Below are 230204 nucleotides of genomic sequence, written 5' to 3'. Positions count from 1 at the left end.
GGCTGGCCTGCCCGACAAGGCAAAGCAGCCGGGCGCAAAGCCCCCTGCCACGGTCCCGCCCGCAGACCGGGCCGCAAAACAGTGAATCCCGTCTCCCGCGTCTGCCGGAACGCGCTCTGTGCGCCCATCCGGTTCTACCAGCGCTTTATCAGCCCGGGGCTGGGCCGCAACTGCCGCTTTACCCCCACCTGCAGCCAGTATGGCATAGAAGCCATCCAGACCCATGGCTGCATCAAGGGCTTGCTGCTCACCGCCTGGCGCATCGCCCGGTGCAACCCCCTTGGCCGGTGGGGCTTTGACCCGGTGCCGCCCAAAGGCCGCTGGGTGAGCCCGGAGCGGAGACTGTCCCCGGCAAAGCTGTTCCGGGGGCGGCACGGTTAAGCAGCGTGCTTATGATACACGGCTCCTTTGTACAACCCCTCCGTCATTGCTTCGCAATGCCACCTCCCCTGGTAGGGGAGGCTTTGGCAGTCCGATCCAGTTGACGGTTTTGCCAAGGGCTCCCCTATTAGGGGAGCTGGCAACGCTGCAGGCGTTGACTGAGAGGTTTCATCCGCTTTTTTTGCTTCTTGTGACGCTCCGCACTGTGGGCGGGGTGTCCTTCTCATAAAAATCTAAACGTCCCGCACCACAGGCGGGGCAGAATGGACGAAACTATGAATCCTTTGTACATCCTGGGCTGGCCCTTGGGCTATGTAATGGAGTGGATCTACAAGCTGATCCCCAACTACGGCTGGGACATCATCCTGTTCACCCTGCTCATCACCGTGATCAAGATCCCCCTCCAGCTCAACCAGCAGAAGAGTATGGCCCGCATGAGCGCTTTCCAGCCCATGGTGGCCGAGATCCAGAAAAAGTACCGCGACAAGCCCGAAAAGCAGCAGGAAGAGCTGATGAAGCTGCAGGAGCAGGGCTACAAGCCCACCGCAGGCTGTATGCCCATGCTGGTCAACTTCCTGGTCATGTTCGGCGTTATCGAGGTGGTGTACCGCCCGCTGCAGCGCATCTTCCACATTGGTGCCGATGCCCTGACCGCCGCAGGTGAGGCCCTGACTGCCATGGGCATCAGCTTTACCACCGTGACCCGCGACACCAACATCATTGCACAGGTCATTTCAGGCGAGAGCACCGTTTCCTCCTGCTTCACCCCGGATCAGGTGGCTACCATCACCGAGTTCGGCCAGCACATGGATTTCTTTGGCATCGACCTGACCCGTGTGCCCCAGTACAGCCTGGCTGCAGAGAATCTGCCCCTGCTGATCCTCCCGGTCCTGGCAATCGTGACCATGTTCCTGTCCACCCACATCAGCATGAAGGCCAGCGGCCAGGAGATGCAGGGCAGCATGAAGCTGACCATGTATATGATGCCGCTGATGTACGTCTTCTTCTGCTTCACCGTGCCCAGCGCTTTCTCTCTGTACTACGTTGTTTCCAACATCCTGATGACCGTGCAGAGCCTGTTGATGAAGAAGATCTACGACCCTGAAAAGATGAAGGCAGAGGTCGCCGCCGAGATGGCTGCCCGCAAGAAGGAGCAGAAGCGCGGTGTAAAGAGCACCACCATCAAGGTCACGGATGAAAAGACCGGCGAGGTCGTGGAGAAAAATATCTCCGCCAGCGAAATGAACAAGCGCCGCCTGGAGTATGCCCGCAAGCTGGATGAGGAGCGCTATAAGGACGAGCGCACCGTTCCGCTGAGCGAGCTGGAAAACAAGAAGGAGGATTGACGGTTATGATCCGTACTCAGGAAGCGACCGGCAAGACGGTCGATGAAGCCCGCGCAAAAGCCTGCGCCCTGCTGGGCGTGCAGGCCGACGACCTGAATGTGAGCTATGAAGTGCTCGAAATGCCCCAGAAAACCGGTTTTCTGGGCCTGAAGACCACCCCCGCCAAGGTGCGTGTGAGCGTGGAAGAGCCCGATGCCCCGGCCGCTCCCGTGGTGGAGGAGAAGGTGGAGCCTGAGGTGAAGCCTGTTGTGGAGGAAACTCCCGCTGAGGAACCCAAGGCCGAGGAGCCTGCCGCTGCCCCTGTGGCAGAGGAGGCCGCTCCCGTTGAGGAGACTGCTGACCCCGCCGCAGAGGGTGAGGAGCCGGAAGTTCCCATCAACATCGAAGAGAACGCCAAGGTCAAGGCTGCTGTGGACTACCTGAAGGAAGTCATTGCTCTGATGGGCGTGGAGAATGTCACCTTCAGCGCCGTGCAGAAGGGCGAGGCCACCATCATCCGTCTGGATGGCGAGAAGCTGGGTGCCCTGATCGGCCGCCGCGGCGAGACCATGGAGAGCCTGTCCTATCTGGCAAGCCTGGTGGCCAACCGCCTGGAAGGCGATTACATCAAGCTGGGCCTGGATGTGGCCGGCTACCGCGATAAGCGTGAAAATGACCTGACCGTGCTGGCACAGCGCATTGGCAACAAGGTGCGCAAGACCGGCCGCAGCTTTGCCATGGAGCCCATGAACCCCTACGAGCGCCGCATCATCCACTCTGCCATCGGCAAGATGGAGGGTGTGCGCAGCGAGAGCAAGGGGGAGGGCCGTGACCGCCGTGTGGTCATCTACTCCACTGCTCCCGATGCCCAGACCGACAACACCTACGGCGAGCGCCGCCCGCGGGGCAACGGCCGCCGCCCCGGCGGCAGCCGCAATGGCGGCTTCCGCGGCGGACGCGGCAGCAGCCCCCGGAATGGCGGTCCCCGCAATGGCCGCCCCGCAGGCAGCCGCGGTCCCCGTCCTTCCAGCGTGCCCGAGCGCACCTATGCTCCCCGTGACGCGGAGACTGCCGCACCCGTGGCACCCAAGCGCACCGAGCGCGTGGATGATTTTGCCGATTTCAGCTTCGGCAAGATCGAGCTGTAAACTCCGCTGAGTTTTGCACAATGCTGCCCCCTTCCGGTGGAAAACTGGAAGGGGGCTTTTTGTCTCTTTCCTTTTTCGTCGCTTCGTGATACAATAATTCTGATTTGAGAGCGGAGGGAGAGCACCAACATGGAACATTCAACGATCGCGGCCATTGCAACCGCGCCCGGCGCAGGCGGCATTGCCGTGGTGCGTCTTTCCGGCCCGGAGAGCTATGCCGTGGCGGCAAAGGTGTTCTGCCCGGCCAACCCGGCAAAGCGGGTGGAGGAGGCCAAAGGCTATACTGCCCTGTTTGGGCATTTCATGGAAGGGGAGGAAGCCTTTGACGAGGGCGTGGCCCTCTTCTTCCGGGCACCCCACAGCTACACCGGCGAGGATGTGGTGGAGCTTTCCTGCCACGGCGGCAGTGCGGTGGCCCGGCGGCTGGTGGAAAGCTGCATCGCAGCCGGTGCCGCCCCCGCCGCACCCGGCGAGTACACCCGCCGCGCCTTCCTCAACGGCAAGCTGGGGCTGACCCAGGCCGAGGCCGTTATGGACCTGATCTCTGCCGATGGCAGACAGGGTGCGGCGCTGGCCAATGCCTCCCTGAACGGCGCGCTGGCGAAGAAGATCGGGGCTGAAAAGGATGCCCTGACCGCCCTGCAGGCCCATCTGACTGCCTGGGTGGATTTCCCCGAGGAGGACGTTCCCGCGCTGGAGGATGCTCAGCTGGTATCCACCCTGACTGCCGTGAAGGGAGAGCTGGACACCCTCATCCGGAATTATGATGCCGGTGCAGTCCTGCGGGAGGGTGTGGACTGTGCCATCGTGGGGCGGCCCAATGCGGGCAAGTCCACCCTGCTCAATCTGCTGGCCGGGTTCGACCGGGCCATCGTCACCCCCGTGGCGGGCACCACCCGGGATGTGGTGGAGCAGGCCGTCCGGCTGGGGGACATCCGGCTGAACCTGTTCGACACGGCCGGTCTGCGGGAGACCGAGGATGCGATTGAGGCCGAGGGCATCCGCCGCAGCTGGAAAAAGCTGGACGAGGCGGGGCTGATCCTGGCGGTGTTCGATGGCTCTGAGCCCCTGATCCGGGAGGATCTTGCGTTGGCGCAGCGGTGCGCCGGTCGCCCGGCCATTGCACTGGTCAACAAAGTGGACAAGCCCACTCAGTTTGACGCAGAGATCATTGCAGGCGATTTTGCCATGGTGCTCCCGGTCTGCTGCCAGGAAGAGGGGAGCCGCAGGGTGATCACCGCTGCCGTTGCCCGCCTGCTGGGCACCAACAACATCGACCCCCACGCTGCCAGCCTCTCGGGCCAGCGCCAGCTTGCCGCCGCCACCCGCGCCCGGGATGCAGTGGCTGGTGCGCTGGATGCGGTCAGCGGCGGGTTCGGGCTGGATGCCGTATCGGTCTGTGTGGACGATGCGCTGGATGCCCTCTGTGACCTCACCGGCGAAAATGCGTCGGAGAATGTCATCAATGAAGTGTTTGAGCGGTTCTGTGTGGGGAAGTAACGGAGGGCAGCCCGTCTGGCAGCTTTCTCCTCGGACACGAAACGGGCCATTCCATCGCCCGCCCTATTGCCTGCGGCAACAGGGTCCCACCCCAGCGGACGGTCCTCGGAGAAACTTCCAGCCGCTCTGCCGGGTAACAGCAGATTGAACCATAGAGGAAAGTATAGGAAAAGTATGAATCATCTTGGAGATTACGATGTGATCGTAATAGGCGCGGGCCACGCTGGCATTGAAGCGGCCCACGCTGCTGCCACGCTGGGTGCCAAAACGGCGGTGTTTACCATGAGCCTGGATGCCATTGGAAACATGCCCTGCAATCCCAGCATCGGCGGAACTGCAAAAGGAACGCTGGTACGTGAATTGGATGCGTTGGGCGGTGTGATGGGCCTTGCGGCGGATGCTACCTACCTGCAGAGCCGGATGCTGAACAAGGGCAAAGGCCCTGCCGTTCATGCCCTGCGCGTTCAGACCGACCGCAAGCGCTACCACGAATATATGAAACACGCCCTTGAGCTCACACCCGGCCTTGCCATCCATCAGGCCGAGGTGGTGGGCATTGAGGTGGAGAACGGCCATGTCAAGGGCGTTGTGACCCAGCTGAACGGGGAGTACAGCGCAAAGTGTGTGGTCATTGCCACGGGTACCAATCTGGGCGGCAAAATTTTTGTCGGTGATGCGTGGTATGCTTCCGGCCCTGACGGGATGCACGCCGCCAATGCCCTGACCGAAAGCCTGAAAGCCGCCGGTCTGCCTCTGCGGCGGTTCAAGACCGGTACCCCCGCCCGTGTCCACCGGAGAAGCATCGACTTCTCCAAGCTGGAATGCCAGCCCGGCGACCCGGACAGCGAGCTGCAGCCATTCAGCTTTCTGACGGATGCACCCATGCACAACAAGGTGGAATGCTGGATCGCCTATACCAACCCTGAGACCCACCGGATCATTTTGGACAACATCCAGCGCAGCCCGCTCTATGGCGGCATGATCGAGGGGGTTGGCCCCCGGTACTGCCCCTCCATTGAGGATAAGGTGGTGCGCTTTGCGGGCAAGGACCGGCACCCCATCTTTGTGGAGCCCTGCGGCGAGAACACAGAGGAGATGTATCTGCAGGGTGCGTCCAGCAGCCTGCCTGAGGATGTGCAGAATGCCTTTTACCGGAGCATTCAGGGCTTTGAACACATTGAGATCATGCGCCCGGCCTACGCCATCGAGTATGACTGCGTAGATCCGACCAGCCTGGAAGCCACGCTGGAGAGCAAGGTGGTGCGGGGCCTGTATGGTGCAGGCCAGTTCAACGGCACCTCCGGCTACGAGGAAGCCGCCGCGCAGGGTCTGCTGGCCGGTCTGAACGCTGCCCGCAGTGCAAAAGGGGAGAGCCAGCTCATCCTGGAGCGTCAGACCAGCTATCTGGGTACGCTGGTGGATGACCTTGTCACCAAGGGTGTCATGGACCCTTACCGCATGATGACCAGCCGGAGCGAGTACCGCCTGACCCTGCGGCAGGACAACGCCGATCAGCGGCTGACCCCCATTGGCCGGGAGTATGGTCTGGTGCAGGATGACCGCTGGGCAAAATACCAGCACACCCAGAGCATTCTGGAGGCGGAGCGCCGCCGCCTGCACGAGACCCACCTGCGCACCGCTGACCTGCGCGCTGCCATGGAAGCAGCCGGGCTGACCCCTGCCGCTGAGGGCGGCATTGCCGAGGAGCTGCTCCGCCGCCCCGAGATCAGCTACCCGCTGTTGGCGGGGGTGATCGGCTGGGGTGAGGGTATCACCCCCATGCTGGCCGAGCGGCTGGAGACCGAAATCAAGTACGCAGGCTACATTGCCCGGCAGGATCGGATGATCCGTGACGTGGCCCGCCACGAAAAGACCCTGATTCCCGCAGATTTTGAGTATGCTGACCTGACCGGCCTGACGCTGGAGGCCCGTGAGAAGCTGACCCGCATCCGCCCGAAGAATCTGGGGCAGGCGGGCCGCATCCCCGGTGTGTCGCCCTCCGATGTGGCGCAGCTGAGCATTGCTTTAACAGTGAGAGAGAAAACCTAATGAACTGACGGAGAGGTTGGACGAAGGAGGGCAGAACCTCTGTACAACCTCTCAGTCGCCTGCGGCGACAGCTCCCCTGATAGGAGAGCCATTGGTAGAAAGATAAAAGAATTGCCTAAAACGAAAAGGGACAGATAAATGATCGACAAGAACAGATTAGAGCAAAAATGTTCCATGTGGAACATTGCGCTGACCGGGGAACAGCTGGACCAGCTGGATGCCTTTGCGCAGATCCTGGTGGACTACAACCAGAAGGTCAATCTGACCGCCATTACCGACCCAGAGGGCATTGAGGACAAGCACTTCCTCGACAGCCTGCTGTTTGCCAGCCAGCCCGAGGTGGCAGGGAAGATGGTGGACGTGGGTGCCGGTGCCGGATTCCCGGGCATCGTGACAAAGATCTACAAGCCCGAGCTGGAGCTGACCCTGATGGAGCCCACCGGCAAGCGGGTGGAGTTCTTGAAGTATGCCTGCGCTCAGCTGGGCCTGACCGGGGTGGAGTTTGCCAAGGAGCGCGCTGAGGAAGCCGCCCGCAAAGCATGGCGGGAGCAGTTTGATCTGGCCTCTGCCCGTGCGGTGGCGGCTCTGCCCATGCTGGCCGAGTACTGCTTACCGCTGGTCAAGGTGGGTGGCAGCTTCCTTGCCATGAAGGGTGCTTCCGGCGAGGAGGAGCTGGCTGCAGCCCGCGGTGCCATCCGGAAGCTGGGCGGTGAGTATAAGGAGACCCGCACCCTGCATCTGCCGGGCGGCGATACCCGCACCCTCATCCTCTGCAAAAAGATTTCGCAAACTCCGACAGCCTACCCCAGAAACGGTGGAAAGATCGCAAAGTCTCCGCTGAAATAACGCAAAACCGCAAGATAAATGCCAAGCCCTGCCGAACGATTCTTCTGGCAGGGCTTTTTGATTTCTGGTACACTGGAACTGCAATGAGTGAGTTTTCCACCGTTTCCCGGGAAACAGTGGAAAACCGTGTCACATTTCAGCGAAAGGGGAAAGAATCATGTTTGAATGGAAGAAATCTGCCGGAAAGATCTACACCCTGCCTGTGGAAAGCATCCGTCCCTCGCCGTTTCAGGCTCGGACAGTTTTTGATGAAAAGGAGCTGGCGGGGCTGGCTCAGAGCATCCGGGAAAACGGCCTGCTGCAGCCCATCTCGGTGCGGAAGGTCGAGGGCGGTTACGAGCTGGTGGCAGGGGAGCGGCGGCTCCGTGCCTGCAAGCTGGCCAGGATGGAGACCATCCCGGCCATCCTCTGCGACTGCGGCGACCAGCGGACTGCGGCGCTGGGTCTGCTGGAAAACATCCAGCGGGAAGATCTGAACCCCTTTGAGCAGGCACAAGGGCTGCGGGATGTGATCGCCCTTTGGGACTGCACCCAGGCCGAGGCGGCCAAGCGGCTGGGCATGGCACAGCCCACCCTTGCCAACAAGCTGCGGCTGCTGCAGCTGACCACCGACCAAAGGCAGTTCGTGCTGGACAATGGCCTGACCGAGCGCCACGCCCGGGCTGTCCTGCGCCTGCCCGAGAACCGGCGGAGCGAAGCCCTTATCACCATTGCCAAGCGGCGGATGAATGCCCGGCAGACCGACCTGTACATTGAGCAGGTGCTCAATGCCGCCGCCCCGGGCAGACACCGCATCTCCATGGTCAAGGATGTGCGCATCTTTGTCAACACCATCGACCATGCCATCCGGCTGATGACGGACAACGGTGTGCCTGCCACGGCCCACAGGGAAGAGCGGGACGGCTATATCGAATACACGGTGCGCATTCCAACCGCAGCCGCGCAAAGATAAAACGCATCGCAATTTTCACAAAAAATGCAATTCCACAGGGTTTTTACGCAAAATAATCAGGAAACAGGTTCAAAAAGCCGCGCTGATGTGCTATACTAGTCTTTAAAGGGGCTTTGCTGGTGGGAAAACAGCGGGGCCCGGCCTCGAATGTTCCACGTGGAACAAATAATTTTCCCGGGAGGAAACAAAGAGCGTGGCTAAAATCGTTGCAATTGCAAACCAAAAAGGCGGCGTGGGCAAGACCACCACGGCCGTGAACCTTTCGTCCTGCGTTGCGGCTCTGGGCAAAAAGACGCTCATCGTCGATCTGGACCCGCAGGGCAATACCACCACCGGTTACGGCATTCCCAAGCGGAGTGTCGATGTGGGTACTTATGAGCTGCTGATCGGTGAGGCGGAGGCAAAGGATGCCATCCGCAAGACCGAGTTCCGCACCGATGTCATCGGTTCCAACACCCGGCTTGCGGGTGCGGGTCTGGAAATGATCGACCTGCCGGGCCGCGAAAGCCGCCTGCGCAAGGCGCTGGCCTCGGTGCAGAAGGACTACGACTTCATCTTTGTGGACTGCCCGCCCAGCCTGGATCTGCTCACCCTGAACGGTCTGTGCGCCTGCGACAGCGTGCTTATCCCCATCCAGTGTGAGTATTACGCACTGGAGGGCCTGTCGGAGCTCATCAGCACCCTCAAGACCATCCGCAAGAAGTACAACCCCTATCTGGACATCGAGGGCGTGGTGTTCACCATGTTCTCCGGGCGGTTCAACCTGACGCTGCAGGTGGTGGATCAGGTCAAAAAGTATTTTGGCACCAAGGTCTACAAGACCACCATCCCGCGTACCATCCGCATCTCGGAAGCGCCCAGCTACGGCCAGCCCATCAATTTCTATGAGCCCAAGGGCAAGGGCAGCGAGGCTTATATGGATCTCGCCATTGAGTTCGTAAAGAACAACCGCCCGCATGAACCGGCACGCCGCCGCACAAAAGGGAACAGTGCCCCCGCCGAGCAGAAAAGCGCACTGGAACAAGTGAAGCAGGGGGAAGCGTAACCTATGGCAAAAAAAAGAGGAGGACTGGGCCGGGGCCTGGAAAGTCTGTTTGAGGACACAGCCCCCAGTTTTGAGTCCGATAACCGGATCGAGACACTGCCCCTGCGGGAGATCGAGCCGGACCCGGCCCAGCCCCGCAAGACCTTTGATGAGGAAACGCTGGCAGAGCTGGCGGCCAGCATCTCAGAGCACGGTTTGCTGCAGCCCATCGCGGTGCGGCCCCACGGGGTGGACCGCTATCTCATCGTGGCCGGTGAGCGCCGTTGGCGTGCCTGCCGGATGGCGGGCCTGACCGAGGCTCCTGTCGTCGTGAAGGATGTCACAGATGAGCAGGCCATGGAGCTGGCGCTGGTGGAAAACCTTCAGCGCGAGGATCTGGACCCGGTGGAAGAAGCACTGGGCATCCGGGAGCTGATGACCCGCTGTGACCTGACCCAGGAGCAGGCCGCCCGCAAACTGGGCAAGAGCCGCAGTGCGCTGGCCAACAGCCTGCGTCTGCTCAACCTGCCCGAAACGGTGTTGGAGCTGCTGAAGGGCGGTTTCCTCACCACCGGCCACGCAAAGGTGGTGCTGGGCCTGCCCACCCCGGAGCTGCAGGAGCAGGCGGCACAGATCATTGCCGACCATGAGCTGAATGTCCGGCAGGCAGAGGCCCTGTGCAAAAAGCTGGCCAAGCCCCCCAAAGAGCCTGTGGAGCCCGCCCCGCGCGGCACCCTGCCTGTGGAGGTGGAGGAGAGCCTGAAGCAGGCACTGGGCAGTGAGGTCAATGTGGCCTACCACGACGGCAAGGGCAAGCTGACCGTCCATTTCTACTCAGATGAGCAGCTGAAGGCTTTTGCAAACTTATTAGGGCAATATCAGGTTGAGGATTAAACCTCTCCGTCATTGTTGTTGCCCAGTAGGAGGGGCCTTGGCAGCCGATGGAAGCTTTTCGTATACGCCAGAGGCTCCCCTGCTAGGGGAGCTGGCGGGCGCAAGCCCGACTGAGAGGTTGTACGAAGGCAAGCCTGCCCGAGAAGAAAAACATAGCGATCTAAGGCGCACGCCGCCTTTGAACGGCATGGGAAAGGGCTTACCCGCCCCATGCGAACCGAAATAGAGTAAGGAGAGTAAATCATGCTTGATATCAAATTTGTCCGTGACAACCCGGATGCTGTCAAGGAAAACATCAAGAAGAAGTTCCAGGATGCCAAGCTCCCTCTGGTGGATGAAGTCATCGAGAAGGACGCAAAGTACCGCGAGTGCCTGAAGGAAGTTGAGAGCCTGAAGGCTGCCCGCAACAAGCTGAGCAAGGCCAACGGCCCCCTGTTCGGTCAGCTGAAGAAGTGCACCGATGAGGCCCAGAAGGCCCAGCTGCAGGCACAGATCGATGCCAACAATGCCGCCGTCAAGGCCGACGCGGACAAGATGGCAGAGCTGGAAGCCGAGGAAGCCAAGCTGGCTGACCGCATCCAGGAGATCATGTACACCATCCCCCAGATGATCGACCCCAGCGTGCCCATCGGCCCCGATGACACCTACAACGTGGAGGCTCAGCGCTTTGGCGAGCCTGTGGTGCCCGATTTCCCCATCCCGTACCACACCGAGATCATGGAGAGCTTTGACGGCATCGATATGGATGCTGCAGGCCGCGTTGCCGGCAATGGCTTCTACTACCTGCTGGGCAACATTGCCCGCCTGCACGAGGCTGTGCTGGCTTATGCCCGCGACTTTATGATCGACAAGGGCTTCACCTATGTCATTCCTCCCTTTATGATGCACGGCAACGTGGTGCAGGGCGTGATGTCCTTCCCCGAAATGGATGCCATGATGTACAAGATCGAGGGCGAGGATCTGTACCTGATCGGTACCAGTGAGCACACCATGATCGGCCGCTTCATCGACCAGACCCTGGACGAGGCAACTCTGCCCCTGACCCTGACCTCCTACAGCCCCTGCTTCCGCAAGGAGAAGGGCGCACACGGCATCGAGGAGCGCGGCATCTACCGCATCCATCAGTTCGAGAAGCAGGAGATGATCGTGGTCTGCCGTCCCGAGGAGAGCGCCGACTGGTACGAGAAGCTCTGGAAGAACTCTGTGGAGCTGTTCCGCAGCATGGAGATCCCCGTGCGCCAGCTGAACTGCTGCTCCGGCGATCTGGCTGACCTGAAGGTCAAGAGCTGCGATATCGAGGCCTGGAGCCCCCGCCAGCAGAAGTACTTCGAGGTCTGCTCCTGCTCCAACCTGGGCGATGCACAGGCACGCCGCCTGCACATCCGCGTCAAGGGCAAGGACGGCAAGACCTATCTGGCCCACACCCTGAACAACACCTGCGTGGCTCCTCCGCGTATGCTGATCGCCTTCCTGGAGAATCATCTGCAGGCCGATGGCTCCGTGACCATCCCCAAGGTGCTGCAGCCCTACATGGGCGGCCTGGAAGTTATGGTTCCTACCCACAAGAAGGGCTGAGCCTGAGCTTTTCCACAAAGCACTCATAAAATGTTGAAAACCCCGCCGTCCGCGTGATGCAGACGGCGGGGTTTTGTTGTGTAGAAAAAACAAAAAGAAAAAAGCTCCTGATTTTTCAATCAGAAGCTTTTTGGTGACCCGTACGGGAATCGAACCCATGTTACAGCCGTGAAAGGGCCGTGTCTTAACCGCTTGACCAACGGGCCTCAAAAACACAGAGCTTCGCTAAAACCTCCGACATCCATCATCCACTACTGCGGACGACCGTCCCCCTTATCTTAGCGAAACTCTGTAACGTGGTAGCGGTAACTGGATTTGAACCGGTGACACTTCGGGTATGAACCGAATGCTCTAGCCAACTGAGCTATACCGCCATATTTATTTTGTGCACTTGAACAGTGCTTTATTATTATAGCCAATCGACCGCGATTTGTCAACAATTATTTCGCAAAAATTCAAAAATTTCTGAAATATCTCCTTTCATGGCGTAAAAAAGACGCTGTAACAGAAAAAAGTTACAGCGTCTTGCGTAAATCATTCCCGATATTTCTCCATCATTTCCTTGAACAGCACAGCCGGAGAGGGCGGCGTGTAGGTAATGGCGTTGGCACCCGCCGCAATGGTGGCGGAAATGCTCTCGCCGGTTTTGCCGCCGCTGGCGATGATGGGCACATCCGGGAACTGCTCCCGGATCTTTGCCACCACCCGGGGCGTGTCGGTGCTGCAGGCCACATTCAGGATGGATGCCCCGGAATCAATGCGGCTCTGGATGTTGGTGTTCTCTTTTGTTACTGTGATGATGACCGGGATGTCCACCACCCGCGAGACCGCCAGCAGGTTCAGGTCAGAGATGGGGGAATTGAGCACCACGCCCATGGCACCCTGGCTCTCCACGTCGCGGGCAAGGTTCAGGGTGCGCACGCCATGGGTGGTGCCGCCGCCCACACCGCAGAACACCGGGATGTAGGATGCCTTGATGATGGCATCGCTGATGGCCTGCTGTGGCGTGAAAGGATAGACCGCGAACACCGCGTCCGCGTCGCAGTTGCGGATGATGGCAAGGTCGGTGGTGAATACAAAGCTTTTCAGCCGCCGCCCGTTGATGACGATGCCGCTGGCGGCATACACCTCCTGGGGCATTTTCAGGATGTTGTGGCGCAGGCGGCTCTCTACGTTGGGGGAAGTTTTCTTTTCAGCTGCCATGGGGGCAAGTCCTCCGTTTCTCAATTGTTTCAAATAGGAACTATATTATAGGAAAACAGGGGAATTTATGCAAGAAACATCCTGTGAACAGTCTGCAAATAAAAATCGGCCCTCTCCGTCCGTGCTTCACAGCACCGGAGAGGGTCGTTCCTTTAATGTGTTCTAACGTATTCTAAAATATCCTCAGGCACGCCGGCCAGTGCATCGGCTCCGGCAGCAGTCAGTTCTGCGCGGCCCCGGAAGCCCCACAGCGCCCCCATGGCAGGTAGACCGGCATTGTGCCCGGTCAGGATATCTACATCGCTGTCGCCCACAAACAGGGTGCTGGCAGGGTCTGCGTGCAGGTCCTGCATCAGGCTGTAAACACCGGTGGGGTCGGGCTTGGTGGGCACGCCCGGGCGGCTGCCCCGCACCAGAACAAACCGACCTGCCCCGAAATAATGCTCGATGATCTTGCCGCACAGCGGGTCAGCCTTGTTGGAGAACACTGCGCACTGCACGCCCGCGGTGTTCAGCGCGTCAATGAGGGCAGCAATGCCCGGGTAAGGCGCGGTCTTGTCCTCCTTGTGGGCATCGTACCGGGCGGTAAACTCCGCCAGCGTAGCGGCCAGCTGCTCCGGTGTGCGGGCATCGGCGGGCGAAAACCGCTCCACGAGCTTCGGGATGCCGTTGCCCACCATGTGCTTGAACTGCTCCACCGTAAACTCCGGCCACCCGTGCTGTGCGCACACCCAGTTGCCTGCATCGGCCAGGTCATCGATGGTGTTCAGCAAAGTGCCGTCCAAATCAAATAATACCGTATGAATCATAACAATTTTACTTCCCCTAAAAACAAATAGCTTTATCTTTATGCCAAGGACTCCCCCTATTGGGAGAGCTGTCGCCGATCGGCGGCTGAGAGGTTTAATTCGTTTCCATAAATCTGAAAAAATTCTCCGCATCCCGCAGCGGCACGCTCCTCACCTTGAGCTTTACCCAGCCGGGAAAGGTCAGGGTCAGGTTGGTGCGGCCAACGCTGGCAGCCCAGGGGCTTTGTGCTGCGGTCAGGCAGACATCCGGGTGAAACACACAGATGCAGTGCAGGTAGAGCCCCTGCTGCCGCCGCAGGGTCATGCGGCCCTCCCGCAGCCAGAGGCCCTCCCGTCGGTAGCCGGCCGCGGCCCCGGCCAGCAGTGCCCCAAAGAAGAGCGTGGGGATGAGCAGGGTCACGGTCAGCTGGGGCAGCACTGTGGCCGAGACCAGCGTCAGCAGGAGGCAGAGGGCAAAGGGAATGCCTGCCGGTGCAAAAAAGATGAGACTGCGCTGCTCGGTGCGGGCCAGCAGGTCAGGCGGCATCCGGAACTCCGGCAGCAGCTCCCGGAACAATGCCTCCTCGCCGCTGCGGTAGACGAACAGCGGCAGCTCGGGGGAGCAGCCGCCCGCGGTTACAAAGACCGGCCAGCGTTTCATCAGCCGGGCGGCGGGGGAGATGCGGACATCTGCAAAGCTGATCTCGCTTGTCCGCACCCGGCACTCGAAGTGCCCCAGCCAGCCGCCCCGGCTGCCGATCTGGTCGGCCGTGTGCCAGACAGTGTAGTGCACGGTCTGGGCAAAGCTGCGCATCAGGCTGGCCCCCAGCAGAAAGCCTGCGGCCGCCAGCAGCCACGCCGCGCCTGCAGGGAGCCACCGCGCCGCGAATTGGGCCAGAAAGTTCACCTGGATCTGGGCAAAAACGGCAGGGTTCCAGTCCGGAACATCCCGGGTCTGGCGTACGGCCAGCACGAACAGGGCCAGCGTGGAGAGGCCGTTGGCCCCCAGAAAGCCCAGTGCCGCCCGTTCCCCTCCGGCGGGCCGGTGCAGGGTAGGATTTACTAGAGGCATCAGCTGGTCTGCCACCGCCTCGGCATCGGCTTTGGGCAGGCAGACCGAAAGGGTGTGCTTTTGCACCGCGCCCACCGGGTAAAGGGTCAGGCGGCTTGCCCCGGCCATCCGGTAGAGCAGGGGCCGGTCGATGGTCAGTGCCGCCAGCATCTCGCCCCGCAGGGCACGATCCAGCCGGATGCCCAGCCGCCAGTACAGATGAAAGACTCCGGTGTCATCCATGCTCCAGCTGCTCACACGCAGGATGCCCCAGCTCACTGCGCAGAGTAAGAGGAACAGCAGCGCATCCTGCCGCAGAGCCGTGTGCAGGGCTGTCCAGTTCCGCTCAAACAGCACCTGAACCAGCGGCAGCAGATAGACCACCAGCGTCTTGCGCAGAAACCGCAGGACGGTAAAGGGGTGCAGGCGGCGTTCATTCATCGGATCTCCTCCGCAAGGGCATGGGTGAGGGCAGCGGCCTGCTCTGCCGGGACCGCCGGTAAAATAAGCCGCGTGCCCGGTGCCGTGATGACGACCACCGATACCCCTGCCAGCCGGAGCAGCGGCGTGCGCAGCTGGAACAGCCCTGTTACGGCCCTGCATCGGATCGCCCGCCGCAGCGGGAAGACGATGCCGGAGTACACCGTCAGGGTCTCCGCGCCCAGCGCGGCGGCATAGCTGCAGGCGCGCTGGTACACCACCGCCACCAGTGCGGCCCAGAGCAGGCAGAACACCACCCCGGCAGGCAGGCTCTGCCAGAACACAAAGGGAGCCGCCAACAGGCCCGGGATGGCGGCCCAGCAGCAGAGCACAGCCCGGCCCCGGGGCGGGATGATGAGCGCCGTGCGGCGCAGCTCCCGCTCCGTCACTTGCTGTTCAGCTCCCAGGCATCGGTCAGCAGGTGCAAGGTATCGTCCTGCGTCAGCACCAGGATGCGGTCCCAGGGCAGCAGAACGGTGTTGCCGTGGGGGATGATGAACTCGGTGTCGCGGGTGATGCTGACCAGAATGGCATCGCCGGGAATGGGCACATCCATGATGGCCTTGCCCGCAAACTTGAAGTTCTCGGGCAGCAGGATCTCGTTCAGGCTGGCCGTGCCGCCGCCCAGGCTGAGCAGCTGGCGGATGGTATCCGTCTCGATCTCCCGTTCCAGAATGTGGCTCAGGTTGTCGGTGCCGCAGACCACGGTGTCCACGCCTAAGGTGTGCAGCAGCTCCCGGTTTTTCGGGTTGGAGGCCCGGGCCACGGTGCGGTCCACGCCGAACTCCCGCTTGGCGATCTGACAGGCCACGAGGTTGTCCTCATCCGAGCCGGTCACGGCCACAAAGGCGTTGCAGCTGCCAACATCGGCGGTGCGCAGGGTGTCCACGCTGATGGAATCGCCGCAGATCACGGGGATGTCCAGCGAATCTGCCAGCATCCGGCACTGGGCCTCGATGGGTTCAATGATGACCACCGAATGGTGGTTCGTCAGCAGGCTCTGGGCCAGATACCGCCCAACACGCCCGCCGCCTGCAATACAAACTTTCATATTGACACCTCGTATTACTTTGGGTAAAACTATTTTGGGATAAAACCTCACTTCGCCAGCGCACGGAACACTGCCTGCTCTGTCAGGATGGTGGGGCAGATCGTGTCCAGCTCGTAGGTCTTGTGGTAGAGCACCTGCAAATGCGGGTCAGAGACGCGGCAGATGACCTTTTCGCGCCGGAAGATGTTCTTTGCGATCTGTGCAGCCATCAGGTTCACGGAGTCATCCTCGCTCACGGCGGCCACAGCGTCGCAGTTCTCCACGCCGCCCTGCTTGAGGATGTCGGGATCGGTGGGGTCGCCCACAAGGGCCGTGCCGCCAAAGGAATAATCATCAAAGCTGTCCAGCCGCTTGAGCTGCTCGGGGTCCTTTTCGATCAGGGAAATATCATGGCCGATGCGTTCCAGATCCCGCACCAGTGCCGCGCCCACCTGGTCGCAGCCGATCACCAGAATATTCATGGATGTCACCTCATTGTTCAAAATCTGTTTTTATCTGGCCCGGCATTCCGCGTCAGAAGGAAACACCGGGAAAAGCGTTGTGTCCAGTATAGCATATTTCCGGCGGCAGATAAATACAGAAAAAGCAGACAGCGCTCCTATATAAAATTTGTGATTTTTCGTGCGCAGGCTCTCAGAATATGATATACTGGAAAGCGAACCCAATCTGAATGTGTGCAGAGCGCCTGTGCCGCTTTGCAGGGAGGAGAACCCATGTTTCTTGAAATACTGAAAGCCATCCTGATGGGCATTGTGGAGGGCATTACCGAGTGGCTGCCCATCTCGTCCACCGGTCACATGATCCTGGTGGAGCAGGTGGTCAAGTTCAACGCCAGCGAGGAGTTTATGTCCATGTTCCGCGTGGTCATCCAGCTGGGTGCCATTCTGGCTGTGGTGGTGCTGTTCTGGAATAAGCTCTGGCCCTTCGGCCTGCGCCATGGCCGCGTCTGCTCCAAACCTGCCGTCTGGCAGCTCTGGTTCAAGGTGGTGGCCGCCACCATCCCGGTGCTCATCATCAGCCCGCTGGACGACTGGTTTGAGACCCGCTTCTACAATTACATCACGGTCGCCGCCATGCTGATCCTGTACGGTGTCCTCTTCATCCTTGTGGAGAACCGCCGCACCGCCCCGCATGTCACCCGGCTGGAACAGATCACCTACCGCGAAGCCTTCATCGTTGGCGTGTGGCAGATGCTGGCCATCATCCCCGGCACCTCCCGCTCCGGTGCCACCATCGTGGGCGGCCTGCTGCTGGGTCTGTCCCGTGCCTGCGTGGCCGAGTTCACCTTCTTCCTCGCCATCCCGGTTATGGCGGGCGCGTCCCTGCTCAAGGTGGTCAAGTTCGTCCTCTCCGGCGCTGCGATGACCGGCACCGAGATCGCTGTCCTCGTGGTGGGTTGCGTGGTCGCCTTTGTGGTCAGCCTTGCCGCTATCCGCTTCCTGATGGATTACGTCAAGCGCCATAACTTCAAGTTCTTCGGCCTCTACCGCATCGTGCTGGGCCTAATCGTCCTGGCTGTGGCCGCTATCACCGCCATTGCGTAAATCCCTCCCAACCCCCCAGCCGCCCGCCCGGGCGGCTTTTTTGCGCCCTGGGGCAATTGCACCGGCCCCGGCCTTGTGCTATACTGGAGCCATAAAGAGAGAACCCGGCAGCGGGAAAGTGCCGCGCCTGAAATTGTCAAAAACGGAGGAGATCCCTATGGAAGCATCGACTGTATATTACACCGACTTCCGGTGTCCTGTGGGCACCAGCCTGACCGAAAAACTGCGCCGCCTGTGCATTGCGGCGGGCATCAAGAGCATTGATATGGACGGCAAGTTCGTGGCCATCAAGATGCACTTTGGCGAGCTGGGCAACCTGGCTTTCCTGCGCCCGAACTACGCCAAGGTAGTGGCAGACCTGTGCAAGGAGCAGGGGGGGGCAGCCCTTCCTGACCGACTGCAACACGCTGTACCCGGGCAGCCGTAAGAACGCGCTGGAGCACCTGAGCTGCGCGCAGGAAAACGGCTTCTGGCCCATGACCACCGGCTGCCAGATCATCATTGGCGATGGCCTGCGCGGTACCGATGAGCTTGAGGTGCCCGTGCCCAACGGCGAATACTGCAAGACCGCCAAGATCGGCCGCGCCATTATGGATGCCGACATCTTCATCAGCCTGACCCACTTCAAGGGCCACGAAGCGACCGGTTTCGGCGGAGCCATCAAGAACATCGGCATGGGCTGCGGTTCCCGTGCGGGCAAGATGGAGCAGCACTCCTCCGGTAAGCCCGCCGTGCAGGAGGAGCTCTGCCGCGGCTGCCACCGCTGCGCTAAGGAGTGCGGCTCCGATGCCATCCGCTACAATGAGAACAACAAGGCGGTCATTGATTACGAAAAGTGCAAGGGCTGCGGCCGCTGCATCGGTGCCTGCAACTTCGATGCCATCTATTCCATCGACAGCAGCGCCAACGAGGAGCTGGACCGCAAGATGGCAGAGTACGCCGCCGCCGTCTGTGCAGACCGCCCCTGCTTCCACATCAGTCTGGTGCAGGATATCAGCCCCAACTGTGACTGCCACGGCGAGAACGATGCCCCCATCCTGCCGGATATCGGCATGTTCGCCTCCTTTGACCCCGTGGCGCTGGATCAGGCCTGTGCCGATGCCTGCCTGAACGCACAGCCCCTGCCCAACAGCCAGCTGGGCCAGAACCTTGCAAAGCCCGGCTGGAACTGCCACCACGACAACTTCAAGGATTCCAACCCCAATGTCGAGTGGAAGGCAACGCTGGAGCAGGCCGAAAAGATCGGCATGGGCACCCGCCAGTACACCCTGAAGAAGATCTGAACATAAAAATAAGCCCGACAACGTCGGGCTTATTTTTATGTCTCTTGCATTCAGGGGCAGACGGAACGATCAATACTCGCTGGAAGCCGGGACCAGTACGTCAATGACATCGGCCAGGGATTTCCAGTTTTCCTCGGAACAGCCGGGCAGCTCTTTGGCATCCAGACCGGCATCCTCGATGCGGCCGGTCATGCTGTCCTTGTCGGTCAGCAGGGTCTCGGCATCGGCCTTGATGAGCGGCCAGGCATCGGCAAAGCTCTGCTGGTCATCGGCGCTCAGGCTGTCGAACCACTGGGTATAGGCATCTTTGATGTCGCTGACCGGCTGGATGCTCATGTTGCAGCCATCGGCCCATTTCAGCAGGGAAGCCGCCGCAATGACGGATTTCAGCGAGCAGCCGGACACGCCGGGGCCCCAGCCGAGGCAGGGGGCAAAGGCATCGTCCGGGTCAGAGAGGGAGAACAGGGAGTTCTCGTCTGCGTCCAGCGGGCCCACCTTGCCGGTGTCGGCGGTCACGGTGGAAGAGGGGATGCTCTCGCTTGCAGAAGCGGAAGAGCTGGAAGCGGCAGTGCTGCCGGAAGAGGTGCTGCAGCCTGCCAGCACGCCGCACAGCAGGGCGGCGCAGACCAGCAGGGAAAGAATACGCTTGCGAATCATAGGAAAGCCTCCTTTTATCGTGTTCCGGCCCATCTGCCGGAGAAACTGCTCTGGTACATTTCTAGTATACTGTTCTGCCGGGCTGTTGTCAATCGGCGTGCGCAGGACGATTTTTCACCCCGGCTGTGCAAACTATACAAACTTTTGTCGTTTTTTTCTCAGTCGGGCGGGATTGACATTTTTTGCGCTGGCGCGTATAATCCGGCCATGGTCAAACTGGGAGAAACGGGTGAAGAACCGGAAAAAGGGGGAGAAACGGATGCAGAAATTTCTGCGGCGGCTGGAACGCTTTTCACAGTCGCTGCTGTCGCCGCTGTCTTATCTTTCGGCGGCGGGCCTGCTGCTGGTGCTGGGAGCGCTGCTCACCAGCAAGCCCTTGTGTCAGGCGCTGCCGGTGCTGCAGTGGGCTCCGCTGCAGCTGATAGGGCAGCTGCTTTACAACGGGATGATGGTGCTCATCAACAACCTCAGCGTCATTCTCTGCGTGGGGGTGGCTGCCGTGCGCGCCAAAACCGAAAAGCAGGATGCCGCCCTGCTGGCGCTGATGGCCTACCTTGTGTTCCTCACAGCCAACCACACCGCGCTGGAAGCGCTGGGACTGCTTGCCCAGCCGAACGGGATGACCGGCCTTGCGGGCACGGGCCAGACCACCATTCTGGGCATTCAGGTGGTGGACACCGGCGTGGCAAGCGGCATCGTGCTGGGCTTTGCGGCGGCGTGGCTCTTCAACCGCACCTGCGAAAAGCAGTTTTATGGCATGATCACCCAGCTCTATTCGGGCCTGCGGTGGTCGTTTTTGTGGCTGTCGGCGCTGGCGGTGGCACTGGGGCTGGGGTTCTGCTTTGTCTGCCCGCCGCTGCAGCGGGCGGTCAGCGCCCTCACGGGCTGGATCGCGGCTTCAGGGAACGCGGGTGTGTTCCTTTACGGCTTTCTGGAACGGCTGCTCATCCCCACCGGCCTGCATCACCTCATCTATATGCCCTTCCAGTTCTCTTCGCTGGGCGGCAGCCTGACCGTAGGCTCTGTGACCTACACAGGCGCTTACGCCGTCTGCATGACCGAGTACACCATGGGTCTGCCCCTCTCGGACGGCATCGTCTGGATGTACACCGGATTCACAAAGACCTTTGGCTATCTGGGCATTGCAGCGGCCTTCATCTTCACGGCCCGCAGGGAGAACCGTGCCCGTACCGCCGCCGCTATGATCCCGCTGGCGGTCACGGCCTCGGTGGCCTCCATCACCGAGCCCATTGATTTTCTGTTCTGCTTCGTTTCGCCCCTGCTCTGGGTGGCCCATGCGGTCATTACGGGCGGCTTTATGGTGCTGCTCCATGTCCTGCATGTCCGGGCCTTTACCTCCAACCTGCTGGGGTCGCTGGTGTTCAACCTGAGCGCCGGGGAGCAGCTGCAGAACATGCCGCTGCTCTATCTGCTGGGCCTTGCGGAGACCCTGACCTACTTTGCCGTGTTCAGCGTCCTCATCAAGGCAAAGGATCTGCCCACCCCGGGCCGGGAAGCAGCCCTTTCCGCAGACCAGTCCCCGTACGCCGACCCGCAGGAGGTGTGCCGGTTTATCGCCGCGCTGGGTGGGCCGGAGAACATCGCCCAGCTGGGAAACTGCTTCACCCGCCTCCGGCTCACGGTGCGGGATGCCTCGCTGCTGGATATGGGGGCTCTGCTCTCTCTGCCCCATAAAGGTCTTGTGGTGCAGGGCACCCGGGTCCAGCTGGTCTGCGGCCTGCACGCCGCCCAGCTCCGCCATGCGCTTGAACAGCAGCTTGCCGAGATGGCCCCGGTGTGATTGCATTTTGATAAGAGAAACGGTATAATTGTGGCGAAACCTCTCAGTCGCCTGCGGCGACAGCTCCCCTAACAGGGGAGCCAAGAAAGGTGGCATTGCGAAGCAATGACGGAGAGGTTTAGCAATGGATAACCTAAAAATAAAGGAGAACATAAAATGCAGAATAACACCTTTTCCGTCGAAGGTCTCTTCGACTTTCTGAACGCCGGTGTCAGCGCCTTCCACTCCACGGCTGCGGCTGTGAAGCTCCTGGAGGAAAACGGCTACCAGAACTGCCCCGAGAGCGCAGCCTGGGAGCTGGTGCCCGGCGGCAGATATTACACCACCCGCAACGGCTCTGCCGTGCTGGCATGGCGGATGCCCAAGGGCGAGCTGACCGGCTGGCATGTCACCGCCAGCCACAGCGATTCTCCCACCTGGCGCATCAAGCAGCTGGACGGCGGCAAGGACGCAGTCTTTGCCAAGGCGGAGACCGAGGGCTACGGCGGCATGATCATGCCCACCTGGCTGGACCGTCCCCTGAGCGTGGCGGGCCGCATTCTGGTCCGCACGGAGAACGGCATCCGGAGCCTGCTGCTCCACCCCGACCGGGCGCTGGCTGTCATCCCCAACCTCTGCATCCACTTCAACCATGACCTGAACAACGGCATGAAGTACAACCCTCAGGTGGATCTGCAGCCCATCTTTGGTGAGGCAGGCTCCACCCTGCGGGATGCTCTGGCTGAGGAGGCCGGGGTCAAGGCTGAGGACATCGTGGACGCTGACTTGGTGCTCTGCACCCGCGAAAAGGCCGAGCGCGTGGGCCTGAAGGGCGAATACTTCATGTCCGGCCGCATCGATGACCTGGAATGCGCCTACACCACCCTGTGGGGCTTCCTGCAGGGCCGCGGCGAGGAGGAAGGCCGGGGCGACATGTGGGTCATGTTCGACAACGAGGAGGTGGGCTCCTCCAGCCGGCAGGGCGCACAGGGCACCCTGATGGCCAATGTGCTGGCCCGCATTGAGGAAAAGCTGGGGGTCACCCGGGAGCAGAGCATCCGTGCCTGCACCAACAGCCTGCTGCTGAGCGCCGACAATGGCCACGCCACCCACCCCAACCACCCCGAAAAGAGCGATCCCGCCAATGTGGCGGTCATGGGCGGCGGTGTGCTGCTGAAGTACAATGCCCGCCAGACCTACACCACCAGCGGCTTTACCGGCGCTGCCTTTGCCGAGATCTGCAAAAAGGCCGGTGTGCCGGTGCAGGTGGCCGCAAACCGCGCGGATGTTCCCGGCGGCTCCACGCTGGGCAACCTGCTGGGCCACCAGATCCTGATCCCCATGGTGGATATCGGTCTGGCACAGCTGGCCATGCATTCCGCAATGGAGACCGCCAGCTGCAAGGATGCCGAGTACATGGCAAAGGCCGTGGCCGAGTTCTATAACACGCCCATCTCCCAGCCTGTGGACGGCGAGTGGAAGCTGGGCCTGTGAGCGCTGTGACCGGGCGCTTTGCCCCCAGCCCCAGCGGGCGGCTGCATCTGGGCAATCTGGCCTGCAGCCTGCTGGCCTGGCTCAGCGCCAGAAGTCAGGGCGGGCGCATCGTTCTGCGCATTGAGGATCTGGATGCCGAGCGCTGCCCCCGCAAATATGCCGACGCACTGGAAGAGGACCTGCGCTGGCTGGGCCTTGTCTGGGACGAGGGCGGCAGCAGCGGCGGCCCCAACGGCCCCTATTACCAGAGCGAGTGCGCCGCCATCTACACCGAGAGCTATAACAAACTGGAAGCACAGGGCCTTGTTTACCCCTGTTTCTGCTCCCGTGCCCAGCTCCATGCCGCCAGTGCACCCCACACCTCCGACGGCAATGTGATCTATCCCGGCACCTGCCGGGGGCTGACGGCGGAGCAGATCGCCGAAAAGCGCAAAAAGAAAGCCCCGGCCTACCGTCTCATGGTGCCTGACGAGGACATCACCTTCACCGATGGCTGTATGGGCCCCCACACCGAGAACCTGCTCCGCGACTGCGGGGATTTCTACCTCCGCCGCGCCGATGGCGTGTTTGCCTACCAGCTGGCTGTGGTGGTGGATGATGCCCGGATGGGGGTCACGGAGGTGGTGCGGGGCGCGGACCTGCTCTCTTCGACCGCGCGGCAGCTTTACCTCTACCGTCTGCTGGGCCTGCCCGCCCCAAAGTTTGCCCATTGCCCGCTCCTGCTGGCTCCCGATGGCCGCCGCCTGTCCAAACGGGACGGCGACCAGAGCCTGGAAAATCTCCGGGCAAAGTATACGGCGGAAGAGATCGTGGGCAGGCTTGCCTTTGCCTATGGTCTCCAACCTGAACCGGCTCCCCGCACCCCGGAAAGCCTGATCCCAGACTTTTCCTGGGACAAGGTGCCCAAGCAGGATATCTACCTGCCGGAAAATCTGTTTTAAGCAAACCCACGATTTTTGCCATGCCTGTGCAAAGATCGTGGGTTTTTTCTTTACAAAAAAACAATCTATGGTAGAATATAACTAGAGATTTTGCTGAAACAGAAAGGAGCCTGTTATGCGTAAAATGTTAAAAGCGTCGAGTTTGTTGATCTGTGCAATGCTTTTGTTCAGCGCATGTGCAGGCTCTTTGAATCTGAGACCGGGACCTTTCCGTTCGGAAATGCAGGATGTTTTCGTTCAGCAGACGACACTTACGGTTCCGGCCAGTCACGCCGAGCATGGGGAGGATTATGTCATTGAGTGGCAGGACCCTGTGATGGAAAAGCACGTCCGGAAATGGCTTGACCGCCCGAAGGGAGATATCTATCACAGCGATGTCTGGGATTATCAGCGGGTCTCGATAAATTCCGGAACCGGCGTAGGGGATCTCATCGTCAAAGATGCACCGGATGGGGTGGACATTGGAAGAAACGTCAACAGCAATGAGCAGCTGGCAGCCTGCGCAGTCAGCGTAGAGGGAACGTATGATCCGGTGACCTCTCTGGCAGACCTGCGGCATTTTGACAGCTTGCAGGTATTGTCGGTCAATAATAGAAGGGGAGCCCCACCCATTACAGATCTGACAGGTCTGGAGGAATGCAAAAATCTGATGCTTTTGAGTGTGCCCAGTGTGGAGAGCAGCGCATTCCCGACCTTTGCAAAGCTGGATTCTGTGGTAGAGCTGAAGTATGGCAGTGACGGGATCCGGGCGGATTCCAATGTCTCCGACCTTTCGGCGCTGGCGCAGATGAAGTCGCTGAAGATGCTGTGGATCACCGGCAGTGAGGTCGATCTGACCCAGCTGGCCGGAGCTGACTTGCGGGTCCTGAGACTGGACGTGACCCGGATCGGTTCGCTGGAACCGCTGAAGCAGATGGAAAATCTGAGCTTTCTGCAGCTGTGCCAAGGGCCGGAGATCGACAGCTTTGCCCCGCTGGCGGAGAGCAGTGTGCAGTATCTGAGTATGTCTCTCTCTCAGGGTGCACAGGAAGCCTACAAGGACATGGATTATACTCCCCTGACCCAGATGCCGCAGCTGATCTGGCTGGATCTGACCAACAACATCACGTTTGATACGGAAACCTGCAAAAAATTGCTGGCAAACGATACAGCCCTGAAATATCTGAAAATTTCCTATACATCAGCGGCCAAAGATGCCGAAGAGCTGGATACAGCGCACCTGAAAGAGTTCACTGCTCCGGCTCCGTAATGCCCCAAAATGCAAAAACGCCTCTGTCGGCCGACAGAGGCGTTTTTTCTATGTGGATTCACAGCCGCTGCAAGGCTCTTGCGTCGCTGCGTTCCAGTGCGGTCATGCCGGTATCCAGCGCCATGGCCAGGAGGATGCCCAGCAATACATCAATGCAGCTGTGTTGCTTGAGCAGAACGGTGGACGCAATGATGGACATACACAGTACCGCCGAAGCAGGCCGCATCCAGCGGCGGCCCGGCGTTTCAAAGATGCGGCTGCGGTAGTAGGCCATCATCAGGGTGACCGAGTTGAACACATGGATGGAGGGGCAGACGTTGAGGGGCGTGTCGGTGGCATAGAGCATCCGCACGGCCTGAGCAAAGAGGTCGCTGCCGTATACCCGGTAGGGCCGCAGATCCAGCCCGGTGGGCAGGATGACATAGCAGGCCAGCGCAATGGTCATGCCCGCAAACAGGGGCAGGCAGAGCCGCCAGAAGTCGGCCCGGGGCGCTTTCCACAGCAGGTAGAACAGGGTGAACGGGATCCACAAAAACCACGCAAAGTAGGGCACGATGGCATATTTGCAAAAGGGGATCAGGTCGTCCAGATGGCAGTGCACCAGAACATCGGGCACGGCAATATGGACTTCGAGCCAATGGAACGCCGAAAGGTAAAACAGGAGATAAAACGCCATGAACGAAACGGGATGGCGGGAAAACCAGTTGCGCATGGAACACACTTCCTTTTCTGGAATGGGGGCCGCAGCCCCGTCTAAAGTTCTTTGCAGCGTATGATTATACCGCGCAAAGACGAAGAAAACAAGACAAAAAGCTGACAAAATCGTGAACACATCCGCGTGGAATTTGGTATGCTTTGGGGAAGCGGATGCAGGGGAGAGAAGCTTCTGCCTATTGATACGAGACAGGATGCGGGTTTCCTGCACAAAAAGGCCCTCCCCGCCAAAACTGCAATGGTGGAGAGGGCCGGATATACGGAAACTCAGATCACCTTTTGTTCCATCCACCTGCCGTGGACAAAGCGGACGCAGAAGAACAGCGAGCGCATGGCCCAATCCAGGAACATGCCAATCCAGATGAACAGCAGGCCGCAGTGGAACTTGAGCACCATCAGGTAGCAGAAGGCCACCCGGAACACCCACATGGAGATGACGCTGACCGTCATGGTAAAGGCGGCATCTCCGGCGGCGCGCAGGATGTTGGGCAGGGTGAAGCTGGAGGGCCACAGGATCAGCGATACAGCGTTGAACCAGACCATCAGCTCCAGCGCCATGCCGTAGGCATCCGGCGAGAGGTTGAACCAGGAGAGCGCCAGCTTGTTCAGGAAGAACAGGCCGGAAAGGTTCATCAGCCAGTCCCCGGCGTAGGCGGTCAGGAGCAGCAGGCGAGAATAGCGCTTGGCCTGCACCTTTTCCCCGGCACCCAGACACTGGCCCACAACGGTCAGCGCGCCGATGCCAACGGCGGAGGCGGGCACGTTCAGGAAGCTGGAGATGTTGCCTGCCACGGCGTTTGCGGCAATGGCGGCGGTGCCCAGCGTGCTGGTCAGGCTGGAGACCGACAGCTTGCCGATCTGGAACATGCCGTTCTCGATGCCGGCGGGGATGCCGACTTTCAGGATGCGCTTGATGAGGTCGAGGTCAGGCTTCAGGTCGGTGAGGTGGTCGATGCGCAGCGCACAGTCCGGCTTCTGCAGCAGGAACATCACGGTGAAGCAGGCGATCATCCGGCTCACGAGGCTGGCGGTGGCCGCACCCATCACGCCCATGCCGAACCGGTAGATCAGGATGGCGTTGCCGCCAATGTTCACCACGTTCATCACCAGGCTGGAAAGCATACTGATCTTACTGTTGCCCTGGGCGCGGAACAGGGCCGCACCGGCGTTGTACACGCCAATAAAAGGATAGCTCAGGGCCGAGAGCAGGAAATAGGTCTCGGCGTAGCGCATCACATCCGCGTCAATGGAGCCGAAGATGCCCCGCAGGATGGCGTGCCGTCCCACCGCCACGATGACGGCGGTGACCACGCTGAGCGAGATCATAATGAACATGATCTGTGCGGCGCTGGCCTTGGCCCGTTTGGGCTCCCGGTGGCCGATGTACTGGCTGGCGACCACCGCGCCGCCGGTGGCCAGTGCGCTGAGCAGCTGGATCATCAGCACATTGAAGGAGTCCACCAGGCTCACGCCCGAAACGGCGGCTTCGCCCACCGAGGAGACCATCAGGGTGTCCGCCAGACCGATGGAGATGCTGAGGGCCTGCTCTGCCACCAGCGGCAGGAAAAGTGAGATGAGCTGTTGACGGTTGAACAGCGGTCTTGATGTGGTCGATGCGTCTGTCATGGTGTCCTCCCTTGGCGCGTGGATTCAAACACACCCATGATAGCGCGGAATGACGTGAAAATCAAGATGTTGTATCCAACAAACCCGGAAATCAGGCAAACTCTTTGCTGGGGGTCAGGCTGGTGCCGTAATAAACAATGTAGTCGTAGGGGACCTGGGGATTGTACGCGGCCAGATCGCCGTACTTGGCCAGAATGTCGTTCCGCAGGTTCTCCGGGGTGTAGGGCTGCCCGGCGGAAAGGGTGTCGGCGCAGACAGCGTTCCACATGCTCTCGGTAAAGGCGGCGCAGTTGAAGTAGGCCGACCAGTGGTCAGATTTGGCAAGGTTGCGGTTGACCACGTCCAGCTGGCTCTGATCCAGTGAGGTCTGGACAGCATAGATGTTCTGGTAGTAGGAATCGGCCAGATAGCGCTTGTAGTAGCCCTCCAGATTGTACCAGATGCCGGTGTGTTCCCAGCGGTTGCCGCGGGGGCTGAAGGTCATCTCGGTGTTGGGCACGATCCGCAGGCCGCCCACCTCGATGTCATGGTCAGAGACGTTCCGCACCGAGAGGAAGGAGTGGCCGCTGGAATTGATGGAGGCATCGCCCCGGTCCTCGGCCCGGGCGTAGATGCGCAGCAGGGCCACGACACCCTCGGCGGGTTCTGCACCGTAGGCCTGCACGGCAGATTTATGATCGGCCTGCTCAAAATCGTAGGGGCCGCCGGTGCTGGTGGTAAAGCCGACGATGTTGCGGATCTGATCCTCAAGGGGGCTTACATCGGTGATGACACGTTCGTCCTGGGGGGCGGGCGTGGCGGCGGGAGCCTCGGCCAGCACGGCGGTGCTGCCGGACACGCACAGGGCCAGCGTCAGGCAGAGGGAAAGGGCGCGGAACAGCTTTTTCATGGGGTGACCTCCAAAGAGAAAAAAAATTCAGGTCAAGAATAGATGATTTTTGGGGCGCTGTCAAGAAAAAGATATCTGCCGCCTTTACCCCCGGGGCCGGTTGTGTTAAAATGTAGCTGGCAGCCGTGCCCGGTGGTTTGGGGTATGGGGCCGTTCGGAAGGTAAATGAATCTGACCCAGAGAGGGGAACAACCTATGCCAAAAGAAGCACACAAGGTCGTGGTCATCGGGCACCGCAACCCCGATACCGATTCCATCTGCTCCGCCATTGCCTATGCGGAGCTCAAAAACCGCACCAGCACGCTGGTCTGCGAGCCGCGCCGTGCCGGTAAAATGAATCAGGAGACCGAGTTCGTCCTGAAAAAATTCGGTGTCACGCCGCCCCGGATGTGCACCGACGTGAACCCCAAGATCCGGGACGTGGATTACCGCGAGATGCCGGGCATCCCGGGCTCCACCAGCCTGCGCCGCGCATGGAAGATCATGCGCGACCAGCAGATCGACACCCTGTCCATCACCAGCGCGGACAACGAGCTGGAGGGCATCATCACCGTGAAGGATCTTGCCACCGCCAACATGGACGTGTTCGATACCGCTGTGCTGGCCAAGAGCCGTACCTCTTATAAGAACATCCTTGAAACGCTGAACGGCACCATGGTGGTGGGCAATGCCGACGCGGTCTGCACCACCGGCCACATCAAGATCGGCACCGCCACCCCCGAGATGCTGGAAAGCAGCGTGGAAAAGGGGGATATCGTCATTCTGAGCAACCGGTACGAAAGCCAGCTCTGCGCCATTGAAAAGGAAGCCTCCCTGCTCATCATCTGCAATGGGGCCAAGGTGGGCCGCACCATCCAGCGCATTGCCGATGAGACCGGCGTTGCCATTATGACCACCCCCGTGGATACCTACGCGGCGGGCAAGCTCATCAGCCAGTGCGCCCCCATCTCCTATTATATGACCCGGGACAACATCCTCAAATTCACCCTCGTCACCCCCGTGGCCGATGTGCTGCGGGTGATGGCAAAGGTGCGCCACCGCTATTTCCCCATCCTCGATGAGGAAGGCAAATACTGCGGCATGGTCAGCCGCCGCAACGTCATTGCCCTGCGCAAGCGGCGCATCATTCTGGTGGACCACAACGAGGCCACCCAGGCCGTGGAGGGCTTTGATCAGGCCGAGATCCTGGAGATCATTGACCACCACCGCATCGGCAGTCTGGAGACCAGCGGGCCGGTCTACTTCCGCAACCAGCCCGTGGGCTGCACCGCCACCATCATCACCCAGATGTACGATGAAAACGGTGTGGACATCCCGCCCCAGATCGCGGGCCTGCTGCTGGCGGCCATCCTCTCGGATACGCTGGCCTTCCGCAGCCCCACCTGCACCCCCGTGGATGAAAACGCCGCCAAACGTCTGGCCAAGATCGCAGGCGTGGATATCGAAGAGTTTTCCACCGAAATGTTCGAGGCTGGTGAAAAACTGGACGGCAAGACCCCCGAAGAGGTCTTTTTGCAGGACTTCAAGGTGTTCATGTGCGGCGATATCCGCTTTGGCGTGGCGCAGGGCAGCTACATGACCCGCAAAAACCTGCAGGCCGCCCAGGCGCTGCTCCAGCCTTATCTGGAGGAGGCCCGCAACAAGCAGAACGTGGAGGACCTCTACATGCTGCTGACCGATGTGCCCAAGGAGGAGAGCGTGGTCATCTGCACCGGCCGCTACGCCGCCGAGGTGTTGAGCAACGGCTTTGAGAGCCGGCCCGCTGCCGACGGCAGCTGGACGCTGCCCGGCGTGGTCAGCCGCAAAAAGCAATTCATCCCCGCCATGATGAGCGCCTATCAGGAGCTGTAACCCCCCGATACAAAACACGAAGCCCCCGGAACCCTGCATGTTCCGGGGGCTGTTGTGTTTTGTAAGGGAGCGTCAGGCTGCGACTTTTAAGGGAGAGTTATCAGTCCAGATGGTGCCATCCAAAAGCTTTGTTACGGCCAGTGTACCGTTCACGCTGACCCGCGCGGGGTCCAGCGCATAGAAATCGCTCTCCCGCAGGTTTTCGGGGTCTGCCGTGGGGGAGATGCCCACCACGCACACCCAGTGTCCGTAGGTGCTGCTGGTGGCGATGTGGGGGTAATTGACCTCTTTCCAGCCGGAGCCGGAGAGGTGGTATTCATAGCTCGTCACGCGGTTGGTGTGCTTGGACACGCCGCTGACAGCGGTGTTTTTCAGATGTACGATGACGGGCCGCCCGGCCTGCAGCTCTTCATACAGGCGGGAAAGGCAGCCGGAAAGGGAGCCGCTGTAAGCGTAGTACCCGGCGGCAGACCATACCGCGCCGTTCGACCACATCCCGCTGCCTGAGCAGGGCTTGCCATCCAGAATGGTGCGGGCGTAGCGCAGGGCGTACCAGCTGCACCGGCCCGAGGTCTGGTTGCCGATGGAGACGATCTGCTGGCTGTCGAAGGACAGCAGCATGATGCCGTTTACATCCTGCAATTGTGCCGCCGCAGCCTTTGGCGCGGCCAGAAAGCTCAGGCACAGCAGAACTGCTGCCATGAAAACGCGCACCGGAGCGCGCAGGGAACCATGCTGCATGGGGCAAACTCCTTTTCCTTGTTCAGGAACGGCACCCGGCGGTTCCCATTGCTTTAAGTTTAGCACCAAATCGTGGTAGAATTGTGTAAACGCCGGAAATATTTTCCGGTTTTTGCCTCGGGCATGGCAAAGGATCTTTGCGAAGATTCGTTCTGGAAAAAACAACAAAAGCAGGAGAAAATGTTTGGTGAAGCTGGCAATTGACAAAAGCGACAGTCGTTGGATAAAATAAAGCCAGAAAGGGTCCTGTTTCAAAATGAAAAGGCACCCTGCATATTATGAAAAACACAACAAAACGACTGGAGGTCCCGACATGAAAATGCTGAAAAAACTGGCCGCTTTGATTCTGGCGGCGACCATGGTACTTGTTCTGTTCACCGCCTGCGGCGGCGATACCGCCCAGAGCCCCGAGGCTCAGGCGGAAAATCAGGTAATGAGTGCAATCAATGCAAATCGCCCAGAGGGAAAGAAACTGGAAAACAACGCACAGTGCAGAGCGATTGCAAGCCAAAGTATTGATGAGGCAGCAAATGGAGATTTGAACTTCTCGCTGAATCTGTTTGGCTATTCGTCTAAGGTTTGGTTCAAAATTGATGGCCCCAAAGATGGTAAGTGTGCAGCTACATTTGTGACGACATTTGACTATGATGGCACAAAGCTGAATAAGTTCGTTCAGAAAATTGCCGAAGGCGGCAATCTTGGAAACGTGAATATTGCACAGAGCACGAAATGGACACAGGTTGGCGTTGTTGTCAAAGCTGTGAATGGTCAGACCTACATGGCTATCTCGGTGGCTATTGATACAAATGCCTGAGCAAAACAAATTATATGATTTTTCCCCGGAGCGTGGCTGAAAGGCCGCCCTCCGGGGCTTTTTGTATTTGTGGCAAAATCCTTCTGATTGTGGTACAATAAAAGATAGATTTTGTCGAAAGAAAGGAACCTTTGGATGCAGCTGTTTGAACTGGTCAGCCCGCGGCTGTTCCGCCCGCTGGCGGGGCCCAACCGGGCGTTTTATGCGGAGCTGCTGCTCCTGCTGTGGGAGGAGTGCCGCCACACGGCGGATTACTCCATCTCCCGGGCAGAAGCGGTGAGCCGGGCCGAGGATTACTTTGCGGCGCTGGCAAAGCCGCTGGCACTGGATGCCGATGACGCGGGCGACGAAGCCGAACAGCCCACCCGGGATCCCCATACCCTTGCGTTGGGCTTTCTGCTCCGCCTGCGCCGCACCGGCTGGCTGGAAGAGCAGCCCGGCAGCTATGAGGAAGAGCCTGCCCTTGCCTTTGTGCCTGAGGTGGCCCCTCTGCTGGAAGCGCTGGAAGAGATCCTGAACCCGCGTGTTGTCACCTACACCGGCAAGCTGTACAAGGCATGGCAGCTGCTGCAGAACATCGGGGAGGAAAAGAGCCCCTATGAGAATGTTCTGCGGGAGGTGGCCTCCGATCTGGAAGCACTGAACAAGTCCCTGCGGGCGCTGAACGCATCCATCGGGCATTATATCGACCGGCTTACCCGCAACCGTACCCCGCAGGAGGTGCTGGAGCTCTTCGACCAGTACGAGGAAAAGGTGGTGGCCGCCGCTTACCACCGCTTCAAGACCAGCGATAACCTGTTCAATTACCGCGCTTATCTGGAAGAGGAGCTGGACGACTGCGAGGCAGAACACCTGCCCCGGCTGGCGCTGGATTACGCCCGGGTGGAGCGCTGTGCCCCCGGCGAGGCAGCCCCTGCCGTGCGTGCCCTCATCCAGAAACTGCGGGATTCGCTGGAAGAGATGAGCACCCTGATGTGCCAGATCGACCAGAGCCACATCCGCTACCGCAAGCGGGCCGTGCAGCGGGCACAGTTCCTGCTGCTGAGCGACCGCTCCTCGCAGGGCAGTGTCACCGCCCTGCTCCGCCGTTATGCCGAGGAGATCAAAACGCCCGATCAGCTGTTCGCGCCGGATGACGGCCCGGTGGCAAAGCACCTGCACCTCTACCCGGCGGCGGTGTTCGGGGCAAAGCCCCTCTACCCGCCCGCCGCGCCCCGCAGCGAAACGCCGCTGGCTCCGGTGCGGCAGGCCGGGCTGGACGAGGAGCAGCTGCGCAAAGAACAGCAGCTGCTGCTGGACTACGCCCGGATGGCCGTGACTGAGGAGAACGTGGGCCTGCTGGCAAAACAGGCCCTTGCCGCCCGCAGTGCGGTGGCTGCCTCCACACTGGCGGAGGAATACCCCCGCGATTTTGCCCGCATCATCGGCCTGCACACCTACTCGCAGTCGCCGCGCCGGGCTTACGATATCACCCTTACCGGAAACTGGGTCGAACGGGGCGGCTTCCGGTTTGAAGAGTTTATTCTGACACCCCGCAGGGAGGACGCTGACCATGGCCGAACCGAATAAAATGCTGGAAGAGACCGCAAACTATCTGCTCAACCACTGCTTTGTGCTGGGCGGCGTGGAGGATCAGCGGGCAAAATATCTCTATGTGCAGGATCATCTGCCCGAGGTGCGGGCCGTGTTCGCGCCGCTGGGCTATGCGGTAACGCTTTACCCGGCGCCGCTGCAGGCGGCGGCGCTGGTCAACGAGCATGAGGGCAGCCAGGCCCGGCTGCTGAAATACGAGAGCATCCTGCTGCTGGTGCTCCGCCTGCTCTACCTGCAAAAGCGGGAGAGCCTTGCCGCCAGCGCCGATCAGGTGCTGGTCACGGTGGAAGAGGTGCAGACAGAGCTGCAGAAGATGAACCTGCCCCGGCGGCTGGATCAGCGCACGCTGGAGGAGCTCATGCGCACCCTGCGCAGGTATAATCTGGCCCGCCCGGTGGGGCGGCTGACCGGTCTGGACAGCCGCATCGAGGTGTTTCCCACTGTGCTGCTGGCCCTGCCGGATGCAGACCTTGCCGATGCCGCCGCCGAGAGCAGCCGCACCCGGGAAGAACTGGCCCTCTACGAGCGGCCTGACGGAGATGCCAGCGGGGAGGAAGAAGAATGATCGAATTAAAGCGCCTGAAGCTCATCAACTGGCACAACTTTGAAAATGTCACCTTCGATTGTGCCCGTCTGACTTATATGATCGGTGTCAACGCGGTGGGCAAGACCACCATTCTGGATGCCATCCGCTACTGCCTGACCACCAACCGCAATTTCAATGCCCTGGGCAATAAAAAGAGCGGCCGCACCCTGCAGGGCTCTGTCCACGCCAAGCAGCGCGGCGAGAACGCCTACCGCCGCCCAGGCCGCACAGTGGCGTATATCGGAGCCGAGTTCTGGGATACCGTCAAGCGGACAAACTTTGTCATCGCTGTCCGGGTGGAATCCGAGGGCCCCATGCAGGAGCTTCACCCCGGCGATCAGACCTGGTACATCTCCGAGGACGGCATCACGCTGGAAAAGCTGCCCTTCCTTGATCCGCGCACCGGTGCCCCCAGCGCCAAGGAGGACTTCAAGCCCGCTGTGGGCCGCCTGTCCTACACCCGCAGCCCCAGCGAGGCCCGGGACCGCATCTGCCGTGCCCTGGGCATTGGCCGCGCCTCCAGCCCGCTGGGCAAAAAGTTCAACGAAGTGTTCCAGATGGGTACCAGCATGGACGAAATCCCCAACTTCCGGGAGTTCCTGTACCAGTACATCCTGCCCCAGCCTGAACTGGATCTGGAAGCGCTGCAGGGCGACCGGGTGGAGCTGGAAAACCTCCACGCCGTTCTGGCCGAGGCCCAGACCCGTGCCGCCGCGCTGGAACAGATCGTGGCGTATGGCCGGGAAGCTGCTGCCAAAGAAACGGATGCCCTTGTCAACCGGGGTGCGGCCCTGCTGGCCCGCGCCGAAGCGGATGCCGGTGAGGATGCCTCCTGGCAGAGCCATTTGGATGCAGGCCGCCGCCAGCTGGCCGACCTGAACGCAAAATACGAGGCCGCCAAGAACGCCGAAGCCGAAGCCCGCCGGGCCTATCTGGCGGCCCACGGTGCGGCCGGTGACAGCGGCGTGGGCCGGGCGCTGGATGCCCTGACCGAGGAGCTGGCCCGGAAAAAGAGCGCGCTGGATGCAGCGGCCCGGACAAGGAATAGTCTGGAAGCGACTGCGGATACCATCACCGGCCTGCTGACCCAGCTGAACCGCAGCGGCTTTGCGGTGGAGAAGGAGCTCTGGCCCCAGCGCCTGACGGCGGAACATCTCCCCGCCCTGACCGAGGCGCTGGCCTGCATCGAAAAGCCGCTGGAGGAGCAGTATTTTGCTGCCCGGCAGGCTTCGGCGGATCTGGCAAAAGAGCAGGAGGGCCTGCGGGCCGAGCTGAACGCCGTGTCCGGCGGCAAGTGGGTCTACCCCCACGGCGATGCCGCCACCAAAGTGCGGGATGCCGTGAACGCTGAGCTGAAAAGCCGCGGCATGACGGCGGATGCAAAGATCTTCTGTGAACTGCTGACTGTGGCTGATGAGAGCTGGCAGGACTGTGTGGAAGCCTGCCTGGGTGACCGCCGGTTTGATATCCTTGTGCCGCCTGCCCACTACGCCGCCGCCAAGAGCGCCTTTGTGGCGCTGGGTGACCGGGTGGGACCCATCAGCCTGCTGGATACCCCGGGCATCCGCAAGGCGGACCGCCATGCAGAGACGGCCCCCGCCGACAGCCTTGCCGCCCAGGTCACCAGCGAAAACCCGCTGGCCGCACAGTATGCGGACACCATCCTGCGCCGCATCGTCTGCTGCGACACCCCCGACACGCTGGAGCATTTCCCCGACAGCGCCACCCGGGACCTGCTGCGCCACCATCCCTTCCGGCTGGAACGCCTGCGCAGGCCCCAGCGCTATATCGGGCTGGATGCCCGCAGGGAGCGTGCCGAAGCGCTGGAAGCACAGCTTGCCGCCCAGGCCGACCGCTGCCGCGAAGCCGCCCAGACCGAAAAGACCCTGAAATCTGCCTACGACCAGTACCAGAACGTCCTGCGGGGCCATGCGCTGGAACAGCTGGCCGAACTCTGGGCCAGCCGGGCCGCGCTGGATGCCGCCCGTGCCGACTACGCCGCGCAGGAGCAGAAGCTGGCGGACTGCCGCGAGAACCCCATGCTGCAGCAGCTCTACCGCGAGGAAGAAGCCCGGGAAGCCGCATGGGAGACTGCCCGCAAGGCCGTGGAGCAGGTGGGCGGCGATATCCGCGTCTGCGAAAAGCAGATCGCATCCTGCGAGGCAGAGCAGGGTAAGGCGGTGGAGACCGCTGCACAGAGCAGGGCGGCGGCAGAGGCATTCTTTGCACAGCACCCGCTGCTGGAGCCTCTGGCACAGGAGCGCAAAAAGGGCCTGATGACGGGCGGGCGTACGGCCCGTGCCGCCGCACAGACTGCCGAAAAGGCACAGACCAGGCTGGACGATGCCCTGCGAGCGTATCTCACTTCCACGCTGGAACCCGCCCAGAGGGATTACAACGAGCACTACGTCTGCGATTATCCGCTGGGTCTGGCCGGGGTGGAGCAGTACCGCGCCCAGCACGACAGCCTTGTCCGCATTGATCTGGAACGCTACGCCGCCCGGCTGGAGCAGGCACAGCGGGACTGCAAGGATCGCTTCCGCAAGGATATCCTCTTCCGGATGAAGGATGATATCTTCAACGCCCGCCGCCAGTTCCGGGAGCTGAACAAGGTGATGGAGCAGCTGACCTACGGCGAGGAAGTCTACCGCTTTGAGCTGGAGCCCAGCCGTGACCCCCAGCTGGCCGCCTTCTATCAGGTCATTGTGGACAAGGGCAACCAGCAGATGACCGATGGCGACTCGCTGGACAACCTTGCCGCCACCGCTGACCCCGTCTACGAGCGGCAGGTGGACGCGCTGATGGAAAAGATCATGGCCGATGTGGACGAGAACACCCGGGCCCGGCAGGAGGGCCGCACCACCTCCGGTGCCACCCTCTCGGATTATGTGGACTACCGCACCTATCTGGACTATGACATCAAGGTGACCAACACCGTCTCGGGCCAGCAGGCCTATCTTTCCCGCGTCAGCCGCGATTCCTCCGGCGGCGAGAATCAGGCTCCCTTCTATGTGGCCATCTGCGCCAGCCTGCTGCAGATCTACCAGAAGAGCGAGAACAGCATCCGCCTTGTCCTACTGGACGAGGCCTTCAGCAAGATGACCAGTGACCGCATCCGCCCCATGATGGAGCTGTTCCGCCGCCTGCAGCTGCAGGTGCTGCTCATCTCCACCGTGGAAAAGAGCACGGCCATCCAGCCCTACTGCGACATTACCTATTCCATCGTGCGCCACGGCGATGCCAACGCCATTGCGCCGTTCTACCGGGCCGGCATCCGTGCCGATGCTCCGGAAAAGGAGACTGAATATGAATAACACCCTTGCAAACATCTGGCTCTTTGCCACCCACTGGACCAAGCTGGATGCTTTTGATACCGAGGAGGAGCTCAACGATGAGCTGGAGCTGCTCCAGCGCCAGAGCCTGCCCACCAAAGTCCGTCAGGTCACGGACAAGGAAGGCAGGGAACAGTTCCTCCTTTACGTCAAACAGGCCGACCGCGATTACGCCCGCTACTGCACCGGCTGGCGGCCCGGCGGAATGATGTAAAGAAAGCCTTGACATAAAAAATAAACTTTGGTATACTCTTTTTTGCTCATCGGAGGGCTGTTTCAACGTAATTGAAAGGCCGGATAAGATGTCGCAGTTCGTGTTCCCCGGAGGCTGAGAATGGCCGTAGCATCTCAGCAGACAAGGAGAAACACCGGAGCTGCGAAACTTATCCGGCCTTTTTTGTATGTTCTGATCGAAAGGAGAAATCATGTCAAAGAATATGATCCAATTATCCGACCACTTTGATTATTCCCGGCTGATCCGGTTTGTATTGCCCTGCATCGGCACCATGCTGTTTACTTCCATTTACGGCATTGTGGACGGCCTGTGTGTCTCGAACTTTGTGGGCAAAACGGCCTTTGCGGCAGTCAACCTCATCATGCCCGTGCCCATGCTGGTGGGTACAGTGGGCTTTATGCTGGGCACCGGCGGCAGCGCCATTGTGGGCATCACGCTGGGTGAGGGCGATAAAGCCCGTGCCGACCGCTATTTCAGCCTGTTTATGTCAACGGCGCTGATCGCCGGCATCGTGCTGTCTGTGCTGGGGATGCTGCTGCTCCGGCCGGTGGCCCTGATGCTGGGTGCAGAAGGCGAGATGCTGGACTACGCCCTGCGCTATGGCCGGGTGCTGATGCTCAGCCTGCCCACCTTTATCCTGCAGAATATGTTCCAGAGCTTTTTTGTTACCGCCGAAAAGCCGCATCTGGGCTTTTATTTCACGGTGGGCGCGGGCTGCACCAACATGGTGCTGGACGTGCTACTTGTGGGCATCCTGCACTGGAGCGTGGAGGGTGCCGCCATTGCCACCATGCTCAGCCAGGTGGTGGGCGGCCTGCTGCCGGTGTTCTACTTCCTCAACCGGAAAAACACCAGCCTGCTCCACCTCTGCCGCCCGCAGTTTGAGGGCGGTGTGCTGCTGAAAGCCTGTGTGAACGGCTCCTCTGAGCTGATGACCAACCTTTCCATGTCGCTGGTGAACATCCTGTACAACTATCAGCTGCTCCGCTTTGCGGGCGAGGATGGTGTGGCCGCCTATGGTGTGATCATGTATGCATCCTTCCTGTTCGTGGCGGTGTTTGTGGGCTACGCCGTGGGCAGTGCGCCCATCGTCAGCTACCACTATGGTGCCAATAACCGCAAAGAGGTCAACAACCTCTACCGCAAGAGCCTGAAGCTCATCGGTGTGGTTGCGGTGGTAATGACCATCGGCTCCATGTTCATCATCCCCCATGTGGCCCGCTTCTTTGTGGGCTATGATGAAAACCTGCTCATTCTGACCACCCGGGCCTTCCGGCTCTATGGCCTGAGCTTCCTCATCATGGGGTTCAATGTCTATGCGTCCTCCTTCTTCACGGCCCTGGGCGATGGTGTGACCAGTGCGCTCATCTCGTTCCTGCGCACCCTGCTGTTCCAGGTGGCGGCGGTTCTGCTGCTGCCGCTCCTGCTGGGCATTGACGGCATCTGGCTGGCTGTGACAGCCGCCGAGCTGGCCGCTCTGCTGGTCAGCATCGGCATGTTCATCACCAGAGACCAGCAGTTCCATTACCGCAAGGCAGAATAACCGCAAACAAAGAAAGGACCCTCGGCGGGTCCTTTCTTTGTTCAGAATGTAAACTCCACGAACTCGCAGTTTTTGATGCCTGCCGCCGCGTACTCCTCGTTGGTCATATCGTAAAAATAGGACTGCACCACCCGGGCAATGCCGTTGTGGGCCACCAGCAGGTAGGTCTTGTCGGTGTCGGCCCGGAGCTCGTCCAGCAGGTTGTAGATGCGCTGGGCCAGCTGCATCATGCTCTCGCCGCCGGAGTAGCGGTCGGCAAAGTGGGTCTTGGAAATGCGGAACTCTTCGCCGTCCCGGGGCGTGCCCTCGTAGCGGCCAAAGCACTGCTCCCGGAGCCGGGGCTCACACCGGGCAGGAATGCCGGTGGCCTCCGCAATGGCCCGGGCGGTGTCGGCGGAGCGGGACAGGGGAGAGTACAGGATCTCATCGATCCGGAGACCGCTGGTCCTGAGCTTTTCGCCCAGCTCCCGAGCCTGGGCGCGGCCTTTTTCGGTCAGGGGGCTGTCGGTCATGCCGCAGATCTTGTTTTCCACGTTCCACACGGTCTCGCCGTGGCGGGTGAAATAGACCTTGTGCGCCGCCTTGGTCAGCCTGTGATCCTGCAGGGTGACAGTGCTGCCCTCGTTGATGTCCAGCCGGGTCAGCTCGGCATCCGGGTAGGGGAGAACCCGCTGCGTGCCGTCGGCAGCCTCCAGCAGGACATCACAGAGCACGGGCTGGCCCTCGGGCAGCTCCTCGCAGCCATAAAGCTGCTCCTCAATGCGCAGAACGCGGTAGTTTTTTTCTTCCATCCTCTTCGACCTCTTTCGGGCAGATTGTTTCTTACATTATAAAACGGCAGCGGGGCCCCGTCAACGCTTGACAGCCCCGTGTGCCGCCTGATAAACTAGGCGCAAGGGATAAAAACGCCAAAAGGAGAGAAAAAGTTGAACATTACAGAACTGCGGTATCTCGTCGCCATCATGGAATGCGGATCTGTGAGTGCGGCGGCAAAGCGGCTGTATGCCGCTCAGCCCAATGTGAGCAAGGCGCTGAAAAATCTGGAAGAAGAATACCATCTCCGCATTTTTGAGCGGTCATCCACCGGCATGATCCCCACGGAGCAGGGGCGGCACTTCATTGAGCAGGCCGAGCGGGTGCTGCGGGAGGTGGACCGGCTGGACCGGAGCGTGCAGGAGGAGCAGGAGCGCTGCGCCGAACTGCGGGTAATGATCCCCCACGCCACCTATGCCTCCTATGCGGCGGTGGATTATCTGGAGCAGGCGGCCTCCATTGAGCGGCTCCACATCCACATCCGGGAGGGCGGCTCCATGGAGGCACTGGATCATGTCCTGCGGCAGGGGTATCATCTGGCTCTGCTGCGGTACGCCGTGGAGGATGACGAGCACTATACCCATTACTGCGCCCGGCGGGGCCTGAAAATGGAACCCATTATGGATTTTGAATACAGTCTGCTGACCAACCGGGACGGCCCACTGGCCCGGAAGGCGATCCGCGACCTGTCTGAGCTGGACAAGTATATGGAGATCCTCCACGATGATTTCCAGCTGCCCGGCGAGGAGGGCGGCGACGGTGTGCGCTGGCATGTCAACCCGGAGCGCCGCATTCATGTGTATGAGCGGTGCAGCCAGTTCTCGATCCTGCAGCGGCTGCCCACGGCCTACATGTGGGCATCGCCCATGCCCCGCAGGGCACTGGAGCAGTACCATCTGGTGCTGAAGAAGTGCCCGGCCCAGCGCCAGCAGATGCGGGATGTGCTGGTCTACCCGGACAAGGGCCGCCTGCGCCCCGAGGAGCAGGCCTTTGTGGATCTGCTCCACAAGGAAGCGGCTTCCACCGTAAAATAAAGGGGCTTTCCGGCTAAGGCACGGCAAAGGTTGCTCCCTTCGGAATTGACAGAAAAACCAATAAATGGATGAAAAACCGGGCGAAAATGAGCGCCCGGTTTTATTTTTGCTGATAAATGGTCAAAAAATAAACGGAAAAGCGGCAAAAATTCTTTGCAGCTATATCGGAAACCATATGGCCCCATGCCGGAAAGATATTTCTCTGCTGGAAAAAAGTATGCTACCATGAGGCCAGAAAAGAGCCCCGGGTATGCGGCAGAATGGGGCCGCGGCCGGCAGGGGCAAAAAGGAGGTTTCTGGTATGATTAGTTTCCTGCTCTGTCTTGCGATCCTGGTGGGCGGATACTTCGTCTATGGCAAGATCGTGGACAATACCTTCGGCCCGGACGACCGTGAAACGCCTGCTGTGCGCATCAATGACGGCGTGGACTATGTCGTGATGCCCCAGTGGAAGCTGTTCCTCGTCCAGCTGCTGAACATTGCGGGCCTTGGCCCCATCTTTGGTGCCATGCAGGGCGCTTTGTGGGGCCCCGTGGTGTTCCTGTGGATCACCTTCGGCACCATCTTTGCCGGTGGTGTGCATGACTACTTCTCCGGCATGATGAGTGAGCGCAACGACGGTGCTTCCATCGCAGAGATCACCGGCAAATACTTAGGCCCCGTGATGCAGAACGTGATGCGTGTGTTCTCTGTTGTGCTGCTGATCATGGTGGGCACCGTGTTCGCCGTCGGCCCTGCCGGTCTGATCGTTGAGCTGTGCAGCCAGAGCGGCGCATCCGGCGTGATGACTTCGCTGCTGTTCTGGCTGGTCATCATTCTGACCTACTACTTCATCGCGACCTTTATCTCCATCGATGCGGTCATCGGCAAGATCTACCCCGTGTTCGGCATCTGCCTCATCATCATGGCCATCGGTGTCATCTTTGGCATCTTCACCAACCCTGCCTATACCATCCCCGAGATCTGGGATCACTTCGGCAGCATGCACCCGTCGGGCACGCCCATCTGGAGCTTCATGTTCATCACGGTTGCCTGCGGCGCGATCTCCGGCTTCCACTCCACCCAGTCGCCTCTGATGGCCCGCTGTATGAAGAGTGAGAAGCAGGGCCACTTTGTGTTCTACGGTGCCATGGTCTGCGAGGGTGTCATTGCCCTGATTTGGGCCGCTGCAGGCTGCTCTCTGTACGAGGTCACTGATGGCCTGAACACCGGTCTGGCCCAGGCACTGGCAATGGGTCAGTCCAAGGCCATCTATGATGTCTGCTCCAAGACCATGGGCGGCGTGGGCATCGCACTGGCCATGATCGGCGTGGTCGTCTGCCCCATCACCTCCGGCGATACCGCCTTCCGTTCCGCCCGCCTGACCTTGGCCGATTGGTTCAAGATCGATCAGGACAGCTACGGCAACCGCCTGAAGCTCTGCGTTCCCGTGCTGGGCGTGGGCGCTTTCCTGGGCATCGGCAATGCACTGGGCTTCATCAACTACACCGTGATCTGGCGCTACTTCAGCTGGACCAACCAGACGCTGGCCATGATCGTTCTGTGGGCCGCTTCCATGTACCTGTTCAAGGAGAAGAAGAACTTCTGGATCACCGCAGTGCCCGCTACCTTTATGAGCGCTGTGTCCGCTACCTACTTCGTGCTGGCTCCCGAGTGCCTGGGCGGCCTGCTGAACCATAAGACTGCTGAGGGCGCTATCGTCTATAACACCGCAGTTGCTTACCCGGTGGGCATCCTCTTTGCGATCGCCATGCTGGCGCTGTTCCTCTATGCAACCAAAAAGCAGACGGTGAAAAAGACTGCATAATTGACATTTCCCCCTCTTCAACCTTCTCGATACCCATTCACAACCGCAAAAGCCGTCTGCCGGGCCGTCCGGCAGGCGGCTTTTGCTTGTGCAGAGAAACAACGAATTGCGGCAAAAAGAACAGGAATGCAGACAAGATGCACAAAAATATGCAAAAAAGTTTGGCAGGGTGCACTAAAAACGAAAAAACACCCGCTGAAACGATTTCGGCAAAGAAGTTTTGCCGAGGATACGTTAAAAAATATTTGCCGGGATTCCCGGGAACGGCTGACTTATATAGTTTTTGATATAAGGGCCATTCTGGAAGGATATTACCAGATTTATGAAGATTGTGTTAATATAGGGCTAAGGAATGGCCGTGACGGGGCAGAATGGGGCTCCGGGCACGGACGATAAAAGGAGGTTTCTGGTATGATTAGTTTCTTACTCTGTCTGGCGCTCCTGATCATCGGCTACTTTGTCTATGGCAAGATCGTTGACAATACGTTCGGACCGGACGACCGCGAAACTCCTGCTGTGCGCATCAACGATGGCGTTGACTACGTTGTGATGCCCCAGTGGAAGCTGTTCCTCGTCCAGCTGCTGAACATTGCAGGTCTGGGACCCATCTTTGGTGCACTGCAGGGTGCTCTGTGGGGCCCCGTGGTGTTCCTGTGGATCACCTTCGGCACCATCTTTGCCGGCGGCGTGCATGACTACTTCTCCGGCATGATGAGCGAGCGCAACGACGGCGCTTCCATCGCTGAGGTCACCGGCCGCTATCTGGGCCCCGTGATGCAGAACATCATGCGTGTGTTCTCTGTGGTGCTGCTGATCATGGTCGGTACCGTGTTCGCAGTGGGTCCCGCAGGCCTGATCGTGACCCTGTGCAAGAACGGCGGTATGTCCGGTCTGCTGACCACCACCCTGTTCTGGCTGATCATCATTCTGGCCTACTACTTCATCGCAACCTTTATCTCCATCGATGCCATCATCGGTAAGATCTACCCCCTGTTCGGCATCTGCCTGATCATCATGGCAGTGGGCGTTATCTTTGGTATCTTCACCAACCCCGCCTACACCATCCCCGAGATCTGGGCAAACTTCAGCAATATGCACCCCTCCAACACCCCCATCTGGAGCTTCATGTTCATCACCGTTGCCTGTGGTGCTATCTCCGGCTTCCACTCAACCCAGTCGCCTCTGATGGCTCGCTGCATGAAGAGTGAGAAGCAGGGCCACTTCGTATTCTACGGTGCAATGGTCAGCGAGGGCGTTATCGCTCTGATCTGGGCCGCTGCCGGCTGCGCACTGTACACCATCACCGACGGCAAGATGGTCGGTCTGGCCGAGGCTCTGGCTGCCGGTCAGTCTGCCGCTATCTACGACGTCTGCCTCAAGACCATGGGTAAGGTTGGCGTGGCACTGGCTATGATCGGTGTCGTTATCTGCCCCATCACCTCTGGTGATACCGCCTTCCGTTCCGCTCGTCTGACCTTGTCCGACTGGCTCAAGATCGATCAGGACAGCTACGCAAACCGCCTGAAGCTCTGCGTTCCCGTTCTGGGCGTGGGCGCATTCCTGGGCATCGGCAATGCACTGGGCTTCATCGACTACACCGTCATCTGGCGTTACTTCAGCTGGACCAACCAGACGCTGGCTATGATCGTCCTGTGGGCTGCTTCCATGTACCTGTTCAAGGAGAAGAAGAACTTCTGGATCACCGCAGTGCCCGCTACCTTTATGAGCGCTGTGTCCTGCACCTACTTCGTGCTGGCTCCTGAGTGCCTGGGCAAGATGATCAACACCTATGCAGACGGCAAGCTGGTGGCTTACAACACCGCAGTTGCATATCCCATCGGCATCGTCTTTGCAATTGCTATGCTGGCGCTGTTCATCCATGCAACCAAGAAGAACACCGAGAAGAAAGCCGCATAACCCATTCATAGCGGCAATTTCTCAGTAAAACAAACCGGCCGCTGTCAGCTCAGCGGCCGGTTTCCTGTTTTTGGCTAAGAGTGCGGGTTGGGCCTTGCATTTTCTTTGCCGGAGTGGGAAAATGGGTACAAACAAAAACGCAAAAGAGGGATGAACGTTATGCTCTTCAAACCTGCACAATTGGGCCTTGCCAGGCTCGACCCCGCCGAGTTGGCGGCTGACCGGAAAGCCTGCAAAAAGATCGGCCCCTGCGGCGTGGGCAAAAAAGCCCTGTATCTGAACAGCTTTTACATCGACCGCCGCTACTACCTGCCCTACACCAGCATCACCCGCGTGTTCAAGCGGGTGGCCATGAGTGCGGGCGGCTTTACCGGCAAGGGAATGTTTGCCTCCATGGCTTACCTTGTGGTGGAGTACGACGGCGGCAAACAGAAGCAGTGCAACTTCAAGGATGAGCGGGACGTGGATGCCCTGCTGGAGCTGCTGGCAAAGCAGCAGCCCCAGATCCGGCTGCTGAGTGCCGCCGGGGAGCAGGCGCTGCAGAAAAAGGCTGAGGAAAAGGCCGCCCGCAAGCTGCCGGAGCTGTCTGATGATGCCAAACACACCGTGACGATCCTGCGCAGGGCAAAGGAGTATCTGGACGCAAAGCCCGAGCTTTCCAATGAGCTCAGTACTGCCCAGCGCCGCAAGCGCGCCCAGCTCAAGAGCAAGCCGGTCTACCGCTATGTGGCCCTTGCCATCTTCCTGTTCGGCACGGCCGCCGCGGCCTACGGCCTGTACGCGGTGTTCACCCACACCGGCAGCTACGGCGTGTACTTTGCACTGTTCGGCTTTGCAGCCATCTTCCTCTTTTCCAGCTACAACATGCTGCCCACTGCGCACAATAACAACAGCGCCATTATGAAGCGGGCCGATCAGGCCGATGCCGCCATGGCGGAGTATGTGAAGCACTACCCCAACGGCAGCTTCCCGGTGCCCAGCTGTTACGCCCACCCGATCGTCCTCAAGCGGATGATCGATGCCGTGGAGGAAGGTCAGGCCGTGACCACCGCCGAGGCGCTGGATGCCGTCAAGGCCCGCCTGCAGGCTGTCAATGCGGATGTGCAGGTGGAGCAGGAGGAGTACGACGAGATCGTCGCCATCAAAGCGCTGTTCCTGAACCACGATTATCAATAAAACTGACCCTCTCTGTCATCGCTGTGCACTGCCACGCTTTGATGGAGAGGGTTTTTCTTGCGTTGTGGGGCGCTTCGTCTTATAATGAGCACAGAGAGTATTTTGGAAAAAACAGGAGGTTCCCTATGGATATGGTCACATTGGGGCGCACCGGCATCACCGTGAACAAAAATGGCTTTGGTGCTCTGCCCATCCAGCGCATTTCCCAGGAGGACGCAGTCTTTCTGGCCCGCAAGGCTTACAGGGCGGGCATCCGCTTCTTTGATACCGCCCGCGCCTACACCGACAGCGAGGTGAAGCTGGGCGAAGCCTTTGACGGCATCCGCTCCGAGGTCTACATCGCCACCAAGACCGCCGCCCAGAACGTGGAGGAGTTCTGGAAGGACCTGCACACCTCCCTGAACAATCTGCGCACCGACTATGTGGACCTCTACCAGTTCCACAACCCGTCCTTCTGCCCCAAGCCCTGTGACGGCTCCGGCCTGTACGAAGCCGCACTGGAGGCCAAGGGAAAGGGGATGATCCGACACATCGGCATCACCAACCACCGCCTGTCCGTGGCCAAGGAAGCCATTGAGAGCGGCCTGTACGAGACCCTGCAGTTTCCGTTCAGCTATATTTCCGGTGAGCAGGAGCTGGAGCTGGTGCAGCTGTGCAAAGAGCACGAGATGGGCTTTATCGCCATGAAGGGTCTGTCCGGCGGTCTCATTACCAACAGCGCCGCAGCCTATGCCTTTGAAGCGCAGTTCGAGGGCGTTCTGCCCATCTGGGGCGTTCAGCGGGAAAAGGAACTGGACGAGTTCCTCTCCTACATTGATAACCCGCCCCGGATGGACGCAGAGCTGTCTGCGGTCATCGCCCACGACCGGGAGGAGCTGTGCGGTGAGTTCTGCCGTGGCTGCGGTTACTGTATGCCCTGCCCGGCTGGCATCGAAATCAACAACTGCGCCCGCATGAGCCTGCTGCTCCGGCGCTCGCCCTCGGCAGAGCATCTGAGCCCTGCCGGTCAGGCCAAGATGAAGAAGATCGAGGGCTGCCTGCACTGCAACCAGTGCAAGGCCAAGTGCCCCTACGGGCTGGATACGCCCGCCCTGCTGGCCCGCAACTATGAGGACTACAAGCGGGTCCTGGCCGGGGAAGTCAAGGTGTAACAGAGAAAACAAAAAAGATGGATGCCGCACGACATCCATCTTTTTGTTTTACAGCGAAGAGAGGATCGGCTCCCGGAAGATCTTCATGGCCTGCTTGTAGCAGCGGATGAAATAGAGGATCTCCGCAATGGCGGTCAGAGCCCAGGAGCAGGGGTAGAGCAGGTAAAGCGAGGGGATGGTATGGAAGTGGGCGAAGATGGTGTATACCCAGATCACCCGGAACACACAGGAACCCATGATGACGATGACAGTGGGCACCACGGTCTTGCCCAGACCGCGGGAAGCGGCAATGGTGCAGTCCATAAAGGCGGAAATGCAGTAGGCCAGCGCCATGACACCCACACGCTTCATACCGGCATCAATAACGGCGCTTTCGGTGGTGAAAAGGGCGAGGAACTGCCGCCCGAACAGGAACAGGCCGCCGCCCAGCGCCAGACCCACACCGAAGGAATAGGCCAGCGAGATGAAGTAGCTTTTCTTGACACGGTCGGGCTTGCCTGCGCCGTAGTTCTGGCTCATAAAGCTGGCACAGGCCATGTAGAAGGCGGCCATGCAGTCGTAGATGAGCGGGTCAGCATTTGCGGCGGCGCTGTTGCCCTTGACCATGAGGGAATCAAAGGAGTTGACACCGGCCTGGATGAACAGGTTTGCGATGGCGAAAATGGCGTTCTGGAATCCGGCAGGCAGGCCCAGCGCCAGAATGCTTTTGGTCATGGCGGGGTCGAGCTTTGCTTCCTTGAAATGAAGGGCGTAGCAGTCCTGCACCCTGGTCAGAGCGTGGAGGATGAGCCCGGCAGAAACACACTGGGAAATGGCACTGGCCAGCGCCACGCCTGCCACGTCCAGGTTGCAGACGATGACAAAGAACAGGTTCAGAAGGATATTCAGCACACCGGCAAAGCTCAGGATGTACAGCGGCTTTTTGGTCTCCCCGATGGCGCTGAACACGGCGTTGCCGAAATTGTACAGAGCCAGTGCCGGCATACCCAGAAAATACACCCGCAGGTAGAGGATCGCACCCGGCAGCAGGTCCACCTTGGTGTTCAGCAGCCGCAGCATGGCAGGGGAGCCCAGCAGCCCCACAACCAGCAGGATCACGCCTGCGATCAGGCTGACGATCAGGGCCGAGTGGACGGTGTCGTGGACATCGTCCGGGTGTCTGGCTCCGTAGAAGCGGGCCACCAGCACGTTGATGCCGTTGCCCAGGCCGATGAGAAAGCCAGTGAACAGCGTGACAAAGATGCTGGTGGAGCCCACCGCGCCCAGCGCTGTGGAGCCCGCAAACCGCCCCACCACGGCCACGTCCGACATATTGAATAAGACCTGCAGCAGGTTGGATAATGCCAGCGGCAGGCTGACCAGAAGGATCTGCTTTGCCAGAGGGCCTTCTGTCAGGGATCTTGTGCTAGATTTCATGTTCTCTTTTTCCTTTTCCAGTCCTAAACCGTGCCCGCGCATACCGGGGCACAACACCTATTATAAGAGATGCGCACACTTTTGCAAGATGAATCTTTCAAAAAGGAAGAACAGAATGCATCAGTGTCTTGCTGGCGCGGGATCGGACACGGAATCCGGATACAGAGCCGCCAGACGGCTTGATTTTTGCCTCCGGCTGTGCTATACTACATTACACTGGTTTGCCAGTAATGTGCGATCGTAGCTCAGCTGGATAGAGCGTTCGGCTCCGACCCGGAAGGCCAGAGGTTCGAATCCTCCCGGTCGCATGTGTTAATAAAATCCCCGGTACACAAAAGTGCGCCGGGGATTTTTCTTTGTGGCCGGGAGGGTCAGACCTTACTTTAGATTTTCCATAAGTTTTGCGGCCAGCGTTTCGGCTTCTTTGGCCGGGACCCAGATATCCGGAGAAAGGCCACGCATTTCTTCAAAATAATCTGTACCCTCCGGCAGCAGATAGACACATACGGATGTCATTATAACCGAGCATTTGCTGTTCGGCAGTTCCACATGCCCACCATTTCCGATCATACATCCATTTGTGTTTTCTCCGATGATCAGGCTGTTTTCCAGATTATAGGCAAGGTCCATTGTGATTTCTGCAGAAGAGGCAGAGCATTTTCCGCTTAAAAGAATCAGAATGTTGTCGTGCGTTTGCCACCGATGAGCTTGTATCGCTACGGATACCGGATTAACAACGTCATAGCGGACTCCATTGCCCTGTACACGCTGGCGGCTGTATCGGGTGATCCACTGATGAGCTACTTCTTCATATCCGCCGACATTGAAGCGCAGATCCAGCATGGAGATCGCAGCATCACTCATTTGTGCTGCCGCAGCATTGACCTCCTGTAGAAAAGAGACCTCAAAGCTGTTGAACTGGAATACCGGGATTCCATCTGTCTGGCGAAGATCGGTATTCTGGTCTTTGGGAAGCTCTTTGTAATACTGGCTCCATGCGTCTGCTGTCAGTGTGTCGGTACTGCCGTCTGTATAGTGCACCGTCAGCGTTTCATCACAGGTGTGCTTTTCCCATTCTGTCCCATCAAATGTAGCAGGCTTCAGCAGGACCGGATAATACACCAGATACCCCTGCTCAGAGATTGAACGCTTGAACAGTTCATCCAGATCGGGATGATCGTCCACGGATGCAACGACTTTTCCATTGGCATTCTGATAGCCCGAATCCGTTTTTACGAACATCACCTGACGGAAGAAAAACGGAATGTCTTTTTCCGACGGATAGTCCTGATTGATGTTGAAGTGACCGTCCTTGATAAAGGTAAGATGACTTACCAGAATCTTCTGCAAATCTTCACAGGTCAGGCTGTCCCTGCTTTGGACTTCCTGCAGAGTATCAGCCTTTGCCTGATCGAATACAGCGTGTCCGCCAAAATAATCGTAGAGAGCATAATCATAGTAGAGCGCGTCGAAGAGGTAATTCACATCTGCTTTCGCTTCATCTACGGTAAGTTCCTTTTCGGCATCGTATTCGCTGTAGGTATCGGTAAAGTAATCTGTATCTTTCTGTGCATCGGCGGGGTCATCGTAATGCCGCAGATAGGGTGTCGGGTCGGCGGCAGGAGCCGCTTCCCAACGCTGATGCTCTGTATTGATCTCATCCAACAGTTCGGCCTTTGTGGGCTGAGAATCCTTCACAAGCTGGGTGACTTTGGTACAGCCAGAAAGGTTTATGAGCACGATCAGACAGCAGAGCAGAGATGCAAGTTTGGACTTCATGGTGTAGGACTCCTTTTGATTTTGATATTACCCTTTCCGATTTTTCTGCCAGATGCGGTATAGGCCGTCCGTGATCAGATACTCCCGGTATTCGATCGGCGTGCGGCAGGCCTCCCGGATGGTGCGGGGCAGGTTGCCGGTGGCATAAAAGCGGATATCCGGGCCAAGCTCTGCCTGAAAACGCTCGGCCAGCCCATCCAGCAGCCCGGCGGTGCCCAGCACAAAACCGTTCTGTAAGCAGGCAGAGGTGTTCTTGCCCAAGATCGAGGAGGAAGCTGGAGCGGAGAGGTCGATCTGGGGCAGCTGGGCAGTTTTTTGCACCAGCGCGGAAAGGGAAAGCTGCGGCCCGGGCAGGATGACACCGCCCACCAGCTCCTGTTTGCCGTTGACTGCCATGATGGAGATGGCGGTATCTGCCGAGATGACCGCCAGCGGTCCGGGCCCCTCCTCCAGTGCGGCCACCGCACCGCACAGCAGTTCTGCGCCCAGCTGGGCCGGGTTGTCCAGCCGCAGTTTGATGCCGCTTTTCAGGCCGGGGCCAACGGTCAGGAAGCGGGCAGAGCAGAACATCCGCAGCGCATCCAATACCCGGCCTGTCAGTGCGGGCACCACACTGCCCAGAATGCCGCCCTCGATCCGCTCGGGGGCAACCTGATATAAGGAGAGCAGATTCAGCAGATTCATGGCGTATTCGTCCACCGTTGCGGCCGGGCTGGAATGCAGCCGCCCGCTGAACTGCAGGGTGTCGTGTTCGTAGCCGGCAATCGTGATGTGTGTGTTGCCGATGTTGACCGTAAGGATCATGGTTGGGGCCTCCTCCGCTCTATAATGTAATTATATAATATAACACCGCCCCGGAAACTGCAAGGGCTCTCCCCTTGGCAAAGGGGAGACGAAATGGCCGTGGCCATTTCGGAGGGGTTCAAAAACCTGCCCGGAAGCACTCCTTTTGCGAAATATAGAAAAAAACTCAAAAAAGATGCAAAAAGGTGTTGACAGAAGCTCATGGATATGGTATTATACTTGAGCGCCAAGGGCCGCCGGAAAGAATGACTTCTGAAAGCGGCAGAAGCAAAGCGAAAGAACCAATATGGATACGTTGAAAAACGAGCCACAAGTTCGAAAAGATCGAAAAGCTTCTGAAAAAAGTGCTTGACAAAAAATCACTTCTGTGGTAAAATAATCAAGTCGTCAGCTGCAAGGCTGAGGCGCACAGGACCTTGAAAATTGAACAATATCGAAAAACTTGTAACGGAACCTATTTTCGTGTTGGAAAAACACGTTAAACAATTCCAAACAAAGTAATTCACACAGGACGCAAGCGATTGCGTGCTGAGCGAAAAAGATTTAACACTTTTTAAGTGATAAATATCATTTATAAAGAGTTTGATCCTGGCTCAGGACGAACGCTGGCGGCGCGCCTAACACATGCAAGTCGAACGAGCGAGAGAGAGCTTGCTTTCTCAAGCGAGTGGCGAACGGGTGAGTAACGCGTGAGGAACCTGCCTCAAAGAGGGGGACAACAGTTGGAAACGACTGCTAATACCGCATAAGCCCACAGCTCGGCATCGAGCAGAGGGAAAAGGAGCAATCCGCTTTGAGATGGCCTCGCGTCCGATTAGCTAGTTGGTGAGGTAATGGCCCACCAAGGCGACGATCGGTAGCCGGACTGAGAGGTTGAACGGCCACATTGGGACTGAGACACGGCCCAGACTCCTACGGGAGGCAGCAGTGGGGAATATTGCACAATGGGGGAAACCCTGATGCAGCGACGCCGCGTGGAGGAAGAAGGTCTTCGGATTGTAAACTCCTGTTGTTGAGGAAGATAATGACGGTACTCAACAAGGAAGTGACGGCTAACTACGTGCCAGCAGCCGCGGTAAAACGTAGGTCACAAGCGTTGTCCGGAATTACTGGGTGTAAAGGGAGCGCAGGCGGGAAGACAAGTTGGAAGTGAAATCTATGGGCTCAACCCATAAACTGCTTTCAAAACTGTTTTTCTTGAGTAGTGCAGAGGTAGGCGGAATTCCCGGTGTAGCGGTGGAATGCGTAGATATCGGGAGGAACACCAGTGGCGAAGGCGGCCTACTGGGCACCAACTGACGCTGAGGCTCGAAAGTGTGGGTAGCAAACAGGATTAGATACCCTGGTAGTCCACACCGTAAACGATGATTACTAGGTGTTGGAGGATTGACCCCTTCAGTGCCGCAGTTAACACAATAAGTAATCCACCTGGGGAGTACGACCGCAAGGTTGAAACTCAAAGGAATTGACGGGGGCCCGCACAAGCAGTGGAGTATGTGGTTTAATTCGACGCAACGCGAAGAACCTTACCAAGTCTTGACATCCTGCGACGATGCTGGAAACAGTATTTTCCTTCGGGACGCAGAGACAGGTGGTGCATGGTTGTCGTCAGCTCGTGTCGTGAGATGTTGGGTTAAGTCCCGCAACGAGCGCAACCCTTACTGTCAGTTACTACGCAAGAGGACTCTGGCAGGACTGCCGTTGACAAAACGGAGGAAGGTGGGGATGACGTCAAATCATCATGCCCTTTATGACTTGGGCTACACACGTACTACAATGGCGTTAAACAAAGAGAAGCAAGACCGCGAGGTGGAGCAAAACTCAGAAACAACGTCCCAGTTCGGACTGCAGGCTGCAACTCGCCTGCACGAAGTCGGAATTGCTAGTAATCGTGGATCAGCATGCCACGGTGAATACGTTCCCGGGCCTTGTACACACCGCCCGTCACACCATGAGAGCCGGGGGGACCCGAAGTCGGTAGTCTAACCGCAAGGAGGACGCCGCCGAAGGTAAAACTGGTGATTGGGGTGAAGTCGTAACAAGGTAGCCGTAGGAGAACCTGCGGCTGGATCACCTCCTTTCTAAGGAGTCAGGCAGATGGAAGAACATCGAAGATGGTCGACCATCTGGAACAGGTGACAGATACAAGCAGAGTAGATATTGTTCGATTTTGAGGGCCCTGAAAAGGACACTCAAAGACGTACCTTGAAAACTGAATAATAACTGCGAAACAAAGATTATAGTAAGTTCTTTTAAGAAATATTGCAATTTCAAAAGGAAGGGTAACATAATCTTCGTTGGCAATAAGAGAGAATCAAGAGGATACCAAATGTTCTGAAAGAACGTTTGAAAGGTCAAGCGAACAAGGGCGCAGGGCGAATGCCTTGGCACTGGGAGCCGATGAAAGACGTGATAAGCTGCGATAAGCTTCGGGGAGCTGCAAATAAGCATTGATCCGGAGATTTCTGAATGAGGAAACTCACCTGGGTTCATACTCAGGTACAATACACTGAAATTCAAAATAGGTGTATTGAGGGAACCGCCTGAACTGAAACATCTAAGTAGGGCGAGGAAGAGACATCAAACGAGATTCCGTAAGTAGTGGCGAGCGAACGCGGAAGAGGGCAAACCGAGAGTAGAAATACTTTCGGGGTACGGACTGCTTTTAAGACTCAATCTGTTAACCGAACGGCATGGGAAGGCCGGTCAGAGAGTGTGAGAACCACGTAGGTGAAAACGGAGAGAGCTGCGCAGGATCCAGAGTACGGCCAGACACGTGAAACCTGGTCGGAACACGGGGGGACCACCCTCCAACCCTAAATACTACCCAGTGACCGATAGCGTATAGTACTGTGAAGGAAAGGTGAAAAGCACCCCGGGAGGGGAGTGAAAAAGAACCTGAAACCCTGTGCCTACAAGCACCTAGAGCGCGTCAAAGCGTGATAGGGTACTTTTTGTAGAACGGTCCGGCGAGCGATTGTATGCAGCAAGGTTAAGGACTTAAGGTCTGGAGCCGAAGCGAAAGCGAGTTTGAAAAGGGCGTTAAGTTGCATATAATGGGCCCGAAACCGGGTGACCTACCCATGGTCAGGTTGAAGTGGAAGTAAAATTCCATGGAGGACCGAACCGACCTCCGTTGAAAAGGCGGCGGATGAACTGTGGGTAGCGGAGAAATTCCAATCGAACCCGGAGATAGCTGGTTCTCCCCGAAATAGTTTTAGGACTAGCCTCAAGTTAGATACCTGGAGGTAAAGCACTGAATAGCCTAGCGGCCGAGAGGTTAGCGAAGCTTATCAAACTCAGAATGCCAGAGTATTGATGCTTGGGAGTCAGACAGTGTCAGATAAATGTCATTGTCAAAAGGGAAACAGCCCAGATCTACAGCTAAGGTCCCAAAGTCAGGTTAAGTGGAAAACGATGTGAAGATACGCAGACAACCAGGATGTTGGCTCAGAAGCAGCCACTCATTCAAAGAGTGCGTAATAGCTCACTGGTCGAGCGTCTTTGCGCGGAGAATTTAACGGGGCTAAACCTGACACCGAAGCTTAGGCAATACAGAAATGTATTGGGTAGGGGAGCGTTGTATACGCGGAGAAACAGTAGCGCAAGCGGCTGTGGAGTGTATAGAAGTGAGAATGCCGGAATGAGTAGCGCGAATGCAGTGAGAATCTGCATGGCCGAAAGCCTCAGGTTTCTGGAGGAAGGTTCGTCCGCTCCAGGTTAGTCGGGAGCTAAGGTGAGGCCGGAAGGCGTAGCCGATGCACAGACGGTAGAGATTCCGTCACCACCAAAAGAGTTAAGCACAGGGACACATATGAAGTCTCAGAGCCGGGTGTTGGTTCCGGTAGAGATCGAGGGAAATTAGTACCGAAGTCTGAGATGGAAGATGGCGAGAAAAGCTGTGTGTATTTCTGAGGTGCCCGTACCGCAAACCGACACAGGTAGGTAGGAAGAAGATTCTAAGGCCAACGGGAGAAGGGTTGTTAAGGAACTCGGCAAATTGACCCCGTAACTTCGGGAGAAGGGGTGCTCCAGAGATGGAGCCGCAGAGAATCGGCCCAAGCAACTGTTTACCAAAAACACAGGTTTGTGCTAAATCGAAAGATGACGTATACGAGCTGACGCCTGCCCGGTGCTGGAAGGTTAAGAGGAGATGTGCAAGCATTGAATCGAAGCCCCAGTGAACGGCGGCCGTAACTATAACGGTCCTAAGGTAGCGAAATTCCTTGTCAGGTAAGTTCTGACCCGCATGAAAGGCGTAATGATTTGGGCACTGTCTCAACAGCCCGCCCGGCGAAATTGTAGTACCGGTGAAGATGCCGGTTACCCGCGACAAGACGGAAAGACCCCATGGAGCTTTACTGTAGCCTAATATTGGGTTTCGATGTTGCATGCACAGGATAGATGGGACTCTGGGAAACCAAGGCTTTGGCTTTGGCGGAGAGGCCGTTGGGATACCATCCTTGCGATATTGGAATTCTAACCTGCGGCTCTGAATCGAGTCGGGGGACATTGTTAGGTGGGCAGTTTGACTGGGGCGGTCGCCTCCTAAAGAGTAACGGAGGCGTTCAAAGGTTCGCTCAGCTTGAACGGAAATCAAGCAAAAGAGTGCAAACGCAGAAGCGAGCCTAACTGCGAGACTGACGGGTCGAGCAGTAACGAAAGTTGGAGTTAGTGATCCGGTGGTATGTGAGTGGAAATGCCATCGCTCAACGGATAAAAGTTACCCTGGGGATAACAGGCTGATCTCCCCCAAGAGTCCACATCGACGGGGAGGTTTGGCACCTCGATGTCGGCTCATCGCATCCTGGGGCTGTATTCGGTCCCAAGGGTTTGGCTGTTCGCCAATTAAAGCGGTACGCGAGCTGGGTTCAGAACGTCGTGAGACAGTTCGGTCCCTATCTGTCGTGGGCGCAGGATATTTGATGGGAGCTGTCCCTAGTACGAGAGGACCGGGACGGACGTACCTCTGGCGCACCAGTTGTTCCGCCAGGAGCATAGCTGGGCAACTACGTACGGATCGGATAAACGCTGAAAGCATCTAAGCGTGAAGCCGACCCAAAGATAAGATATCCCACTGATTGAATCAGGTAAGATCCCTTGTAGACTACGAGGTTGATAGGCACGATGTGTAAGTGGAGTGATCCATTCAGCAAGTGTGTACTAATAGATCGAGGGCTTGACCACAATTCGCTTGAATTCTCAAGTCAATGATAAAATGTGAGCAGTGATTATTCAGTTTTGAAGGCACGTCCTTCAAGAAACACTGGACAAAGTAGAACAGAAATGTTATACTGAACCAGTCATATTGGTCGGTGACGATGACGGTGAGGTTCCACCTGTTCCCATTCCGAACACAGAAGTTAAGCTCACTCGTGCCCAAGATAGTTCGCTGGAAACGGCGCGTGAAAATAGGTAGTCGCCGACTCAAATGTCGGGATGTTTGAAACCGCATCTCGACAATATGCACCTCTAGCTCAGTTGGTAGAGCAACTGACTCTTAATCAGTGGGCCCAGGGTTCGAGTCCCTGGAGGTGCACCAGATATAGAACGTCAAATCGTAAGATTTGGCGTTCTTTCTTTATGTGGGAAAGCGGCTGCACACTTTCTGCACACCGTTTACACATTTGCCCGAATCAAGGGCGTTTCTGCGCAAGGTTTGCACAGCCTGCTTTCCTTTGCATAAAAAGAAGAAATTTTAGGCGAACAAGGCTCTCGTCAATTCTCTGCGTTCGTCTGCGTCCATCAGCCGGATGGCTTCAAGGATCTCCCTACCGGAGATTTTTGTTGCCGCCGGCTTTTCGTTTTGCCGGGGCTGGGATGCTGCCGAGGTCAGGTCTTGGGAGTAGAAGTTTGCTTCGATCTTCTCGGTCAGCTCCAACCGGGGCTTGTCCTGCGTGTGAGCGTAGGCGTCCATCAGGACAGATGCCGTTGCATGACCTGTGTTGCCCTGCACCGACTTGAAGTCACCGTCCGACTGCAAGAGCTGGTAGGTGGCACTGGAGTGCCGCAGACCATGGAACACGATCTGCTCAAACTCCGGGTGCTCGGCTCTCCACAGGCGGTACCATTTCGTCAGCAGCTCCGGTGCAATGGGCAAGCCGTCCGGCAGCCGGAACAGCTGCCCGCAGTTGCTGTATTTCTCCGGGGTGTTCTGCTCGTCCTGCTTCAACTTTTCAAGCTATGCCAGCAGTTCTTCCTTTATCCCATGCAGACGGTCATGCGGTTGTCAAGGTACGGTGCTGAATTTGGCAATAAAAAATCGCCACACAACAACCTGAACCTGACCATCCCTTCTGGGATGGCCTTGGTTCGGGTTTGCTATGTAGCGATCAGAAAGTTAAAAACTTGCTCTGCTGCGCTGCGCAAACGCGAACTTTTGAGAACACGCCACTTTCGGCAGTGTGCAAGAGAAAACAATGAAAACTTTGATAAAAAGAGAGAGCCGGATGACTCGTTTTGCTTATTTGTTTTTTACCAGCAGCGCCTGATAGGGTTCCAGTTCCACATCCGCCAACCAGACGGAAGTGCCCTCCGGGGTGTGATACTCGCCGCCCAGAGCATCCAGACTGGCTCCTGCCGGGTACTCGGTAAAGTTGAACAAGCCCACCAGCGTTTCCTCGCCGCGCTTGCGTACCAGTGCCAGCACGCCGGGGTTGTGGCTGTCCCAAGTTGTTACCCACGCATCCGGGGCAAAGCAGGGGTCTGCCCGCATTTGGCGCAGCTGCTCCATGCCCTGCCACAAAGCGTTTTGCAGCGTGCCCTTCCGGGTGCGCTGTTTGGCATCTTCCCAGTTGAATTTGCTGCGGTGCAGGTTGCGGCTGTCCTCCACACGGTCGGGGTCGTTTTTGTAGTCCCAGCCATTGAGCTGTGCAATTTCATCGCCGCAGTTCAGCATGGGGAAGCCTTGCAAAAACGCCATAGCAGTGTGCAGCAGCAGGTCGCGCTTCACGGCGTAGTCCAGTGCGGTTTTATCGCCTTTTTCCAGTGCCTGCTCCACGCCGCACAGGCTGGCAGTGGTGCCGCAGCTTCGGGCATCGCCAGTAGCGGGGTCGTAGTTGTACAGCTCACCCTTTGCCCAGCTGCCGGGGAAATTGCCCTCATAGAAGTGATACAGATATTCTTTATGCTTCTGCGGGTCGATGCCAAGCCGGTTTTCCACCGCCTCGTCCAGACCCCAGCCGATATCATCGTGACAGCGCAGATAGTTCACGAACCAGCAATTCTTCGGCAGAGCGTGGAGGGCATCCAGCTGGGCCTTCAGCAGCCGGGTGTCCCGGCTGGCAAGGGCACCCCACAGGTTGACCATGGTGGACACGTTGTAGAGCATGTGGCATTCCGGCTTTTCCGGGGTGCCGAAATAAGCTGCCAGCTCCTTGGGAGCCATGACCACCTCGCCCTTGAGGATGACCGCCGGGCAGACACATTCCAGCACCATGCGGAGCATCCGCACGATGGTGTGCACCTGCGGCAGATTGCGGCAGGTGGTGCCCAGCTGCTTCCAGATATAAGGCACCGCATCAATGCGGAACACTTCCACACCGAGATTTGCCAGATGCAGGATGCTCTTGGTCATGTCCACGAACACCGCCGGGTTTGCGTAGTTCAGGTCCCACTGGTAGTCGTGGAAGGTGGTCAGCACCCACTTGTGCATCTCCTCACACCAGGTAAAGTTGCCGGGCGCAGTGTTGGGGAACACCTGCGGCACAGTCTGCTCGTATTGGTCGGGGATGGTGCGGTCGTCATAGAGGTGGTAATAGGCCTGAAACCACGGGTCACCCGCCTTTGCCGCCATGGCCCAGCGGTGGGTGCTGGCGGTGTGGTTCATGACAAAATCCAGACACAGGCTGATGCCGGCTTTCCGCAGCTCCCGGGTCAGGTTTTCCAGATCTTTGTTGGTGCCAAGAGCCGGGTCTACGGTATCGAAATCCTCCACCGCATAGCCGCCATCGTTGTGGGGGTGGGGCATCTGCAGCAGGGGCATCAGGTGCAGATAGGTCAGCTTCTGCTCCTTCAGGTAGGGCAGCTTCTTTACCAGTTCTTTCAGATTTCCGGCAAAGAGGTCGGTGTACATGGTCATGCCGAACATATTGCCCCGCTTGTACCACTCCGGGTCGGCAGAGCGTGCCTTGTCCAGTGCTTTCAGCTCGGCACTGCGGGCATTGTAGGCTTCAGCCATCTCCCGCTCCAGAACTTCCAGCCCTTCCCGGTTGTGGTACAGTTCCATGAACAGCCATTCCAGCTCGTCCTTGTGCTTGGCAAACCGGGACTCAAATTCCTGTTTTGCTGCCATGATTCAGCCCTCCACTTCTGCAAGGGTGGGCATGGCGGGGATAGCGCCGTGGCGGCTGGTGGTAATGCTTGCCGCCTTGTTGGCAAAGGCAAGAATGCCTTCCAGCTTGTCCACCGTCAGGGTGTCCAGCTCCTCCATGCAGAGCTTGGATAGGGCAGCCCCAAAGAAGGTATCGCCTGCGCCGTTGGTGTCGCCCACCTTGCAGGGAACGCCAGCCACATGGCCGGTTTTCTCCCCAAAGCGGTAGAATACGCCGTTTGCACCCAGGGTGACAAAAATCAGCCGGATTCCGTTCTGTGCCAGTTGTGCCGTGCCGCTTTCGCAGTCGGTGGTGCCGGTGAGCAGGGGCAGCTCCTCATCGGAAACTTTCAGAATATCCACCAGCGGCAGGGGTGCTTTCATCTGGGCAATGGCTTCCTCCTTGTTCTTCCAGAGGTTTGCACGGTAATTCGGGTCATAAGTAATGACAGCACCCAGCTTTTTGGCACGGGCAGCAGCGTCCAGCGTGGCAGTGCGAGAGGGGTCAGCGGTCAGGCTGACAGAGCCGAAGTGGACGATTTTGGCAGCTTTCAGAGCGCCCTCCGAAATGTCCTCTTTGCACAGCATCACATCAGCGTTGGCGCTGCGGTAGAAGCTGAAATCCCGCTCGCCAGTGGCATCCACCGAGACGACTGCCATGGTGGTGGGGTGGTCTGCATCCACCGCCATGCCGGAAACGTCCACCTTGTTCTCTGCCAGAACCTCTTTCAGGTAGCGGCCAAAGGCATCCACACCCACCTTGCCGATAAAGGCGGTCTGTGCCCCCAGCCGGGCGGCAGCCACCGCCAGATTGGCCGGGGCACCGCCGGGGTTTGCGGCAAACTGAGGAATGCCGCGCGCATCCTTGCCGGTCTGGGTCAGGTCGATCAAAACTTCACCAATCGTTAAAATGTCCATGATAATTCTCCTTATTCTTGATGTGAAACCCAACGATCACCGCTGGAACAGATAATGAATGTAAGCGGCTGCACGCTCCGGGTGCGGTGCATTCTGCACTACCCCAAGATAGACCTTGCCAGAAAAACCTGCCTGCCTGACAAACGGCGTGTCCGAAATATCCAGCACGGTCCCACCGGCGTTCAGACCCGGCAGTGCATGGAAAGACGCATCCAGTGTCCGCAGATCGAGAAAATAATCATCTGCCAACAGTCGATCCCGTGCATATTCGTCCATCAGAACAACATCTAACCGCTGGGCACTGACTGCACCCAGCAGCTTCATCTCCGAAGCATATACATACTGCTCCTCTGCGCGTTCGCTTTCGCTGAGCAGCAAGCCGGACAGCAGATCGACCTGTTGCTTTTTGGTCAAACCCTGCGCCTCGGCAAAGCCGGTGGTAAGCTGTTCCGTCAGATCAGACCCGGCAGTGATATTTACCAGACCAAGGTAAAGCACATCCTCTTTTTTCGTCACATGACGGTAGGCTGCATAGCCAAGGATATAGACGATGATGAGCACGATCGCAATGGGCAGCTTGTAATATGCCCAGATGTGCTCCCACTTTTTGCGCCCATGGAGGGAGCGGAGCGTATCCCGGTCAGTTTTCGTCATGGTCGTATTCCTCGTGTACTGCATCAGGGTCTCCACCGATCAGATAGAGGATCCGAAGCATCAGAAAGGAGCAGAGCATGGCGCAGAAGCCCATGCCCAGCAGGAATGCAGGCGTGAACACAAACACTATGACGTACCCCATGATGCCATAGATCGCCGCCATCAGCAGGGTGCAAAACAGATACCGGACACCCACGAGAAACGCTGTTTTCAGGATGCCGAAGGTGGTGTTTTCAAACCGTGCCAGCAGAGGAAAGGCATACAGCAGAACGATGCCGTACAGAACTGCCGCACCAATAAGCACTGCAGTGAGCAGCGTCCAGAAAATGTTTTCGCTCCACATTCGGCGCAGCACAAAGCCATCCGCAGCCAGGAAACTGCCGACTGCCAGCAGGATCAGCCAGAGTTTTGTGGCAGGCTTAAAATTTTCCCGGAACGCCTTAAAAAACATCCGGGTCAGACCATCGTCCCGATCTTCCGCCATTTTGAGCGTGACGTAGAACAATGCGGTCGTAGAAGCTCCTATGGTAACGATGGGCAGGCTGCACACGAGCCATAAGATGTTCAGGTAAGCACTGTAAGTCAATTTCGTCAGCACAGCAAACAGCGGCTTGTCCGTATTGCACAGGTCACGCATGGGGGTTCTCCTTTCGCTCAATCTCCTGTGGATTCGCGCAGGATCAGGTTGGTTTCCGTATAGACGGTGCGATAGTTCAGCGATGGCTCTTCGATGCGGGTCATAAGCAGATTGGCAGCGGTGTAGCCCATGATCTGTCCATGGATATGGATCGAAGTCAGACGGGGGGCAAAGTAGGAAGCCTCCTGACTGTCATCGAAACCGCAGACCCAGATATCATCGGGAACCGAATACCCCAGCTCATCCAATGCCTTGACCAGATCCATGGCAACAAAGTCATTGGCGCAGACAAAGGCATCCGGCATCGTTTTGAACCGACGGATGGTTTCGTACAGGGATACCGGATAGTTCTGCTGTCCAGATGGCATCGCACAGGTGCTCAGGCCCTCTGTCAGACCAAAGTGCTCCACTGCATCCCTATAAGCCATATAACGCTCAAAGAAGGACTGACAGTGGTTTTTATCCCCCGCAAAGCTGATGCGTTTTTTGCCGCGCTGGACCATGTGGGTCACCGCATTCTGGATCTCAATGCGGTTTTCCATATAAAGGCGGTCAGCTTTAAGAGGAGGACGCATATTCATCACAGGGCTGTCTACAAACAGCAGCGGAACATCCAGATCGCACAACATCTGTGCGTAGTCATAGTCGAATACTTCAAAGCAGATGATGCCGGCTGTGCGCTGGATGTTGAGAGAAGATGGAAGTTTTTTCTCTTTCAGCTCTATGAGAGAAATGCGATGAATGGTCATGCAGCTATGCAGATGGTCGATTTCCGACTGGAAACGATCCAGCATCGTGGAGGAAAAGTGAGAGCTGTTCAGAAACCGGGTCGTCAGCATGGCGATCTCCCGTTTGTCACTCGGCAGAATGGAAGGCGCTGCTGTTTTTGCAGCGTCTTCCTGAAACAGCGGCAGATAGGCGAACTGCTTATAGCCCATTTCGGCGGCTTTGCGCAGGATCTTCTCCCGTGTGGCATCTGCCAGCACACCGGTGTTGTTGATGGCCTTTGAAACTGTGTTGCGGGAAAGCTGCAGTTCGTTTGCAATATCCTGAATGGTGACCTTGGTTGTCATAAGTCATCCTCTTTCTTTACAGTATAGAGGCGGATGTTCCCTCTTTTATCGATAAAGTCTGGTGACGGATCTTGTTCTATGACTCCAGTATAGTGCAAATGCACAAATTAGTCAAACGTAAAAATGCAAATCATCATTTTGCATATTTGCGCACTTTCGAATTTGTGCATCTGTACAAATCCACAGTATTTCTTGATATATACTATGAATTATCGTTGACATTCGCTTGCTTGCGTGGTATAAATGAATTACAGAGTTTTACATTTGCACAATCAAAGTAAAAAGTGCAAGATTCAAAGGTGCAAATGTAAAATGCAAATCAAGCGGCAAGCAAATCAAAAAGGAGGAGAATGATTCATGAAAGCAAAGACAGCCTCGTCGGAAACGGCTGTGCTGGCAGCAGAACGCAAGCTGCACAACACATGGGTCTACATCAAACGGCATTGGCAGCTTTACCTGTTGTTCCTGCTGCCTGCTGTGGTGCTGACGCTGGTGTTCAAGTACGCTCCCATGGGCGGTGTGCTGATCGCGTTCCAGAAGTACAATCCCTTCAAAGGTATCTGGGGCAGCGAGTGGGTAGGCTTCAAAAACTTTACCCGCTTCATGTCCTCGCCGGATTTCCAGCGCTATCTGATCAACACCCTGAAGCTGAGCGTCTACGGTCTGCTGTGGGGCTTCCCGATCCCCATTCTGCTGGCATTCCTGCTCAACCGTATTGAGAGCAAGAAGATCAAGCAGAAGGTGCAGCTGGTGCTGTATATGCCCAACTTCATCTCGGTCATCGTGCTGTGCGGTATCGTCCGGGTGCTGCTGAGTGTCACCGGTCCGGTGAACGGCCTGCTTCACACCAGCATCAACTTCATGACGCTGCCGGAAGCGTTCCGCCCCATCTACATCATCAGCGGCATCTGGCAGGGTGCCGGCTGGGCATCCATCATGTACACCGCATCCCTTTCTAACGCCAGCAAAGATCTGAAGGAAGCTGCTATGATCGACGGCGCAAACCTGATCCAGCAGATCATGACAGTGGAGTGGCCCGCCATTAAGGATATGGTCGTTATTCAGTTCATCCTGCAGGCAGGCAACATCATGAGCATCGGTTTTGAAAAAGCCTATGCCCTGCAAACCGACCTGAACCTGAACACTGCCGAGATCATTGCAACGTACGTTTATAAAAAGGGCCTGTTGGACGGCGATTACAGCTTCTCCACGGCAGTCGGTCTGTTCAACACCGTTGTCAACGTCATCCTGCTGATCGCAGTGAACAAGGTCGTTGCCAAAATGAACGATGGCAAGGGCTTGTAAGGAGGGGTTTACCATGGCAAAACAGAAAAAATCAAAAATGGCCCTCTACACCAGACAAGATAAGATCATCCTGTACTGCGGCTACGCACTTCTGGGCTTGTTCCTGCTGGCGATCATCGTTCCGATGATCTACATCGTCATCGCGTCCTTTATGGACCCGGTCACTCTGCAAAACAAGGGCATCTCCTTTGATTTCAGCAAGTGGAGTCTGGATGCTTACCAGCGTGTCGTTTCGGACAAGCAGATCTGGGTCGGCTTCAGGAACGCAGTACTTTACTCGATCATCTTCACCATCATCTCGGTCGCTGTGACGATGCTTGCCGCTTATCCCATGTCGCTGCCGGACTTCAAAGGCAAAACGATCTTCAACACCTTGTTTGTGATCACGATGTTTTTCAGCGGCGGTCTGATCCCCACCTACCTGCTCATCAACAATCTGGGTCTGCTGGATTCCATGTGGGCGGTCATTCTGCCGGGAGCATTCAGCGTGTGGAACATGATCATTGCCCGTACCTATTATCAAGGCATCCCGCGTGAGCTGCGCGAAGCTGCGGATGTGGATGGAGCCAGCGAGATGCTTTACTTCTTCAAGATCCTGCTGCCCGTCTGTATGCCGGTGGTGGCAGTTCTGGCCCTGTGGCAGTTCGTGGCAATGTGGAACAGCTACTTTGACGCCATGATCTACCTGAACAGCGCATCGAAGCAGCCGCTGCAGCTGGTGCTGCGTTCCATCCTGATCCAGAGCCAGCCGGAATCCGGCATGATCGCAGATATCCAGAGCACTGCCGAACGTGCGAAGATGGCAGAGCTGCTCAAATATGCAACCATTATTATTTCCAGTCTGCCGCTGCTGGTGATGTATCCTTTCTTCCAGAAGTATTTTGATGCTGGCATCATGGCTGGTTCCATTAAAGGCTGAGGATATTCCAGAATTTTATGAGCCGGTACGCTCATCAGCTACACGAAAAAAGAAACATGAAAAAGGAGAAAATACCATGAAAAAGCTGATCTCTCGCCGCAACTTCCTCAAGGTCTGTGCTCTGGCGGGCTCTGCTGCTGCTCTGTCTGCCTGTGGCGGCGGCAAATCCACCGGCAGCAGCAATTCTGCTGCCGCAGCTGTGGACACGACCGGTGCCGTTACATTTCCGCTGTCCGAAAAGGTCACCTTTACCGGTATGACCAGCTTCCCTGTGGGCAGCGAATCCGAGCCGAACAACCGTACCATCTTCAAGCGTCTGGAAGAGCAGACCAATGTGCACATCGACTGGACCGCCATCCAGTCCGACCAGTGGAACGATAAGATCACCCTGAATATGTCCAACCCCAACACCCTGACGGATTTTGTTTTTACTGCTGATTTTACCGACAGCAATCTGCTGCGCTACGCAGATCAGGGTGTCATCCTCAATCTGGAAGACTACATTGACAACAATATGCCGAATCTCCAGAAGGTCTTTGAGCAGTACCCGGAGTACCGCACCATGTGTACCGACAGCGATGGCCACATCTGGGCACTGCCCTGGATCGAGCAGCTCGGCTCAGAAAAGACCGCCATCCAGACCATTGGCAACATGAGCTTCATCAATACCAAGTGGCTGAACTTCCTCGGTCTGTCGATGCCCACCACAGTGGACGAGTTTGAACAGGTGCTGATGGCATTCCGTGATAACGCCGCTTCTATCAAGGCAGAGTATGGCATTGACGGCGATATCATCCCCATGTCCTGCATCGTCAACAACGGCGATCAGGACCCCAGCATCCTCATCAATGGCTTTGGCGAAGGCTACGGCGATGCAGACAAAGACCGCCATATCGCTGTTACCAACGACCGGAAAGTCATCTGTGCCGCCACCCAGCAGGGCTACCGTGATGGTCTGGACTGGCTGCACAAGCTGTATGCCGAGAAGCTCATTGACCCGGAGTGCTTCACGCAGGAGTGGTCCACCTATGTTTCCAAGGGCAAGGCTGGCCGCTATGGTGTCTGCTTCAGCTGGGATGTTGCCAACATTGACAACCTGACCGACTGGGAGCCGCTGCCTGCCCTGACCGCCGATACCCGGAATATCACTCCGCAGAACGGCTCTTTCACCAGCGGCTTTGGCCGCGGCAAGTGCGTTGTTACCGCAAAGGCGACGAATCCTGCACTGGTTTGCGCATGGCTGGATCAGATGTACGCGCCCCTCCAGTCTCCTCAGAACAACTGGGGTACTTACGGCGATGCGGAAGGCTTTAACATTTTTGAAATGTCCACCAACGATAAGGGCGAGCCCATGCTGAAGCACGCTCCTCTGGGCGATGCTTCTCCCGTGGAAGTCCGTGAGGCGCAGTGTGTCGGCGGGCCTCTGGCGGTTCTGGATGATTACTATGGTGTATACGTTACCTGCCCGGACGATGCACAGTACCGTCTGGACTGGATCAAGGAAATCTACACCCCGGATATGAACAACGATTATGTCTATCCCAATGTCTTTATGAGCAACGAGGACACCGAGCAGGTCTCCAACCTGCAGGCAGATCTGCAGACCTACATGAATACGCAGAAGGCCGACTGGATCATGAACGGCACTACGGATGCAGAGTGGAACGAATATCTGAGCAAGCTGGAAGACTACGGCCTGTCCGACTATCTGGGCATTATGCAGAAATATCTGGATGCTTACTACGCATAAGAATTCTTTCCTTTGGAGGATTCCATGAACGATTTGACTTTACAAAAAGCCCGTGCCTACGAGGCCGAGCACGGTGCTGCCATTTCCCCGGCGGAACGCCCTGCTTACCACATGACCCCCTATGTGGGCTGGCTGAACGACCCCAACGGTTTCTCTTATTACAAAGGGAAGTATCACCAGTTCTATCAGTATAACCCCTACGATGTGCGGTGGGCGCCCATGCACTGGGGTCACGCCGTCAGCACCGACCTGCTGCACTGGGAGTATCTGCCCTGTGCGCTGGCACCGGATTCCCCGGTGGACAACGGCCCCGGCTGCTTCTCCGGCTCTGCCACCGAGATGGATGACGGCAGGCAGCTGCTGATGTACACCAGCGTGATTGCAGAAAAGCAGCCCAATGGGGAGATGCGGGATATCCAGACCCAGAGCATTGCCATCGGTGACGGTCTCAACTACGAAAAGCCTGCCTGCAACCCGGTGCTGACCCAGAAAGACCTGCCGGAAGGCTTCAGCAGGTTCGACTTCCGGGACCCCAAGATCTGGCGTGAGGCCGATGGCACCTACTCCGCCGTCACCGTCTGCCGGGCCGAGGACGGCAGCGGCGCAGCGGCACTGTTCCAGAGCAAGGACGGCTTCGACTGGCACTTTGTCACGGTGCTGGAACGCTGCAACAATCAGTACGGAAAAATGTGGGAGTGCCCGGACTTCTTCCCGCTGGATGGCAAGCAGGTCTTGATGCTGGGACCCATGGAGATGCTGCCCAAGGGCGAGTTCCACAATGGTCACAACGTCATTGCCTTCATCGGCAGCTACGACGAAGCCACCCACACTTTCACCAAGGAAAATGTGCAGCTGATGGACGGCGGCATCGACTTCTACGCCACCCAGACCACCCTTGCCCCGGATGGCCGCCGGATCATGACGGCATGGCTGCAGACCTGGTCGGACACCGAGGATAAGCCCCAGGGCTGCAAGTGGTTCGGGCAGACCATCTGCCCCCGGGAGCTGCATATCAAGGATGGGCGCATTCTTCAGAGCCCCGTGCGAGAGCTGGATGCCGTCCACGGTAAGCGCACCTTCCACGAAAATGTGACGGTGCAAAGCGAAATTTCTCTGGGAGGCATCAAGGGTCGTGTGGCCGACCTGACCATCACGGTGCAGCCCGGCGAATACCGCTCCTTTACCCTGAAGCTGGCCGCCGATGCAGACCATCACACCAGCCTGACCTACGATCCCTACACCTCCGAGCTGACGCTGGATCGCAGCTATGCCGGTTCCCGTGCCGACATCGTTCACCGCCGCAGCTGCAAGGTGCGCAGCCAGAACGGTGCACTCAAGCTCCGCATCCTGTTGGATAAGAACAGCATCGAAGTTTTCGCCAACGATGGTGAGCAGACCATGACCGCATGGATCTACACCCCCCAGTCTGCCGATGGCATCACCTTTGCCGCCGATGGCAAAGCAACTGTTACGGCGGAACAGTTTGAACTGAATCTGTAACCTGATATTCCCATCATTTCTCCTTCATTGAATACAGCCCCGCTTTGGCTTCTCCTTCGCCAAAGTGGGGCTGTGTTTTTGTATGGGTTCTATGCTTTCTGCCCCCGTTCCGGGGGCTTTTTTGTGTCCGGGAGGCAGCGTTTTCTGAAAACGCAGCCAAACTGCAAAAAAAGTTACAATTTTCTCATCAAAAAAGGCGGTTTCCCATTGACAGCCTTGTTATAATAGGAGTGTAAGATTTTTGAGCCAGCACTCTGCGGCTCTGATTGCTGAACGGCCCTTGCGGGCTTTTGGAAAAAGAAAGAGGCATACAGCATTATGACGAATATCGATATTTTCTCCGGCTTCCTGGGTGCCGGCAAGACGACTCTGATCAAGAAGCTCATCAAGGAATCCTTTGCGGGCCAGAAGGTGGTCCTGATCGAGAACGAGTTTGGTGAGATCGGCATCGACGGCGGCTTCCTGAAGGAGTCCGGCATCCAGATCAACGAGCTGAACGCAGGCTGCATCTGCTGCTCTCTGGTGGGCGATTTCCGTGCCGCTCTGCAGCAGGTGGTGGAGCAGTACCACCCCGACCGCATCGTCATTGAGCCCTCCGGTGTGGGCAAGCTGAGCGATGTCACCCGCGCTGTGGAGGGTGTGGCTGAGCATCTGGATGTGAAGCTGAACAGCTTTGTCACCGTGGCCGATGTCAACAAGGTCAAGATGTATATGAAGAACTTCGGTGAGTTCTATGATGATCAGATCAGCCACGCAAGCTGCATCATCCTGAGCCGCACCCAGACCGCCAGCGAGGAGAAGATCGCCGCTGCGGTTGCCATGCTGCGCGAGAAGAATCCCACCGCTACCATCGTGACCACCGCATGGGATTCCCTGACCGGCGAACAGATCCTGAAGGCCATGTCCTCCAAGGACGATTTCAAGGCAGAGCTGATCGCCATGGCTGCCAAGGCCAATGAGAAGCACGCCGAGGAGGACGAGGAAGAAGAGCACGAGCATCATCACCATCATTACGATGAGAACGGTGTGTGCAGCTGCGGCCATCACCACCATGATCACGATGACGATGACGACGATGATGAGGACGAGCACGAGCATCACCACGACCACGAGGACCACTGCTGCCACCACCATCACGACCACGACCATGAGGATGACCATGATGAGCATGAGCATCATCACCACGATGAGGACGGCCACTGCTGCTGCGGCCATCACCACCACCATCACCACGATCACGATGCCGATGAGGTGTTCACCAGCTGGGGTGTCGAGACGGCCAAGAAGTTCAGCAAGGCAGACATCGAGCATGCACTGACCGAGCTGGACGGCGGCAAGTACGGCATGATCCTGCGCTCCAAGGGCATCGTGGACGGCGGTGCCGACGGCTGGCTGGAGTTCGATTACGTCCCCGGCGAGTGGGAAGTGCGTCAGCGCGGTGCCGACGTGGGCGGCAAGCTGGTCGTCATCGGCTCCAAGCTGGACGAAAAGGCCATTGCCGCACTGTTTGGCTGCTGAGCTGCAAGTTGTGTAAGGAGAAAAACCGATTATGGCAAACGAGATCCCGGTTTACCTGTTTGTGGGCTTCCTCGAAAGCGGCAAGACCAAGTTCATTCAGGAGACCTTTGAAGACCCCAATTTCGACTCCGGCGACAAGACCCTGCTGCTGGTCTGCGAAGAGGGTGAGGAAGAATATAACGAAAAGAAGTTCGCCTTCCCCGGCGTGACCCTGAAGGTCCTCGAGGATAAGGCGGAGCTGAACCCCCAGAATCTGGCCAAGCTCGAAAAAGAATCCGGCGCAGGCCGTGTGGTCATTGAGTACAACGGCATGTGGCTGCTGCAGGATCTGGCCAACAACCTGCCCGAGAACTGGATCGTCTACCAGTGCATTGCCACGGCCGACGGCACCACGGCTCTGACCTACGCCCGCGACAACTCCATGCGCTCTCTGCTGCTGGACAAGATCGCCCGCAGTGAGCTGATCGTGTTCAACCGCGCCGAGGCCGTGAACAACGATGCCGCCCGTCAGGAGCTGCACAAGCTGGTGCGTCAGGCCTCCCGCAAGTGCGATATCGCCTATGAGTTCGCCGACGGCAGCGTGGCATATGATGACATCCCCGACCCGCTGCCCTTTGATCTGAACGCCCCGATCGTCGAGATCGGCGAGGACGATTTCGGTATCTGGTATATGGACTGCCAGGACGAGCCCCAGAAGTACGTGGGCAAGACCGTCCGGTTCCTGGCGCAGGTCTGCCAGACCAACCGCGCGGGCAAAAACAGTTTTGTACCCGGCCGTTTTGCAATGACCTGCTGCGTGCAGGATATCCAGTTCGTGGGCTTCCCCTGCAGCTATGATGGCTACAAGGCACTGGAGCAGCGCGCCTGGGTCACTGTGACCGCCAAGGTCAATTATAAGTTCCACAACATCTACCGCGGCAAGGGCCCGGTGCTGACCGCTATCTCGGTGGAGCCCGCCGAAAAGCCGCAGAACGATGTCGTAACATTCTCTTAATCCTATCTTATACAGGGAGGACTTCACCATGAAAACTCTGTTCCGTGTTCTGGGTGCCGCTGCCGCTGTGGCTGTTACCGGTGCCGCCATCGTCGTGCTGGACAAAGTTCTGAACGACAAGGACCCGCTCCACGTCGAAAACGTGGAGTTCCCCGAGGAAGCTGAAAAGGACCCCGCCGAGGCCGAAAAGACTGCCGAAGCCTACGCCGAGGGCGAGGCCAGGGAGACCGCTCCCGGTGACGCATGGCCCCCTGCCTTTGAAAAGGCTCCTGCCGAGCCCGAGACTGCTCCTGCAGCCCCGGTGGTGGAAGCTGCCCGGGCAGAGAAGACTGCCGAGGAAAAGCCTGCGGCAGAGGAAACGACCGTGAATCCTGTGGAGGCAGGCCCTGCCGTTGCCCCCAAGGATGAGAACGGCAAGTTCGATGCCACCAAGATCGCGGAGGCCAGCGATTTCACCGGCATCGAAGAGGAATCCGGCTGCAAGAGCTGAGCAAAGCAATAAAAGGACGCTGTGCCGCAGGGCACAGCGTCCTTTTTCTGTCTGGGTCATTTCCGCAGGGCTTTGGCGGCTTCGGTGCCTGCCACGGCACCTTCGTACACGGCCTTGGCGACCTGCAGCAGCCCGCCGGTGCAGTCTCCGGCGGCATACAGGCCGGGCAGGGAGGTCTGCATGTGGTCATCCACCACGATCCGGCTGCCGTTCACCTCGGCCCCCAGCTTGCGGGCCAGGGCAGTGCTGCCCGCCACGCCCAGCGCCACGAACACGCCGGAGACTTCCAGTGTCCCGCCGTCTTTCAGCTGCACGCCGGTGACCCGCTCTTCACCGAGGATGGCTTCCACGGCTTCCGTCCGCACGGCCACCGCTGGCGGGAATTGTGCCGTCAGCGGGGCTCCGCCCGTGAGCAGGGTGACGCTGTGGGCCACGGGCAGCAGGGCCTGTACCTCGTGCAGGGCGTACTCTCCACTGCCCAGCACGGCCACATCCCTGCCGCGGTAGAAAAAGGCATCGCAGGTGGCGCAGTAGCTCACGCCGTGGCCCTCCAGCCCGGCAAGGCCCGGAATGCGGGGCGCTGCCCGGGAAGCCCCCGTGGCCAGAATGACAGCATCGGCGGGGAAATCCCCGGCCAGCGTCTCCACGGTCAGCTTGTCGGTGTAGGTCAGGCCCACGGCCTCGGTGGTGACGAACTCCACCCCCACGGCTTTGGCACCCTCGATGCCCCGGCGTTCCAGTTCGGCACCGGTGATGGGTTCGGCAAAGCCGTAGTAGTTCTGGATGAGCTCGGCCCGGTCCAGTGCGCCGGGGCCCTTGGTCAGAACGGTGGTCTGCACCCCGGCGCGCGCGGCATACAATGCCGCCGAGACACCTGCGGGGCCGGAACCGATGATCACAATGTTAGACATGGCAGTTTCTCCTTATGGTAGGTTTGCTTTTGTCCAACCTCTCAGTCTCGCATCCGCTCGACAGCTCCCCTAGTAGGGGAGCCCTTGGCATTGCGTAAAGCCTTGCCTCTTTGCCAAGGCCTCTCCTACTAGGAGAGGTGGCATTGCGTAGCAATGACGGAGAGGTTGAGGACTGTTTGATCTTATGATAACTATTATACCTCAACTCCCCGCACTTTTCATCTCCGACGAACTGTGCTATACTGAAAATATCGCAAGAATCGACACCATGGAGGGGAAAAACCTATGTCCAAGCAGCGCCTGCTTTTTATCACCACCGGCGGCACCATTGCCAGCGTGCGCACCGCACAGGGGCTCAAGCCTGTTCTGACCAGCGAGGAACTGCTGGCCCATCTGCCGGAATTGCAGCAGCTCTGCTGCCCGGAAACGCTCAACCTGTGCAGCATCGACAGCACCGACCTTGGCCCGGAGCACTGGCTGATGATGGCCAAGGCTGTGCAGGAAAACTATGCGCTTTACGATGGCTTTATCATCTGTCACGGCACCGATACGCTGGCCTACTCGGCGGCGGCGCTGTCCTACCTTATCCAGAATGCGGACAAGCCCATCATCCTCACGGGTGCCCAGCAGCCCATTTCCAATGAGATCACCGATGCCAAGAAGAACCTGCGGGACAGCGTGATCTGTGCCCTTGATCCGGGCAGCCGGGGTGTGATGGTGGTGTTTGGCGGGCACGTCATTGCGGGCACCCGCGCCAAGAAGAACAAGACCATCAGCTACGATGCCTTTGCGTCGGTCAACTTCCCGGCGCTGGCGCTGGTGCAGGGCGACCGGCTGGTGCGGTATGTGGCTTCGCCTTGGCCCACCGGCCCTGTGGAGTTTGGCCGGGCGCTGAACCCCAAAGTGTTCCTGCTCAAGCTGACTCCCGGCCTTGGACCGGAACTTATCCCGGCCATTTTTCAACAATATGACTGCGTCATTGTGGAAAGCTTTGGCGTGGGCGGCATTCCCCAGCGGCTCATGGATGCCTTTGCCGAGGAGCTGGGCGATTACGACAAGACCCACAAGATCCTGATCCTGACCACGCAGGTCACTTATGAGGGCAGCGATGTGGGCATTTACGAGGTGGGCAAGCGGGTCAAGAACCGCTTCCGCTTCCTGGAGGCCCACGATATGACCATTGAGGCTGTTGTCACCAAGGTCATGTGGCTGCTGGCCCAGAACTGCGAGAACTTTGACCAGCTCCAGCAGCGGTTCTACCGGCAGATCAATTTTGATACATTCTATCATTGAAACAAACGGGAGATGCCCCACCGGCACCTCCCGTTTCTGTTATGCGAACACCAGCTGCACCAACAGCACATAACACACCGTACCGCCAGTGATGGAGACCAGTGTCTGGTGCTTCCACCGGTGCAGGGCGATGGTCACAGCAACGGCAATGGCCTCGGGGATGCCGTGACTGCCCGCAAAGGGTGTGACGCTTTTCAGGCAGTAGAGGATCAGCATTCCGAAGATGGCGGCGGGAAGCACCCGGCCCAGATACTGTACCACCTCGGGCGGCTGCTGGTCCTTGGAGGAAAAGATCAAAAAGGGCAGAAAGCGGGTGAGCATGGTCGCCGCCGTGCACACTGCAATGGTCAGGCCCATCTGGAACGTGGTCATTGCGCTGCCTCCTTCTGCTTCTCGGTTTGGCCGGGGACGATGCCGTTGGCCCGCTCAATGGGCTTGCGCAAAACCAGCAGCAGCACCAGAATGCAGGCCATGGAGGGCAGCAGGAAGCTGCCGGAACCAAAAAGGACCAGGCAGACCAGCGGCACGGCCAGCCCGATGATGCCGCTGTAATGCTGCTTTTCCTTTTCCCACTGGTTGAGGAAGATGACCACGAACATGGCGGTCATCACAAAATCCACGCCCTTGGTGCTGAAGGGGAGCACCGACCCCACCACGGCCCCCAGCCCGGCGCTGGCGACCCAGTAGAACTGGTCCAGCAGGGTGATGAAGAACATGAACCAGCCCCGGTCGATCCCCTGCGGCGGCTCTGCAGAGCAGGTGATGGAAAAGGTCTCGTCGCTCATGGCAAAGATCATGTAAAAGCTGCGCAGGCCGTAGCCCTTGTACCGCTCCAGCATGGCCAGACCGTAGAACAGGTGCCGTGCCTGGATCATCAGCGCCATCAGAAAAGCCGACAGCGGGGAAAAGGCTCCCAGCAGCAGGCTTGCCAGCACAAATTCCAGCGAGCCGCCGTAGACCACGGTGCCCATGAGCATAGGCATCCAGACGGGCAGGCCAAGGCTCTGCACATAGATGCCGTAGCCCATGCCCAGCACGAGATAGCCTGCAAAAACCGGCACGGTCTGGGGTGCGGCGGCCCGGAAGGCCTGCCACACCACACCGGAGCCCGGTACAGCTTGTATGGTTTTGGATTCTTTCATATACACTAACCCCCTGGATTGGTAGTATAACAGATTTCCGGGATTTTGCAAGAAAAATCCCGGGGCCGGATGTTTCCGGTCAATTTGAAAACTTTTTGTCCGCCACTCGTGGACTTTTGGCGAATCAGGACAAATTTTTGCCAAAAGACTTGCACTTTGATGCTTTACTGTGGTAAAATCGAAGTGTACTTTCATTTGGAAAGACAAGGGGGAAAAAGTATATGACCAACATCTGCATCATCGCCACCATCATCATCTATCTGGTGGCAATGCTGTTGGTTGGGTTTGCATACAGCAAGTCCAACAACGACAGCACCGATTTCTACCTCGGCGGCCGCAAAATGGGCCCGCTGGTCACGGCCATGAGCGCCGAAGCCAGCGATATGTCCAGCTGGCTGCTGATGGGAATGCCGGGCCTTGCCTACCTCACCGGCATCGCCTCGCCCGGCTGGACCGCCATCGGCCTGGCGCTGGGCACCTGGCTGAACTGGCTCATCGTGGCCCGGCGGCTGCGGCGGTATTCGGCCAATCTGGAAGCCATCACCGTGCCCCAGTTCCTGTCCCTGCGCTTCCACGACCAGCGCAATCTGCTCAACGCATTGGGCGCGGTGATCATCATCGTGTTCTTTGTGCCCTACACGGCTTCGGGCTTTGCCGCCTGCGGTAAGCTGTTCCACAGCCTCTTCGGCGTGGATTACATGGCGGCCATGGTGGTCTCGGCCTGCGTCATCGTGGGCTATACCATCACGGGCGGCTTCCGCGCTGTTACCACCACCGACCTCATCCAGTCCATCGTGATGAGCCTGGCCCTTGTGGCTGTGCTGGTGTACGGCATTGGCGCGGCAGGCGGCTGGGATGCCGTTGTGGCCAACGCTCAGAGCCTGCCCGGCTACCTGACCATGATGGCCAGCCACAACGCCGCTGAGGGCACGGCCACCTCGTACAGCCTGCTGGACATCGTCTCCACCATGGCGTGGGGCCTGGGCTACTTCGGAATGCCCCACATCCTGCTCCGCTTCATGGCCATTGAGGATGAAAAGAAGCTGGTGCTCAGCCGCCGCATTGCCAGCGTGTGGGTCGTCATTGCCATGACCGCCTCCATCATCATCGGCATGGTGGGCCTTGGCATGACCAAGGCGGGCGCGCTGGAGTACCTGAGCGGCTCCTCCAGCGAGACGGTCATCGTCCGCATTGCAAACCTCATTGCACAGCACGGCATTCTGGCAGCCGTTCTGGCGGGCCTGATCCTGGCGGGCATCCTTGCTGCCACCATGTCCACCGCCGACAGCCAGATGCTTGCTGCCGCGTCCAGCGTCTCCCAGAATATCCTGCAGGAATTCGGCCACATGAAGCTGACCGAACGCCAGAGCCTGTTTGCTGCCCGCCTGACCATCGTCTGCGTCAGTGTGGTGGGCGTGGTGCTGGCCCGTGACCCCAATTCCAGCGTGTTCGGCATCGTCAGCTTTGCATGGGCTGGTTTCGGCGGTGCGTATGGTGCCGTGATGCTCTGCGCCCTGTTCTGGAAGCGCTGCAACTGGCAGGGTGCGCTGGCCGGGATGCTCGCCGGCGGCCTGATGGTCTTTGTCTGGAAGTACCTCATCAGTCCGCTGGGCGGCGTGTTCAGCATCTATGAGCTGCTGCCCGCCTTCCTGACCTCACTGCTGGTCTGCGTGGTGGTCAGCCTGGTCACCCCCGCCCCCTCGAAGGAGATCGAAGCCGAGTTTGAGGCGGCGAAATAAGAAACAATAGAAAGCAAGGGCCATTGCACAGATTCTCGTGCAATGGCCCTTGCTTTATGTTCGGCGCACAACGCCATTCTCAACAAAGAAAAGATTCGGCTAAGAAAAAATATTTTGCATACAAAAAAAGAAAAGATTGCTTGTGCAGAATCACGAAAACGCTGCACGAATTAAAGAATACAACAAGAAATACTTTTAAATCGTAAATTCTTCAGGCGGAATCGTAAAAAAATTCTAACATTTTGGAAAGAGATGCCGTATCATGGATTCATAAATATGCATACGGCTTGCGGGCGGTGTGCCAAAATTGTCCGGAAAATTCAGAAAGGAGTATTTTCATGGGGAAATCAACAGTGGATGCGTCTGCAGGGTTTGGATTGCGTGATAAACTTGCATACGCAGCGGGTGACTTTGGCTGCAATATGAGTTTTGCACTCAAAGGCTACCTGACGATTTATTGGACGCAGTTTATGGGGATCGACAACTACCTGATGGCATCCCTTCTGCTGATCGTGCAGATCTGGGACGCAATCAACGATCCTATTATCGGAGCAATGGTAGATGCGGATACACATAAGTACCGCCGGAACAAGTTCCTTGCCTATATCTGGTTCGGTGCGATCGGACTGACCGTGGCTGGTGCACTTTGCTATCTGCCGTTCCCGCAGGCTCCCGGTATGGTCAAGAATATTCTGTTTGTGGCAGGCTATATGATCTGGGATGCTTTCTACACCGTTGCAAATGTGCCGTATGGCTCGATGCTGTCTCTGATTTCGGATGACCCGATCCAGCGTGCACAGCTGTCGACTTTCCGCTCCATTGGTTCTATGGCTGGTTCGCTTCTTACCGGCATGCTGATTCCGGTGATCATTTATGATAACCAGAACAACCTGCGTGGTGAGCAGATGTTTGGCATTGCTCTGGTCATGGGTGTGATCGGTCTGGTCTGCTTCCGCTTTATGGTCACGAACACAAAGGTGCGTGTGGACACCACGATCACTCTGAAAGAGGATGCACCAAAGTTCAACATCATAAAGGCGTTCAACAACTTTATCCATAACCGCCCGGCTGTGGGCGCAACGCTGGCACCTGTGGCAACGTTTATTGGTATGTATGGTGCCTCTACTGCAGGTCAGATCCTGTTCCAGGCTTATTTCAAGAATGCAAAGATCTCCGGCATTGTGGGTATGATCTCCTACTTTGGCGTTTTCATTTTCAGTCCTTTTGTAAGCCGTATCGTCAAGCGCTTTGGCAAGAAGGAAGCTGTGACCTTTGGTTCAGCAGTCTGTGCGCTGGCATACGTCCTGATGCTGGTTCTGCCCATCACACCGGACAGCCGGGGCCTCGGCCTTTATGTCCTGTGTCAGGTCATTGCAATGCTGGGCGGCGGTATCGGAAGCTGCCTGAGCTGGTCTCTGATGGCAGATGCGATCGATTATAACGAGTGGAAATTTGGTGTGCGAGAAGAAGGCACTACCTATGCACTGCACTCCTTCTTCCGTAAGCTTGCACAGGGCATCGGACCTTCTCTGGGCCTTGTTCTGGCAACCAAACTGGGCTATGATGCATCTCTGAAGGCTGCACAGACGATCGAAGTGGCAACCCGGATGCGCTATCTGGTGCCGATCATGTATCTGGGAAGCTATATCATGATGATCATTGCGTACGGCGTGGTGTTCAATCTGGATAAAAAGACGCTGGCGCAGATGGAAAGCGATCTGAAAGAACGCCGGGCAAAGAACGAAAAGTAAATGATCTTATAATCAGAGGAATAGAAGAACGGGGAAACTTCTGATAAGATGATAGAAAGCCCTCCTTTCGCTTGAGCGACGGGAGGGCTTTCTTTTTTTTTTTTTTCAGTTGATCAGAATCGCCATCATCTCAGCGCAGGGGATCGCGAAGCCGAACCCGAAGAAGAACAGCAGGTCGAGCACAAACTTCCAGAGCCGGACAGCAGGGGAGCAGAAGTTCATGGAGCGGGTGACGGAGGCACCTATCTCACCCCAGTGTCGGTAGTAGCCGGTCTGCTCAAAGTTGTTCCAGAGCTCCAGCGAGAGAAATTCTATCCCGACAAACAATGGGAAAAACACCCAGGAGGGAAGCCAGCCGTCTGCCTGCAGGTTCCCATTGCTCAGGGTACGCCAGTGGACGGCCATCCGGCCCGGGCAGGCGAGGATGCCCCAGATGGCCAGTGCGGCACTGAGCCAAAACAAAACTGCCCGTACCGAGCGCCAGTCAATGGATTGTTGACGACGCAGCAGGGTAAAGAAATCTTCCAGCGGGACTTCCGGTGCAATATCTGCTTCCTGCGGGTCACGGCAGTGCATCAGGTCGGCAAGGGTCAGCCCCAGCGCGTCGGCCAGTGGTTCCAGCGTGTTGATGTCCGGCAGGCCGACCCCGCGTTCCCATCGGCTGACAGCCTTATCTGTTACATGTAGCTGCTGGGCCAGCTCTGCCTGTGTTAATCCCTGTGACTTGCGCATCCGGGCGAGAAATGCCCCGAACGTTTTCGCATCCATTGTGCTCACATCCTTTGGAAAAAGGATAGCATACCACGCACCAAAAGGCAATCGACGCTTTGTTTACCTGCTCCAAAACACAAATCCCCCACCGCCTGTTCGGTCAATGGACAGGCAGCGGGGGATATTTTATATGGAGTTCAGAAGAAAAATGCTGGGATCAGAGCTTACAGCTGGGGGCCGGCAGAGACCAGAGCCTTGCCGTGCTCGTTACCCTCGTACTTCTTGAAGTTCTTGATGAAGCGGCCAGCCAGATCCTTGGCCTTCTCCTCCCACTGGGAAGCGTCGGCGTAGGTATCACGGGGATCCAGGATGCCGGTGTCAACACCGTTCAGGACGGTGGGAACCTCGAAGTCGAAGTAGGGGATCTTCTTGGTGGGCACGTTGTTGATATCGCCGTTCAGGATAGCATCGATGATACCACGGGTGTCCTTGATGGAGATGCGCTTGCCGGTGCCGTTCCAGCCGGTGTTGACCAGGTAAGCCTTAGCGCCGCTCATCTGCATCTTCTTGACCAGCTCCTCAGCGTACTTGGTGGGGTGCAGCTCCAGGAAAGCCTGGCCGAAGCAAGCGGAGAAGGTGGGGGTGGGCTCAGTGATGCCGCGCTCGGTGCCGGCCAGCTTGGCGGTGAAGCCGGACAGGAAGTAGTACTGGGTCTGCTCGGGGCTCAGGATAGAGACAGGAGGCAGAACGCCGAATGCGTCAGCAGACAGGAAGATGACATTCTTTGCAGCAGGTGCAGAAGAGATGGGGCGGACAATGTTCTGGATGTGGTTGATGGGGTAGGACACACGGGTGTTCTCGGTGACAGACTTGTCAGCGAAGTCGATGTGGCCCTCAGCATCCAGAGTGACGTTCTCCAGCAGAGCGTTGCGCTTGATGGCGTTGTAGATATCGGGCTCGGAGTCCTTATCCAGGTTGATGACCTTTGCGTAGCAGCCGCCCTCGAAGTTGAACACGCCGTTGTCGTCCCAGCCGTGCTCGTCATCGCCGATCAGCAGACGCTTGGGATCGGTGGACAGGGTGGTCTTGCCGGTGCCGGACAGACCGAAGAAGATGGCAGTGTTCTTGCCCTCCATATCGGTGTTGGCGGAGCAGTGCATGGAAGCAATGCCCTTCAGCGGCAGGAAGTAGTTCATCATGGAGAACATGCCCTTCTTCATCTCGCCGCCGTACCAGGTGTTGACGATGACCTGCTCCTTGCTGGTAATGTTGAACATAACAGCAGTCTCGGAGTTCAGGCCCAGCTCCTTGTAGTTCTCGACCTTGGCCTTGGAAGCGTTGTAAACAACGAAATCAGGCTCAAAGCTCTCCAGCTCCTCAGCGGTGGGCTTGATGAACATGTTGGTGACGAAGTGTGCCTGCCAGGCCACTTCCATGATGAAACGGACAGCCATGCGGGTGTCCTTGTTTGCGCCGCAGAAAGCATCCACAACGTACAGGCGCTTGTTGGACAGCTCCTTCTTTGCAATTTCCTTCACGGCAGCCCAGGCTTCCTCAGAAGCGGGGTGGTTGTCGTTCTTGTACTCGTCGCTAGTCCACCAAACGGTGTTCTTGGAGTTCTCGTCCATCACGATGAACTTGTCCTTGGGGGAACGGCCGGTGTAGATGCCGGTCATAACATTCACAGCGCCCAGCTCGCTGACCTTGCCCACTTCGTAGCCTTCCAGGCCGGGCTTGGTCTCTTCCTCGAACAGCTGCTCGTAAGAGGGGTTATACACGACCTCGGTCGTGCCGGTAATGCCGTACTTGCTCAGATCTACCTTTGCCATGATACTTATACCTCTTCTTTCGTTCAGATCAATTCTGATCGCGCGACGCACATGCCCTTAGCCAATGGGCAGCGCGGGCGATGAAGAAATACAGATGCGTATTCTCCTGTTTACCATTATACATAAAAACGTTCCAAAATCAACCAGAGGAAACAAAAGGTTCTTATAAATGTAACAAATTTTATTCAGAATCTTAGCTGTTTGAAGTGATTTCATAAGAAGAAAGGGGAACCGCGGCGAACAAAATAAAGAAAAGAGACCCAAAACACAACTTTGATAATATTTTGTCGATTCTGGATGCAACTGGGTATCCCAGAGCGGAAAAACCGGGGCGGGAGGCCCGCAGCACAAATTTCTGAAAAACTTGAAATTTCCTGTTGACAAAGTACGACTGCTATGCTAAAATAATCGAGTCGGGAGCGAAACCCCGATGCGAAAATGGACGTATGGCCCGTTGGTCAAGCGGTTAAGACAGAGGCCTCTCACGCCTTTAACATCGGTTCGATTCCGGTACGGGTCACCATTTTATAGTAGTAAAACGGCTGTATGCCGTTTTATATAGATGCCTCTTTAGCTCAGTCGGTTAGAGCACCTGACTGTTAATCAGGGTGTCGCCTGTTCGAGTCAGGCAAGAGGCGCCAGTAAAGCGATGGAAATGTTCCATCGCTTTTTTCTTTTTGTTGACAGCGAATGCGGCGGGGGATATACTTATAAATAACGATTAAACCTCTCAGTCCGCCTGGCGGCGGCCAGCTCCCCTGGTAGGGGAGCCCTTGGCAGAAGCAGAACGTTTTTCGGAAAAGGCAAGGCGGAGCAAGGAGACTTTTGAGGAGAAGAATTACAATGAAACAGATCATTCTGACCGGCGACCGTCCCACGGGCCGCCTGCATGTTGGCCACTACGTTGGCTCTTTGAAGGAGCGCGTGCGCCTGCAGAACACCGGCAAGTTCGACGAGATCTATATTATGATCGCTGACGCGCAGGCCCTGACGGACAACGCCGATAACCCGGAGAAGGTCCGCCAGAACATCCTGCAGGTGGCACTGGACTATCTGGCCTGCGGTCTGGACCCCAACAAGGTCCACATCTTCATCCAGTCCATGGTGCCTCAGCTGACAGAGCTGAGCTTCTATTATATGAATCTGGTCACGGTGAGCCGCCTGCAGCGCAACCCCACCGTGAAGAGCGAGATCCAGATGCGGAACTTCGAGACCAGCATCCCGGTGGGCTTCTTCACCTACCCCATCAGCCAGGCAGCGGATATCACGGCATTCGGTGCCACCACTGTGCCGGCCGGTGAGGATCAGATGCCCATGCTGGAGCAGTGCCGCGAGATCGTGCACAAGTTCAACGCCGTCTACGGCGAGACCCTGACCATGCCTGAGATCATGCTGCCCCAGAATGCCGCCTGCCTGCGCCTGCCCGGCATCGATGGCAAGGCCAAGATGAGCAAGAGCCTGGGCAACTGCATCTACCTGTCGGATGAGCCCGAGGACATTAAGAAGAAGATCATGTCCATGTACACCGACCCCAACCACCTGCGGGTGCAGGACCCCGGCAAGGTGGAGGGCAACCCCGTGTTCATCTATCTGGACGCTTTCAGCCGCCCCGAGCACTTTGCCGAGTTCCTGCCGGAGTACCAGAACCTCGATGAGCTCAAGGCCCACTATCAGCGTGGCGGTCTGGGCGACGTGAAGATCAAGAAGTTCCTCAACGCCGTCATGCAGGCCGAGCTGGAGCCCATCCGCAACCGCCGCAAGGAGTGGGAGCAGCGCCTGCCCGAGGTCGTGGAGATCCTGAAGGAAGGCAGCGCCGTGGCCGAAAAGACCGCTGCCGCCACCCTGGCCAATGTCCGCAAAGCCATGCGCATTGACTACTTCGCGGATAATAACCTGCTGAAGTAACAAATGGTAGAAACAAAACCGCCTGTGCCCATGCGATTATGCTGGGTGCAGGCGGTTTTTGCGTGGCTGCAACCGCTGGTTGACAAATTTCAAGCCGCAATTGGTGGTTGTCAACTGGAAAATCTGCTATGATAACAGCATAGAGGACGTCCGCCGGAATCCATTGATACGCCGCCCTGCGGCAGAAAAGAGAACACTATGATCTTAGCAGAAAAAATTGCCCTTCTCCGCCGCCAGAATGGATGGAGCCAGGAGGAACTGGCCAATCAGCTGAATGTCTCGCGCCAGGCGGTCTCGAAGTGGGAGGGCGGGGTTTCACTTAGATAAAGATACCACATCAATCCCACGCTGACTTTTGCTCAACCGATACAGCCGGAGGGCTGGATAACAAGAAAAGGCGGTATGCGCCCCGTGGAGGGGTAGCGTACCGCCTTTTCTTGTGGGGGTTTCCAAAGGGGGCAACGCCCCCATTTGGCACACGACTTTGCGAAGCAAAGTGTAGTGTGTTATACGCTCTGTCGGCGTTGCCGTGAAAATGCCGTTGCCGCCGGGGAGGGCAAGGGCATTTGAAGCGGCAGGAAAACAGGGCTGTGCTTGCGTGGCGTAGAGCCGTAAGCACAGGTCTGGTTTCAACAGCAGACTGGGCGTATATGAAAGCCCCCGTCCCTCGTCCTACGCTCCGACTTGTGGACAAAGTGTCCCGAAGTTGTGGCCACACTCCCGGAAAAGTAGCAGGACAGCGGGCAACCGTCAAGGCTGAAATGAACGGGGTTACACCCGGCCTTGACCGCCGCCCGCCGCCCCGCTGGATGGGTGGACAAGGCGGCCAATCCCTCAAAGTGCTTGGCCGCTCTCTTTCTGATTTTGAGGTATTCAGTTTTTCAAAATTGAATAATCAAAATAAATTTTTTCGATTGAAAAAATTTTATTTGTTATCATCTTCAATGCCATATTTTTTCTTTTGCCGAATCACATAATTACTGATTTTTTCATCATATAGTGGATACTGGTAATCCAACTGGCATGCCACTTCTGACGAAACCTCCCGGAACAATGCCATACATTGTTCAAAGGATTCCCACATATGGGGATAGGAATCCATATTATAAGTGGACATAAGTCGTTCCCACAATTCCTCTGGGACATATTGCTTCATAAATTTATAGTTTTTTCCCAAACTGAAATGAAATCCCTGTTTGATACCAATCAGCCAGGAAATCATGCGAAGCAATTCTTTCCGTACTATATCATTCATATGGTCAATAGCAAAAAGAATTTCTTTGCGGCATAAGCCCTTTACTACATATGTTGTAGTATTCCAAAATTCATTACAGCAATCGTCAAACATTCTTTGAGTAGGCTTCTGCAAGTGGTAGTCTATATCCGTTGGTATTGGCGGCTTTACGATACGGTTGTCTTTATCCAACAGTAACTTTACCAGTTTATCCCATGTAAAATACTCGTCTATCAGTTCCAGCGGCAGCAAAGTTAAATCTATCTTAACATCATCAGTAAACAGCATTAAATATGAAAATCCCTTTTCTACAGCTGGAAATAATTCCATATCTTCCGGCTTTTGCAGAATCAACCTTTCACCAAATATATCTAGCCATTTATCATCACTTGTGAAGCTGTCCATATCCGTAACAAAAAAAGTAATATCAAAATCCTGAAAATCATCAGGCGGAATATTTGTATTTGTTCTAGATCCTTCCAAAGTAACCATGCGAATGCGTTTGTCTGTTTTTGCAAAATTCAAAACAATATCATAAACTTCCTTTTCTGATCTCATTTTTATCTCCTCCAATTATTGAAATAGGTGTGAAGCCATTTTAGGGCTTTCCCGCCTTGATTACCCTTTAGCAAAGACGGGCGGGACTGTCAACGGCGGCGCATTTATGCGCCGTTCATCTTGACCGTTGACTGGCTCGGCTGGCTTTGCTATCTCTCGATAAATTGTACCGAAATATTGAATTATTCTGGTACATACAAATAGCAACCTTTCACATGGTCATTTACAATTCCGATTGCCTGCATATACGCATATATAATCGTGCTGCCTACAAACTTAAAGCCTCGTTTTTTTAAGTCTTTACTGATTCTATCTGAAAGTGGCGTTGTTGCAGGAATGTCCGCTTCCGATTTGAAATGATTATGAATCGGTCTATTCTTAACATAAGACCAAATAAACTTATCAAAACTTCCGTATTCTTCTTGGATTTTGATAAATTGCTGTGCGTTTGTGATTGTCGACTTAATTTTTAATCTATTGCGAACAATATTGGGATTTTGCATTAACTCATCAATTTTAGTTTCGTCATAGAGAGCAATTTTTTGATAATCAAACTCGTTGAAGGCTTCCTTAAATGCAGCTCTTTTATTTAATATCGTCAGCCATGATAATCCGGCTTGCATACCTTCAAGAACCAACATTTCAAATAGTTTTCTATCATCATGAACGGGCTTTCCCCATTCCTCATCATGGTATTCTTTATAGAGTTCTGTGGTTGCCCACGAACATCTTTCTCTATCGTCTTTCTTCATGGTATCCTCCGTTTGTAAAATTTGTTTTTGTCGCCCACTTATTTTCTCCCCCGCTGGGGCTTTGGATTTTTCAGCAAGTCAGACTTTTGTGCAATTCTTTTTAGCCATTTCTTTTCTTCCTCGGACAGCTTCTTATAATTCAGTTTGAGCCGCTTGCAGATAAACATCATAGCCGCCTGCTCCGGGTCGCTGTCCTCTTTAGCGGTTTCCTCGGCTGCCTGCAAAAAATCTTCCAGTGGGCTATCCTCCGGGACGCTGAAAAAATCGTCCTTATGGGCTTCCCGCAGGTCGAGGGCTATCTTGTTTATGTCCTGCTGTATCACATAGCGGCAAAAGCTGTCATCGTCAATGTGGGCGGCGATAAGCTGTCTTAACTGCGGGTCAGTCAAGCCGGGATTGTGTTGTTTCATAATTGTTGCACTCACAGCGTCCACAATGGCGTTTGCGCTCTGCACCTGTTTTCCTGCCACGCCATTCACATAAATTTCAAGGTCAGCCATGAGCCGAGGAAAATCCGGGTGTGTCGCCAGTTCACACAAAAGGGAATTGTCCACCAGCCCGCTTTTCAATAGTTCAATCATATCATCACTCAAACGCAGGTCTGCAAGATCGGCGTTTGGGTGATTTTTTGTTTGGGAGCGGCCCAGCAGATAATCAACGGTCACTTCATAAAACTTTGCCAACTCAATAAGGGCATAGTGGCTGATGTCTTTGAACTTGTCCCCCTCATAACTGCCCAAAGCAGACTTGGAGAGATGGGTCTGCTCCGCAAGTTGTTCCAATGTCAGCCCACGCTCCACACGCAGGTCTTTTAGCCGTTCCTGTATGGATAACTCCATGCTCTCCCTCCTTGTCTGCTCGATAAATTAGGATTTGTAGCTTTGTCAACTTCCCGATACTGTAATCATATATTTCTCACTTCTGTTTAGATTTATGATTGATGATCACTTTTATCACAATGCAAATCAGTAACAAAATAATGGTCAATACACCATATATCAAGATGCTTGTATACCACGGTGCTGATTGCACAACGTATAATTCGGGATGAGTTTTGAAGTCCCAAACAGTATAAACCCCGTGTCCAATAAATACACCAATAAAAACTGCAATAAAGATGTTTATAATGATGTTTATTTTTTTCATGCAATCACACTCCCTTGGGTAAATTCCAATTTGTCACTCTGTACTTATTATTTTACCACAATTCCGAGAGCGTGGAAATAGCCTGTTTCTTAAGCCGATTTCCCACCTTTCGGATATACGGAACGGGCGGTCATTTAGGTGTAGACTTAGGGTAGTTCATCGATGGACAGCACCTTGAAAACAGAATGACCGTCCGAAAAGGGATACCCCGGCTGGGGAAGCACCGCAAGGAGCCGGACTTCGGGACAAAATGTCCCGAAGTATGGGGAGTGTGCCAACGCCGGAACACGCCGCAGGAATGGGGCAGGAAACCTTTTCGGAGGAACGGCAACGGAAAGCAAAATGGAGGGAACGCATGAGAGATAACCCCTATAAAGACTTGCCGCCGCTGGAACGCAGGCCGGACGGTTCCCTTTACCGCATGACACCGGCGCAGAGGAAACAGGCGGCCAGCCTGATACGCCGGGGGTGCTGTTGCTGTGAGGACGGCAACTGCATTGTCCTTGACGATGGGGACACCTGCACCTGCCCGCAGACGATTTCTTTCTCGGTCTGCTGTAAGTGGTTCCGCTGGTCGGTCTTGCCGCTGGACGGAACGCTGGAAGCGGAGATTTTCCGGGATAGGGACTTGAAACGCTGTGCGGTCTGCGGCGGCGTGTTCGTCCCCAAATCCAACCGGGCAAAATACTGCCCCGGCTGTGCCGCCAGAGTTCACAGGCGACAGAAAACAGAAAGTGAACGGAAAAGGAGGTCTGCTGTGGACAGTTAGGAGCGAAAAAAGCCTTGATTTATCAGGCTCCGCAAGCCCCAAACCGGGGCAGGTGGTATAAAGTATCGCCCACCCCGGAAAACGGGCTTCTAACCGTCCACAAAACGCACTATGACAAATACCATCTATATCCATCAGCCGGAAAAGGCGTTCAGCTTCACCCGGCTCCCGAATTTCCTCTTTGAAGCCCCCACATTCAGGCCCCTGTCCAACGAGGCAAAGGTTCTGTACGCCTTTATCCTGCGCCGGACAGAGTTGTCCCGCAAGAATGGGTGGGCGGATGACTGCGGACGGATTTTCCTGTATTACCCTATCTGCGAAGTGGTTGACCTGCTCCATTGTGGGCGGCAGAAAGCGGTGAACACCCTGCGGGAACTGCAATACGCCGGACTGGTGGAAATCCAGAAGCAGGGCTGTGGAAAACCCAACCGCATTTTCCCAAAATCCTATGAAGCGGTTCCAAACACCGACTTCAAGAAATCCGGTTCTGGTACGCCGGAGGACTGAAAACCGTACCCATGAAGTACGGAAATCACTCCTGAGACGTACGAAAACCGGACGGTATATAGAAATACAAAGATTAAAAAGATTGATTTATATTCTATCCATTCCAATCCTATCCGAGCTATTTTCTGCGGGATTTTCCCTGTGGAAAACCCCGGATAGGAAAGGAATGGGGAAAGGAGCAGAATGGCACAACACGCAATTTTACGGTTTGAGAAGCACAAGGGCAACCCGGCAAGGCCGCTGGAAGCCCATCACGAAAGACAGAAAGAACAGTATGCCAGCAATCCCGACATTGACACAAGCCGGAGCAAATACAACTTCCATATCGTCAAGCCGGAGGGACGCTATTACCACTTCATTCAGAGCCGGATTGAGCAGGCTGGGTGCCGAACCCGCAAGGACAGCACACGGTTTGTCGATACGCTGATAACCGCCAGCCCGGAGTTTTTCAAGGGGAAATCCCCAAAGGAGATACAGGCGTTCTTCCAAAGGGCGGCGGATTTCCTCATTGGACGGGTAGGCCGGGAAAATATCGTGTCGGCGGTGGTACACATGGACGAGAAAACACCCCACCTGCATTTGACCTTTGTTCCGCTGACAAAGGACAACCGCCTGTGTGCTAAGGAGATTATCGGCAACCGGGCAAACCTGACGAAGTGGCAGGACGATTTTCACGCCTATATGGTGGTGAAATATCCCGACTTGGAGCGTGGGGAGAGTGCCAGCAAGACAGGCCGGAAGCATATCCCCACCCGGCTTTTCAAACAGGCGGTTTTCCTCTCCAAACAGGCCAGAGCCATTGAAGCCGCCCTTGACGGCATTAACCCGCTGAACGCCGGAAAGAAAAAAGAGGAAGCCCTCTCCATGCTAAAAAAGTGGTTCCCGCAGATGGAGAACTTCTCCGGGCAGTTGAAAAAGTACAAGGTCACAATCAATGACCTGTTGGCGGAGAATGAGAAGTTGGAAGCAAGGGCAAAGGCCAGCGAAAAAGGAAAGATGAAAGATACGATGGAACGGGCAAAGCTGAAAAGCGAACTGGACAATTTACAGCGGCTGGTTGACCGTATCCCGCCGGATATACTGGCGGAACTGAAACGTCAGCAGCGGCACACGGTAAAGGAAAGGTGATAGATATAAGCAGAAATTTTCGCCGCCTTTGTGCGGCATTGTACCTTGAAAACTGAATATGGAGGACACTGGATGGCAAAAAGCGAAAGCGATATTTTTACACCCCGGACAGGGCAGGTCATACAAGCAGAGAACGGCACGCAGTATTTTGTATGTGGGAACAACCGTATAAAAATCTCCGAACACTTCGCCGCAGGCGGGAAGTCCCTCGGTGATCTGATTGTAGATGTGGTGCGGCATACCGCAGAAAAAGCCGCTTCAACCTGATAGCCCATCATTGATAACACGCCCACGCTTATGATATAATTGCCATAGAGCAAAAGTATTGTAAGCGTGGGTTGTTTCTTTAGAAGGAGGATTTTTAACGGTGAAACAACCTTACAATACTACGATTTACAACACGGCGCTTTATATGAGATTGAGCCGGGACGATGAAAACTATGGTGACAGCGTAAGCATTGAAACACAGCGGACAATCCTGCAACAGTACGCAAAGGAACAGGGGCTTCATGTAGTCGGTGAGTATGTGGACGATGGCTGGTCGGGGACAAACTTTGAACGCCCGGATTTTCAGCGCATGATGGACGATATGGAAGCTGGAAAAGTAAACTGCATTGTTACGAAAGATTATTGTGCGATAATAGGACTAAATCAGAAAGACCTTGAAAATCAAGGCATTCTGGCTTAGTCCCTTCTTTTTTTGACCGAAAACAAAGGACTTTCACAATAATCAAGCAAGCCGGAGGGTGCTGCTGCACACTTCCGGCAGAAGGAGGATATAGTGGGTGCTATCAAAGTCTTCTTGAAGGAGGTTCTGCTTCCAATCGCGCTTGCGTTCTGCCTCGCGTCATTTCTCAAGCCGATCTATATGCCTGACGGCGTATGTGACTACTTCCTAATGTGGATTTGCGTCGGCTTGCCATTCGGCATCCGGAGGATGTGCCTCTGGCTCGTTCCCAGCGGCTACGGTATCTCCGGCTCAGTCGGCATCTTCGCATTGAACTTAATCATAGGCGGTCTTATCGGAGGACTTGCCTTCTTCATCGGGCTGCTGCTCGGTGTCATTCATACCATCCGAGAAATCATCTGAACTACATCGTAAACGAAGAGGGTTTGTTTCTTCTCCAATTTGGAGTAAGAAGCAAACCCTCTTTTTTTGTTGCCCAAAAGCCGCAATATTTGCTGGCGATGCGGCGAAAGAAAGGAGTTTTTAAGCATGAAACGCATGACAGCCGGTGATCTGCAAGCACTGGAATTGCTGATGCAGACCACACCCGGCTTTGAGCATTTTGACAGCGGCGCGGATGGCATTCTCCCTGAGTGCCGAAGCTGCCGCTTTCATCGCCCCTTCTGGAAATATCAGTCCTGCGTATTTGCAGAGTGTCCCTACTGCTGCAATCCCGTTTCTACCCTCAAAAACCAAAGTGGCACATCTGCTGCCGGAAAGGAAGTCAATCATGGATAACAAAATCGAAGTCTTCAAGAATGAACAGTTTGGAGAAATCCGAACAGCCCTGATCGAAAACGAGCCGTGGTTTGTGGCGGTAGACGTGTGCAGGGCTTTGGAGATCGGCAATTCGTCACAAGCCATTTCACGGCTGGATGCGGACGAGAAGATGATTACCCTCATTTCAAATGAGGGTAATAAACGAGGCAATCCCAACATGACGGTGGTGAACGAACCTGGACTTTACACGCTTATTCTGAGCAGCCGTAAGCCCGAAGCCAAAGCCTTCAAACGCTGGATCACACATGATGTCATCCCCATGATCCGCAAGACCGGCGGCTACATGACGGACTCCCTTCTGGAACGCATTCAGAAGGAACCTGCGGTCATTGTAGAGTTTGCTCAGGCGTTGATTCTGGAAAAGAATCGTGTGAAGGCTCTTGAGTGTGAGCTGAACACGGCGAAGCCCAAAGCTGATTACTACGACGCCTTCATCAATCCGGATGACTGCACCAATATCCGAACGACGGCGAAGGAACTGAAAATCCCGGAGCGCAAGTTCGTCCAGTTCCTTCTCAAAGAAAAGTACCTGTTCCGCTCTCCTTCCGGGCAGCTTCTTCCCTACAACAAGGACAGCAATGCCGGACTGTTCATCGTCCGCGATTTTGTGACGTTCTGCTACACCGGTTCTCAGACCTACTTCACGCCGAAGGGCAAGGAGGTCGTCCGAATGAAGTTCCAGAAAAAGTGCGGCGAAGAGCTGCTTCCCAAGATAGCAAGGTGATTTTCGTGGCAGTCTATCGCGTAAACAAGAATCGTGGCTATACCGTCATGGCGAACTTCCACCTCCGAGACAAGAGCCTGTCACTCAAGGCAGTCGGGCTACTCTCAAAGATGCTTTCGTTTAATGATGGCTGGAAGTTCTCAACCAAGGGACTTTCTGCAATCTGCAAGGAAGGTCCGGATGCCATTCTCTCCGCGCTCCGTGAGCTTGAAAAGCACGGCTACCTTGTCCGGCACCGGCAGAGAGACGGTAAAGGCAGGATGAGCAGCACAATCTTTGAGATATACGAAGAGCCGCAGGAGTCCACGCCAGAACGGGAAATGCCACACACGGAAAATCCATGTGTGGAGAAGCCAGATGTGGATAATCCACGCGGGGATAAGTCCGCACAAATAAATACTGATCAAGTAATTACCCAAGAAAGAAATACTCTCTCAAAGAACTATCAATCCATCAATCTTGATGGGATGGACAGGATGGATGAGCGAAGCGAGTATGAGGAGATTATCAAAGAGAATCTTGACTACAACATTCTCTGTCAGGATCCGAAGTTCGATAAAGACCGCTTCCGGGAGATCATGGACATCATGCTGGATGCCGTCTGCTCTACCGCTCCGACCATCCGTATCAATGGCGAGGATATGCCGCAGCAAGTGGTCAAGTCCCGCTTTCTCAAGCTGAATAGCAGCCACATAGAGTACGTTCTGGAAGCAATGAACAAGAACCCGTCAGACATCCGTAATATCCGGGCGTACCTGTTGACCGCTCTGTATAACGCCTCTCTGACGATAGACAATTACTACTCCGCGCTCGTCAATCATGATTTCTACGGGCAGGACAGATCGGCAGGGTCAAAGAAGCCGAAGACCTACGATTATAGCCTTTGTGAAGACACTCTTTAATGAATACCATCGTGAGCAATGCTCGGAAAGGAGGACAGTGCAAATGAAAATCATCTATCGCCGGATTGTGCCGCCTTAACTTCGGCAGCAGTCCCCATAATCATTCCAACGAAAGGAGGTAAACGCCGCAATGCAGGATGAAGTCAACACCAAAGTTGTTGCAATCATGATCAAGGGCGGCAAAATCTCAGCCGAGGTGCTGAAAAAGGCACTGGACAAGTTCGTGCAGGAGATTGAGAAGGCACAGAAGCAGATGCAGCAGCCCAAAACCTATCGCGGCAAGCAGTCCATCAAGCATCTGATGAGCCAGAATGCCGCCATCTCCAACATCGAAGTGACGGACGGCAACATCAAGTCCTTTGAGCGAACAGCCAGTAAATACGGTCTGGACTTTGCGCTCAAGAAGGACGTTTCCGTTGAGCCGCCCAGCTATCTTGTCTTCTTCAAGGGGCGAGATGTTGATGTGATGACCGCCGCGTTCAAGGAGTTCTCCGCCAAAACCGTCAAGCAGAAGGAACAGCCGTCCATCCGGCACAAGCTGGATCAGGAGAAAGCCCAGAGCAAGGCACAGCACAAAGAGAAAGTCAAGGTCAAGACCAAGGATCGGGGTGTCGAGCTGTGAACAAACCCGATATGAAGAAGCTCATTCTTCTGAACCTTCCGTATGTCTTCGCCTTCTACTTTGCGGATAAGATTGCCGCCGTATTTCGTCTCGCTCCCGGCGCAGAGTTCATCGACAAGCTGACAAACGGCTTTGCCGTGTTCGGCACTGCCTTTGCAAATCCGCTTCCCAGCTTTCATCCTGTCGATCTTCTCATCGGTCTGTCGGCTGGCGTGCTGCTCAAGCTGGCAGTCTACGTCAAGGGCAAAAACCGCAAGAAGTTCCGGCAGGGCGAAGAATACGGATCTGCCCGCTGGGGCAAGCCAGAGGACATCAAGCCGTACATGGACCCGGAGTTCTCCAACAACGTCATTCTGACGCAGACGGAGTTCCTGACCATGAACAGCCGTCCAAAGCAGCCAAAATACGCCCGCAACAAGAACATCCTCGTCATCGGCGGTTCCGGCTCAGGCAAGACGCGCTTTTTCGTCAAACCTAACCTGATGCAGATGCACAGCAGCTACGTTGTGACTGACCCGAAGGGTACGGTGCTGGTGGAGTGCGGCAAGATGCTTGAAAAGGGCGGCTACGTCATCAAGTCGCTGAACACCATCAATTTCCGGAAATCCATGCACTACAACCCTTTTAGCTACATCCGCAGTGAGAAGGACATCCTCAAGCTGGTCAATACGATTATCGTCAACACGAAGGGAGACGGCGATAAGTCCGGCGAAGATTTCTGGGTCAAGGCGGAAAAGCTCTACTACACAGCTCTCATCGGCTACATCTGGTATGAGGCACCCGACCACGAGAAAAACTTTACTACCCTGCTCGAAATGATCAATGCCTCGGAAGCCAGAGAGGACGATGAGACCTTTAAGAACCCCGTGGATGTCATGTTCGATGAGCTGGAAGCCCGCGACCCTGACCACTTTGCGGTCAAGCAATACCGCAAATACAAGCTGGCGGCGGGCAAAACCGCGAAGTCGATCCTGATTTCCTGCGGCGCAAGGCTTGCGCCCTTCGACATCGCAGAGCTGCGGGAGCTGATGAGCTACGATGAGATGGAGCTGGACACAATCGGAGACCGGAAGACGGCGCTGTTCGTCATTATTTCCGATACCGATGACACCTTCAATTTCGTCGTGGCGATCATGTATTCCCAGCTCTTCAACCTTCTCTGCGACAAGGCAGATGACGTTTACAACGGACGGCTTCCCGTCCATGTGCGCTGTCTGCTCGATGAGTTTGCGAACATCGGTCAAATCCCGAAGTTTGATAAGCTCATCGCAACCATCCGAAGCCGGGAAATCTCGGCGTCAATCATCTTGCAGTCCCAGTCTCAGCTCAAGACCATCTACAAGGATGCGGCGGACACCATCACAGGCAACTGCGACTGCACACTTTTCCTCGGCGGAAAAGAAAAATCGACTCTCAAAGAAATCAGCGAGGTGCTGGGCAAGGAGACAATCGACCTTTACAACACCTCAGAAACCCGTTCCAACAACAACTCTTATGGCTTGAATTATCAGAAGACCGGCAAGGAGCTGATGTCTCAGGATGAGATCGCCGTCATGGACGGAGCCAAGTGTATTTTGCAGCTTCGAGGCGTGAGACCTTTTCTCAGTAACAAATACGACATTACGAAGCATCCAAAGTACCGGCAGCTCTCCGACTATAACAAGCGGAACGCCTTTGACATCGAGAAGTACCGGCAGCACAAGCTGGTAGTCAAGCTCGATGACACATTCGACCTCTATGATATGGGCGAGGTCGAAGCAGATTAAAGCCCCGTCGCTGCACTGCGCAGTGGGTAAAGCCTGATGGCTTATCCCAAAGCAGAACAGCGACGGGGCTTCTTTTTTTATGCCCATTTTCAAAAATACACACTCAACTTTCATCGATTCAAGGAGGAAAATCTATGGCTTTTATCAATCAGGCTGTCACGGTTCTTCAGACGCTCGTTATCGCCCTCGGCGCAGGTCTCGCAGTGTGGGGTGTTGTCAACCTCATGGAAGGCTACGGCAACGACAACCCCGGCGCTAAGTCTCAGGGCATCAAGCAGCTCATGGCTGGCGGTGGTGTGGTGTTGATCGGCACGACCCTCATCCCTCTGCTCTCCGGTCTGTTCGGTTAATCCGGCAGCCGCGCAGAAGTAACCATCGGGGCGGGTGCTGGAAAAGGCACTCGCCCTTCACAATTCACCAACGATTTAAGGAGGAAATTCAAGTATGGCATTTATCAATCAGGCAGTTACGGTTCTCCAGACGCTTGTTATCGCCCTCGGCGCAGGTCTTGCGGTGTGGGGTGTTGTCAACCTCATGGAAGGCTACGGCAACGACAACCCCGGCGCTAAGTCTCAGGGCATCAAGCAGCTCATGGCTGGCGGCGGTGTGGTGCTGATCGGCACGACCCTCATCCCCCTGCTCTCCGGTTTGTTCGGCTAATCCACGGCAAGCCCAGCTTAACCGAAGGGTGGTGAAATATTGGGCAGCATTTTAGAAAAGATCGAACAAGCTCTCAAGGATATGCTGATCGGATGGATCGAGAGCAACCTGACCAATATGTTCACCGATGTCAACGAGAAGGTAGGAACGATTGCCGCTGAAGTTGGGCAAACACCGTCCGGCTGGAACGGCGGCGTGTACCAGATGATCCGGGGACTATCTGAAAACGTGATAGTCCCCATCGCTGGTATCATCATCACCTTCGTTTTGTGCTACGAGCTGATTTCTATGATCACCGAGAAAAACAACCTTCACGACATGGACACATGGATGTTCTTCAAGTGGTTTTTCAAGGCGGCTGTGGCGATCTATCTCGTAACACACACGTTTGACATCGTGATGGCAGTATTCGACATCGGGCAGAACGTAGTTTCCGGTGCAGCCGGAGTAATCCACGGCAACACCAGCATTGACATTGACGCGACGATTGCGCAGATGCGTACCGGCATGGAGAACATGGGCGTCGGAGAACTGCTCGGTCTGTCAATAGAAACGCTTCTGATCAGCCTGTGCCTCAAAATCATGGCGATCCTCATTACGGTCATTCTCTACGGGCGCATGATCGAGATTTACTGCACCGTGAGCATTGCGCCTATTCCCATCGCAACCATGAGCAACCGCGAATGGGGCAGCATCGGCACGAACTATCTGAAAGGCTTGTTCGCTTTGGCATTTCAGGGCTTTCTCATCATGGTCTGCGTCGGCATCTATGCGGTGCTGATCAACGGCATGATCATCGCAGACAACATTCATTCGGCTCTGTTCTCTGTGGCAGCGTACACGGTTATTCTGTGCTTCTCGCTGTTCAAGACCGGAAGCCTCGCAAAATCCATTTTCCATGCGCACTAAGGAGGTCGGCAGCATGAAGAAGTACAGCATCATCTACGCCGATCCCCCTTGGGCGTATCGGACTTACTCCAAGAAGGGACAGGGACGGTCGGCGGAAAGCCACTACCCGACAATGTGCATTAAAGACATCAAGGCACTTCCGGTCGGTGAGCTTGCCGCTAAGGACTGCGCTCTGTTTCTCTGGATCACGTTCCCGTGCCTCTGTGAAGCACTCGAAGTGCTGACGGCATGGGGCTTTTCTTATAAGACCGTGGCTTTTGTATGGGTGAAGCAAAACCGAAGGAACGACGATCTCTTTACCGGCATGGGCTACTGGACAAGGGCGAATGCCGAAATCTGCATCCTTGCTACAAAGGGACACCCGAAGCGTGTTGACGCCGGTGTGCGTCAGGTCATTCTCAGTCATATTGAAGAGCATTCCAAAAAGCCGGATGAAGCGCGGGAGCGCATTGTTCGGCTCATGGGAGACCTTCCCCGCGTGGAGCTTTTTGCCCGTCAGTCTCCCGAAGGCTGGGACGTTTGGGGCAACGAGGTCGAATGCACGGCTCATCTTCCTATGGAGGAAACACCATGCTGCGGCTAAAACCCATCTCTCTTCGAGACGCCAACGAGTATGTCCGGCAGCATCACCGACATCACAAGCCGGTTGCCGGTCACAAGTTCTCCATCGGCTGTGAAGCAGAGGGTGAGCTGGTCGGTGTAATCATCGCCGGGCGTCCCGTCAGCCGGTATCTGGATGACGGCTTCACATTGGAGGTTACAAGGCTATGCACCAACGGCGCAAAGAACGCTTGCAGCTTTCTCTACGGCGCGGCGGCAAGAGCTGCTGCGGCTATGGGCTATAAGCGCATCATCACCTACACGCTGGAAAGCGAAAACGGTGCAAGCCTTCGGGCTTCCGGCTGGATTTGTCAAGGCAAAGCGGGTGGGCTTCGCTGGACGGGCAAGCGTCAACCGAAGGAGGATCAATATCCCGCACAAATGAAGCTGCGCTATGAAAAGCAGCTTAGAAAGGAGGAAACAGTCAATGGCATTTGTTCCGGTCCCGAAGGATCTTAACCGCGTCAAAACGAAGGTCATGTTCAACCTGACCAAGCGGCAGCTCATTTGTTTTTCCATCGCTGCGGCGGTCGGCGTCCCGATCTTCTTTCTGGCGAAGGCACATCTCGACTTGTCCACGGCGGCAATGCTGATGGTGGTGATCATGCTCCCGTTCATCTTCTTCGCGCTTTACGAGAAGGACGGTCAGCCCGCCGAGAAGTATCTGTACCACATCGTACAGTCCATGTTTATCCGGGACAAGGTGCGTCCCTATCGCACGAACAATCTCTACGCTGAAATTCAGCAGAAAATCAAAGAACAGGAGGAATTGCAGCTTGAACAACAGCACAGCAAAGGCAAAGCCTAAGATGACCGTCAAAAACGGCGTCGTTTACGGCGATGCCCTTTCCGCTCAGGAAAAGAAGCGGATCGTCATGCAGAAGAAAAAGGACAGGAAGGCAAAGAAAGTCCGCAAGTCCGCCCAGCAGACCATCCCCTATGTGGAGATGTGCCGTGACGGTATCTGCAAGGTGAACAGCCGCCTCTACACGAAGTCCATCGCCTTTGAGGACATCAACTACCAGCTTGCGCAGAACGAGGACAAAACTGCCATCTTTGAGAACTGGTGCGACTTTCTGAACTACTTTGATAGCTCGATTTTCGTCCAGCTCTCCTTCATCAATCAGAAGGCAAGTCTCAATGAGTTCCGCAAGCGCATCAACATTCCGGCACAGGAGGACGCCTTCAACGACATCCGCTCCGAGTATTCCGGTATGCTGCAAAGCCAGCTCACCAAGGGCAACAACGGGCTGATCAAGAAGAAGTACATCACCTTCGGCATTGAGGCGGACTCCCTCCGCACGGCAAAGCCGAAGCTCGAACGCATTGAAACCGACATCCTCAACAACTTCAAAACTCTCGGCGTGAAAACCGAGCCGCTGTCCGGCTACGAACGGCTGAAAGTGCTTCATGATGTGTTCAATATGGACAGCAATGAGCCGTTCCGCTTTTCCTTCGATATGGTTGCCCGGACGGGGCTTTCCAGCAAGGACTTCATCGCTCCCACTTCCTTTGACTTCCGTGAAGGCAAGTGCTTCAAGATGGGCAAAACCATCGGTGCGGTGAGCTTCCTGCAAATCCTCGCGCCGGAACTCAATGACCGTATGCTTGCCGACTTCCTTGAGATGGACAGCAACATTACGGTCAATTTTCATATCCGGACGATTGACCAGGCGAAGGCAATCAAGAGCATCAAGTCGAAAATCACCGACCTCGACAAGATGAAGATCGAAGAGCAGAAAAAAGCCGTCCGCTCCGGCTACGACATGGACATCATCCCGTCCGATCTCGCCACCTTCGGCGGTGAGGCAAAGCGTCTGTTGCAGGATCTCCAGACCCGCAATGAGAGACTGTTCCTTGTGACCATTCTCATCATGAACACGGCAACCAACCGCCAGAAGCTCGAAAATGCGGTGTTCCAGACCGCCGCCATTGCCCAAAAGTATAACTGTGCGCTCAAGCGTCTCGATTTCCAGCAGGAGGAAGGGCTGATGTCCTCTCTGCCTATCGGCGTCAATCAGGTGGAAATTGAACGCGGACTGACCACTTCCAGCACAGCGGTTTTCGTGCCGTTCACCACGCAGGAGCTTTTTCAGGGCGGCGAAGCTCTCTACTACGGGCTGAACGCACTGTCCAACAACATGATCATGGTTGACCGCAAGCAGCTCAAGAACCCCAACGGGCTGATCTTGGGTACACCCGGTTCCGGCAAGTCCTTCTCCGCCAAGCGAGAAATGACGAACGCCTTTCTCATCACGGAGGATGACATCATCGTCTGCGACCCCGAAGCCGAGTATTTCCCCCTTGTGCAGAAGCTCGGCGGTCAGGTCATCCGCATCTCGCCGGTCAGCACGGATTACATCAATCCGTTGGACATCAACACGAACTACTCCGAAGAGGAAAACCCGCTGACGCTGAAATCCGACTTTATCCTCTCCATGTGTGAGCTGATTGTCGGCGGCAAGGACGGCTTGCAGCCGGTTGAGAAGACCATCATTGACCGCAGTGTTCGCATGGTCTATCAGGAGTTTCTTGCAGACCCCAAACCGGAGAAAATGCCGATCCTTGAAGACCTCTACAACATTCTGAGAAATCAGAAGGAGCCGGAGGCACAGCGCATCGCAACTGCCCTTGAAATCTATGTTCACGGCTCTCTGAACGTCTTTAATCACAGAACGAATGTGGATGTCAACAACCGCTTCGTCTGCTATGACATCCGCGAACTCGGCAAGCAGCTCAAGAAGCTCGGTATGCTGATTGTGCAGGATCAGGTTTGGAACAGAGTTACAATCAACCGCGCCCAGCACAAGGCAACTCGCTACTACATGGACGAGTTCCATCTGCTCTTGAAGGAGGAACAGACCGCCGCATACAGCGTAGAGATCTGGAAGCGTTTCAGAAAGTGGGGCGGCATCCCGACCGGCATCACCCAGAACGTCAAGGATCTGCTTGCGTCCCGCGAGGTAGAGAACATCTTTGAAAACTCGGATTTTGTCTACCTTCTGAATCAGGCATCCGGCGACCGGCAGATTCTCTCGAAGGCGCTGAACATCTCGCCCAGCCAGCAGAACTACATCACCAATTCCAATGCCGGTGAGGGGCTGATCTTCTACGGCTCGACCATCGTTCCCTTCAAGGACGATTTCCCGAAGGACACCCAGCTCTACCGCATCATGACCACCAAACCCGAAGAAACCGTACAGAACTAAGGAGGATTTTTGAATATGAACAACAAGATGATTACCATTCCCTACGCGGACGCTATCGAATACGGAGAGAACACCTCCGCGCTGTTTAAGGCTCTGTGGGAGCTGACCGATCTGATCCGACTGGAAAGCGACCTCAAGAAGCATCACCGCGCCTACCTCCATGTGAGGGAGGACATCGACGAAAAGGTCAAGGAGGCGCGTCAGATTATGACCAAGGTATCTGTGGATATGATCGGTTTCTACTTCAAGGTTGATGTTCCCAAGTGCAGCAACAGCGATGAGAATACCCCTTTCGCTGACGCGGCGGATGATGAAGCCGTATCTATCCCCAAGGACAAGTATGAGCTGATGATCGACGATCTGCTCACGATGTCCGAAATCATTCAGTGCGTCACAGATATGCGCACGCAGGATGTGAAGGCAATCCGCGAGTTCGGCAAGTTCGTCCCCGCCTTTGCCGCCTTTGAGAAGAACCGCCTGAGCCTCTATCGTGAGGCGGCGAAGGAAGCCGAGGAAATCTTCGACCGTTGGGCGGACGAGATTGACGATCTCGATGAGGACTACGAGCCGGACGAGTTCTTCTCTGACTGAGCCGTCCGGCTCTCAAAGGAAGGAGCTGATACCCATAGAGCTTGACATCATTCATACCGGCGATTGCCTTGAAATCCTGAAAACCCTGCCCGATGACAGCGTTCATTGCTGTGTGACGTCCCCTCCGTATTACGCACTCCGCGATTACGGCATGGAGGCTCAGATCGGCAGAGAGACAACGCCGAAGGAATATATCTCGCGCCTGACGGAAGTGTTTACCGAAGTCAGGCGCGTTTTGCGTCCGGATGGAACGCTCTGGCTGAACATCTCGGACACCTACGCCGGTAAAGGCAATCAGGGCGATTTCATTGACCCGAAGAACCCCAACGGCAGAAACGGTCAGGCTGTGGCTCTCAACAACAAGGTTGAGGGCTGCAAGCCAAAGGACATGATCGGTATTCCGTGGATGCTGGCTTTTGCTCTCCGCGATACCGGCTGGTATCTACGCAACGACATCATCTGGATGAAGGAAAACCCTATGCCGGAGAGCGTCAAAGACCGCCTATCCCGCTGCTATGAGCATATCTTCCTGTTCTCCAAGTCCAAGAAGTATTTCTTTGACTACAAGGCGATCTCCGAGCCGATTGCCCCTGCAACGGCAGAACGCCTCAAGCGCGGCATGAAGGGCGGCAACAAATACGGCAAGCCCGTTCCCGGTCAGCCTCAGCCGCAGTCCATCAACCGCCCCCGTGAGCATGGCGAGATCAAGGATGCAGACATCAATCCGCTCCGCAATAAGCGCGATGTCTGGAAGATCAACACCGTCCCCTTCAAGGGCGGGCATTATGCCGCCTACCCTCCGAAGCTGGTTGAGACCTGTCTTCTCGCCGGTTGTCCCGAAGGCGGTATTGTGCTTGACCCCTTCATGGGGAGCGGCACAACCGGCATGGTTGCCTCTCAGATGGGGCGTCATTTCATTGGCATCGAGCTGAACCCGGCGTACACCGAGCTTGCCTACAAGCGGATTGGAGGTGAAATCTGATGTCCAAGGAACCGGAACTCAAAGCCCGCGACAAGGTTGTTCTGCGGATGACGCGAGACGGCGCGGTCGAGGAAAACCTGACGGCTGGCACCGAGCAGCGTGTGTCAAGGCGGCTGGAAGACGCAGAGCTTGTGAAGCCGGTTGAGACCGCCGCGCCTTCCGAAGCTCTTTCTGCGGAGGAACAGAAAAAGGTGCAAATGCGCCGTCAACAGCGTCAGTTTCAGGCGGAACACGCCGAGGGTAACGACACACAGCCGCCCTCGGAAGCGTCCGTCACAGACGAAAAAAAGGCAGAAAATCCACCCCAGAATGTTCCCGAACCGCTGCCTGTGTCAGAGACGCCGTTCAAGCCTCCTGCTTTGGAGCAGCACAGCGTTTCTTCTCATACCGGCACGGTGATTGCCGAAACGGTTGTCACGCATAAGCTGCGCAAGACCTCTGCGGTGGAAGCCGTTGACGCGGATGCCGTTCTCTCCCAAGCGGCGGAGACTGCTTCCGCAAAGCCGATCATCGACGATGCCGTCCTGCCCACGAAGCGGATGCAGAAGCTCGAAAGGAAGTCCGAGAAGGCGCATGAGCGTCTGGATGCCGCCCGTGAGAAGCTGCCCACGCACAAGGTTCTCAAGAAAGAGCGTGTCTTCGATGAAGAGACCGGCAAGGGCAAAACCCGCCTTCATTTTGAGGATGAGCTGAAAAAGCCCAAGGGCAAAGGCAAGCTGCAATTTGAGGCAGATAAAACCGTCCGCAAGGTCGGGGACACCCTCGCTTCCGGCATTCATGGCAAAATCCATGAGGTCGAACAGGAAAACACGGCGGTTGAGGCTGCGCATAAGACGGAGATCGCCGCCGAGACCGCTGCGAGGCATTTCCGCCATCATCGGGAAAGCAGCGTCAACAAGCCCTACGAGAAGGTCTCCAAGCTGGAACACAAGGCGGATGCTGCTGATGCGAAGCTCCAATATGAGAGAAATCAGCAGGAGCATCCTGAGATGAAGAAGCAGAACTTGAACAAGCACTACCAGAAGCAGAGCATTAAGAAGGAATATGCCGCCGCTCGAAATGCCGGTTCTCAGACTGCCGGGACTGCCACAAAGAATACCGGCAAGAAGCTCGGTGAAAAGGTGTCCGACAAGATCAAGGAGTTTTTTGAGAAGAACAAGAAGGTCTTCATCTGGATCGGCGTCGGAATTGCCCTTCTCGTTTTGCTCGGTGCCGGAATCAGCTCGTGTTCGATGCTCACCTCTACCGGCTCGTCGGTTATCGCTTCCTCTTATCTCAGCGAGGATGACGCGATGCTGGGCGCAGAAGCGCAGTATTGCCAGATGGAGCAAGAGCTGCAAAGCTATCTGGATAACTATGAAAGCACCCATGACTATGACGAATATCACTTTGATCTGGACGATATTGAGCATGACCCCTATGTGCTGATCTCCATCCTCTCGGCTCTCCATGAGGGCGAGTTCACGCTGGATGAGGTGCAGGGTACGCTTCAAATGCTGTTTGAAAAGCAGTATATCCTCACAGAAGAGGTCATCGTCGAAACCAGATACCGCACGGAGACCGACACATGGACGGATGCAGACGGCAACACGCACACGGAAACCTATCGCATCCCGTATGACTACTTCATTTGCAACGTGAAGCTCGAAAACTTCAATCTCTCCCACGTCCCGGTCTACATCATGTCTCAGGAACAGCTTTCCATGTACGCAACGTATATGTCGGTGCTGGGCAACCGCGAGGATCTGTTCGGTGATTCTCCCTATGTGGACAAGTACATCACCAATCCTCCCGCCGACTACGATGTCAACCCGGAATACTTGAACGACGAGAAGTTTGCGACACTGATCACCGAGGCGGAAAAGTATCTCGGCTATCCGTATGTGTGGGGCGGCTCCAATCCCGACACATCCTTTGACTGCTCCGGCTTCGTCAGCTATGTTCTCACGAACAGCGGACTTGTGAATACCGGGCGGCTCGGCGCACAGGGGCTTTACAACGTCTGTACGCCGGTTTCAAAGGCGAATGCACAGCCCGGTGATCTCATCTTTTTCGTCGGGACGTATGACACCCCCGGTGTGTCCCACGTCGGCATTTACGTCGGTGATGGGGTCATGATCCACTGCGGCGACCCCATTCAGTACACATCCATCAATTCTTCCTACTGGCAGCAGCATTTCTACGCCTTCGGAAGACCCGCCTATTAAAAGAAAGGAGTTTTGCATGAATCCCAAGTATCAAAAAGTCCTCTCCGACATCGAGAAGGCTGAAAAGAAGAAGTCCGAAATCGAAGGGCAGCTCAAGGAGCTGTACGACAAGAAGACGGAGCTGGAAAACCTTGAAATCATCAATACCGTGCGCTCTATGGTGATGGACAAGGATCAGATCATGGCGTTCCTGTCTTCCATGAAGGGCGGCACCAAGCACGCTGAAAATATGGAGGTAATCGACAATGCGTAAGAATTTTCGTTTTCTGACCGTCCTTGCGGTCTGCGTCATGGCGCTGTCCTGCTTCTCGGTGACGGCGTTTGCCTACGCCGATGATACCGAACAGAACCTTCCGGTCACGGAGGCAACCCAGCCGGAACAGCAGCCTGAGACTACTCCCGCACCGGAAAAGCCGAAGGGTGAGCCGATTGACGATAAGGGCAACGCCTACACCCGCGACTTGCTCTATGACAAGGCAACCAACAAGCAGTTCATCACTGTCCAGACGAAGAACGGCAACACCTTCTATATCGTCATTGACTACGATGCACCCATCAATGAGGATGAGGAACAGTACCAGACGTACTTCCTCAACATGGTCGATGAAAGCGATCTGCTTGCGCTACTGGATGAAGATACTGCGGTTGCTCTGACCACCTGTAACTGCAAAGAGAAATGCGCTGCCGGTCAGGTCAACACCGACTGCCCGGTCTGCAAGACCAACATGAGCGAATGCACCGGCACAGCCCCCGTTACACCTGAGCCGGACAAGGATGCGGAAACCGATGTCCCTGCGCCTAAGCCTGAAAAGAAATCCAACGTTGGCATGATCCTCGTCATCTTTGCCCTTGCCGGTGCTGCGGGTGCAGCTTATTACTACATCAAGTTCGTCAAGGGCAGAAAGCCCAAGGATGAGGACATGGACTTCTTCGACGATGAAGGCTACGAGGAAGAGCCGTATATCAACGAGGATGAAGAGCCGCAGATTGCGGAGGATGCTGAAACGGGTGGTGATGAAGATTGATCTTAGTCATTGCTGAAAAGCCCAGCGTTGCCCAGTCCATCGCAAAGGTTCTGGGCGCAACGTCCCGAAAGGACGGCTATATGGAGGGCGGCAATTACATCGTTTCGTGGTGCTTCGGTCATCTGGTGGAGCTGGCAGACGCCAGCTCCTACGATGAGCGGTATGCCAAGTGGCGGTATGACGATCTGCCCATTGTCCCGGAAAGCTGGATGTTTGAGGTCACGAAGGACAAAGCACAGCAGTTCAAGGTGCTGTCCTCTCTCATGAAGGACAAGCGCGTCACCGAGCTTGTCTGTGCAACCGATGCAGGACGCGAGGGAGAGCTGATCTTTCGGCTGGTCTACAACAAAGCCGGATGCGTCAAGCCCTTCAAGCGTCTGTGGATCAGCTCGTTGGAGGACTCCGCCATCCGCGAAGGCTTCAATCATCTCCGGGACGGCAAGGAATATGACCGTCTCTATGAAGCGGCACTCAGCCGCTCGAAGGCGGACTGGATTGTCGGCATCAACGGCACCCGCCTTTTCACCACGCTCTATCACAAGAAGCTGGTGGTCGGGCGCGTCCAGACGCCAACCCTTGCAATGCTGGTGGAGCGCGACGGGAAAATCTCCACGTTCCAGAAGGAGAAGTATTTCAACGTCCACGTCGGCAAGGGCGATCTGACCGCCGATCTGGAAAAGGTCAAAACCGAAGAGGAAGCAAAAAGAATTGCGGCGGCTTGCGAGAAAAAGCAAGCCGTCGTTTCTTCTCTCAGGCAGGAAGCGAAGACGGTCAACCCTCCGAAGCTCTATGATCTGACCACCTTGCAGCGCGAGGCAAACCGCTACTACGGCTTCACTGCCCAGCAGACGCTCGATCTCGTTCAGACACTTTACGAAAAGAAGCTACTGACCTATCCGCGCACGGACAGTCAGTTCATCACGGATGATATGGAGGACACTGCCCGTCAGGTCATTTCCATCGTCTGCCGCCATCTTCCGCTTTTTCCCGGCGTTTCAATCACTCCGGACATTTCCCGCGTAACCGACAACAGCAAGGTCACAGATCACCATGCCATTCTCCCGACCGTCCAGCTTGAAAAGCAGGATGTTTCGGCGCTTCCTCAGTCGGAGCAGAAAATCCTCAATCTTATCGGGGTGCGCCTTCTGTGTGCGACCGGCGAGAAGCACACCTACGCAGAAACGCAGATCTCGCTCTCCTGCGAGGGCTACGAGTTCAAAACCAAGGGGAAGACCGTCGTTCAAAACGGATGGAAAGCCATCGAAGAGCTGTTCAAGTCCTCCCTCAAGACGAAGGAAAAGGACGATCCCATGAAGTCCCTGCCCGAAGTCCATGAGGGCGATGTTCTGGAAGGTGTGTCTGCCAGCGTCACGGAACGCTTCACAACGCCTCCGAAGCAGTACACGGAAGACACGCTCCTGTCTGCGATGGAGACTGCCGGAAACGATCAGTTCGACGATGACACCGAGAAGAAAGGTCTCGGCACTCCCGCAACCCGCGCCGGGATCATTGAGAAGCTGGTGAAATCCGGCTTTGCAGAGCGCAAAGGCAAATCCCTCATTCCCACGAAGGACGGCTGCAACCTCGTCTGCGTCCTGCCGGAACAGATCACGTCTCCCAAAATGACGGCGGAATGGGAAAACACGCTCATGGAGATTGAACGCGGCAAGGCAGATGCGGACGCCTTCCTTAGCGGCATTGTCCGGATGACCGGGGATCTCGTGAAAGCCTATCCCTTCCTCTCCGATGCCGAAGCCCAGCGTTTCGGCACGGGTAAGGAGGAAATCGGCAAATGTCCCCGCTGCGGCTCTCCGGTCTACGTCGGTAAGGGCAACTTCTACTGCTCGAACAAGGAATGCTCCTTCTGCCTGTGGGAAGACAACAAGTTCTTTTCCAGCAAGAAAAAGAAGCTGACCAAGAAGATCGCAAAGGAGCTGCTGGATAAGGGCTGGTGCCGCGTGACCGGGCTTTACACGCCGAAGAAGCCCCAGCTCTACGATGCGGTGATCCGGCTGGATGACAGCGGCGGCAAATACGTCAGCTTCAAGATGGAGTTTGATCGATGACCCGCCAAAGTATGTTGCTTCATGCAGCGGAGGCAAAGACAGCGTAGCGACACTCCTGCTGGCTGCACAGCACAATGAGCCGCTGGACGAGGCAGTTTTCAGCGAAGTCATGTTCGACAAAGACACAAGCGGTGAAGTCCCGGAACACCGGGACTTCATCTATGACCGGCTCAAGCCCTTCTGCGAAAAGGAGCTGGGCATCAAGTTCACCATTCTCCACGCGGACAAGACCTACGATGAGGTGTTCCATCATGTCATCACCCGCGGACCGCACAAGGGCGAGGTTCGCGGCTTTGCATGGGCTGGTATGTGTGCAGTCAATCGGGACTGCAAAATCCCGCCAGTCCGCAAGTACAATGCCGCACTCTCGCCGGACACTGTGAGCTATGTCGGCATCGCGGAGGATGAGCCAAAACGCCTTGCTCGTCTGGATGGAATAACGAAGGTCAGTCTGCTTGCCAAATACGGTATGACCGAGGCGGACGCCTACAAGCTCTGTACGGAACACGGGCTGCTTTCCCCGATCTACGCTCACTGCCGGAGAAACGGCTGCTGGTTCTGTCCCAATGCAAGCGACGAAGAGCTGCTGCACATGATTACAAAACACCCGGAGCTGTTTGACAGACTGATTGAATGGGAGAACGAGGATAACATCTTCCATCGTCGGATGACGCGCAGAGAAACCCCGTCTGAGATAAAGGCTCGTTTACTGAGCAAATCCCAGACGGGGTTTTCTTCTGCCCGGAACAAATAAGAAATGGAGGTTTGAGATGGCTGAAAACAAAAATGCACAGCAAGTCCGCGAAATCACGGACAAGCTGGAACAGGGCATCAAGGAGCTTTTTGAATCCGAGCGGTTCAAGGAATATCTCCGCACGATGTCCAAGTTCTACAACTATTCCTTCAACAACACGCTGCTCATTGCGATGCAGAAGCCGGAGGCAACCTATGTTGCCGGTTATACCTCGTGGCAGCGCAACTTTGACCGTCAGGTCATGAAGGGCGAAAAGGGCATCAAGATTCTTGCACCCGCGCCGTACAAGGTGCAGGAAGAGCGTGAGAAGATTGACCCCGCGACGCAGAAGCCGGTGATCGGCGCAGATGGGAAGGCTGTCACAGAGACGGTTGAGGTTCTGCGTCCTGCCTTCAAGGTGGTGAGTGTCTTTGATGTTTCCCAGACGGACGGCAAGGAGCTTCCGGACATCATCGTCGATGAACTGAAAGGCACCGTCGAGAACTACGAGGCGTTCTTCGATGCGCTCAAGCAGGAATCTCCCGTCCCCGTTTCCTTTGAGGATATTCCGGGCGGCGCAAAGGGATTCTTCTCTCCGGTTGAAAGCCGCATTGCCATTCAGGAAGGCATGAGCGAAATCCAGACGGTCAAGACCGCCATTCACGAGATCGCTCACGCAAAGCTCCACGCCGTTAATCCGGACGAGAAAACCGCCCCCGAAGACAAGAAGGATCGTCACACCAAGGAGGTTGAGGCAGAAAGCGTAGCCTACACTGTCTGTCAGCGGTACGGCATTGAAACCTCGGACTACTCCTTCGGTTATATCGCCGGTTGGTCTTCCGGCAAGGAAACCAAGGAGCTAAAAAGCTCTCTGGACACCATCCGCAAGACGGCGGCTGAAATGATCGAGGGCATTGATGCCAAGCTCAAGGTGCTGCTGGCAGAGAAAGCGCAGTCCGCAGAGAAAGATACCGAAATGCCCGCAGAGCCGATGTCGGAAGTCCCCATTTACCGTGAGACGGCAAATTACGCCTATGAAGCCGGTGAGATGGAAGCATATCGTGCCTCCCTTGCTGCAAACGAGGAATGCCGCAGAGCGATTGAAGCGGCGATCAGCTCCAACTACGGAGATAACCGGCTGGATGCGGATGCTGCCGTGAAAAGCGTCCTTGAGCAGTTCTCTCCGGAGCGCGTCCGGTATGTCCTCGCAAACACCATTCAGCAGAAAGACTTTGACGGGCGCATTCCCCAGCCCCTCAAGGAATGGGCGAAGAACGTTGAGGTCTGCCCGGAGAATGCCTCTCGCTTCCTTGTGGATAAACCCAATCCCGGACTGACAGCACTTTTCGTCGATGCGTTCCGTCAGCAGACCGAAGCTCAAAAGGATGTCACTTCTGAGAAGGCAACGGAAAGAGACCCGGAGGTCGTTGCGTGGGAGAACGATGAGATTACCTCTATTGAGGTAAAAACCGTGGAGGTCAAGTCTCCCGTTGCCTCCATGCCGGAGGAAGCAGCGCAAGCACCGAAGGCGCACCGTCTGACTGCGGAAGAGAAGGAAATCAAAGCCGCCGTCATGGACACGCTCAAGGGGCAGATTGCCTATCACAACGACGGTATGCGGGCGTCCTATCGCGCCTCTAACCACTCCTTCAATCTGCTGGCTCGGAACGGCGTCAAAATCGAGGGCAACACGGTCACGCAGAACGGTGAGCCGCTGTTCAAAATCCATCGCCGTCATGCGGCGCGGAAAACACAGGGCTGTTACCGTGAGCTGATGCCGACGCTGGAATACGTCAAGCAGGAGCAGAAGCAGGAAAAGCCCTCTATCCGCGATCAGCTCAAAGCTGCCGCGAAAACGCAGCCGGAGAAGAAATCCCCGGTCAAATCCAAAACGCACGACATGGAGTTGTGAGAAAGGAGACGCATGAAGAAATACACAGACGTTGACATCATTGCGGAGCTGCAGAAGCTCGTGGACAGTCATGTAGACAGCTACAAGGAAGACTTCGATATCGACAAGCGCATCATCCGCCGCGCCGCCGAAAGCCAGAATCCCGAAGACAAGACGCTGATGTGGTTCTGCCGTCCGCATGGAACGCACTGCCTCAATGAAAATCAGGTCTTTATTCAGGGAACGCGAGATCACAACACCTTCCGTTTCTATGCGGAACAGACCTACGACGAGTGCATTGCCCGCGTCATTATCCCGAAAACCGTCAAGCACGGCAAGGTCTTCGGAGATGTCTTTGAGATCAACTACCGGGAACAGGCGGCAAATGTAGCGCAGAACTCGGTTGCGCCGGATCATGACCGGCTGACCTTTGCAGACGGCTATGTGCTGGACGCCCCATGCCGCAGCAGCTTAGATGCAGCAATGGCTCTGGTCGGTGAGCATGGCGGCGTCAAAACCCACCAGACGCTCCCGAAGGACGCGGATGCTCTGGCGGAAGTGCTGTCCAAGCAGAAAAGCCGCCGTGACAGACTGCCGGATGCAGAAAGGACAGAGGTGCTTTCGCCTCTGCCCGTTGCAGAACTTCGGAAGTACGAAGCAGTCAAAAAGGCTCATCCGGACGCGCTGGTCTGCTTTGCCCAGAATGGCTATTTTGAGCTGTACGGCAAGGACGCGGAAAAAGCCGCGCCGCTTCTCGGCACAAAGCTCCTTGAGAAGAAGGTACGCGGCAAGCCCTCCATGCCGGTGACCGGCTTCCGCGAAGCCGCGTGGGTAGCCGGTTCTCACAAGCTCTGGAAGTCCGGCGTGGATGTCTTTCTCAGCAAGGACGGCGAGACCTTCAAGGAACTCAAAGCCGCAGATTACATTCCTGTCGGCGCGACGCTGAATGTGGATGGCATCAAGTGCAGAATCGACGCGGTTGATTTTACCGCTGATGAAGTCCGGCTGACGAACATCGAGGATAAGAACAGACCAATCCGCTTTTCTGAGAGCATCCAGTATGTCCGCTCGTATGTGGAGGATGCCGGAGCTGCCATCTATGACACCATCCCCAAGAAGCCCGCTGCCCGTGAATCCATCCGCGACAAGCTGAAATCCGCACAGAAAGCACAGCCGCCCCACACACCGAAGCCACAAAAAAACAAAGGAAAGGATATGGAACTCTGATATGAAAAACTTTACCGTGGAAGAAATCAACCTGATGTGCTGCTTCAATACGTCCAGCCGGAAGCGGCTGATCGACGATATGAAGGGCGTCACCCTGAACGACATGGACGGCGAGATCGCAGAGCTGATGTATAAGACCGTCCGGAAGCTCGAAGCCATGACGGACACGGAGTTTGAGGAACTGTATATCATGCCGGACGGCATGGTGGATGACTGAAAGGAGGATGCCTATGCCCGTATTAGACGGTGATTTTGAAGCCTTCGTCACGAACCTTGGCAAGTACAACGAGGGTATGCTGGTCGGTGAGTGGGTGAAGTTCCCGACAACCGAAGAAGAGATGCAGAATGTCTTTGAGCGCATCGGAATCGGCAAGCAGGATGAGTTCGGTCAGCCCTATGAAGAGTGGTTTATCACCGACTACGAATGCCCGATCTATGGCGTTCAGAAGATGCTTGGCGAGTACGAGAGCCTTGATAAGCTCAACTACCTTGCCGCTTTGATTGACGAGCTTTCCCTGAGCGATCAGGAAAAGCTCGTTGCCATTATGGAGGCTGGCTGCGATGAGGTCAGCGACATCGACGATCTCATCAACCTGACGTTCAATCTGGACTGCTACGACATCATGCCCGGTATCAACGACGAATCCGATCTCGGCTACTATTACGCCCACGAAGCCGGTATTTACTCCGAAAAGGATCTCGGTCCTCTGGCAAATTACATCGACTATGAACGCTATGGGCGCGACATTGCGATGGATGAGCAGGGACGCTTCACCGATGGGGGCTATGTCCGCGTTGCAAGTGAACGCTGGGACAGGCAGTTTAACGGGGAACTTGATGATATTCCTGACGAATACCGGATCACCGGCTCAGGGGAAACCGCCGAGCGTGACAGCACCATTGCCGTTCTCATCGTTGAGCCGGGGAAAGAGCCTTATGTGAAGGAGATTGACTCGGATCTCAAGTCCTTGCAGCATGAGGTCGGCGGCTGCATCGAGGCGATTTATCCCTACGAAGACCCTGTTGCTTTAGTCTGCAACGAGGAAGGCAAGCTGGAAGGGCTGCCCCTGAACCGCGCCCTGCGAGATGAGGACGGTGACATCTACGACATTCTTGCCGGTACATTCCTTGTGGTGGGCTTGACGGAGGACAGCTTCGGTTCTCTGAGCGTAGAGCAGATGCAGAAGTTCTCTGACCATTTCAAGGTTCCGGAACAGTTTGCAAAGCTGGGCGATAAGATTGTTGCGATCCCCATGATCTCGAAGGAACAGCAGAAGCAGGAGAGCATCGAGCAGAAGGACTTCGAGATGAACGCCGATACCTCCGGTCTGACGGTTGCCGGTCACATCGGGACGTGGCACACCATTGATCAGCACGAGGTCGGCGGTCACAGCTTTTATCTGATGGAGCATGACACCTACGGCGATGAAGCTGCCTGTATCATTGTCGATGAGCGCGGCAAGCTCGTTCTTGATGATGTCTACAACGGCTTTGACGATGACACGCTCCGCCTTCTCGACCTTGAGGTCAAGGAAGTGCCGGAAATGCCCGATCCCGCGATCTCTGTGCAGGATATGAAGGACTACGGTTACGCATGGGCTGGCGTTCTTCCCGCTGGGCAGGAGGCGGCAGAGAAGGCTTTGGAGAAGGGCTGCGAGGTTTACCGCCTCTATTCCGATAACACCGAGGGCTTGTGTGTAGATGCCAAGGAGATTGCCGATCATGCAGCAAAGGGCGGAATGCTCGGTATCAGCAAGGAAAGCTGGATGGCGGCTCTTGAGAAGGAAAATTATCTCAAGGCAGCGGAGATGTCGATGGAGGATGACTACGGCATGATTGATGGGATCATCAACAACGGTCCGAAGGAGGACAAGACCCTTGATGCCAAAGCCCCCGAAAGGGGCGAAAAGTCCTCCATCATGGACAGGCTCAAGTCTGCAAAGGCTGAAAAGCAGAAGGAATGCTGCCCTCCCAAAAAGCACAAAGGAGAGATTGAACTGTGAGCAGAAGTCAGAAATGGCGGCAGGAGTGGTCGTTCTTCATCGGGGACAGCGGACGCCGGAAGTATAACCGCTTCTGCGTCCGCTGCGTCCATAGCTGCAAGCAGAGCTTCCGTGCGGATCTCATCGCCTGTCCGCACTTCTCCCGCAAGGCGGCGCAGTGTAGACAGTTAGGGGTCGAAAAAGCCTGTGATAGCAAGCCCCAGAGCGGCGCAAATTGACCAACCTAAGTGATTGTATTCCCTGCGCAGTTTCTTCTTTAGCGCGGAAATAAGTGTCGATTTCGGCACTTGTTTGAATGCCCGGAAGACGAACCAAAAGCCTCTGTCGATGCCCGGTTTGGGTGTCGGCAGAGGCTCTTTTTTTTACGACATATTCAAAATAGCGGACAGCAGCTCTTGAACCTGTTGCCGGTATTCCGGCTTTATATCCGAAATACGTCTGGCAAGCGCAAGGGCTTCCGCTTCTGGCTCGTCAGTCCCAAAGATAATTCGGTCCGCACTGATGCCGAGCAAACGGCAAAGGCGCTGCAAGGCTTCAAGAGAGATACCGGAAGCACCACGCTCAATAGCACTCAGGTGATTCGGCGTCATGCCAAGCATTTCTGAGAGCGTATCCTGCGTATAGCCCGCCTGTTCTCTTGCCACTTGAATATTGCCGCCGATCTCAATATTGATGTCCTTCTTCTCTCGCATAGCCTCACCACCTTTGCATTTAGTGTACCTAACGGCGGTGTCATTATCCACGGTATGCCGTCGTTGATTTTACTAACGACATTGCATTGACTGTCCGTGATGAGGGTGATAGAATGGAGTTACCTACCAAAAGAGTGAAAGAAGGGGTGTCATGTCGCGCATTATTGAGTTTAGAAAGTCTGCTCAAAAAGCTGAAAAGCAATCCGTTCAAGGCAAGAGTTGTGCGTTTACCGGTCATAGACCGCAGAGTCTTCCGTTCGGCTTTGATGAATCCGATAAGCGCTGTACTTCTTTGAAGTCTGTTATGCGGGATCAGATTGTAGCACTCATCGAGAACGAGGGTGTCACGCATTTTATTACCGGCATGGCTCTTGGCGTGGATATGTACGCTGCGGAAATTGTACTCGATTTGAAATCAAAATACCCTCACATTACTCTGGAAAGTGCAATCCCTTGTGAGACACAAGCGATCAAATGGTCTGTGGCTTCACGGGAAAGGTATTACAATATTGCTGCAAAGTGTGACAAGGAGACCATGCTGCAACGGGAGTACACGCCGGACTGCATGGACAAGAGAAATCGGTACATGGTCGATCACGCCGATTATATTCTCGCAGTATGGAATGGATGCCCCAGCGGTACCGGGAACACCGTGAGATATGCCCACAAAAAGGGCAAATCTATCATCGTTATCAATCCGGTTTCCCTTGATGTCACGCGGGAATAAGGCAAAAATCCCACTCCTGAATCAAGCGTTGCGAAAACCGTGAAGTATTTCCCGATAGTGAATACACATTGCACTACTCGGTGATTATTGGAAACGTGTACGGCGTATGCTGCCCAGTGAACATCTCCACGGAACACATCGAATTTTCACGGCTTCGTAAAACGGAAAGTGTCACCTTATGAACAGTCCCTTGCCGAGAGAAAAATAAATCGCTGGAAACGGGAACGCCCCCGGCACTGTGCGTCTGGCACAGTGTCGGGGGCGTTTTTCCGTGTCTTAGTTATGAGCCAGTTCATTTAGGAGCAGCTTTCGATAGTCCACATCCAAGACGCAGCGATGGAAGTCCATCAGACGGTGTTCGTCGAACAGCTTTTCACAGAGCTTGGTCAGCGGATGATTTATCAGCTTTGCAGAAATGCCAGTCTCGTTGAAAAACCTTGCCCATGTGAAGACCTCTTCTAAATCCTCTTGCCCAAGCGTGGCAGGAATGATGGCGTTGCAGAGGCGGACAATGGGGCTGTCCGCAAATCGCTCTGCGACTTCCTCCGGTGTGCATTCATAGCGGTCACAGTCAAAGGAAAGCGCATCCTCAATTTTAAGATAATTTTCGGTTTCATCCCGCGTCAAGGTTATGGTGTAGTCTCCCATACCGGACGGCACATCAATATTCTCCATGACATCAAGCTCGTAACGGGATCCGCCGATGATCGCTTCAAAGGAGAAGGACTGACAGATTACTGCTGGGTTCTTGTCTATCTTGTCCTCATTCAGAAAGGACAGCGGATTGTACTCTGTTAGTTCCCAGTCGATTTTTCCTCTCTCTGTTTGTTCAGCGATCTGCTGGATTAGATGTTGTTCTTCTTCGCGCAGATTTTCATTGTACAACATGATACACCTCCGTTTTCTGATTTTCTTTTTTGGGGGGCTGTTCTATGTTTCCGAAGAGAATGCCGTTTGTACCATCATTCCTTGGCTGAGGGCAGACCTTCGTAAAACTTCCTTAGTTCGTCCAGACTGCTTGTCCGATTTTTGATAGGCAGGGAGTCCCATGTAATGTCATGATAGCGTTCCGGCGGCTCATCCCGCAGTCTTCGGTCGATGATGCAGACAATGCCGGTGTCCGTGAAATTGCGGATCAATCGCCCGATGCCCTGCTTGAGCTTGATAATCATTTCGGGAACGCGGACATCCATCAGAGCATCCTTAGCAACGGAACACTTATACTCGATAATCGGATCAGGGACAGGGAACGGAAGCCGGAAAATGATGACATTGGAAAGGCTTTTTCCTTCAATGCTGATACCTTCCCAATATGCGCCCGTCCCCAGAAGCACGGAGTTCGTATCTTCCTTAAACTCATTCAGCACCTTGTCCTGCGACGATCCCGGCTGCTGCATCAAGATTTTGTACGGAAGATTTTTCTCACTGAGAATGGAGTAGACCTCTTCCATGTCGGTCTTTGCCGTAAACAGCACGAGTGCCTTTCCGTTGGAAATGCTCAGGATCGCAAGCAGTCGCTCCACGCCCTTTTCAATGAAGGCTTCATGTTCTCTGGTCGGGTGCGGGAGATCGTCGCAATAGTAGATCATGGCGTGTTCATCGTATGGATATGGGGAAGGCTTTGGCTCGGATAAGCAGCCGCGATCACCAGCAGGAAAGCCGGTATTGCTGATAAAGTAAAAATACTGTTCTTCCAGAGACCCGCTCGTGGCGTTCGTCAGCGTGGCAGAGGTCAAGATGGTTCTTTCATCACCATTGAAGTATAGGCGGCTCACAATTTCTTTTGTGTTTTTAGGGCAATAGACGAGTTCCGTGTTGCTGCCGTGCTGCTCAATCCAGATCAGCATATCATCTATCCGGTCAAGAAGCTCTGAAAGGGACTCGCTGACGGCATCCAGATCATCAGAGGCAGCAAAGGAACGGTTGTTTCTGAAATCCATGCTGGAATAAATCTGAATGCTGGACGAAAGATTGTGTATGGCGGCGTTCATCTCGGTAAGCAGTTCAATCGCACTGCCATTGTTGTCGAAGAAAAAGCGGTCAGCGTAGCGCATATCCTGCTCTGCCTCGTTGATCTGCTTTTGGACTTGTGCTTTCAGGCAGTTATAGAAGGCGATGATTGCGCTCTCTGCCTCTCGCTTTTCACCGGACACACTGCTCTGGTCAGAGGATCGCAGCTCATAGAATGCACTCTTGATCATCCCAAAGAGCATACCCTGTCCGAAACGTTCCGTTGTGGCACTACGCACTTTATCATCCAAGTTGTGCGCTTCGTCCACGACAAGCAGATCAGCGGCGGCGTTAATCAGCCCGTCTTGACCGCGCCGGAGCTTCATGAGATGCTGGGTGAGAAAGTCCTGATTGCACAGAACAACACCCTCCGTGAACTTTAATGCTGCGCGGACTTTGTAATATTTGCACTTCTTTTCACAGGAGCCGCAATTCTTCATGCTGAACCGCTGCACGTTTATCTTGTCCCAGACGCCTTGCGGCAAAACCTCCGGAAAATCCTTGCGTTCCTCATACCCTTGCTTGATTCCGTCTTTAAGCGCGTCCGGTGGGTCTGCTTTCGGGTCACACATATATTCGTCTGCGCGTTTGTTGCAGAGATAATGGGTCTGTCCTTTAGCGAGGATGACATCTCTGTTCAGCCCAAGAAGGGGCATTACCGTGTGGACATCGCGCCAGAGCTGTTCTTGAAGTGCAATGGTCGAGGTTGCGATGATAACCGGCTTGTTCATGCGTTTGCTGTACAGCAGCACCGGCACAAGATAGCCAAAGGACTTTCCAATGCCCACGCCAGCTTCAATCGCAAAATGCTGATCGTTTATGAGGGCGTCCACAATCTCAAAGGACATATCCTGCTGTCCCTCACGCATTTCCAAACCATGCTGCGGGGCTTCATCCCAAAAGAAGGTGCTGACTTGCTCACTCATGGAGTACAGCTCTGCTTTTCTGCGCTTTTTCCGTTCCTCCGATATATTGAATCCAAAATAGAATCTGTTGTCCATCCACATTCCTCCCGGAATAGAAACCTATGCTATCCGCGTTTCAGTTCAATGCTGACGTTTCCGTTCTCGTCGATGGTCAGCGTCATGTGTCTGATGTGCTTCTCATAGAACTGCCGCCGCTCTGCGGGAGACATTTCGATCCTCGTGTTTCGCAGAGCAGCGTCAAACATATCGTTGACGTTCAGGTGAACGGAGTTGTCAATCCAGCGGTACATCTCCTTGAATAGTGCGTTTTTCTTGATGTCCTCGCTGTTGCCAGAGTAGAAGTCATCCAGATAGCAGTAGAATATCCCGGATTCTGCGAGTGCCGCCTTCATATCCGGTCCGCATTTTTCCCGCTCAATCATGACAAGGAATCTGGCGTCCGGCAAGGAAGAGATAAGCCCCCAGTAGTCGGAATCGCTTGAGACGATGACGAAGGAATCCACTTGCTTCTGGTAGTGTTCCTGACAGGCTCTTGCGGTGAGCTTGATGTCTACCAGTGATTTGTTCTGCTTGATCCGCTCAATCATGATATGCTCAACGGGGATGCGGGTGTAGTTTTCAAGAATCCGCCATGCCGTAGCGGTATGTACGTCATCAAAGAGAATGATCGCCGTAATTTTCTGCATGACCTCATAATCAAGATTTTTGAGCGTGGCACACAGCTTGTACGGGTCGGAGTTTTCGCAGTCCACCACCAATACGGTCTTCTCGCTGTCATCAATGAAGTCGTAGATATTGTTTTTTACAAAAGCCCCTGCATCGGAGACTTTACTGTATTCCGTGAAGGCGTCGCAATGCCATTGATAAAGCAGGGTAGCAAACTTCTTGTCATTATAGAGGACATTACCCTCGTCCATCGGTACCCAGTTGATGTACATTTGATAGGGGTAGTAAGAGAGACTTGCGTAATAGATGTCCGCAGCATCTTTCGTTCCGTCCTCTGTCAAGCCGTTTGGCATAATGAACAGCTCTTTTATGTACGTCCAGTTAATCCAGATTGGAAAGAGGCTTTTGCAGTTGTTAATGCGGTCTGAAATCAGCCGGTTGATCTCGATAATGTGGTGGCATAGCTTTGTACTCGACTTTTTGATAAAGCTGATTCCGTCATTTGAAAGCTGCTGCATACTGGATGTTGGAAGGATCTCCGGCATCGAAAGAAGCCCACGGTATTCCATCCGCATGATGTCATTTATTTTCCGGTAATTGCGCTCAATGGCGGTGCGGATGATACATAGATTACGAATGATACGGGCATTTTTATCCTGTTCAAGCCGGTTGTATATCTCTATCTTCGGCGGCTCGTGTTCATTTTGGAAAATACGAAGCGGGACGCCGATCAGGTAAGCGACCTTTGACACAAGCTCATAGGTGCTGTCTTTGTAGGCAATCTGTTCTCCGGCATATTCGATGCCATTCAACATGACTGAATTGCCCATGATCTACTCCTTTCTCGTAGGGGAGTTAAGCGGTCATTACATTGTCCGTCCACATCTCACACTGGCTCATGACAGTCTGGACAGCATCATCCATACCCTCTGGCGGATATTTGTGTTTTTTCAGCAACCTTTTGACCAGGCGGCGCATTCCAGCTCTTGCGCTCTCTTTCTTTTGCCAGTCTATTGTCTGGTTTTTGCGAAGCAAATCTGTCAGTTCTTTCGTGATAGCAATAAGCTCGTCATGCTCGTAAAAGTCCTTGATTGCTTGCGGCTTTGTGAGGGCATCATAGAAAGCAAGCTCGTCCGCTGTCAATCCGAGTTTTTCACCCTCGGCGGCAGCAGCGGCAATGTCTTTCGCCAGCTTGAGTAATTCTTGAATGACTTCCTCGTTGGTCAGCATTCCGTTCAAATAGCGGTTCATTGCGCTCTGAATGATTTCGGAGAACTTTTCAGACTTGACAATATTTGTTCGACGGTAAACAGAGACCTGTTCGGAAATCAGTTTTTTCAGGAGTTCGACTGCAAGATTCTTCTCCTTCATGTTTGCCACTTCTTCAAGAAACTTCGGATCGAACAACGAAAACTCAGTCTGGACATCGGAGAAGAGGTTGATAACACCTTCGCTCTTGATGCTGTGCTTCAAAAGCTCGTTAATGCGCTCATTTACTTCCGGAAGCGTAAACTTCTTTCCGGTACCGCCTGAAACCAAGCGCACGGTCATTGTTCTTACGGACTCGAAGAAAGCTGCCTCCATGCGAGTTTGCTCGTCTACCAAGCTGCTGCACAGCGAAAGTGCCTGCTTGAGAAGCAGGGCTTCTTTGAGAAACACATTCTGTGTCTTCTCATGATCGGGAAGCTCGTACTCTGCAACACTCTTGCCGAGTATGAAGTTCACTCCGCCGCTGATGAGCTTCGCCCTGTCGAGGTCGCTTCCGGTCATGAATTTCTCATAACTGAATCCGTGGAACAAATCTCTGCAAATAGAGAGCTTTTCAAGGAACTTCGGATATGCAGCCTTGCTTACATCTGTATCACCATAGTTCTTCTTGTCTCTGGCAGTATAGTCGTTCATTGCCTGTTTCAGTGCAGCCGCAATACCGACGTAATCGACAACCAAACCGCCTTCTTTATCTTTGAAGACACGATTGACGCGGGCGATAGCTTGCATCAGGTTGTGTCCAGCCATCGGCTTATAGACATACATCGTAGCGAGGGAGGGAACATCAAAGCCGGTCAGCCACATATCCACGACGATGGCGATTTTCAGCGGAGAGTTGTTGTCTTTGAATTTCCGCGCCATATCGTCCTTATGAGCTTTGTTGCCGATAATCTCACGCCATTCTTCGGGATCGTTATTGCCTTGCGTCATGACCACTGCAATCTTTTCCGTCCACGCTGGGCGTAGCTCAAGAATGCGCTTATAAATCTTCATTGCTATGGGACGCGAATAAGCAACGATCATCGCCTTGCCGGTTAGGATATTCTCACGGTAATTCTCGTAATGATCAAGAATGTCATTTACCAAGGAATTGATCGTCTGGTCGGCACCGAGGATTGCTTCCATCTGACCAAGTTCCTTTTTGCTCTTTTCAATGACATACGGATCGGCGTTGTCAGCCATAATGTCATACTCATTATCGATCAGATGGAGGGTGTTCTCGTCGAGTTTCAGGTGAATCACACGGCTCTCGTAGTAGACGGGTCTGGTCGCGCCATCTTCAACTGCCTGTGTCATATCATAGATGTCGATGTAATCACCGAAGACCTCTCGTGTACTGCGGTCTTTTGTGGAGATCGGTGTTCCGGTGAATCCAATGTAGGTCGCATTAGGAAGCGTGTCTCTTATAATGCGGGCAGTGCCGATAACGGTTTTCGCCTCGACTTCGCCGTTGTCCTTCTGCTTGACCACAACCTTCTCATTGAGACCATATTGCCCACGATGCGCTTCATCAGCCATCACGATAATGTTCCGACGCTCCGAAAGAGCTTCGTTGCTTTCTTCAAACTTCTGCATGGTCGTGAAGATTATGCCGTTTGCCTGTCTGTTTGCAAGCAGTTCTTTCAGATTCTTGCGGCTCTCAGCGTGCTGCGGCGTTTGCCGGAGGAAGTCCTTGCAGCGGGCGAATTGTCCGTAAAGCTGGTCGTCCAGATCGTTACGGTCGGTAATGACAACGATAGTGGGGCTTTCTAACGCTTCTTGCAGATAATGAGCATAGAAGACCATAGACAACGATTTTCCGCTGCCCTGTGTATGCCAGAAGACGCCACCCTTACCGTCCGTCACGGTTGCGTGTTTTGTAGACTCAATCGCCTTTTTGACTGCGAAATACTGATGATACCCGGCGAGTATCTTGAATGTATTCTGTCCATCCACATTAAAGCAGATGAAGTTTTTCACGATGTCAAGGAAGCGGGTCTTCTCAAACAGTCCTACAAAGAATGTGTCAAATGATGCGTGTTGCGTATTCTCATAGCTGCCGTCTGTTGTTTTCCACTCCATAAAGCGGTCTTCGCCGGACGTGATTGTACCAGCCTTTGAAGTGGTCAAGTCGCTCATGACACATACCGCATTATAAATGAACATAGAGGGGATCTCATACATATAGTTCCGGAGCTGACGGTATGCTGCGGAAGCGTCGGTTTCTTCGCGGGACGGAGACTTCAACTCCACAATGACGAGCGGGAGACCATTGACAAAGAGGATCACATCCGGTCTTTTTTCGGAGTTCTCAATGAAAGTCCACTGATTCGCAACTGTGAACTCGTTACTGGCGGGATTTTTGAAGTCTACAAGGTAAACAAGGGTAGAGCGTTCTTCACCCTTGTCATAGTATTTTACCGGAACCCCGTTTTGGAGGTAGTCCATAAAGACCATGTTCTTCTGCAAGAGCGTTCCGGTTTCAAAGTTCTTGAGTTTGTAGATTGCCTCCGTCAGAGCGTCCATAGGCAGGCTCTTGTTGATCCGCTGCAAGGAAGGTAGCAGAACATCCTCATAAAGCGGCGAGTGATAATCGCGCTCCACGTCCGGTCCATAGATATAGTTATAGCCCAGTTCTTCATTGAGAAGCTGCAAGACAGCGTTCTCGTAATTTGATTCTGTAAAATATCCTGCCATAGTTTTGTCACTCCCTTTTACGCCAGACTCGCCCCAAACTGATCCAGCGTATTTTCTGCATCTCTGTCAGTGACAGGCTTATTCATTGCCTTTTCAATCAGATTGAGAAGACTCTTTGCTCTGTCAATGAAGTAGCCATTGAAGTTATCTGCCTTCAATTCTGCATAGTTGATAAAGTGCGATTCCACCCGTGCTTGCAACTCATTCTCAGTCAGTCCATCAACCTTTTTTAGAATTGCCCCCAGATACTCACTCGGCGCATTTCCGCCAATCGAGCGGTTGGTGGCTGGAAGAATCGGGGTCTTGTTAATGATGGAATTATACCGTTCGCGCTTGATGCCCATTTTCTCGCAATATGCTTCGGGGAATATATGGTGAATATCCGGAGACTCAAGCATACTGTTTACAATGTCAATCGTCGTGTTGTTCATAAAGTCACGACACTTCTCTTTGTAAAGAAGAGCCATTATACCTTTATATGCCGCGCTCAAGCGAGTTTGAAGGGTTAGCAGCCGCGTAGAAGAAAAGACTGCGCTGTTGATCGTGTGCATTGCATTCGGACGTCCATTGACCTCTTCAACCATGTCCTCAATGTCATAGGCATAGCGGGTTTCGTTCGCACCGCCATACATCTCACCCAAAATCCCGCACCAATACCACCGAGAAAGAGTTTTGATTGTGTTTGGCTCATTGCATTTGGATTTTCCGAGAACAGCGCAGATTGCCGCAAGTGGAATCAACTGCGTTGTATAGGGCAAATCTCTTTGACGGAAAACGCACTGATCCCGAAGAAGAAACTCCTTTGCGATTTTGAACCCAGACAGCACTGCATCCCGGTTCGCTATGTACGATTCATAAGGAAGTCCCAGAACATCTTTCTTTTTGCAGGAGATTGTGTTTGTCTTTCCAGACTGCTTGTTCAAATAGCTTGTATAGAGACAAACCGTTGTCAGGAAGGTAGTCTCATCAATCCCATCGAACAGGTCTGTTCTCAGCGTGTCACCGAAACCGCAAATTGTATTTCGACACTGCACCCAGTCTTTTCTCAGGTCAAAGTCTCTTGTGGCATAAGTTGCGGTAACAAGCTCAAACACCGTGAGAGGAACACCACCGGTATTGACGTTCTCAAACACCTTGCACACTGCCTCTCGCGGCGTGGACTTGTCCAGCGTAATCACAGGCAGCTTATACCCGGAAATTGTATTCAGCACATCCGCCTGAAAACGCTTGAACTCGTCCATTGCCTCCGGCTTCATTCCATAGTGCGTCATGTAGCCCATGAACCAGTCCATAACGGCGTTGCTATCGAACACAATATTGACCGGGAACAGCTTATTCTCGTATTCATATTCTCTGGTTGAGAGGTCGAGCTTCACATCACGGTCAAAATTCTCTTTAATTTTGCGGTCTTCGGGGATGGACAGGACTGCATCAAAACGATCCTCATCATCGTCAAGACACCTTTCCATGGAAAGGTAGTAATAACGCTTAATAGCCTTGCCTTTTTCCGTTTTGGTAGAGACCGGTTCTTTAGAGGATGTTGCCTGATAGATTGAAGTAAGCCGTTGCTGTCCATCAAGAATCAAATGCTCCGGCTTTACTGAGACGCCTTTTACGCCCGTAATTGTGCGGTATTTGAATTGGATGTCCGGATTACCGTATTGCAGCCGCATAATGGCACCCATAGGGTAGCCTTGCGACAAACTGGCGATAATTCCTCTAATTCGGTTATCATCCCAAGTCCAGTCGCGCTGAAACTCCGGCAACTGCATTGAGCCGGACTTAACCTCCGCTAAAAGCTGACTTAGGTTTGTATCAAGAGATTGTGGTGAAATAATCACGTCTGCGCCTCCTTCATTGAGTTTTACTGATCGGACGACCCCAGTCTGCTTTCCAAATCTGAAATATCGCTGCGGATGGAAGAGATGTCCGACTCAATATCGTCAACCCGCTCGGATAAAGAAGCTTGCTGACTTTGAATGTACTCCATTTGTGAGTATAGACCTCGCACTGCCAGAATCAATTCTACCATCAGCCCCTTATCATCGAGGGAGAGAAGACGTTCTTTTTCAGCCTGTATCTTTTCCGCCTCCTGTTGAAGCCGCTCTTTCTCACGAACTGCTTCTGCTGCGGCTTTCTCAAGACGAACCCGTTCCTTTTCAAGACGCTTTTTCTGGCGCTCGTCTTTGCTTTTTTTTCAAGCTCTCCTGAACTTTATCAAACATGGTACAACCTCCAAATCAGGTAAACGATAATTTAGAGCAGCAAGCTCAATCCTATTTTCAAGAATTATTCGTTGATAATGCTGATCCAGAATGGACTACCGGAACAATTAGCGATCTTGGTACTGTTGTTGGAGGCAGTACACCTTCAAAAGCTAAACCTGAGTATTACACGGAGTCCGGAATAGCATGGATAACTCCGAAAGATTTATCTAACAACAAGTCGAAGTTCGTTTCTCATGGTGAGAATGACATAACTGAACTTGGCTTGAGAAATAGCAGCGCATCAATCATGCCCGAAGGGACAGTATTGTTCTCATCTCGTGCGCCAATAGGTTATATTGCTATCGCCGCTGGTGAAGTAACAACAAATCAAGGTTTCAAATCGGTTGTGCCTAAGCCGGAAATTGGAACACCATTTGTTTACTTCTTTTTGAAAAACACTCTCCCGGTCATTGAAGGCATGGCATCCGGGTCAACATTCAAAGAAGTATCTGGCAGCACTATGAAAAATGTCCCGGCGGTTATTCCTGACGCTGAAACTCTTGCCAAATTCAGCGACTTTTGCGCTCCTATCTTTGCACAGCAACGTATTTTGGAAGAGCAGAATCAATCGCTTGCGACATTGAGAGATAATTTGCTGCCCAAACTGATGTCTGGCGAGATCGATGTGTCTGCTGTCCAGCTCTAAGCTGCTAAATTATCGTTTATCTCTTCGTTTAATGCTATTTTCCTATCAAGCATCCTTAGCGTAGAACCTATCTTCTTCTGTGTTTCCAGCTCTGGAAGGTCGAGTTCAATATCCTCTATGTCAGATGGTTTGATGGAAGGATAGGTTGATGTACTTTGCTCTGCTATTGCTTGAAGAGACTCAATGACCGAAGACTGCGTGAGATAATAATAAATAAAATAAGGATCCGCAATAGTGGTATCAACAGTCACAACGGTGAATCCTGTGGATACGAGAAGATTCTCGGTTCCTGCTTCAATAATTCCATAATGCTTCTGATTTGGACGAACAGTAGAGAAAAGGATGTCTCCAACAGAAGCCTTCCGTCTCGCCCTGCTGGGGATTTTGTCCACGCCGGGATATAAGGTCTGGATTTCATCTATCCTTCCTTCGGTAATGCTACCTGTGTCCAGATAACGAATCAAAGACCATTTTTCTTTATCTGAGTAAGTATGAAGATTAGTTTTACCACAATCACCAAGTCTCATCTTTTTACTCCTATCCAATATATTTTCTATGTGCCAGCTTCACATTCTGTTGTTTCACCATTGCATAGTGCATGGTGGTGTCGATTTTCTGATGCCCTAAGAGCTGCTGGACTTGCTCTATGGGCATTCCTTTGTCTATGGCAGTTGTAGCCAGTGTACGCCTGAACTTGTGAGGGTGAACCTTCGGGATATTCAGACGCTTTCCCAGCTCCCGAAGGCGTGTCTCCACTCCGCCAATCATCAATCGGTCAAAGGGAGCTTTCAGGGAAACAAACAAAGCTGGGTTTTCATCCGTTCGCCCCTCAAGATAGTTTTGAAGGTGGATCTTCGTCCTTGCATCGAAGTAGACCAATCGCTCTTTATTACCCTTGCCGATAACAACGCATTCGCGTTCGTTGAAGTTGATGTCTTCGCGGTTTAATGTGACCAGCTCTCCAACACGCATTCCGGACGAAGCCAGAAGATCAACCATAGCCAAATCACGCGCCGTTGTACAGTTGTCGCGCATCAGCTCCAACGCTTCATCGGTGTAGGTGTCCTTAACAACCTTTGCGGTTTTAACTTTGTGAATCCGGCGTACCGGACTTTTCACGATGAAGTCCTCATCCTCAAGCCAAGAGAAGAAACTGGACAGGATCCGGCGGATGTTGTCTATGGTCACTTTACTCGACCTGCGCTGAACCTGATAGTTGGTCAGATAGCGACGCAAATCATCTGTGGTGATCTGTTGTACAGCCTTTCCGACTCCAGCAATCAGAGATTCAATCGTCTTCCGGTAGTAGCTCAGGGTTTTCTCTGAGCAGCCTTCGATCCGTTTTGCCGTGATAAATGCTTCGACTGCATCTGTTTCTTCTGCTGGAATTGAGCCACTATCATAGGTGATCGTTGCCCCTTCCAATGTCTCAGCCATTGCATCCCGAAGGTGCATGAGCTGTTCGTTGTTGAGATACGGCAGCATTTTTCGCTGTATCTCCGTGATGAGTTGTTCTGTCATTGTCGTGTCTCCTTTCGAGGTAAGAGAACGACATTCAGTGGCAGTCCCTTTTGTAAAACTCTCGCCACTGGTGAGAGTTATTCAGACGGTAAACGATAATTTAGCGGCTTAGAGCTGAACGTCGGAGATGTCGATCTCGCCGGTCATCAGCTTTGGTAGTAGTTCATCCCTAAGTGCAGCCAGCTTACGAGACTCAATCCGGTTCGAGATTATCAGCTCAAAAATAGGCTGCATGATAGAGTTGAAGCTTGTATAGTCTTCTTCGCAAGGAATTAAGACCTCTGCTTTGGCAAGTTCCTCACGTTTGATGTGCCCCATTGTTGTTGCCTTATCAGCAGCGATTGCAATAAAACGGGCAAGGTGGTGAGCCGTCCACAGGTAGTAAAACCACTTGTCATAGACGTCTGATGTAACCTTGAAAAGGTGCTGATTCAATCCGCAAGTTCCCCCGCACCATATATCAACAAGTAGACTTCCGGACCAAGAGAAGACGACATCGCCATTGTGAATGATGTATTCAGGCTTGATACTCAAGGAGCAGAGTTCACTGCTATCATCACATGAACCTTGGCGGAGTTCCTTAATCTTCAATACTGGAAGACCTATTTCATGCCCTTGAGGACGGAACTTCTGCATGGCAAGTCCATTCAAGTAATTGGCGATGTCTAAGAGATTGCCTTTTCTCCATCCAGCAGGGATGGCATCAATATTGATAAAATGGTTGTCAAAGATAGCTTTGGCTTGAGCGTATAAATTATCGTTTATCTTTTTGTTACGTTCTGCCTTGAGGCTAAGCACATAATACAAGTCTCCGATTGACTCTTGTATAGACCGCTCAGGTATGGGAATCAACAACTGATCCAAAAATTGCTTCTTGAAATGTGGAATAACGTCTCCCACGTTTGTGTTATATATCTGTTGTTGAATTTCTCTGCTTCTTAGCACTGTAAACAAATATTTGGGATAAATCTTCGATTCGTCAGCGCGCAATGCAATCATATCTTGCGCGATACAAAAATCAACGGGATCAGGAACAAGGCAGACTCGTCCCGGAGTTCCCTTGTTCACGAAAAGAATATCGCCGGGAATCGGGTGTGCCCGAAACCATGTCTGATAAGTTTCCTCGCTTAAATATCTAATTTTGTCATACACCGGAAACAGGGTGTTGTTTGTCACGCAATTCGTTGCTATCAGCTTGTGTCCGCTTGGCGCAGTAGGAACAGTCTTGCCGCGATTGTCTACAATAAAAGACAGCAGCTCGGTTAGAGGAACCCTGTTGCAATCTTCCCATAGATTAAATCTCATATCCAATCGCCCCCAGTCGCGCTTTGATCTGAGCCTCAAGCTCATGAGACTTAGTGAAAAGCTCAGACAGTTCAGAAGTCAGGCGTCCCATTTTCTCTTCAAACGGCTCAACGTCATCTTCTTGTTCCTCAATGCCAACATAGCGTCCCGGAGTAAGAATGTAGTCCTGGTTTGCAATGTCCTGTGTAGTGACAACAGCACAGAAGCCCTTTTCATCTTCGAGTGTTCCGTCAACGAAGGCATTGTAAGTGTCGGCAATTTTCTTAATGTCTTCATCCGTCAGTTCTCGCAGCTTTCGTGTGACCATAGTACCGAGCTTCCGTGCGTCGATGAACAGCGTTTTGCCTTTTTGCTTCTTGTTCTTTGCAAGGAACCAGAGCGATACCGGGATCTGCGTCGTGTAGAATAGCTGCGTCGGCATTGCAACGATACAGTCCACAAGGTCAGCATTGATAATGTTCTTGCGGATTTCACCTTCACCGCCGGACTGCGAAGAAAGCGAACCATTTGCAAGCACCATACCGATACGTCCATTCGGAGCGAGATGCCAGATCATGTGCTGCAACCACGCGAAGTTTGCATTTCCAGCAGGAGGCGTACCATACTGCCAACGGACATCATCAACGAGCTTATCTGCACCCCAGCCGGAGAGATTGAAGGGAGGATTCGCCATAATGAAGTCTGCCTTGAGTTGAGGGTGGCAATCGTTAAAGAACGTGTCTGCATTAAACTTGCCGAGGTCGGCTTCAATACCGCGAATGGCAAGATTCATCTGCGCCATCTTCCATGTGGTCGGGTTGGAGTCTTGACCAAAGACGGAAATCTTGTTGATGTTGCCGCCATGATTTTCGATGAACTTTGCGGACTGAACGAACATACCGCCAGAGCCGCAGCACGGGTCATAAACACGTCCATTAAACGGCTGCAACACCTCAACAAGGGTACGCACAACACAAGAGGGAGTATAGAACTCACCAGCAAGTTTGCCTTCCTGTTCGGCAAACTTTGAGAGACAATATTCGTATGTGCGACCGAGAATGTCCTTGCTGTTTCCATGCTCGATCATCTGAATATTGGTGAAGAGATCAACCACTTCACCAAGACGCCGCTTGTCCAGCTCTGGACGGGCGAAGTTCTTAGGAAGAATATCTTTGAGACGCTTGTTTTCTTTCTCAATACTGCGCATTGCATCGTCAATCACCGTGCCAATTTCCGGCGTGTGAGCGGCAGCAGCAATCGCGCTCCATCGTGCATTCTCAGGGACAAAGAAGATGTTTTCGGCAGTGTATTCGTCCTGGTCTTCTTCAAATCCATCGCCTTCTTCAACCAGTTCCTTGTACTTTGCCTCGAAGCGATCAGAAATGTATTTCAAGAAAATCAATCCGAGAACGACGGACTTGTATTCGGATGCGTCGATGTTTCCGCGCAGGACGCAAGCCGCGTCCCAGATTTGTTTTTCAAAGCCGATATTGCTTGTGTTATTCTCAGCCATTTCAGCAACCTCCAAAGTTATAGTTTCACACTTACTATTCTACAAAAAGAGCTGTACGAAAAACCGGACTCAGTTCTTGTCCGTTCGCACAGCCTCACATATATCTCCGATGTCACAGTTCAAGTAATCACAAACGCGCAGCAAAATAGAGAGGGACACTTCTTCCCCCTTATTCAGTTTTGTCCATGTTCCGGCAGACAGCCCTACTTCATGTCGTAGAGAAGCCTTCTTTATGTCGCGTTCCAGAAGAAGCATCCATAGTTTCTTATAGCTTATGCGCACGGCAACCATCCTTTCGCTTGCTTGCAGTCAACATCGCATATAATATTATACTGGATTTCATTCTCAAAAGCAATCCGTTGATGCAGAAATTAAAGAAAAAGTTTCAATTTCTCGAACCTTCTCTCAAGGATGCAGGGCATCTCCGGTCAACAGGAGATGCCCTGCTTTTGAAAGGACTATTCGCGCTGTGTGCTGCGCAGATGATCACGGTCATGGTCAGCAGAAGGAGCGAGAAACGTATCAACATTAGACTTGATCGTCTCTATTTGCTTTACTTCTTTTTTGAGCTTCGCACGTTCATCATAGAGCCGCTGTTGCTCATCAAGAAGTCGCTGCTGTTGCGCTTGCAGTGTCTTCAAGCTCGGCAGTTTTTCATCGCCCTGCATGGCAAGTAATGTGCTTCTCGCTGCCTCAAAGATCACAAGCTCGGCTTCGTGCTTTGCTTTGAAACCCGGCTTATCTTTTGCCTTCTGGAATGCGTCATATACGGGCTTGAGCCGCTGGTAGTTGGAGATGTTTTTGATAAGCGGTTGGACTTCCCGCAGTCGCGCTTCGACGCCTTTCAGTTCCTTGCCGGTGCGGTCATAGGAGCTGTGAACGTCCTCGACCTTCTTTTCAAGATCGGCGTATTGGAGCAAGTTGTTTTCCGTGAGATAATTGAGTGTCCGCGCCGCTTCCTTGAGGATCGTGAGCTTGGCTTTATACTCATAGCCCTTGCTGTCGATAAGTCTGATCCGCTCCTGAATATCTCCGATGAGAGAGATGCCCTTCGGCACGGTCTGCCTCCGGTTTCTGCGCGGCGTCCGTCCGGCAATCCGCTCCTTGATGCGTTCCTCGGTGTAGTTCTCTCCGATGGTCTTAGAACGAGTAAACCGCTCCTGACCTTCAGCGCGAAAGGAGATATATTTGCCGGTCTTGATTTCATAACCAGCTTCCTGCATGAGCCGCAGAAAATCATCGTAATCCTTCGCTGTGATGACGAGTCGGTCAATGGTCTGCTTGAGCTTTTGCTTCCAGCTCGTGCCGCGTTTGGCTTCGGTGTACTCCTTGTAGCCCATGCCCTTGTTCTGAGAGGGAGGGATAACAGAGAGACCGTTTTCCTTACAGAGCCGGTCGCTGACCTCGCGCATATCATAGTAAATCCGCTTGTAGCTCTTATATGCGTGGTAGTCCACGAAGTCAACCGCATTGAAAATCAGGTGGTTATGAACATGGTCTTTGTCAATGTGAGTGGTCAGCACATACTCATATTTTCCTCCGAGGATTTCATCTGCAAACTGCTTGCCGATCTCGTGGGCAAGCTCCGGTGTGACCTCTCCGATTTCAAAGGACTGGATCACATGACGGGCTATGATCCTGACCGGATTCATCCCTTTTTGCTCAGCTATTTTCCGCGTCCATTCAAATTCCCGCGCTGCGGTCTCGCTGGCACAGCCGTAGGACGAGACCAGCAGCTTCTCGTCTGTCTTTTCGGGATTCAGAATGTACGCAATTGCCTTGCTCAAAGTTCCTCGGATTGCTTTGATTTTAGTAACTGCCATACCGCGTCCATCTTTTCTTTCAGCTCGTCAATATCGTCCTGATAGAATCGTCCCGTCGAGTTGATCCTGCGGCAGACGGTATTGATGTTCACACCGATCTTGTTGATTTCGGCGGCGAGCTTTTTCTGCTCCGTGTAGTCCACAACGATGATGTAGCCGTCGATCAGCATCTTCCTTGCATACGCACCGAAGTTCTCCGTGCCGATCATCTCCATCTTCTTTGCAATCGTCCGTTCTTCCTGTGGTGTCAGCCAAATCTTCTTCTGAATGTCTCGTGTTCTTCGTACCATGCTGCGCCCTCCGTCGTAAAGATTAGAAGGGTTTGGGACTATCCCAACAAGCAAAAATCTGATGTTAAGGGCAGGGTCTCCTTAACTGATTTTTCTCCGGTGGGTACTCACCGGATTTGCTTGCTAATCTCCCAAAATCGTATTCCCCGAAGATTCCTCCGTGAAATGTCCCTTCACTTTACAACGGACACAATAAGAGCGTTTGTTGAGTACCGGATTTCAAAAAAGTCAAAAAATCATTGGATTTCCCATGTGAAAGCCACGGTGTCCGACACGTCAATATCGTCCGGCTCGATCTCCGGCGCAGAGCATTTACTCATCGCCATAAGAGGCTGAATGCAGTCTTCGACCTCATAACTTGTTCTGGAATACACATTGAGTTCGCCCCAGTTGTAGTCGATATTGAGTAGCTGCCCAAGCGTACTGCCTGATGCTTTGCAAAGAATCTCCGCCTTCGCTCTGGCGTTCTCCGTCGCGCTGGTCAGCAGCTTTTCGCTGACCGCTGATGGGTTTCTTACAGTGAATGAAATACTGAGTTCCGGCTTTGCACCGCAATCCGCAATCGCAGAAATGACCTTTGCAAGCTGTTTGCTGTCAAAGTCAAATGCAAGTTTCAAGCGATAGCTGCAAGCATATCCGACAAACTCTCGCTTGTAATTTCCTTGCCGATCCTTGACGTTCTCGTATCTTGTCTGGACATCAAAGCTCGTGGTTTTCAAGTCTTCTTTGCGATACCCAACGCAGGCTGCGGCACCTTGCAGTCTTTCGATTCTCTCGGCAGCTTCCGACATTGCACGGTCATAGGTTTTAGATAAGGTTTCAATGTTCAAGGAGAGAATGATGTAATCCGGTCTTGCGGAGACATTTCCTGTCCCTTTTACGGTGATCGTTCTCATTGCTTTCTCCCGTCCTTTCTGGAATTGAAGTCCTCATCAATACGCTTTTTCCAATTCGTACCCAGTGGTACGCTGCATCGGACAGCAGAAACCGCTTCGCTCAGAACTTCATAGTTGAGATGCGTTCCCTCATGGTCGGAGTGGTAGTTGACCGCTCGGTCTGCACCAATTCCGAAATGCCTTGCCGTCTCAACCGCGTCGATGTTTGCACCGAGGAACAAAAACTCCCAGCCATACTTTTCCTTCTGACGCTCAATCATTTTCTTGACCTTCTCGCTGTCATAACGGCAGCTTGCATTCTCCATGCCGTCCGTTGTGATGACGAACAGAGTATGTTCAGGGACATCTTCATTTCTTGCGTACTTGTAGACATTTCCAATGTGATGAATCGCTCCGCCGATAGCATCCAGAAGCGCGGTGCAGCCGCGAACGGAATAGTCCTTGTCGGTCATCGGCTCGACCTTTTGAACCGGTACACGGTCATGAATAACCTCGCTCACGTTGTCAAAGAGGATAGTAGAGATCAATGCCTCACCATTCTCCTTTTTTTGCTTTTCAATCATGGAGTTGAAGCCACCGATGGTGTCTGCTTCCAGCCCGCTCATAGAGCCGCTGCGATCAAGGATGAATACGATCTCCGTCAAGTTCTTTCTCATGTTCAGTACCTCCGTATATAAAAAATATGACTGCTTGGCGTCTCACCTTACAGTCATATTGTACTTCGGTATTCACTTCATTTGGTCGCATGGCAAGCGACATTATTCCAGCGATGAGAACAGCTCTCCGTCAATACTTAGAACGTCATCCATCGGAATCCTTGTGCCGTCCTGCATGGTGATTCGCCGCTCAAAATCATCGATCTTTTTGACTGCGCCGACTGCTGATACATATTTTCCGCCAGCCTTCCGCTCATCAGGCTGGAAGTAGGTAATGGTAACTTCCGGTGCTTCATCAAGGGCTTCCATAAGAAGCTGATACTTCATATCCAATGCACTTAGAGCTTCCACGTCAAGCTCGATCCTTTCGTCAGTCAGACGTCCGGTTTCTTTGATTGCAGCATCGTAGCCGGTGAGGGCAGCGAAGGGAGCAAACTGCGCTGCACGATCTGACATTGGCATCTGCGGTCGGGTCTTGGAGACGTGGTGAGGAAGCCCCATGATCTCGTTGTATTTTCTGTTCACGCCTTGTGCCCTCCGATCTGCGCATTACGGTCTTTCGCGGTTGCGCCTTCTTCAAGATTCATTGCCTTGAGAATGGCGTTCTTTCCGTACTTCTTTTTGATTGCAAGCGTGGCGGCTTGTATTTTCCGCTCACGTTCCAAGGCAGCGTCCTCGGCTTTCTGCTTTTCCTCTTCGGCGGCATAGTCGGTAAAGAGGTCGAGCTGGACAGCACCGTCATTTTTCTTCGGCGCGTCCGCTTCCGGCAGGACATGATTTGCTACAACATACATACGGCGGACAAGAAGATTCTTGTCCACGATTCGGTCAAACAGCTCTGACACAGCACACATTATTTTGCGCGTAGATGATGTGTGACCGTCGAGGTTGATAGACCCGTGCGCCTGTTTGGGAATCTCCCGACCGTAGGGGTCTTTCTCCACCGCGCCGTGATACTTTGCCCGTCGTGCCGGATCGGTCAGGTTCTCAATGTCGTAGCCAACTGTGAGAACCATCTGATCGGTAACAAGCCCTTTGTCCACCAAGTCCAGCACAAGCAAGTCCGTCATTTCCCGCACAACCAGCTTCGCTTTCTGCGGCTCGTAGGGACAGTGCAATACCTGACCGGAGCTGAGGCTGTTGGAGCTGGGACGGTACGCCTTGATTGCCTCAATGGTCGTAGGCTCCCAGCCCCACGCATGGTCGATGAGCAATTCCGCATTCTTGCCGAACAGTTTGTAAAGCAAGTCCTCGTTCCGCTCTGAACAGAGGGCAACATCGCCCATGGTGAACATTCCATTCTGCTCAAGTTTCTTCGCAATACCTCGACCCACGCGCCAGAAATCCGTGAGAGGCTGGTGCGCCCAAAGCTCACGCCGGAACTTCATTTCATCCAGTTCGGCTATTCGGACGCCGTTCTTGTCGGCTGGGATGTGCTTCGCTACAATGTCCATTGCCACTTTGCAGAGAAAGAGGTTCGTCCCGATCCCAGCGGTTGCCGTGATGCCGGTTGTCTCAAGCACGTCGAGGATAATCTTCATGGCGAGATCATGTGCCGAGAGCTTGTAGGTATTCAGGTAGTCCGTCACATCCATGAACACCTCGTCGATGGAGTAGACTACGATGTCCTCCGGCGCAATGTACTTGAGATAAATCTGATAAATGCGGGTGCTGTACTCCATGTAGTACGCCATCCGAGGCGGCGCGATGATGAAGTCAATCGACAGAGACGGGTTTGCTTGCAGCTCCGAGAAAAAATGCGATGATCCTTCCAGCCTGCGTCCCGGTGCGTCGTGCTGCCGTCCGGCGTTCGCTTCCTTCACACGCTGCTTGACTTCAAACAACCGCCCACGTCCGGAGATACCGTAGCTCTTGAGGGAAGGAGTGACGGCAAGGCAGATGGTCTTATCCGTCCGGCTTTCATCTGCAACAACAAGGTTGGTGTCCAGCGGATCTAAGCCGCGCTCCCGGCACTCCACGGAGGCGTAGAAGGATTTCAGGTCGATTGCAATGTATGTGTGTTTCTTCATCTTCTATGCCTCCTTCATAGTCAGATTAGGCACCTATGAGACTCTGGTCAAAGGCAAACAGAGCCTCGTTGATCTCAAAGACGTTATAGTTCCCATGCTCCACGAAATACTCCACGATAATGTCAAACTTGTTGGAGTGGGAGAGTGCAAAGCCCGCCTTCATGAGCATATCCTTCATTTCTGTAAGTGGCAGCTCAAGGGCAATGGAAAATGCAATGACTGTGGGCTTGGAAGGCTTGTAGGACTTATCTGAGCGGATCTTCGAGAAGAGCTTCCGGTCAATATTTGCCTTCTTGTAGCACTGTGCGTCCGTTATGCCGCGTTCGTCAATCTTCCGCAGAAGCATCTCCGAAAAGCTCTCATCAATCTGTCTCAGTGCATCGTCAAGAGTTGACGCCTTCTCGGAGCTAACTGCCATAGGAGCTGTGAGCTTTTCAATAGCTTCATCGCAGACGGGTGACTCGCAAGGCATCGGCTCTTCCATTCGGAAGGCACTCATTCTGCGCAGCCGCTCGGAACGACTATCGGTATGTTCGTCCACATAGCGGTCATCTATGTATGAAGCAATGTCGGCAAACAGCTTGCCGCTGATCTGATAGGCTTTGCGGTCGAAAATGACGATGTACACCGTCATTTCGTTTTCAAGAAGGAAACTGCTAATGGTGTCAATCGCCACTTTGAGAGCCTGATCCTTCGGATAGCCAAAGATGCCAGAGGAAATCAGCGGGAACGCAACAGACTCGCAGCCGTATTCCTTCGCCAGCATGAGCGATGTCCGATAGCAGGAGATCAGCAGTTCGCGCTCACGATGCCGCCCGTCATACCAGCGCGGACCGACTGCGTGAATGACATATTTGCAGGGCAGACGATAGCCCTTCGTGATTTTTGCGCTCCCGGTTTTGCAGCCGTGGAGCGTTTCACATTCCGTCAGCAGCTCCGGTCCTGCAGCACGATGAATGCAGCCATCCACGCCGCCACCACCCAGCAGCGACTCGTTGGCAGCATTGACGATGGCGTCCACCTTCATTTTTGTGATGTCATTTCTGACGATTTGAAGCGGCATTATGCAATCCTCCGTCCTGTCAAAGCGGCATCGGTGTCCGGGCGATCAGAATGACCGCCAGAATCGCGCCCACAAATGCCGCAGCCCCTATGACCGCCAACACCTTTTTGCTGAGTTTCTTCTTCGCTGCCTTGCAGATCAGCGCACCGCAAGCCATGCAGACAGCCGCAGCCAAAAGTGCAATGCCCAGCGTTTCCCATAGCCAGGATAGTTCATATAGGATTTTCATGCGATCATCATCTCCTGTTCGTTAAACTTGAATTTTCAAATTAGTCTTTGTAAATAACCTTTGAACCTTCACCATCAATTACAATTCCCTGACGGTTGTTAATTGGGCATAGATTCAAATCCGAAAATTCAGTCATTATTTTCTCGGTAACTTTCTTAAATGGTGCTGTAAGATAATGCGGAAGAACATAGAAATCAATCAAATCAAGCCCTGCATCATCTTCTTGTGAGTAGTCCTCCGGCTTTTTATCCATTTGTTCAATATATTGGATAGTTGGAGCGCATATAATCGCACCCGCCGATTCACCGATCATCAGTTTTCCTTTTGCCAATTCCTGCTTCAATAGCTCATCCGTTCCCGTTTTACGGAGCTGGTCCATAAGGAAGAAAGAATTTCCACCAGTAAAATATATCACATCCGCATCTTCAAAAACGGACTGTATCGTTAAATAAGCCTCCGTTGAAATATCAATTTCCGTTACGGCTGCTCCCAGTTTATTGAATAGCTTTCGAGCCGAGCCGACATAACCGGTATAGCCTTCACGCAGCGAAGCTGTGGGAATAAATGCGACTTTCTTGTTATCAATTTCTTCTTTTATCAAACTTCCTACACTTGAAAAGTGCGAACATAAAAACAGTTTCATCCATATCCTCCTTAATAAATTCGATTTGTACTCTTTTCAAAGTCCAAGTCCATCAACCCATGCCGCAAGCTCCTGATGCCCGACGCTGCCCTTGAAGACCTTGCCTTCTACCAGCTTTGCTCCTTTGCAGCTCGGCGCAAGACGTTCGTTTGTCTTGCCAATGTCGCTTCCACCGGAGGTCGCAAACGGGATGATCGTCTTGCCGGTCAGGTCATAGCTCTCAAGGAACGTATTGATAATCGACGGCGCAACATACCACCAGATCGGGAAGCCCACAAAGATGGTATCGTAGTCCTTCATGTTGTCCCGCTTGACGGCAATTTCAGGACGGGAGGCAGGATCGTTCATCTCAATCGTGCTGCGGGCTTTCTTGTCCATCCAGTTCAGATCAGCTTCCGTGTAAGGCACCTTCGGCTCAATTTCAAAGATGTCTGCGCCGATTGCCTCTGCCAGCGTCTCGGCAACCTTCGCGGTCACGCCGGACGCAGAAAAATACGCTACAAGTTTCTTGCTCATGGTGTTTTATCCTTTCAATATCTTCGTAAGCTGCTGTGCAGACACACCCGGTAGGATGGAGGAAAGATGCTGCATCATGCGCTCTTTGGATTCCTGCGGGTCTCGCTGATATCCGGATGTGATAAAGTCGTACCCGAAAAGCTCTTCCGGCGTCGCGTATTCTGCTACACCCCAGCCATAAGGTCTTCCGTATCTGTCCTGCATATAGACGAAATCCGCGATGCAGACATAGCTCTGCATTTGCAGCCGCGTGATGCACGTCTCAAAACCGGTGTTGCCGCCCTTGCGGTAGTTCAGAGTCTCTTTCAGCCGTTTGGAAAGCATCCTGCCTTCACCGGCTATGGCTTCATAAAGCTCCTTGTCCTTGTAGGACGCCAAGCCGTCATCCCAACGGGCGTCAAAGTCATAGCCGTCACGCCGGAAGTTCGCAAAGTCCGGAATCCACTCCCGACTCACAAATCCAGCCTTCTTGTTGAAAAGTTTGCCGTAAAGACATTTGCCGCTCCGCGCAGCCGGTCCTTTCCATTCCCACGGACCATCTACATCATCCGCAAACCATAACTCAGGTGGGCAAAGTTCCTCGATGGAGAAGCCGTGAATCTCGTTCCGAAAGAAGGGCAGAAAGCCGTATTGTTCGACGGCGGCAATCAAACCATCTGCACTATGTAGTTGTCTGGCATATCTCTTTGACATTACTCCGCCTCTTCAATCACGCCATAATCAATAAGGATGTTCTTCTCCGCATACTGCGGGTAAACAACACTCATCATCTCATACTGATAACGTCTTACGCGGCGATGCTCCTGAATTGGTTCCGGTGCGTACGCAGCGGTTTCGCAGTGCGCATACTCCGGCATTTCCGCAAGATCATCCCGAACGGCACGGATAAGCGCGTCTGCCACATCATCAATGCTCTTGCCGATTTCCACGGCAACCAGTTCGTGCTTCCGGACTGCCTTGTCCAGATTACCGGGGGAGCGAAACAGCTTATATTTCATATCATTGCCCGTCCTTTCTCTCTATCGGTCTGTCGATTCTTCCTGAAATCTGTTCTTTAGGGACGCAATCATCGCTTGTGCGGCAATGGTCAGATATAACACTCCAATTTCATAGATAAAGTCGCGGTCGATCACGATAAAGTATTCTCTAACGTGTGTAAAAACCAGTTCCAGCAAGTCCCTGTACAGTGGATCATCAAAGGGCTTGAACCGCGTAAACTTGCTTTTGGCAGCGTCCCATGTCATAGACGCTTCGCCCTCAGCACTGGTCATTGCCTCACAGAGAATCATGCTGACGCCCATTTTTCCGTTGCCGGTCAGGAGTTCTCCTTCGTAATAGCTGAGTAGGTCTTTCTTGCGTCGAAGCGGAACTACATCGCAGTTGTCATCCAGCTCAAATGCAATCAGCTCCGCAATCAGTTCCCGCCAGACCGCATAACCGGCGTTAATGGTTCCGTCCTCTTTGCGGCTGATGGTATCGTCCATGCAGTATCGCTCAAAGAAATTATCTCCGTCAATCTCGTTGCGGGTGCAGAAGATATGCGCCAGCTCATGCAGAAGAATGTGCTTCAACTCTGCCGGATGACGCGCTATGTCTGTGCGCAGAAGGATTCCGTCCGCGCCATCTCCTGTGCCGACGAATGCAGAGGCGTGAAAGTCAAAATAGCCGTCCTCTGTATATCGGTCTTCCAGCCGGTCAGGAAAATACTGCTTGCAGAACTGCTCAAAGACTTCCTGCTGGTTTTCCGTCTGAAAGCAGCGCAGTACAAGGTTGTCCTCACTGAACTCTGCCCCCAAGCGTTCGTTAAAGATGGAAGCGGCATAGAAAAGGGCTTCTTTATAGTCGTCGTTGTTCATCTAATTACTATCCTTCATCCTCATTCACCCCTCCGGTCTGACATTTTTCAGGAAGTCAGAGTGCGGTACATAAGGCAAGTTGAGCTGCCAGCCCATGCGGTTCAGTTCGTTGAGCTTTATCAGCATCAGGTTGATGTTTGTTCCCATTGCAGCCGAGAGCTGCACCACATCGTAGTCCTGCTTCATCAGGTCAATCAGCTCATCATCGTCAATGATCAGGTGTGAGGCAAACGCATTCGCCTCATATTCGTGTTTTGTGCGCATATCGAACAGCACGAACTCCGGGAGCGGTTCGTTTCCTTTGGCAAGATCACGGTGAAAGGTATCATGCCCGATCTCGTGACCGCAAACCATTTGCATGATCAGATACTCCATGTTGGAGTTCAGAAGAATATGCCGCTCTTTATGGCGGTAGGTGTACATTCCGAGCAGATCGTTCAGATTGTCAAGAAAATGGAGATGAATGCCCAGCTCACGGGCAATCTTCAAGGTATCTCTTGTTCCACAGCTTTTGACAATGCTGTTCGCCTTTTTGTATATTTCCTCGGAGCGAATTATCACGGGACCTTCACCCCTTTCATGTTGAAAACAGTCAAAGTAAATCCGTCAAGAAACCGAGACGCAGACAGTTATTCCTCTGCGTCCGTACCGGTCTTCTTGTATTTCTTCGGCGTGTATTTCTCAACATTCCGGGCTTTGGATTCCCAATATATATCCTGCAACGCCTTCATCACCGCATCCTTGTCCTGCTCAGACAGCGTACCGCCCGCAAACAAGCCGGACATCCCTTCAATCAGGTCCTTTGCCTGTTTCATGCCACGGGAGCCGTACTGCTCGGATGCCTGAACCACAAACTCTTCGTCCTCGGTCAGCAGATAGTTCACATCCACCTTGAAGTATTCCGCGATTTTTCTGTAAGCGTCCTTGGTACGGGGAAAGGAAATGCCGTTCTCGTACCGGGTAATCATACGCCTGTTGATCCCCAGTGCATCGGCTACTTCCTGCTGGGTCAGCTTCCGCTTCTCCCGTTCAGCCTTGAATTTCTCTCCAAACGTCATTTTGGTAATCACTCCTGTTCACAAAAAGTTTGCGACATCAAATTGCGCAAGTCTATTGACAAAGGCACTTGAAGTGCGTATAATAATGACTGAGCAATCCAACTACTCATAGTATATCCTGAATTGCTCATCCTGTCAAGGGGCATGAGTAGTTGTACACGAAAAAGTTACATCTTTTGAGCAGTTCAAATGGACAGGCATTTATGCTGCCGAAGATCATCCGTACCGGCATACACCGGTATGAGGGAACAGGAGTGAGAAAAACAGAAATGGCTACACAGTACAGAAAAGCATACGTCCCGGTTACGCTGGATGTGGACAAGGAGGGGGCAATCCTCCCTCGCCTTATCTGGTGGGACAACGGTGTAATCTTTCAAATCGACCAGATTCTATACAAATGCCGCGCCACATCCAAAAAGGTTGGGGGCGGAGGCATCCGTTACACAGTTCAGATTCGCGGAAAGGAGTCATTTCTTTTCCACGAAGGAGACAAGTGGTTCGTCGAAGCAAAGGAGGACAACTGCTCATGATTTTATCCCAGCGCCAACTTGAAGAAATTGCAGCCTCAACAACGAAGGACTTCAACCGGTTCTTTTTCGGGGATGAGGCGGACAAGCCCGACCGATCAGCTTTGCCAACACCCATTGATCAGTTTGCAAAGAACTATCTCGGTCTTCGCGTATCATTCGCCCGTCTCTCGCCGGACGGAAGCATCTGCGGTGTCACTGCCTATGCCAACACTGAGTACAAGATCACGGAACTTGGTATTACGCGCACACTGGCTTTGAAGCGTAATCAGGTCATCTTGGACGAGAGCTTCATTCGATCCGGCAACGTGCAGCGGCTCTGCGCCAAGCGCAGATTTACCCTTGCCCACGAGTGCGCCCATCAGATTCTCTTCCAACTGGAATCGGAAGAGGTAAAGGCGTCCTGCGAAATGAAATATTCCGCACGGACAGCCTATACGCCGCGAGAGCTGAAAACCCGCGAGGACTGGAACGAGTGGCAAGCAAATGTCTTGGGCGCGGCGATCCTGCTTCCTCAAAAAGAGGTTGACCTGGCAATGCGTCGGTTTGCAGAAACGCCGCTGATCAATTACGAGGGGAGGTATTCGTATGGTGATCACTTAACGCTGCGCCTTTTCTGCCGGTTGTTCGGTGTCTCCAAGACAACGGCGTCTATCCGCCTTCGTCAGCTCGGCTACATGGTAGATCGTCCATTCAGTGAGTATGTTGACCCATTGGAGGTGTGGTAATGAAGAGAGCATCCATTCGGGTTCAGGAACCGACGCCGGAGCTGATCGAAAAAATCCGCAGGGCAAGAGTTGCCATTTCCCAGCAGAAGCCCCGATACCTGAAATGTCCGTATTGTCAGCATAATGCCATTGCTGTCTACGAGGACACGAGGGGTCATGTAGAATCCAAGTGCAAGAAATGCGGGCGGATCACAGTCTTTGATGTGCTGAATATGAGAAGACTGCGACCGCGTACCAAGTAAGAACCGGAGGACAAGCCTCTGTTCTAAAATAAAATATATGTCATAGCTGAGCTGTGGAGCCGCCTGATAGGTGAAGTCATCCTAATGCCGCATGAGACAGAGTTTAATTGCTCTGTTTTATCGGCATGGGATTCAAACCTCACCGTCATGCGGCTCTTTTTCTGTCTTCACCCTTCCCGCTGCTCCCGCGCAGCGGAAAGGATGAACAATGAAAATCCCTAAGACCCCTATCGCGTTCGATTACGACCTATGGACTACGGAGGACGGCAAGTGCATGGTGCGCGTGAAACGAACCGGCGAAGTTTCCGAGGTTGACCGCAAGGTTATGAGAATCCTTCGCGCAGAGGAAAAGCGGATCAGACGCTCGTATGGCTCTGACAACACCTCTGAGGATGAGGACGGCGCAGAGAAAATTTCTGATACCGTGCTGTCCCTTGACGCTATGCCGGAGGACGATGTGAAGTCCGCTGCATGGCTGGCAGACTCCCGCGACTGCATGGAGGAACTGATCACCGCCCTCAAAGAGAAGGAGCTTCTTTCTATTCTGACCGAGAAGCAGCGCGAATTGTATCTTGCGATGACCCGTGAAGGACTGACTCTTCGAGAGTTTGCCCGGAGGAAAGGCATCGGCATCAGAGCTGCATTTGACCTCAAAGCAGCGGTGCAGAAAAAATTTCAAAGAATTTTTTGAGAGGTACTCAACAAACGGCAAAAAGATGTCCGTTGTAAAGTGAAAGGGTCAATCAGACCACTTCACTGCTCCTTGAAAACTGAATAGTTCAGTGCTGCGGATCTTTCCGCTTCTGCGAAGCAACACAGCTTCCGACGCCAAGACCTCCCGAAAGGGAGTGAGCGACCTCCGGAGAGCTATAACAGTCGTGTGGTGCGGCTGCTTGCGACGATGCAGATGCCGGGTATAATGATACTTCCGTCTTTTCTTTGAATGGGCGGCTCGGAGCGTTCCTCGGAGGGGTGAGAGTCCCATGATACCGATTGACCATTGGTAGTCCGCAGCATTCCCGGAACTGCAAAGTTCTTCTGGCAGGGGCGCGAGCTGCAAATATGCCGGACAATGAAACAAACCCAAAAGAAACTTACTATATAGTTTCAGGATGAAAACTATGTGGCAGAGTGTCTTCACAAGATGCTCTGCCATATCCTTTTGTCCTGAATAATCCACGAAACAGGAGGTGCTTAGAATATGATGGGCATTGAAGCAATGAAAAACGTCAGCCCGAAAACGGTTGACCGTAACACACTCGTTCAGAGAAGCAGCATCCGGCTTGATCCTGCGGCACTGCGAGAGGACAGGCTGAGGGAGTTCATCAAGCAGATCAGAAATCCCTATTGTTATCTGGACGGAAAAACTGTGGTGAAGATCAGCTTCGCCGAGACGGACACGACAATGGAAGATTGTCTGGAACACTATCTGAGAGGTCTCTGATTTATGAACAGTCTGAATCTTTTCACCCGGTTCTATGGACAAGCGATTGAGCCTGTGGTATAATGAAATCGGTCAAAAAAGAAGAATACGGATTAAGCCGCTTGCCCTGATGGTCATGTGGCGTTTTCGTGTTCCTCTTCATAAGAGTTGAAGCAAGCCTTCGTCTTTCTGATTTGATGTACCACACCAAACAGAAAAACGGAGGTTATTTTTATGCCAGACAAGGTTTACCGCACGGCGATCTACTGCCGTCTGTCCCGTGAGGATGGAGATAAAGTTGAAAGCAACTCCATCGCCAGCCAGAGAGCCATCTGCGAGGACTATATCGCAAGGCATGAGGATTTGGAGCTTGTCTGTGAGCCGTTTGTGGATGACGGTTACAGCGGCGTTTCCTTCAATCGTCCTCAGTTCAAAAAGCTGGAAGAGGCAATCCGCAAAGGTGCGCTTGACTGCATTGTAGTCAAGGATCTCAGCCGCTTCTCAAGAAACTACATCGACGGCGGACGTTACATTGAGAAGATATTCCCGCAGCTCGGCATACGCTTCATCGCAATCAATGATGCGTATGACAGTCTGACCGGTGATCCGCAGTCCGACTCCTTTGTTATCCCGTTCAAAAACCTGATTAACGATTCTTACTGCAAGGACATCTCCATGAAAATCCGAAGCAGTCTGGAAGTCAAGCAGAAGAGCGGTGAGTTCGTCGGCTCGTTCGCGCCTTACGGCTACATGAAATCGCCGGAGAACAAAAACCAGCTCATCGTGGATGAAGCGGTCAGCGAATATGTACAGATGATCTTTTCCATGTACAAGGACGGCTTCTCCATTGGGCGCATTGCAAAGCGTCTGAACCAGATGGGCGTCCTGTCCCCAATGGAATATAAGCATTCCGCCGGTGTGAAGTTTGATACCGTCTTCAAAACCGGCGATACCGCAAAATGGACATACAAAGCCGTCCAGCGTATTCTCACCAACGAGGTTTATATCGGCGTTCTGGCTCAGGGCAAGCGCGGCACTCCCAACTACAAAGTCCGCGTCGTGAAAAGCAAGGATGAATCCGAATGGGTCAAGGTTGAGAACGCGCATGAAGCTCTTGTCTCCTACGAGGACTTCATGGCGGTCAAGGTCATGATGCAGAGAGATATGCGCTGTTCACCCGATCAGGACGAGGCGCATCTGTTTTCCGGCTTCCTGTTCTGCGGAGACTGTCAGCAGCCAATGATCCGCAAGACCGTCCCGTCGAAGACAAAAAAGTATATCTACTACGTCTGCTCCACCAATAAGCACAGCCGGACGTGCAGCCCGCACAGCATCGCCGCAAAAGAGGTTGAAGAGAAGGTCTTCCGTGCTATTCATGACCAGATCGAGCTTGTCATCAATCTGGAACACGCGCTTGCGATGATAGAGCGGCTTCCGTCTCAGAGCCGTAAGGCTTTCAATTACGAAGCCCAGATTGCAAAAATCGAGGAAGAGATTGAGCGGTATCAAAAGCTCAAGCTGGGGCTTTACGAGAACTTCATCGGCGGCGTCATTGATAAATCGGAATACTTCGAGTTCCGCAGCAGCTACACCAAAATCATTGAGGACAAACAGGAGGCACTTCTGCGGGTCAAAAAAGAAATGAAGCAAACGGTGACAACCGGCACGACCGAACGAAACTGGGTGACGCTTTTCAAGCAGTATGAAAACGTCGAAGAGCTGAACCGCCGTGTGCTGATGTCGCTGGTTGACCGCATTCTGATTCACGAAAACCATGCAATCGAAATCGTCTTTAAGTACAAGGACGAATACCAGCAGACACTTGAATACGTTCTCGGCTATGCCGACGAGCTGGATATTGCCGTATAAAGGAGGGATGAGCAAATGGCAAGAAAAAGCAGAAAGCAAATTGCAGTCGAAGAGCCGGTTATCGAATCTGTCTCTTCCGAGGTCTTCTCAACAGCCATCTATGCCCGTCTTTCCGTTGAAAACAGCGGCAAGTCCGAAAAGGTGGATGTCATCGCAAATCAGATTGAGATTTGCAAGTCCTATATTGCAGAGCGTCCCTATCTGAATCTGATAGATACCTATGTGGACAACGGACGAACGGGTACGGTTTTTGACAGACCGGAGTTCAACCGTCTGATGAACGACATCCGCACCGGCAGAATCAAGTGCCTTGTGGTTCGTGATCTCAGCCGGTTCGGGCGAGACTACATTGAGGCAGGAACCTATCTGGAACGGGTCTTTCCGCAGATCGGGCTTCGGTTTATCGCTATCAAAGAGAACTACGACAACTTTGATGCGGACGGCTCCGGCGAAAGCCTCATCATCCCTCTGCAAAACATGATCAACACCCTCTACTCGAAGGACATCTCCCGCAAGGTTTCTACTGCGCTCAAGGCACAGATGGAAAGTGGAGAGTTCAAGAAGCGCAATCTCCCGTATGGTTATCGCTGGGATGAAGAACACAGCAATATGGTCTTCGATGAGGAAACCGCACCGATTGTCCGGAGGATTTTCCAATGGAAGATTGAAGGGCTGTCCCTTCCTGCGATTGCAGATCGGCTTGATGCAATGAACGCGCCCAATCCGGAGTTTCAGAAGTATCAGGTTGGCGTCCGCACAGGCAATGCTACGGCGAAAAAGATTTGGAACAAGTCTTCACTCACTACCATTCTGGATAATCCCCACTACGTCGGAGATACCGTTCTCGGACGGACGCTGAACGCTATCTACAAGGGCGTCAAAAATCAGCATATCGACCGCGAGGAATGGATTGTTTTTCCCAATACTCACGAAGCGATTATCTCCCGTGAGGACTTCCAGAAGGTACGAGAAATGCGGAACGCTGCTGCAAGGACAAGGGTTGAGAAGATGGAGCGCACGGAAGAAATCCGCGCTACGTTGATCAATCTCTTTGAAGACAAAATCGTCTGCGCAGACTGCGGCAGGAAGCTCTATTTCCATCGCAAGCGTGTTGACAAGCGTAAGGACGGCGCATGGTACGCCTTCTATGAGTGCAGCTCATCCGTCAAGCGCGGCAATCTCTGTACGCCGCACTATACGCGGCAGGACAAACTCGAAGCAGATGTGCTTGCTGCGATCCAGCTTCAAGTCAAGGCGGCTCTCAATTACGACAAGCTGCTTGCCAAACTGAGAAACAGCGAAGGCGAACGCAGCATCCGCGATCAACAGAATGCGCTCATCACAAGCCTGAATCTGAAACTCAGCGGCATCTCCAAGAAGCGTACTCGGCTCTATGAGGACTTCACGGAAGGCATTCTCGATGAAGAGGAATACGCCTTTGCCAAGAAAGCCTACGATGAGCAGTATGTCGATCTTTCACGGCGGTTGGATGAAGCGGTTCAGCGGAAGGTAAAGTTTGCCGAGGCAATGTCCGAGGACAACAAGTGGCTAACGCTGATGAAATCCGTCAGCGGTGCAACGATGCTCTCTCAGGAGTTGGTTGACGAGTCCGTAGAGCTTGTGAAAGTCCATGAGGACGGCTCAATCGAGCTGGTTATGAAATACGGCGATATTTACGCTCTGACCGTTCAGAGTATCAAGGAAGTACAGGAGGCGATGTAAATGAGCAAGGAATACAACATCGGCATCTACATCCGCCTCTCAATGGCTGATGAAGATACCGGCTATGGCAGCAAGGCGGAAAGTGACAGCATCGGCAACCAACGTATGCTCATCAATCGCTTTCTTGACAATCATCTGGAGCTGTCTCACTGTCAGCGGTCTGAGTTTGCGGATGACGGTTATACCGGCACGAACTTTCACCGTCCTCAGTTCACGCAGATGATGGAGAAGGTCAAGCGCGGCGAGATTAACCTGATCTGCGTCAAAGACTTTTCCCGCTTTTCTCGTGACTACATTGAAACGGGAAACTATCTGGAATGCACTTTTCCATTCATGGGCGTCCGCTTTATTTCCATCAACGACGGCTATGACAGTGACGATTACAAAGGCACAACGGGCGGTCTGGAAGTGGTTATGCGCAGCATCATCTACGCCGCATACAGCAAAGACCTTTCCGTAAAGACCACATCGGCAAAAATCCAGATGATGAAGCAGGGCAAGTATGTCGGTGGCTACGCCCCATACGGCTACGTCCTGCATCCCACCATTCGGAACAAACTTGCCGTAGACCCGGAGGCGGCTGATGTGATCCGTCGTATTTTCCGCGAGGCGCTGGAAGGCAGCAACACCTCTCAGATCGCCCGCAGCCTGAATGATGACGGCATCCCGACGCCGGGGCAATACTTCAAGAGCAAGCATCCCGACAAGAAGAAGTTCAGTAACATGAGCGAGAAAATCAGTTGGGAAACCGTGATGGTCTACAACATCCTCAAAAACCTTGTTTACACCGGAACACTGGTCAGCCGCAAAATGAAGTCCTGCGGTGTCGGCTCAAAAAAGCGTGTTGTCAATGAGCCGATTATCGTAGAAGGAACGCATGAAGCTATTATCAGCAAGGAAGACTTTGAGCTTGCTCAGAAGGTCATTCGAGGCGGAGGACGGAATCCCACGCGCAAGCAGCATGACTATCCGCTCAAGGGACTCGTCCGCTGCGGTAACTGTAAACGTGCTATGACACGCCGAAAGAACAAGGCTGGCATTCGATACTTCCAGTGCATTCACTCGGTCAACAACGGAAACACAGACTGTCCGGTTGGCAGGAGCTTTCCGGAAATGGATATTGAGAAGGTTGTCTTCCATGCCCTTACTCAGTTTCTTGCTTTGGCACAGAAGGAAGCAATACAGAACCGCGAAGTCGGTGATCTGCGGAAATCTGCCATCAAGGAATGTGCTGATAAAATCCGCACTCTGCAAAAGCAGAACGAGCAGCACAAGGCGTCCAAGCTGAGGCTCTACGAGAAGTATGCAGCCGGAAGCATCACGAAGGAGGCGTACATTCAGCAGAAGGCGGCAGCGGATGTGAAGATTGCTGAAAACGATGGAGCAATCCAGCGCAGTCACGAGCGGATGAAGGAGCTTGACTCCGAGACCGCCTGTTCAGATGAAAAGCTGGATGCGGTCTGCGAACAGTACGCCGACTGCAAAGCTCTGACCTATGAGCTGACCCACGCATTCATTTCTGCGGTCTACATTTACGATCTTGACAACATAGAAATCGTCTGGAAGTTCAAGGACTTCCTCACTACATCAGAAGGAGAAGCCAAATGAAAGTATTTCTTTATATCCGCGTTGCCTGTGCGGATCAGCTTGCGGCAGCAGACCAGCGGGAAGAGCTGGAACGCTATGCGAAGGACAAAGGCTATGAGGTGGCTGCTGCTGTGGCGGCAGACGGCATCTCCGGCGTCCATACGGAAGGTATCATGAACTTCCTGCTGAACGAAGCAAAGCGTCAGGACATCGGTACGATCCTCACCCGCGACACCTCGCGAATCAGCCGGGACACTTCCTCTTTCATGAGGTTTGAGCGAAAGTTCCGGGAGAACGGCATCCGGTTCGAGTATCTGTCCAAGCCTGACAACGAGCTTCCGGTCACTCCGATGATGGAGGCGTTTGAAGCGGCGTATAAGAAACGTCGCACAAAGAACGGCAAAAGAGCATAGAGAAAACTCAAGCCGTTCATGGGTGGTTGTCCACCTATGAACGTCTTGTAAATTCTCAAAATTTTTTTAGTCCCTACTTGACACAAGAAGACCTGTCCCGTTTCGGGCGGGAACATGTGATGATGGACTACTATCTGGAATTTTTGTTCCCAGAGAAACGGGTGCGCTACATCGCCGTTGCGGAGAATGAGGACACAGAGAAAGGGCTTTCCGATTTCGTCCCGTTCAAAAACCTGTTCAATGAATGGTTTGCGAAAGATACAAGCCGCAAGGTAAAGGCCGCTTTCAAAGCAAAGTTTGCCACAGGACAGCGTATCGGCGCCTATGCTCCCATCGGGTACAGGAAACACCCGGAAATCAAAAACAAGCTGATAATCGACGAGGAAACCCGCTGGATAGTGGAGAAGATTTTTGACCTTGCTATTCATGGCAGAGGGGCGGCCAGTATCACAAGAATACTGATTGCGGAAAAGGTTCCCACACCGGGATTTATCAACTTCCAGCGTGACGGGACTTTTGCAAACATCTATGCGGGTGCGCCGGAGGAAAAAAGCTACGCATGGACGATAGCCCAGGTCAAGAGCATTATGAAAGACGAAACCTATATCGGCCATACCATTCATTACCGAGAAACGAACATTTCCTTTAAGAACAAGCGGAGGGTACGCAAGCCCCAAAGTGAATGGGTGCGGGTGGAGAACACGCAGGAGCCGATTATCAGCGAGCAGGTTTTCCGGCAGGTACAGGAGCAGATAGCAAACCGCCGCAGGAAGTGCAAGGATGGTACAACGCAGATTTTTTCCGGATTGGTAAAATGTGCGGATTGCGGCTGGTCGCTGTCCTATGGGGAGAACAGGCAGAACAGCAAGCCTTACGGCCATTATCATTGTAGCAAGTACGGGCAGGGCACACGCCAATGCTCCATGCACTATATCCGTTATGATGTGCTTTATGCCTATGTCCTCTCCCGTCTGCAATACTGGTCGGGGCTGGTACAGCATGATGAAGAACGGCTCTTGAAGCAGCTGTTAAATGCCACTGATAAGGGACAGGCTGCCGCAAGAAAGAAGCAGGCCGCAGAACTGAAAAAGGCAGAGAAGCGAAAAGCCGAAGTCGATACTTTGTTTGCCCGGATGTATGAGGACTGGGCGGCGGGGCGTATCACGGAATACAACTTCTCTATGCTGTCCGGGAAGTACCAAAGCGAACAGGCTGAACTGGACGAAAAGATTGAACAGCTTCAATCCGCTATCGCCACTGAAAGCCAGAACGCCGTAGACGCAGAAAAATGGATTGCCTTGATGAAAGAGTGCGTCAATCCAACAGAACTGACCGCCGAACTTTTGAATATGCTGATTGAAAAAATCGTTGTCCATGAAGCGGTCAAAGGTGAGGACGGAAGCCGGGAACAGGAGGTAGAAATCTTCTACCGCTTTATCGGCAAAATTGATTGAATGATACCAATATCTTTAACTATGTGATACCGGAATGTCCATCCCCGACTTGGATAAAATACTGAAGCTGAGTGCTCTGTTTGAAGTGAGCACCGACTACTTATTAAAAGATGAGCTGGAACAGCCCGATGCCACGGCCCCGCTGCCGAAGGAAGAGCGGGTGACGGAACCCTGCCGCACCGTCTCATTTGACGAGGCAAACGCATATCTCAGCACGGTGCAGGCCGTGCATGGAAAGATGGCGGCGGGTGTGAGCTTGTGCATCCTCAGCCCCATCACGCTGCTTGTTCTGGGCGCATGGAGCGATGGTACACCCAGCGAAGAGCGGATGACAGGGCTCGGTGTCATCTTCCTGCTGCTCTTCGTCGCGCTGGGGCTGCTGCTCATCCTGCCCGCCGCCATCCGGCTGGAAGCGTTTGAATATCTGGAAAAAGAGCAGATCGCCCTTGCCTATGGTGTGGAGGGCATCGTGGAGCGGCAGAAACAGGAGTATGCGCCCACCTACCGCCGCAGCATGACCCAGGGCGTGGTGCTCTGTGTGCTGGCCGTGGTGCCGATCCTGGGTACGGCCATGCTGGGAGTACCAGACTTCTGGGTCGCTGCCGCAGTCGGCCTGCTGCTGGCCATTGTGGCCGGTGCAGTACAGTTGTTCATCCGGGCCGGGATGACCCAGGGCAGCTTTGATAAGCTGCTGCAAACGGGGGAATACACCGTCCGCGAAAAGTGGACGAACCGCCGCGTCGGTTGGTTTGCCGGGGCCTACTGGTGTCTTGTAACGGCGGTGTACCTCGCTGTCAGCTTCTGGAACAACAACTGGGAAAAGAGCTGGATCATCTGGGCCGTGGCCGGGCTTGTCTTCGCCGCCCTCTACTCCGCCGTCCGTGCGTGGGCAGACCGAAAAAATCAGTAAACGAACAGCGCCGCTCTCCCGGTCATGGGAAAGCGGCGCTGTTCATTTAACGTTTCAAATCTGCAAATAGTTCATCCAAATCCGTATAATGCTTTACATTGGGGTCTCGCGCAATGCGCTCGGCTTCCATCATGGCAGCAATGGTTTCTTCGTTTGGATGCTCTTCACTTTGCAGCTCTATTTTTACAATATCAGGTATTGTAGCTGCGGGTCTTGATCTCCTCGGTGACCTTTGCGATGAATTCATCCACTTCCATCGTGGTGGTCTCGCCCTTGCGGTCACGGACAGAGAGGTTGCCAGCCTCGGCTTCCTTTGCACCCAGAACCAGCATGTAGGGCACACGGTCCACCTGCTGTGCGGCACGGATCTTGTAGCCGATCTTCTGGTTGTCGTCGTCCAGAGCCACGCGGACACCGGCCTCCACCAGCTTCTCGGTGATGCTCTCCGCATACTCGAGGGTCTTTTCGGAAACGGGCAGGACCTTGACCTGAACAGGTGCCAGCCAGGTGGGGAACTTGCCCTTGGTCTCCTCGATCAGGTAGGCCATGAAGCGGTCCAGGGAGCCCAGGATCGCACGGTGCAGGACAACGGGGGTCTTTTCGGAGCCGTCCTTGTCCACATAGGTCAGGTGGAACTTTGCGGGCAGGCAGAAGTCCAGCTGGCAGGTGGACAGAGTATACTCAGCACCCACGGCGGGCTTGACGTTCACATCCAGCTTGGGGCCGTAGAAGGCGGCCTCGCCGATCTCCTCGGTGAAGTGGATGCCCAGCTCGGTCAGCACCTCGCGCAGAGCGTTTTCGGCGTGGTTCCACATGGCATCGTCGTCGTGGTACTTCTTCTTGTCGGCGGGGTCACGCAGGGACAGAACGCAGCGGTAATCGGTGATCTTGAAATCCTTGTAGGTCTCGAAGATCAGGTTGCAGACATCGGCGACCTCGCTCTTGATCTGCTCCGGAGTGCAGAACAGGTGGGCATCGTTCTGGCAGAAGTGGCGGCCGCGCTCAATGCCCTTCAGGGTGCCGGAGGACTCGTAGCGGAAATCGTGTGCGATCTCACCGATGCGCATGGGCAGGTCACGGTAAGAGTGGGGACGATTTGCGTAGATCATCATGTGGTGGGGGCAGTTCATCGGGCGCAGGACGTAGCTTTCACCCTCCATCTCCATGGCGGGGAACATGTTCTCGCGGTAGTGATCCCAGTGGCCGGAGGTCTTGTACAGGTTCACGGTACCGATGCAGGGGGTCATCACGTGCAGGTAGCCGCGTGCACGCTCCTTCTCCTTGATATAGTTCTCCAGCTCCTGCCAGACGGTGTAGCCTGCGGGCAGGAACATGGGCAGGCCGCGGCCCACCAGGTCGTCGGTCATAAACAGGCCCATCTCCTTGCCGATCTTGCGGTGATCGCGCTCACGGGCCTCCTGCTGCTCCTTTTCCCAGGCTTCCAGCTCTTCCTGATTGTGGAATGCCACACCGTTGATACGGGTCAGCATCTTGTTTTCCTTGTCGTTCTTCCAGTATGCGCCGGACTGCTGGGTGATCTTGAAGGCCTTCAGCGCCTTGGTGTAGGTCAGGTGGGGTCCGATGCACATGTCAACGTACTCGCCCTGCTGGAAGAAGCTGAACTCGGTCTCGTCGGCCAGATCAGCCATGTGCTCGATCTTGTAGTGTTCCTGGCGCTCCTCCATCAGCTTCACAGCCTCGTCACGGGGCAGGATGAAGGGCTTGATGGCCAGATTTTCCTTGCAGATCTTGCGCATCTCTTTTTCGATGTTGGCCAGATCGTCATCGGTGAGCTTGGTGTCGCCCAGATCGACATCGTAGTAGAAGCCGTTCTCGGTGGCAGGGCCAAAGGCAAAGTCAGCCTCGGGGTACAGGCGCTTGATGGCCTGTGCCATGATGTGAGCAGCGGTGTGGCGGATAACATGCAGTTCCTGGTCCTGCGGGCACTCGTCCACATGGCCGTCTTTGTAGATGATCTTCATAGTGGTTCTCCTTTTGATGAAAGTTAAAACAAAAAAGCGCTCCATCCCGCTCAAATTTACGGGATGAAGCGCCTGAAGATTTCACGCGTTCCACGGTTCCACCCGAATTGCGTGCCCTTGAGAACACGCCACTCGCTGTGCTGTAACGGGCGCACCCGGCAGAGGTTCTCCTCTGCGCTCTGCGGTGGTAGAAGCCCGATGCACGGCAGGCTGCTTGCAGCACCCGGTATCCGGGGCAACCCTCTCTGCGTCATGGGGAACGAGCTTCGGTTTGTCCGCATCATCGCTTTGGTCAGGATGAAACTACGCTGATTGTAGCACGATGGCGGCAAAAAATCAAGCTCTCCGCGGCGAAAATCTGCGAAAAATCATTCTTCTTTTTTCTTCAGCTTGACCCGCCACTTGTGGGAGGCGTACTCCGGTCGCAGCTTGTTGGTGACAAAGGTCTGGCTGCTGTAGAGGCCGTGGTGGCCCGAGAGCATGTAGCACACGCCGCAGCCCAGCGCAATAAGCTCCAGCCCCTGCCCGCCAAACAGCTCGAATCCCAGCAGGATGGAGGGGATCAGGGCGTTTGTGGCTCCGCAGAACACGCAGACCAGACCGATGGCACCGGCAAACCCGGCGGGCAGGCCCAGCCATGGCCCGGCGATGCAGCCAAAGGTCGCCCCGATGTAGAAACTTGGGACCACCTCGCCGCCTTTGAAGCCTACTGCCAGGGTCAGGGCGGTCAGGAAGATCTTGCACAGAAAATCCCAGGGCAGCGCGGCTCCCTGCTCCACGGCATCGGCAATGACGGCCATTCCGGCCCCGTTGTACCGCCCGACACCGAACAGATACGAGAACGCTACCACGGCTGCACCGCCCGCAAAAGCCCGGAGCCAGGGATTCGGGATCCGTTTGGGGATCCCATGTTCCAGGGTGTGAAGCGTCCAGCAGAACAGCCGGGTCACGGCGGCACAGGCAATGCCCAGCAGGGCGGTCTGAAGCGCGGTTTCCAGCGTCAGGTGCGGGATGGAATTGAGCACAAAATTGGTCGGGGCGATCCCGAAGAATAGGGATACGCCGTAAGCAATGAGTGCCGACGTGAACGCGGGCATAAAGGCCGAAGTGAACGTCAGCCCCACGTCCTCCACCATCATGGCGAAGAGGGCAGCGGTCAGCGGGGTGCCGAACAGGGCGGAGAAGAACGCGGCCATCCCGCTGATGGTGGCGGTGCGGCGGACGTAATCGCTCAGGTGGAGCAGTTTGCCCACGTTCCAGCCGATGCTGCCGCCCATCTGCAAAGCGGCACCCTCGCGGCCGGCAGAACCGCCGCACAGGTGGGTGAGCACCGTGCCCAGAAAGATGGCGGGCACCAGCAGCGGGCTGACCGGCTCGCCGCTCTGCACGGCGCGGATGACGTTATTGGTGCCCACGCCTTCGCACTTTGTGACCTTGTAGAGTGCCACGATGGCAAGGCCCGCCAGCGGCAGGCAGAGCAGCAGCCAGCTCTGCGCGGCCCGCAGCTCGGTGACGTACTCCACGCTCAGGTGGAACGCTGTGCCGACTGCGCCGCAGACCAGACCCGTGGGCACGGCCAGCAGCAGCCATTGCAGGACCACCCACAGGGCGGCTTTGGCCTCGCGGTTAAAATCATTCAAGTTGCTCATAGAAACTCCTGATACAAAAAAACTGAAAATTTTACACTCCAAAATAACACGCCCGCACGGGGATGTCAACCCGGAACCATTGCAGGGGGGCTCACATCGTGACGACAACAACAAACCCCTGCTTCCTTGTGCGGAGGAAGCAGGGGTTCTGCCGAATGGATTTCAGAAAAAGGAAAAGGAGAACAAGGAGAACAAATATCGTCACGCTTTCAAAGCGGGACAGCGGTTGAAATTGTGCGGAGCGTTACTCCACATCCTGCAGGGCGGCAAAGTCCTCTTCGCCGGTGCGGATCTTTACCACGCGGGTCACGTTGTAGACAAAGATCTTGCCATCGCCGATGTGGCCGGTGTACAGGGCCTTCTTGGCGGCATCCACCACAGCGTCCACGCTGATCTTGGAAACGATGACCTCGACCTTGATCTTGGGCAGCAAGGTGCTGTCCACAGGCACGCCGCGGTATTTCTCGGTGGTGCCTTTCTGGATGCCGCAGCCCATCACCTGGGTCACGGTCATGCCGGTCACGCCCAGATCGTTCAGCGCGGTCTTGAGCGGATCGAACTTGGAGAGCTTTGCAATGATGGACACCTTGTGCATCCCGGTGTCGTAGATGCCATCGTGGATGACGGCAGGCTCCTTGACCACAGGCACGGCAGCGTTCATCTGCACGGCGCTTGCCTTGGAGGCATCATCCTCGCCCAGATCGGTGTTCTCGTTGGGCACCATGGCAGCGGCGTTGGCATCGGAGATGGAGAAACCGGCGTAAGCGGAAGCCAGGCCGTGCTCGTGGATATCCAGGCCGTCGATCTCCACCTCAGCGGGGACGCGCAGGCCGATGGTCTTGTCGATGATCTTGAAGATGATGAACATCACGACCACAACGTACACATCAACGGTGATAAGGCCCAGCAGCTGGGTGCCCAGCTGTGCAAAGCCGCCGCCGTAGAACAGGCCCTTGCCCACGCCGTCGCCGCCGTTGGAGAACAGGCCCACGGCAATGGTGCCCCACACGCCGTTTGCAAAGTGAACGGAGACAGCGCCCACGGGGTCATCGATCTTTGCGATCTTATCAAAGAATTCAACGCTCAGGACAACGAGGATACCGGCCACGAAGCCGATGATGAAGGCACCGAAAGGAGAGACCGCGTCGCAGCCTGCGGTGATGGCGACCAGACCGGCCAGAGAGCCGTTCAGGGTCATGGAAACATCGGGCTTGCCGTAGCGCAGCCAGGTGAAGATCATGGTCACACAGGTGGCAACGGCAGCGGCCAGGTTGGTGTTGAAGCAGACAAGGCCCGTCAGGGTCATAGCCTCATCGGTGGCAAGGCTCAGGGAAGAGCCGCCGTTGAAGCCGAACCAGCAGAACCACAGAATGAACACGCCCAGCGCACCGGCGGTCAGGTTGTGGCCGGGAATGGCGTGGGGGTTGCCGTCCTTATCGTACTTGCCGATGCGGGGGCCGAGCATTGCGGCACCCAGCAGGGCAATCACGCCGCCCACATTGTGAACGGCTGCGGAACCGGCAAAATCATGGAAGCCCATGCTCTGCAGCCAGCCGCCGCCCCACATCCAGTGGCCGCAGATGGGGTAGACCACCAGCGAAATGGCAGCGGAATAAACGCAGTAAGCCTTGAAGTTGGTGCGCTCGGCCATGGAGCCGGACACGATGGTGGCTGCCGTGGCACAGAACACGGTCTGGAACACGATGTACACCCACAGCGGGATATCAAGCCCCAGGTGGCTGTAATCGCCCTGAATGAACGGATCGAACCCGCCGATCAACGCGCTTGTGCCGCCGAACATCAGGCCGAAGCCGATGACCCAGTAGCACGGTGTGCCGATGCAGAAGTCCATCATGTTTTTCATCAGGATGTTGCCGGTGTTTTTGGCGCGGGTAAAGCCCGCCTCACACAGCGCAAAACCGGCCTGCATAAAGTAGACCAGGAATGCCGCAACCAGCACCCAACAGGTGTTTATGGAACTGAACATTATAATACCTCCCCGGTTTGTAATGCGCTCCCCGCACCGAATGTGCGCGGGAGCCTTGTTCAGGAGGCCCTCTATTCCTCCCGAGCAATATCCAGCGAAAACACAAAAGGCGCTGGCGGAATCACTTCCGTCAGCGCCTTTGCTTTCGATGGCACGAGTATAGCCCCTTTGTGCAAAACTGTCAAGAGCCGGGGCACGATTTTTACGTTTTACACAACCCAGAACCGAGAAAAAAGAGGGAAACTTTATAAGTCATTCTTTTTCTCAGCCTCACCGGCGGGCGTTTCTTCCTTTTTGCGGCCGGAGCGGTGCCCGCCCTCCATCTCCCAGTGGAGCATCAGGCTCATCATGGCCCGCAGGGCAAAGGTGGCCGCCAGCGGCACCACCGATTCCAGATTCTGCAACAGGAAGGTCTTGGCGATCTCCGCCGACATCAGGAACTCCAGCGCCGTGGTCAGGCCGCTGGACATCTCGTGGAGGAAATCGTGCTGGCCATGGAAAAAGGTGACCCGCACATAGTGGTAGGTGGCCTTGACAAGGCTGGTGACGATGATGAACAGGCCGATGATCTCAGCCAACCCGGAGATCAGCGGCACCGCCGTCTCCAGAAACCCCTCCATGCCGTGGGTGACGATCTGATTGAAATGGTATAACCATGCCATATTAGACTTCCTCGTGTTTCGTATCATAAACCGCCCTTTTCAGGGTGAGCAGGATGTGTTTGGATAGGATTAGTGTATCCGGTTTCCGGGGAAAAGTCAATTGAAGAAAAATTAAGCCAAAAAAGCCGTAACACAATCGAAACTGCGTTACGGCTTTTTACTTATAGGATGTACTTAGAAGAAGCGCTTTTTGGTCTTTTTTGCAGTGGCGGCAGCGTTTGCCGCAGCAGATGCACGAGCCTGAGAATTTACGCTTCCGGTAAAGTCATTGAAACCGTTCATAACTGTATTGGCCGTATCGAGAACACTCTCTGCTGTCGGATCGAGGCTCTTTTTATAGAAATCCTCCGCAACGATCCAGCCAAGGGTCTCGGTCAATGCAACAGAAGTGCCAGCACTGATGACACCGCCCACAACGGTTCCGACACCGGGAATGCCTTTGATAATGCCAGAAAATACAGCACGCCCGGTCTGGCTTGCCATTGTACCACCCAAAATGGATTTGGCTGCCGTTTCGGAAAGAGAAATATCGAAGATATGCCCCAAGCCGATAATCATGGTAATCTGAGCGGCAGTAATGGGAATGGTGTCAGCCATAGGAATCGGGATAATACCTGCAGCGGCGGCAGCTGTTGTGGCAGTGTGAATGACAGCGGCGCACTTGCTCTTCAGGTCATCCGGCATTGTAACTTTGGTTTTAGCCATTTTTTCCTCCTTTGAAGGTTGCGCCGCAGTTTGTGCAGCACTTCCTTCCACCCTGATTTTGTACAGTCAGTTTTCCGCAGTTGGGGCAACGTTCGCCGCGGCCCTTGCTTTGGATCGGAACGACCATTTTGTACCCACATTTGGTGCACTCACGGTTTTCACCAACTGTTTTGAAAAATGTGAATTGTTTGCAGTTCGGGCAGAGCTTTCCGGCCATTGGCTTCACCTCCATGAAGCAGCAAAAGAGTGTCGAAACTCGATGAATTTTGTCTATAACCATTATATATATATATATATCGTCAATTGTTGAAATCGACAAAATTTCAATTGAGAAATGTAAAAAATGACAAAAAAACACCCGGAAAGCCTTCTCAAAAAAGAAAAGGCTCTTCGGGTGCAAAGCGCTTGAAAATATATCCTGCTGCTTCCGCTTACAGCAGGGTCTTGATGTAGGTGGCCAGCTGCTCGTCCTTGCAGGAGGCGAAGAACAGCTTGCTGAACTTCTCGCCTGCAATGGCTCCCTTGAGCAGGTCCTGGTCGATGCTCTGCAGGCACTCGATCAGGGGCTTGAAGGTGGCGGCGCGCACATCATCCAGAATGGCCTTGTTCCGCATCTCGGGCACAACGCGCTCCTTGGGGTAGCCCTGACCGTGGCCAAAGCCGAACAGCTTCTCGAAGCAGTACTCGAGGTTCAGCTCGCCGCCCCAGCCAAAGCCCTTAGCAAAGGGCATGGAAACGGCGTTGCCGTCGTTGACGTGGGCAAAGGTGTAAGCGTCCACGGGGTCCTCCACATGGCCGCAGATCACGCCGGGGAAGCTGTTCAGGGCCAGCATGGCACCCTCGCCGGTGCCGCAGCCGGTGATGACGTAGTCGGCCGCGCCGCTGTTCAGCAGGATGGCGGCCAGAATGCCGCACTGAACATAAGTCAGCTGGGCGGCATCCTCTGCGGTGTACATGCCGTAGTTGACCACCTCGTGGCCCATGGGCTCCACCACCTTTTTCAGGGCGGCTTCAATGATGCCGTTTTTGGCGGCCTGGCTGTTTTCGTTGATGAGTGCAATTTTCATGGGACATTCCTCCTGTTTTTTCGGATACCTCTAAAATACATGAGCGGCGGTGCGCTGTCAAGCGGCCATCAGCCCAGCTTTTTCTTCTGCTGGTGGGCCAGAATGGGCATGAGCAGGGGCGTGGGAACGAGCTTCTGGGCCGTGGTGGCAAGGCGCATCAGGGTGCTGGGCACGATGATGGTTTTGCGGCGGAGCATCCCGCGCATGGCTTCCTCCACGCAGAGCTCCGGGGTGATGCCCTTGAGGGCGAACACCACATCGGCGCGGTCGTTGAACTCGGTGTCCACGGGGCCGGGGCAGAGGGCACAGACATAGACCGGGCTGTGCTGCTCCCGCAGCTCCTCAGCCACGCCGCGGGTCAGGCTGACAACGTATGCTTTGGAGGCATAGTAGCCCGCCATATAGGGCCCGCCCGGCAGCAGGCCCGCCGAGGATGCCACGTTCAGGATGGTGCCGAAGCCCTGGGCTTCCATCTTGCGCAGAGTGAACTTGAACAGCCGGTGCATGGCCAGCACGTTTACCCGCAGCATGGAAAGCTCCTTGCCCGCGTCCGTCTCGGAAAAGGCACCGCAGGCACCAAAGCCCGCGTTGTTGATGAACAGGTCGATGCGTTCGTCTGCCAGTGCTTCGCACAGGGCGGTGACCTGCGCATCCTGCGCAAGGTCGGCGGGTACGATGCGGCAGAGGGTGCCGTGTTTCGCCCGGAGCTCAGCGGCAAGGGTCTCCAGCCGGTCGCGGCGGCGGGCGGTCAGAATGAGCCGGAAGCCCAGCCGGGCATAGCGGCGGGCAAACTCCCGCCCGATGCCGGAGGACGCGCCGGTGATCCAGACAGTTTTGGTTGACATAAGCATTCTCCTTTTCTGCGGAAACTCCATTGCCTCTATTCTATCACGGCAGCGGGTGAGAATCCATGCAAAAATTCAAGGAAAAGCTGTCCCTTGTTGCCCGGGAAAATTTGGAGTATAATAGACGCAAAGAACAGCGCACTGACGCAGGAGGAAAGAAAAATGAACAAACCGGTATTGGTGGTCATGGCTGCCGGCATGGGCAGCCGTTACGGCGGCATGAAGCAGATCGACCCGGTGGGCCCCAAGGGCCAGCCCATTGTGGAGTACTCCCTGTACGATGCCCACCGTGCAGGCTTTGAGACCGTGATCTTTGTCATCAAGCACGAGATCGAGGAGGCTTTCAAAGCCGCCATCGGTGACCGCGTCTCTCAGGGCATGAACGTGAAATACGCTTTCCAGCAGCTGGATGAGCTGCCCGCAGGCTTCACCATCCCCGAGGGCCGTGTCAAGCCCTGGGGCACCTGCCACGCCGTGCTGGCCGCAAAAGACCTCATTGATGGCCCCTTCGCTGTCATCAACGCGGACGATTACTACGGCCCCGAGGCCTTCAAGGTCATCTATGAGTATCTGTCCACCCATCAGGACGGCGCAGTTTACGATTACTGCATGGTGAGCTACCTGCTCAAAAATACCGTCTCTGAGAACGGCACCGTCTCCCGCGGTGTCTGCGTGGTGAACCCGGACGGCACCCTGCACAGCGTGACCGAGCGCACCGGCATCGAGACCTATGAGGGCGGCATCCGCTGCACCTCCCTCACCGGTGAGGGCACGGATGACCTGCCGGTGGAAGCACCTGTCAGCATGAACCTGTGGGGCTTCGGCAAGAGCTTCCTGGACGAGGCCGACCGCCGCTTTGCAGGCTGGCTGCGTGAGAATCTGCCCCAGAACCCCCTCAAGTGCGAGTATTTCCTGCCCACCGTGGCCAGCGAGCTCATCGATGAGGGCAAGGCAGCGGTCACCGTGCTCAAGAGCACCGATAAGTGGTACGGCGTGACCTACCGTGAGGATAAGCCCACCGTGGTGGCCGCCATCGCCCAGAAAACCCAGGAGGGTCTGTACCCCGAGGATCTGTGGGCGTGAGCAAAACAAAATCTGCTTGACTTTTTGAGCGATACAGCATATAATAAAGCTGTAAAAGAGATTGGTTGCAGTTCATAAAACTCACCAAGTAGCAACAAGAAGCCCCCGCGGTAGTGCGAATACCGAGGGGGCTTCCTGCTTGCTAAGGATTAGTGCTTACCGGCCTTGAACTGGTCGTCAAGCCACTTGCAGATGTAATAGCTGACTACACCCGCTGCGACGGACAGTGTAAAAGAGATTATAAAGTTCATAAAACTCACCCCCTTCCTCTTATAGATCGAGGTCGGAAGGCCGACAAGTACAGTATAACAGAAAATTCGACACATTACAACGCAGAAGCGCCCCATCCGGTGAAGGATGAGGCGCTTCTACGTATATTTGGGAATATTCGGGGATGGCGTTAGTTGTTCTTGAGCTCCTGTGCTTTCTGCCATGCATTCAGCACATCAAGCTTGCTTACGGGATTGGCCGGGAAGAACTTCATCTCTTCCGGAGCCGTGCCCTCATCATTCAGGTCAGGGATAAGCTCATTCTCCATGGCCCAGCGGGCGGCGTGCTGCAGGTCCATATCCCGCTCTTCCTGCCCTACATCGGGGTAGAGCAGTTCGGATTCGGGCATGGGTTTGCCTGCATCCTCCCACAGCATCATGGCAAGGGCGCTGCGGTTGCTGGGGAAGTAGGGCAGAGCCATCAGCTTGCCTGCAAATTCAGCACCCAGAGAATAGGCCTGATAGCCCAGCACTGCACCGCCGACAACAACAGTAGTGCCGATCACGATGGGGCCAACGATATCGGGCTCGTCATCTTCAATGGATGCATCCTGTGTCATGGCTTTCAGGGTCACGGCCTTTGCAGGCATCTCAAAGTCAAAGCTTTCCTTATCCTGATAAGCGTTCGGATCATCCAGGCCGGTGATATCCCAGTGGCCAAATTTCAGACCGCTATCTGCAAAAGCATCCTTATCAAATGCAACACTCACCGTTGCACCCTCGGGGACATTAAAGGAACCGTCCTCGTTGGCATTCTTTTTAACGATCTCGGTGATATCCTCGGGGTCAGCACCATCCTTGCCGGGCACTGTTACGCTGGTGATAACGCCGTCCTTCAAGGTCAGCGGGTGGCAGACCGGAGCTTTGGGGGCGAGCTCCCAATGGGCATAGAAGGTGATGTCCTTCGTAATTATTTCGTTCACATTCAAGGGCTGGTCATCTGCGGTGTACCAGCCGGTGAACTTGTAACCCGCACGGGTGGGATCATGGATGGCAGTCAGATCGTTTGCCTTGGTATCAGTGATTTTTTCGGTCTTATAAACCGGCACCTCAGCGTCGTCGTTCAGTTCGCCGCCCTTGGCATCAAAGGTCACCTTGCAGAGGTAAAGAAAATTGCGTTTTCTCAGTTTATCATTGGCATCAATGTTAGAATTGTCATCATTGTCTGCAAGCAGAGCATCTGCGGCGGCCTTGTAGTTTTTGTAGTAGATGGCACCATTGGGGTTCCCAGCTGGACAACCTTTCAGACTGTCTTGGAAAGAAGTCAATCCAGCAGGGAGCATAATGTATTCCAGATGGGTGCAATAGTCAAAGGTACCAGGTCTAATGGTTGTTACATTTTCCGGGATGGTGACGTTCGTCAGATTAATGGAAGTGCAAGAATTAAAGGCATGATAGCCGATCGTCTTAATATTCTCACCTAACGAAATCGTTTCAAGAGAAGTGCACCCTAAAAAGGCCCGGTGTCCTATCGATGTGGCAGCGTCCTTGATGGTAAGAGATTGCAAGTCATGGCATTGTCCAAAGGCATCATTGCCGATGGAAGTGACGCTCTGTGGAATGGTGACACTCTCCAGCTCAATGCAATAATAAAAGGCATCATCGCCGATCGTCTCAATATTCGTCTTAATATTCTCACCGAACGAAAGCGTTTTAAGATGAATGCATTGGAGAAAGGCTTTCTTGCCGATGGAAGTGACGCTTGGTGGAATGGTGACGCTCGTCAGACCACGGCAATCATAAAAGGCCTCATCGCCGATCGTCGTAATTTTTTTACCTAATGAAAGCGTTGTTGTAAGAGGGCATTCCGTAAAGGCCCGGTTTCCTATTGATGTGGCAGCGTCATTGATGGTAACAGAGTCCAAGTTGTGGCAACCTGCAAAGGCAGAATCGCCGATGGAAGTGACGCTTTGTGGAATGGTGACCTTCTTCAGAGCAGAGCAACCTCTAAAGGCATCATCGCCGATAGCAGTTACAGGGAATCTGCCAAAATCTGTGGGTATGGTGATGTCGTAGGAGCCATCAACAAGGGCACGAAATTTTGTGATGGTTGCAGTACCGTCTTCTGTATTTATCGTATAGTCATACTCGTAATCGCCATAGCTGGCTGTACCAGTTGGCGCTGACGTGTCTTCTGCAAATGCCGTGACTGCCGACAGGGGCAGCATGGTGATCATCATGCAGACCGCAACCAATAAGCTGATCAAACGCTTAGGTTTCATAATTCTTTACTCCTTTTCCATGATATTCCCAAAAACTCTCTCTATTTCAGCCAAAACAAAAGAGCGCCGCACCGGCCAAACGGCTGGTACGACGCTCTGAACCCTTGTAGACCCGCTGCGCGCTCGCTCTCCTGAAGGGAAGCCGACGCATCTTCACAAGGAGGTGCAAGGTTTCGGATTACCTTACCCGGAGAGAATAACGTGCGGCTGGCTGCCATATTACAGGCCCTTGTAGCTTTGCGTCGCAGCCTTTCGACTGGCTTGCCGATTCTTCAGTTTTTAGCAGGAATAGCATATTGCACAGGATAAAATACTCTTTTTTTGTCAATATGACGAAAATAGATTTGGAAGAGTGTACAAAAAAGGAACGTATAATGTTGAAAACAGAATGAGAACAAAAGCGTGCAGCAGAACAAGATCTGCCTGATTTTATGGAGAATGCAGCGCAGGAAAAATGCCCCTGACCGAAAGAAGCCGGTCAGGGGCATTTGGGGTTGCTGCAGCGGGCAGGGTCAGTGCCTGCGCTCGTACTTCAGGCGCTCCCGCAGCTCGTCCAGAGAGCGGTGCTTTTCGCCGTGGCGCAGCTTGGGGTAAGCGCGGAGCATACGGCCCTTGCCAAAGTACTTGGAGCTCCGGGTGCGGGCGCGCATCTCCTCGCTGCGGGCCTGCAGTTCTTCGGCCAGCTGTTCCAGACGGAGCAGCTCTGCCGTGCGCTCTGCGGTGCCCTTGGCGGCCAGCTTGACGGCAGCGGCGGCCTCAGAGGCATTGAGCCGGGCCTCCTGGGAGGACTTGCGGGCAGCCTCCATGGCCTCGTCGGCCTTGGCGCGCAGGGCGGCAGCGGCATCCCGGGGGCTCAGTTTGGCGGCATTGTCCCGGGCCTCGGCAGCTGCCAGCTTGAGCTGCAGGCGGCTCTCGTCCATCTTCTGGTCCACGTCCATGGCGGTGGTGCCCAGCAGCTCGGTCATGGCATCGGACACGGCGTGCATACTGTCGGCCACCTTTTCCAGAGCATCCAGCTCACGGGCCAGGTCAGAGGCCGCAAAGGCGGTCACCACCACGTCGGCGGCGTAGCAGGCGTACAGGATGCACATGAGGACAAAGCCCACCATCTGGGGGACCATCTCCACAAAGCCCGCGATCACGGGGTGAACGGCCTTCATCACCACAACGGTGCCAACGCCCCACAAAAGGGAGAACTCCAGGCAGATATATCCGCCGATGTTGAAGGGGAAGTCGCTGTAATCCCACCACCGGGTGTGGTAGAGCTTGTAGAGCGCCCAGCCGCCCACCAGCTCCAATACGCTGGGCAGGATCACGCCGCCGAGATAGAGCAGCAGCAGGTTGTCTGCCAGCGGCGAAAGGGTGAACAGCACAATGATCATGCCAAAGCCGTAGATGGGGCAGACCGGGCCGTTCAGAAAGCCGCGGTTCACCAGCTGGCCGGTGGAAACGGCGGCATAGATGACCTCCAGGCACCAGCCCAGGCAGGAGTAGATCAGGAAAAACGCCAGGATCTGATACAGCGAAAAGCCGCAGACCATGGTGTTGACAAAAAAGGACATCTTACTCCTCCTTTGCGGCGGCAGCGGCTTCCTCCGCAGCCTTCCTCTTTTTCAGGACCTTGGGTTCGATCCAGGTCACGGCGGCATCGCCGGGCAGCTTTTTGGCGATCAGGGCCTTGATCTTGATGCCCATCTCGGTGAACATCCCCTCGTGCTCGGTGCGGATGTTCCACTCCGGCTCGTTTTCGTGCAGGTCAAAGGTCTTCCAGGTGATCTCGTAGCCGGAAGCGGGGAAGTACTCCAGGCTGTCGCGGAACAGGTCGTCGTCATCGGTCTTGAAGTAGATCTCGCCGCCGTCCTTCAGGAATTCGCGGTACTGGATGAGCTGGCGGGGATAGGTGAGCCGGTGCTTGTTGGAGGAAGCGTTCTTGCTCCACGGGTTGCAGAAGTTGATATAGATGCGGCTGACGGTATCCTGGGCGGTGAGCACGCCCTTGATGCGCTCGATGTCGGTGCTCATGATCTTCACGTTGTCGATGGGGCGGCCTGCCTCGGTGTAAGCGGCCTCGATCTTGCGCTTGGCAAGGATCAGCACCTTGTCGGTGATGTCGATGCCCAGATAGTTGTTCTCCGGGTGGGCGCAGGCCAGCTGGGAGATAAAGCCGCCCTTGCCGCAGCCCAGTTCCAGCACAAAGGGCTGCTCCGGGCGGGCATACTGTGCGTGCCACTTGCCGCCCCAGATCAGGGGCTCGTGGACGTGGAAATCGGCGGCCATCAGCTCATCGTGGGCGTAGGGTTTGAAACGCATTCTCATAGTTTGTCATTCTCCTTGATGTTGTGTGACTCCTTCAGCCGCCTTCGGCGGCAGCTCCCTCAGCGAGGGAGCCACTGGCGAAGAGGGAAAATTTTCCGTACAGCCAAAGCCTCCCTCATTGAGGGAGGTGGCATCGCGCAGCGATGACGGAAGGAGTTATTTCGTCTTTTTGATGTTGTGTGACTCCTTCAGCCGCCTTCGGCGGCAGCTCCCTCAGCGAGGGAGCCACTGGCGAAGAAGGAAAGCTTTCCGTACAGCCAAAGCCTCCCTCATTGAGGGAGGTGGCATCGCGCAGCGATGACGGAAGGAGTTATTTCGTCTTTCTCAAAAATTCTTTCACCTGTTCCGGCTCTGCGGCGCAGCTTCCCTGGCAGATGCCGGGTTTGCCGCCGCCGCGGCCATTGAGGGCGGCGTTCAGGGCTTTGGTCAGGGCGCGGACATCGCCGCCCGCCTGGGCAAGGCAGTAGCCGGTGCCCTTTTCGTTGGGGGTCAAGGCCGCGCACAGGCCGGTGGTGGCTTCGGTCAGGCGGACAGCCAGCCGGTGCAGGCCGTCCGGGTCCAGCCCCGGCACGATGCGGATGGCATCCGCACCGGGCGTTACCTGCGCGGCCAGCGCGTCAAAGAGCTGGCTGCACAGCCCGAAGTGGGTGAATTTCAGGGCGGTGTACTCGTCATACACCCGGTGCACGGCGTTGGCCGTCTCGCTGGCCTTGGCGCTGAGCAGGGCACCGATCTCTGCCTGCCGTGCCCGCATGGCCTGTGCGGCTTCCAGCGCGCGCCCGCCGCAGACGATGCTCAGGCGCACGCCGCCCTTATAGTTTTCGGCGGCCAGGATCTTGATCTGGCCCACCGCGCCGGTAAAGGCGGTGTGGGTGCCGCAGCAGGCACAGACATCCGCCCCGGGGATGGTCACGATCCGCACCTGCCCCTCGATCTCCTTTTTGGAGCGGTAGGTCAGGATGGCCAGCTCCTCCCGGGTGGGGTAGGTGATGTTCACCGGTACATTCTCCCAGATGATGCGGTTGGCGGCAGTCTCGGCCGCTTTCAGCCCCTCGGCGGAGATGGGGATGTTCGTGTCCATCCGCACGGCATCGGAGCCGATGTGGAAGCCCACGTTCTCGGCCCCGAACATGCTGTGCAGGATGCCGGAGAGGATGTGCTCGCCGGTGTGCTGCTGCATCTTGTCAAAGCGCCATGCCCAGTCGATGGCCTGTGCGGCTTCAGCCCCGGGCACCGCCCCGGCGGGCAGGGAAGTGACCATGTGCCAGATGACACCCGCCTGCTCGTGGACATCGGTGACAGTCAGCACCGTGCCGTCGGCAAGGGTCAGGGTGCCCCGGTCGGCAGGCTGGCCGCCGCCCTCGGGGTAAAACACCGTGCCGTCCAGCGCGATGCGCCCGCCGCCGGTCCGGCTGTCCGGCTCTGCGGCTAAAATATGCCCCACCGCCTCCCGGCGGTAGGCATCGTGTTCATAGTATTTTTCGGTTGGCTGCATAAGCACCTCCTAATATAAAAACAAGTATACCACGTTTTTTGCCTGTGGAAAATAGTCTGCGGTTATGTTATGATAGAAAACAGACAAGCCCCAGCAAAAAGTTTGAGACGAGGAAGGATTTACAATGCGTGAAAGTGGTATTCTAATGCCGGTGTCCAGCCTGCCCGGCCCCTACGGGATCGGCTGCTTTGGCAAAAAGGCAGAAAAATTTGTGGATTTCCTTGCGGCGGCAGGCCAGAAGATCTGGCAGATCCTGCCCCTGAGCCCCACGGGCTATGGGGACAGCCCCTACCAGAGCTGCTCTGCCTTTGCGGGCAACCCCTATTTCATTGATCTGGATGCTCTGAAAGCCGAGGGGCTGCTGACAGCCGCCCAGCTCAAGGCCGAGCCTTGGGGCAAGGACCCGCTGAACGTGGATTACGGCACCCTGTACACCAGCCGCTACAAGGTCCTGCGTGCCGCCTATGCCGCCTGGCGCAGGCAGTGCGCGGGCCAGCACGGCTGTGCCTATTACTATCCGGATGCGTACTATGCCTTCACGCTGGAAAACGAGGGCTGGCTGGAGGATTATGCCCTCTACATGGCCCTCAAGACCGCCAACGGCATGAAGAGCTGGACCGAGTGGCCCCGGGAGTACCGCAAGCGGGAGCCGCAGGCGCTGGAAGCTTTTAAGGCAGAGAACGAGGAAGAGATCGGCTTCTGGAAGTTTCTGCAGTACGAGTTCAGCATCCAGTGGAAGAAGCTGAAAGCCTACGCCAACGCCAACAATGTGCAGATCCTGGGCGATATCCCCATCTATGTCTCGGCAGATTCCGTGGATGCCTGGGTGGGCGGCCCGCTGTTTGAGCTGGATGCAGACGGCGGCTTTGCCCGGGTGGCAGGCTGCCCGCCGGATTACTTCTCGGCAGAGGGCCAGCTCTGGGGCAACCCGCTGTACAACTGGCCCTACCATAAGCAGACCGGCTATGCCTGGTGGATCCAGCGTGTCCGCCATGCGCTGGGCATCTATGACCTGCTCCGCATCGACCACTTCCGTGGTTTTGACACCTACTGGGCCATCCCGGCAGACAGCACTACCGCCAAGACCGGCAAGTGGGAGACCGGCCCCCGGATGGAGCTGTTCAACGCGCTGGAAGGTGCGCTGGGCAAGCTGCCCATCATCGCCGAGGATCTGGGTGAGCTGTTCCCCAGTGTGCGGGAGCTGCTGGCAGACAGCACCTTCCCGGGCATGAAGGTGCTGCAGTTCGCGTTCGGCGGCGGGGACAGCGAGTACCTGCCCCACAACCACGTCAAGAACAGCGTGGTCTACCCCGGCACCCATGACAACACGACGCTGACCGCCTGGTGGGACGAGAGCGCATCGGCCAAGGAGAAGGCTGTGGCCGCTGCCTACCTGCATCTGACCGGCTATCAGCCCACCGCAAAGGAGGTGGCCGCTGTCAAAACAGAGGCGGCCCGCACCGCGCTGCTCCGGGCCGCGCTGGGCTCTGTGGCCGACCGTGCCATCATCCCCATGGCCGACTGGCTGGGCCTGGGCGAGGAAGCCCACCTGAACAGCCCCGGCAAGCTGGGCGGAAACTGGAGCTGGCGCGCCGCCGATGGGTTCGACACTGCCGCGCTGGCCAAGCGCATTCTGGCGGAGTGCGCCGTGTACTGCCGTACATAACCGGGCCGGAAACCCGGAGTGTGTTTAGCAGTTTGACGAAAATGTAAAAAATTGCGTTAAAGTTTGTGCGTTTTGCTGGAAACGCCCGGCACAAGGTGATATAATTCCGGTAATGGGGCTGCGCTTTCAGCGGCCGTGTGGCAAAGCTGTGCCGGAAGGGAGAGAGTCCGGCACCGGATAATGGGGAAAAACGCATGAAAAAAGAATGGACGGAACAGGATCTGCGCGCCTTTGCAGAAAACGCACAGACCGCCTTTGAAGACGTGACCCTGACGGAAGCCGATGAGGAGGCCGCGGACACCTGGCAGGACGATGGCCTGCAGGTGGATTATGTCCTGCGCAATGGGCAGGTGGACTGCGTGCTGCGCCGCCTGATCGAGGCGGACGGCAAGCTCTGGCAGCTGCAGATGACGGCTCCGCTGGCGGGCAGCGACCTGCCGGAGGATCGGATGACCGCGCGGGAGCGGGAGCTCTGCCGGGACGATATGAATCACGATTTCCTGACCGGCGTGTTCAACCGCCGCTATTTTGAAACGGAGTTCTGCACCCGGCTGGATGAGTGGACGGATGCTCACCGCTGTGCTTCGCTGGCGCTGGTGGCGCTGGACGATGAGGACGGGATGCGCACCCGGCAGGGCGATGCCGTGATGAACCAGCTGGTCTGTTTTGTGGCCAACCAGTGGAAAAAGTACTACGACCGCCCTGCAGAGCGGGTGGTCTGCCGCCTGACGGACACGCTGTTCGCCATCGGCTGTGCGGATAAGAACTGCGCAGAGCTGGCCGAGGAGCTGAACGGCATTTATGCCGAGATGCCCCGCGCGTGCGTGGCATCGGTGGGCCTGATGCGCCGGGTGCCCTTTACCCAGTCCATCGGCTGCGCCTGCACCGGCGAGGTGCGGGGCAAAAACTGGGACGCGCTGTATCAGCTGTGTGAGCAGCGCCTGAAGGCGGCCCAGACCGCCGGCGGCGACCAGATCTGCAGCAAATAAACCGAATGTATAAAATCCCCCTTTGCGGTACAAGCTAGTGCCACAAAGGGGGATTTTTGTATGGAAAATCAGAAAAATGATAACCTGAATCTGCTGGAAGCGGTGGTGCAGAACACGGAGATGGGCAAGAACACGCTGGAACAGATCGTGCCCATGACTGAGGACCCTGCCTTCCGGGCCGAGCTTCTGCGGGAGCGGAACCTCTACCGGGAACTGAATCAGGAAGCCCACACCGCCATCGAGGCCTGCGGCGGCACGGCTCAGGGCCAGAGCATCATGGCAAAGCTCAACACCAAAATGGGCATCGGCATGAAAACGCTCACCGACAGATCCACCCGCAATCTGGCCGAAATGCTCAGCGAGGGAAGCAGTCAGGGCGTGATGGACTGCATCAAGAGCCAGAAAGACTATCCCGATGCGGCTCCCGGCTCCAAGCGCCTGATGCAAAAGCTGCAGGATCTGGAGGAAGAGAACCGGCTGAAACTGGAGCAGTTTCTGTAAAGGCCGCTCCGTCTGATCAGAGTGCTTCTACCATGGCCGCCACGATCCGGGTGGCGGTAGCCACGTACTCGGCGATGCTGAACTTCTTCACCACCAGCACCTCGTGGCCGTCCTCGTCGGCATTGTCGCTCATGGCGCGCAGGATGACACAGGGCACATCGTTCTTGGCGGCGATCTGGCTCACAGCAGCACCCTCCATCTCAACGCAGTCGGGGGCGCATTTGGCCTCAATAGCGGCCTTGGTCTCGCTGTCGCCCACGAACAGGTCGCCGGTGGCAATCTTGCCGGTCAGGGCTTTGACCCCGGCCTCGGCGCAGGCTTTTTCAGCGGCGGCGATGAGGGCCGGATCACCGGCGTACGCCTTCAGGTAGGGCGGGTTCTGGCAGATCATGTCCAGCTGGGCATCGTGGTACAGCACCGTTTTGCCAATGACCACATCACCAATGCCGATCTTGCTGGTCATGTTGCCTGCAATGCCGGAGAAGATGATCTTCTCGGCACCGTATCGGGTGATGAGCACCTGAGTGGTGGCGGCGGCATTGGCCTTGCCCATGCCTGCACAGCAGACCACGACCTGCTTGCCTGCCAGCGTGCCTCTGTGGTACTCCACGCCGCCGTAGGGCTCCACGGTGACGTTTTCCAGCTTTGCACACAGCTGATCGACTTCATCGGGCATTGCGCCCATAATTCCGATAATCATATAGATGTCCTTTCTCCCGGGCAAAAGTGTCTCCCGCGCGCCGCGCGGGAGACACTTTTATCATACATCAGACGTTAAACAGGAACTCGATCACATCGCCGTCCTTCACGACGTACTCCTTGCCCTCGGTGCGCTGCAGGCCCTTGGCCTTAACAGCGGCATAATCGAAGTTGTTGGCTTCCAGGTCGCCATAGCCGATGACGCTGGCGCGGATGAAGCCGCGCTCAAAATCGCTGTGGATCTTACCGGCGGCCTGAGGTGCCTTGGTGCCCTTGCGGATGGTCCAGGCACGGCACTCCTTTTTGCCGTCGGTCAGGAAGGAGATGAGGCCCAGCAGGTCGTAGCTGGCAGTGATCAGGTTGTCCAGGCCGCTGGCCTCGATGCCCATCTCGGCCAGGAAAGCCTTCTTCTCCTCGGGGGAGTAGTCGGCAATGTCCTCTTCGGTCTTGGCGCAGATGGGAATGTAGCGGGCTCCCTCCTCGGCGGCGCGGGCGGCCACCAGCGGGACATAGCGGTTGTTCTCAATGCCCTCCATCAGATCATCCTCGCCCACGTTGCAGGCGTAGAGCACGGGCTTGGAGCTCAGCAGGCCCATCTCGTGCAGCACGGCCTGCTGCTCGGCATCCCCCTCGTCAAAGTCAAAGCTGCGGGCGGGCTTGCCTGCGCTCAGGTGGTCGGCCAGCTTCTGCAGCCAGGCAGCCTCTGCGGCAGCCCCCTTGTTGTTGCCGCTCTTGGCAGCCTTGGCCATCCGGCCCGCGCGGTTCTGAACGACCTCGAGGTCAGAGAGGATCAGCTCGTAGTCAATGGCATCGATGTCGGCGATGGGGTCCACGGCCTCGGCCTTGGTCACGTCCTCCACCACATGGATGATGTTGTCGTCATCAAAGCAGCGCACCACGTGCACGATGGCATCGCACTCGCGGATGTGGCCCAGGAACTTGTTGCCCAGGCCTGCACCCTGGCTGGCACCCTTGACCAGACCGGCGATGTCTACAAACTCAACGATGGCAGGGGTCTTTTTGCTGGTCTGCCAGATTTCGGCCAGCTTGTCCAGCCGCTTGTCCGGCACGGCCACGATGCCGCTGTTGGGCTCAATGGTGCAGAAGGGGTAGTTGGCGGCTTCCGCGTTTTTGGTGGAAGTGATGGCGTTGAACAGAGTGGACTTGCCGACGTTCGGCAGACCGACGATACCTAACTTCATATAAAATACGCTCCTTACACGTTTTTTGGCATAACGATACAACTATCATTATACGCGATGAAACCCCGGAGCGCAAGGGGATGGGCGCAAAACAACGGATTTACACGGCGGGAGTTCTATATTATACTGTTCTTAAAATACGAACCGATTTCCGGAAGGGAAGGCAGGAGGATGTTATGGAACGCAACGACCCGCGCTATCAGGCTTATGTGGAGATCCTGAAGGAGGAGCTGATCCCGGCGATGGGCTGCACCGAGCCCATCGCGCTGGCCTATGCGGCGGCAAAAGCCCGCGAGGTGCTGGGGGTGCTGCCGGACAGCGTGCAGCTGCAGGTGAGCGGCAGCATCATCAAGAACGTGAAAAGCGTCATCGTGCCCAACACCGGGCACCTGAAGGGCATGGAGGCGGCGGTGGCGGCAGGCATCATCGCCGGTTCCGCCGAGAAGGAGCTGGAGGTCATCTCGGAGGTCAGCGAGGAAAAGAAGTCTGCCATCCGGGACTATCTGCAGACGGTGCCCATCACCATCGAGCACACCGAGCAGGGGCATGTGTTTGACATCGTCGTCACCGAGCGCTGCGGGCAGGACTACGCCCGGGTGCGCATCGCGGACTACCACACCAACATCTGCCGCATCGAGAAGAACGGCACGGTGCTGTACGAGGTGCCCCTGCTGGACGAGACCGTGCAGGAGGATGCCCGCGCCGACCGCAGCCTGCTGAACATGCAGGACATCTGGGACTTTGCCGAGACCGCCGACCTGCGGGACGTGGCAGACCTGCTGGAACGGCAGATCCGCTACAACAACGCCATTGCAGAAGAGGGCCTGCTGGGCGACTACGGTGCCAACATCGGGCGGGTGCTGCTGACCACTTACGGCAACGATGTCTCCAACCGCGCAAAAGCCAAGGCCGCCGCCGGCTCCGATGCCCGCATGAACGGCTGCGAGCTGCCGGTCATCATCAACTCCGGCAGCGGCAATCAGGGCATCACCTGTTCGGTGCCCCTCATCGAGTACGCCAAGGAGCTGCACAGCGGCAAGGAAAAGCTCTACCGCGCCCTCATCATCTCCAATCTGGTGGCCATCCACGAAAAGACCGGCATCGGCACCCTGTCTGCCTACTGCGGCGCGGTCAGCGCGGGTGCGGGTGCAGGCGCAGGCATCGTGTACCTGTGCGGCGACGGCTATCAGGCTGCCATCCACACGGTGGTCAACGCCCTTGCCATCGTGTCCGGCATCGTGTGCGACGGAGCCAAGGCTTCCTGCGCCGCAAAGATCGCATCTTCGGTGGATGCGGCGCTGCTGGGCTACAACATGTACAAGTGCAATCAGGAGTTCAAGGGCGGCGATGGCATCGTGATGAAGGACATCGAGACCACCATCAAGGGCATTGGACGTCTGGGCAAGGACGGGATGCGGCAGACCAATGAGGAGATCATCCGGCTGATGATGAGCTGAGCGGCGGAGCCTGCGTCCTAAAAATCATACAAAACCTTCTTTATTTTGTCATAACTCTTCCGTATAATAAGAAGTGGAATACTTTGTCACAAGGCCCGAAAGGGCCGGAACATACAGAATTGGGGAGGAAACCACTATGGCCAACGAAAAGATCCTCGTCGTGGACGACGATACCAACATCTGCGAGCTGCTGCGGCTTTATCTGACCAAAGAGGGCTACCAGGTCACCACCGCGAACGACGGCGAAGAAGGTCTGGACAAGTTCAATCAGGTCAAGCCCGATATGGTGCTGCTGGATGTGATGATGCCCAAGATGGATGGCCTGGAGGTCTGCCGCCGCATCCGCAAGCTGGGCAACACCCCCGTGATGATGCTGACCGCCAAGGGCGAGACTTTTGACAAGGTGCTGGGCCTGGAGCTGGGCGCGGACGATTACATGGTCAAGCCCTTTGACACCAAGGAAGTCGTGGCCCGCATCAAGGCGGTGCTGCGCCGCTGCACCACCACCACCGCCCAGACCGAGAGCACCGAGGGCGTGATCGAGTTCGACAACCTGCGGCTGGACATGAACAGCTATGAGCTGCGGGTCAAGGGCAAGGTGGTGGAGGCTCCCCCCAAGGAGCTGGAGCTGCTGAACTGCCTGGCCTCCCACCCCAACCGTGTTTACACCCGCGACCAGCTGCTGGACGAGGTATGGGGCTTTGAGTACTACGGCGACAGCCGCACCATCGATGTCCATGTCAAGCGCCTGCGCGAAAAGCTGGCAGGCGCTTCCGACAAGTGGGAGCTCAAGACCGTCTGGGGCGTGGGCTATAAGTTCGAGGTGCGTCAGTAATGCGCAAAAGTATTTCGGTCACCTTCTTTTCGATGGTGGCCACCCTGCTGGTGCTGGGCACGGCGGTGCTGGGCTGCTCCGAGTGGCTGCTGTTCAGCCGTTATTTTGCCCAGGAGCGGTACGACACGCTGGACAGCGTGGCGGATGTGACCCAGCGCGCGGCGGATTATATCGTGCAGCAGGCGGCTCTGCCCAAGGGGGCCGAGCTGGATGCCCTGAACACCAAGCTGGAGATCATCGGCGAGAGCGCCGAGGCTTACCTCTTTTTCACCGATGAAGAGGGCAGGATCCTCATTGCCTCCAACCCCGAGATGGTGGGAACAGATATTGTGGGGCCGGAGCTTATGGAAAAAGTTGCCGGGGATCAGCCCTACCACACCCTGAGTACGCTGGACGGTGTGCTGACCGAGAAGAGCTATGTCTCGGTGCGGCACATGCAGGATGCACAGGGCAACAACAGCGGCTATCTCTTCCTCTGCTCCTCCGGCGCGCGGCTGACCGACTTCAAGGAGGAATTCTGGTCGAACTTCTTCTTCTCGGCCTGCGTCATGCTGCTCTGCGCCAGTGTGCTGACCTCCTTCCTGATGCGGAAGCTGACCGACCCGCTCCAGAAGATCACCGATGCCGCCCAGCGGTTCGGCGGCGGGGACTTCTCTGTCCGTGTCGAGGGCGTGGAAGGTGAGGGCGAAGTGGTGGATCTGGCCCACACCTTCAACCAGATGGCGGAGAACATCCAGTCCAACGACAATTCCCGCGGCCAGTTCATGGGCAACATCGCCCACGAGCTGCGCACCCCCATGACCACAATCAAGGGCTTTGTGGACGGCATTCTGGACGGCACCATCCCGCCCGATATGCAGAACCACTACCTGCAGCTGGTCAGCGAGGAGACCGGCCGCCTGGCCCGGCTCATCCAGAATATGCTCGATCTCTCCAAGCTGGAAAGCGGCGAGTATCAGGTGAATGCCCGGATGTTCAACATCTGGGAGACGCTCACCGGTGTGGCCCTTTCGGCGGAGCAGCGCATCAACGACGGCATGATCGATCTGGAAGGCCTGACCATGGATGAAAAGGTGCTGGTCTACGCGGACCCCGACCTCATCCATCAGGTGGCTTATAACATTCTGGACAATGCCATCAAGTTTACCCCGGCGGGCGGCACCATCAAGTTCCATGTGGAGAAGCTGGGCCCCGAGGTGGAGATCTCGATCTGGAATTCCGGTCAGGGCATCAGCCCCGAGGCGCTGCCCTATGTGTTCCAGCGCTTCTACAAAGAGGACAGGTCCCGCGGCCTGCACGCCCGGGGGGCCGGTCTTGGCCTGAATATCTGCAAGGTGCTGGTCAACCTTTCCGGAGGCCAGATCCGTGTGGAGAGCCAGCAGGGCGAGTGGTGTCAGTTCGTGTTCACCCTGCCCGCCACGCCCCCCAACCCCAGCGGCATGAAGCGCCTGCCGGACGAATCCGGTCAGCCCGTGCCGGTGGAGGACCCCGCCAGCATGAAGCCTGTCAACTGAATCCGCGGCCAGACTGTCCCCCTGAAACGGGCGGGGCGGTCTGGTCGTTTTTGGTTTTGGAATGGATTTTGGATGTATCCGGGGGCAGGTTTGAGACTTTTCCGTGAAAAACACGGCTCCGGGTTTGATTTTTTGCGTGTTTTCATGTAAACTAAGAGTAACCATGCCCGCCCTGCATTCCGGCCCCAAAACAGGTGCTCTGGCAGAACGGATGGTGTAATCTTTCTGAAAAATAACGGAGAGTATAAAACACAATGACGATCATTAGTCCTTCGATCCTTTCGGCTGATTTCAATCAGCTTGGCGCAGACTGCCGCATGGTGCTGGATGCCGGTGCGCAGATGCTGCATTATGACGTGATGGACGGCCACTTTGTGCCCAACATCAGCTTTGGCGTGCCGGTGCTGAAAAGCCTGCACAAGGGGATGCCCGCAGCATTCTACGATGTCCACCTGATGATCAGCCACCCGCTGCAGTATGCAGAGCCTTTCATCAAGGCGGGTGCCAGCCTGTACAACTTCCACCTCGAGTGCGAGGACGACATCCAGCAGACCATCGATGCGGTCAAGGCACTGGGCTGCAAGGTGGGCCTGACCATCAAGCCCGGTACTGCGCCGGAGGCGCTGGCCCCGTATCTCGACCAGCTGGATCTGGTGCTGGTGATGAGCGTGGAGCCCGGCTTCGGCGGGCAGAAGTTCATGCCCTCGGCGCTGGAAAAGCTGCGCTGGCTCAAGGAAGAGCGGGCAAAGCGGAGCGCCCGCTACCTGCTGGAAGTGGATGGCGGCGTGGATGACACCACCGCCCCCCTGTGTGTGGAGGCGGGTGCCGATATTCTGGTGGCGGGCAGTGCCGTGTTCGGCGCAGCCGACCCGGCTGCGGCAGTGCGCCGTCTGGCCGCCCTGTGAGAGGTGCCTTACCATGGATGAACGTTTGATCCAGCAGCAGGAGCAGGAGCTTGCAAAGACGGGGCGGTACTATCTGCACGTCTGCTTTATGACCATCCCGCTGCTCTGCATGGCCTGCTTCCTGTACGGTCTGCGGCCCCTGCTGCTCTGCGGCGCGGCGCTGCTCACCGGCAATCTGTGTGACCGCCTGGTCTCCCTGCTGCGCCGCCGCGTGTATCGGGCCGGGGATTTCTCCAACGAGAGCTTTGCCCTCATCATCGCCCTGCTCATGCCCGCCACGGTGGACTGGTATGTGGTCATTATGGCGGTGCTGGCCGGTGTCCTCATCGGCAAGGAGGTGTTCGGCGGCTACGGCAGCTATCCCTTCAACCCCGCTGCTGTGGGTTACGCCGTGGCGGCGGTGTCCTGGCCGGAGCAGGTGTTCCGCTACCCCCAGCCCTATACCAACATCCCCCTGTGGGATGCCACAGACGTGCCGGTGTCCAGCACCATCTCGGATACCCTGCGCAGCGGCGGCAGCCTGAACATCAGCGCAATTTCGCTGGTGCTGGGCGAGTACGCCGCCCCCATGGGCACGGGTGCCGCCCTCATCCTTCTGGCCTGCGGGCTTTTCCTCTGGCTGCAAAAGGATGTCCGTCTGGGCGCTTCTGTCAGCTTTGTGGTCACCTGTGCCCTCATCGCCTTCCTCTTCCCCCGTCAGGTGGGGGTGAACGGCGTGGACATCGCCCTGCGCCTGCAGTGCGTGCGGGACGAGCTGCTGACCGGTGCCATGCTGTTCAGCGCGGCGTTCCTGCTCAACGAGCCCTACACCTGCGCCCACCACCGTCTGGGCCGCATCCTGTACGGTGTGCTGGTGGGTGCGATCACCATGGGCTTCCGGTATTACGGCGTGTACGAGACGGGTGTCTGCTTTGCCCTGCTCACGGTCAACAGCATTTCCGGCTGGATGGACCGCACCGAGAGCCGCCTGTATCAGCTGATGCACCGCCCTGCGGCCGGAAAGGAGGGCGCTGAATGAAACGTTCCATTGCAGAACTGATCACCCGTGATCCTGAAAAGTTCGCCCACCATGACCGGGTGTTCAAAAACAATCCCGTTGTCATGCAGGGCATGGGTCTGGCTCCGCTGGTGGTGCTTGCCACCACAGGCAAAAATGCTTTGATGCTGGCCGTGGCTGTGGCCCTGCTGCTCACGCCTTCCCGGATGCTGGCCTGCCTGGTCAGCCGCCTGTTCCCCCTGCGGGACGAGCAGCCCGCCCCGGAAGAGCTGGAGAAAAAGCTGCTGCCCCGGGCGCTGGTGTACAGCGGCAGTGCGGCGGTGGTCTACCTTGCCGCTTATCCCATCCTGAACGCTGTGTTCGGCACCGACCTGCTGATGCTGGGCATCTACCTGCCCATGCTGGTGGTGGAGCCCTTGCTGACCTACCGCTTTGGCCGTGTGCAGGAAACCATGCGCAAGGCTGTCTCCAAGGGTCTGCGCATCACGGTGGGCTACGCGCTCATCCTGTTCATCGTGGGCTGCCTGCGGGAGTGGCTGGCGCTGGGCAGTGTGTTTGGGGTCCAGCTCAGCCGCTCTGTCCTGCCCATGGCATCCATGCCGGCAGGCGGTTTCATCGTGCTGGGCGTGGTGTGTGCCGTCTGGCGCGCGCTGGCCCGCAAACACAAGGAATACCTGAAAACTGAGGCGCGCGGCACTCTGGCTGCGCACCCCCGGAAGGAGGTGCAGGATCAGTGAGTGCTGTGATGAATACCATCGGTGTGGCCTTTGCCTACGCCGTGCTGGCCCTGTTTGCCCAGAACGCCATCTTTACCCGTGGTCTGGGCGTGTCGCGCCTGATCCAGCTGGTGGGTGACGAGCGCACCAGCAGCTGGTGGTTTGCCCTGCTGCTCTGTGTTACCCAGACGCTGGTGGCCCCGCTGGCGTATTTTGCGGGCAGCCAGATCGTGGATCTGCCCTACCGTGCCCAGCTCCGCCCGCTGCTCTACCTGGCCTGTGTGGCGATGGTCTGCATCTTTGAGCACGCCATCCTGCGGGCGGTCAAGGGCCCCCGCAGCGGCCTGCTCATCCGCATCCTGCCCATTGCCGCCGTGAACAGCGGCGTGCTGGGCACCGTGCTGGTGGAGCGCACCCAGAGCTTTACGCTGGCGCAGTCCATCGGCTTTGGCCTGGGCAGCGGCCTGGGCTACCTGCTGGCTGTGATGCTGGTGACCGAGGCGGGCAACCGCCTGCGCAGCAAGGCCATCCCTGAAGCATTCCGCGGCCTGCCCATCACCCTGATCTATATCGGTGTGCTGGCGCTGGCCATCTACGGCTTTACCGGCCATTCCGTGATCCTGTAAGTTGACCCCAAGGAGGGTGGTTGATTATGGCAAGATATCCCAAACGCCAGAAGGTCAAGCGCTACCGGCGCAGCTTTTACACCCGCGAGATGCGGCTGAAAAAGGGCATCGGCATTGCGGTGCTGGTGGTGGCCGTGCTGGCAGCGGCCTGGGTGGCCGCGCCCCATGTGTTGGACTGGGCCACCCACACCTGGTATACCGTGGTGCGGGATCGTGACCTTTCCGCATCCAGTGTTGTCAGCGAGAGTGCATCCTCCGGGACGCAGAGCACCGCTGCCAGCGAACCGGCAGCTTCCTCGGTGCCGGAAAAGGAGCCGGAGCCCGAGGTCAAGGGCACTGATATTGTGACGGGCCTGTGGGCAGAGGTGGATGTGACCACCCTGACCGACGAGGCAACCATCCGCTCCGCCGCCCGGCAGCTCAAGGCACAGGGCATGACCTATGCCATCCTGACCCTGAAGGACACCGCCGGGCAGGTGTATTACGCCTCCCAGACGGCAGTGGGTGCCGCCAATGCAGCCCCCACGCAGGTCGAGCTGACGAGCGTGGCATCCATCTTCAAGGAGGAGGGGCTGGTGCCGGTGGCTGCGCTGACCGCCTTCCGTGACCCTGCCGGTGCCCGGGCCGACCACGCTCTGGCCATCCGGTATCAGGGGCAGGAGTACCTCTGGCTGGACAACAAGGCTTCCGCCGGAGGCAACCCCTGGCTGAACCCCTACGCTGCGGAGACCGTGCAGTATATCGGCGATCTGATCGCCGAGGTGCACGCCGCCGGGTTTGATCAGGTGCTGCTGGAAAATGTCCAGTTCCCCTCGTCCACCAGCGCCAAGCAGGACTATGGCACCACCAACGGTGTGGACCGTGCCGGGCAGCTGACTGCGGATATCGCCGCCTGGCAGGCCCGCTTCGGAGATACGGTGACGCTCTGGTACGGTTATTCGCTGGCCGAGGTGACCGGCTCCTCCAGCCAGCTGGGAGCCCCTGCGGCCCAGCTGGGCGTGAAGAAGCTGCTGGTGAAGGTCCCGTCCTCCTCTACGCTGGATGCAGCGGCCCGGGAGGAGCTGACCCTCTCCCTGACCGAGGCAGGTGTGGAGCATGTGGTCATCCGGGACGATGCCGCCAGCTATTTTGAGTGATCCCTGCGTTTTTGTGAGAGGGAGGGAAGTATTATGAACAAAACACCCTGTTTTTCCCCGGCGCACATCCTGCTGCCGTCGGAACAGATCCCGGTGGGGCAGTGGGGCTGTGTGGCCTGCGATCAGTTCACCAGTGACCGCTCCTATTGGGAAAAGGCTGCGCAGGCCGCCGCAGGCGGCCCCAGTACACTGGACCTGATCCTGCCAGAGGTCTATCTGGAAGAGGATGACGTGGATGCAAGGATCAGCGCCATCCATGCGGCCATGGACGATTATACCCGGAACGTGCTGACCCGCGCGGTGGACGGCTTCATTTATGTGGAGCGCACCGAGCAGAGCGGCCGGGTGCGGCAGGGCCTTGTGGGCAAGATCGACCTGGAGGCATACAGCTATGCCGAGGGTGCGGTGCCTGCCATCCGCCCCAGTGAGCACACCGTGGAAAGCCGCATCCCGCCCCGCATGGCGGTGCGCCGGGGGGCAAGGCTGGAAACGCCCCATATTATGATGCTGGCCGATGACCCCGGCTGCACCCTCATCGAGCCCATCGGCGAGAAAAAGGAGCAGCTGCGCAAGGTCTACGAGGGCGACCTGATGCTGAACGGCGGCCACATTGCCGGCTGGGCAGTGGAAGATCCCGCCCTGCTGGCCCAGATCGACAGCGCCCTGAACGCTCTGGGCAGCCAGGAGGCCTTTGATGCCCGGTATCCCCAGGCAAAGGGCGGCGCGCCCCTGACGCTGGCCGTGGGCGACGGCAACCATTCGCTGGCTTCCGCCAAGGCCTGCTGGGAGGAGCTGAAAAAGACCCTGACCCCGGAGCAGCAGCTGACCCACCCGGCCCGCTGGTGCCTGGCTGAGGTCTGCAATGTCCACTCTCCGGCCATTGAGATCGAGCCCATCCACCGCGTCCTCTTCAATGTGGACTGCGGTGCTGTGCTGCTGGCCCTCATCGCGTGGAGCGATTCCCACGCGGCAGGCATCTGCTTCGGCGATGCAAAACAGCAGTCCTTTACGCTGGCAGGCCCCCATGTGGCCAATGTGCTCAGCTTTGAACATCCCGTTGCCCCGCTGACCGTGGGCACCATTGACGCATTCATTGAGTATTTCATGGCCCGCCACATCGAGGCCCGGGTGGATTATGTCCACGATGAGCCCGCTGTCCGCGCCCTGTGCAGGCAGGGGGGTGTGGCTTTCCTGATGCCGCCCTTTGAGAAGAGCGATCTGTTCAAGGGCATCGTTATGGGTGGTGTGCTGCCCCGCAAGACCTTCAGCATGGGGCACGCAGAGGAAAAGCGCTATTATATGGAATGCAGAAACATTTTAGGTGAAGAATGACATTTAACGAACTGAATCTTTCCGCGCCTGTGCTGCGTGCTGTGGCACAGGCGGGCTATGAATCCCCCTCGCCCATTCAGGCAGCGGCCATTCCGCCGGTGCTGGCCGGGAGGGACTTGATGGGCTGCGCCCAGACGGGTACCGGCAAGACGGCTGCCTTTGCGCTGCCCATGCTCGACCGCCTGACTGCCAGCGCGCCCCGCAAAAAGGGTGCCATCCGCGCCCTGATCCTGACTCCTACCCGGGAGCTGGCTTTGCAGATCGGCGAGAGCTTTGAAGCCTACGGCAAGTATCTGACCCTGCGCAGCACCGTCATCTTTGGCGGTGTGGGTCAGGCTCCGCAGGTCGCAGCCCTGAAAAAGGGCGTGGACATCCTCATTGCCTGCCCGGGCCGCTTGAACGACCTGGTGGGGCAGGGGCTGCTGGACCTCTCCAACATTGAGATCTTTGTTCTGGACGAAGCCGACCGGATGCTGGATATGGGCTTTGTCCACGACGTGAAAAAGGTGATCGCCAAGCTGCCCAGGCAGCGCCAGAACCTGATGTTCAGCGCCACCATGCCCAAGGAGATCGAGCAGCTGGCCGCAGGCATCCTGCATGATCCGGCCTTTGTCAAGGTGGACCCGGTGTCCAGCACGGTGGACCGCATCCAGCAGAGCCTGTATTTTGTGGAGAAGGGCAACAAGAAGTTCCTGCTGCCCTGGCTCATCAAAAACCTGAAGCCTGAGGTGGTGAACGCGCTGGTGTTCAGCCGCACCAAGCACGGGGCCGATAAGATCGCAAAAGACCTGAACAAGCAGGGCATCCCCGCTGCCGCCATCCACGGCAACAAGAGCCAGACCGCCCGTGTGACGGCGCTGGAGGATTTCAAGGCGGGCAAGACCCGGGTGCTGGTGGCGACCGATATCGCCGCCCGCGGCATTGACATCAGCGAGCTGTCCCATGTGTTCAACTACGACCTGCCCGAGGTGCCCGAGACCTACGTCCACCGCATTGGCCGCACGGCCCGTGCCGGTGCCGACGGCACTGCCGTCAGCTTCTGCGCCCCGGAGGAAAAGGAATATCTGGCCGGGATCGAAAAGCTGAACCGCCGCCAGATCCCGGTTGTCTCCGGCCACCCCTGGGACGGCGTGCCTGCCCCTGTCAAGGCTGCGCCCCCGGTGCGGGGCAAAAAGCCCAAGGCGGAAGCAGAGCAGCCGGAAAAGCCTGTGAAGGCAGAGAAGCCTGCCAAAGCAGAAAAGGCAGCCAAGGCCGAAAAGCCCGCTGTCCCCAAGAAGGAAAAAGCGGCTGCAAAACAGCCCAGCCCCAAGAATACCGAACCGAAAGAAGGAACATCCATGGAGGAAAACCAGAAGCGCACTTCCGGCGGACGCAGTGAGAACCGCCGCTCCAATAACAGCCGCACTCGCCGCGAGGGCAATGCCCCGCAGCCGGCCAACCGCGGCAGCAACGCCCAGCCCAAATTCGACCCCCACTTTGTGAGCGCCCCGGAGGCTACCCCACTGCGCCCGGTCAAAAAGGCTCCGGCTGCGCAGCCTGCCGCAAAGCAGACTGCTCCGGCCCAGAACGGCCAGCGTCAGCGCGGCGGTCAGCCTGCCCGTGCCGAGCAGCGCACCGACCGCAATGATCCGCGCACCGAGCAGCGGGCAGAGCGGAATGCGCGCAATGCCCGCCCGGCCCAGAACAGCCAGAGCCAGCAGGGCAGCCGCAATGCGGCGCAGAGCAGCCGTCCGGCCCGCCCCGCCAAGAGCGAGGCACCCCGCGGCCGCAGCCGGAACGCCGCCCCCGCACGGGACGAGGACCCGGGCCTAATGCTGATCAGCCGCCGCCCGCCCCAGCAGAAGTTCACCAACTTTGAAGAGTATATGACCGCCCACGGCGGTGCCACCGCACCCATTGAGGATCACACCGATGAAACCTGAGCCGTTTGCCCCCTGGCAGTGCCCGCTCTGCGGCGAACCCCTGACCGGGGACACTGCCCTGAAATGCGGCAGGAACCACAGCTTTGACCGGGCGAAAGAGGGGTACTGGCACCTGCTGCCGGTGCAGAGTATGCGCACCAAGGCCCCGGGTGACAGCAAAGAGATGGTCGCCGCCCGCCGTGCCTTCCTGAACGCCGGGTATTACGGCATCTTCGGCCGGGCGTTGGGGGAACTGTGCCTTGCGTACGGCGCTTCCGCCGGGGCAGATGCACCGCTCCATCTGCTGGATGCGGGCTGCGGCGAGGGCTGGTACGACCGCTGCATTGCACAGGCCTTTGCACAGGCGGGCCAGTCGGTGCAGCTGGCGGGCTTTGATATCGCAAAGCCTGCGGTGCGTCTGGCCGCAAAGGCACTGCCTGCCGCAAAATACGCGGTGGCATCCAGTTTTGCCCAGCCTGTCCGCACCGGATGGGCCGACCTGCTGCTCAACTGCTTCTCGCCCTTTGCGCAGGAAGAGTTCCGGCGCGTGCTGCGCCCGGGCGGACGGATAATCTATGTTGTGCCCGGTGCAGAGCACCTCTACCAGATGAAGGCTGTCCTCTACGACACGCCCTACAAGAACCCGGTGCAGGAGGTGGCCTATGAGGGCTTCCGCCCCATCGGGGAGCGGGAAGTCTCGGGCAGCATCACGGTGCCTGCCGGGCAGCTGGAGGCGCTGTTCGCCATGACCCCCTATTACTGGAAAACGCCACGGGATGGCGCGGCCCGCCTGGCCGCCCTGCCCGAGCTGACCACGGACATCGCGTTCCGCTTCCTCGTGTTTGAAAAAGAATGATCGAAAAGCCCCCGGCCTGTGAGGATACAGGCCGGGGGCTTTTTGCGTGCAGAAAACAGGGTCACATTGCGATCCAGCCCAGTGCGTTGGCGACCGAGCTGGCCAGGATGATGGCCGCGAAGATGGGGCAGAGATACCGGAGCATAAAGTTGAACACCGGTTTGCGGCGGAAGGGCTGACCTTCCCGTGTGACCTCTTCCTCGATCTTTTCCACGCCGACGATTCGGGAGACCAGCAGGCAGGTGGCAATGGCCGCAATGGGCATCATCACCGAGTTGGTCAGGAAGTCGAAGAAATCGAGGAACTGCATCCCGAACACGGTCACACTGGCAAGGGGGCCGTAGCCCAGCGCGGAAAGGCTGCCCAGTGTGATCATAATACAGCCGATGAGGATGGTGGAGCGGGTGCGGTCCCAGCCCAACTCGTCCTCAAAGGTAGAAACAGCACTCTCGGTCAGGGCAATGGAGCTGGTGAGGGCTGCGAACAGCACCAGCACAAAGAAGAGCACGCCTACGGCAGTGCCCATGCCCATGCTGGCAAAGACCTTGGGGATGGTAATGAACATCAGGGCCGGGCCCGCCTGCAGGGTGTCAGGGTCGCCGCCCGAAAAAGCGAACACGGCGGGAATGATCATCAGGCCCGCCATGATGGCAATGGCGGTGTCGAAGATCTCCACATTTTCCGTGGACTGCTCAATGGACACGTTCTTTTTCATGTAGGAACCAAAGGTCACCAGGATGCCCATGGCAATGGAGAGGGAGTAGAACATCTGCCCCATGGCGGAAACCACGGTCATCCATGAGAAGTTGGCCGGGTTGGGCACCAGAAAATACTTTACACCTGCCAGTGCGCCGGGCCGTGTGACCGAGTAGACGGCAATGACCACCGAGAGCACCACCAGCACCGGCATCATCACCTTGGAAACGCGCTCCACGCCGTTGCGCACACCCGCAAAGATGATGCCCAGCGTGATAAAGGTGAACAGCAGGAACGCGATCTCGGCCAGCAGACCGTTGGAGATGAAGCCGGAGAAATACCCGTCCGATGCCAGCGCGCTGCCGTGGCCGGTGAGATACTGGGCCAGATAGTGGATGACCCATCCGCCGATGACCGAATAATAGGGAACGATCAGGATGGGGATGACGGCGTTGATCCAGCCGCCGAACGCCAGCCCCTTCCCCTTGCCAAAATGGCTGTAAGCGCCCACCGGGCTTTTGCGGGTCATCCGGCCCAGCGCCGTTTCGGCAATGATCATGGTGTAGCCAAAGGTGACAGCCAGCAGGATGTAGATGAGCAGAAAAATGCCGCCGCCGTATTTTGCGGCCAGATACGGGAAGCGCCAGATGTTTCCCAACCCGACCGACGCACCGGCGGCGGACAGCACGAATCCGAGTTTGCCGGAAAACGCACTGCGCTTGTGTTGAGTTTCCATGTTTTTTTCCTCTTTTCCAGTTGATAAAATCAAGTGTAACATAGAAAAAACGGGATTTCAACGAATCGCAGGCGTTTCACCGGTGGAGAGATTTCAGGCGGAAGGTGAAGAAAAGTGAATCACTTTCGGGTAAAGGGCTCCATACCGTGCTCCTCGGGGGCGTAGTATTCCATCAGGGAAATGTAGTTTTCCGGGTGGTGGCAGAACGCCGCGCGCAGAACGCTGTCCAGCTCGCCCCGGGCGGTGAGCAGGCGGATGATGTACTGGGCCACCATCTGCACCACATCGGTCTCAATGCCGTAGCACAGGCCGACCGCCAGCACCGGGATAAGGATCTGCCGGGCCAGCAGGGGCACGTTCTGGCCGTACCGCTCAAGGATGGGGCGGCTCATGGTGGAGGCGGCCCAGACGCTGCCCACGATCTGCCAGTAATCGATCTCTTTCATGTGGGAAAGGCTCTGCAGCCGCTCCACGATCTCACCGTCGCTGAGGATGTAGCCATCGACCACCTCTTTTTCGGAGCGGATAAAGGCACACTGGATCATGTCCATGATGGCGGCTTCGTATTTCTGGTGGAAATTTTCCCGGGAAACGCAGAACTTGGCCACGATGTCGATGAGGGCACTGGTGTCCTCGGCGGTGGCAAGACTGCTGATCACCAGCGGCGTGGGGCCGAATGCCGCCCCCAGTGCGTCCAGGTCGGCCAGCTCTTCGGCATTCCGGGTGGCGGGCAGAAAGCGGTCGCAGCCGTTGCGGTGGTAGCCCCAGGCAGCGGGCAGCACCCGGGCCACCGCGTCGCCGCTGGAAATGATGCTGAAGATGTTGCTCTCGGGCCAGTTTTCCAGCAGGGTTCCGTCCGGGGCGTGATTGGCATCGAAATCCTGCTGCAGGTCAGGCCGGTCGGCGGCAGTCAGGGCCGCAGGCACCGCAAAGCCGTAGGCATAGATGTTCTCCCGCCCCAGCTGGGGCAGCTCCCGGGCGATCTTTGCCGCCAGCAGATTTGCAATGATGGAACCGCGGCTGTAGCCGCCCAGCCAGAGCTTGAAGGTGCCGCCCTGCCCTGCCCGGGCCAGATAGGCCTTGAGGGACGCAAACACCGCCGCCACAGGCGTGACAAAACCGGTGTGCGCGCTGGTATCACCTGTGTGGAAGTTGCTGGCCCACTCGCCGCCATAGCCGCCGCCCCGCAGGACAAGCGCCACAAGGGTGGTACGCTGGCCGTTCAGGGTCAGGGTCTTGCGGGCCAGCGAGTAGCCCACAAAGTCTCCGGCCCGGCCGGTGTCGAGATCGTAATTGTAGAACAGCGCGTCCTCAAAGCCCAGGGCCTCGTAGGCGGCGGCAATGTGGGCTTCCCGCCCCACAGAGCCGTTGACCCAGTATTCCGCATCGCTGGCCACGGTGTTGGCCGCAGCGCAGACCAGACCCAGCGTTGCCAGCGCCAGCTGGTGGTCATATTGGGTGGCCGGGTGGGCGAAAAAGCTGTCGGAATAATAGAACGCGTGGGTCAGGTCACAGCCGCTCAGGTCGCTGCGGATGCCGATGGTGTAGCGGCCATCCGGCACTGCATGGCCCACGGAACTCTGCCCGGCGGCCTGGACCATCAGCCCGGGCAGCAAAGTGCTGCCGGCCGCAAACCCCAGCACCTTGCAAAAACTTCTTCGATCCATAATTTTTCCCCTCAAAAACCAGAATGGATTTTTTCTTAGTATACCGTATCCCGGGCGGGGATACAATCCAAAGTTTTCCGGGCGGCAAAAAACGGGCCGGTGTTGCGCACACCGGCCCGTTATGTTACACTGTTGTTCAGTCCAGATCCTTGCAGTACTCCACGATGTGGTGGAACATCTGCTCCACGGCGGGAGCCATGGCGGTGGGGCGCTGGACGGCCAGACCCACCACGCGGTCCTCTTCGGGCTCGATGGGGTAGATCTTGACTGCTGCCGTGCAGTTGCGCAGCAGCATCCGGGGCATGATGGAAATACCCAGGCCTGCCTCGACCATGGCAATGTTCGACTGGTCGTCGATGACATGGCAGCGGCGCTCCGTTGAGAGGGAATACTTCTTGAGGAACTGACGCATCTCCGCGTCGGTGGCATCCCACTGCACCACAAAGTTCTGCCCGTTCATCAGGGCGGGGGTCATCACGCCGTTGGGCGGCTCGGGCCAGTCCATGGGGGTGATGCAGAGCAGCGGCTCGTGGAACAGCTCGGTCAGAACAAACTCCTCCCGGCAGTTGTTGGAGAGGAAGGCAATGTCCACCTGACCGGTGCGCAGCCACTCCTTGACATCATCGTAGGTGCCCTGATAGACCTCGACTTCGATCTGGGGGTAGTGGGCCATAAAGCCCTTGAGGATGCTGGGCAGCAGCCCGGAGCAGATCGAGTTGAAGGCACCCAACTTGACCTTGCCCTTTTCCAGGCCGTTCAGGCGGGCAATGCTCTGCTGCAGGGCCTCGTCGCTGTTCAGCACCGCACGGATGGAGGGGTACAGCGAAGCGCCGTAGCTGGTCATGGTAACGCCGTTTTTGCCGCGATTGAATAAGGTAAAGCCCAGCTCAGCCTCCATTACGGCGATGGCGTGGCTGATGGCTGAGGGGGTCAGATGCAGCTGCTGAGCCGCCTTGTTAAAGCTGCCCTGCCGTGCAACTGCGTCGAAAATCTCATAAGAAAACAGCGTCATTCCCAATGCCTCCTTCCGGTCTGATCTGGTTCGGAGACGCTCGATCCTCTGTGAATCTTTTTCATCTTTGGTTTGAGATAGTTCAATTATCTTCTTGATTTTACTATCCCGCGCCCGTCCTGTCAAGCATTTTGGGCGGATTTGTGCACGCTCTGTGTAGATTTTGCCGCAACAGACGGAGGAAATGCCACCTTTCCTCCGTTATAGTTCTTATAACGATTTTTTACAAACTGACCGAGGTGTTTTTATGACCGCACTTTCCCCGCGCTGCAGTTTCAGCGGCACCGCTCTTAAAACCATTGCCTGCATCACCATGCTGGTGGACCACATCGGCGCGTCCTGTATCGAGGCAGGCCTTTTGCTGCCGGAGCTGGAAACGGGAGAAGTTTCCGGTGGCGCATGGAATCAGATTTCGTTGTATCAGCTGGACAGAGTCCTGCGCTTCACCGGACGGCTGGCTTTTCCCATCTTCTGTTTTTTGCTGGTGGAGGGCTTTGTACATACCCACGATGTGAAAAAATACGTCCGGAGGCTGTTCCTGTTTGCCCTCATCAGTGAGGTGCCCTTTGACCTTGCGTTTTTCCGCACGCCCTTTGCACTGGACCATCAGAATGTTTACTGGACGCTGGCGCTGGGCGTGCTGGCCATGGCAGGTCTGAAGCATTTTGAAAAGCCGGACGGCTCTGCCAGCTGGAAAGGGCTCTTGTGTGCGGCAGGCTGCACGCTTGCGGCGCTTCTGGCTTGTACGGACTACGACGGTAGCGGTGTGCTCATCATCTGTGCGCTGTACCTGACCCGTGGCGACCGCAAGCGGCAGTGCATCGTGGGAGCGCTGCTGTTTTTGTTCGAGCTCACCGCCCCGCTGGCTTTTGTGCTGGTCTGGTTCTACAACGGGCAGCGGGGCGCGTGCAGTCCGCTGCAAAAGAAGGCTTTTTACTGGTTCTACCCCGTGCACCTGAGCGTGCTGGCTGCGGTGACGAATCTGATCTTGTAATAGAAAGGCCGCTTTCACGGAACGAATTCCGAGGAGGCGGCCTTTTGGTTTCTGAAAATGGAAAAAGCCCGGTGATTTCAAAGAATCATCGAGCTTTTTCTTGGCGGAGTAGGAGGGATTTGAACCCTCGCGCCGTTGTTTAGACGACCTACGCCCTTAGCAGGGGCGCCTCTTCGGCCTCTTGAGTACTACTCCAGAGCAAAGTGTGTTGCACTTATTCAATAAAAATGGCGGAGAGAGTGGGATTCGAACCCACGGTACGTTGCCGTACGGCAGTTTTCAAGACTGCTTCCTTAAACCACTCGGACATCTCTCCTCGTGGGCACCCGCACACGCCGTACCGAATGCCTATTTAATTTACCAGATTTCAGCGGCGCTGTCAAGCCTAAAATCAAAATTTCCGCTCGTTGTGCGCATTTTTGTGCGGAGCGACAACTTTTCTTCGAGAAAAAGCGGGATTTCCTCTTTACTGAAACATCTTTTTGTTGTATAATAAATACAGATAAAACCTTACCGGACCCGGTACAAGCAGAGGAGTGTTGAACAATGTCGTTTCCGGAGCTGTTACGGCAATGCCGAAAGCAAAAGCACATGAGCCAGGCGGAGCTTGCTTCCCTGTTGGGTGTGACCCAGCAGGCCGTGGGCAAATGGGAGAGCGGAAAGAGCTCCCCGGACCCCACCACCGTGGCAAAGCTGGCGGAGATCCTGGACACGACCGCGGACTATCTGTTGGGTCTGTTCGACCCCACCGCGGAGGGCCAGACCGAAGAGCGCTTCTTCGGCAGCTATGTGTACAGCCTGATCCCTGTCATCGGCACGGTCAAGGCGGGCTACGGCGCGCTGGCCTATGAGGAAGACTACGGCAAGGAGTATGCCCGGGTCAAGGACCCTTCCAGCTACTTCTATCTCGTTGTGCGCGGCGACAGCATGGAGCCCCGCATCCACGATGGTGACCTTGCCCTGGTGCACCGTCAGGACACGCTGGAAAACGGCGACCTGGGCGTGTTGATCTACGGCGACGAGGGCGAGGGTACCCTCAAGCGCTACCTCCAGCGCGGCAACTGCGTGGTGCTGCAGCCCTTCAACCCGGCCTATAAGGAAATGGTCATCAAGGGCGAGGAGCTCAACCACCTGCACATTGCAGGCCGTGTGGTGGAGACCAAGGCGAAGTGGTAAAAACGCCCCACCAGCGCCTGAAAAAGAAAAGCCATCCAGTATGGCTTTCTTTTTTATCCCCATTTTTTGGAGGTGTCCCATGGAACAGAGCCTGATGGATAAGCTGACGATCCTGGCGGACAGCGCAAAATATGATGTGGCCTGTACCTCCAGCGGTGCTTCCAGGGCAGCAGGAGCGGGCGGGGTCGGCAGCTGTTACGCCCCGGGATGCTGCCACGCCTTTACTGCCGATGGCCGCTGTGTCAGCCTGCTGAAGGTGCTGATGACCAACTGCTGCTCCTTCGATTGCAGCTACTGCGTCAACCGCAAGTCCAACGATGTGCCCCGGGCCACCTTCACCCCCCGGGAGCTGGCCGAGCTGACCATTGAATTCTACCGCCGCAACTACATCGAGGGTCTGTTCCTTTCCAGTGCCGTGCTGGTGAGCCCGGACTATACCACCGAGCGGATGCTGGCGGTTCTGCGCCTGCTGCGGGGGGAGTACCGTTTCGGCGGCTACATCCACGCCAAGGCCATTCCCGGCACCAGCCCGGAGCTGCTGGAACAGCTGGGCTTTCTGGCCGACCGCCTGAGTGTGAACATTGAGCTGCCCAGTGAGCGCAGCCTGAACCTGCTGGCTCCGGACAAAGGGCGGCACTCCATTTTCCGGCCCATGAAGCAGATCGCGGTGGAGGGGGCCGCCAACCGGGAAGAGGTGGCGCTCTACCGCAAGGCCCCCAGATTTGCCCCGGCGGGCCAGAGCACCCAGATGATCGTGGGTGCTTCCCCGGAAACGGATTATCACATCCTGCAATTAACGGAAGGATTATATAATAAGTATCACCTGAAACGGGTATTTTACTCCGCCTACATCCCTGTGACCGAGGACACCCGCCTGCCCGCGCTGGACACCAAGCCGCCGCTGCTGCGGGAGCATCGGCTCTATCAGGCAGACTGGCTGCTCCGCTTTTACGAGTTCAAGGCAGAGGAACTTCTGGACAGGGACAACCCCAACTTCAACCCCTATCTGGACCCCAAGTGCAACTGGGCGGTGCAGCATTACGGGCTGTTCCCGGTGGACGTGAACCGCGCCCCCTTTGAGATGCTGCTGCGGGTGCCGGGTATCGGCCCCAAGAGCGCCCGGCGCATCTGGCACGCCCGCAAACAGGCCGCGCTGGGGCTGGACGAGCTCAAGCGGATGGGCGTGGTGCTCAAGCGGGCACAGTATTTCATCACCTGCCGGGGCTTTGCGGGGGCGCACCCGGGCCGCGGCAGCGCCGGGCGGGAGCGCATCACCCGGGCGCTCATCGACCCCAACGTATTCAGCGGCGGGGTGGAGCAGCTGAGCATGTTCAGCCCGCCCGCCGTGGATCGGCTGGTGGAGCAGGGCGTGCCGCCCCGCACAGCCCAGAAAATGGTGCGGGAGGAGGCAGTGCAATGTCTGGCCAGAGCCCTGTAAGCCCTGCCCGGAAGCTCCACGATGCCGACGTGGTCTACCTCTATGATGGCAGCTTCGAGGGCTTTCTCTGCTGTGTGTTTGAGAGCTTTGCCCAGCATGAGCTGCCCTTCGCGATCTGGACTCCGGAGCGGGAGACGGCTACCCTCTACCCTGTGAAGGAGATCCCCACTGACCGCGCAAAGGCCCGGCGGGTCTTTGCCAGCTTCCGCGCCAAGCTGGGCGAAGAGACGGAATTCCTCGTCACCCGGGATTTTCTCTCGGGCTGGGAGGATAAGGAGCTGCGGATCATCCGATTTCTGCATCTGGCCTTTGCGCTGGGGCCAGGCACCGTCAAGCGGCGGGGTCACCCGGAGGTGGCTCCGCTCTACCAGATGAAGCAGAGCCTGGACTGGGAAGTGGACAAGTTTCAGGGCTTTGTCCGTTTTCAGGAGCACGATGGGATGCTGGGTGCAGTCATCCACCCCAAAAACTATATCCTACCCCTCCTGCGCGGGCATTTCTGTGCCCGCTTCCCGGAGGAGAACTTCCTGATCTATGATGCTGTCCATCAGGCGGTGCTGCTGTACCAGAACCACAAGGCTCAGCTCATGGAGCTGGCCGAACCCCTCACCCTGCCCCCACCTGATGAAAAGGAGCAGCAGTTTCAGGAGCTCTGGCGGCAGTTCTACAAAACGCTGGAGATCAAGGCCCGCCACAACGAAAAGGGCCGTATGACCCACTGCCCCAAACGCTTTTGGGCGGATATGACCGAAATGAAAGAGGAATTGAAATGAAAACGGAAACAAAGACCGGACGCTGGAAATATGCGGCCATCGTGCTAATTGTGACCCTGCTGGTGGGGCTGTTCTGGAGTTATGTAAAAAACGGGCCGAAGGGCGAAATCTATCTCTACGGAGAAGAACACAGCAAGCAGAGCATTCTCGACAAGGAACTTTCCATCTGGGGCGAGTATTACGAAAAAGGAATGCGGGATCTGTTTGTGGAATTCCCGTATACGGATGCACAATTTCTGAACCTGTGGATGCAGGCCGACGATGATGAATTGCTGGATCTGCAGTTCAAGGACTGGGGAGGCACAGAAGGCGGCACCGAGGTCGAGAAGAATTTTCTGAAACAGATCAAGGAGCAGTACCCGGAAACCGTGTTCCACGGCACCGACGTGGGCCATACCTGGGAAAGCACCGGGCCGCGGTATCTGGCCTATCTGGAAGCCAATGGGCAGAAGGACAGCGAAGAGTACCGGCGTGCGCAGGAAAACATGGAACAGGGCAAACGGTACTATGAGATCAAGGCGACGGATGAAGCGTCTTCGGTCCGATACCGGGAGGATCGGATGGTGGAGAACTTCCGGCGCAGCTATCAGGAGCTGGAAGCGGTACGCCGCACCGATATCATGGGGATCTATGGAAGTACACATGTTGTGGAGTCGGAGTATCGGAACTCGGACTTTCGCATGGCAAAACAGTTGAGCGAGAACTATGGGGAACATCTCCATACCAAAGATCTGACGCAGGAACCGGAACGGATCGACGCGCTGGAAGTCAACGGAAAGACCTACACAGCATCCTATTTCGGTGAGCAGGATATTTCGATGGTAAAGGGCTACAAGATCCGAAAGTTCTGGCGGTTGGAAGACGCATACGAGGACTTCAAGAATCTGCCGACACCCCGTGAGATTCTGCCAGCCGACAACTACCCTGTAAAAATCCAGGCTGGGCAGGTGTTTGCTGTGGAGTACCTGATGTCGGATGGATCGACCGAGTGGAAGTATTATATCTCGGACGGCACAGTACAGAACGGCCAACTCATCACAAAGCGGATGAAGATGGAATAAGCAGGCTCCCGGCCCCGGAACTTTGACGAATTTACAAAAAGGTTGCATCTGCGTGGTTGAAACCCGCAAAACCTATGGTATACTATAAGGGATATCCGGGCAGACATTTCTGCCCCACACACCCCCGCTGCGGGGTCAACACAAAAGGAGTATTGTAGCGTTATGGTTCGCATTACTATGGAAGACGGCGGCATCATCGACATTGAGCTGAATGAGGAAGTCGCCCCCATCACCTGTGAGAATTTCAAGAAGCTGGTCAGCGAGGGCTTCTATAACGGCCTGACCTTCCACCGTGTCATCCCCGGCTTTATGATCCAGGGCGGCTGCCCGCTGGGCAACGGCACCGGCGGCCCGGGCTGGAACATCAAGGGCGAGTTCGCTGCAAACGGTGTGAACAACCCCATCAAGCATACCCGCGGCGTGATCAGCATGGCCCGCAGCATGAACCCCAACAGCGCCGGCAGCCAGTTCTTCATCATGCACAAGGACGCTCCCCATCTGGACGGCCAGTATGCCGCTTTCGGCAAGGTCGTTGCTGGAATGGAGGTCGTGGATAAGATCGCTTCCGTCCGCACCGACTGGAACGATAAGCCCACCACCCCCGTCAAGATGAAGACAGTTGAGCTCATCGAGGGCTGATCTTCTGCGCTTCTGTCCCACATCGCCTGCCCATGAAGTGCCCCGTCAAGGAGACAAAAAAATAATATAAGATTTTTGTTCGCCGTTTCCACAAGGGAACGGCGAATTTTTTGTGCAAATCGGCGTTAGGACGCTCGATTCATGGCACGGACGTGAGCTTGCAGCGTCCAACACGGGACATTCTTTTGATATTTTACTTCCGCTGTATCGTGATTGTTCTTGCCTGACATGAAAATACCCCCAGAGTACGCAGAGTTTTCTTTTTACTCTGTCTACTCCAGGGGTAGCATATCATGTTGAGGATACAGGCCGGGGGCTTTCCATATATGCGTCAGAAAGAGATGAGAGGCTTACTTTTTTTCGCCCTTGGGCAGCAGACCGGCGCGCTCCAGAGCCGGGCGCAGGGCCAGATACAGGATGACCACGCAGATGGTGGAGGCTACGCTGTTGACAAAGGTGACACCACCGGCGATCTTGGACAGGGCCTGTGCCACGGTGTACTCCTGGCCAAAGATGTAAATGTTGCGGAAATAGCCCAGGAACGGGTCGGTGATGACGTTCAGCAGCAGGCCGGAGCCGCCTGCCACGATGACCTTGAGCAGGTAGCCCTTGCTGTGGCGGTCGAGATCGCGCAGCTTGAACACCTTGTGGGCCACGGCACCGCAGGTGATGCCGATGATGAACTTCAGCACAAAGGTGGTCACGGCATAGCCCGGGTCACCGGCCAGGATATCGGCCAGAGCCAGACCGATTGCGCCGGCCAGGCCGCCGGAAACGCCGTCCAGCAGCAGGGCGGTCAGGGCGGTGAAGGTGTTGCCCAGATGGAACGAGGAGCCGCCGTAGAACGGCACACGGAAAAACAGGTATGCCACCAGGCTCAGCGCGGCCATAACGCCGGTCAGGGCCAGCTCCTTGGTGGTAAAGGTGCGTTTGTACAGCACACTGCCGAACAGGATGACAACGATCACCACAGCCAGCAGCAGCCACATTGCAGTTGTAGACATGATTTTTCCCTCCAAATTTTTTCGGGGCGAACCCCCTCTATCCTGCTCTGCAGGATCGTTCGCCCGTTTCAAAGCCACTTACCCATAAAACTACTTGACATTTGGGTGTGTGGTTGGTATGCTCCTATTATACGCGAAACTGGCACCATGAAAATACCCAGAATAAAGTTTTTTTATGGGGTCAGTTCGGCAAAGCACCCAAAAAGGGGAGGGGTCTTATGTTTCATCTGACAACTGCACTGGATGCCGCCAGCGGGGTGCCGCTGTACGAGCAGCTCTATGAGAGCCTTGCCGCCGAGATGCGCAGCGGGGCCATTCCGGCGGGCACCCGGATGCCCGGCAAGCGGCGGCTGGCGGCAGAGCTGTCGGTTTCTGTCAACACGGTGGACGCGGCATATCAGATCCTGGCGACCGAGGGCTACATGGAGCCGCGGGAGCGCAGCGGCTTTTATGTACAGGAATATCTTGCCCTGCCCACCCGGCCCGAGGAAGTGCCGCCCCCAGTATCTGCCGCTCCGCAGCCGGAAGCGGCTGAGCCGCCCGTCCGGTTCGATCTGTCCACCCGGGGCGTGGACCCGGGGCTGTTCCCGTTCCGCACCTGGGCCCGGCTGCAGAAAGAGCTGCTCTATTCCTCGCCCCAGCTGCTGACCCATGGCGATGCGCAGGGGGATGTGGAACTGCGGCAGGCGCTGGCGGACTATCTGGAGGAATACCGGGGCGTGCGGTGCACCGCCGAGCAGGTGGTGGTGGGTGCCGGTATGGAGTATCTGCTGAGCCTGCTGGCCCCGCTCCTGCCCGGCAAAACGGCGGTGGAAAACCCCGGCTACCAGCGCGCGAAGCAGGTGCTGGAAAACAACGGCGTGGCGTGCTGCTGCCTGCCTGTGGATGCGGACGGCCTTTCTGTTGAGGCATTGTCCGGCTCGGGCGCGGCGGTGTGCTATGTCACGCCCAGCCACCAGTTCCCCACGGGCGTGACCATGCCGGCGGGCCGCCGCACGGAGCTGCTCCACTGGGCCTCCCGTTGCCCGGGCCAGCGGTATATCATAGAGGACGATTACGATTCGGAGTTCCGCTTTGATACCCGCCCCCTGCCCAGCCTGCAGGGCATGGCCGGGGCCGACGGCCCGGTGGTCTACCTTTCCACCTGCTCTCGCAGTCTGGCCCCCGGCATCCGCATCGCTTACATGGTGCTGCCCCGGCAGCTGCTGCCCGCCTGGCGGGCAAAGTACCGGATCTATTCCGGCACCGTCAGCCGGTTTGAGCAGCAGACCCTGGCCCGCTTCATCCGCGAGGGCTACTTTACCCGGCATCTTGCCCGGGAGCGCGTGGCCTACAAGGCCCGGCGGGATGCTCTGGCTGCCTCTCTGCGCGCTGCTTTTGCGCCGGATGAGCTGACCCTGACTGGCCTGCACACCGGCCTGCATCTGTTGGCAAGGCTGAAAAATGCCCCGCCGGATGCCGCCCTTCACGCCGCCGCAAAGGCGCAGGGCGTGGCCCTGAGTCTGCTGAGCGATTATGACCTGACCGGCGGGGAACAGGATTTTTCCGGTACGTTTGTGCTGGGTTATGGCTCCCTGAGCGAGGCATCATTCCCCGAGGCGGGCGAAACGCTGAGGAAGGTCTGCACCGCCGCCTGGGAAGCGTCTGTGACCGTGTAAGTGCCCGCTTTTGCATCCCACGCCCCGGGCAGGGCCTCGGCGTGGGGGAGGGCGCTGTTGTTGGCCAGAAACTCCAGGACCGTGCCCAGCAGGGTGTAATCCTGCGCCGCAAAGTCGGTGAGCAGGGCCGCGCTGCTGGCCCGCAGGGCATCCGGCAGGGTGGCGGGCAGCAGGGCGAGGTCCTGCCGGAAAAAGGCTTCCCACACTGCCGCCCGGGCAGCGGCCCGGCGGGCAGGCGGCAGGGTGCCCTCCGCATCCCAGCCGGAGAGCAGAGCGTGGGCCTCCTTGGCTGAAATGCTCTGCACGGCGGCGGAAAGCCCGGTTTCGGCCAGCTCATCGGCAGTCAATGCCCCCGAAAACCCCACCCGCACCGGCCCGTAACGGGAAGCGGTCTTTTCCAGCACGGCGGGGGACAGCGCCAGATAAAACATATCCTCCGGCAGGCCCAGCACCTCCAGAAGTGCCTGACGGCACCGGGCGGGCCCCGCCGCTCCGTAGCAGTGGGCAAGGCTGGCAGTCTCTCCGTTGAAGGGAACCGTCAGCTCCCCCGGCACGGCCAGCAGGTTCAGACTGTTCTGGGCGGCGTTCAGGTAGACCAGCAAAAAGCCCGGCTGCTCCCCGGCGGTGCAGAGAAGCAGGGTCATCCGGTGCTCGGCCCGGGGCAGCTGGATGGGCACCCCGCTCTGGGGCTGGGCGGTCTGGATGCGGGTGCGCACCATCTGCCGGGTGAGCAGGACTGTGCCGCCCACCAGCGGCAGAAGCACCAGAAGTGCCGCCCCCAAAGCCGCCCAAAAGGGCCTCCAACCGTTCTTGTGCATCCCGTGTTCCTCCGTTCCGTTTTGGAACAGGGTGGGCCGGGATGCGCTTTTTTATACAGAAACCGCTGCCCGGGCATGAAAACGCCCCCTGTGCCATACAGTAGAGCACAGGGGGCGTTTGTGTATGTGGGAGAGCTTGGCGCGGGTGAACGCGGTGGTCGGCGGTGTGGTATGGGGGCCGGTGGGGCTGGCGCTGCTGTTTGGCACCGGCTGCCTGCTGACAGTGCGCACCGGTTTTTTCCAGCTGCGGTATTTCGGGTACTGGATGCGGCACACCATCGGGGCCATCTTCCTGGACCGGAATGTGACCGCCCACACGGACGATGAAGCCATCAGCCAGTTCCAGAGCCTTTGCACGGCGCTGGCGGCGACCATCGGCACCGGCAACATCGTGGGTGTGGCGGCAGCCATTCTGGCAGGCGGGCCGGGGGCTGTGTTCTGGATGTGGGGCATGGCCCTGCTGGGGATGATGACCAGTTATGCCGAGAACGTGCTGGGCATCTGCTACCGCCGCCGGGATGCCGCCGGAAGATGGTGCGGCGGGCCCATGTACTATCTGGCCGAGGGGCTGGGCGGCGGCTTTGGCCGGGCACTGGCGGTGCTGTTTGCCTGCTTTTGCGTGCTGGCCAGTTTCGGCATGGGGAATATGAGCCAGATCAACTCCATTGCGGGCAATCTGCAGGCGGTGTTCCGGGTGCCGCCGGTGGCAACGGGCATTGTACTGGCCCTGCTCACCGGGCGGGTCATACTGGGCGGGCTGAAGCGGGTGGCCGCAGTCACGGAGGCCATCGTCCCGCTCATGGCCCTGTTCTACCTGTTCGGGGCGCTGACCGTGGTCTGTGTCCATTGGGCGGCTGTCCCAGCGGCATTCGCGGCCATCTTCCGGGGGGCGTTTGGCTTGCAGGCCGCCGGGGGCGGGGTGCTGGGTTACGGCATGGCCCGGGCCATCAGCTGGGGATTCAAGCGGGGAGCCTTTTCCAACGAAGCAGGACTGGGCGCGTCGGTGCTGGTGCACTGCGCGGCCAACGTGGAGGAGCCTGTCCAGCAGGGAATGTGGGGCATGTTCGAGGTGTTTGCAGATACCATGGTGGTCTGCACCCTCACGGCCCTTGTGGTACTCACCAGCGGCCTTGTGGATCTGGACACCGGTGCGGCCCTGACCGGCGTGGAAGGCTCCGCACTGGTGGGGCAGGCCTTTTCCACGGTGTTTGGGGCGTTCGGGCCGCAGTTCATCGCGGTGTCGGTCCTGTTGTTCGCCTATTCCACTACGCTGGGGTGGAGCCATTACGGCACCCGGGCAGTGGTGTATTTGCTGGGGGAGTGTGCCGCCGCAGGATATAAACTGGTGTTTGCGGCTATGGTGCTGGTGGGTGCTGTGATGAAGCTGGATCTGGCCTGGGCGCTCTCCGATACCTTCAACGGCCTGATGATGCTGCCCAATCTTGTGGGCGTGGTGGGGCTTTCGGGAGTGGTGGTCCGGGAGACACAAGCGTACCTGAAACGAAAATGACCCTCTCCGTCCCTGCAGTCTGTCTGTCAGATGCGGGATGGAGAGGGTCATTCTTTATCGCTTCTTTTTATTCGGCTTCGGGGCAGGCCGCTTCAGGCTCCGCACCGCGTCACGCCCGGCGGCGATGCCGCTGCCAAAGGCCCAGTGCAGGTTGAAGCCGCCGCAGCTGCCGGCGCAGTCCAGCGTTTCACCCACAAAGTAAAGGCCGGGGCAGCCCTTGAACTGGAAGCTGGGGGTCACTTCGGTCAGGCTCAGGCCGCCGCCGGTGGTCTGGGCCTGCTTCCAGCCGCAGGGGGTCAGGCCCTCGAACAGCCAGTGCTTGGCCGCGTTGGCCAGCACCTGCCAGGCGGCATCCGGCAGGGTGTCCACCGGTTTTTCAGGCAGCTTTGCCGCTGCCCACAGGGCGCGGCCCAGCTTGGGATTGAGCAGACCTGTCCAGAAATCCGCAGGTGCCTTGCCCGGCAGCAGGGGCACCCGGGCCGCAAACAGGGCGGTCAGGGCAGTCTCGTCCAGCATGGGGAAGAGGTCCAGCTCCACAGCCGGGCGCTTTGGCCCCCGCCCCGGGGCCAGATGGCCGGACAGCTGCATGATGCAGATGCCCGAAAGCCCGTAGTCCGTGAACTGCACCTCGCCGTTTTCCACAGCCACGGTGCAGTGGCGGTCGAGGTCCAGCAGGGTGGCAGCGGCCTTGGCCCGGATGCCGGCCAGAGATCGGTTGGGCTTTGCTGTCTGCAGGGCGGTCAGGCAGGGGTACAGCGGCTCCAGCTTTCCGCCGCACTGGGCGGCGAATCGGGTGCCGAAGCCGTCGGTGCCGAACTGCGGCCCGGCATTGCCGCCCATGGCGCAGATGACGGCATCGGCCCGCAGGGTCTGGTCCTGACCCTCGGCATTCTCACACAGGATGGTATAGCCGCTGCGGTTCTGGCTCAGGGTCTGCACAGTGCAGCCGGTGCGCACCTCCACGCCCAGCCGGGCAAGGTGGCCTTCCAGCAGGGCCAGCACGTCTGCGGCCTGGTTGGAGTAGGGGTACACCCGCCCGGCCTCATCGGTGCGGGTGTACAGGCCCAGCGCCGCGAACCATTCCAGCGGTGCGGCGGCATCCACCGCGGCCAGCAGGTGCCGCAGGGCGGCGGGGTCAGCGGTGAAATACTGCTCCGGTGCAATGCCGGTGTTGTCCAAATTGCAGCGGCCGTTGCCGGTGGCCAACAGCTTTTTGCCGCACCTGGGGTTGCGGTCCAGCACCGTCACCCGCACTGCCCCTGCCGGGGCAGACTGGGCGGCGGCCAATGCGGCGGCAAGGCCCGCTGCACCGCCGCCCAATATCACGATCTGCTGCATAAGAGCACCCCCTCAGAAATCCATACATTTTATTATAACATACACAGCAGCAAAAGGATAGAAGAATGCCCCAAATTTGCAGCGAATAATCTTTGGCGAAAGCCTTGACAGAAAAAGCAGAATTTGGTAGTGTTGATTCGACGGAATTGCGTGGTTTCGCAGGCTGTGGAAATGCAGCCGGAAAAGGGCAGAGAGTTGGGACTCTGCTGAGGAGAAGCTGAATATGTGGAAGAAAAAAGAAAGATGGACGGCAGCTGCGCTGCTGCTGGCGATGGTCGTGGTGACAGGTCTGTGCTGGTACATCCTGTACATCCGGCAGCAGTTCTATGACGAAGGCACCCGCAACCTGCTGGAGACCTATGAGCAGGTGGATAAGGCGTTTACCATCTTCAGCCGGAGCAACTGGAACATGCTGAACGAGTGGGGCAAGAGCCTGCAGGCTGCCAATGAGGAGGGCCTGGCGGAGGAACGCCTGCGCAGCTATGAGGCCGAGCGGGAGATCTGGCGGTACAGCAGCGTGTATCTGTTCAATGAAAACTGCGAATATTGGAGCATCCGGGGCAAGCATGAAAAAGTGGATCACCTCTGGACGGCCTTTGAGGAGATGTACCGCACCGGCAAGCCTACGGTGTCCAGCTACATCATGCGGAGCGGGGAGCGCCGGGTGGTATACTCTGCGCCCATTGCGCCGGTGGAGATCGACGGCACCACCTACACCAGCCTTGCCGTGAGCTATCGGAATAAGACCATAGAGGAATTGATCGGCGGCAGTGCTTACGGCGGCCAGAGCGACTGCTACATCATCCATCCCGATGGCGATGTGATGCTCTCGGAGGAGCCCAAGAGCGAGATCGAGGACTGGATGGACAACCTGTTCGACTACCTGCAGAAGTATGCGCAGGTGGATGCGGGCACACTGACCCGGGCCCGGCAGGACGTGGCAGAGGGCCGCAGCGGCAGCCTTTCCTGCTGGCTTGAGGGCAAGAACTATTATCTGGTCTACCAGCCTGTGGGCTTTCAGGATCTGTCCATTGTGGGCATCGTCGGCCGTGACGTGGTGGACAGTGGAATGCGGAAGATCCAGAACGCCACCATCCTGCTGCTGGCTGGGCTGTTCTTCTGCGCAGGCATCGTGCTGGTGCACGGTGTCCGCATCGATGCCCGCCTGCGCGTGGAGGAAAAGGAGCGCGCCCTCCGGCAGGAAGAGGAGGCCCGCCAGCAGATGGAGGACCTGGCCAACACCGACGGCCTGACCGGACTGTATAATGAACGCTATTTTGACGCATTGTTGAAAGAAAACGAGCTGAACAGGACACCGTTTGTCCTGTTCTACCTCGACCTTGACCGTTTCAAGCCTGTGAACGACCGTTACGGCCACGATGTGGGCGACCAGCTGCTCAAGGAGGTGGCCAGCCGCCTGCGGGGCTGCGTGCGGGAGAGCGATGCGGTGTTCCGCATCGGCGGGGATGAGTTCGCCCTCATCGTCAACGGAGCCATAACGGAGGGGTTCTGCAAGAGCCGGGTGGAAAAGATCAAGGCAGTCATCCGGGAGCCTTACCGCCTGAAGGATGCAGAGGTGCAGGTTGGCACCAGCTGCGGCTGTGCGGTCTACCCCTGCGACAGCGATGATGTGCGTGCCATCCGCATCCTGGCCGACCACCGGATGTATGAGGATAAGCAGCGCTCCGGCCGGAGCTGAATGAATAATTCCTTTCCTGTTTCCACAGAATAACCATACTTCACAGAAATCTGGAAGCAAAACCGGAACATGGAAAGGAAGGGAACCTTATGAAAGCAACCGGCATCGTGCGCCGCATCGATGAGCTGGGGCGGGTGGTCATCCCCAAGGAGATCCGCCGCACCCAGCGCATCCGCAGGGGAGACCCGCTGGAGATCTTCACAACAGGGGACGGCGAGGTCATCTTCAAAAAGTATTCGCCCATGGGGGAACTGAGCGGGGTGACGGCCCAGTATGTGGATGTGCTGAGCAAGTGCTTTGCCCTGACGGCCTTTGTCTCAGACCGGGACCGCATTCTGGCGGCATCCGGTGCGGGCAGGCGGGATCTGGCAGACCGCAGCGTGAGCCAGCCGCTGGAAAAGCTGATGGACAGCCGCAAGCCCTACCAGAGCGATGGCAGCCCCGAAAAGGCATTGCTGCCCTGTGAGGGCTCACCCCGGGCGCTGCTGTGCGCCGTGCCCATCATTGCGGCGGGGGATGTCACAGGCAGTGTGGGCCTGCTTACGGAGGACCGCACTGCCCAGCCCGATGCCGCCCAGCTCAAGGCGGTGAACGTGGCGGCGGCATTTCTGGCAAAGCAGATGGAGGAATGATCTATTATATAGGAGAGCCGCCGCAGGGCGGCTCTTTTTTGTGGGGCCTTTATGACAGAATTATGAATCTTTCAAAACTTTTCTGAGAAGCTATTGACAGCGCCGCAAAATTGGATATAATGGTCTTAGCACTCAGGAAGAAGGAGTGCTAAAGAACGAAAAGCGAACGAAGGAGGCAGGCGCTATGACGATGGATGCACGCAAACAGCGTGTCTTGCAGGCAATCGTTGCGCTGTATGGCCTCGAGGGCGAGCCCGTGGGCAGCAGTGTGCTGGCAAACTACTTTGATATGGCAGTTTCCAGTGCCACGCTGCGCAACGAGATGGCCGCGCTGACCAAGCTGGGTCTGCTGGAGCAGCCCCACACCAGCGCAGGCCGTGTCCCCAGTGCCAAGGGCTACCGTTATTATCTGGATCATCTTCTCAACGATGACCAGCCGCTGGACCGTGTGACCCGCGCCCGTGTGGACGCGGTGTTCGCAAGCCTTGACCACGAGCCGGAAAAGCTGGCACAGGGTGCCGCCAAGGCGCTGGCCGCCATCAGCGGCTGCACCGCCGCCGTCAGCACCCCCTGTGCTGAGGATCTCTGCATCGCCCACTACGAGGTGGTGCAGGTGGGCCGCAGCGCCGCAGCGGTGCTGGCTGTGACCACTGCCGGTTATGTCCGCACCCGTGTGGCGCGGGTCCGCACCGGTCTTTCCCGGGAAAATGCAGCGGCGCTTGCCGCCCTGCTCAACCGGAATCTGACCTTTGTGGCTCCTGTTGATCTGTCGCCCCGGCTCCTTGCAGAGCTGTGCAGCCAGATCAGCCCGGAGCTGGTGCCGGTGATCAGCGCTGCCGCCGCCATCCTGCAGGATTCCACCCAGCCCCATGTGTATCTGGGTGGTGAGCAGTACCTGCTGGACTGGCCCCAGCTGGACGGCAAGGTGGGCAGCATCCTGAGCCTGCTGAACGACGAAGAGCAGGCCGCCGCCCTCATTGCACCCCCGGCAGAGCAGAGCGAGAGCATCCTGCTGGGCGAGGATCTGGAACCTCAGATCCCCGGCCTGTGCATCGTGAGTGACCGGTATCTGGTGGGCGGAGGCCTCTGGGGCTCCGTGGCCCTCATCGGCCCCACCCGGATGCCCTTCCAGAAGCTGATGCCGCTGCTCCACACCTTTGCCGATCAGCTTGGCGAAGGAATGAGCGGCAAACGAAAAGATACCCCGCAGGCAGCCGCACCCCGGCGGACTGTGATCTATAAGGAGGACCTGGAATGAGCGAAGAAACAAAAAAGACCCCGCAGGCAGAAGAACCTGCCGTGGAGCCCAACACCGCCGAGCAGGCCGCCCCGGAAACTGCACCTGAGCAGGCAGCGGCTCCCGAGACGAACGCTGAAGCGGCAGACCCCAAGAAAAAGGATGGCTTCTTCAACAAGAAGGCCCGGGAGCTGGAGGCCGTGAAGGCAAAGCTGGACGCGGCTGAGAAGAATGCCAATCAGGCCAAGGATCAGCTGCTGCGGATGGCCGCCGAGTATGAGAATTACCGCAAGCGCTCCACCCGTGAGGCTGACCAGAAGTTCAACGACGGTGTGTCCTTTGCCGTGAACCAGATCATCCCCATTCTGGATACGCTGGATATGGCGGCCAACGCCCCCACCACCGACGAGAATTACAAGAAGGGCGTGACCATGACGCTGGACAAAGCCGCCAAGGCGCTGAACGCCCTCCATGTGGAGGAGATCGAGGCGCTGGGCAAGCCCTTTGACCCCAACTTTATGAATGCCGTGCAGCAGATCCCCGCCCCCGATGGGCAGGAGAGCGGCACCGTGATCACGGTTTACCAGAAGGGCTACAAGCTGGGCGATAAGATTGTCCGCCATGCCACCGTTGTTGTGGCAGAGTGATTTTGCAAGACCCCGCAAGGGTTTTCAAATATAACATCCGCTTGGTAACATTTGAGCATCACATAAACAAAAAACGTTCTGAATTTGAGAGGAGCTTTCATTATGAGTAAGATCATTGGTATCGACCTTGGTACTACCAACAGCTGCGTGGCTGTTATGGAGGGCGGCGAGCCCGTTGTTATCGCTAACTCTGAGGGTGCACGTACCACCCCGTCTGTTGTCGGCTTCACCAAGACCGGCGACCGTCTGGTGGGTCAGGTCGCAAAGCGCCAGGCCATCACCAACCCTGAGAACACGGTGGCTTCCATCAAGCGTTATATGGGCACCGACCACAAGGTGACCCTGAACGGCAAGGAGTACACTCCCCAGCAGGTCAGCGCTATGATCCTGCAGAAGCTGAAGGCAGATGCTGAGGCTTATCTGGGCGAGACTGTCACCGATGCAGTCATCACCGTTCCTGCATACTTCAACGACAGCCAGCGTCAGGCAACCAAGGACGCAGGCACCATTGCCGGCCTGAACGTCAAGCGTATCATCAACGAGCCCACTGCCGCATCTCTGGCATACGGCATCGATAAGGAAGAGGACCAGAAGATCATGGTCTACGACCTGGGCGGCGGCACCTTCGATGTCTCCATCATCGAGATGGGCGACGGCGTGACCGAGGTTCTGGCCACCAACGGTGATACCCACCTGGGCGGCGATGACTTCGACCAGCGCATCATCGACTGGATGGCAGATGCGTTCCAGAATGAGAACGGCATCGACCTGCGCAAGGATAAGATGGCTGCACAGCGCTTGAAGGAAGCTGCTGAGAAGGCAAAGATCGAGCTGTCCAGCGCAATGAGCAGCCAGATCAACCTGCCCTTCATCACTGCTGACGCTACCGGCCCCAAGCATCTGGATATGACCCTGACCCGCGCAAAGTTCAATGAGCTGACCGCTGATCTGGTTGACCGCACCATGACCCCTGTCCGCAAGGCTCTGCAGGATGCAGGCCTGCGTCCCTCTGACCTGAAGAAGGTCCTGATGGTCGGTGGTTCCACCCGTATCCCCGCTGTCTACGATGCAGTCAAGAAGGAACTGAACTGCGAGCCCTTCAAGGGCATCAACCCCGATGAGTGCGTGGCTGTGGGCGCTGCCATCCAGGGCGGCGTTCTGCAGGGCGATGTCAAGGGCCTGCTGCTGCTGGATGTCACCCCGCTGAGCCTGGGCATTGAGACCCTGGGCGGCGTGTGCACCAAGATCATCGACCGCAACACCACCATCCCCACCCACAAGAGCCAGGTGTTCTCCACTGCCGCTGATAACCAGCCCTCTGTTGAGATCAACGTTCTGCAGGGCGAGCGTGAGTTTGCCCGCGACAACAAGAGCCTGGGTGTGTTCCACCTGGATGGCATTGCTCCGGCTCCCCGTGGTGTGCCTCAGATCGAAGTTACCTTCGATATCGATGCAAACGGCATCGTGAAGGTCAGCGCGAAGGATCTGGGCACCGGCAAGGAGCAGAACATCACCATCACCGCTTCCACCAATATGTCCAAGGAAGATATCGACAAGGCTGTGAAGGAAGCTGAGCAGTTTGCTGCCGATGATAAGAAGAAGCGTGAAGAGGTCGATATCCGCAACGGTGCTGATCAGATGGTGTTCCAGACTGAGAAGATGCTGAAGGAGAACGGCGACAAGATGCCCGCTGACGTGAAGAGCGAAGCTGAGGCAAAGCTGGCCGACCTCAAGACCGCTGTTCAGTCCGGTTCCATCGATGAGATCAAGGCAAAGCAGGATGAGCTGAGCCATGTCTTTGAGAAGATGTATCAGGCTGCCGCTGCTGCCCAGCAGGCTGCAGGCGCACAGCCCGGCCCCGATGCTGGCGCAAACAACCAGCAGAAGCCCAACGATGACGGCGTTGTGGACGCTGACTTCAAGGAAGTCTAAGTTCTGACACAAACGGCAGATGCCCGGCCAAACCGGCGGGCAGGCGTGCCGGATAAAAGCAAAAGCCGCTCCGGTTTTGCCGGGGCGGCCTTTGCTGGTTTTATAGAGGTATGGTTATGGCACAGGAAAAGCGCGATTACTACGAAGTGCTGGGAGTATCCAAAACGGCCACCGATGCGGAGATCAAAAAGGCTTACCGCAAGCTGGCCATGAAGTACCACCCGGACTACAACCCCGGCGATAAGGATGCCGAGGAAAAGTTCAAGGAAGTCAATGAAGCCAACGAGGTGCTTTCGGACCCGAAGAAGCGCCAGCTGTACGATCAGTACGGCTTTGCCGGTGTGGACCCCAGCTATGCAGCCCAGAACGGCGGCGGCGCGGGCGGCTTCAGCGGCTTTGGCGGCGATGGGGTCGATCTGGGCGATATCTTCGGTGATATCTTTGGCGGCGGTTTCGGCGGCTTTGGCGGCTCTGCCCGTCAGGCAAACCCCAACGCCCCCCGCAAGGGTCAGGATATCCGTGTGCGGATCACCCTGAGCTTTGATGAGGCCGTGCATGGCTGCAAGAAGAACATCACCATCACCCGCCAGCAGGAGTGCACGGAGTGCCATGGCAGCGGCTGCGCCGCCGGCAGCAGCCCCGAGACCTGCCCGGACTGCGGCGGCCGCGGCTATGTCATCCGGCAGCAGCGCACTCCCTTTGGCGTGATGCAGACCCAGCAGCCCTGCTCCCGCTGCGGCGGCAAGGGCAAGCTGGTCAAGAACCCCTGCAAGGTCTGCCACGGCAGCGGAAAAACTGCCGCCAGGAAAACGCTGGAGGTGTCCATCCCCATGGGCATCGATGACGATCAGAGCTTTGCACTGCGCGGTATGGGCGATGCCGGTGCCAACGGCGGCCCTGCCGGTGATGTGATCGTGATGGTCACGGTCCGGCCCAGCGAGGTGTTCCAGCGCGACGGCTATGATGTCTGGGTCACGGTGCCCATCACCTACAGCCAGGCGGTTCTGGGCGACAGCATCACCGTGCCTTCCATTGACGGCAAGGTGGAGTACACCGTGCCCGAAGGCACCCAGAGCGGCACCACCTTCCGCCTGCGCGGCAAGGGCATCCAGTATCTGAACGGCCGCGGCCGGGGCGATATGTACGTCAAGTGCGAGGTGGAGATCCCCAAGAAGCTGAACAAGGCCCAGCGCGATGCCCTGAAGAAGTTTGAGGGCACCCTGAAAGAGGAAAACTATGAAAAGCGCAAGGGCTTCTTCAAGAAGCTGAAGGATATGTTTGCTTAAAAACATAAGATGCATCAAAAAAGAGCGAAGATTCAACTGAATCTTCGCTCTTTTTGTTTGCCATCAGATCAGCCCATATAGCTGATGTTCACATCGATCTGGCCGCCGTAGCCAGGGATGCGGGCGGTGCAGGTGCCCTGCCACATATTGCAGGCAATGGGGCTGGAGGCCACGTTGTAGTGGGCGTTCCAGATGTAGTAGTTGGACAGCTGGCTCATATCCAGCCGCTTGCGGAACCAGGTGGTGGAGGCGTACACGCCGGGCTTGTAGCCCAGTGCCTTGACCTCTTCGCAGAAAGCCACAGCACACTTGGTGCGGTCTTCCACGCCCAGACCATCGGCACGGCCATTGCCTGCACCGGAAGCCTCGGTATCAAAGTAGATGGGGTAATCGAGCTGGCGGCCATTCAGCACATAGACGCAGGCCTGTGCTTCCTCGCGGGCCTCGTTCTCGTTGACGGCCTGACTGAAGCAGTAGATGCCCACCCGCAGCCCGGCGTTGCGGGCGTTGGTGAAGTGCTCCTCAAACTTGGGGTCCTGCACCAGCGCGCCGGAGCCGTAGCCGCGGTAGCCGATACGGATGATGGCAAACTCCACACCTGCCGTTTTCACCTTGTCCCAATCGATGCTGCTCTGGTACTTGGAAACATCGATGCCGAAGGTGGCGGGCTGCTGAACGCCGGAGGCATCAAAATAATAGAGCTTGTTGTCGATGCTCTGGATGCCGGTGACGGTCTGGTGGGTGTTCTGGTCGTAATAATAGGTCTTGCCGTTTTCGGTGCGCCAACCGGAATACTGGGGCGTTTCTTCCTCATCCTTGCCGAAGAAGAACTCCCACAGCCACTGCAGCAGGCCGTTTTCACCGGTCAGGCAGGTGGGGTCGATGCTCTCTTCGTCCAGCGTGCCGTTGTCCAGTGCCTCCCGGATCTCCTCAGGGGTCAGCAGAACAGTGCCGTTGATATCCTTGATCTGGGCTTCGGCCAGCACATCCTCGCCGTTCTCGGAAGCGGCAGGCGCTTCCTCGGCTACGGGGGCGGTCTCCTCCGTTTCGGGCAGGATGGCGGCCTCTTCAGGAGCGGCCATCGGGTCTTCGGCAGCCAGTGCCTCGGTCTCTGTCAGGAAGTGGGGGAAGGAGTTTTCGCTCTCGATCTCCGAAGCATCCCCGGCCATGGGGTCGGAGGGGACAGCCTCCGGCTGCACAGCGGGCTCCGCAGCGGGGGCGGCGCTCTCTGCCGGGGCGGCGGTGTTCTCCGCCTTGGTCACGGGTGCGGCAGGGGTGCTGGCTGCGGCCTGCTCCTGAGAAGAAGCACTCTCCTCTGGCTGGGTGCTCTCGGCCTTTGCCTCGCTCCGGTCACTCTTATGATCGAATCTGGGCAGGGTGACCCTGCCCTCAGTCTGCAGGGCGGCGGGTTCGACCGTCAGGCCCGCAGGCTGGGATGCCAGCAGGAAGGTGGTGCCCGCACCGCCAATGGTGATGGCTGCCGCCATCACAAGGCACGCAACAGCCTGGCCGATGCTGCGGCCGGTGCCGTTCTTGCTTGATTTTTTGAAAGATGTTGGTTTCATGCCGCTTGCTCTGCCTCCAAGCTGGACCGGGCAGGATACACGAACTGCACCGGCCCGCCAATATAGTCTCGCATAATTGCGGATAAAGCTATTTTTACTCTCCCAGTATACACCCAAACCCGGGTCGCCGTCAATCAGTTCGCTGTGCTCCGGCATCGCGTCAGGCAGAAAAAGCGGAAAGAAAAACACGCTCCACAGTAAAAACGAGCAGGAAAGCAGAATCATTGCATCCAAAGCTGTGAAATTTGTCGCTTTGGACGAAAAACGCGGCCTCCTCTTGCTGTCTTGACAGGTGTATGGTATGATACTTGACACGGAAAGCTCCCGCGCAATGGGCCGGGAGAGAAAGGTTAGGAAGAGTCTATGTCAAGTGTAAAGGACTTTTTGAAGCGGAAGGATATCGTTATCACTCCGCAGCGCTATCTCATCGAGGCTCTGGGTGCCATGGCACAGGGGCTGTTCGCCAGCCTGCTGATCGGCACCATCATCAAAACGCTGGGCCAGCAGACCGGGCTGGAGGTGCTGGTCGATCTGGGCGGCTATGCCTCGGCCATGAGCGGTCCGGCCATGGCCTGCGCCATCGGCTGGGCACTGCACTGCCCCCCGCTGGTGCTGTTCAGCCTGATCACTGTGGGCTACTCGGCCAATGCGCTGGGCGGCGCAGGCGGCCCGCTGGCTGTCCTGATCATTGCCATTGTGGCTGCTGAGATGGGCAAGGCCGTGAGCAAGGAGACCAAGATCGATATCCTTGTCACCCCGCTGGTGACCATTTTTGTGGGCGTGGGCCTTTCCATGCTCATCGCGGCTCCCATCGGTGCTGCCGCCAGTCAGGTGGGCACCCTGATCATGTGGGCCACTGAGCAGGCCCCGCTGGTCATGGGCATTCTGGTGTCTGTCATCGTGGGTGTGGCGCTGACCCTGCCCATCTCCTCTGCCGCCATCTGCGCGGCTCTGGGCCTGACCGGTCTGGCGGGCGGCGCTGCTGTGGCAGGCTGCTGCGCCCAGATGGTCGGCTTTGCCGTGATGAGCTATAAGGAGAACGGTGTGGGCGGTCTGGTCAGCCAGGGCCTGGGCACCAGTATGCTCCAGATGGGCAATATCATCAAGAACCCCCGCATCTGGATCGCCCCCACGCTGGCCTCGGCCATCACCGGCCCGCTGGCGACCTGCCTGTTCCACTTTGAGATGAACGGCGCGGCGGTCTCCTCCGGCATGGGCACCTGCGGTCTGGTGGGCCAGATCGGCGTGTACACCGGCTGGGTGAACGATATCGCCGCCGGCACCAAGGCCGCCATCACCCCCATGGACTGGGCTGCCATGGCCCTGATCTGCTTTGTTCTGCCCGCTGTCCTGAGCGTTCTCTTCTGCGAGATCGAGCGCAAGCTGGGCTGGATCAAAGAGGGCGATCTGAAGCTGAACTAAACTCCCTCCGTCATCGCTTACGCGATGCCACCTCCTTCAATGAGGGAGGCTAAAAGGCTCCCTCTCCGAGGGAGCTGGCACGGCAAAGCCGTGACTGAGGGAGTTATAAAGGTTTCCCGTCCAACACGGCTTCAGCCAGCGTATCATCTTCATATCGGAGTTTGAGCGAGAAAAAGGGTCTGTCCTCCTCGAGCAGGCGGAAGAAAATCTTGTCGCCCTCCCAGATGGGCAGCTGCTCCACCTGCTCTTTGGGCACCCATTCCAGAATGCCCTCGTTCCGGGCGGCATCCTTTACCAGTGTGCCCGTCCAGGCATCGGCGGTGTAAAGGAACATGTATTCGGTCAGCTCGCCCAGAAGAAAGGTCACTACGCCCCGGCAGCGGTAGGAGGTCAGGGTGAGGCCGGTCTCCTCCTGTACTTCCCGCAGCAGGCAGTCCTCCGGGCTTTCAAACGGCTCAAACTTGCCGCCCACGCCGATCCATTTGTCGTGGTTCAGGTCGTTCTTCTTGGTCACGCGGTGGAGCATCAGGTAGGCATCATCCTGTTCCAGATAGCACAGGGTGGTGTTGCGCATGGGAAATTTGGAATCCATCAGCAATTCTCCGTTTCTGTCAGCATTACAAAAAGCGTCCCACAGGGAGCCCCCTGTGGGACGCTTTTATCGTTTCTTATTTCCGTGCGGCCCGGCCTTTTCCGGCGTTGTTCAGCTTCCGCACCAGATCATTCTGGTGCTTGCGCTGGGAGGGCGTGGGCTCCGGGTCCCGCTTCTCCTCGGCACGGGCGTTGGTCTGCGCGGTGTCGGGGTCAACGCGCACCAGGTTCCATTCCTGATTGCCGCCCGAGACGTAATTCCAGATCTGGGCCTGTGCACCGTTGGAGGTGTTCATGCCCACAAGATCGATGTATTTGTCGGCCAGCACGTTGCGGATGCGGGTGCGGCCATTCCGGGTGGACTCCAGCTCCCAGCACTGGCTCAGCCCGCTGGTGCGGCCCCACTGGTGCAGCCAGGTGCCCTCGACTACGCCGCCCAGGGCCAGATCGATGAACTTGCCCGTAAAGCGGTTCCTGATCCGCCAGCGTCCCTCGCCGGCATCCACGAACTGCCACTGCTGCCACGGATGCCCGGCGTAGTCCCACAGACGGATGGCCGCGCCGTTCTCCGTGTTGAAGTTCTTGATCTCCAACACCTTCCCATTGGGTGCCTTGATGAGGTAAAACTCATTTTCCAGTAAAACGACCTGAGATGCTTTTGCCATACGTCCGTGTCTCCTTTCCGGTAAAATCTGGTTTGACGCTTCTATTATAGCGGATTTCCCGGTGCGCAACAAGATTGATTCTTGACGAATATTTTTCTTTTTATTGTGCATTTTGCACTTTCCGCAGCTTTCGACAGAACCACGGCCCGGCGTACCACAGCACCAGACAGGCAAGCCCGATCAGCCGGATCTGCGTGTTGGTGCAGTGGGTGTTCAATTCCAGCCCGATGCTGAAGGAAAGGAGATTGGCGGTCAGCGCATAGAAGATGGGGTGAGGCTTTTTGCCCTCCGGCCAGGGCAGATACCGGTTGTAGACAAAGGCTTCCACGGAGAACACCAGCACCTCCAGTGCAAAATAAAGAAAATTGCCCCACATCGGCCCGAGATAGAGCGTGCCGTAGCACAGCCCGAGGTTCAGGATGATCTGCGTGGCAAGGTTGACCTTGCCGATGAGAGTGCGCTGGGCAGGGCCGCGCAGCCCGAAAAGCAGGATGCCCCACGTCAGCTCTAAAATCAGGGTAATGAGCACCCGGGCGGCAAAGGAGGAAAGGATGTCGGAATCGTTGCGGTTGTGGTAGATCCGCAGGCCGTCTTGGGAATCGAGAAGCACCTGCCACTCGCTGGAAAAGGCATAGCGCTCCACCGGCTCCTCACTGCGGTAGAATGTACCAGTCTCTATATTATAGAGCAGAACATAGAACTTGTTGGGCGGGTAGTAGCCCCAGACGAACTCTGCATCGGCATCGCCGGGGTATTCCTGAAAATAGCCCAGAAAGTAGTAGCCCTCCGGGGCGGGGTAGTTCCGGAAGGCCTCCCAGGCCTCGCGGGAACCCATCCGCTCCCGGTAGTCTGCCGGGGCGGTCCAGGGGCCGTTGAGGGCCGTATTGCCCAGCAGGGTGACAGCATAGCGTTGGCCCGGTGTGTAATAGAGCTTGAGCGTGACCGAGGGCTTGGGGCCCATGTCCGCAAAAACGGGCAGGGAAAGGGCCAGCACCAGCAGGGCCGAGAGGAAAAAAGCAAAAATTTTTTTGCGAAAAATTTTCTTCATGGCGGTGTCCTCACTTCAAAAAACAAAAAATTCCGACACGTCTTTCCTTAACCTGTAAACGTATGAAAAACAGCTGTTATTGCAGGGCGCTCTGCACAAAATTGCAGATGGAGCTTTGTGCACCATTTCCTGTTTTTCTTACAAGTACAAAACGACCGTTTTCGGCCTCTTTCAGGGCAGAATATGAACAATTTGTTTCCGGCTCACGGCCAATTCAGGACACTGACTTCACATTTATAAAGCAAAGTGAACTTTACTGCTTTATTTACATGAACAAAACGGCTTTCAAAAGAAACTTTAATTTGTTTCACGTTTTTGGATATTGACTTTATATCAAAACTGCGGTATAGTAAGAATGCGGAGAGCGGAAAACGCCCCGCCGACACTTGAGCTTCAGGCGTAAGCCTGTGAGAAAAATATAGGAGGTTTGACTTATGTACTATTACATTCTGGGTTGCGGCATTGCTTGTCTGGTTCTGTTCGGCATCAACAGCATGGATACGGTGGATGTCAAGCCGGCCGAGATTCTGGGTAAGGTCATTCTGTGGCCCGTTGCCCTGATGGAAGCAGTTGTTCGTTACAGCTCCACGCATCACAACATCAAGACCGCGCTGTAAAACATCTCGTTCCAAACCAACGAAGAGCAATCAGGCGGCTGCGCTTTCAAAAAGGAAGGCGCAGCCGCCTTTTTGTTTTGCACTTTACGGCGTTGTATGGTACAATAACACCAGAACTTTTAGGGAGGGAAATTGCTATGACCAATGAAACCTTACATACCCTTGAGACCCGCCGCAGCTGCCGCGCCTACAAGCCGGAGCAGATCACGAAAGAGGAGCTGGAAGCCGTTCTGCGCGCAGGCACCTTTGCCCCCAGCGCTATGAACCGCCAGAGTGCAAAGATCGTGGTGGTGCAGGATGCCGAGACCCGCGCCCAGCTCACCCGGATGAATGCTGCCGTGATGGGCAACACGGGCGACCCCATGTACGGTGCCCCCACCATTCTGGTGGTGCTGGCGGATGCCAACGCCCGCTGTGGAGTGCAGGACGGCAGCCTTGTGATGGGCAACCTGATGAACGCTGCTGCCGCCATCGGGCTGGGCAGCTGCTGGATCAACCGCGCAAAGGAAGAGTTCGAGACCGAAGAGGGCAAGGCCCTGCTGAAGAAGTGGGGCATTGAAGGGGACTATATCGGTGTGGGCCACTGCATTCTGGGCTACCCGGCAGAGGAACCCCGCCCCGCCGCCCCCCGCAAGCCGGATTATATCGTATACGCATAAGGAGCACTATGAAACCCGATTACAAGCTGGTCGCAAAGGCCAAATACATTCACGCCAACGCTGACCTTGCCAGTGAGATCTGGCACGAGGTCTACAAGCGCTATTACCCCGCAAAGCAGCTGGACACGCTGGTGGAAACGCTGCAGAGCGCCGATGCCATTGAGGCAGATATCGACAACGATGTGAACTATTTCCTCGTGGTGCTGGGCGGCAAGACCATCGGCTACTTTGCCTGGAAGATGGAGAACACGGCCCTGCACCTGCTCCACCTCTACCTCAAGCCCGAGTACCGGGGCAAGGCATTGGGCCGGGATATCCTGGCCACCTGTGAGCGCCTGGCCCGGGGTGAGGGCCGGGGCCGCCTGTACTGCGAGGTGCACACCAAGTGCCTGCCGGTGCTGCAGTTCTTCAAGACCAAGGGCTACCGCGTGCTGGGCCCCGCCGAGGCAGAAGCTGCGGGCATTCCCATGCAGCTGACCACGCTGGAAAAAATGCTGTAAATTTCCCGTTGATTTTTTGCCGCGTTTGCACTACAATAAAGTAGTGTATTGAAGTGCCCCGCGCGGGCCAGACCCAACCTGAACGATAGGGGAGGAACAAGCCATGGCAAAAGATCATCCCACCGGAGAGTCCGGCCTGTATTCTGCATTGCTGGAATTGAAAACGCCTGAGGAGTGCTACCGCTTTTTGCAGGATGTTTGCAGCTACGCCGAGCTCAGTGCAATGGAGCAGCGGTATAACATCGCGGAAAAGCTGGTCAACAAGCAGAGCTATACCAGCATCATGGGCAACATTGGTGCGTCCAGCGCCATCATCAGCCGGGTGAGCCGGGTCATCAGCAAGGATGACAGCGTGCTGCGCCGCCTGCTGGAAGAAAAGGCGGAACAGCCCGCCGAAGAATAACACGGACCGCGCGCCGCGGGGCAGGGGAGCACCCGCCCTGCGGCGCGCTTTTTTAGAAGGGAGTCTGTAAAGATGAGTAAGGCAGTTGTATTTTTTGCCGATGGCACCGAGGAGTGCGAAGCTCTGCTGGTGGTTGACCTGCTGCGCCGCGCCAAGGTGGAGGTCATCGTGGCCTCTGCCATGGGCCGCAGGGAGCTGGTGAGCAGCCATAAGATCCACCTGACCGCCGATGCGCTGGCCGAGGAAGTGGATTATTCCGATGTGGACATGGTCGTTCTGCCCGGCGGGATCCCGGGCACACCCAACCTTGCCGCCAACAAGACGGTCACCGAGACCTGTGCCGCCTTTGCAAAGGCGGGCCGGAAGGTGGCCGCCATCTGTGCCGCCCCCAGCATCCTGGCCTCTCTGGGCCTGCTGGAGGGCAGGAACGCCACCGCCCACGCTGGCTTCCAGGATCAACTGGCCGGTGCCATCGTCCACGATGAAGAGGTCGTGGTGGATGGCAACATCACCACCAGCTATGGGCTGGGCGGTGCTATCCCCTTTGCACTGGAACTGGTGCGCCAGCTGGCTGGTCAGGCCGAGGCGGAGCGTATCCGGAACGCCATTGCGTATCGGCACTGAGAAAGGGGATGCGGTATGCGCTTTATTACCTGCCGCTTGCCGGACGGCGTGGAAGACCCGGCGATTTTATCGGAGGATGGGCGGCAGGTCTGGCCGCTGAGCTGGCTGGGCCTGAGCTATGAGACCCTGAGCGAGGCCATCCCGTTTCTGACCCCGCAGGTGCGGTATGGGCTGTCGCTGGCCATTGCGGGCATTCCCGCTCTGCCTGTGGAGGCCGTCACGCTGGAAAGCCCCATCCCGGCCCCGGCACAGGATGTCATCTGCCTGGGCATCAATTATATGGCCCACTCCGATGAGGCGGAGAAATATTCTGCCGCTGCCTTTGCCACCAAGCACGAGGATGCCATCTACTTTTCCAAGCGCGTGACCCGCGCCGTGCCGGACGGCGGCCCCATCGAGGCCCACACCGATCTGGTGAAAAAGCTGGATTACGAGTGTGAGCTGGCTGTGGTGCTGGGCAGGGATGCCAGGGATGTGCCCGCCGGTCAGACCCGGGACTATATCTTCGGCTACACCATCCTGAACGATGTCTCAGCCCGGGATGTGCAGACGGCGCACAAACAGTGGTACTTTGGCAAGAGTCTGGACGGTTTTACCCCCATCGGGCCCTGCATCGTCACGGCAGATGCCTTTGCCGACTACCCGCCCAGGCTGGGCATCCGCAGCTTTGTCAACGGCGAGAAGCGGCAGGATTCCAATACCGCCCTGCAGATCTTTGACATCGACCATGTCATTGCCGAGCTTTCGCAGGGCATGACCCTGAAAGCGGGCACCATCATTGCCACCGGCACCCCGGCGGGTGTGGGCATGGGCATGGACCCGCCGCAGTTCCTCAAGCCCGGAGACGTGGTGCGGTGCGAGATCGATGGTATTGGTACGCTGACCAATCCGGTCGAGTGATTCCAAGACGTAATATCTTTGGCGGAGTATATGAACTGTTATATAAATGAACACGAAATTGCTCTTGTTCATATACTGTTCAAAATAAGTTCATTTGAAGTTCACATACTTCCGGTATACATAGGGCAACAAAGGCGCACACCGCGCCGCATCCCCTGTGCAGTAACAGCACGGCAGGCCGCAAAGGATGCCTGTTGTGTGAGAGGAAAGGAATTGGAACGCTATGAAAATTGGTTTTACAGAGCTGATCCTGGTGGCCATCGTGGCCTTCGTGGTCATCGGTCCCGATAAGCTGCCCGAGTACGCCCGCAAGCTCGGCAAGATGCTGCGGGAGCTGAAGAAGTACACCGGTGCCGCTTCCGAGGAGATCCAGAAGAATGTGGTGGAGCCCCTGAACGAGATCCAGGCCCCCATCAAGGAAGCCGTTGCTCCCCTGACCGACATCAAGAAGGACATCGACGACAGCATGAAGGATGTCACCAAGAGCTTTACCAACATCGGTAAGACCAGCAAGGAAGAAGCCAAGAAGGCCGAAGAGGTCGAGGAAGTGGCCGAGCTGGAGGATACCGTGGAGGAGCTGCCCGAAGAGCCCGTCAAGGCGGAGGAGCCTGCCGCTGAGCCTGTGAAGGCAGAGGAAAAGGCAGAAGAGCCTGCTGCAGAGGAAAAGCCTGAGGAGGCCCCCGCTGCAAACGAAGCCCCTGCCGAGGCTGCTCCCGCTGAGGAGGCTGCCCCTGCCGAAGAGGCAAAGGTCTAAGTACATGGATACACCCGCGCCCGCGGTTGTAGGATAAAAACTGGAATCCAGCCCGCCAGAGCGGCGCGGCAAGAGTAAAAAGGAGATTATTATTATGAGAATCGGACCTCAGGAGCTTATCATTGTTCTGATCATCGTTCTGGTCATCTTTGGACCCAAGAACCTGCCGAAGCTGGGCAAGATGTTCGGCAAGACCATGAAGAACTTTAAGGAAGGCATGGAAGACGTGGATGAGAACGGCGATGCCAAGCCTGCCGAGACCAAGACCGAGGAAAAGGCTGAGAAGAAGGACGAGGAGTAATTTGTGGCTACCAACGTGAAGCGCAAAAAGAAAGCCGAAGTCATGTCGGACGACGGCAGCATGACGCTGACCGGACATCTGAAAGAGCTGCGGAACCGGCTGATCATCTGCGCGGCGGTGTTTGTAGTGGGCGTGATCGGCTTCCTGGCAATTTCGGATAAGCTGATCGACCTGCTGACGGCCATGGCAATGAATGCGAACTACACCTTCGTGTTCCTGGCCCCGCAGGAAAAGCTGATGCAGTATTTCCGGGTGTCCCTGATCGCTGCGGTGATCGTGACCATTCCGGTGGCGCTGTATCAGGTCTACGCCTTTGCAAAACCCGGCCTGAAACGGAGCGAGAGCTTCTTCTTCCGGCTGGTGCTGCTGTTCGGTCTGGCGCTGTTCTGCGTGGGTGTGCTGTTCGCCTACAAGGTCACCCTGCCGTTCATGCTGAACTTCCTCGTTACGCTGGAGGGTACCGATTACATCACGGCATCCATCAGCATCGAGAGCTACATCAACCTCTGCCTGACTATGTTCATCATCTTCGGCTGTGTGTTTGAAATGCCTCTGGTCACCATCATTCTGGCCAAGATGGGCATTGCAAACCCCGAGATCATGAAGAAGGGCCGCGGCGTTGCCATTGTCCTGATCTTCCTGGTCGCAGCCATCATCACCCCGCCCGATATCGTGTCGCAGTGCTTCGTGGCAGTTCCCATGTGCCTGCTGTACTTTATCAGCATCTTCCTCAGCGGCATTTTCTATAAGCCCAAGACGGATGATGACGACGAGGATGAGGATGACGAAGAGGAATCCTCTGACGAGGAGTAAGTTCTCCCAAGGCTTTCCGGCCCTCCCACTGCGGGAGGGCCTTTTGCTTTGCCAAAAATCGAAACGGATTTTCGGCTTTTTGCATAAATCCTGTTTCAGCCTCTGTCTTTTGCAAATGGATATGTTATAATGATAACGATGAGAAAACCGGCGGCCTGACCGCCGCAAAGAAGGGGTAAATGAATATGAAAGAGTACGCATTCGGCATCGACCTGGGCGGCACCACGGCCAAGGTGGGCCTGTTCACCACGGCGGGCGCTCTGCTGGAAAAGTGGGAGGTGCCCACCGACACCTCCAATGCAGGTGAACACATCCTCGGGAACCTGGCCAAGGTCGTGAAGGACAAGATGCAGGAAAACGGCATTACTGCCGAGCAGGTGGAGGGCGTGGGTGTCGGTGTGCCCGGCCCTGTGCTGGACAGCCGCATTGTGCCCATTGTCTGCGCCAACCTCGGCGGCTGGGGTGAGCGGAACGTCTCCATCCAGCTGTCCGGCCTGCTGGACGGCATCAAGGTGCTGGTGGGCAACGATGCCGACGTGGCTGCGCTGGGCGAGATCTGGATGGGCTGTGCCAAGGGCTGCCGCAGCGCTGTGATGGTCACGCTGGGCACCGGTGTCGGCGGCGGTGTCATCGTCAACGGCAGGATCATCGAAGGTGCCCACGGTGCAGGCGGCGAGATCGGCCACATCACCGTCAACCCCCACGAGACGGCGGTCTGCGGCTGCGGCAAGCACGGCTGTCTGGAGCAGTATTCCAGTGCCACCGGCGTGGTCCGCTGTATGAAGAAGCTGCTGGACGAGAACCCGGACACCCCCTGCACCCTGCGCGGCACCGACTTTGCCGCCAAGGATGTCTTTGATGCCGCCCGTGCAGGTGATGCACTGGCCGCCCGTGAGGTGGACGAGATGACCGACATCCTGGGCATGGCGTTGGCCTCTATTGCCTCCACCACCGACCCCGAGATGTTTATGGTGGGCGGCGGTGTCGCCCGTGCCGGAGATGTCCTCTTCAACCCCCTGCGGGAGCATTTCAAGACCTATGCCTTCAGCTCCTGCCGCGAGACCCCCATCGTTGCCGCTACCCTCGGCAATGATGCTGGCATCTATGGTGCCGTCCGGCTCATCGTGGGAGAATAAAACCTGATATTTCATGGCCCCATGCCCGCATCTCAATCGTGTGGGCATGGGGATTTTTATTTTATAAGAAGAAGGAGCTGAATCAATGAATTATACCCCTATTACAGAGGAAAATGTTGAAAAAGCAGCAACGCTTTATATGAACCACTACAACCAACATTCTGGCGGGTGCTGGACTTATGAAAAGGCATATAAGCGAATCCGTCAGATGGTAACGATGGAGGATTCCCTCTGCCTGATGCAAGAAGATGACAACGATATTTCAACAGGGCTTGTCATCGGTTTTTTGGAAAGCTATGACGATTTCACGTTCTATTTCCTCGATGAGATCCTGATTTTCGGGGAGTATCAGAACAAGGGGTATGGCAGATTACTTCTCCAAGAAGTGGAACAGCGTGTGCGGGAACGTGGTGCACAGATGATTGAACTGGTCTGTCCGGATGATGCGCACCACATGCACTTTTACGGCGGCTTCGGGATGGCGGAAGCAACGAACCTGAAGCTGATGAAAAAACGATTGTAAATCTGCCGTGGTTATTTTTGAGGCAAAAACGGACGAACTGGAACAGCACTATCTCCGGGATTTTGGAGCGCATCCGGTTGCATCCTTACATCCTGGCGGGCCGAGAACATTTATGATTGCAGATCAGGCAGCCAAGGATATATTTTCATCGTATCTTTTTGAAGAATAGGGGGAAAGCAAATGAAACCATATGATAAGGATATCGACATTGTTTTTTCTCCAATGTCTGATGAAACCATGTCGTGGTTGGATGAACTGCTTACAACCTGTAAGCGGTTCGGTGTGGATTACTACAATGCCTCTGAAAAAGACCGTGCATTTGTGGAAGCAGTGGCGCGGAAAAATTATGGAATAAAGCAGGCGAAAATGAATGGAGTATCTGTCTCCACAGTAGAGCCCTTCTTTGGGATTCATCGAGCAGTATAAAAAGAGAACAAAGGAAGCGTGACCTCTTCGGGCCGGGAACGTTTTTCTGAAATCATTGCAAAGCCCCGTGCCGGTGCGATATGCCGGACACGGGGCTTTTTCTATTTTTGAAATATAAAATACAAGACAAAAAGTAAATTATACTTGACATAATGTCTGGTGAGTGCTATTCTGTATCCAGAGGGAATGAGCTTACCCTCACAGGAAAGAGACGAGGTGACAGGATGCCGAAGAATCTGAAACTGAAAGCTGCCCGCGCGGAAAAAGATATGACGCAGGGGGCATTGGCAGAAGCGGCTGGGGTCTCGCGCCAGACCATCAACGCGATCGAAAAGGGCGAGTACAACCCCACCATCAATCTCTGCCGCAGCATCTGCAAAATTCTGGGAAAAACACTGGATGAACTGTTCTGGGAGGAATGAGAAATGAAATTTTCACTGTACAGCAAGAAAAATGTTCTGGATGAGATGCAGGAGCAGACCATGTCCCAAATTGAGAGGCGTGGCTTCTGGCTGATGTGGGGCGGTCTGCTGGCCGCAATGGTGATTCAGCAGCTGACGGGCAATGCAGAGAAAGCGACCGGAGAAGGGGTCGTTTTTATGGCCGGATGTGTTTACACCGTTGCAGAGTGCGTCCGGAATGGCCTGTGGGACCGCCATCTTTCTTCCAGTATGGGTGCCAATGCGGTTTGTTCTCTGCTGGCGGCTGTGGCGGTTACGGTGCTTCATGGCCTGACCTATGGCTATTGGATGGGCGCTGCGTTTACTGGTGTTTCGACAGGTCTGCTCTGCTTTGCGCTGCTCCAATTCTGTGCACATCTGGTGCAGAAGAATCGGAAAAAGCTGGACGATGAACCGGAAGAAAAATAACACCTGATTTTCCACAACAAAACGCGGAACCGTTGAAAACTCAGCGGTCCCGCTTTTTGTTGTTGCAATTATTTCTGATACCGGATGCTGTCTTTTTCGGTGATAGGCCGCAGCACCTTACAGGGGTTGCCCACGGCCACCACGCCGGAGGGAATATCCTTTGTGACCACGCTGCCTGCACCGATGACCGTGTTGGAGCCGATGGTGACCCCGGGCAGGATGGTGACATCACCGCCCAGCCAGACGTTGTCCCCCAGTGTGATGGGGGCTGTGGTCTCAAGGCCGCTGTTGCGCTCTTCCGGCAGCATGGGGTGGATGGCAGTGTACATGCCGCAGTTGGGGCCGATGAAGCAGTGCCTGCCCAGTGTGATTTTTGCGCAGTCCATCAGGTAAGCACCGTGGTTGATGTAGGTGCCCGCACCGATGAAGCAGTGATAGCCGTAATCCACATACAGGTGCGGCAGAATGAACACATGTTCTTCCATGTGGGGCAGCAGCTGACGCAGAAGCTCTGCCCGCTTTGCTTTTTCAGAGGGGCGGGTCTGGTTGAACTCGGTGTAGAGCTCCTCGGCTTTCTCTCGTTCGGCACAGAGCTCCGAGGTGTAGTTTGCGTCGTACCAGAGACCTGCTTCCCATTTTTCACGTTCTGTCATAAACGTTCTCCTGTTATAAGGTGTCCTCACCGGGCAGCTGGTTCCACAGGCGGTAGTACACGCCCTGCTTTGCCAGCAGCTCTTCGTGAGTGCCGGATTCCACAATGCCCTCGGAGCCAAGCACCAGGATACGGTCGTAGTTCTTGATGGTGGTCAGGCGGTGGGCGATGGTCAGGGTGGTGCGGCCATGGGCCAGCTTTTCCAGGCTCTGCCCCACAAGGATCTCACTCTCGTTGTCCAGTGCACTGGTGGCCTCGTCCAGGATCAGGATGGGCGGGTTCTTCAGGAAGACACGGGCAATGGCGATGCGCTGCTTCTGGCCGCCCGAGAGCTTGACACCACGCTCGCCGACATAGGTGTCGAAGCCGTCCTTCAGGGCCATGATAAAGCGCTCTGCACCGGCCAGACGGGCAGCTTCGATGATCTCCTCCCGGGTGGCATCGGGCTTGCCGTAGGCGATGTTATCCGCCACAGAGCCGCTGAACAGGTACACGTCCTGCTGGACGATACCGATGTCCTCGCGCAGGCTCTTGAGGGTGACCTGCTGGATGTCCTGCCCGTCAATGTAGATGTGGCCGCTGGTCACATCGTAGAAGCGAGGGATGAGGTTGCACAGGGTGGTCTTACCGCCGCCGGAGGGGCCGACCAGAGCCAGCCGCTCGCCTGCCTTGATGTCCAGACTGACATGGTGGAGCACCTTGTTGTGGTCGTCCGGGTACTCAAAGCTGACATCGTCAAAGCGGATGGCACCGGGGCCGGGCTGCAGGGGCCGGGCATCAGGGGCATCGTGGATGGGCACGGGGGTGTCCATGATCTCGGCAAAGCGCTCGATGCCGGTCATGCCGCGCTGGAACTGCTCGGCAAACTCGACGATGCGGCGGATGGTAGCGATGAGGGTGGTGACATAGAGCATGTAGGCCACCAGGTCACCGGCGGTGATCTTGCCGTTGACCAGCGACAGGCCGCCCGCCAGAATGACCACCAGATACATCAGGCCGTCGAACAGGCGGGTGGAGGTGTTGAAGGCCGCCATGGCGTAGTAGCCCAGCGTCTTGATGTGCTCAAAGTCCTTGTTGCCCTGCTCGAACTTGGCGCGCTCCTGCTCCTCGGCGGCAAAGGCTTTTACCACGCCCTGACCCAGCAGGCTGTCCTCGATGGTGGCGTTCAGCTCACCGATCTGGATGCGCTGCTGCCGGAACCGGGCACGCAGACGGCCGTTCAGGTAAACGGACACTACGCCCATCAGGGGCACGCAGGCGAACACCGCCAGCGTCAGCGGGATGCTGGCCTGGCACAGGATGATGAAGGAGGCCAGGATCTTGATGAAGGCGATGAAAAATTCCTCGGGGCAGTGGTGGGCAAACTCGGTCACATCGAACAGATCGTTGGTGATGCGGCCCATGATGGTGCCGACCTTGGTGTTATTGTAATAGGTGTGGTCGAGCAGCAGCAGGTGGTCAAAGGCATCCCGGCGCATGTCGGTCTCGATGTGCACGCCCATGATGTGGCCGATGCCGGACATGAAATACTGGGCCGCACCGTCGATGATGCGGAGCACAAAGTAGATGCCCGCCAGCTTGAGCACGATGCCAGTGGTCAGGGTGATGCCCACGCCCATGGCCGAGTTGGTGATGGTGCTCATGATCTTGGGCAGGAAGATGTCACACAGGGTGGTCAGCGCGGCGCAGAACAGGTCGAGAAAGAGCACTGCCTTGTGCTTTGCCAGATAGGGTAAAAAGCGGCGGATGAGCGCGCCGCTGCTGTTGTGATGTGCTCCGGGGTCTTTGATGTTTTGCTTTGCCATGGTTCCTCCTTTTTAACGGGCTCACCCTCTCCGTCATTGCTGACGCAATGCCACCTCCCCCAAAGTGGGAGGCTTTGGCAGGATTTGCAAGCTTCATCTTTATGCCAAGGGCTCTCCCTTTGGGAGAGCTGGCGAGCGAAGCGAGACTGAGAGGGCGAGCAATTTTATCTTTTCCTATAATCCCGTTCGCCGTAGATCGCGGTGCCAATGCGCACCAGCGTCGCGCCTTCGCGGATGGCGTTCTCATAATCGCCGCTCATGCCCATGGAGAGGGTCTGCATCTCCACGTTGGAATAGCCGCGCTCCCCTGCCTTTACGAACAGGTCGTGGACGGCGGCGAGATACCGGCGGTTCTGTGCATCGTCATCATTGACCGGGGGAATGGCCATCAGGCCCTTGACCCGGATGTGCTCCTGTGCGGAAGCGGCATCCAGCAGGGGCCAGAGCGCTTCCGGCGAAACGCCGCTCTTGCTCTCCTCCCCGCCGATGTTCACCTCCAGCAGGACGTTCTGCACGATGCCCGCCTTGGCGGCTTCCTTCTCGATGGCGGTCAGAAGGTGTTCACTGCCCACGCTCTGGATCAGGCTGGCCCGGCCCAGGACTTTTTTGATCTTGTTGGTCTGCAGGTGCCCGATGAAATGGATGGGCTTGCCGCAGTAAGCGCCTGCGTCAAAGTTTGCGCAGAGCTCCTGCACATGGTTTTCGCCAAACACGTCAATGGGCAGGGCGGCACTTGCGGCCACGGTTTCAGCGGTGCGGGTCTTGCAGGCGGCGCACAGCTGGACCTCGGCAGGGTCGCGGCCTGCCTCCCGGGCAGCAGCGGCCATCTTTTCACGGATGGCCAGCACGGCCTCCCGCATCTCTTCCGGTGTTTTTTCTGCCATAAGACATCAGTCCTCCTCGGTATATTTTGCGCGCTCTCCGCCAATGAGCTTCGGGCGGGTGCGGGCGCAGAGAATGTTTGCTTCACCGATCCGGTTCAGGCTCAGCCGCACCGGCACGGCCACCCGGCGCAGGTGCATCCCAATCAGGGTGCCGCCAATGTCGATACCGGCGTGGGCGCGGATCTCCTCCACAGCAATGGGGTCTTTGAACTGCTTCCAGCAGGTGGTGGCCCAGCTGCCGCCCGCATGGGGCCGGGGCACGACACACACTTCCTCCCAACCGTATTGTTCGGCGGCTTCCCGCTCCATGATAATGGCCCGGTTCAGGTGCTCGCAGCACTGTGCCGCCAGCCAGATGCCGCGCTGGGCCAGCACCGGCGCAATGCCTGCATACACGGCCTGTGCGGCCTCCAGACTGCTGTCCTTACCGATGTGCCCGCCCACGATCTCGCTGGACGAGCAGCCCACCACGAACACGTCGCCCTTTTTCAGCTTTGCCTGTTCCAGCAGCTCTTCCACTGCCTGCCGGGCTTCCGCCTGGATCTGCTGTTTGAATGCGTCTGTCATATCAATTACCTCGTATCGATTGGTTGCCGCGATGACCCGATGTTCGGTGTTCGATTGGGCCCAAGCGTTTACAACAATTTTTCCGGGATGCCAGGGCTCCCCTGGCAGGGGAGCTGGCACGCGAAGCGTGACGGAGCGGTTCAGACCCGTACAGAGTAAAGCGCTTTTTCTCCCGCGATGCCAAAATACACCCGGTTCTCCACCGGGCAGAGGGCAGAGCTGCTGCCCTGAGGCTTGCCGGAAAAGCTCCACAGCCAGCTTCCGCTGGCGGTGGAAACGGCCTCGGCGCGGATGCCGTCGGCGGGCAGGGAGAACAGGTTCTCCTGCATCGATTCGCTCAGCCGCAGGGCCACACCGCGCAGGAAGGTGCTGCCTGCATGGCGCTCCAGCCAGCTGGAGCTGGCCCAGCGGTAGCTGATGTAGAGGGTGCTGTCCTCATCCAGCGCCAGCGTGCCGGGATAGCCCGGCAGCCCGCTGAAGCTGCTCTGACAGCCCTTGCCCCCTGCAGTCAGGCCGCGGGCAGAGGCCGCCGCGCTCCAGATGCAGCGGCTGCCGAGGTCGGAGATGTAGAGGGTCTGGGTGCGCTCGTCCAGCGCAAGGCCGGACGCTCCGGCAATGCCGCCCACCACCTGCTCCACGGTGCGGGCAGCGGGATCATAAACGTATACCGCGCCTGTTCCGGTGTGGGCCAGCAGCTCGGTGCGCAGGGCGCTTTCCAGCCCCTGTTCCGCGCTCTCCTGCCCGACCACGGCAAAGTAGACCTTGCCGTCCGCACCGACCTCCACGGCAGAAAGGGCCCCCAGCGGGGCACCGTCGATCTGCGTGACCACTTGCTCCACCGAAGCGCCCCAGCTGTCGTGCCGGGCGCGGCAGAGGGTGCCCCCGGCAGGGGTGAGGACTGTGAGCCACAGGTCTCCCGCAGCATCGAACGCAAAGCCGGTCAGCTCGCCCTCTACGCTCAGGATGACCGCAGCGTTGCCGCCGTCGGTGCGCACCAGATCGCTGGTGCGTTTTTTCAGGGAGGAGCCGTTCCACGCCGCCGCATAGACAAGGCCATCCCGGGTGCGGATGCAGTCCACACCCTGATACCCGCCCAGATCCCAGATCTCCCTGCGGTCGGTGGAAAGCTCTGCCTGTGCCGCGCCGGAGGCCTGCCGGTGATCCGGGGCAGTGTAGGCTTTGGGAGGGGCCTCAATGGGCCGGAGCACCAGCGCCCAGACCAGCGCAGCAACCGCGGCCAGCGTAAACACGATGCTCAATTTCTGGAACCTCTGGAGCACTTCCTCCCGCTCGGCGGTACGCTGGGCCTCCTGCACGGCCCGGCGGCGGGCAGCGGCGGCGCTGGCCCGGTTGGCGCGGCGAAGCCAGCGGTCTACCCACAGGGCCGCACTGGGCCCGATGGTCAGTGACGCGATGAGCAGGATGAGAAGCAGTTCAACGAATCCGATGCGCATAGGCAGATTTCCTTTGTTCTGATGGTTGTTTTATCAAATCAGTATAGCACACTTTATAGCAGAGAAGCAAGCCGGCGGCAGGCTCCTGCTGTTTCTTGCGGGGCTTTTGTGGTATACTAAAAGAAATGGGGCGGCGGTTTTCCAAACCATTCACTTAAACTTCACAAAATTTTCCAATAATTATATTATGATACCCCTAGAAACTGGAGCTATTTTGATAACGAGGAGGAAACCTCAGATGGCAAAGATACTGATCGTTGATGATGAACCCCGCATCCGGGAACTGATCCGGGAGCATTTACAATATGCAGGCTATGTCTGCGAGGAAGCGGGCGACGGCTCTGCCGCCCTTTCGCTGCTGAGCGGCGGCGGTTTTGATCTGGTGATCCTGGATGTGATGATGCCCTTTATGGACGGCATGACCTGCCTGCGCGAGATGCGCGCCCGCCACATCAACACGCCGGTGATCATCCTGACCGCGCGCGGCGAGGAGTATGACAAGCTGGCCGGTCTGGAAGGCGGCGCGGATGACTATGTGGTCAAGCCCTTCTCCCCGCGGGAGCTGGTGGCCCGTGTCAAGGCGGTGCTCAACCGCACCATGCCTCGCTCCGAGGCATCGGACGGCACCATGACCTTCGGCGAACTGACCATCGACACGGCCAGCCATACCGTGCGGGTGGCGGGCGAGGATGTGAGCCTGACCCCCAAGGAGTTTGACCTGCTGGTGTTCCTGGCCTCCAACAAGGGCATTGCCCTGAGCCGGGAGAAGATCCTGCAGAAGGTGTGGAACTACGACTATTTTGGCGAGGACCGCACCGTGGATACCCATGTCAAGATGCTGCGCGGCCATCTGGGCAAATGCCGGGGCTATATTGCCACCGTGTGGGGCATCGGCTATAAGTTCGACCCGGATGCAGCGCGTTAAACAGGAGGTTTGCGGTTGATGCGGCAACCCGAAAAAAAGCGGCGTACCGTGGGCATCCGCGGGCAGCTGATGTGGTTCCTCTGCTTCATCTGTCTGCTGCTGCTGGTGCTGTTCTGGTTTTTGTGCACCCAGCTGCTGGAGCCCCTGTACACCACCCATATCCAGAAGCAGCTGACCGAACAGGCAGATGCCATCGTGCAGAAGCTGGACGATGCCATTGCCGACGGCCAGACCCTCTCTTATTGGGGGTTCGGCAGTCAGCTCTATGTCAACAGCCAGTTTTTCAACCAGCTCAGCAGCGAAATCTACGAAAATGGCGGCATGAGCAGCTTCTGCGTGGATATCTCCGATGTCACGCTGCGGCAGATCTTCAAGGTGGAGAACCTCTCCTACTGCAACCTGCACCGCACCCGGCCCACCGATGAAAACAGCGAGCTGCCCTCTTACAGCACCGCCCGCGCCATGCGCCAGCTTTGCCGCGAGACCGGCAGCTGTGTGCGGAAGATCAACCCGCCCACGCCCTCGGGCACGGTGGAGCTGATGGTGGGCAGAACGACCTCCGACGGCAGCTACACTGTGCTGGTGACCACCAGCCTGATGCATGTCTCGGAGGCTGGCGAGGTGATGAGCACGGTGCTGCCGCTGGCGGCGGCGCTGATCTTTGCCTTTTCCATGAGCGCGGCGTGGCTGTTCAGCGAGTGGTTCACCAAGCCCCTGCGCCAGCTTTCGGGCGCGGCCCGGCAGGTGGCACAGGGCGACTATGCCGTTCAGGTGGAGACCAACCGCCGGGACGAACTGGGCGACCTGGCGCAGGAGTTCAACCACATGGCCAAGGAAGTCCAGCACGCGGCTCAGATGCAGCGCGACCTGCTGGCGAATGTCTCCCACGACCTGCGCACCCCGCTGACCCTCATCAAGGGCTATGCGGAGACGGTGCGGGACATCACCGGCGACGACAAGGCCCACCGGGACGAGCAGATGAACATCATCGTGGATGAGGCCGACCGGCTGACAGCGCTGGTCTCCAGCGTCATGGAGCTGAGCAAGGTGACCAGCGGCGCGGAAAAGTGCGAGAAGGTCCACTTTGATATGGGCCAGCTCTGCGATGAGGTCAGTGAGCGCTATGACGCGGTCTGTGCCCAAAATGGCTGGCAGCTCAAGCTGGAACTGCCGGAGGAGGAGCTGCCTGTCTATGCCGACCCCAACATGATGCAGCGCGCCCTCCACAACCTGCTGGGCAACGCCATGCACCACATCGGCGGGGACGGCATCTTCCTCCTGCGGGCCTCTAAGGTGCCCGAGGGAGTCCGGGTGGAGATCGAGGACCACGGCCCCGGCATCTGTGCCGAGGATCTGCCCTATATCTTTGACCGGTATTACCGCTCCCGCTCCGATGCGGGCAAGCAGGGCACCGGCCTGGGGCTTTCCATCACCAAGGCCATCTTCCAGCAGCACGGCTTCCGCTTCGGCGTGCAGAGCACGCTGGGCAAAGGCACGACCTTCTGGTTCATTGCAACGGATACAAAGTAAAACGACCCTCTCCGTCATTGTTTCGGAATGACGGAGAGGGCCGCTCTTTTTAAGCATCTGCTTTCCGGTAAATGCCCAGACTGTTGTCCGGTTCCGGCATCTTCACGCGGGAGGCGCGGTCGTTCACCTTGACCAGCATCCAGCCCATCAGGGCCAGCACCACCACGATAATGAGCCATTTTACGGCGTTGGGGAGTTTTTTCATATTCGTATTCCTTTGTTTTTGATCTCAGGGGCGGCAGAGCTTCCGCGCCCGGGCCAGCAGGGCGGCGGCATCGGCGGCAGAGGGCGCTGCGACCCAGTCCGGGCGCTGGCGTGCCCCCGGGCCGCTGCTTCCGGCCTCGGTAAAGCGGGCAAGGCAGGTGTCCGTACGGTCATTCCAGCCGGAAAAGCCCTCCGGCGCAATGTGGGCTCCAAGGCGGCAGTCCAGCACGGCAGTCTTGCCGGTGGGCCGCCAGGGCCTGCCCAGATAGACCGTTCCGGCGGGGCAGTCGGAGACGAAATCGCAGTCCCAGAACACGAAGCCCAGCCCGTTGGCACTGCCCGAAGGGGCGGTGATGTAGCTGTGGGGAAGGTGGTTGTCTACCGTGCGCAGGATGCACTGCTCAAACAGGGCATCGGCCCCGCCAAAGATGAAGTCGATGTCCCCCGCGATCTCGCAGCTCTGGTAATACTGCGCCGAGGGGCGGCGGGGCGCAAACTTGCGGGGGCCCAGAAAACCGTCCTTCTCCCGTTCAGCCTCGGGCAGGGGCGCGCAGAAGAGCGTGT

Annotated in this window: 213 protein-coding genes, 8 tRNA genes, 3 rRNA genes, 3 pseudogenes and 1 riboswitch (2 of these 228 only partly in view); of the genes and pseudogenes, 137 read left to right on the top strand and 90 right to left on the bottom strand. The window is 56.4% G+C overall.

Features of this window, described 5'->3' with window-relative positions:
* From rnpA to serS, 11 genes are all read left to right on the top strand, one after another.
* A protein-coding gene (rnpA, locus tag GXM22_RS14980) for a ribonuclease P protein component (RefSeq protein ID WP_035393239.1) crosses the window boundary here: on the top strand, window positions 1-85 show its 3' end. It extends 314 nt beyond the left edge of the window; 85 of the gene's 399 nt are visible here — the last part of the coding sequence; its start codon lies off the left edge, out of view; it ends in the stop codon at window positions 83-85.
* Window positions 82-381 carry a membrane protein insertion efficiency factor YidD gene (gene yidD, locus GXM22_RS14975; RefSeq protein ID WP_005929149.1) on the top strand — a complete coding sequence of 100 codons (300 nt, stop codon included), beginning with the start codon at window positions 82-84 and terminating at the stop codon, window positions 379-381. Before rnpA ends, yidD begins: the two co-directional genes overlap by 4 nt.
* A gap of 263 nt (window positions 382-644) precedes the next feature.
* Window positions 645-1727 carry a YidC/Oxa1 family membrane protein insertase gene (locus GXM22_RS14970; RefSeq protein WP_005929155.1) on the top strand — a complete coding sequence of 361 codons (1083 nt, stop codon included), beginning with the start codon at window positions 645-647 and terminating at the stop codon, window positions 1725-1727.
* A 5-nt stretch (window positions 1728-1732) separates the two neighbouring features.
* Window positions 1733-2854, top strand: a complete 1122-nt coding sequence (gene jag, locus GXM22_RS14965) for an RNA-binding cell elongation regulator Jag/EloR (RefSeq protein ID WP_099357267.1) — start codon at window positions 1733-1735, stop codon at window positions 2852-2854.
* Window positions 2855-2983: 129 nt separating this feature from the next.
* A complete protein-coding gene (gene mnmE, locus GXM22_RS14960; RefSeq protein WP_005929161.1) occupies window positions 2984-4354 on the top strand; it encodes a tRNA uridine-5-carboxymethylaminomethyl(34) synthesis GTPase MnmE in 1371 nt (456 codons plus the stop codon).
* 174 nt (window positions 4355-4528) lie between these two features.
* The gene (gene mnmG, locus GXM22_RS14955; RefSeq protein ID WP_005929166.1) at window positions 4529-6403 is read left to right on the top strand and encodes a tRNA uridine-5-carboxymethylaminomethyl(34) synthesis enzyme MnmG; all 1875 of its coding nucleotides are present in this window, start codon (window positions 4529-4531) and stop codon (window positions 6401-6403) included.
* Window positions 6404-6541: 138 nt separating this feature from the next.
* On the top strand, window positions 6542-7249 hold the full coding sequence (rsmG, locus tag GXM22_RS14950; RefSeq protein ID WP_005929169.1) for a 16S rRNA (guanine(527)-N(7))-methyltransferase RsmG: 708 nt from the start codon (window positions 6542-6544) through the stop codon (window positions 7247-7249).
* 157 nt (window positions 7250-7406) lie between these two features.
* Window positions 7407-8201 (top strand): ParB/RepB/Spo0J family partition protein, encoded by a 795-nt coding sequence (locus tag GXM22_RS14945; RefSeq protein WP_005929172.1) that lies wholly within the window; start codon window positions 7407-7409, stop codon window positions 8199-8201.
* 193 nt (window positions 8202-8394) lie between these two features.
* The gene (locus tag GXM22_RS14940) at window positions 8395-9246 is read left to right on the top strand and encodes a ParA family protein (protein WP_005929178.1); all 852 of its coding nucleotides are present in this window, start codon (window positions 8395-8397) and stop codon (window positions 9244-9246) included.
* 3 nt (window positions 9247-9249) lie between these two features.
* Window positions 9250-10119 carry a ParB/RepB/Spo0J family partition protein gene (locus GXM22_RS14935; RefSeq protein ID WP_097773098.1) on the top strand — a complete coding sequence of 290 codons (870 nt, stop codon included), beginning with the start codon at window positions 9250-9252 and terminating at the stop codon, window positions 10117-10119.
* 243 nt (window positions 10120-10362) lie between these two features.
* Window positions 10363-11694 (top strand): serine--tRNA ligase, encoded by a 1332-nt coding sequence (serS, locus tag GXM22_RS14930; RefSeq protein ID WP_005929185.1) that lies wholly within the window; start codon window positions 10363-10365, stop codon window positions 11692-11694.
* A gap of 131 nt (window positions 11695-11825) precedes the next feature.
* Here the strand turns inward: serS and GXM22_RS14925 are convergent.
* The 8 genes from GXM22_RS14925 to GXM22_RS14890 all read right to left on the bottom strand — a co-directional run bounded on the left by GXM22_RS14925 (window position 11826) and on the right by GXM22_RS14890 (window position 16728).
* A tRNA-Glu gene (locus tag GXM22_RS14925) sits at window positions 11826-11900 on the bottom strand.
* Window positions 11901-11991: 91 nt separating this feature from the next.
* A tRNA-Met gene (locus tag GXM22_RS14920) sits at window positions 11992-12068 on the bottom strand.
* A 160-nt stretch (window positions 12069-12228) separates the two neighbouring features.
* Window positions 12229-12897, bottom strand: coding sequence for a hypothetical protein (locus GXM22_RS14915; protein WP_005929187.1), 669 nt, complete (start codon window positions 12895-12897; stop codon window positions 12229-12231).
* A gap of 152 nt (window positions 12898-13049) precedes the next feature.
* Window positions 13050-13706 (bottom strand): HAD family hydrolase, encoded by a 657-nt coding sequence (locus GXM22_RS14910; protein ID WP_005929188.1) that lies wholly within the window; start codon window positions 13704-13706, stop codon window positions 13050-13052.
* Between the two features lie 94 nt (window positions 13707-13800).
* A complete protein-coding gene (locus tag GXM22_RS14905; protein WP_005929189.1) occupies window positions 13801-15177 on the bottom strand; it encodes a YdbT family protein in 1377 nt (458 codons plus the stop codon).
* Window positions 15174-15605 (bottom strand): hypothetical protein, encoded by a 432-nt coding sequence (locus GXM22_RS14900; RefSeq protein WP_005929191.1) that lies wholly within the window; start codon window positions 15603-15605, stop codon window positions 15174-15176. The genes GXM22_RS14905 and GXM22_RS14900 overlap by 4 nt, the downstream gene beginning before the upstream one ends.
* Window positions 15602-16267: a potassium channel family protein gene (locus GXM22_RS14895; protein WP_005929193.1), complete on the bottom strand. Its 666-nt coding sequence runs from the start codon at window positions 16265-16267 to the stop codon at window positions 15602-15604. The genes GXM22_RS14900 and GXM22_RS14895 overlap by 4 nt, the downstream gene beginning before the upstream one ends.
* Before the next feature lie 47 nt (window positions 16268-16314).
* Complete coding sequence (locus GXM22_RS14890; protein ID WP_005929195.1) at window positions 16315-16728, bottom strand: potassium channel family protein; 414 nt, start codon at window positions 16726-16728, stop codon at window positions 16315-16317.
* A 252-nt stretch (window positions 16729-16980) separates the two neighbouring features.
* Between GXM22_RS14890 and GXM22_RS14885 the strand changes: the two genes are divergently transcribed.
* Together GXM22_RS14885 and GXM22_RS14880 are read left to right on the top strand one after the other, a co-directional pair.
* The gene (locus tag GXM22_RS14885) at window positions 16981-17811 is read left to right on the top strand and encodes an undecaprenyl-diphosphate phosphatase (protein WP_005929199.1); all 831 of its coding nucleotides are present in this window, start codon (window positions 16981-16983) and stop codon (window positions 17809-17811) included.
* A gap of 157 nt (window positions 17812-17968) precedes the next feature.
* Window positions 17969-19094: pseudogene (locus tag GXM22_RS14880) on the top strand (DUF362 domain-containing protein).
* 69 nt (window positions 19095-19163) lie between these two features.
* Here GXM22_RS14880 and GXM22_RS14875 read toward each other — a convergent pair.
* Window positions 19164-19751 carry a hypothetical protein gene (locus GXM22_RS14875; protein WP_099357268.1) on the bottom strand — a complete coding sequence of 196 codons (588 nt, stop codon included), beginning with the start codon at window positions 19749-19751 and terminating at the stop codon, window positions 19164-19166.
* Between the two features lie 259 nt (window positions 19752-20010).
* Between GXM22_RS14875 and GXM22_RS14870 the strand changes: the two genes are divergently transcribed.
* The 4 genes from GXM22_RS14870 to GXM22_RS14855 all read left to right on the top strand — a co-directional run bounded on the left by GXM22_RS14870 (window position 20011) and on the right by GXM22_RS14855 (window position 25215).
* Window positions 20011-21552: a PTS transporter subunit EIIC gene (locus GXM22_RS14870; RefSeq protein WP_035393466.1), complete on the top strand. Its 1542-nt coding sequence runs from the start codon at window positions 20011-20013 to the stop codon at window positions 21550-21552.
* Window positions 21553-21708: 156 nt separating this feature from the next.
* A complete protein-coding gene (locus tag GXM22_RS14865; RefSeq protein WP_005929208.1) occupies window positions 21709-23025 on the top strand; it encodes a M18 family aminopeptidase in 1317 nt (438 codons plus the stop codon).
* Window positions 23022-23966: a tRNA glutamyl-Q(34) synthetase GluQRS gene (gene gluQRS, locus GXM22_RS14860; RefSeq protein WP_005929210.1), complete on the top strand. Its 945-nt coding sequence runs from the start codon at window positions 23022-23024 to the stop codon at window positions 23964-23966. Before GXM22_RS14865 ends, gluQRS begins: the two co-directional genes overlap by 4 nt.
* A 220-nt stretch (window positions 23967-24186) precedes the next feature.
* The gene (locus GXM22_RS14855; RefSeq protein ID WP_005929212.1) at window positions 24187-25215 is read left to right on the top strand and encodes a leucine-rich repeat domain-containing protein; all 1029 of its coding nucleotides are present in this window, start codon (window positions 24187-24189) and stop codon (window positions 25213-25215) included.
* Window positions 25216-25273: 58 nt separating this feature from the next.
* Here GXM22_RS14855 and GXM22_RS14850 read toward each other — a convergent pair whose 3' ends face one another.
* The 3 genes from GXM22_RS14850 to GXM22_RS14840 form a co-directional block, all read right to left on the bottom strand.
* Window positions 25274-25927 (bottom strand): phosphatase PAP2 family protein, encoded by a 654-nt coding sequence (locus tag GXM22_RS14850; protein ID WP_035393256.1) that lies wholly within the window; start codon window positions 25925-25927, stop codon window positions 25274-25276.
* Window positions 25928-26196: 269 nt separating this feature from the next.
* Window positions 26197-27555 carry an MATE family efflux transporter gene (locus tag GXM22_RS14845; protein WP_005929215.1) on the bottom strand — a complete coding sequence of 453 codons (1359 nt, stop codon included), beginning with the start codon at window positions 27553-27555 and terminating at the stop codon, window positions 26197-26199.
* 91 nt (window positions 27556-27646) lie between these two features.
* Entirely contained in the window at window positions 27647-28444 is a 798-nt protein-coding gene (locus tag GXM22_RS14840) for a hypothetical protein (RefSeq protein WP_005929216.1), read from the bottom strand.
* Between the two features lie 195 nt (window positions 28445-28639).
* Here GXM22_RS14840 and GXM22_RS14835 point away from each other — a divergent pair, with 195 nt between their 5' ends.
* Window positions 28640-30295, top strand: coding sequence for a putative manganese-dependent inorganic diphosphatase (locus GXM22_RS14835; protein WP_035393258.1), 1656 nt, complete (start codon window positions 28640-28642; stop codon window positions 30293-30295).
* A gap of 72 nt (window positions 30296-30367) precedes the next feature.
* Here the strand turns inward: GXM22_RS14835 and GXM22_RS14830 are convergent, their stop codons facing one another.
* A complete protein-coding gene (locus tag GXM22_RS14830) occupies window positions 30368-31036 on the bottom strand; it encodes a hypothetical protein (protein WP_035393261.1) in 669 nt (222 codons plus the stop codon).
* 313 nt (window positions 31037-31349) lie between these two features.
* Between GXM22_RS14830 and GXM22_RS14825 the strand changes: the two genes are divergently transcribed.
* The 6 genes from GXM22_RS14825 (at window position 31350) to GXM22_RS14800 (ending at window position 39139) form a co-directional block, all read left to right on the top strand.
* On the top strand, window positions 31350-31850 hold the full coding sequence (locus GXM22_RS14825) for a hypothetical protein (protein WP_035393267.1): 501 nt from the start codon (window positions 31350-31352) through the stop codon (window positions 31848-31850).
* Between the two features lie 135 nt (window positions 31851-31985).
* A complete protein-coding gene (locus GXM22_RS14820) occupies window positions 31986-33419 on the top strand; it encodes a Wadjet anti-phage system protein JetA family protein (protein ID WP_005929220.1) in 1434 nt (477 codons plus the stop codon).
* Window positions 33403-34008 carry a DUF4194 domain-containing protein gene (locus GXM22_RS14815; protein ID WP_005929221.1) on the top strand — a complete coding sequence of 202 codons (606 nt, stop codon included), beginning with the start codon at window positions 33403-33405 and terminating at the stop codon, window positions 34006-34008. The genes GXM22_RS14820 and GXM22_RS14815 overlap by 17 nt, the downstream gene beginning before the upstream one ends.
* Entirely contained in the window at window positions 34005-37343 is a 3339-nt protein-coding gene (locus GXM22_RS14810; RefSeq protein WP_005929222.1) for an ATP-binding protein, read from the top strand. Before GXM22_RS14815 ends, GXM22_RS14810 begins: the two co-directional genes overlap by 4 nt.
* Window positions 37336-37575, top strand: coding sequence for a hypothetical protein (locus GXM22_RS14805; protein ID WP_005929223.1), 240 nt, complete (start codon window positions 37336-37338; stop codon window positions 37573-37575). The genes GXM22_RS14810 and GXM22_RS14805 overlap by 8 nt, the downstream gene beginning before the upstream one ends.
* 211 nt (window positions 37576-37786) lie before the next feature.
* A complete protein-coding gene (locus GXM22_RS14800) occupies window positions 37787-39139 on the top strand; it encodes an MATE family efflux transporter (RefSeq protein ID WP_005929225.1) in 1353 nt (450 codons plus the stop codon).
* A gap of 41 nt (window positions 39140-39180) precedes the next feature.
* On the opposite strand, the gene GXM22_RS14795 is transcribed toward GXM22_RS14800, so the two are convergent.
* Window positions 39181-39729 carry a histidine phosphatase family protein gene (locus tag GXM22_RS14795; protein WP_035393471.1) on the bottom strand — a complete coding sequence of 183 codons (549 nt, stop codon included), beginning with the start codon at window positions 39727-39729 and terminating at the stop codon, window positions 39181-39183.
* A 336-nt stretch (window positions 39730-40065) separates the two neighbouring features.
* Between GXM22_RS14795 and GXM22_RS14790 the strand changes: the two genes are divergently transcribed.
* From GXM22_RS14790 to GXM22_RS14765, 6 genes are all read left to right on the top strand, one after another.
* Window positions 40066-40986: a LysR family transcriptional regulator gene (locus tag GXM22_RS14790; RefSeq protein WP_005929228.1), complete on the top strand. Its 921-nt coding sequence runs from the start codon at window positions 40066-40068 to the stop codon at window positions 40984-40986.
* Window positions 40987-41050: 64 nt separating this feature from the next.
* On the top strand, window positions 41051-41215 hold the full coding sequence (locus GXM22_RS14785; RefSeq protein WP_005929230.1) for a hypothetical protein: 165 nt from the start codon (window positions 41051-41053) through the stop codon (window positions 41213-41215).
* 72 nt (window positions 41216-41287) lie between these two features.
* The gene (locus GXM22_RS14780; RefSeq protein ID WP_035393271.1) at window positions 41288-42793 is read left to right on the top strand and encodes a carbon starvation CstA family protein; all 1506 of its coding nucleotides are present in this window, start codon (window positions 41288-41290) and stop codon (window positions 42791-42793) included.
* Window positions 42794-43204: 411 nt separating this feature from the next.
* On the top strand, window positions 43205-44710 hold the full coding sequence (locus GXM22_RS14775) for a carbon starvation CstA family protein (protein ID WP_005929235.1): 1506 nt from the start codon (window positions 43205-43207) through the stop codon (window positions 44708-44710).
* Window positions 44711-44869: 159 nt separating this feature from the next.
* Window positions 44870-45886 (top strand): flagellar protein FliT, encoded by a 1017-nt coding sequence (locus tag GXM22_RS14770; RefSeq protein WP_035393272.1) that lies wholly within the window; start codon window positions 44870-44872, stop codon window positions 45884-45886.
* Between the two features lie 125 nt (window positions 45887-46011).
* Complete coding sequence (locus GXM22_RS14765; RefSeq protein WP_035393274.1) at window positions 46012-47037, top strand: aldo/keto reductase; 1026 nt, start codon at window positions 46012-46014, stop codon at window positions 47035-47037.
* Window positions 47038-47085: 48 nt separating this feature from the next.
* On the opposite strand, the gene GXM22_RS14760 is transcribed toward GXM22_RS14765, so the two are convergent.
* Window positions 47086-48453, bottom strand: coding sequence for an MATE family efflux transporter (locus GXM22_RS14760; protein ID WP_035393280.1), 1368 nt, complete (start codon window positions 48451-48453; stop codon window positions 47086-47088).
* A gap of 234 nt (window positions 48454-48687) precedes the next feature.
* On the opposite strand from GXM22_RS14760, the gene GXM22_RS14755 reads away from it, so the two are divergent.
* Window positions 48688-48761, top strand: a tRNA-Arg gene (locus tag GXM22_RS14755).
* 70 nt (window positions 48762-48831) lie between these two features.
* On the opposite strand, the gene GXM22_RS14750 is transcribed toward GXM22_RS14755, so the two are convergent.
* Window positions 48832-50232: a S41 family peptidase gene (locus GXM22_RS14750; protein ID WP_005929245.1), complete on the bottom strand. Its 1401-nt coding sequence runs from the start codon at window positions 50230-50232 to the stop codon at window positions 48832-48834.
* Between the two features lie 27 nt (window positions 50233-50259).
* Window positions 50260-51036: a type III pantothenate kinase gene (locus GXM22_RS14745; protein WP_005929247.1), complete on the bottom strand. Its 777-nt coding sequence runs from the start codon at window positions 51034-51036 to the stop codon at window positions 50260-50262.
* Window positions 51037-51606: 570 nt separating this feature from the next.
* Between GXM22_RS14745 and GXM22_RS14740 the strand changes: the two genes are divergently transcribed.
* The 4 genes from GXM22_RS14740 (at window position 51607) to GXM22_RS14725 (ending at window position 56578) form a co-directional block, all read left to right on the top strand.
* A 16S ribosomal RNA gene (locus GXM22_RS14740) occupies window positions 51607-53117 on the top strand.
* 271 nt (window positions 53118-53388) lie between these two features.
* Window positions 53389-56223, top strand: a 23S ribosomal RNA gene (locus GXM22_RS14735).
* Window positions 56224-56347: 124 nt separating this feature from the next.
* Window positions 56348-56464, top strand: a 5S ribosomal RNA gene (gene rrf / locus GXM22_RS14730).
* The 16S, 23S and 5S rRNA genes sit together here with 1 tRNA gene alongside, the layout of an rRNA operon.
* A 38-nt stretch (window positions 56465-56502) precedes the next feature.
* Window positions 56503-56578, top strand: a tRNA-Lys gene (locus GXM22_RS14725).
* A gap of 156 nt (window positions 56579-56734) precedes the next feature.
* Here GXM22_RS14725 and GXM22_RS14720 read toward each other — a convergent pair.
* The 6 genes from GXM22_RS14720 to GXM22_RS14695 all read right to left on the bottom strand — a co-directional run bounded on the left by GXM22_RS14720 (window position 56735) and on the right by GXM22_RS14695 (window position 62629).
* Window positions 56735-57208 carry a site-specific integrase gene (locus GXM22_RS14720; protein WP_005934843.1) on the bottom strand — a complete coding sequence of 158 codons (474 nt, stop codon included), beginning with the start codon at window positions 57206-57208 and terminating at the stop codon, window positions 56735-56737.
* Window positions 57209-57499: 291 nt separating this feature from the next.
* Window positions 57500-59329, bottom strand: a complete 1830-nt coding sequence (locus GXM22_RS14715) for an amylosucrase (RefSeq protein ID WP_005934842.1) — start codon at window positions 59327-59329, stop codon at window positions 57500-57502.
* A 3-nt stretch (window positions 59330-59332) separates the two neighbouring features.
* The gene (locus tag GXM22_RS14710; protein ID WP_005934841.1) at window positions 59333-60265 is read right to left on the bottom strand and encodes a carbohydrate kinase family protein; all 933 of its coding nucleotides are present in this window, start codon (window positions 60263-60265) and stop codon (window positions 59333-59335) included.
* Between the two features lie 36 nt (window positions 60266-60301).
* Window positions 60302-60919 (bottom strand): hypothetical protein, encoded by a 618-nt coding sequence (locus tag GXM22_RS14705; RefSeq protein ID WP_005934840.1) that lies wholly within the window; start codon window positions 60917-60919, stop codon window positions 60302-60304.
* Window positions 60906-61556: a YesL family protein gene (locus GXM22_RS14700; protein ID WP_005934839.1), complete on the bottom strand. Its 651-nt coding sequence runs from the start codon at window positions 61554-61556 to the stop codon at window positions 60906-60908. Before GXM22_RS14700 ends, GXM22_RS14705 begins: the two co-directional genes overlap by 14 nt.
* Before the next feature lie 17 nt (window positions 61557-61573).
* Window positions 61574-62629 carry a LacI family DNA-binding transcriptional regulator gene (locus tag GXM22_RS14695; protein ID WP_005934838.1) on the bottom strand — a complete coding sequence of 352 codons (1056 nt, stop codon included), beginning with the start codon at window positions 62627-62629 and terminating at the stop codon, window positions 61574-61576.
* A 357-nt stretch (window positions 62630-62986) separates the two neighbouring features.
* On the opposite strand from GXM22_RS14695, the gene GXM22_RS14690 reads away from it, so the two are divergent.
* From GXM22_RS14690 to GXM22_RS14660, 7 genes are all read left to right on the top strand, one after another.
* The gene (locus GXM22_RS14690) at window positions 62987-63934 is read left to right on the top strand and encodes an ABC transporter permease (protein WP_005934836.1); all 948 of its coding nucleotides are present in this window, start codon (window positions 62987-62989) and stop codon (window positions 63932-63934) included.
* On the top strand, window positions 63918-64853 hold the full coding sequence (locus GXM22_RS14685; RefSeq protein WP_005934834.1) for a carbohydrate ABC transporter permease: 936 nt from the start codon (window positions 63918-63920) through the stop codon (window positions 64851-64853). Before GXM22_RS14690 ends, GXM22_RS14685 begins: the two co-directional genes overlap by 17 nt.
* 76 nt (window positions 64854-64929) lie before the next feature.
* Window positions 64930-66603, top strand: a complete 1674-nt coding sequence (locus GXM22_RS14680) for an extracellular solute-binding protein (protein ID WP_035394668.1) — start codon at window positions 64930-64932, stop codon at window positions 66601-66603.
* Window positions 66604-66627: 24 nt separating this feature from the next.
* Window positions 66628-68103 (top strand): glycoside hydrolase family 32 protein, encoded by a 1476-nt coding sequence (locus tag GXM22_RS14675; protein ID WP_005934832.1) that lies wholly within the window; start codon window positions 66628-66630, stop codon window positions 68101-68103.
* 318 nt (window positions 68104-68421) lie between these two features.
* Window positions 68422-69621, top strand: coding sequence for a CobW family GTP-binding protein (locus GXM22_RS14670; protein ID WP_005934830.1), 1200 nt, complete (start codon window positions 68422-68424; stop codon window positions 69619-69621).
* Window positions 69622-69652: 31 nt separating this feature from the next.
* Complete coding sequence (locus GXM22_RS14665) at window positions 69653-70615, top strand: TIGR03943 family putative permease subunit (RefSeq protein WP_005934829.1); 963 nt, start codon at window positions 69653-69655, stop codon at window positions 70613-70615.
* A 28-nt stretch (window positions 70616-70643) separates the two neighbouring features.
* On the top strand, window positions 70644-71105 hold the full coding sequence (locus GXM22_RS14660) for a hypothetical protein (protein ID WP_005934828.1): 462 nt from the start codon (window positions 70644-70646) through the stop codon (window positions 71103-71105).
* A gap of 56 nt (window positions 71106-71161) precedes the next feature.
* On the opposite strand, the gene GXM22_RS14655 is transcribed toward GXM22_RS14660, so the two are convergent.
* Window positions 71162-72016, bottom strand: a complete 855-nt coding sequence (locus GXM22_RS14655) for an NAD(P)/FAD-dependent oxidoreductase (RefSeq protein ID WP_005934826.1) — start codon at window positions 72014-72016, stop codon at window positions 71162-71164.
* Window positions 72017-72301: 285 nt separating this feature from the next.
* On the opposite strand from GXM22_RS14655, the gene GXM22_RS14650 reads away from it, so the two are divergent.
* Window positions 72302-73309: an asparaginase gene (locus GXM22_RS14650; protein WP_005934824.1), complete on the top strand. Its 1008-nt coding sequence runs from the start codon at window positions 72302-72304 to the stop codon at window positions 73307-73309.
* 39 nt (window positions 73310-73348) lie between these two features.
* Here the strand turns inward: GXM22_RS14650 and GXM22_RS14645 are convergent, their stop codons facing one another.
* Window positions 73349-73681, bottom strand: a complete 333-nt coding sequence (locus tag GXM22_RS14645; protein WP_005934823.1) for a branched-chain amino acid transporter permease — start codon at window positions 73679-73681, stop codon at window positions 73349-73351.
* Window positions 73678-74451, bottom strand: coding sequence for an AzlC family ABC transporter permease (locus tag GXM22_RS14640; RefSeq protein WP_099357269.1), 774 nt, complete (start codon window positions 74449-74451; stop codon window positions 73678-73680). The genes GXM22_RS14645 and GXM22_RS14640 overlap by 4 nt, the downstream gene beginning before the upstream one ends.
* 221 nt (window positions 74452-74672) lie before the next feature.
* Between GXM22_RS14640 and GXM22_RS14635 the strand changes: the two genes are divergently transcribed.
* Window positions 74673-76190: a sodium/proline symporter gene (locus tag GXM22_RS14635; RefSeq protein ID WP_005934821.1), complete on the top strand. Its 1518-nt coding sequence runs from the start codon at window positions 74673-74675 to the stop codon at window positions 76188-76190.
* 338 nt (window positions 76191-76528) lie between these two features.
* Complete coding sequence (locus GXM22_RS14630) at window positions 76529-77941, top strand: MFS transporter (RefSeq protein WP_005934819.1); 1413 nt, start codon at window positions 76529-76531, stop codon at window positions 77939-77941.
* A gap of 105 nt (window positions 77942-78046) precedes the next feature.
* Here the strand turns inward: GXM22_RS14630 and GXM22_RS14625 are convergent, their stop codons facing one another.
* The gene (locus GXM22_RS14625; RefSeq protein WP_005934817.1) at window positions 78047-78709 is read right to left on the bottom strand and encodes a helix-turn-helix domain-containing protein; all 663 of its coding nucleotides are present in this window, start codon (window positions 78707-78709) and stop codon (window positions 78047-78049) included.
* A gap of 167 nt (window positions 78710-78876) precedes the next feature.
* Window positions 78877-80481, bottom strand: coding sequence for a phosphoenolpyruvate carboxykinase (ATP) (gene pckA / locus GXM22_RS14620; protein WP_005934816.1), 1605 nt, complete (start codon window positions 80479-80481; stop codon window positions 78877-78879).
* A gap of 448 nt (window positions 80482-80929) precedes the next feature.
* Here pckA and GXM22_RS14615 point away from each other — a divergent pair.
* The 4 genes and pseudogenes from GXM22_RS14615 to GXM22_RS14600 form a co-directional block, all read left to right on the top strand.
* Window positions 80930-81004 (top strand) — tRNA-Glu (locus GXM22_RS14615).
* A 41-nt stretch (window positions 81005-81045) separates the two neighbouring features.
* Window positions 81046-81122 (top strand) — tRNA-Asn (locus GXM22_RS14610).
* 202 nt (window positions 81123-81324) lie between these two features.
* Entirely contained in the window at window positions 81325-82386 is a 1062-nt protein-coding gene (gene trpS, locus GXM22_RS14605; protein WP_005934814.1) for a tryptophan--tRNA ligase, read from the top strand.
* 198 nt (window positions 82387-82584) lie between these two features.
* Window positions 82585-82707 (top strand): annotated as a pseudogene (locus GXM22_RS14600) (helix-turn-helix transcriptional regulator); the annotation flags it as partial.
* Between the two features lie 604 nt (window positions 82708-83311).
* Here GXM22_RS14600 and GXM22_RS14585 read toward each other — a convergent pair.
* The 3 genes from GXM22_RS14585 to GXM22_RS14575 form a co-directional block, all read right to left on the bottom strand.
* Window positions 83312-84178, bottom strand: coding sequence for an aminoglycoside 6-adenylyltransferase AadE (locus tag GXM22_RS14585; RefSeq protein WP_001255868.1), 867 nt, complete (start codon window positions 84176-84178; stop codon window positions 83312-83314).
* Window positions 84179-84360: 182 nt separating this feature from the next.
* Window positions 84361-84930 carry a DNA-3-methyladenine glycosylase I gene (locus GXM22_RS14580; RefSeq protein ID WP_005934810.1) on the bottom strand — a complete coding sequence of 190 codons (570 nt, stop codon included), beginning with the start codon at window positions 84928-84930 and terminating at the stop codon, window positions 84361-84363.
* 38 nt (window positions 84931-84968) lie between these two features.
* Window positions 84969-85769 (bottom strand): helix-turn-helix domain-containing protein, encoded by an 801-nt coding sequence (locus GXM22_RS14575; protein WP_005934809.1) that lies wholly within the window; start codon window positions 85767-85769, stop codon window positions 84969-84971.
* A 662-nt stretch (window positions 85770-86431) separates the two neighbouring features.
* On the opposite strand from GXM22_RS14575, the gene GXM22_RS14570 reads away from it, so the two are divergent.
* From GXM22_RS14570 to GXM22_RS14420, 30 genes are all read left to right on the top strand, one after another.
* Window positions 86432-86845 (top strand): cysteine-rich VLP domain-containing protein, encoded by a 414-nt coding sequence (locus GXM22_RS14570; RefSeq protein WP_035394728.1) that lies wholly within the window; start codon window positions 86432-86434, stop codon window positions 86843-86845.
* A 111-nt stretch (window positions 86846-86956) separates the two neighbouring features.
* Window positions 86957-87352 carry a replication initiator protein A gene (locus tag GXM22_RS14565; RefSeq protein WP_005934805.1) on the top strand — a complete coding sequence of 132 codons (396 nt, stop codon included), beginning with the start codon at window positions 86957-86959 and terminating at the stop codon, window positions 87350-87352.
* Between the two features lie 183 nt (window positions 87353-87535).
* Window positions 87536-88480: a MobV family relaxase gene (gene mobV, locus GXM22_RS14555; protein ID WP_005934804.1), complete on the top strand. Its 945-nt coding sequence runs from the start codon at window positions 87536-87538 to the stop codon at window positions 88478-88480.
* A gap of 72 nt (window positions 88481-88552) precedes the next feature.
* The gene (locus GXM22_RS14550) at window positions 88553-88747 is read left to right on the top strand and encodes a hypothetical protein (protein WP_005934803.1); all 195 of its coding nucleotides are present in this window, start codon (window positions 88553-88555) and stop codon (window positions 88745-88747) included.
* A gap of 100 nt (window positions 88748-88847) precedes the next feature.
* Window positions 88848-89168 (top strand): recombinase family protein, encoded by a 321-nt coding sequence (locus tag GXM22_RS14545; protein WP_035394664.1) that lies wholly within the window; start codon window positions 88848-88850, stop codon window positions 89166-89168.
* Window positions 89169-89261: 93 nt separating this feature from the next.
* Window positions 89262-89570, top strand: a complete 309-nt coding sequence (locus GXM22_RS14540) for a DUF6050 family protein (protein ID WP_005934801.1) — start codon at window positions 89262-89264, stop codon at window positions 89568-89570.
* A 126-nt stretch (window positions 89571-89696) separates the two neighbouring features.
* Entirely contained in the window at window positions 89697-89945 is a 249-nt protein-coding gene (locus GXM22_RS15320) for a hypothetical protein (protein ID WP_005934799.1), read from the top strand.
* Complete coding sequence (locus tag GXM22_RS14530) at window positions 89938-90711, top strand: BRO family protein (RefSeq protein ID WP_005934798.1); 774 nt, start codon at window positions 89938-89940, stop codon at window positions 90709-90711. Before GXM22_RS15320 ends, GXM22_RS14530 begins: the two co-directional genes overlap by 8 nt.
* Window positions 90708-91613 (top strand): DUF6017 domain-containing protein, encoded by a 906-nt coding sequence (locus GXM22_RS14525; RefSeq protein WP_005934797.1) that lies wholly within the window; start codon window positions 90708-90710, stop codon window positions 91611-91613. Before GXM22_RS14530 ends, GXM22_RS14525 begins: the two co-directional genes overlap by 4 nt.
* A 130-nt stretch (window positions 91614-91743) precedes the next feature.
* Complete coding sequence (locus tag GXM22_RS14520; protein ID WP_005934796.1) at window positions 91744-92235, top strand: PcfB family protein; 492 nt, start codon at window positions 91744-91746, stop codon at window positions 92233-92235.
* The gene (locus GXM22_RS14515) at window positions 92232-94001 is read left to right on the top strand and encodes a VirD4-like conjugal transfer protein, CD1115 family (protein WP_005934795.1); all 1770 of its coding nucleotides are present in this window, start codon (window positions 92232-92234) and stop codon (window positions 93999-94001) included. The genes GXM22_RS14520 and GXM22_RS14515 overlap by 4 nt, the downstream gene beginning before the upstream one ends.
* Window positions 94002-94135: 134 nt before the next feature.
* Complete coding sequence (locus tag GXM22_RS14510; protein ID WP_005934794.1) at window positions 94136-94351, top strand: Maff2 family mobile element protein; 216 nt, start codon at window positions 94136-94138, stop codon at window positions 94349-94351.
* A gap of 94 nt (window positions 94352-94445) precedes the next feature.
* Window positions 94446-94661: a Maff2 family mobile element protein gene (locus GXM22_RS14505; RefSeq protein WP_005934794.1), complete on the top strand. Its 216-nt coding sequence runs from the start codon at window positions 94446-94448 to the stop codon at window positions 94659-94661.
* A gap of 39 nt (window positions 94662-94700) precedes the next feature.
* Window positions 94701-95570 carry a VirB6/TrbL-like conjugal transfer protein, CD1112 family gene (locus GXM22_RS14500; protein ID WP_005934793.1) on the top strand — a complete coding sequence of 290 codons (870 nt, stop codon included), beginning with the start codon at window positions 94701-94703 and terminating at the stop codon, window positions 95568-95570.
* A complete protein-coding gene (locus tag GXM22_RS14495; RefSeq protein WP_005934792.1) occupies window positions 95560-96153 on the top strand; it encodes an MT-A70 family methyltransferase in 594 nt (197 codons plus the stop codon). Before GXM22_RS14500 ends, GXM22_RS14495 begins: the two co-directional genes overlap by 11 nt.
* A complete protein-coding gene (locus GXM22_RS14490; protein ID WP_005934791.1) occupies window positions 96141-96629 on the top strand; it encodes an XF1762 family protein in 489 nt (162 codons plus the stop codon). Before GXM22_RS14495 ends, GXM22_RS14490 begins: the two co-directional genes overlap by 13 nt.
* Window positions 96598-96978, top strand: coding sequence for a PrgI family protein (locus tag GXM22_RS14485; RefSeq protein ID WP_005934790.1), 381 nt, complete (start codon window positions 96598-96600; stop codon window positions 96976-96978). The genes GXM22_RS14490 and GXM22_RS14485 overlap by 32 nt, the downstream gene beginning before the upstream one ends.
* Before the next feature lies 1 nt (window position 96979).
* Window positions 96980-99379 carry a VirB4-like conjugal transfer ATPase, CD1110 family gene (locus tag GXM22_RS14480; RefSeq protein ID WP_005934789.1) on the top strand — a complete coding sequence of 800 codons (2400 nt, stop codon included), beginning with the start codon at window positions 96980-96982 and terminating at the stop codon, window positions 99377-99379.
* Between the two features lie 15 nt (window positions 99380-99394).
* Window positions 99395-99970 carry a hypothetical protein gene (locus GXM22_RS14475; RefSeq protein WP_005934788.1) on the top strand — a complete coding sequence of 192 codons (576 nt, stop codon included), beginning with the start codon at window positions 99395-99397 and terminating at the stop codon, window positions 99968-99970.
* Window positions 99933-100952 (top strand): DNA-methyltransferase, encoded by a 1020-nt coding sequence (locus GXM22_RS14470; RefSeq protein WP_425350636.1) that lies wholly within the window; start codon window positions 99933-99935, stop codon window positions 100950-100952. The genes GXM22_RS14475 and GXM22_RS14470 overlap by 38 nt, the downstream gene beginning before the upstream one ends.
* Window positions 100952-103159: a C40 family peptidase gene (locus GXM22_RS14465; protein ID WP_005934786.1), complete on the top strand. Its 2208-nt coding sequence runs from the start codon at window positions 100952-100954 to the stop codon at window positions 103157-103159. Before GXM22_RS14470 ends, GXM22_RS14465 begins: the two co-directional genes overlap by 1 nt.
* A gap of 16 nt (window positions 103160-103175) precedes the next feature.
* Window positions 103176-103412 carry a DUF4315 family protein gene (locus GXM22_RS14460; RefSeq protein WP_005934785.1) on the top strand — a complete coding sequence of 79 codons (237 nt, stop codon included), beginning with the start codon at window positions 103176-103178 and terminating at the stop codon, window positions 103410-103412.
* Entirely contained in the window at window positions 103405-104184 is a 780-nt protein-coding gene (locus GXM22_RS14455) for a DUF4366 domain-containing protein (RefSeq protein WP_005934784.1), read from the top strand. The genes GXM22_RS14460 and GXM22_RS14455 overlap by 8 nt, the downstream gene beginning before the upstream one ends.
* Window positions 104181-106250: a DNA topoisomerase 3 gene (locus GXM22_RS14450; protein WP_005934783.1), complete on the top strand. Its 2070-nt coding sequence runs from the start codon at window positions 104181-104183 to the stop codon at window positions 106248-106250. Before GXM22_RS14455 ends, GXM22_RS14450 begins: the two co-directional genes overlap by 4 nt.
* Complete coding sequence (locus tag GXM22_RS14445; RefSeq protein ID WP_005934782.1) at window positions 106240-107004, top strand: adenine nucleotide alpha hydrolase family protein; 765 nt, start codon at window positions 106240-106242, stop codon at window positions 107002-107004. Before GXM22_RS14450 ends, GXM22_RS14445 begins: the two co-directional genes overlap by 11 nt.
* A 16-nt stretch (window positions 107005-107020) precedes the next feature.
* Window positions 107021-108895, top strand: a complete 1875-nt coding sequence (locus tag GXM22_RS14440) for a DUF3849 domain-containing protein (RefSeq protein WP_005934781.1) — start codon at window positions 107021-107023, stop codon at window positions 108893-108895.
* Window positions 108896-108907: 12 nt separating this feature from the next.
* On the top strand, window positions 108908-110101 hold the full coding sequence (locus GXM22_RS14435; RefSeq protein WP_005934779.1) for a MutS N-terminal domain-containing protein: 1194 nt from the start codon (window positions 108908-108910) through the stop codon (window positions 110099-110101).
* Window position 110102: 1 nt separating this feature from the next.
* Window positions 110103-110318: a transposon-transfer assisting family protein gene (locus tag GXM22_RS14430; protein WP_005934778.1), complete on the top strand. Its 216-nt coding sequence runs from the start codon at window positions 110103-110105 to the stop codon at window positions 110316-110318.
* Window positions 110319-110331: 13 nt separating this feature from the next.
* A complete protein-coding gene (locus GXM22_RS14425) occupies window positions 110332-112104 on the top strand; it encodes an antirestriction protein ArdA (RefSeq protein WP_242651689.1) in 1773 nt (590 codons plus the stop codon).
* Complete coding sequence (locus tag GXM22_RS14420; protein ID WP_035394658.1) at window positions 112101-112322, top strand: hypothetical protein; 222 nt, start codon at window positions 112101-112103, stop codon at window positions 112320-112322. Before GXM22_RS14425 ends, GXM22_RS14420 begins: the two co-directional genes overlap by 4 nt.
* 144 nt (window positions 112323-112466) lie before the next feature.
* Here GXM22_RS14420 and GXM22_RS14415 read toward each other — a convergent pair whose 3' ends face one another.
* Complete coding sequence (locus GXM22_RS14415; protein WP_005934776.1) at window positions 112467-112796, bottom strand: helix-turn-helix domain-containing protein; 330 nt, start codon at window positions 112794-112796, stop codon at window positions 112467-112469.
* A 151-nt stretch (window positions 112797-112947) separates the two neighbouring features.
* Here GXM22_RS14415 and GXM22_RS14410 point away from each other — a divergent pair, with 151 nt between their 5' ends.
* Window positions 112948-113523 carry an SLOG family protein gene (locus GXM22_RS14410; protein ID WP_005934775.1) on the top strand — a complete coding sequence of 192 codons (576 nt, stop codon included), beginning with the start codon at window positions 112948-112950 and terminating at the stop codon, window positions 113521-113523.
* A gap of 276 nt (window positions 113524-113799) precedes the next feature.
* Here the strand turns inward: GXM22_RS14410 and GXM22_RS14405 are convergent, their stop codons facing one another.
* From GXM22_RS14405 to GXM22_RS14385, 5 genes are all read right to left on the bottom strand, one after another.
* Window positions 113800-114411, bottom strand: coding sequence for a hypothetical protein (locus tag GXM22_RS14405; RefSeq protein ID WP_005934774.1), 612 nt, complete (start codon window positions 114409-114411; stop codon window positions 113800-113802).
* A gap of 74 nt (window positions 114412-114485) precedes the next feature.
* Complete coding sequence (locus tag GXM22_RS14400; RefSeq protein WP_035394656.1) at window positions 114486-116534, bottom strand: ATP-dependent DNA helicase; 2049 nt, start codon at window positions 116532-116534, stop codon at window positions 114486-114488.
* 29 nt (window positions 116535-116563) lie between these two features.
* Window positions 116564-117955 carry an NYN domain-containing protein gene (locus tag GXM22_RS14395; RefSeq protein ID WP_005934772.1) on the bottom strand — a complete coding sequence of 464 codons (1392 nt, stop codon included), beginning with the start codon at window positions 117953-117955 and terminating at the stop codon, window positions 116564-116566.
* A gap of 25 nt (window positions 117956-117980) precedes the next feature.
* Window positions 117981-121070, bottom strand: coding sequence for a type I restriction endonuclease subunit R (locus tag GXM22_RS14390; protein WP_005934771.1), 3090 nt, complete (start codon window positions 121068-121070; stop codon window positions 117981-117983).
* A gap of 17 nt (window positions 121071-121087) precedes the next feature.
* Window positions 121088-122911, bottom strand: a complete 1824-nt coding sequence (locus tag GXM22_RS14385) for a GmrSD restriction endonuclease domain-containing protein (RefSeq protein WP_198403672.1) — start codon at window positions 122909-122911, stop codon at window positions 121088-121090.
* 382 nt (window positions 122912-123293) lie between these two features.
* Here GXM22_RS14385 and GXM22_RS14380 point away from each other — a divergent pair, with 382 nt between their 5' ends.
* Complete coding sequence (locus GXM22_RS14380) at window positions 123294-123983, top strand: restriction endonuclease subunit S (RefSeq protein WP_163397096.1); 690 nt, start codon at window positions 123294-123296, stop codon at window positions 123981-123983.
* Here the strand turns inward: GXM22_RS14380 and GXM22_RS14375 are convergent.
* The 20 genes from GXM22_RS14375 to GXM22_RS14280 all read right to left on the bottom strand — a co-directional run bounded on the left by GXM22_RS14375 (window position 123980) and on the right by GXM22_RS14280 (window position 139361).
* Entirely contained in the window at window positions 123980-124510 is a 531-nt protein-coding gene (locus tag GXM22_RS14375) for a restriction endonuclease subunit S (protein ID WP_099357270.1), read from the bottom strand. The two genes, GXM22_RS14380 and GXM22_RS14375, sit on opposite strands and share 4 nt — an antisense overlap.
* Before the next feature lie 10 nt (window positions 124511-124520).
* The gene (gene xerA / locus GXM22_RS14370; protein WP_005934765.1) at window positions 124521-125504 is read right to left on the bottom strand and encodes a site-specific tyrosine recombinase/integron integrase; all 984 of its coding nucleotides are present in this window, start codon (window positions 125502-125504) and stop codon (window positions 124521-124523) included.
* A gap of 108 nt (window positions 125505-125612) precedes the next feature.
* Window positions 125613-126809 carry a restriction endonuclease subunit S gene (locus GXM22_RS14365; RefSeq protein WP_099357271.1) on the bottom strand — a complete coding sequence of 399 codons (1197 nt, stop codon included), beginning with the start codon at window positions 126807-126809 and terminating at the stop codon, window positions 125613-125615.
* The gene (locus tag GXM22_RS14360) at window positions 126799-128301 is read right to left on the bottom strand and encodes a class I SAM-dependent DNA methyltransferase (protein WP_005934762.1); all 1503 of its coding nucleotides are present in this window, start codon (window positions 128299-128301) and stop codon (window positions 126799-126801) included. Before GXM22_RS14360 ends, GXM22_RS14365 begins: the two co-directional genes overlap by 11 nt.
* A 69-nt stretch (window positions 128302-128370) precedes the next feature.
* On the bottom strand, window positions 128371-128592 hold the full coding sequence (locus tag GXM22_RS14355; protein ID WP_005934761.1) for a helix-turn-helix domain-containing protein: 222 nt from the start codon (window positions 128590-128592) through the stop codon (window positions 128371-128373).
* A gap of 167 nt (window positions 128593-128759) precedes the next feature.
* Window positions 128760-130124, bottom strand: a complete 1365-nt coding sequence (locus tag GXM22_RS14350; RefSeq protein ID WP_035394651.1) for a relaxase/mobilization nuclease domain-containing protein — start codon at window positions 130122-130124, stop codon at window positions 128760-128762.
* Entirely contained in the window at window positions 130085-130414 is a 330-nt protein-coding gene (locus GXM22_RS14345) for a plasmid mobilization protein (RefSeq protein WP_005934759.1), read from the bottom strand. Before GXM22_RS14345 ends, GXM22_RS14350 begins: the two co-directional genes overlap by 40 nt.
* Before the next feature lie 236 nt (window positions 130415-130650).
* Window positions 130651-131310: an SIMPL domain-containing protein gene (locus GXM22_RS14340; protein WP_005934758.1), complete on the bottom strand. Its 660-nt coding sequence runs from the start codon at window positions 131308-131310 to the stop codon at window positions 130651-130653.
* Window positions 131307-131966 carry a vWA domain-containing protein gene (locus tag GXM22_RS14335; RefSeq protein WP_005934757.1) on the bottom strand — a complete coding sequence of 220 codons (660 nt, stop codon included), beginning with the start codon at window positions 131964-131966 and terminating at the stop codon, window positions 131307-131309. The genes GXM22_RS14340 and GXM22_RS14335 overlap by 4 nt, the downstream gene beginning before the upstream one ends.
* 102 nt (window positions 131967-132068) lie before the next feature.
* A complete protein-coding gene (locus tag GXM22_RS14330; RefSeq protein ID WP_005934756.1) occupies window positions 132069-132491 on the bottom strand; it encodes a YolD-like family protein in 423 nt (140 codons plus the stop codon).
* Window positions 132488-133996, bottom strand: coding sequence for a Y-family DNA polymerase (locus GXM22_RS14325; protein ID WP_005934755.1), 1509 nt, complete (start codon window positions 133994-133996; stop codon window positions 132488-132490). Before GXM22_RS14325 ends, GXM22_RS14330 begins: the two co-directional genes overlap by 4 nt.
* Before the next feature lie 25 nt (window positions 133997-134021).
* Window positions 134022-135059: an O-acetyl-ADP-ribose deacetylase gene (locus GXM22_RS14320; protein WP_005934754.1), complete on the bottom strand. Its 1038-nt coding sequence runs from the start codon at window positions 135057-135059 to the stop codon at window positions 134022-134024.
* A gap of 19 nt (window positions 135060-135078) precedes the next feature.
* Window positions 135079-135288, bottom strand: coding sequence for a hypothetical protein (locus GXM22_RS14315; RefSeq protein WP_005934752.1), 210 nt, complete (start codon window positions 135286-135288; stop codon window positions 135079-135081).
* A gap of 40 nt (window positions 135289-135328) precedes the next feature.
* Window positions 135329-135931 (bottom strand): Type 1 glutamine amidotransferase-like domain-containing protein, encoded by a 603-nt coding sequence (locus GXM22_RS14310; protein WP_035394648.1) that lies wholly within the window; start codon window positions 135929-135931, stop codon window positions 135329-135331.
* Window positions 135932-135967: 36 nt separating this feature from the next.
* Window positions 135968-136447: a flavodoxin gene (locus tag GXM22_RS14305; RefSeq protein ID WP_005934750.1), complete on the bottom strand. Its 480-nt coding sequence runs from the start codon at window positions 136445-136447 to the stop codon at window positions 135968-135970.
* Window positions 136448-136453: 6 nt separating this feature from the next.
* Entirely contained in the window at window positions 136454-137140 is a 687-nt protein-coding gene (locus tag GXM22_RS14300; RefSeq protein ID WP_005934749.1) for an AlkZ-related protein, read from the bottom strand.
* On the bottom strand, window positions 137140-137445 hold the full coding sequence (locus GXM22_RS14295; protein ID WP_005934748.1) for a hypothetical protein: 306 nt from the start codon (window positions 137443-137445) through the stop codon (window positions 137140-137142). The genes GXM22_RS14300 and GXM22_RS14295 overlap by 1 nt, the downstream gene beginning before the upstream one ends.
* 21 nt (window positions 137446-137466) lie before the next feature.
* Window positions 137467-138303 carry a hypothetical protein gene (locus GXM22_RS14290; protein WP_005934747.1) on the bottom strand — a complete coding sequence of 279 codons (837 nt, stop codon included), beginning with the start codon at window positions 138301-138303 and terminating at the stop codon, window positions 137467-137469.
* 24 nt (window positions 138304-138327) lie between these two features.
* A complete protein-coding gene (locus tag GXM22_RS14285) occupies window positions 138328-138792 on the bottom strand; it encodes an ImmA/IrrE family metallo-endopeptidase (RefSeq protein ID WP_223385148.1) in 465 nt (154 codons plus the stop codon).
* A gap of 140 nt (window positions 138793-138932) precedes the next feature.
* Window positions 138933-139361, bottom strand: a complete 429-nt coding sequence (locus tag GXM22_RS14280; protein WP_005934745.1) for a helix-turn-helix domain-containing protein — start codon at window positions 139359-139361, stop codon at window positions 138933-138935.
* Window positions 139362-139564: 203 nt separating this feature from the next.
* Between GXM22_RS14280 and GXM22_RS14275 the strand changes: the two genes are divergently transcribed.
* The 10 genes from GXM22_RS14275 (at window position 139565) to GXM22_RS14225 (ending at window position 150236) form a co-directional block, all read left to right on the top strand.
* Complete coding sequence (locus tag GXM22_RS14275) at window positions 139565-139891, top strand: hypothetical protein (protein WP_005934743.1); 327 nt, start codon at window positions 139565-139567, stop codon at window positions 139889-139891.
* Entirely contained in the window at window positions 139888-140616 is a 729-nt protein-coding gene (locus tag GXM22_RS14270; RefSeq protein WP_005934742.1) for an ImmA/IrrE family metallo-endopeptidase, read from the top strand. The genes GXM22_RS14275 and GXM22_RS14270 overlap by 4 nt, the downstream gene beginning before the upstream one ends.
* A 450-nt stretch (window positions 140617-141066) precedes the next feature.
* Window positions 141067-141549, top strand: coding sequence for a hypothetical protein (locus GXM22_RS14260; RefSeq protein WP_005934739.1), 483 nt, complete (start codon window positions 141067-141069; stop codon window positions 141547-141549).
* A gap of 510 nt (window positions 141550-142059) precedes the next feature.
* Entirely contained in the window at window positions 142060-142302 is a 243-nt protein-coding gene (locus tag GXM22_RS14255) for a DUF6870 family protein (RefSeq protein WP_005934737.1), read from the top strand.
* Between the two features lie 213 nt (window positions 142303-142515).
* Entirely contained in the window at window positions 142516-144150 is a 1635-nt protein-coding gene (locus tag GXM22_RS14250; protein WP_005934736.1) for a recombinase family protein, read from the top strand.
* Between the two features lie 15 nt (window positions 144151-144165).
* Window positions 144166-145872, top strand: coding sequence for a recombinase family protein (locus GXM22_RS14245; protein WP_005934735.1), 1707 nt, complete (start codon window positions 144166-144168; stop codon window positions 145870-145872).
* Window positions 145873-147480, top strand: coding sequence for a recombinase family protein (locus GXM22_RS14240; RefSeq protein WP_005934734.1), 1608 nt, complete (start codon window positions 145873-145875; stop codon window positions 147478-147480).
* On the top strand, window positions 147477-147872 hold the full coding sequence (locus GXM22_RS14235) for a recombinase family protein (protein WP_005934733.1): 396 nt from the start codon (window positions 147477-147479) through the stop codon (window positions 147870-147872). The genes GXM22_RS14240 and GXM22_RS14235 overlap by 4 nt, the downstream gene beginning before the upstream one ends.
* Window positions 147873-147991: 119 nt before the next feature.
* Window positions 147992-149326, top strand: a complete 1335-nt coding sequence (locus GXM22_RS14230; RefSeq protein ID WP_005934732.1) for a recombinase family protein — start codon at window positions 147992-147994, stop codon at window positions 149324-149326.
* Window positions 149327-149360: 34 nt separating this feature from the next.
* A complete protein-coding gene (locus tag GXM22_RS14225) occupies window positions 149361-150236 on the top strand; it encodes a hypothetical protein (protein WP_005934731.1) in 876 nt (291 codons plus the stop codon).
* A 46-nt stretch (window positions 150237-150282) separates the two neighbouring features.
* Here the strand turns inward: GXM22_RS14225 and GXM22_RS15480 are convergent.
* The 8 genes and pseudogenes from GXM22_RS15480 to GXM22_RS14190 all read right to left on the bottom strand — a co-directional run.
* A pseudogene (locus GXM22_RS15480) lies at window positions 150283-150459 on the bottom strand (type II toxin-antitoxin system RelB/DinJ family antitoxin); the annotation flags it as partial.
* Window positions 150428-152218, bottom strand: a complete 1791-nt coding sequence (gene thrS, locus GXM22_RS14220) for a threonine--tRNA ligase (protein WP_050762810.1) — start codon at window positions 152216-152218, stop codon at window positions 150428-150430. The pseudogene GXM22_RS15480 and the gene thrS, both read right to left, overlap by 32 nt.
* A gap of 368 nt (window positions 152219-152586) precedes the next feature.
* On the bottom strand, window positions 152587-153867 hold the full coding sequence (locus GXM22_RS14215; RefSeq protein ID WP_005934728.1) for a chloride channel protein: 1281 nt from the start codon (window positions 153865-153867) through the stop codon (window positions 152587-152589).
* A gap of 244 nt (window positions 153868-154111) precedes the next feature.
* Window positions 154112-155854: an ammonium transporter gene (locus tag GXM22_RS14210; protein ID WP_005934725.1), complete on the bottom strand. Its 1743-nt coding sequence runs from the start codon at window positions 155852-155854 to the stop codon at window positions 154112-154114.
* A 245-nt stretch (window positions 155855-156099) separates the two neighbouring features.
* Window positions 156100-156516: a DUF1622 domain-containing protein gene (locus GXM22_RS14205; RefSeq protein ID WP_035394646.1), complete on the bottom strand. Its 417-nt coding sequence runs from the start codon at window positions 156514-156516 to the stop codon at window positions 156100-156102.
* A 174-nt stretch (window positions 156517-156690) separates the two neighbouring features.
* Window positions 156691-157221 carry a DUF697 domain-containing protein gene (locus GXM22_RS14200; protein WP_005934722.1) on the bottom strand — a complete coding sequence of 177 codons (531 nt, stop codon included), beginning with the start codon at window positions 157219-157221 and terminating at the stop codon, window positions 156691-156693.
* A gap of 431 nt (window positions 157222-157652) precedes the next feature.
* A complete protein-coding gene (locus GXM22_RS14195; RefSeq protein ID WP_005934719.1) occupies window positions 157653-158288 on the bottom strand; it encodes an RpiB/LacA/LacB family sugar-phosphate isomerase in 636 nt (211 codons plus the stop codon).
* A 68-nt stretch (window positions 158289-158356) separates the two neighbouring features.
* Window positions 158357-159133: an SDR family NAD(P)-dependent oxidoreductase gene (locus GXM22_RS14190; protein WP_035394644.1), complete on the bottom strand. Its 777-nt coding sequence runs from the start codon at window positions 159131-159133 to the stop codon at window positions 158357-158359.
* Window positions 159134-159295: 162 nt separating this feature from the next.
* Between GXM22_RS14190 and GXM22_RS14185 the strand changes: the two genes are divergently transcribed.
* Window positions 159296-160216: a nucleotidyltransferase family protein gene (locus GXM22_RS14185; protein ID WP_035394642.1), complete on the top strand. Its 921-nt coding sequence runs from the start codon at window positions 159296-159298 to the stop codon at window positions 160214-160216.
* 400 nt (window positions 160217-160616) lie between these two features.
* On the opposite strand, the gene GXM22_RS14180 is transcribed toward GXM22_RS14185, so the two are convergent.
* From GXM22_RS14180 to GXM22_RS14165, 4 genes are all read right to left on the bottom strand, one after another.
* Window positions 160617-162707, bottom strand: a complete 2091-nt coding sequence (locus GXM22_RS14180) for a leucine-rich repeat protein (protein ID WP_005934715.1) — start codon at window positions 162705-162707, stop codon at window positions 160617-160619.
* Window positions 162708-162906: 199 nt separating this feature from the next.
* Window positions 162907-162983, bottom strand: a riboswitch (cyclic di-GMP riboswitch).
* Between the two features lie 236 nt (window positions 162984-163219).
* Window positions 163220-164269: a putative ABC transporter permease gene (locus GXM22_RS14175; protein ID WP_005934713.1), complete on the bottom strand. Its 1050-nt coding sequence runs from the start codon at window positions 164267-164269 to the stop codon at window positions 163220-163222.
* 1 nt (window position 164270) lies between these two features.
* Window positions 164271-165023, bottom strand: coding sequence for a tRNA (guanosine(46)-N7)-methyltransferase TrmB (gene trmB / locus GXM22_RS14170; RefSeq protein WP_005934712.1), 753 nt, complete (start codon window positions 165021-165023; stop codon window positions 164271-164273).
* Between the two features lie 310 nt (window positions 165024-165333).
* On the bottom strand, window positions 165334-166518 hold the full coding sequence (locus tag GXM22_RS14165) for an alanyl-tRNA editing protein (protein ID WP_005934710.1): 1185 nt from the start codon (window positions 166516-166518) through the stop codon (window positions 165334-165336).
* Window positions 166519-166642: 124 nt separating this feature from the next.
* Here GXM22_RS14165 and malQ point away from each other — a divergent pair, with 124 nt between their 5' ends.
* The 3 genes from malQ (at window position 166643) to GXM22_RS14150 (ending at window position 169674) form a co-directional block, all read left to right on the top strand.
* The gene (gene malQ / locus GXM22_RS14160) at window positions 166643-168184 is read left to right on the top strand and encodes a 4-alpha-glucanotransferase (RefSeq protein ID WP_005934709.1); all 1542 of its coding nucleotides are present in this window, start codon (window positions 166643-166645) and stop codon (window positions 168182-168184) included.
* A gap of 194 nt (window positions 168185-168378) precedes the next feature.
* Window positions 168379-169173, top strand: coding sequence for a GGDEF domain-containing protein (locus GXM22_RS14155; RefSeq protein WP_005934708.1), 795 nt, complete (start codon window positions 168379-168381; stop codon window positions 169171-169173).
* Between the two features lie 60 nt (window positions 169174-169233).
* A complete protein-coding gene (locus GXM22_RS14150; protein ID WP_005934706.1) occupies window positions 169234-169674 on the top strand; it encodes a hypothetical protein in 441 nt (146 codons plus the stop codon).
* A 16-nt stretch (window positions 169675-169690) separates the two neighbouring features.
* Here the strand turns inward: GXM22_RS14150 and GXM22_RS14145 are convergent, their stop codons facing one another.
* Together GXM22_RS14145 and ychF are read right to left on the bottom strand one after the other, a co-directional pair.
* Window positions 169691-170374: a 5'-methylthioadenosine/adenosylhomocysteine nucleosidase gene (locus tag GXM22_RS14145; RefSeq protein WP_005934705.1), complete on the bottom strand. Its 684-nt coding sequence runs from the start codon at window positions 170372-170374 to the stop codon at window positions 169691-169693.
* 67 nt (window positions 170375-170441) lie between these two features.
* The gene (gene ychF / locus GXM22_RS14140) at window positions 170442-171575 is read right to left on the bottom strand and encodes a redox-regulated ATPase YchF (protein WP_005934703.1); all 1134 of its coding nucleotides are present in this window, start codon (window positions 171573-171575) and stop codon (window positions 170442-170444) included.
* A 176-nt stretch (window positions 171576-171751) separates the two neighbouring features.
* Here ychF and GXM22_RS14135 point away from each other — a divergent pair, with 176 nt between their 5' ends.
* The 11 genes from GXM22_RS14135 to GXM22_RS14085 all read left to right on the top strand — a co-directional run bounded on the left by GXM22_RS14135 (window position 171752) and on the right by GXM22_RS14085 (window position 183850).
* Entirely contained in the window at window positions 171752-173032 is a 1281-nt protein-coding gene (locus GXM22_RS14135) for an L-cysteine desulfidase family protein (RefSeq protein WP_035394634.1), read from the top strand.
* Window positions 173033-173168: 136 nt separating this feature from the next.
* Window positions 173169-173867 carry a response regulator transcription factor gene (locus GXM22_RS14130; protein WP_005934701.1) on the top strand — a complete coding sequence of 233 codons (699 nt, stop codon included), beginning with the start codon at window positions 173169-173171 and terminating at the stop codon, window positions 173865-173867.
* On the top strand, window positions 173867-175381 hold the full coding sequence (locus GXM22_RS14125) for a sensor histidine kinase (RefSeq protein ID WP_099357272.1): 1515 nt from the start codon (window positions 173867-173869) through the stop codon (window positions 175379-175381). The genes GXM22_RS14130 and GXM22_RS14125 overlap by 1 nt, the downstream gene beginning before the upstream one ends.
* Window positions 175382-175635: 254 nt before the next feature.
* Complete coding sequence (gene rpe, locus GXM22_RS14120) at window positions 175636-176286, top strand: ribulose-phosphate 3-epimerase (protein ID WP_005934699.1); 651 nt, start codon at window positions 175636-175638, stop codon at window positions 176284-176286.
* 13 nt (window positions 176287-176299) lie between these two features.
* Window positions 176300-177304, top strand: coding sequence for an RnfABCDGE type electron transport complex subunit D (locus GXM22_RS14115; protein ID WP_005934698.1), 1005 nt, complete (start codon window positions 176300-176302; stop codon window positions 177302-177304).
* Window positions 177301-178020 (top strand): Rnf-Nqr domain containing protein, encoded by a 720-nt coding sequence (locus GXM22_RS14110; RefSeq protein ID WP_005934697.1) that lies wholly within the window; start codon window positions 177301-177303, stop codon window positions 178018-178020. The genes GXM22_RS14115 and GXM22_RS14110 overlap by 4 nt, the downstream gene beginning before the upstream one ends.
* Complete coding sequence (locus GXM22_RS14105; RefSeq protein ID WP_099357273.1) at window positions 178017-178625, top strand: electron transport complex protein RnfA; 609 nt, start codon at window positions 178017-178019, stop codon at window positions 178623-178625. The genes GXM22_RS14110 and GXM22_RS14105 overlap by 4 nt, the downstream gene beginning before the upstream one ends.
* A gap of 26 nt (window positions 178626-178651) precedes the next feature.
* Window positions 178652-179761 (top strand): putative glycoside hydrolase, encoded by a 1110-nt coding sequence (locus GXM22_RS14100; protein ID WP_005934694.1) that lies wholly within the window; start codon window positions 178652-178654, stop codon window positions 179759-179761.
* 33 nt (window positions 179762-179794) lie between these two features.
* Window positions 179795-181093: a DUF1015 domain-containing protein gene (locus tag GXM22_RS14095; RefSeq protein WP_005934693.1), complete on the top strand. Its 1299-nt coding sequence runs from the start codon at window positions 179795-179797 to the stop codon at window positions 181091-181093.
* Window positions 181090-183015: a DEAD/DEAH box helicase gene (locus GXM22_RS14090; RefSeq protein WP_005934692.1), complete on the top strand. Its 1926-nt coding sequence runs from the start codon at window positions 181090-181092 to the stop codon at window positions 183013-183015. Before GXM22_RS14095 ends, GXM22_RS14090 begins: the two co-directional genes overlap by 4 nt.
* A complete protein-coding gene (locus tag GXM22_RS14085) occupies window positions 183005-183850 on the top strand; it encodes a putative RNA methyltransferase (protein WP_005934691.1) in 846 nt (281 codons plus the stop codon). The genes GXM22_RS14090 and GXM22_RS14085 overlap by 11 nt, the downstream gene beginning before the upstream one ends.
* A 61-nt stretch (window positions 183851-183911) precedes the next feature.
* Here GXM22_RS14085 and GXM22_RS14080 read toward each other — a convergent pair whose 3' ends face one another.
* The 3 genes from GXM22_RS14080 to GXM22_RS14070 all read right to left on the bottom strand — a co-directional run bounded on the left by GXM22_RS14080 (window position 183912) and on the right by GXM22_RS14070 (window position 187961).
* Window positions 183912-185282, bottom strand: coding sequence for a sodium-dependent transporter (locus GXM22_RS14080; protein ID WP_035394632.1), 1371 nt, complete (start codon window positions 185280-185282; stop codon window positions 183912-183914).
* 119 nt (window positions 185283-185401) lie between these two features.
* Window positions 185402-186949 carry a lipase family protein gene (locus GXM22_RS14075; protein WP_005934689.1) on the bottom strand — a complete coding sequence of 516 codons (1548 nt, stop codon included), beginning with the start codon at window positions 186947-186949 and terminating at the stop codon, window positions 185402-185404.
* 136 nt (window positions 186950-187085) lie between these two features.
* Window positions 187086-187961 carry a LysR family transcriptional regulator gene (locus GXM22_RS14070; RefSeq protein WP_035394629.1) on the bottom strand — a complete coding sequence of 292 codons (876 nt, stop codon included), beginning with the start codon at window positions 187959-187961 and terminating at the stop codon, window positions 187086-187088.
* Window positions 187962-188208: 247 nt separating this feature from the next.
* Between GXM22_RS14070 and GXM22_RS14065 the strand changes: the two genes are divergently transcribed.
* Entirely contained in the window at window positions 188209-188955 is a 747-nt protein-coding gene (locus GXM22_RS14065) for a TraX family protein (RefSeq protein ID WP_099357275.1), read from the top strand.
* A 101-nt stretch (window positions 188956-189056) separates the two neighbouring features.
* Here the strand turns inward: GXM22_RS14065 and GXM22_RS14060 are convergent.
* Both GXM22_RS14060 and GXM22_RS14055 read right to left on the bottom strand, forming a co-directional pair.
* Window positions 189057-189150, bottom strand: a tRNA-Ser gene (locus tag GXM22_RS14060).
* Between the two features lie 33 nt (window positions 189151-189183).
* A tRNA-Ser gene (locus tag GXM22_RS14055) sits at window positions 189184-189271 on the bottom strand.
* A gap of 230 nt (window positions 189272-189501) precedes the next feature.
* On the opposite strand from GXM22_RS14055, the gene GXM22_RS14050 reads away from it, so the two are divergent.
* The 5 genes from GXM22_RS14050 to GXM22_RS14030 all read left to right on the top strand — a co-directional run bounded on the left by GXM22_RS14050 (window position 189502) and on the right by GXM22_RS14030 (window position 194042).
* A complete protein-coding gene (locus GXM22_RS14050; protein ID WP_005934683.1) occupies window positions 189502-190131 on the top strand; it encodes a LexA family protein in 630 nt (209 codons plus the stop codon).
* 79 nt (window positions 190132-190210) lie between these two features.
* Entirely contained in the window at window positions 190211-191569 is a 1359-nt protein-coding gene (locus GXM22_RS14045) for a putative DNA modification/repair radical SAM protein (RefSeq protein WP_035394627.1), read from the top strand.
* The gene (locus GXM22_RS14040) at window positions 191548-192342 is read left to right on the top strand and encodes a TIGR03915 family putative DNA repair protein (protein WP_005934681.1); all 795 of its coding nucleotides are present in this window, start codon (window positions 191548-191550) and stop codon (window positions 192340-192342) included. The genes GXM22_RS14045 and GXM22_RS14040 overlap by 22 nt, the downstream gene beginning before the upstream one ends.
* The gene (locus tag GXM22_RS14035) at window positions 192339-193403 is read left to right on the top strand and encodes a hypothetical protein (protein ID WP_005934680.1); all 1065 of its coding nucleotides are present in this window, start codon (window positions 192339-192341) and stop codon (window positions 193401-193403) included. The genes GXM22_RS14040 and GXM22_RS14035 overlap by 4 nt, the downstream gene beginning before the upstream one ends.
* A gap of 162 nt (window positions 193404-193565) precedes the next feature.
* Complete coding sequence (locus GXM22_RS14030) at window positions 193566-194042, top strand: peptidylprolyl isomerase (protein ID WP_005934679.1); 477 nt, start codon at window positions 193566-193568, stop codon at window positions 194040-194042.
* Window positions 194043-194392: 350 nt separating this feature from the next.
* On the opposite strand, the gene GXM22_RS14025 is transcribed toward GXM22_RS14030, so the two are convergent.
* Window positions 194393-195046 (bottom strand): ECF transporter S component, encoded by a 654-nt coding sequence (locus GXM22_RS14025; RefSeq protein ID WP_117533782.1) that lies wholly within the window; start codon window positions 195044-195046, stop codon window positions 194393-194395.
* 218 nt (window positions 195047-195264) lie between these two features.
* Between GXM22_RS14025 and pdxR the strand changes: the two genes are divergently transcribed.
* Window positions 195265-196704 carry a MocR-like pyridoxine biosynthesis transcription factor PdxR gene (gene pdxR, locus GXM22_RS14020; protein ID WP_005934676.1) on the top strand — a complete coding sequence of 480 codons (1440 nt, stop codon included), beginning with the start codon at window positions 195265-195267 and terminating at the stop codon, window positions 196702-196704.
* Here pdxR and GXM22_RS14015 read toward each other — a convergent pair.
* Window positions 196611-197522 (bottom strand): hypothetical protein, encoded by a 912-nt coding sequence (locus GXM22_RS14015; RefSeq protein WP_005934675.1) that lies wholly within the window; start codon window positions 197520-197522, stop codon window positions 196611-196613. The genes pdxR and GXM22_RS14015 overlap by 94 nt on opposite strands.
* A 124-nt stretch (window positions 197523-197646) precedes the next feature.
* Here GXM22_RS14015 and GXM22_RS14010 point away from each other — a divergent pair, with 124 nt between their 5' ends.
* On the top strand, window positions 197647-199032 hold the full coding sequence (locus tag GXM22_RS14010) for an alanine/glycine:cation symporter family protein (RefSeq protein ID WP_005934674.1): 1386 nt from the start codon (window positions 197647-197649) through the stop codon (window positions 199030-199032).
* 54 nt (window positions 199033-199086) lie between these two features.
* On the opposite strand, the gene GXM22_RS14005 is transcribed toward GXM22_RS14010, so the two are convergent.
* Window positions 199087-200370 (bottom strand): BaiN/RdsA family NAD(P)/FAD-dependent oxidoreductase, encoded by a 1284-nt coding sequence (locus GXM22_RS14005; protein ID WP_005934672.1) that lies wholly within the window; start codon window positions 200368-200370, stop codon window positions 199087-199089.
* Window positions 200371-200593: 223 nt separating this feature from the next.
* Here GXM22_RS14005 and GXM22_RS14000 point away from each other — a divergent pair, with 223 nt between their 5' ends.
* The 6 genes from GXM22_RS14000 (at window position 200594) to dnaJ (ending at window position 207803) form a co-directional block, all read left to right on the top strand.
* Entirely contained in the window at window positions 200594-202069 is a 1476-nt protein-coding gene (locus GXM22_RS14000; RefSeq protein ID WP_005934670.1) for a sensor domain-containing diguanylate cyclase, read from the top strand.
* Window positions 202070-202158: 89 nt separating this feature from the next.
* A complete protein-coding gene (locus GXM22_RS13995; protein ID WP_005934668.1) occupies window positions 202159-202701 on the top strand; it encodes a stage V sporulation T C-terminal domain-containing protein in 543 nt (180 codons plus the stop codon).
* 184 nt (window positions 202702-202885) lie between these two features.
* On the top strand, window positions 202886-203959 hold the full coding sequence (gene hrcA, locus GXM22_RS13990; RefSeq protein ID WP_035394624.1) for a heat-inducible transcriptional repressor HrcA: 1074 nt from the start codon (window positions 202886-202888) through the stop codon (window positions 203957-203959).
* Window positions 203956-204585, top strand: coding sequence for a nucleotide exchange factor GrpE (locus GXM22_RS13985; RefSeq protein WP_097773188.1), 630 nt, complete (start codon window positions 203956-203958; stop codon window positions 204583-204585). The genes hrcA and GXM22_RS13985 overlap by 4 nt, the downstream gene beginning before the upstream one ends.
* A gap of 102 nt (window positions 204586-204687) precedes the next feature.
* Entirely contained in the window at window positions 204688-206517 is a 1830-nt protein-coding gene (gene dnaK / locus GXM22_RS13980) for a molecular chaperone DnaK (RefSeq protein WP_005934665.1), read from the top strand.
* A 116-nt stretch (window positions 206518-206633) separates the two neighbouring features.
* Window positions 206634-207803, top strand: coding sequence for a molecular chaperone DnaJ (gene dnaJ, locus GXM22_RS13975; RefSeq protein ID WP_035394621.1), 1170 nt, complete (start codon window positions 206634-206636; stop codon window positions 207801-207803).
* 68 nt (window positions 207804-207871) lie between these two features.
* On the opposite strand, the gene GXM22_RS13970 is transcribed toward dnaJ, so the two are convergent.
* Window positions 207872-209368, bottom strand: a complete 1497-nt coding sequence (locus GXM22_RS13970) for a glycoside hydrolase family 25 protein (RefSeq protein ID WP_035394619.1) — start codon at window positions 209366-209368, stop codon at window positions 207872-207874.
* Between the two features lie 363 nt (window positions 209369-209731).
* On the opposite strand from GXM22_RS13970, the gene GXM22_RS13965 reads away from it, so the two are divergent.
* Window positions 209732-210790 carry a PTS sugar transporter subunit IIC gene (locus GXM22_RS13965; RefSeq protein WP_005934662.1) on the top strand — a complete coding sequence of 353 codons (1059 nt, stop codon included), beginning with the start codon at window positions 209732-209734 and terminating at the stop codon, window positions 210788-210790.
* A gap of 103 nt (window positions 210791-210893) precedes the next feature.
* Here the strand turns inward: GXM22_RS13965 and GXM22_RS13960 are convergent, their stop codons facing one another.
* The 3 genes from GXM22_RS13960 to GXM22_RS13950 form a co-directional block, all read right to left on the bottom strand.
* Window positions 210894-211382, bottom strand: a complete 489-nt coding sequence (locus GXM22_RS13960; protein ID WP_005934661.1) for an NUDIX hydrolase — start codon at window positions 211380-211382, stop codon at window positions 210894-210896.
* Between the two features lie 76 nt (window positions 211383-211458).
* The gene (locus tag GXM22_RS13955) at window positions 211459-212046 is read right to left on the bottom strand and encodes an RICIN domain-containing protein (RefSeq protein ID WP_035394617.1); all 588 of its coding nucleotides are present in this window, start codon (window positions 212044-212046) and stop codon (window positions 211459-211461) included.
* 100 nt (window positions 212047-212146) lie between these two features.
* Window positions 212147-213094, bottom strand: a complete 948-nt coding sequence (locus tag GXM22_RS13950; RefSeq protein ID WP_005934658.1) for a hypothetical protein — start codon at window positions 213092-213094, stop codon at window positions 212147-212149.
* A gap of 434 nt (window positions 213095-213528) precedes the next feature.
* Here GXM22_RS13950 and GXM22_RS13945 point away from each other — a divergent pair, with 434 nt between their 5' ends.
* The 14 genes from GXM22_RS13945 to GXM22_RS13880 all read left to right on the top strand — a co-directional run bounded on the left by GXM22_RS13945 (window position 213529) and on the right by GXM22_RS13880 (window position 221619).
* Window positions 213529-213711 (top strand): hypothetical protein, encoded by a 183-nt coding sequence (locus GXM22_RS13945; protein WP_005934654.1) that lies wholly within the window; start codon window positions 213529-213531, stop codon window positions 213709-213711.
* A gap of 137 nt (window positions 213712-213848) precedes the next feature.
* Complete coding sequence (locus GXM22_RS13940; RefSeq protein WP_005934653.1) at window positions 213849-214370, top strand: nitroreductase family protein; 522 nt, start codon at window positions 213849-213851, stop codon at window positions 214368-214370.
* A gap of 8 nt (window positions 214371-214378) precedes the next feature.
* Window positions 214379-214870: a GNAT family N-acetyltransferase gene (locus GXM22_RS13935; protein WP_005934652.1), complete on the top strand. Its 492-nt coding sequence runs from the start codon at window positions 214379-214381 to the stop codon at window positions 214868-214870.
* Window positions 214871-214973: 103 nt separating this feature from the next.
* Window positions 214974-215273 carry a YerC/YecD family TrpR-related protein gene (locus GXM22_RS13930; RefSeq protein WP_005934651.1) on the top strand — a complete coding sequence of 100 codons (300 nt, stop codon included), beginning with the start codon at window positions 214974-214976 and terminating at the stop codon, window positions 215271-215273.
* 72 nt (window positions 215274-215345) lie between these two features.
* On the top strand, window positions 215346-215897 hold the full coding sequence (locus GXM22_RS13925) for a DJ-1 family glyoxalase III (protein ID WP_005934650.1): 552 nt from the start codon (window positions 215346-215348) through the stop codon (window positions 215895-215897).
* 15 nt (window positions 215898-215912) lie between these two features.
* A complete protein-coding gene (locus GXM22_RS13920) occupies window positions 215913-216797 on the top strand; it encodes a fumarylacetoacetate hydrolase family protein (RefSeq protein WP_005934648.1) in 885 nt (294 codons plus the stop codon).
* Between the two features lie 223 nt (window positions 216798-217020).
* Window positions 217021-217551, top strand: a complete 531-nt coding sequence (locus GXM22_RS13915) for a Sec-independent protein translocase subunit TatA/TatB (RefSeq protein WP_005934646.1) — start codon at window positions 217021-217023, stop codon at window positions 217549-217551.
* A 94-nt stretch (window positions 217552-217645) separates the two neighbouring features.
* Complete coding sequence (gene tatA, locus GXM22_RS13910; RefSeq protein ID WP_005934643.1) at window positions 217646-217852, top strand: twin-arginine translocase TatA/TatE family subunit; 207 nt, start codon at window positions 217646-217648, stop codon at window positions 217850-217852.
* 3 nt (window positions 217853-217855) lie between these two features.
* Window positions 217856-218665 carry a twin-arginine translocase subunit TatC gene (gene tatC, locus GXM22_RS13905; RefSeq protein WP_005934641.1) on the top strand — a complete coding sequence of 270 codons (810 nt, stop codon included), beginning with the start codon at window positions 217856-217858 and terminating at the stop codon, window positions 218663-218665.
* A gap of 185 nt (window positions 218666-218850) precedes the next feature.
* Entirely contained in the window at window positions 218851-219801 is a 951-nt protein-coding gene (locus GXM22_RS13900; protein WP_035394699.1) for an ROK family glucokinase, read from the top strand.
* Between the two features lie 85 nt (window positions 219802-219886).
* Entirely contained in the window at window positions 219887-220324 is a 438-nt protein-coding gene (locus GXM22_RS13895) for a GNAT family N-acetyltransferase (protein ID WP_005934637.1), read from the top strand.
* Between the two features lie 180 nt (window positions 220325-220504).
* On the top strand, window positions 220505-220750 hold the full coding sequence (locus GXM22_RS13890; RefSeq protein ID WP_005934633.1) for a hypothetical protein: 246 nt from the start codon (window positions 220505-220507) through the stop codon (window positions 220748-220750).
* A gap of 224 nt (window positions 220751-220974) precedes the next feature.
* Window positions 220975-221172, top strand: coding sequence for a helix-turn-helix transcriptional regulator (locus GXM22_RS13885; protein WP_005934630.1), 198 nt, complete (start codon window positions 220975-220977; stop codon window positions 221170-221172).
* Between the two features lie 3 nt (window positions 221173-221175).
* Window positions 221176-221619 (top strand): DUF6773 family protein, encoded by a 444-nt coding sequence (locus tag GXM22_RS13880; protein WP_005934627.1) that lies wholly within the window; start codon window positions 221176-221178, stop codon window positions 221617-221619.
* Between the two features lie 68 nt (window positions 221620-221687).
* On the opposite strand, the gene GXM22_RS13875 is transcribed toward GXM22_RS13880, so the two are convergent.
* From GXM22_RS13875 to GXM22_RS13855, 5 genes are all read right to left on the bottom strand, one after another.
* Window positions 221688-222272 carry a sugar O-acetyltransferase gene (locus GXM22_RS13875; RefSeq protein ID WP_005934625.1) on the bottom strand — a complete coding sequence of 195 codons (585 nt, stop codon included), beginning with the start codon at window positions 222270-222272 and terminating at the stop codon, window positions 221688-221690.
* Window positions 222273-222285: 13 nt separating this feature from the next.
* Window positions 222286-224076: an ABC transporter ATP-binding protein gene (locus GXM22_RS13870; protein ID WP_005934623.1), complete on the bottom strand. Its 1791-nt coding sequence runs from the start codon at window positions 224074-224076 to the stop codon at window positions 222286-222288.
* A 164-nt stretch (window positions 224077-224240) separates the two neighbouring features.
* Window positions 224241-224960, bottom strand: a complete 720-nt coding sequence (locus GXM22_RS13865) for a YggS family pyridoxal phosphate-dependent enzyme (RefSeq protein ID WP_005934620.1) — start codon at window positions 224958-224960, stop codon at window positions 224241-224243.
* 6 nt (window positions 224961-224966) lie between these two features.
* Window positions 224967-225527, bottom strand: a complete 561-nt coding sequence (locus GXM22_RS13860; protein ID WP_005934618.1) for a TIGR01440 family protein — start codon at window positions 225525-225527, stop codon at window positions 224967-224969.
* 140 nt (window positions 225528-225667) lie between these two features.
* The gene (locus GXM22_RS13855; RefSeq protein ID WP_099357276.1) at window positions 225668-226981 is read right to left on the bottom strand and encodes an SMP-30/gluconolactonase/LRE family protein; all 1314 of its coding nucleotides are present in this window, start codon (window positions 226979-226981) and stop codon (window positions 225668-225670) included.
* A 238-nt stretch (window positions 226982-227219) separates the two neighbouring features.
* Here GXM22_RS13855 and GXM22_RS13850 point away from each other — a divergent pair, with 238 nt between their 5' ends.
* A complete protein-coding gene (locus GXM22_RS13850; RefSeq protein ID WP_035394613.1) occupies window positions 227220-227906 on the top strand; it encodes a response regulator transcription factor in 687 nt (228 codons plus the stop codon).
* Between the two features lie 18 nt (window positions 227907-227924).
* Window positions 227925-229436 (top strand): sensor histidine kinase, encoded by a 1512-nt coding sequence (locus GXM22_RS13845; protein ID WP_005934608.1) that lies wholly within the window; start codon window positions 227925-227927, stop codon window positions 229434-229436.
* Between the two features lie 49 nt (window positions 229437-229485).
* On the opposite strand, the gene GXM22_RS15095 is transcribed toward GXM22_RS13845, so the two are convergent.
* Complete coding sequence (locus GXM22_RS15095) at window positions 229486-229641, bottom strand: hypothetical protein (protein ID WP_166444380.1); 156 nt, start codon at window positions 229639-229641, stop codon at window positions 229486-229488.
* Window positions 229642-229665: 24 nt separating this feature from the next.
* Window positions 229666-230204, bottom strand: the 3' portion of a protein-coding gene (locus GXM22_RS13840; RefSeq protein WP_005934605.1) for a pectinesterase family protein. 403 nt of this gene lie beyond the right edge of the window; only the last 539 of its 942 coding nucleotides appear in the window; the start codon falls outside the window, past its right edge — the gene reads right to left on this strand; it ends in the stop codon at window positions 229666-229668.

Origin of the sequence: Faecalibacterium duncaniae, from assembly GCF_010509575.1 — a bacterium.
GTDB lineage: Bacteria > Bacillota > Clostridia > Oscillospirales > Ruminococcaceae > Faecalibacterium > Faecalibacterium duncaniae.
Note: the sequence above shows the minus strand (reverse complement) of the source record. Positions and strands in the feature narration are given on the sequence as shown.

Bases quoted from the DNA above. Each gene is read 5' to 3' on its own strand.
- GXM22_RS14805 (WP_005929223.1), top strand. From the start codon at position 37,336: ATGAATAACACCCTTGCAAACATCTGGCTCTTTGCCACCCACTGGACC.
- GXM22_RS14815 (WP_005929221.1), top strand. From the start codon at position 33,403: ATGGCCGAACCGAATAAAATGCTGGAAGAGACCGCAAACTATCTGCTC.
- GXM22_RS14100 (WP_005934694.1), top strand. From the start codon at position 178,652: ATGGCAAGATATCCCAAACGCCAGAAGGTCAAGCGCTACCGGCGCAGC.
- GXM22_RS13940 (WP_005934653.1), top strand. From the start codon at position 213,849: ATGACCAATGAAACCTTACATACCCTTGAGACCCGCCGCAGCTGCCGC.
- GXM22_RS14045 (WP_035394627.1), top strand. From the start codon at position 190,211: ATGGAACAGAGCCTGATGGATAAGCTGACGATCCTGGCGGACAGCGCA.
- GXM22_RS14680 (WP_035394668.1), top strand. From the start codon at position 64,930: ATGAAAAAGCTGATCTCTCGCCGCAACTTCCTCAAGGTCTGTGCTCTG.
- GXM22_RS14910 (WP_005929188.1), bottom strand. From the start codon at position 13,706: ATGATTCATACGGTATTATTTGATTTGGACGGCACTTTGCTGAACACC.
- GXM22_RS14195 (WP_005934719.1), bottom strand. From the start codon at position 158,288: ATGAAAATTGCACTCATCAACGAAAACAGCCAGGCCGCCAAAAACGGC.
- GXM22_RS13970 (WP_035394619.1), bottom strand. From the start codon at position 209,368: ATGAAACCAACATCTTTCAAAAAATCAAGCAAGAACGGCACCGGCCGC.
- GXM22_RS14710 (WP_005934841.1), bottom strand. From the start codon at position 60,265: ATGGACATTTTAACGATTGGTGAAGTTTTGATCGACCTGACCCAGACC.
- GXM22_RS14785 (WP_005929230.1), top strand. From the start codon at position 41,051: ATGGATGAAAAACCGGGCGAAAATGAGCGCCCGGTTTTATTTTTGCTG.
- GXM22_RS14125 (WP_099357272.1), top strand. From the start codon at position 173,867: ATGCGCAAAAGTATTTCGGTCACCTTCTTTTCGATGGTGGCCACCCTG.
- GXM22_RS13850 (WP_035394613.1), top strand. From the start codon at position 227,220: ATGGCAAAGATACTGATCGTTGATGATGAACCCCGCATCCGGGAACTG.
- GXM22_RS14650 (WP_005934824.1), top strand. From the start codon at position 72,302: ATGTCCAAGCAGCGCCTGCTTTTTATCACCACCGGCGGCACCATTGCC.
- GXM22_RS14085 (WP_005934691.1), top strand. From the start codon at position 183,005: ATGAAACCTGAGCCGTTTGCCCCCTGGCAGTGCCCGCTCTGCGGCGAA.
- GXM22_RS14465 (WP_005934786.1), top strand. From the start codon at position 100,952: ATGTCCAAGGAACCGGAACTCAAAGCCCGCGACAAGGTTGTTCTGCGG.
- mnmE (WP_005929161.1), top strand. From the start codon at position 2,984: ATGGAACATTCAACGATCGCGGCCATTGCAACCGCGCCCGGCGCAGGC.
- GXM22_RS14585 (WP_001255868.1), bottom strand. From the start codon at position 84,178: ATGAGATCAGAAAAGGAAGTTTATGATATTGTTTTGAATTTTGCAAAA.
- GXM22_RS14165 (WP_005934710.1), bottom strand. From the start codon at position 166,518: ATGCAGCCAACCGAAAAATACTATGAACACGATGCCTACCGCCGGGAG.
- GXM22_RS13900 (WP_035394699.1), top strand. From the start codon at position 218,851: ATGAAAGAGTACGCATTCGGCATCGACCTGGGCGGCACCACGGCCAAG.
- GXM22_RS13845 (WP_005934608.1), top strand. From the start codon at position 227,925: ATGCGGCAACCCGAAAAAAAGCGGCGTACCGTGGGCATCCGCGGGCAG.
- GXM22_RS14400 (WP_035394656.1), bottom strand. From the start codon at position 116,534: ATGGACAACAGATTCTATTTTGGATTCAATATATCGGAGGAACGGAAA.
- GXM22_RS14645 (WP_005934823.1), bottom strand. From the start codon at position 73,681: ATGACCACGTTCCAGATGGGCCTGACCATTGCAGTGTGCACGGCGGCG.
- GXM22_RS14115 (WP_005934698.1), top strand. From the start codon at position 176,300: ATGGATGAACGTTTGATCCAGCAGCAGGAGCAGGAGCTTGCAAAGACG.
- GXM22_RS14455 (WP_005934784.1), top strand. From the start codon at position 103,405: ATGCGTAAGAATTTTCGTTTTCTGACCGTCCTTGCGGTCTGCGTCATG.
- GXM22_RS14015 (WP_005934675.1), bottom strand. From the start codon at position 197,522: ATGCACAAGAACGGTTGGAGGCCCTTTTGGGCGGCTTTGGGGGCGGCA.
- GXM22_RS14430 (WP_005934778.1), top strand. From the start codon at position 110,103: ATGAAAAACTTTACCGTGGAAGAAATCAACCTGATGTGCTGCTTCAAT.
- GXM22_RS14905 (WP_005929189.1), bottom strand. From the start codon at position 15,177: ATGAATGAACGCCGCCTGCACCCCTTTACCGTCCTGCGGTTTCTGCGC.
- GXM22_RS14135 (WP_035394634.1), top strand. From the start codon at position 171,752: ATGGAACGCAACGACCCGCGCTATCAGGCTTATGTGGAGATCCTGAAG.
- GXM22_RS13880 (WP_005934627.1), top strand. From the start codon at position 221,176: ATGAAATTTTCACTGTACAGCAAGAAAAATGTTCTGGATGAGATGCAG.
- GXM22_RS14675 (WP_005934832.1), top strand. From the start codon at position 66,628: ATGAACGATTTGACTTTACAAAAAGCCCGTGCCTACGAGGCCGAGCAC.
- GXM22_RS14695 (WP_005934838.1), bottom strand. From the start codon at position 62,629: ATGACAACCAAGGTCACCATTCAGGATATTGCAAACGAACTGCAGCTT.
- GXM22_RS14000 (WP_005934670.1), top strand. From the start codon at position 200,594: ATGTGGAAGAAAAAAGAAAGATGGACGGCAGCTGCGCTGCTGCTGGCG.
- GXM22_RS14505 (WP_005934794.1), top strand. From the start codon at position 94,446: ATGGCATTTATCAATCAGGCAGTTACGGTTCTCCAGACGCTTGTTATC.
- GXM22_RS13965 (WP_005934662.1), top strand. From the start codon at position 209,732: ATGTCAAGTGTAAAGGACTTTTTGAAGCGGAAGGATATCGTTATCACT.
- GXM22_RS14410 (WP_005934775.1), top strand. From the start codon at position 112,948: ATGTCGCGCATTATTGAGTTTAGAAAGTCTGCTCAAAAAGCTGAAAAG.
- GXM22_RS15320 (WP_005934799.1), top strand. From the start codon at position 89,697: ATGAAACGCATGACAGCCGGTGATCTGCAAGCACTGGAATTGCTGATG.
- GXM22_RS14865 (WP_005929208.1), top strand. From the start codon at position 21,709: ATGCAGAATAACACCTTTTCCGTCGAAGGTCTCTTCGACTTTCTGAAC.
- GXM22_RS14345 (WP_005934759.1), bottom strand. From the start codon at position 130,414: ATGGTACGAAGAACACGAGACATTCAGAAGAAGATTTGGCTGACACCA.
- dnaK (WP_005934665.1), top strand. From the start codon at position 204,688: ATGAGTAAGATCATTGGTATCGACCTTGGTACTACCAACAGCTGCGTG.
- GXM22_RS14090 (WP_005934692.1), top strand. From the start codon at position 181,090: ATGACATTTAACGAACTGAATCTTTCCGCGCCTGTGCTGCGTGCTGTG.
- GXM22_RS14485 (WP_005934790.1), top strand. From the start codon at position 96,598: ATGGCATTTGTTCCGGTCCCGAAGGATCTTAACCGCGTCAAAACGAAG.
- GXM22_RS14775 (WP_005929235.1), top strand. From the start codon at position 43,205: ATGATTAGTTTCTTACTCTGTCTGGCGCTCCTGATCATCGGCTACTTT.
- GXM22_RS13920 (WP_005934648.1), top strand. From the start codon at position 215,913: ATGCGCTTTATTACCTGCCGCTTGCCGGACGGCGTGGAAGACCCGGCG.
- rsmG (WP_005929169.1), top strand. From the start codon at position 6,542: ATGATCGACAAGAACAGATTAGAGCAAAAATGTTCCATGTGGAACATT.
- GXM22_RS14110 (WP_005934697.1), top strand. From the start codon at position 177,301: ATGAAACGTTCCATTGCAGAACTGATCACCCGTGATCCTGAAAAGTTC.
- GXM22_RS14155 (WP_005934708.1), top strand. From the start codon at position 168,379: ATGAAAAAAGAATGGACGGAACAGGATCTGCGCGCCTTTGCAGAAAAC.
- GXM22_RS14075 (WP_005934689.1), bottom strand. From the start codon at position 186,949: ATGGATCGAAGAAGTTTTTGCAAGGTGCTGGGGTTTGCGGCCGGCAGC.
- GXM22_RS13890 (WP_005934633.1), top strand. From the start codon at position 220,505: ATGAAACCATATGATAAGGATATCGACATTGTTTTTTCTCCAATGTCT.
- GXM22_RS14280 (WP_005934745.1), bottom strand. From the start codon at position 139,361: ATGACGTTTGGAGAGAAATTCAAGGCTGAACGGGAGAAGCGGAAGCTG.
- GXM22_RS13995 (WP_005934668.1), top strand. From the start codon at position 202,159: ATGAAAGCAACCGGCATCGTGCGCCGCATCGATGAGCTGGGGCGGGTG.
- GXM22_RS14845 (WP_005929215.1), bottom strand. From the start codon at position 27,555: ATGACAGACGCATCGACCACATCAAGACCGCTGTTCAACCGTCAACAG.
- rpe (WP_005934699.1), top strand. From the start codon at position 175,636: ATGACGATCATTAGTCCTTCGATCCTTTCGGCTGATTTCAATCAGCTT.
- GXM22_RS14655 (WP_005934826.1), bottom strand. From the start codon at position 72,016: ATGTCTAACATTGTGATCATCGGTTCCGGCCCCGCAGGTGTCTCGGCG.
- GXM22_RS14425 (WP_242651689.1), top strand. From the start codon at position 110,332: ATGCCCGTATTAGACGGTGATTTTGAAGCCTTCGTCACGAACCTTGGC.
- GXM22_RS14945 (WP_005929172.1), top strand. From the start codon at position 7,407: ATGTTTGAATGGAAGAAATCTGCCGGAAAGATCTACACCCTGCCTGTG.
- GXM22_RS14495 (WP_005934792.1), top strand. From the start codon at position 95,560: ATGCGCACTAAGGAGGTCGGCAGCATGAAGAAGTACAGCATCATCTAC.
- GXM22_RS14630 (WP_005934819.1), top strand. From the start codon at position 76,529: ATGGGGAAATCAACAGTGGATGCGTCTGCAGGGTTTGGATTGCGTGAT.
- trmB (WP_005934712.1), bottom strand. From the start codon at position 165,023: ATGAGAATGCGTTTCAAACCCTACGCCCACGATGAGCTGATGGCCGCC.
- jag (WP_099357267.1), top strand. From the start codon at position 1,733: ATGATCCGTACTCAGGAAGCGACCGGCAAGACGGTCGATGAAGCCCGC.
- GXM22_RS13855 (WP_099357276.1), bottom strand. From the start codon at position 226,981: ATGCGCATCGGATTCGTTGAACTGCTTCTCATCCTGCTCATCGCGTCA.
- GXM22_RS14240 (WP_005934734.1), top strand. From the start codon at position 145,873: ATGAGCAAGGAATACAACATCGGCATCTACATCCGCCTCTCAATGGCT.
- GXM22_RS14080 (WP_035394632.1), bottom strand. From the start codon at position 185,282: ATGGAAACTCAACACAAGCGCAGTGCGTTTTCCGGCAAACTCGGATTC.
- GXM22_RS14270 (WP_005934742.1), top strand. From the start codon at position 139,888: ATGATTTTATCCCAGCGCCAACTTGAAGAAATTGCAGCCTCAACAACG.
- GXM22_RS14375 (WP_099357270.1), bottom strand. From the start codon at position 124,510: ATGAGACTTGGTGATTGTGGTAAAACTAATCTTCATACTTACTCAGAT.
- ychF (WP_005934703.1), bottom strand. From the start codon at position 171,575: ATGAAGTTAGGTATCGTCGGTCTGCCGAACGTCGGCAAGTCCACTCTG.
- GXM22_RS13945 (WP_005934654.1), top strand. From the start codon at position 213,529: ATGTACTATTACATTCTGGGTTGCGGCATTGCTTGTCTGGTTCTGTTC.
- hrcA (WP_035394624.1), top strand. From the start codon at position 202,886: ATGACGATGGATGCACGCAAACAGCGTGTCTTGCAGGCAATCGTTGCG.
- GXM22_RS14670 (WP_005934830.1), top strand. From the start codon at position 68,422: ATGACGAATATCGATATTTTCTCCGGCTTCCTGGGTGCCGGCAAGACG.
- GXM22_RS14635 (WP_005934821.1), top strand. From the start codon at position 74,673: ATGACCAACATCTGCATCATCGCCACCATCATCATCTATCTGGTGGCA.
- mnmG (WP_005929166.1), top strand. From the start codon at position 4,529: ATGAATCATCTTGGAGATTACGATGTGATCGTAATAGGCGCGGGCCAC.
- GXM22_RS14440 (WP_005934781.1), top strand. From the start codon at position 107,021: ATGGCTGAAAACAAAAATGCACAGCAAGTCCGCGAAATCACGGACAAG.
- GXM22_RS14190 (WP_035394644.1), bottom strand. From the start codon at position 159,133: ATGTCAACCAAAACTGTCTGGATCACCGGCGCGTCCTCCGGCATCGGG.
- GXM22_RS14065 (WP_099357275.1), top strand. From the start codon at position 188,209: ATGACCGCACTTTCCCCGCGCTGCAGTTTCAGCGGCACCGCTCTTAAA.
- GXM22_RS14435 (WP_005934779.1), top strand. From the start codon at position 108,908: ATGAAGAAATACACAGACGTTGACATCATTGCGGAGCTGCAGAAGCTC.
- GXM22_RS14250 (WP_005934736.1), top strand. From the start codon at position 142,516: ATGCCAGACAAGGTTTACCGCACGGCGATCTACTGCCGTCTGTCCCGT.
- GXM22_RS14305 (WP_005934750.1), bottom strand. From the start codon at position 136,447: ATGAGCAAGAAACTTGTAGCGTATTTTTCTGCGTCCGGCGTGACCGCG.
- dnaJ (WP_035394621.1), top strand. From the start codon at position 206,634: ATGGCACAGGAAAAGCGCGATTACTACGAAGTGCTGGGAGTATCCAAA.
- GXM22_RS14520 (WP_005934796.1), top strand. From the start codon at position 91,744: ATGCAGGATGAAGTCAACACCAAAGTTGTTGCAATCATGATCAAGGGC.
- GXM22_RS14235 (WP_005934733.1), top strand. From the start codon at position 147,477: ATGAAAGTATTTCTTTATATCCGCGTTGCCTGTGCGGATCAGCTTGCG.
- GXM22_RS14275 (WP_005934743.1), top strand. From the start codon at position 139,565: ATGCTGCCGAAGATCATCCGTACCGGCATACACCGGTATGAGGGAACA.
- GXM22_RS13915 (WP_005934646.1), top strand. From the start codon at position 217,021: ATGAAAATTGGTTTTACAGAGCTGATCCTGGTGGCCATCGTGGCCTTC.
- GXM22_RS14530 (WP_005934798.1), top strand. From the start codon at position 89,938: ATGGATAACAAAATCGAAGTCTTCAAGAATGAACAGTTTGGAGAAATC.
- GXM22_RS14690 (WP_005934836.1), top strand. From the start codon at position 62,987: ATGAAAGCAAAGACAGCCTCGTCGGAAACGGCTGTGCTGGCAGCAGAA.
- GXM22_RS14355 (WP_005934761.1), bottom strand. From the start codon at position 128,592: ATGGTTGCCGTGCGCATAAGCTATAAGAAACTATGGATGCTTCTTCTG.
- GXM22_RS14895 (WP_005929193.1), bottom strand. From the start codon at position 16,267: ATGAAAGTTTGTATTGCAGGCGGCGGGCGTGTTGGGCGGTATCTGGCC.
- GXM22_RS14480 (WP_005934789.1), top strand. From the start codon at position 96,980: ATGACCGTCAAAAACGGCGTCGTTTACGGCGATGCCCTTTCCGCTCAG.
- GXM22_RS14025 (WP_117533782.1), bottom strand. From the start codon at position 195,046: ATGTCTACAACTGCAATGTGGCTGCTGCTGGCTGTGGTGATCGTTGTC.
- GXM22_RS13865 (WP_005934620.1), bottom strand. From the start codon at position 224,960: ATGGCAGAAAAAACACCGGAAGAGATGCGGGAGGCCGTGCTGGCCATC.
- GXM22_RS14245 (WP_005934735.1), top strand. From the start codon at position 144,166: ATGGCAAGAAAAAGCAGAAAGCAAATTGCAGTCGAAGAGCCGGTTATC.
- GXM22_RS13885 (WP_005934630.1), top strand. From the start codon at position 220,975: ATGCCGAAGAATCTGAAACTGAAAGCTGCCCGCGCGGAAAAAGATATG.
- GXM22_RS14005 (WP_005934672.1), bottom strand. From the start codon at position 200,370: ATGCAGCAGATCGTGATATTGGGCGGCGGTGCAGCGGGCCTTGCCGCC.
- GXM22_RS14575 (WP_005934809.1), bottom strand. From the start codon at position 85,769: ATGGAGTTATCCATACAGGAACGGCTAAAAGACCTGCGTGTGGAGCGT.
- GXM22_RS13955 (WP_035394617.1), bottom strand. From the start codon at position 212,046: ATGGCAAAAGCATCTCAGGTCGTTTTACTGGAAAATGAGTTTTACCTC.
- GXM22_RS13860 (WP_005934618.1), bottom strand. From the start codon at position 225,527: ATGACAGACGCATTCAAACAGCAGATCCAGGCGGAAGCCCGGCAGGCA.
- GXM22_RS14765 (WP_035393274.1), top strand. From the start codon at position 46,012: ATGGATATGGTCACATTGGGGCGCACCGGCATCACCGTGAACAAAAAT.
- GXM22_RS14490 (WP_005934791.1), top strand. From the start codon at position 96,141: ATGCTGCGGCTAAAACCCATCTCTCTTCGAGACGCCAACGAGTATGTC.
- GXM22_RS13875 (WP_005934625.1), bottom strand. From the start codon at position 222,272: ATGACAGAACGTGAAAAATGGGAAGCAGGTCTCTGGTACGACGCAAAC.
- GXM22_RS14780 (WP_035393271.1), top strand. From the start codon at position 41,288: ATGATTAGTTTCCTGCTCTGTCTTGCGATCCTGGTGGGCGGATACTTC.
- trpS (WP_005934814.1), top strand. From the start codon at position 81,325: ATGAAACAGATCATTCTGACCGGCGACCGTCCCACGGGCCGCCTGCAT.
- GXM22_RS14705 (WP_005934840.1), bottom strand. From the start codon at position 60,919: ATGACGAAAACTGACCGGGATACGCTCCGCTCCCTCCATGGGCGCAAA.
- GXM22_RS14885 (WP_005929199.1), top strand. From the start codon at position 16,981: ATGTTTCTTGAAATACTGAAAGCCATCCTGATGGGCATTGTGGAGGGC.
- GXM22_RS14640 (WP_099357269.1), bottom strand. From the start codon at position 74,451: ATGAAAGAATCCAAAACCATACAAGCTGTACCGGGCTCCGGTGTGGTG.
- GXM22_RS14830 (WP_035393261.1), bottom strand. From the start codon at position 31,036: ATGCAGCATGGTTCCCTGCGCGCTCCGGTGCGCGTTTTCATGGCAGCA.
- GXM22_RS14010 (WP_005934674.1), top strand. From the start codon at position 197,647: ATGTGGGAGAGCTTGGCGCGGGTGAACGCGGTGGTCGGCGGTGTGGTA.
- GXM22_RS14810 (WP_005929222.1), top strand. From the start codon at position 34,005: ATGATCGAATTAAAGCGCCTGAAGCTCATCAACTGGCACAACTTTGAA.
- GXM22_RS13925 (WP_005934650.1), top strand. From the start codon at position 215,346: ATGAGTAAGGCAGTTGTATTTTTTGCCGATGGCACCGAGGAGTGCGAA.
- pdxR (WP_005934676.1), top strand. From the start codon at position 195,265: ATGTTTCATCTGACAACTGCACTGGATGCCGCCAGCGGGGTGCCGCTG.
- GXM22_RS14800 (WP_005929225.1), top strand. From the start codon at position 37,787: ATGTCAAAGAATATGATCCAATTATCCGACCACTTTGATTATTCCCGG.
- xerA (WP_005934765.1), bottom strand. From the start codon at position 125,504: ATGACAGAACAACTCATCACGGAGATACAGCGAAAAATGCTGCCGTAT.
- GXM22_RS14835 (WP_035393258.1), top strand. From the start codon at position 28,640: ATGCCAAAAGAAGCACACAAGGTCGTGGTCATCGGGCACCGCAACCCC.
- GXM22_RS14405 (WP_005934774.1), bottom strand. From the start codon at position 114,411: ATGTTGTACAATGAAAATCTGCGCGAAGAAGAACAACATCTAATCCAG.
- GXM22_RS14095 (WP_005934693.1), top strand. From the start codon at position 179,795: ATGAACAAAACACCCTGTTTTTCCCCGGCGCACATCCTGCTGCCGTCG.
- GXM22_RS14255 (WP_005934737.1), top strand. From the start codon at position 142,060: ATGATGGGCATTGAAGCAATGAAAAACGTCAGCCCGAAAACGGTTGAC.
- GXM22_RS14150 (WP_005934706.1), top strand. From the start codon at position 169,234: ATGGAAAATCAGAAAAATGATAACCTGAATCTGCTGGAAGCGGTGGTG.
- GXM22_RS14185 (WP_035394642.1), top strand. From the start codon at position 159,296: ATGAACAAACCGGTATTGGTGGTCATGGCTGCCGGCATGGGCAGCCGT.
- GXM22_RS14970 (WP_005929155.1), top strand. From the start codon at position 645: ATGGACGAAACTATGAATCCTTTGTACATCCTGGGCTGGCCCTTGGGC.
- GXM22_RS14050 (WP_005934683.1), top strand. From the start codon at position 189,502: ATGTCGTTTCCGGAGCTGTTACGGCAATGCCGAAAGCAAAAGCACATG.
- serS (WP_005929185.1), top strand. From the start codon at position 10,363: ATGCTTGATATCAAATTTGTCCGTGACAACCCGGATGCTGTCAAGGAA.
- GXM22_RS14180 (WP_005934715.1), bottom strand. From the start codon at position 162,707: ATGAAACCTAAGCGTTTGATCAGCTTATTGGTTGCGGTCTGCATGATG.
- GXM22_RS14550 (WP_005934803.1), top strand. From the start codon at position 88,553: ATGGCAAAAAGCGAAAGCGATATTTTTACACCCCGGACAGGGCAGGTC.
- GXM22_RS14335 (WP_005934757.1), bottom strand. From the start codon at position 131,966: ATGAGAAAGAACTTGACGGAGATCGTATTCATCCTTGATCGCAGCGGC.
- GXM22_RS14340 (WP_005934758.1), bottom strand. From the start codon at position 131,310: ATGAGAACGATCACCGTAAAAGGGACAGGAAATGTCTCCGCAAGACCG.
- GXM22_RS14175 (WP_005934713.1), bottom strand. From the start codon at position 164,269: ATGTCCTTTTTTGTCAACACCATGGTCTGCGGCTTTTCGCTGTATCAG.
- GXM22_RS14210 (WP_005934725.1), bottom strand. From the start codon at position 155,854: ATGTTCAGTTCCATAAACACCTGTTGGGTGCTGGTTGCGGCATTCCTG.
- GXM22_RS14030 (WP_005934679.1), top strand. From the start codon at position 193,566: ATGGTTCGCATTACTATGGAAGACGGCGGCATCATCGACATTGAGCTG.
- GXM22_RS14875 (WP_099357268.1), bottom strand. From the start codon at position 19,751: ATGATTCGCAAGCGTATTCTTTCCCTGCTGGTCTGCGCCGCCCTGCTG.
- pckA (WP_005934816.1), bottom strand. From the start codon at position 80,481: ATGGCAAAGGTAGATCTGAGCAAGTACGGCATTACCGGCACGACCGAG.
- malQ (WP_005934709.1), top strand. From the start codon at position 166,643: ATGCGTGAAAGTGGTATTCTAATGCCGGTGTCCAGCCTGCCCGGCCCC.
- tatA (WP_005934643.1), top strand. From the start codon at position 217,646: ATGAGAATCGGACCTCAGGAGCTTATCATTGTTCTGATCATCGTTCTG.
- GXM22_RS14320 (WP_005934754.1), bottom strand. From the start codon at position 135,059: ATGCCGCTTCAAATCGTCAGAAATGACATCACAAAAATGAAGGTGGAC.
- GXM22_RS14035 (WP_005934680.1), top strand. From the start codon at position 192,339: ATGAAAACGGAAACAAAGACCGGACGCTGGAAATATGCGGCCATCGTG.
- GXM22_RS14390 (WP_005934771.1), bottom strand. From the start codon at position 121,070: ATGGCAGGATATTTTACAGAATCAAATTACGAGAACGCTGTCTTGCAG.
- GXM22_RS13985 (WP_097773188.1), top strand. From the start codon at position 203,956: ATGAGCGAAGAAACAAAAAAGACCCCGCAGGCAGAAGAACCTGCCGTG.
- GXM22_RS14130 (WP_005934701.1), top strand. From the start codon at position 173,169: ATGGCCAACGAAAAGATCCTCGTCGTGGACGACGATACCAACATCTGC.
- GXM22_RS14760 (WP_035393280.1), bottom strand. From the start codon at position 48,453: ATGAAATCTAGCACAAGATCCCTGACAGAAGGCCCTCTGGCAAAGCAG.
- GXM22_RS14820 (WP_005929220.1), top strand. From the start codon at position 31,986: ATGCAGCTGTTTGAACTGGTCAGCCCGCGGCTGTTCCGCCCGCTGGCG.
- GXM22_RS14295 (WP_005934748.1), bottom strand. From the start codon at position 137,445: ATGAAATATAAGCTGTTTCGCTCCCCCGGTAATCTGGACAAGGCAGTC.
- GXM22_RS14215 (WP_005934728.1), bottom strand. From the start codon at position 153,867: ATGAGCAACTTGAATGATTTTAACCGCGAGGCCAAAGCCGCCCTGTGG.
- GXM22_RS14040 (WP_005934681.1), top strand. From the start codon at position 191,548: ATGTCTGGCCAGAGCCCTGTAAGCCCTGCCCGGAAGCTCCACGATGCC.
- GXM22_RS14225 (WP_005934731.1), top strand. From the start codon at position 149,361: ATGTCCATCCCCGACTTGGATAAAATACTGAAGCTGAGTGCTCTGTTT.
- GXM22_RS14890 (WP_005929195.1), bottom strand. From the start codon at position 16,728: ATGAATATTCTGGTGATCGGCTGCGACCAGGTGGGCGCGGCACTGGTG.
- GXM22_RS14350 (WP_035394651.1), bottom strand. From the start codon at position 130,124: ATGGCAGTTACTAAAATCAAAGCAATCCGAGGAACTTTGAGCAAGGCA.
- GXM22_RS14665 (WP_005934829.1), top strand. From the start codon at position 69,653: ATGGCAAACGAGATCCCGGTTTACCTGTTTGTGGGCTTCCTCGAAAGC.
- GXM22_RS14685 (WP_005934834.1), top strand. From the start codon at position 63,918: ATGGCAAGGGCTTGTAAGGAGGGGTTTACCATGGCAAAACAGAAAAAA.
- GXM22_RS14460 (WP_005934785.1), top strand. From the start codon at position 103,176: ATGAATCCCAAGTATCAAAAAGTCCTCTCCGACATCGAGAAGGCTGAA.
- thrS (WP_050762810.1), bottom strand. From the start codon at position 152,218: ATGAAGATCATCTACAAAGACGGCCATGTGGACGAGTGCCCGCAGGAC.
- GXM22_RS14260 (WP_005934739.1), top strand. From the start codon at position 141,067: ATGAAAATCCCTAAGACCCCTATCGCGTTCGATTACGACCTATGGACT.
- GXM22_RS14935 (WP_097773098.1), top strand. From the start codon at position 9,250: ATGGCAAAAAAAAGAGGAGGACTGGGCCGGGGCCTGGAAAGTCTGTTT.
- GXM22_RS14580 (WP_005934810.1), bottom strand. From the start codon at position 84,930: ATGAAGAAAGACGATAGAGAAAGATGTTCGTGGGCAACCACAGAACTC.
- GXM22_RS14070 (WP_035394629.1), bottom strand. From the start codon at position 187,961: ATGACGCTGTTTTCTTATGAGATTTTCGACGCAGTTGCACGGCAGGGC.
- GXM22_RS14825 (WP_035393267.1), top strand. From the start codon at position 31,350: ATGAAAATGCTGAAAAAACTGGCCGCTTTGATTCTGGCGGCGACCATG.
- GXM22_RS14200 (WP_005934722.1), bottom strand. From the start codon at position 157,221: ATGGCTAAAACCAAAGTTACAATGCCGGATGACCTGAAGAGCAAGTGC.
- GXM22_RS14625 (WP_005934817.1), bottom strand. From the start codon at position 78,709: ATGGATGCGAAAACGTTCGGGGCATTTCTCGCCCGGATGCGCAAGTCA.
- GXM22_RS13870 (WP_005934623.1), bottom strand. From the start codon at position 224,076: ATGGCAAAGCAAAACATCAAAGACCCCGGAGCACATCACAACAGCAGC.
- GXM22_RS14565 (WP_005934805.1), top strand. From the start codon at position 86,957: ATGACAAATACCATCTATATCCATCAGCCGGAAAAGGCGTTCAGCTTC.
- GXM22_RS14310 (WP_035394648.1), bottom strand. From the start codon at position 135,931: ATGAAACTGTTTTTATGTTCGCACTTTTCAAGTGTAGGAAGTTTGATA.
- GXM22_RS14855 (WP_005929212.1), top strand. From the start codon at position 24,187: ATGCAGGATGTTTTCGTTCAGCAGACGACACTTACGGTTCCGGCCAGT.
- GXM22_RS14395 (WP_005934772.1), bottom strand. From the start codon at position 117,955: ATGGGCAATTCAGTCATGTTGAATGGCATCGAATATGCCGGAGAACAG.
- GXM22_RS13895 (WP_005934637.1), top strand. From the start codon at position 219,887: ATGAATTATACCCCTATTACAGAGGAAAATGTTGAAAAAGCAGCAACG.
- GXM22_RS14300 (WP_005934749.1), bottom strand. From the start codon at position 137,140: ATGTCAAAGAGATATGCCAGACAACTACATAGTGCAGATGGTTTGATT.
- GXM22_RS14660 (WP_005934828.1), top strand. From the start codon at position 70,644: ATGAAAACTCTGTTCCGTGTTCTGGGTGCCGCTGCCGCTGTGGCTGTT.
- GXM22_RS14700 (WP_005934839.1), bottom strand. From the start codon at position 61,556: ATGCGTGACCTGTGCAATACGGACAAGCCGCTGTTTGCTGTGCTGACG.
- GXM22_RS14325 (WP_005934755.1), bottom strand. From the start codon at position 133,996: ATGAAGAAACACACATACATTGCAATCGACCTGAAATCCTTCTACGCC.
- GXM22_RS13960 (WP_005934661.1), bottom strand. From the start codon at position 211,382: ATGGATTCCAAATTTCCCATGCGCAACACCACCCTGTGCTATCTGGAA.
- mobV (WP_005934804.1), top strand. From the start codon at position 87,536: ATGGCACAACACGCAATTTTACGGTTTGAGAAGCACAAGGGCAACCCG.
- GXM22_RS13950 (WP_005934658.1), bottom strand. From the start codon at position 213,094: ATGAAGAAAATTTTTCGCAAAAAAATTTTTGCTTTTTTCCTCTCGGCC.
- GXM22_RS14290 (WP_005934747.1), bottom strand. From the start codon at position 138,303: ATGAACAACGACGACTATAAAGAAGCCCTTTTCTATGCCGCTTCCATC.
- GXM22_RS14915 (WP_005929187.1), bottom strand. From the start codon at position 12,897: ATGGCAGCTGAAAAGAAAACTTCCCCCAACGTAGAGAGCCGCCTGCGC.
- GXM22_RS14470 (WP_425350636.1), top strand. From the start codon at position 99,933: ATGAGGACTACGAGCCGGACGAGTTCTTCTCTGACTGAGCCGTCCGGC.
- GXM22_RS13935 (WP_005934652.1), top strand. From the start codon at position 214,379: ATGAAACCCGATTACAAGCTGGTCGCAAAGGCCAAATACATTCACGCC.
- GXM22_RS14850 (WP_035393256.1), bottom strand. From the start codon at position 25,927: ATGCGCAACTGGTTTTCCCGCCATCCCGTTTCGTTCATGGCGTTTTAT.
- GXM22_RS14365 (WP_099357271.1), bottom strand. From the start codon at position 126,809: ATGAGATTTAATCTATGGGAAGATTGCAACAGGGTTCCTCTAACCGAG.
- GXM22_RS14870 (WP_035393466.1), top strand. From the start codon at position 20,011: ATGCAGAAATTTCTGCGGCGGCTGGAACGCTTTTCACAGTCGCTGCTG.
- GXM22_RS14315 (WP_005934752.1), bottom strand. From the start codon at position 135,288: ATGAAAATCCTATATGAACTATCCTGGCTATGGGAAACGCTGGGCATT.
- GXM22_RS14715 (WP_005934842.1), bottom strand. From the start codon at position 59,329: ATGGCAGCAAAACAGGAATTTGAGTCCCGGTTTGCCAAGCACAAGGAC.
- GXM22_RS14230 (WP_005934732.1), top strand. From the start codon at position 147,992: ATGATGGACTACTATCTGGAATTTTTGTTCCCAGAGAAACGGGTGCGC.
- GXM22_RS14510 (WP_005934794.1), top strand. From the start codon at position 94,136: ATGGCTTTTATCAATCAGGCTGTCACGGTTCTTCAGACGCTCGTTATC.
- GXM22_RS15095 (WP_166444380.1), bottom strand. From the start codon at position 229,641: ATGAAAAAACTCCCCAACGCCGTAAAATGGCTCATTATCGTGGTGGTG.
- GXM22_RS14205 (WP_035394646.1), bottom strand. From the start codon at position 156,516: ATGGCATGGTTATACCATTTCAATCAGATCGTCACCCACGGCATGGAG.
- GXM22_RS13930 (WP_005934651.1), top strand. From the start codon at position 214,974: ATGGCAAAAGATCATCCCACCGGAGAGTCCGGCCTGTATTCTGCATTG.
- GXM22_RS14770 (WP_035393272.1), top strand. From the start codon at position 44,870: ATGCTCTTCAAACCTGCACAATTGGGCCTTGCCAGGCTCGACCCCGCC.
- GXM22_RS14360 (WP_005934762.1), bottom strand. From the start codon at position 128,301: ATGGCTGAGAATAACACAAGCAATATCGGCTTTGAAAAACAAATCTGG.
- GXM22_RS14840 (WP_005929216.1), bottom strand. From the start codon at position 28,444: ATGAAAAAGCTGTTCCGCGCCCTTTCCCTCTGCCTGACGCTGGCCCTG.
- GXM22_RS14145 (WP_005934705.1), bottom strand. From the start codon at position 170,374: ATGATTATCGGAATTATGGGCGCAATGCCCGATGAAGTCGATCAGCTG.
- GXM22_RS14415 (WP_005934776.1), bottom strand. From the start codon at position 112,796: ATGCGAGAGAAGAAGGACATCAATATTGAGATCGGCGGCAATATTCAA.
- GXM22_RS14475 (WP_005934788.1), top strand. From the start codon at position 99,395: ATGAACAACAAGATGATTACCATTCCCTACGCGGACGCTATCGAATAC.
- GXM22_RS14380 (WP_163397096.1), top strand. From the start codon at position 123,294: ATGGTACAACCTCCAAATCAGGTAAACGATAATTTAGAGCAGCAAGCT.
- GXM22_RS14745 (WP_005929247.1), bottom strand. From the start codon at position 51,036: ATGATCCTTACGGTCAACATCGGCAACACACACATCACGATTGCCGGC.
- GXM22_RS14570 (WP_035394728.1), top strand. From the start codon at position 86,432: ATGAGAGATAACCCCTATAAAGACTTGCCGCCGCTGGAACGCAGGCCG.
- GXM22_RS14750 (WP_005929245.1), bottom strand. From the start codon at position 50,232: ATGAAGTCCAAACTTGCATCTCTGCTCTGCTGTCTGATCGTGCTCATA.